This is a genomic window from Polaribacter sp. M10 (assembly GCF_054968445.1).
This window is the reverse complement of record NZ_JBSSBG010000002.1, coordinates 1-230686: the sequence shown is the minus strand read 5'-3', so window position 1 is coordinate 230686 and position 230686 is coordinate 1. Positions and strand designations below refer to the sequence as shown.

At 29.6% G+C, this 230686-nt stretch carries 223 protein-coding genes, 1 tRNA gene and 1 pseudogene (1 of these 225 cut by a window edge); 129 read left to right on the top strand and 96 right to left on the bottom strand.

Features of this window, described 5'->3' with window-relative positions:
* On the bottom strand, positions 1 to 1500 hold the 5' portion of the coding sequence (locus tag ACWYN7_RS03795) for a T9SS type A sorting domain-containing protein (RefSeq protein ID WP_462858519.1). It extends 654 nt beyond the left edge of the window; only the first 1500 of its 2154 coding nucleotides appear in the window; its start codon is at positions 1498 to 1500; its stop codon lies off the left edge, out of view.
* Between the two features lie 294 nt (positions 1501 to 1794).
* Between ACWYN7_RS03795 and ACWYN7_RS03790 the strand changes: the two genes are divergently transcribed.
* The gene (locus ACWYN7_RS03790) at positions 1795 to 3576 is read left to right on the top strand and encodes a chloride channel protein (RefSeq protein WP_462858518.1); all 1782 of its coding nucleotides are present in this window, start codon (positions 1795 to 1797) and stop codon (positions 3574 to 3576) included.
* 298 nt (positions 3577 to 3874) lie between these two features.
* Here ACWYN7_RS03790 and ACWYN7_RS03785 read toward each other — a convergent pair.
* Positions 3875 to 3948, bottom strand: a tRNA-Ile gene (locus ACWYN7_RS03785).
* A gap of 62 nt (positions 3949 to 4010) precedes the next feature.
* Positions 4011 to 4982, bottom strand: coding sequence for a polyprenyl synthetase family protein (locus ACWYN7_RS03780; protein WP_462858517.1), 972 nt, complete (start codon positions 4980 to 4982; stop codon positions 4011 to 4013).
* A gap of 128 nt (positions 4983 to 5110) precedes the next feature.
* Between ACWYN7_RS03780 and ACWYN7_RS03775 the strand changes: the two genes are divergently transcribed.
* The 5 genes from ACWYN7_RS03775 to ACWYN7_RS03755 all read left to right on the top strand — a co-directional run bounded on the left by ACWYN7_RS03775 (position 5111) and on the right by ACWYN7_RS03755 (position 12276).
* A complete protein-coding gene (locus ACWYN7_RS03775) occupies positions 5111 to 5710 on the top strand; it encodes a TetR/AcrR family transcriptional regulator (RefSeq protein WP_462858516.1) in 600 nt (199 codons plus the stop codon).
* Between the two features lie 5 nt (positions 5711 to 5715).
* The gene (locus tag ACWYN7_RS03770) at positions 5716 to 7047 is read left to right on the top strand and encodes a TolC family protein (RefSeq protein WP_462858515.1); all 1332 of its coding nucleotides are present in this window, start codon (positions 5716 to 5718) and stop codon (positions 7045 to 7047) included.
* A gap of 11 nt (positions 7048 to 7058) precedes the next feature.
* Positions 7059 to 8234, top strand: a complete 1176-nt coding sequence (locus tag ACWYN7_RS03765; protein ID WP_462858514.1) for an efflux RND transporter periplasmic adaptor subunit — start codon at positions 7059 to 7061, stop codon at positions 8232 to 8234.
* 6 nt (positions 8235 to 8240) lie between these two features.
* Complete coding sequence (locus ACWYN7_RS03760) at positions 8241 to 11726, top strand: efflux RND transporter permease subunit (protein ID WP_462858513.1); 3486 nt, start codon at positions 8241 to 8243, stop codon at positions 11724 to 11726.
* 79 nt (positions 11727 to 11805) lie between these two features.
* Positions 11806 to 12276, top strand: coding sequence for a regulatory protein RecX (locus ACWYN7_RS03755; protein ID WP_462858512.1), 471 nt, complete (start codon positions 11806 to 11808; stop codon positions 12274 to 12276).
* Here ACWYN7_RS03755 and ACWYN7_RS03750 read toward each other — a convergent pair.
* Together ACWYN7_RS03750 and ACWYN7_RS03745 are read right to left on the bottom strand one after the other, a co-directional pair.
* Entirely contained in the window at positions 12273 to 12794 is a 522-nt protein-coding gene (locus ACWYN7_RS03750) for a nuclear transport factor 2 family protein (RefSeq protein ID WP_462858511.1), read from the bottom strand. The two genes, ACWYN7_RS03755 and ACWYN7_RS03750, sit on opposite strands and share 4 nt — an antisense overlap.
* Positions 12791 to 13456, bottom strand: coding sequence for a hypothetical protein (locus ACWYN7_RS03745; RefSeq protein ID WP_462858510.1), 666 nt, complete (start codon positions 13454 to 13456; stop codon positions 12791 to 12793). Before ACWYN7_RS03745 ends, ACWYN7_RS03750 begins: the two co-directional genes overlap by 4 nt.
* Before the next feature lie 179 nt (positions 13457 to 13635).
* On the opposite strand from ACWYN7_RS03745, the gene ACWYN7_RS03740 reads away from it, so the two are divergent.
* The 4 genes from ACWYN7_RS03740 (at position 13636) to ACWYN7_RS03725 (ending at position 16782) form a co-directional block, all read left to right on the top strand.
* Positions 13636 to 14580, top strand: coding sequence for an NAD-dependent epimerase/dehydratase family protein (locus ACWYN7_RS03740; protein WP_462858509.1), 945 nt, complete (start codon positions 13636 to 13638; stop codon positions 14578 to 14580).
* Between the two features lie 47 nt (positions 14581 to 14627).
* Positions 14628 to 15239, top strand: a complete 612-nt coding sequence (locus tag ACWYN7_RS03735; RefSeq protein ID WP_462858508.1) for a thioredoxin family protein — start codon at positions 14628 to 14630, stop codon at positions 15237 to 15239.
* Between the two features lie 88 nt (positions 15240 to 15327).
* Positions 15328 to 15810, top strand: a complete 483-nt coding sequence (locus tag ACWYN7_RS03730; protein ID WP_462858507.1) for an ABC transporter ATPase — start codon at positions 15328 to 15330, stop codon at positions 15808 to 15810.
* A gap of 6 nt (positions 15811 to 15816) precedes the next feature.
* Positions 15817 to 16782 carry an ABC transporter ATP-binding protein gene (locus tag ACWYN7_RS03725; protein ID WP_462858506.1) on the top strand — a complete coding sequence of 322 codons (966 nt, stop codon included), beginning with the start codon at positions 15817 to 15819 and terminating at the stop codon, positions 16780 to 16782.
* Positions 16783 to 16953: 171 nt separating this feature from the next.
* Here the strand turns inward: ACWYN7_RS03725 and ACWYN7_RS03720 are convergent, their stop codons facing one another.
* The 9 genes from ACWYN7_RS03720 to gdhA form a co-directional block, all read right to left on the bottom strand.
* The gene (locus ACWYN7_RS03720) at positions 16954 to 17829 is read right to left on the bottom strand and encodes a helix-turn-helix domain-containing protein (protein WP_462858505.1); all 876 of its coding nucleotides are present in this window, start codon (positions 17827 to 17829) and stop codon (positions 16954 to 16956) included.
* Positions 17830 to 17868: 39 nt separating this feature from the next.
* Entirely contained in the window at positions 17869 to 18318 is a 450-nt protein-coding gene (locus ACWYN7_RS03715; RefSeq protein WP_462858504.1) for a 3-oxoacyl-ACP synthase, read from the bottom strand.
* 119 nt (positions 18319 to 18437) lie between these two features.
* The gene (locus tag ACWYN7_RS03710; protein WP_462858503.1) at positions 18438 to 18968 is read right to left on the bottom strand and encodes a YceI family protein; all 531 of its coding nucleotides are present in this window, start codon (positions 18966 to 18968) and stop codon (positions 18438 to 18440) included.
* A gap of 110 nt (positions 18969 to 19078) precedes the next feature.
* The gene (locus ACWYN7_RS03705; RefSeq protein ID WP_462858502.1) at positions 19079 to 20188 is read right to left on the bottom strand and encodes an NAD(P)/FAD-dependent oxidoreductase; all 1110 of its coding nucleotides are present in this window, start codon (positions 20186 to 20188) and stop codon (positions 19079 to 19081) included.
* 66 nt (positions 20189 to 20254) lie between these two features.
* Positions 20255 to 20701, bottom strand: a complete 447-nt coding sequence (locus ACWYN7_RS03700) for a GNAT family N-acetyltransferase (protein ID WP_462858501.1) — start codon at positions 20699 to 20701, stop codon at positions 20255 to 20257.
* Between the two features lie 52 nt (positions 20702 to 20753).
* Positions 20754 to 21836, bottom strand: a complete 1083-nt coding sequence (gene dinB / locus ACWYN7_RS03695) for a DNA polymerase IV (RefSeq protein WP_462858500.1) — start codon at positions 21834 to 21836, stop codon at positions 20754 to 20756.
* A gap of 94 nt (positions 21837 to 21930) precedes the next feature.
* Positions 21931 to 22770 (bottom strand): alpha/beta hydrolase family protein, encoded by an 840-nt coding sequence (locus ACWYN7_RS03690; protein ID WP_462858499.1) that lies wholly within the window; start codon positions 22768 to 22770, stop codon positions 21931 to 21933.
* Positions 22771 to 22880: 110 nt separating this feature from the next.
* The gene (locus ACWYN7_RS03685; RefSeq protein ID WP_462858498.1) at positions 22881 to 23504 is read right to left on the bottom strand and encodes a LysE family translocator; all 624 of its coding nucleotides are present in this window, start codon (positions 23502 to 23504) and stop codon (positions 22881 to 22883) included.
* Positions 23505 to 23589: 85 nt separating this feature from the next.
* Positions 23590 to 24933 carry an NADP-specific glutamate dehydrogenase gene (gdhA, locus tag ACWYN7_RS03680; protein WP_462858497.1) on the bottom strand — a complete coding sequence of 448 codons (1344 nt, stop codon included), beginning with the start codon at positions 24931 to 24933 and terminating at the stop codon, positions 23590 to 23592.
* A 207-nt stretch (positions 24934 to 25140) separates the two neighbouring features.
* On the opposite strand from gdhA, the gene pheS reads away from it, so the two are divergent.
* The gene (pheS, locus tag ACWYN7_RS03675) at positions 25141 to 26160 is read left to right on the top strand and encodes a phenylalanine--tRNA ligase subunit alpha (protein WP_462858496.1); all 1020 of its coding nucleotides are present in this window, start codon (positions 25141 to 25143) and stop codon (positions 26158 to 26160) included.
* Between the two features lie 114 nt (positions 26161 to 26274).
* Complete coding sequence (locus tag ACWYN7_RS03670) at positions 26275 to 26670, top strand: hypothetical protein (RefSeq protein WP_462858495.1); 396 nt, start codon at positions 26275 to 26277, stop codon at positions 26668 to 26670.
* A 1-nt stretch (position 26671) separates the two neighbouring features.
* Here the strand turns inward: ACWYN7_RS03670 and ACWYN7_RS03665 are convergent, their stop codons facing one another.
* Both ACWYN7_RS03665 and ACWYN7_RS03660 read right to left on the bottom strand, forming a co-directional pair.
* Entirely contained in the window at positions 26672 to 27160 is a 489-nt protein-coding gene (locus tag ACWYN7_RS03665) for a hypothetical protein (RefSeq protein ID WP_462858494.1), read from the bottom strand.
* Between the two features lie 65 nt (positions 27161 to 27225).
* Entirely contained in the window at positions 27226 to 28701 is a 1476-nt protein-coding gene (locus tag ACWYN7_RS03660; protein ID WP_462858493.1) for a Na+/H+ antiporter NhaC family protein, read from the bottom strand.
* 79 nt (positions 28702 to 28780) lie between these two features.
* On the opposite strand from ACWYN7_RS03660, the gene glpK reads away from it, so the two are divergent.
* The 6 genes from glpK (at position 28781) to ACWYN7_RS03630 (ending at position 33540) form a co-directional block, all read left to right on the top strand.
* Positions 28781 to 30265, top strand: a complete 1485-nt coding sequence (gene glpK / locus ACWYN7_RS03655) for a glycerol kinase GlpK (RefSeq protein WP_462858492.1) — start codon at positions 28781 to 28783, stop codon at positions 30263 to 30265.
* A gap of 14 nt (positions 30266 to 30279) precedes the next feature.
* A complete protein-coding gene (locus ACWYN7_RS03650) occupies positions 30280 to 30822 on the top strand; it encodes a pyridoxamine 5'-phosphate oxidase family protein (protein ID WP_462858491.1) in 543 nt (180 codons plus the stop codon).
* A 60-nt stretch (positions 30823 to 30882) separates the two neighbouring features.
* A complete protein-coding gene (locus tag ACWYN7_RS03645) occupies positions 30883 to 31125 on the top strand; it encodes a hypothetical protein (RefSeq protein WP_462858490.1) in 243 nt (80 codons plus the stop codon).
* On the top strand, positions 31107 to 31415 hold the full coding sequence (locus ACWYN7_RS03640; RefSeq protein ID WP_462858489.1) for a type II toxin-antitoxin system RelE/ParE family toxin: 309 nt from the start codon (positions 31107 to 31109) through the stop codon (positions 31413 to 31415). Before ACWYN7_RS03645 ends, ACWYN7_RS03640 begins: the two co-directional genes overlap by 19 nt.
* Positions 31412 to 33058, top strand: coding sequence for a glycerol-3-phosphate dehydrogenase/oxidase (locus ACWYN7_RS03635; protein ID WP_462858488.1), 1647 nt, complete (start codon positions 31412 to 31414; stop codon positions 33056 to 33058). The genes ACWYN7_RS03640 and ACWYN7_RS03635 overlap by 4 nt, the downstream gene beginning before the upstream one ends.
* Positions 33059 to 33201: 143 nt before the next feature.
* A complete protein-coding gene (locus ACWYN7_RS03630; protein ID WP_462858487.1) occupies positions 33202 to 33540 on the top strand; it encodes a hypothetical protein in 339 nt (112 codons plus the stop codon).
* A gap of 46 nt (positions 33541 to 33586) precedes the next feature.
* Here ACWYN7_RS03630 and ACWYN7_RS03625 read toward each other — a convergent pair whose 3' ends face one another.
* From ACWYN7_RS03625 to ACWYN7_RS03610, 4 genes are all read right to left on the bottom strand, one after another.
* A complete protein-coding gene (locus ACWYN7_RS03625) occupies positions 33587 to 34228 on the bottom strand; it encodes a CPBP family intramembrane glutamic endopeptidase (protein WP_462858486.1) in 642 nt (213 codons plus the stop codon).
* A gap of 17 nt (positions 34229 to 34245) precedes the next feature.
* Entirely contained in the window at positions 34246 to 35520 is a 1275-nt protein-coding gene (locus tag ACWYN7_RS03620; protein WP_462858485.1) for an MFS transporter, read from the bottom strand.
* A 2-nt stretch (positions 35521 to 35522) separates the two neighbouring features.
* Positions 35523 to 36182 carry a hypothetical protein gene (locus tag ACWYN7_RS03615; RefSeq protein WP_462858484.1) on the bottom strand — a complete coding sequence of 220 codons (660 nt, stop codon included), beginning with the start codon at positions 36180 to 36182 and terminating at the stop codon, positions 35523 to 35525.
* 148 nt (positions 36183 to 36330) lie between these two features.
* The gene (locus tag ACWYN7_RS03610) at positions 36331 to 37326 is read right to left on the bottom strand and encodes an NAD(P)H-dependent glycerol-3-phosphate dehydrogenase (RefSeq protein WP_462858483.1); all 996 of its coding nucleotides are present in this window, start codon (positions 37324 to 37326) and stop codon (positions 36331 to 36333) included.
* Between the two features lie 98 nt (positions 37327 to 37424).
* Here ACWYN7_RS03610 and ACWYN7_RS03605 point away from each other — a divergent pair, with 98 nt between their 5' ends.
* From ACWYN7_RS03605 to ACWYN7_RS03590, 4 genes are read left to right on the top strand one after another with little or no spacing between them, the layout of a single operon-like run.
* A complete protein-coding gene (locus ACWYN7_RS03605; RefSeq protein ID WP_462858482.1) occupies positions 37425 to 38297 on the top strand; it encodes an alpha/beta hydrolase in 873 nt (290 codons plus the stop codon).
* 1 nt (position 38298) lies between these two features.
* Positions 38299 to 38730, top strand: coding sequence for a dUTP diphosphatase (gene dut, locus ACWYN7_RS03600; protein WP_462858481.1), 432 nt, complete (start codon positions 38299 to 38301; stop codon positions 38728 to 38730).
* Positions 38731 to 38732: 2 nt separating this feature from the next.
* The gene (locus tag ACWYN7_RS03595) at positions 38733 to 39098 is read left to right on the top strand and encodes a hypothetical protein (protein ID WP_462858480.1); all 366 of its coding nucleotides are present in this window, start codon (positions 38733 to 38735) and stop codon (positions 39096 to 39098) included.
* A 26-nt stretch (positions 39099 to 39124) separates the two neighbouring features.
* Positions 39125 to 39277, top strand: coding sequence for a PspC domain-containing protein (locus ACWYN7_RS03590; protein ID WP_462858479.1), 153 nt, complete (start codon positions 39125 to 39127; stop codon positions 39275 to 39277).
* A gap of 4 nt (positions 39278 to 39281) precedes the next feature.
* Here the strand turns inward: ACWYN7_RS03590 and ACWYN7_RS03585 are convergent, their stop codons facing one another.
* Together ACWYN7_RS03585 and recA are read right to left on the bottom strand one after the other, a co-directional pair.
* Positions 39282 to 39818 carry a GNAT family N-acetyltransferase gene (locus ACWYN7_RS03585; protein ID WP_462858478.1) on the bottom strand — a complete coding sequence of 179 codons (537 nt, stop codon included), beginning with the start codon at positions 39816 to 39818 and terminating at the stop codon, positions 39282 to 39284.
* A 73-nt stretch (positions 39819 to 39891) separates the two neighbouring features.
* Complete coding sequence (gene recA / locus ACWYN7_RS03580; protein WP_462858477.1) at positions 39892 to 40899, bottom strand: recombinase RecA; 1008 nt, start codon at positions 40897 to 40899, stop codon at positions 39892 to 39894.
* A gap of 112 nt (positions 40900 to 41011) precedes the next feature.
* Between recA and ACWYN7_RS03575 the strand changes: the two genes are divergently transcribed.
* The 3 genes from ACWYN7_RS03575 to ACWYN7_RS03565 are packed head-to-tail and all read left to right on the top strand — an operon-like array spanning position 41012 to position 43907.
* Positions 41012 to 41803: an aldose 1-epimerase gene (locus ACWYN7_RS03575; RefSeq protein ID WP_462858476.1), complete on the top strand. Its 792-nt coding sequence runs from the start codon at positions 41012 to 41014 to the stop codon at positions 41801 to 41803.
* A gap of 47 nt (positions 41804 to 41850) precedes the next feature.
* The gene (locus ACWYN7_RS03570; protein ID WP_462858475.1) at positions 41851 to 43305 is read left to right on the top strand and encodes an ArnT family glycosyltransferase; all 1455 of its coding nucleotides are present in this window, start codon (positions 41851 to 41853) and stop codon (positions 43303 to 43305) included.
* A 32-nt stretch (positions 43306 to 43337) separates the two neighbouring features.
* A complete protein-coding gene (locus ACWYN7_RS03565) occupies positions 43338 to 43907 on the top strand; it encodes a pseudouridine synthase (RefSeq protein ID WP_462858474.1) in 570 nt (189 codons plus the stop codon).
* A 177-nt stretch (positions 43908 to 44084) separates the two neighbouring features.
* On the opposite strand, the gene ACWYN7_RS03560 is transcribed toward ACWYN7_RS03565, so the two are convergent.
* From ACWYN7_RS03560 to ACWYN7_RS03550, 3 genes are all read right to left on the bottom strand, one after another.
* Positions 44085 to 44672 (bottom strand): porin family protein, encoded by a 588-nt coding sequence (locus tag ACWYN7_RS03560; protein WP_462858473.1) that lies wholly within the window; start codon positions 44670 to 44672, stop codon positions 44085 to 44087.
* Between the two features lie 17 nt (positions 44673 to 44689).
* Entirely contained in the window at positions 44690 to 45472 is a 783-nt protein-coding gene (locus tag ACWYN7_RS03555; RefSeq protein WP_462858472.1) for a membrane metalloprotease, read from the bottom strand.
* A 143-nt stretch (positions 45473 to 45615) separates the two neighbouring features.
* On the bottom strand, positions 45616 to 46668 hold the full coding sequence (locus ACWYN7_RS03550) for a hypothetical protein (RefSeq protein WP_462858471.1): 1053 nt from the start codon (positions 46666 to 46668) through the stop codon (positions 45616 to 45618).
* Positions 46669 to 46840: 172 nt separating this feature from the next.
* On the opposite strand from ACWYN7_RS03550, the gene ACWYN7_RS03545 reads away from it, so the two are divergent.
* Genes ACWYN7_RS03545 through ACWYN7_RS03535 form a run of 3 tightly spaced genes read left to right on the top strand, consistent with a single transcriptional unit; the run spans position 46841 to position 50842 of the window.
* Complete coding sequence (locus ACWYN7_RS03545; protein ID WP_462858470.1) at positions 46841 to 47350, top strand: RNA polymerase sigma factor; 510 nt, start codon at positions 46841 to 46843, stop codon at positions 47348 to 47350.
* Positions 47351 to 47409: 59 nt separating this feature from the next.
* On the top strand, positions 47410 to 48324 hold the full coding sequence (locus tag ACWYN7_RS03540; protein ID WP_462858469.1) for a FecR family protein: 915 nt from the start codon (positions 47410 to 47412) through the stop codon (positions 48322 to 48324).
* 28 nt (positions 48325 to 48352) lie between these two features.
* Entirely contained in the window at positions 48353 to 50842 is a 2490-nt protein-coding gene (locus tag ACWYN7_RS03535) for a TonB-dependent receptor (protein ID WP_462858468.1), read from the top strand.
* Here the strand turns inward: ACWYN7_RS03535 and ACWYN7_RS03530 are convergent.
* Together ACWYN7_RS03530 and rpiB are read right to left on the bottom strand one after the other, a co-directional pair.
* Positions 50839 to 51285, bottom strand: coding sequence for a GNAT family N-acetyltransferase (locus ACWYN7_RS03530; RefSeq protein ID WP_462858467.1), 447 nt, complete (start codon positions 51283 to 51285; stop codon positions 50839 to 50841). The genes ACWYN7_RS03535 and ACWYN7_RS03530 overlap by 4 nt on opposite strands.
* Before the next feature lie 146 nt (positions 51286 to 51431).
* Positions 51432 to 51860, bottom strand: coding sequence for a ribose 5-phosphate isomerase B (gene rpiB, locus ACWYN7_RS03525; RefSeq protein ID WP_462858466.1), 429 nt, complete (start codon positions 51858 to 51860; stop codon positions 51432 to 51434).
* 628 nt (positions 51861 to 52488) lie between these two features.
* Between rpiB and ACWYN7_RS03520 the strand changes: the two genes are divergently transcribed.
* Positions 52489 to 53934 (top strand): T9SS type A sorting domain-containing protein, encoded by a 1446-nt coding sequence (locus ACWYN7_RS03520; protein ID WP_462858465.1) that lies wholly within the window; start codon positions 52489 to 52491, stop codon positions 53932 to 53934.
* 4 nt (positions 53935 to 53938) lie between these two features.
* Here ACWYN7_RS03520 and ACWYN7_RS03515 read toward each other — a convergent pair whose 3' ends face one another.
* Complete coding sequence (locus ACWYN7_RS03515; protein WP_462858464.1) at positions 53939 to 54112, bottom strand: hypothetical protein; 174 nt, start codon at positions 54110 to 54112, stop codon at positions 53939 to 53941.
* 528 nt (positions 54113 to 54640) lie between these two features.
* On the opposite strand from ACWYN7_RS03515, the gene rnr reads away from it, so the two are divergent.
* The 4 genes from rnr to ACWYN7_RS03495 all read left to right on the top strand — a co-directional run bounded on the left by rnr (position 54641) and on the right by ACWYN7_RS03495 (position 58251).
* A complete protein-coding gene (gene rnr, locus ACWYN7_RS03510; protein ID WP_462858463.1) occupies positions 54641 to 56863 on the top strand; it encodes a ribonuclease R in 2223 nt (740 codons plus the stop codon).
* A 13-nt stretch (positions 56864 to 56876) separates the two neighbouring features.
* Positions 56877 to 57200, top strand: a complete 324-nt coding sequence (locus ACWYN7_RS03505; protein WP_462858462.1) for a YbjQ family protein — start codon at positions 56877 to 56879, stop codon at positions 57198 to 57200.
* A gap of 123 nt (positions 57201 to 57323) precedes the next feature.
* The gene (locus tag ACWYN7_RS03500; protein WP_462858461.1) at positions 57324 to 58013 is read left to right on the top strand and encodes a head GIN domain-containing protein; all 690 of its coding nucleotides are present in this window, start codon (positions 57324 to 57326) and stop codon (positions 58011 to 58013) included.
* A gap of 43 nt (positions 58014 to 58056) precedes the next feature.
* Complete coding sequence (locus ACWYN7_RS03495) at positions 58057 to 58251, top strand: Sec-independent protein translocase subunit TatA/TatB (RefSeq protein ID WP_462858460.1); 195 nt, start codon at positions 58057 to 58059, stop codon at positions 58249 to 58251.
* Between the two features lie 197 nt (positions 58252 to 58448).
* Here ACWYN7_RS03495 and ACWYN7_RS03490 read toward each other — a convergent pair whose 3' ends face one another.
* From ACWYN7_RS03490 to ACWYN7_RS03470, 5 genes are all read right to left on the bottom strand, one after another.
* On the bottom strand, positions 58449 to 59258 hold the full coding sequence (locus tag ACWYN7_RS03490) for a LytR/AlgR family response regulator transcription factor (RefSeq protein ID WP_462858459.1): 810 nt from the start codon (positions 59256 to 59258) through the stop codon (positions 58449 to 58451).
* Positions 59259 to 59359: 101 nt separating this feature from the next.
* Positions 59360 to 60283 (bottom strand): SPFH domain-containing protein, encoded by a 924-nt coding sequence (locus ACWYN7_RS03485; protein WP_462858458.1) that lies wholly within the window; start codon positions 60281 to 60283, stop codon positions 59360 to 59362.
* Between the two features lie 161 nt (positions 60284 to 60444).
* The gene (locus tag ACWYN7_RS03480; protein WP_462858457.1) at positions 60445 to 60987 is read right to left on the bottom strand and encodes a hypothetical protein; all 543 of its coding nucleotides are present in this window, start codon (positions 60985 to 60987) and stop codon (positions 60445 to 60447) included.
* 3 nt (positions 60988 to 60990) lie between these two features.
* A complete protein-coding gene (gltX, locus tag ACWYN7_RS03475) occupies positions 60991 to 62511 on the bottom strand; it encodes a glutamate--tRNA ligase (RefSeq protein ID WP_462858456.1) in 1521 nt (506 codons plus the stop codon).
* Between the two features lie 98 nt (positions 62512 to 62609).
* Positions 62610 to 63464, bottom strand: coding sequence for a hypothetical protein (locus tag ACWYN7_RS03470; RefSeq protein WP_462858455.1), 855 nt, complete (start codon positions 63462 to 63464; stop codon positions 62610 to 62612).
* A 161-nt stretch (positions 63465 to 63625) separates the two neighbouring features.
* Here ACWYN7_RS03470 and ACWYN7_RS03465 point away from each other — a divergent pair, with 161 nt between their 5' ends.
* The 5 genes from ACWYN7_RS03465 to ACWYN7_RS03445 all read left to right on the top strand — a co-directional run bounded on the left by ACWYN7_RS03465 (position 63626) and on the right by ACWYN7_RS03445 (position 71777).
* Complete coding sequence (locus tag ACWYN7_RS03465) at positions 63626 to 67003, top strand: DUF4175 family protein (protein WP_462858454.1); 3378 nt, start codon at positions 63626 to 63628, stop codon at positions 67001 to 67003.
* A 2-nt stretch (positions 67004 to 67005) separates the two neighbouring features.
* Positions 67006 to 68481, top strand: a complete 1476-nt coding sequence (locus ACWYN7_RS03460; protein ID WP_462858453.1) for a hypothetical protein — start codon at positions 67006 to 67008, stop codon at positions 68479 to 68481.
* Positions 68478 to 68888, top strand: coding sequence for an rRNA maturation RNase YbeY (ybeY, locus tag ACWYN7_RS03455; RefSeq protein WP_462858452.1), 411 nt, complete (start codon positions 68478 to 68480; stop codon positions 68886 to 68888). Before ACWYN7_RS03460 ends, ybeY begins: the two co-directional genes overlap by 4 nt.
* A 40-nt stretch (positions 68889 to 68928) precedes the next feature.
* Positions 68929 to 70806, top strand: coding sequence for a tRNA uridine-5-carboxymethylaminomethyl(34) synthesis enzyme MnmG (gene mnmG, locus ACWYN7_RS03450; protein WP_462858451.1), 1878 nt, complete (start codon positions 68929 to 68931; stop codon positions 70804 to 70806).
* Between the two features lie 113 nt (positions 70807 to 70919).
* Positions 70920 to 71777, top strand: a complete 858-nt coding sequence (locus ACWYN7_RS03445) for a class I SAM-dependent methyltransferase (RefSeq protein ID WP_462858450.1) — start codon at positions 70920 to 70922, stop codon at positions 71775 to 71777.
* A gap of 144 nt (positions 71778 to 71921) precedes the next feature.
* Here ACWYN7_RS03445 and ACWYN7_RS03440 read toward each other — a convergent pair whose 3' ends face one another.
* The 7 genes from ACWYN7_RS03440 to panB all read right to left on the bottom strand — a co-directional run bounded on the left by ACWYN7_RS03440 (position 71922) and on the right by panB (position 75858).
* Positions 71922 to 72320: a DoxX family protein gene (locus tag ACWYN7_RS03440; protein WP_462858449.1), complete on the bottom strand. Its 399-nt coding sequence runs from the start codon at positions 72318 to 72320 to the stop codon at positions 71922 to 71924.
* Between the two features lie 4 nt (positions 72321 to 72324).
* Complete coding sequence (locus tag ACWYN7_RS03435; protein WP_462858448.1) at positions 72325 to 72684, bottom strand: hypothetical protein; 360 nt, start codon at positions 72682 to 72684, stop codon at positions 72325 to 72327.
* Between the two features lie 38 nt (positions 72685 to 72722).
* Positions 72723 to 73109, bottom strand: coding sequence for a VOC family protein (locus ACWYN7_RS03430; protein ID WP_068361430.1), 387 nt, complete (start codon positions 73107 to 73109; stop codon positions 72723 to 72725).
* Positions 73110 to 73112: 3 nt separating this feature from the next.
* Positions 73113 to 73571 carry a DUF1801 domain-containing protein gene (locus ACWYN7_RS03425; protein WP_462858447.1) on the bottom strand — a complete coding sequence of 153 codons (459 nt, stop codon included), beginning with the start codon at positions 73569 to 73571 and terminating at the stop codon, positions 73113 to 73115.
* A 25-nt stretch (positions 73572 to 73596) separates the two neighbouring features.
* Positions 73597 to 74535 (bottom strand): 2-hydroxyacid dehydrogenase, encoded by a 939-nt coding sequence (locus ACWYN7_RS03420; protein WP_462858446.1) that lies wholly within the window; start codon positions 74533 to 74535, stop codon positions 73597 to 73599.
* A 40-nt stretch (positions 74536 to 74575) separates the two neighbouring features.
* The gene (locus ACWYN7_RS03415; RefSeq protein WP_462858445.1) at positions 74576 to 74923 is read right to left on the bottom strand and encodes a four helix bundle protein; all 348 of its coding nucleotides are present in this window, start codon (positions 74921 to 74923) and stop codon (positions 74576 to 74578) included.
* A 116-nt stretch (positions 74924 to 75039) separates the two neighbouring features.
* Positions 75040 to 75858, bottom strand: coding sequence for a 3-methyl-2-oxobutanoate hydroxymethyltransferase (gene panB, locus ACWYN7_RS03410; RefSeq protein WP_459486129.1), 819 nt, complete (start codon positions 75856 to 75858; stop codon positions 75040 to 75042).
* A 139-nt stretch (positions 75859 to 75997) separates the two neighbouring features.
* Between panB and ACWYN7_RS03405 the strand changes: the two genes are divergently transcribed.
* The 4 genes from ACWYN7_RS03405 to ACWYN7_RS03390 all read left to right on the top strand — a co-directional run bounded on the left by ACWYN7_RS03405 (position 75998) and on the right by ACWYN7_RS03390 (position 78132).
* On the top strand, positions 75998 to 76498 hold the full coding sequence (locus tag ACWYN7_RS03405; protein ID WP_462858444.1) for a nuclear transport factor 2 family protein: 501 nt from the start codon (positions 75998 to 76000) through the stop codon (positions 76496 to 76498).
* A 27-nt stretch (positions 76499 to 76525) separates the two neighbouring features.
* Positions 76526 to 77092: a sigma-70 family RNA polymerase sigma factor gene (locus tag ACWYN7_RS03400; protein WP_462858443.1), complete on the top strand. Its 567-nt coding sequence runs from the start codon at positions 76526 to 76528 to the stop codon at positions 77090 to 77092.
* Positions 77093 to 77095: 3 nt separating this feature from the next.
* Entirely contained in the window at positions 77096 to 77359 is a 264-nt protein-coding gene (locus ACWYN7_RS03395) for a hypothetical protein (RefSeq protein WP_462858442.1), read from the top strand.
* Between the two features lie 131 nt (positions 77360 to 77490).
* A complete protein-coding gene (locus ACWYN7_RS03390; protein WP_462858441.1) occupies positions 77491 to 78132 on the top strand; it encodes an O-methyltransferase in 642 nt (213 codons plus the stop codon).
* A gap of 2 nt (positions 78133 to 78134) precedes the next feature.
* Here ACWYN7_RS03390 and tatA read toward each other — a convergent pair whose 3' ends face one another.
* Positions 78135 to 78416 carry a twin-arginine translocase TatA/TatE family subunit gene (gene tatA, locus ACWYN7_RS03385; RefSeq protein WP_462858440.1) on the bottom strand — a complete coding sequence of 94 codons (282 nt, stop codon included), beginning with the start codon at positions 78414 to 78416 and terminating at the stop codon, positions 78135 to 78137.
* A gap of 269 nt (positions 78417 to 78685) precedes the next feature.
* Here tatA and ACWYN7_RS03380 point away from each other — a divergent pair, with 269 nt between their 5' ends.
* On the top strand, positions 78686 to 79183 hold the full coding sequence (locus ACWYN7_RS03380) for a hypothetical protein (RefSeq protein ID WP_462858439.1): 498 nt from the start codon (positions 78686 to 78688) through the stop codon (positions 79181 to 79183).
* A gap of 64 nt (positions 79184 to 79247) precedes the next feature.
* Here the strand turns inward: ACWYN7_RS03380 and mutS are convergent, their stop codons facing one another.
* Positions 79248 to 81821, bottom strand: coding sequence for a DNA mismatch repair protein MutS (gene mutS / locus ACWYN7_RS03375; RefSeq protein WP_462858674.1), 2574 nt, complete (start codon positions 81819 to 81821; stop codon positions 79248 to 79250).
* 160 nt (positions 81822 to 81981) lie between these two features.
* On the opposite strand from mutS, the gene ACWYN7_RS03370 reads away from it, so the two are divergent.
* Genes ACWYN7_RS03370 through ACWYN7_RS03360 form a run of 3 tightly spaced genes read left to right on the top strand, consistent with a single transcriptional unit; the run spans position 81982 to position 83075 of the window.
* Positions 81982 to 82512 carry an RNA methyltransferase gene (locus tag ACWYN7_RS03370; RefSeq protein ID WP_462858438.1) on the top strand — a complete coding sequence of 177 codons (531 nt, stop codon included), beginning with the start codon at positions 81982 to 81984 and terminating at the stop codon, positions 82510 to 82512.
* Between the two features lie 39 nt (positions 82513 to 82551).
* A complete protein-coding gene (locus tag ACWYN7_RS03365) occupies positions 82552 to 82788 on the top strand; it encodes a hypothetical protein (RefSeq protein ID WP_462858437.1) in 237 nt (78 codons plus the stop codon).
* Positions 82773 to 83075, top strand: a complete 303-nt coding sequence (locus tag ACWYN7_RS03360; RefSeq protein ID WP_462858436.1) for a hypothetical protein — start codon at positions 82773 to 82775, stop codon at positions 83073 to 83075. Before ACWYN7_RS03365 ends, ACWYN7_RS03360 begins: the two co-directional genes overlap by 16 nt.
* A gap of 128 nt (positions 83076 to 83203) precedes the next feature.
* Here the strand turns inward: ACWYN7_RS03360 and mgtE are convergent, their stop codons facing one another.
* The 4 genes from mgtE to ACWYN7_RS03340 form a co-directional block, all read right to left on the bottom strand.
* Positions 83204 to 84553: a magnesium transporter gene (gene mgtE, locus ACWYN7_RS03355; protein WP_462858435.1), complete on the bottom strand. Its 1350-nt coding sequence runs from the start codon at positions 84551 to 84553 to the stop codon at positions 83204 to 83206.
* Positions 84543 to 85346, bottom strand: a complete 804-nt coding sequence (gene rsmA, locus ACWYN7_RS03350) for a 16S rRNA (adenine(1518)-N(6)/adenine(1519)-N(6))-dimethyltransferase RsmA (protein WP_462858434.1) — start codon at positions 85344 to 85346, stop codon at positions 84543 to 84545. The genes mgtE and rsmA overlap by 11 nt, the downstream gene beginning before the upstream one ends.
* Positions 85347 to 85349: 3 nt before the next feature.
* Positions 85350 to 85679: a DUF4286 family protein gene (locus tag ACWYN7_RS03345; RefSeq protein ID WP_462858433.1), complete on the bottom strand. Its 330-nt coding sequence runs from the start codon at positions 85677 to 85679 to the stop codon at positions 85350 to 85352.
* An 86-nt stretch (positions 85680 to 85765) separates the two neighbouring features.
* Positions 85766 to 87574, bottom strand: a complete 1809-nt coding sequence (locus tag ACWYN7_RS03340) for a tetratricopeptide repeat protein (RefSeq protein ID WP_462858432.1) — start codon at positions 87572 to 87574, stop codon at positions 85766 to 85768.
* 126 nt (positions 87575 to 87700) lie between these two features.
* Between ACWYN7_RS03340 and ACWYN7_RS03335 the strand changes: the two genes are divergently transcribed.
* A complete protein-coding gene (locus ACWYN7_RS03335) occupies positions 87701 to 87844 on the top strand; it encodes a hypothetical protein (RefSeq protein WP_462858431.1) in 144 nt (47 codons plus the stop codon).
* A gap of 65 nt (positions 87845 to 87909) precedes the next feature.
* Here the strand turns inward: ACWYN7_RS03335 and serS are convergent, their stop codons facing one another.
* Together serS and ACWYN7_RS03325 are read right to left on the bottom strand one after the other, a co-directional pair.
* On the bottom strand, positions 87910 to 89184 hold the full coding sequence (gene serS / locus ACWYN7_RS03330) for a serine--tRNA ligase (protein ID WP_462858430.1): 1275 nt from the start codon (positions 89182 to 89184) through the stop codon (positions 87910 to 87912).
* A gap of 122 nt (positions 89185 to 89306) precedes the next feature.
* Positions 89307 to 90245: a bifunctional riboflavin kinase/FAD synthetase gene (locus tag ACWYN7_RS03325; protein WP_462858429.1), complete on the bottom strand. Its 939-nt coding sequence runs from the start codon at positions 90243 to 90245 to the stop codon at positions 89307 to 89309.
* 190 nt (positions 90246 to 90435) lie between these two features.
* On the opposite strand from ACWYN7_RS03325, the gene ACWYN7_RS03320 reads away from it, so the two are divergent.
* Both ACWYN7_RS03320 and ACWYN7_RS03315 read left to right on the top strand, forming a co-directional pair.
* The gene (locus ACWYN7_RS03320) at positions 90436 to 93234 is read left to right on the top strand and encodes a TonB-dependent receptor (protein ID WP_462858428.1); all 2799 of its coding nucleotides are present in this window, start codon (positions 90436 to 90438) and stop codon (positions 93232 to 93234) included.
* An 18-nt stretch (positions 93235 to 93252) separates the two neighbouring features.
* The gene (locus tag ACWYN7_RS03315; RefSeq protein ID WP_462858427.1) at positions 93253 to 94752 is read left to right on the top strand and encodes a G-D-S-L family lipolytic protein; all 1500 of its coding nucleotides are present in this window, start codon (positions 93253 to 93255) and stop codon (positions 94750 to 94752) included.
* A gap of 59 nt (positions 94753 to 94811) precedes the next feature.
* Here ACWYN7_RS03315 and ACWYN7_RS03310 read toward each other — a convergent pair whose 3' ends face one another.
* Entirely contained in the window at positions 94812 to 96026 is a 1215-nt protein-coding gene (locus tag ACWYN7_RS03310; protein ID WP_462858426.1) for an aminotransferase class V-fold PLP-dependent enzyme, read from the bottom strand.
* A gap of 99 nt (positions 96027 to 96125) precedes the next feature.
* Between ACWYN7_RS03310 and ACWYN7_RS03305 the strand changes: the two genes are divergently transcribed.
* The 4 genes from ACWYN7_RS03305 to ACWYN7_RS03290 all read left to right on the top strand — a co-directional run bounded on the left by ACWYN7_RS03305 (position 96126) and on the right by ACWYN7_RS03290 (position 100877).
* On the top strand, positions 96126 to 97445 hold the full coding sequence (locus tag ACWYN7_RS03305; protein WP_462858425.1) for a serine hydrolase domain-containing protein: 1320 nt from the start codon (positions 96126 to 96128) through the stop codon (positions 97443 to 97445).
* 826 nt (positions 97446 to 98271) lie between these two features.
* Positions 98272 to 98964: a peptide chain release factor H gene (gene prfH / locus ACWYN7_RS03300; RefSeq protein ID WP_462858424.1), complete on the top strand. Its 693-nt coding sequence runs from the start codon at positions 98272 to 98274 to the stop codon at positions 98962 to 98964.
* Position 98965: 1 nt separating this feature from the next.
* The gene (locus ACWYN7_RS03295; protein WP_462858423.1) at positions 98966 to 99496 is read left to right on the top strand and encodes a tetratricopeptide repeat protein; all 531 of its coding nucleotides are present in this window, start codon (positions 98966 to 98968) and stop codon (positions 99494 to 99496) included.
* 1 nt (position 99497) lies between these two features.
* Positions 99498 to 100877: an RtcB family protein gene (locus ACWYN7_RS03290; RefSeq protein WP_462858422.1), complete on the top strand. Its 1380-nt coding sequence runs from the start codon at positions 99498 to 99500 to the stop codon at positions 100875 to 100877.
* A 59-nt stretch (positions 100878 to 100936) separates the two neighbouring features.
* Here the strand turns inward: ACWYN7_RS03290 and ACWYN7_RS03285 are convergent, their stop codons facing one another.
* The 7 genes from ACWYN7_RS03285 to tyrS form a co-directional block, all read right to left on the bottom strand.
* Positions 100937 to 101140, bottom strand: coding sequence for a hypothetical protein (locus ACWYN7_RS03285; RefSeq protein ID WP_462858421.1), 204 nt, complete (start codon positions 101138 to 101140; stop codon positions 100937 to 100939).
* 88 nt (positions 101141 to 101228) lie between these two features.
* A complete protein-coding gene (gene sufD / locus ACWYN7_RS03280) occupies positions 101229 to 102545 on the bottom strand; it encodes a Fe-S cluster assembly protein SufD (protein ID WP_462858420.1) in 1317 nt (438 codons plus the stop codon).
* 80 nt (positions 102546 to 102625) lie between these two features.
* The gene (gene sufC, locus ACWYN7_RS03275; protein WP_459486923.1) at positions 102626 to 103375 is read right to left on the bottom strand and encodes a Fe-S cluster assembly ATPase SufC; all 750 of its coding nucleotides are present in this window, start codon (positions 103373 to 103375) and stop codon (positions 102626 to 102628) included.
* Between the two features lie 104 nt (positions 103376 to 103479).
* Positions 103480 to 104928, bottom strand: a complete 1449-nt coding sequence (gene sufB, locus ACWYN7_RS03270) for a Fe-S cluster assembly protein SufB (RefSeq protein ID WP_462858419.1) — start codon at positions 104926 to 104928, stop codon at positions 103480 to 103482.
* Positions 104929 to 104976: 48 nt separating this feature from the next.
* On the bottom strand, positions 104977 to 105306 hold the full coding sequence (locus tag ACWYN7_RS03265) for a HesB/IscA family protein (RefSeq protein WP_462858418.1): 330 nt from the start codon (positions 105304 to 105306) through the stop codon (positions 104977 to 104979).
* A 140-nt stretch (positions 105307 to 105446) separates the two neighbouring features.
* Entirely contained in the window at positions 105447 to 106505 is a 1059-nt protein-coding gene (locus ACWYN7_RS03260; protein WP_462858417.1) for a cytochrome-c peroxidase, read from the bottom strand.
* A 76-nt stretch (positions 106506 to 106581) separates the two neighbouring features.
* Positions 106582 to 107874, bottom strand: coding sequence for a tyrosine--tRNA ligase (gene tyrS, locus ACWYN7_RS03255; RefSeq protein WP_462858416.1), 1293 nt, complete (start codon positions 107872 to 107874; stop codon positions 106582 to 106584).
* A gap of 165 nt (positions 107875 to 108039) precedes the next feature.
* On the opposite strand from tyrS, the gene ACWYN7_RS03250 reads away from it, so the two are divergent.
* Positions 108040 to 109041 carry an SDR family oxidoreductase gene (locus ACWYN7_RS03250; protein WP_462858415.1) on the top strand — a complete coding sequence of 334 codons (1002 nt, stop codon included), beginning with the start codon at positions 108040 to 108042 and terminating at the stop codon, positions 109039 to 109041.
* Here ACWYN7_RS03250 and ACWYN7_RS03245 read toward each other — a convergent pair.
* From ACWYN7_RS03245 to ACWYN7_RS03235, 3 genes are read right to left on the bottom strand one after another with little or no spacing between them, the layout of a single operon-like run.
* Positions 109034 to 109510, bottom strand: coding sequence for a DUF4296 domain-containing protein (locus ACWYN7_RS03245; RefSeq protein ID WP_462858414.1), 477 nt, complete (start codon positions 109508 to 109510; stop codon positions 109034 to 109036). The genes ACWYN7_RS03250 and ACWYN7_RS03245 overlap by 8 nt on opposite strands.
* 1 nt (position 109511) lies before the next feature.
* Complete coding sequence (locus tag ACWYN7_RS03240; RefSeq protein WP_462858413.1) at positions 109512 to 110849, bottom strand: dihydroorotase; 1338 nt, start codon at positions 110847 to 110849, stop codon at positions 109512 to 109514.
* A gap of 7 nt (positions 110850 to 110856) precedes the next feature.
* Entirely contained in the window at positions 110857 to 111576 is a 720-nt protein-coding gene (locus tag ACWYN7_RS03235) for a polyprenol monophosphomannose synthase (RefSeq protein ID WP_462858412.1), read from the bottom strand.
* Positions 111577 to 111746: 170 nt separating this feature from the next.
* On the opposite strand from ACWYN7_RS03235, the gene ACWYN7_RS03230 reads away from it, so the two are divergent.
* From ACWYN7_RS03230 to ACWYN7_RS03220, 3 genes are all read left to right on the top strand, one after another.
* The gene (locus ACWYN7_RS03230) at positions 111747 to 112301 is read left to right on the top strand and encodes a DUF4271 domain-containing protein (RefSeq protein ID WP_462858411.1); all 555 of its coding nucleotides are present in this window, start codon (positions 111747 to 111749) and stop codon (positions 112299 to 112301) included.
* An 18-nt stretch (positions 112302 to 112319) separates the two neighbouring features.
* The gene (locus tag ACWYN7_RS03225; RefSeq protein ID WP_462858410.1) at positions 112320 to 113066 is read left to right on the top strand and encodes a uroporphyrinogen-III synthase; all 747 of its coding nucleotides are present in this window, start codon (positions 112320 to 112322) and stop codon (positions 113064 to 113066) included.
* A 150-nt stretch (positions 113067 to 113216) separates the two neighbouring features.
* Complete coding sequence (locus ACWYN7_RS03220) at positions 113217 to 114224, top strand: sugar kinase (RefSeq protein ID WP_462858409.1); 1008 nt, start codon at positions 113217 to 113219, stop codon at positions 114222 to 114224.
* Between the two features lie 7 nt (positions 114225 to 114231).
* Here ACWYN7_RS03220 and radA read toward each other — a convergent pair whose 3' ends face one another.
* The 4 genes from radA to panC form a co-directional block, all read right to left on the bottom strand.
* Entirely contained in the window at positions 114232 to 115593 is a 1362-nt protein-coding gene (radA, locus tag ACWYN7_RS03215) for a DNA repair protein RadA (RefSeq protein ID WP_462858408.1), read from the bottom strand.
* 341 nt (positions 115594 to 115934) lie between these two features.
* Positions 115935 to 116879: a lysylphosphatidylglycerol synthase transmembrane domain-containing protein gene (locus ACWYN7_RS03210; protein WP_462858407.1), complete on the bottom strand. Its 945-nt coding sequence runs from the start codon at positions 116877 to 116879 to the stop codon at positions 115935 to 115937.
* 2 nt (positions 116880 to 116881) lie between these two features.
* Positions 116882 to 117232, bottom strand: a complete 351-nt coding sequence (panD, locus tag ACWYN7_RS03205) for an aspartate 1-decarboxylase (protein ID WP_459486225.1) — start codon at positions 117230 to 117232, stop codon at positions 116882 to 116884.
* 24 nt (positions 117233 to 117256) lie between these two features.
* Positions 117257 to 118108 carry a pantoate--beta-alanine ligase gene (gene panC / locus ACWYN7_RS03200; protein ID WP_462858406.1) on the bottom strand — a complete coding sequence of 284 codons (852 nt, stop codon included), beginning with the start codon at positions 118106 to 118108 and terminating at the stop codon, positions 117257 to 117259.
* Between the two features lie 96 nt (positions 118109 to 118204).
* On the opposite strand from panC, the gene ACWYN7_RS03195 reads away from it, so the two are divergent.
* The 6 genes from ACWYN7_RS03195 to ACWYN7_RS03170 all read left to right on the top strand — a co-directional run bounded on the left by ACWYN7_RS03195 (position 118205) and on the right by ACWYN7_RS03170 (position 127999).
* On the top strand, positions 118205 to 119014 hold the full coding sequence (locus tag ACWYN7_RS03195; protein ID WP_462858405.1) for a glycogen/starch synthase: 810 nt from the start codon (positions 118205 to 118207) through the stop codon (positions 119012 to 119014).
* Positions 119015 to 119025: 11 nt separating this feature from the next.
* A complete protein-coding gene (locus tag ACWYN7_RS03190) occupies positions 119026 to 120612 on the top strand; it encodes a DUF4270 domain-containing protein (protein WP_462858404.1) in 1587 nt (528 codons plus the stop codon).
* A gap of 26 nt (positions 120613 to 120638) precedes the next feature.
* On the top strand, positions 120639 to 122495 hold the full coding sequence (gene glmS / locus ACWYN7_RS03185; RefSeq protein WP_462858403.1) for a glutamine--fructose-6-phosphate transaminase (isomerizing): 1857 nt from the start codon (positions 120639 to 120641) through the stop codon (positions 122493 to 122495).
* Positions 122496 to 122794: 299 nt separating this feature from the next.
* Positions 122795 to 127018, top strand: coding sequence for a PAS domain S-box protein (locus tag ACWYN7_RS03180; RefSeq protein ID WP_462858402.1), 4224 nt, complete (start codon positions 122795 to 122797; stop codon positions 127016 to 127018).
* A gap of 138 nt (positions 127019 to 127156) precedes the next feature.
* On the top strand, positions 127157 to 127513 hold the full coding sequence (locus ACWYN7_RS03175) for a response regulator (RefSeq protein ID WP_462858401.1): 357 nt from the start codon (positions 127157 to 127159) through the stop codon (positions 127511 to 127513).
* A gap of 120 nt (positions 127514 to 127633) precedes the next feature.
* On the top strand, positions 127634 to 127999 hold the full coding sequence (locus tag ACWYN7_RS03170) for a response regulator (RefSeq protein WP_462858400.1): 366 nt from the start codon (positions 127634 to 127636) through the stop codon (positions 127997 to 127999).
* A gap of 805 nt (positions 128000 to 128804) precedes the next feature.
* On the opposite strand, the gene ACWYN7_RS03165 is transcribed toward ACWYN7_RS03170, so the two are convergent.
* From ACWYN7_RS03165 to ACWYN7_RS03155, 3 genes are all read right to left on the bottom strand, one after another.
* A complete protein-coding gene (locus tag ACWYN7_RS03165; RefSeq protein ID WP_462858399.1) occupies positions 128805 to 129530 on the bottom strand; it encodes an energy transducer TonB in 726 nt (241 codons plus the stop codon).
* A 109-nt stretch (positions 129531 to 129639) separates the two neighbouring features.
* On the bottom strand, positions 129640 to 130251 hold the full coding sequence (locus ACWYN7_RS03160; protein ID WP_462858398.1) for an FAD-dependent oxidoreductase: 612 nt from the start codon (positions 130249 to 130251) through the stop codon (positions 129640 to 129642).
* A 2-nt stretch (positions 130252 to 130253) separates the two neighbouring features.
* Positions 130254 to 130838 (bottom strand): MarC family protein, encoded by a 585-nt coding sequence (locus tag ACWYN7_RS03155; protein WP_462858397.1) that lies wholly within the window; start codon positions 130836 to 130838, stop codon positions 130254 to 130256.
* An 87-nt stretch (positions 130839 to 130925) separates the two neighbouring features.
* On the opposite strand from ACWYN7_RS03155, the gene ACWYN7_RS03150 reads away from it, so the two are divergent.
* Entirely contained in the window at positions 130926 to 131495 is a 570-nt protein-coding gene (locus ACWYN7_RS03150) for a DUF3109 family protein (protein WP_462858396.1), read from the top strand.
* 42 nt (positions 131496 to 131537) lie between these two features.
* Here ACWYN7_RS03150 and ACWYN7_RS03145 read toward each other — a convergent pair whose 3' ends face one another.
* From ACWYN7_RS03145 to ACWYN7_RS03135, 3 genes are read right to left on the bottom strand one after another with little or no spacing between them, the layout of a single operon-like run.
* Positions 131538 to 132989, bottom strand: a complete 1452-nt coding sequence (locus tag ACWYN7_RS03145; protein WP_462858394.1) for a sensor histidine kinase — start codon at positions 132987 to 132989, stop codon at positions 131538 to 131540.
* 6 nt (positions 132990 to 132995) lie between these two features.
* Positions 132996 to 134918 (bottom strand): tetratricopeptide repeat protein, encoded by a 1923-nt coding sequence (locus ACWYN7_RS03140; RefSeq protein WP_462858393.1) that lies wholly within the window; start codon positions 134916 to 134918, stop codon positions 132996 to 132998.
* A gap of 11 nt (positions 134919 to 134929) precedes the next feature.
* Positions 134930 to 135664: a LytR/AlgR family response regulator transcription factor gene (locus ACWYN7_RS03135; protein WP_462858392.1), complete on the bottom strand. Its 735-nt coding sequence runs from the start codon at positions 135662 to 135664 to the stop codon at positions 134930 to 134932.
* Positions 135665 to 135905: 241 nt separating this feature from the next.
* On the opposite strand from ACWYN7_RS03135, the gene ACWYN7_RS03130 reads away from it, so the two are divergent.
* From ACWYN7_RS03130 to ACWYN7_RS03120, 3 genes are read left to right on the top strand one after another with little or no spacing between them, the layout of a single operon-like run.
* Positions 135906 to 137273, top strand: a complete 1368-nt coding sequence (locus ACWYN7_RS03130; protein ID WP_462858391.1) for a DUF4412 domain-containing protein — start codon at positions 135906 to 135908, stop codon at positions 137271 to 137273.
* Between the two features lie 12 nt (positions 137274 to 137285).
* Positions 137286 to 140792, top strand: a complete 3507-nt coding sequence (locus ACWYN7_RS03125; RefSeq protein WP_462858390.1) for a leucine-rich repeat protein — start codon at positions 137286 to 137288, stop codon at positions 140790 to 140792.
* 7 nt (positions 140793 to 140799) lie between these two features.
* On the top strand, positions 140800 to 141543 hold the full coding sequence (locus tag ACWYN7_RS03120; protein WP_462858389.1) for a hypothetical protein: 744 nt from the start codon (positions 140800 to 140802) through the stop codon (positions 141541 to 141543).
* Between the two features lie 71 nt (positions 141544 to 141614).
* On the opposite strand, the gene ACWYN7_RS03115 is transcribed toward ACWYN7_RS03120, so the two are convergent.
* Complete coding sequence (locus ACWYN7_RS03115; protein WP_462858388.1) at positions 141615 to 142112, bottom strand: hypothetical protein; 498 nt, start codon at positions 142110 to 142112, stop codon at positions 141615 to 141617.
* Positions 142113 to 142202: 90 nt separating this feature from the next.
* Between ACWYN7_RS03115 and ACWYN7_RS03110 the strand changes: the two genes are divergently transcribed.
* On the top strand, positions 142203 to 142949 hold the full coding sequence (locus ACWYN7_RS03110) for an energy transducer TonB (RefSeq protein WP_462858387.1): 747 nt from the start codon (positions 142203 to 142205) through the stop codon (positions 142947 to 142949).
* Between the two features lie 92 nt (positions 142950 to 143041).
* Positions 143042 to 143611, top strand: a complete 570-nt coding sequence (locus tag ACWYN7_RS03105; protein ID WP_462858386.1) for an acyltransferase — start codon at positions 143042 to 143044, stop codon at positions 143609 to 143611.
* Here the strand turns inward: ACWYN7_RS03105 and ACWYN7_RS03100 are convergent.
* The 3 genes from ACWYN7_RS03100 to ACWYN7_RS03090 form a co-directional block, all read right to left on the bottom strand.
* Complete coding sequence (locus tag ACWYN7_RS03100) at positions 143601 to 144707, bottom strand: DUF695 domain-containing protein (RefSeq protein ID WP_462858385.1); 1107 nt, start codon at positions 144705 to 144707, stop codon at positions 143601 to 143603. The two genes, ACWYN7_RS03105 and ACWYN7_RS03100, sit on opposite strands and share 11 nt — an antisense overlap.
* A 39-nt stretch (positions 144708 to 144746) precedes the next feature.
* Positions 144747 to 145787: an aldo/keto reductase gene (locus tag ACWYN7_RS03095; protein WP_462858384.1), complete on the bottom strand. Its 1041-nt coding sequence runs from the start codon at positions 145785 to 145787 to the stop codon at positions 144747 to 144749.
* A 140-nt stretch (positions 145788 to 145927) separates the two neighbouring features.
* Entirely contained in the window at positions 145928 to 147115 is a 1188-nt protein-coding gene (locus ACWYN7_RS03090) for a phosphoglycerate kinase (RefSeq protein ID WP_462858383.1), read from the bottom strand.
* Between the two features lie 198 nt (positions 147116 to 147313).
* On the opposite strand from ACWYN7_RS03090, the gene ACWYN7_RS03085 reads away from it, so the two are divergent.
* Entirely contained in the window at positions 147314 to 148456 is a 1143-nt protein-coding gene (locus ACWYN7_RS03085) for a DNA polymerase III subunit (protein WP_462858382.1), read from the top strand.
* A gap of 83 nt (positions 148457 to 148539) precedes the next feature.
* On the opposite strand, the gene ACWYN7_RS03080 is transcribed toward ACWYN7_RS03085, so the two are convergent.
* The gene (locus ACWYN7_RS03080; protein ID WP_462858381.1) at positions 148540 to 149124 is read right to left on the bottom strand and encodes a riboflavin synthase; all 585 of its coding nucleotides are present in this window, start codon (positions 149122 to 149124) and stop codon (positions 148540 to 148542) included.
* 57 nt (positions 149125 to 149181) lie between these two features.
* Here ACWYN7_RS03080 and pdxA point away from each other — a divergent pair, with 57 nt between their 5' ends.
* The 12 genes from pdxA to ACWYN7_RS03020 all read left to right on the top strand — a co-directional run bounded on the left by pdxA (position 149182) and on the right by ACWYN7_RS03020 (position 159202).
* Positions 149182 to 150216 (top strand): 4-hydroxythreonine-4-phosphate dehydrogenase PdxA, encoded by a 1035-nt coding sequence (pdxA, locus tag ACWYN7_RS03075; RefSeq protein ID WP_462858379.1) that lies wholly within the window; start codon positions 149182 to 149184, stop codon positions 150214 to 150216.
* An 83-nt stretch (positions 150217 to 150299) separates the two neighbouring features.
* Positions 150300 to 150836: a YceD family protein gene (locus tag ACWYN7_RS03070; protein ID WP_462858378.1), complete on the top strand. Its 537-nt coding sequence runs from the start codon at positions 150300 to 150302 to the stop codon at positions 150834 to 150836.
* Position 150837: 1 nt separating this feature from the next.
* Entirely contained in the window at positions 150838 to 151032 is a 195-nt protein-coding gene (gene rpmF / locus ACWYN7_RS03065) for a 50S ribosomal protein L32 (RefSeq protein ID WP_068361688.1), read from the top strand.
* A gap of 157 nt (positions 151033 to 151189) precedes the next feature.
* Entirely contained in the window at positions 151190 to 152185 is a 996-nt protein-coding gene (locus tag ACWYN7_RS03060; RefSeq protein WP_462858376.1) for a beta-ketoacyl-ACP synthase III, read from the top strand.
* Positions 152186 to 152212: 27 nt separating this feature from the next.
* Positions 152213 to 152692: an acetyl-CoA carboxylase biotin carboxyl carrier protein gene (gene accB, locus ACWYN7_RS03055; protein ID WP_462858375.1), complete on the top strand. Its 480-nt coding sequence runs from the start codon at positions 152213 to 152215 to the stop codon at positions 152690 to 152692.
* 82 nt (positions 152693 to 152774) lie between these two features.
* A complete protein-coding gene (gene accC, locus ACWYN7_RS03050) occupies positions 152775 to 154115 on the top strand; it encodes an acetyl-CoA carboxylase biotin carboxylase subunit (RefSeq protein WP_462858374.1) in 1341 nt (446 codons plus the stop codon).
* A 90-nt stretch (positions 154116 to 154205) separates the two neighbouring features.
* Positions 154206 to 154655 carry an Lrp/AsnC ligand binding domain-containing protein gene (locus ACWYN7_RS03045; protein WP_462858373.1) on the top strand — a complete coding sequence of 150 codons (450 nt, stop codon included), beginning with the start codon at positions 154206 to 154208 and terminating at the stop codon, positions 154653 to 154655.
* 119 nt (positions 154656 to 154774) lie between these two features.
* Positions 154775 to 155185 carry a response regulator gene (locus ACWYN7_RS03040; protein WP_462858372.1) on the top strand — a complete coding sequence of 137 codons (411 nt, stop codon included), beginning with the start codon at positions 154775 to 154777 and terminating at the stop codon, positions 155183 to 155185.
* 58 nt (positions 155186 to 155243) lie between these two features.
* Complete coding sequence (locus ACWYN7_RS03035; RefSeq protein WP_462858371.1) at positions 155244 to 155558, top strand: Hpt domain-containing protein; 315 nt, start codon at positions 155244 to 155246, stop codon at positions 155556 to 155558.
* Between the two features lie 19 nt (positions 155559 to 155577).
* A complete protein-coding gene (locus ACWYN7_RS03030) occupies positions 155578 to 156282 on the top strand; it encodes a LytR/AlgR family response regulator transcription factor (RefSeq protein ID WP_462858370.1) in 705 nt (234 codons plus the stop codon).
* Between the two features lie 328 nt (positions 156283 to 156610).
* On the top strand, positions 156611 to 158002 hold the full coding sequence (locus tag ACWYN7_RS03025; RefSeq protein ID WP_462858369.1) for a DUF1800 domain-containing protein: 1392 nt from the start codon (positions 156611 to 156613) through the stop codon (positions 158000 to 158002).
* A gap of 9 nt (positions 158003 to 158011) precedes the next feature.
* On the top strand, positions 158012 to 159202 hold the full coding sequence (locus tag ACWYN7_RS03020) for a DUF1501 domain-containing protein (protein ID WP_462858368.1): 1191 nt from the start codon (positions 158012 to 158014) through the stop codon (positions 159200 to 159202).
* A gap of 15 nt (positions 159203 to 159217) precedes the next feature.
* On the opposite strand, the gene ACWYN7_RS03015 is transcribed toward ACWYN7_RS03020, so the two are convergent.
* On the bottom strand, positions 159218 to 160246 hold the full coding sequence (locus ACWYN7_RS03015) for a LacI family DNA-binding transcriptional regulator (protein ID WP_462858367.1): 1029 nt from the start codon (positions 160244 to 160246) through the stop codon (positions 159218 to 159220).
* A 149-nt stretch (positions 160247 to 160395) separates the two neighbouring features.
* Here ACWYN7_RS03015 and ACWYN7_RS03010 point away from each other — a divergent pair, with 149 nt between their 5' ends.
* The 7 genes and pseudogenes from ACWYN7_RS03010 to ACWYN7_RS02980 all read left to right on the top strand — a co-directional run bounded on the left by ACWYN7_RS03010 (position 160396) and on the right by ACWYN7_RS02980 (position 167977).
* Entirely contained in the window at positions 160396 to 161442 is a 1047-nt protein-coding gene (locus ACWYN7_RS03010) for a PfkB family carbohydrate kinase (RefSeq protein WP_462858365.1), read from the top strand.
* Positions 161443 to 161444: 2 nt separating this feature from the next.
* Positions 161445 to 162113 carry a bifunctional 4-hydroxy-2-oxoglutarate aldolase/2-dehydro-3-deoxy-phosphogluconate aldolase gene (locus ACWYN7_RS03005; RefSeq protein ID WP_462858364.1) on the top strand — a complete coding sequence of 223 codons (669 nt, stop codon included), beginning with the start codon at positions 161445 to 161447 and terminating at the stop codon, positions 162111 to 162113.
* A 245-nt stretch (positions 162114 to 162358) separates the two neighbouring features.
* The gene (locus ACWYN7_RS03000) at positions 162359 to 163036 is read left to right on the top strand and encodes a YiiX/YebB-like N1pC/P60 family cysteine hydrolase (RefSeq protein WP_462858363.1); all 678 of its coding nucleotides are present in this window, start codon (positions 162359 to 162361) and stop codon (positions 163034 to 163036) included.
* Positions 163037 to 163072: 36 nt separating this feature from the next.
* Positions 163073 to 163441: pseudogene (locus tag ACWYN7_RS02995) on the top strand (DUF2200 domain-containing protein).
* Positions 163442 to 163684: 243 nt separating this feature from the next.
* Positions 163685 to 164809, top strand: a complete 1125-nt coding sequence (locus ACWYN7_RS02990; RefSeq protein WP_462858362.1) for a Fic family protein — start codon at positions 163685 to 163687, stop codon at positions 164807 to 164809.
* A gap of 221 nt (positions 164810 to 165030) precedes the next feature.
* Positions 165031 to 167433, top strand: coding sequence for a helix-turn-helix domain-containing protein (locus tag ACWYN7_RS02985; RefSeq protein WP_462858361.1), 2403 nt, complete (start codon positions 165031 to 165033; stop codon positions 167431 to 167433).
* 172 nt (positions 167434 to 167605) lie between these two features.
* Positions 167606 to 167977: a VOC family protein gene (locus tag ACWYN7_RS02980; protein WP_462858360.1), complete on the top strand. Its 372-nt coding sequence runs from the start codon at positions 167606 to 167608 to the stop codon at positions 167975 to 167977.
* A gap of 178 nt (positions 167978 to 168155) precedes the next feature.
* Here the strand turns inward: ACWYN7_RS02980 and ACWYN7_RS02975 are convergent, their stop codons facing one another.
* Entirely contained in the window at positions 168156 to 170315 is a 2160-nt protein-coding gene (locus tag ACWYN7_RS02975) for a prolyl oligopeptidase family serine peptidase (protein WP_462858359.1), read from the bottom strand.
* 182 nt (positions 170316 to 170497) lie between these two features.
* Between ACWYN7_RS02975 and trxA the strand changes: the two genes are divergently transcribed.
* The 19 genes from trxA (at position 170498) to ACWYN7_RS02880 (ending at position 186817) form a co-directional block, all read left to right on the top strand.
* Entirely contained in the window at positions 170498 to 170857 is a 360-nt protein-coding gene (gene trxA, locus ACWYN7_RS02970) for a thioredoxin (protein ID WP_462858358.1), read from the top strand.
* A gap of 394 nt (positions 170858 to 171251) precedes the next feature.
* Entirely contained in the window at positions 171252 to 171590 is a 339-nt protein-coding gene (locus ACWYN7_RS02965; RefSeq protein ID WP_215994193.1) for a PadR family transcriptional regulator, read from the top strand.
* Positions 171591 to 171602: 12 nt separating this feature from the next.
* Positions 171603 to 172256: a hypothetical protein gene (locus ACWYN7_RS02960; protein ID WP_462858357.1), complete on the top strand. Its 654-nt coding sequence runs from the start codon at positions 171603 to 171605 to the stop codon at positions 172254 to 172256.
* 2 nt (positions 172257 to 172258) lie between these two features.
* Positions 172259 to 172936, top strand: coding sequence for a hypothetical protein (locus tag ACWYN7_RS02955; RefSeq protein ID WP_462858356.1), 678 nt, complete (start codon positions 172259 to 172261; stop codon positions 172934 to 172936).
* 2 nt (positions 172937 to 172938) lie between these two features.
* A complete protein-coding gene (locus ACWYN7_RS02950) occupies positions 172939 to 173622 on the top strand; it encodes a hypothetical protein (protein WP_462858355.1) in 684 nt (227 codons plus the stop codon).
* Positions 173619 to 174326, top strand: a complete 708-nt coding sequence (locus ACWYN7_RS02945; protein WP_462858354.1) for a hypothetical protein — start codon at positions 173619 to 173621, stop codon at positions 174324 to 174326. Before ACWYN7_RS02950 ends, ACWYN7_RS02945 begins: the two co-directional genes overlap by 4 nt.
* 49 nt (positions 174327 to 174375) lie before the next feature.
* A complete protein-coding gene (locus ACWYN7_RS02940; protein WP_462858353.1) occupies positions 174376 to 175842 on the top strand; it encodes a DUF5687 family protein in 1467 nt (488 codons plus the stop codon).
* A gap of 22 nt (positions 175843 to 175864) precedes the next feature.
* Positions 175865 to 176560 (top strand): ABC transporter ATP-binding protein, encoded by a 696-nt coding sequence (locus ACWYN7_RS02935; protein WP_462858352.1) that lies wholly within the window; start codon positions 175865 to 175867, stop codon positions 176558 to 176560.
* 122 nt (positions 176561 to 176682) lie between these two features.
* Positions 176683 to 178905: a type IX secretion system periplasmic lipoprotein PorW/SprE gene (porW, locus tag ACWYN7_RS02930; RefSeq protein WP_462858351.1), complete on the top strand. Its 2223-nt coding sequence runs from the start codon at positions 176683 to 176685 to the stop codon at positions 178903 to 178905.
* Between the two features lie 45 nt (positions 178906 to 178950).
* On the top strand, positions 178951 to 179334 hold the full coding sequence (locus ACWYN7_RS02925; RefSeq protein ID WP_462858350.1) for a bactofilin family protein: 384 nt from the start codon (positions 178951 to 178953) through the stop codon (positions 179332 to 179334).
* Positions 179288 to 179515 carry an AtpZ/AtpI family protein gene (locus tag ACWYN7_RS02920; protein WP_462858349.1) on the top strand — a complete coding sequence of 76 codons (228 nt, stop codon included), beginning with the start codon at positions 179288 to 179290 and terminating at the stop codon, positions 179513 to 179515. Before ACWYN7_RS02925 ends, ACWYN7_RS02920 begins: the two co-directional genes overlap by 47 nt.
* The gene (locus tag ACWYN7_RS02915) at positions 179508 to 179906 is read left to right on the top strand and encodes a DUF6168 family protein (protein ID WP_462858348.1); all 399 of its coding nucleotides are present in this window, start codon (positions 179508 to 179510) and stop codon (positions 179904 to 179906) included. Before ACWYN7_RS02920 ends, ACWYN7_RS02915 begins: the two co-directional genes overlap by 8 nt.
* A gap of 69 nt (positions 179907 to 179975) precedes the next feature.
* A complete protein-coding gene (gene atpB / locus ACWYN7_RS02910) occupies positions 179976 to 181109 on the top strand; it encodes a F0F1 ATP synthase subunit A (protein WP_462858347.1) in 1134 nt (377 codons plus the stop codon).
* 73 nt (positions 181110 to 181182) lie between these two features.
* Positions 181183 to 181371, top strand: a complete 189-nt coding sequence (gene atpE / locus ACWYN7_RS02905) for an ATP synthase F0 subunit C (RefSeq protein WP_053973883.1) — start codon at positions 181183 to 181185, stop codon at positions 181369 to 181371.
* An 86-nt stretch (positions 181372 to 181457) separates the two neighbouring features.
* Positions 181458 to 181955: a F0F1 ATP synthase subunit B gene (locus ACWYN7_RS02900; RefSeq protein ID WP_462858346.1), complete on the top strand. Its 498-nt coding sequence runs from the start codon at positions 181458 to 181460 to the stop codon at positions 181953 to 181955.
* A gap of 8 nt (positions 181956 to 181963) precedes the next feature.
* Positions 181964 to 182521, top strand: coding sequence for an ATP synthase F1 subunit delta (gene atpH, locus ACWYN7_RS02895; protein ID WP_462858345.1), 558 nt, complete (start codon positions 181964 to 181966; stop codon positions 182519 to 182521).
* Positions 182522 to 182621: 100 nt separating this feature from the next.
* Positions 182622 to 184199: a F0F1 ATP synthase subunit alpha gene (atpA, locus tag ACWYN7_RS02890; protein ID WP_459487111.1), complete on the top strand. Its 1578-nt coding sequence runs from the start codon at positions 182622 to 182624 to the stop codon at positions 184197 to 184199.
* 71 nt (positions 184200 to 184270) lie between these two features.
* On the top strand, positions 184271 to 185134 hold the full coding sequence (gene atpG / locus ACWYN7_RS02885; RefSeq protein WP_462858344.1) for an ATP synthase F1 subunit gamma: 864 nt from the start codon (positions 184271 to 184273) through the stop codon (positions 185132 to 185134).
* Positions 185135 to 185338: 204 nt separating this feature from the next.
* Positions 185339 to 186817, top strand: a complete 1479-nt coding sequence (locus ACWYN7_RS02880) for a tetratricopeptide repeat protein (RefSeq protein WP_462858343.1) — start codon at positions 185339 to 185341, stop codon at positions 186815 to 186817.
* Between the two features lie 59 nt (positions 186818 to 186876).
* On the opposite strand, the gene ACWYN7_RS02875 is transcribed toward ACWYN7_RS02880, so the two are convergent.
* Positions 186877 to 189453 (bottom strand): glycoside hydrolase family 3 C-terminal domain-containing protein, encoded by a 2577-nt coding sequence (locus tag ACWYN7_RS02875; protein WP_462858342.1) that lies wholly within the window; start codon positions 189451 to 189453, stop codon positions 186877 to 186879.
* Positions 189454 to 189653: 200 nt separating this feature from the next.
* Here ACWYN7_RS02875 and ACWYN7_RS02870 point away from each other — a divergent pair, with 200 nt between their 5' ends.
* The 5 genes from ACWYN7_RS02870 (at position 189654) to ACWYN7_RS02850 (ending at position 194186) form a co-directional block, all read left to right on the top strand.
* A complete protein-coding gene (locus ACWYN7_RS02870; protein WP_462858341.1) occupies positions 189654 to 190103 on the top strand; it encodes a hypothetical protein in 450 nt (149 codons plus the stop codon).
* Positions 190104 to 190226: 123 nt separating this feature from the next.
* A complete protein-coding gene (locus ACWYN7_RS02865) occupies positions 190227 to 191159 on the top strand; it encodes a hypothetical protein (RefSeq protein WP_462858340.1) in 933 nt (310 codons plus the stop codon).
* 262 nt (positions 191160 to 191421) lie between these two features.
* On the top strand, positions 191422 to 192174 hold the full coding sequence (locus ACWYN7_RS02860; RefSeq protein ID WP_462858339.1) for an SDR family NAD(P)-dependent oxidoreductase: 753 nt from the start codon (positions 191422 to 191424) through the stop codon (positions 192172 to 192174).
* 1 nt (position 192175) lies between these two features.
* Positions 192176 to 193042, top strand: a complete 867-nt coding sequence (locus ACWYN7_RS02855) for an aldo/keto reductase (RefSeq protein WP_462858338.1) — start codon at positions 192176 to 192178, stop codon at positions 193040 to 193042.
* A gap of 1 nt (position 193043) precedes the next feature.
* A complete protein-coding gene (locus ACWYN7_RS02850; RefSeq protein WP_462858337.1) occupies positions 193044 to 194186 on the top strand; it encodes a DUF5929 domain-containing protein in 1143 nt (380 codons plus the stop codon).
* 48 nt (positions 194187 to 194234) lie between these two features.
* Here the strand turns inward: ACWYN7_RS02850 and ACWYN7_RS02845 are convergent, their stop codons facing one another.
* The 4 genes from ACWYN7_RS02845 to amaB form a co-directional block, all read right to left on the bottom strand.
* The gene (locus ACWYN7_RS02845; RefSeq protein WP_462858336.1) at positions 194235 to 194927 is read right to left on the bottom strand and encodes an aspartate/glutamate racemase family protein; all 693 of its coding nucleotides are present in this window, start codon (positions 194925 to 194927) and stop codon (positions 194235 to 194237) included.
* Positions 194915 to 195862 carry an L-histidine N(alpha)-methyltransferase gene (locus ACWYN7_RS02840; RefSeq protein ID WP_462858335.1) on the bottom strand — a complete coding sequence of 316 codons (948 nt, stop codon included), beginning with the start codon at positions 195860 to 195862 and terminating at the stop codon, positions 194915 to 194917. Before ACWYN7_RS02840 ends, ACWYN7_RS02845 begins: the two co-directional genes overlap by 13 nt.
* Before the next feature lies 1 nt (position 195863).
* Positions 195864 to 197015: an ergothioneine biosynthesis protein EgtB gene (gene egtB / locus ACWYN7_RS02835; protein WP_462858334.1), complete on the bottom strand. Its 1152-nt coding sequence runs from the start codon at positions 197013 to 197015 to the stop codon at positions 195864 to 195866.
* 114 nt (positions 197016 to 197129) lie between these two features.
* Positions 197130 to 198671 carry an L-piperidine-6-carboxylate dehydrogenase gene (gene amaB, locus ACWYN7_RS02830; RefSeq protein WP_462858333.1) on the bottom strand — a complete coding sequence of 514 codons (1542 nt, stop codon included), beginning with the start codon at positions 198669 to 198671 and terminating at the stop codon, positions 197130 to 197132.
* 126 nt (positions 198672 to 198797) lie between these two features.
* Here amaB and ACWYN7_RS02825 point away from each other — a divergent pair, with 126 nt between their 5' ends.
* Positions 198798 to 199856, top strand: coding sequence for an isoaspartyl peptidase/L-asparaginase family protein (locus ACWYN7_RS02825; protein ID WP_462858332.1), 1059 nt, complete (start codon positions 198798 to 198800; stop codon positions 199854 to 199856).
* Here ACWYN7_RS02825 and ACWYN7_RS02820 read toward each other — a convergent pair.
* The 7 genes from ACWYN7_RS02820 to ACWYN7_RS02790 form a co-directional block, all read right to left on the bottom strand.
* On the bottom strand, positions 199844 to 200188 hold the full coding sequence (locus ACWYN7_RS02820; RefSeq protein WP_462858331.1) for a hypothetical protein: 345 nt from the start codon (positions 200186 to 200188) through the stop codon (positions 199844 to 199846). The genes ACWYN7_RS02825 and ACWYN7_RS02820 overlap by 13 nt on opposite strands.
* Before the next feature lie 179 nt (positions 200189 to 200367).
* A complete protein-coding gene (locus ACWYN7_RS02815; protein WP_462858330.1) occupies positions 200368 to 201654 on the bottom strand; it encodes a hypothetical protein in 1287 nt (428 codons plus the stop codon).
* The gene (locus tag ACWYN7_RS02810; RefSeq protein WP_462858673.1) at positions 201654 to 202190 is read right to left on the bottom strand and encodes an RNA polymerase sigma factor; all 537 of its coding nucleotides are present in this window, start codon (positions 202188 to 202190) and stop codon (positions 201654 to 201656) included. The genes ACWYN7_RS02815 and ACWYN7_RS02810 overlap by 1 nt, the downstream gene beginning before the upstream one ends.
* 4 nt (positions 202191 to 202194) lie before the next feature.
* Positions 202195 to 202605 (bottom strand): hypothetical protein, encoded by a 411-nt coding sequence (locus ACWYN7_RS02805; protein ID WP_462858329.1) that lies wholly within the window; start codon positions 202603 to 202605, stop codon positions 202195 to 202197.
* 11 nt (positions 202606 to 202616) lie between these two features.
* On the bottom strand, positions 202617 to 203318 hold the full coding sequence (locus tag ACWYN7_RS02800; RefSeq protein ID WP_462858328.1) for a hypothetical protein: 702 nt from the start codon (positions 203316 to 203318) through the stop codon (positions 202617 to 202619).
* A 12-nt stretch (positions 203319 to 203330) separates the two neighbouring features.
* Positions 203331 to 203675, bottom strand: a complete 345-nt coding sequence (locus tag ACWYN7_RS02795; RefSeq protein ID WP_462858327.1) for a DUF4377 domain-containing protein — start codon at positions 203673 to 203675, stop codon at positions 203331 to 203333.
* 5 nt (positions 203676 to 203680) lie between these two features.
* Positions 203681 to 204097, bottom strand: a complete 417-nt coding sequence (locus ACWYN7_RS02790; protein ID WP_462858326.1) for a hypothetical protein — start codon at positions 204095 to 204097, stop codon at positions 203681 to 203683.
* 178 nt (positions 204098 to 204275) lie between these two features.
* Here ACWYN7_RS02790 and ACWYN7_RS02785 point away from each other — a divergent pair, with 178 nt between their 5' ends.
* The 3 genes from ACWYN7_RS02785 to ACWYN7_RS02775 are packed head-to-tail and all read left to right on the top strand — an operon-like array spanning position 204276 to position 206239.
* Positions 204276 to 205250, top strand: a complete 975-nt coding sequence (locus ACWYN7_RS02785) for a LuxE/PaaK family acyltransferase (protein ID WP_462858325.1) — start codon at positions 204276 to 204278, stop codon at positions 205248 to 205250.
* 42 nt (positions 205251 to 205292) lie between these two features.
* The gene (mscL, locus tag ACWYN7_RS02780) at positions 205293 to 205745 is read left to right on the top strand and encodes a large conductance mechanosensitive channel protein MscL (RefSeq protein WP_462858324.1); all 453 of its coding nucleotides are present in this window, start codon (positions 205293 to 205295) and stop codon (positions 205743 to 205745) included.
* A gap of 53 nt (positions 205746 to 205798) precedes the next feature.
* Positions 205799 to 206239 (top strand): YHS domain-containing (seleno)protein, encoded by a 441-nt coding sequence (locus ACWYN7_RS02775; protein WP_462858323.1) that lies wholly within the window; start codon positions 205799 to 205801, stop codon positions 206237 to 206239.
* 97 nt (positions 206240 to 206336) lie between these two features.
* Here the strand turns inward: ACWYN7_RS02775 and ACWYN7_RS02770 are convergent, their stop codons facing one another.
* The 3 genes from ACWYN7_RS02770 to ACWYN7_RS02760 are packed head-to-tail and all read right to left on the bottom strand — an operon-like array spanning position 206337 to position 209871.
* Entirely contained in the window at positions 206337 to 207092 is a 756-nt protein-coding gene (locus ACWYN7_RS02770) for an MbnP family protein (RefSeq protein WP_462858322.1), read from the bottom strand.
* The gene (locus ACWYN7_RS02765; RefSeq protein ID WP_462858321.1) at positions 207089 to 208411 is read right to left on the bottom strand and encodes a hypothetical protein; all 1323 of its coding nucleotides are present in this window, start codon (positions 208409 to 208411) and stop codon (positions 207089 to 207091) included. The genes ACWYN7_RS02770 and ACWYN7_RS02765 overlap by 4 nt, the downstream gene beginning before the upstream one ends.
* 29 nt (positions 208412 to 208440) lie before the next feature.
* Positions 208441 to 209871 (bottom strand): choice-of-anchor B family protein, encoded by a 1431-nt coding sequence (locus ACWYN7_RS02760; protein ID WP_462858320.1) that lies wholly within the window; start codon positions 209869 to 209871, stop codon positions 208441 to 208443.
* A gap of 105 nt (positions 209872 to 209976) precedes the next feature.
* Here ACWYN7_RS02760 and thiL point away from each other — a divergent pair, with 105 nt between their 5' ends.
* Both thiL and ACWYN7_RS02750 read left to right on the top strand, forming a co-directional pair.
* Complete coding sequence (thiL, locus tag ACWYN7_RS02755; RefSeq protein ID WP_462858319.1) at positions 209977 to 211026, top strand: thiamine-phosphate kinase; 1050 nt, start codon at positions 209977 to 209979, stop codon at positions 211024 to 211026.
* 6 nt (positions 211027 to 211032) lie between these two features.
* Complete coding sequence (locus tag ACWYN7_RS02750; RefSeq protein WP_462858318.1) at positions 211033 to 212193, top strand: MFS transporter; 1161 nt, start codon at positions 211033 to 211035, stop codon at positions 212191 to 212193.
* A gap of 1 nt (position 212194) precedes the next feature.
* Here ACWYN7_RS02750 and ACWYN7_RS02745 read toward each other — a convergent pair whose 3' ends face one another.
* Positions 212195 to 212983, bottom strand: coding sequence for an alpha/beta fold hydrolase (locus tag ACWYN7_RS02745; protein WP_462858317.1), 789 nt, complete (start codon positions 212981 to 212983; stop codon positions 212195 to 212197).
* Between the two features lie 40 nt (positions 212984 to 213023).
* Here ACWYN7_RS02745 and brnQ point away from each other — a divergent pair, with 40 nt between their 5' ends.
* The 3 genes from brnQ to ACWYN7_RS02730 all read left to right on the top strand — a co-directional run bounded on the left by brnQ (position 213024) and on the right by ACWYN7_RS02730 (position 216421).
* Positions 213024 to 214292 (top strand): branched-chain amino acid transport system II carrier protein, encoded by a 1269-nt coding sequence (gene brnQ / locus ACWYN7_RS02740; RefSeq protein ID WP_462858316.1) that lies wholly within the window; start codon positions 213024 to 213026, stop codon positions 214290 to 214292.
* 114 nt (positions 214293 to 214406) lie between these two features.
* Positions 214407 to 215192: an alpha/beta fold hydrolase gene (locus tag ACWYN7_RS02735; RefSeq protein WP_462858315.1), complete on the top strand. Its 786-nt coding sequence runs from the start codon at positions 214407 to 214409 to the stop codon at positions 215190 to 215192.
* A gap of 224 nt (positions 215193 to 215416) precedes the next feature.
* On the top strand, positions 215417 to 216421 hold the full coding sequence (locus tag ACWYN7_RS02730; RefSeq protein WP_462858314.1) for a sugar kinase: 1005 nt from the start codon (positions 215417 to 215419) through the stop codon (positions 216419 to 216421).
* Positions 216422 to 216484: 63 nt separating this feature from the next.
* On the opposite strand, the gene ACWYN7_RS02725 is transcribed toward ACWYN7_RS02730, so the two are convergent.
* The 3 genes from ACWYN7_RS02725 to ACWYN7_RS02715 form a co-directional block, all read right to left on the bottom strand.
* Positions 216485 to 217780, bottom strand: a complete 1296-nt coding sequence (locus ACWYN7_RS02725) for an aminopeptidase P family protein (RefSeq protein ID WP_462858313.1) — start codon at positions 217778 to 217780, stop codon at positions 216485 to 216487.
* Between the two features lie 151 nt (positions 217781 to 217931).
* Positions 217932 to 219254, bottom strand: coding sequence for a DEAD/DEAH box helicase (locus ACWYN7_RS02720; RefSeq protein WP_462858312.1), 1323 nt, complete (start codon positions 219252 to 219254; stop codon positions 217932 to 217934).
* A 145-nt stretch (positions 219255 to 219399) separates the two neighbouring features.
* Entirely contained in the window at positions 219400 to 219666 is a 267-nt protein-coding gene (locus ACWYN7_RS02715) for a GlsB/YeaQ/YmgE family stress response membrane protein (RefSeq protein WP_462858311.1), read from the bottom strand.
* A gap of 152 nt (positions 219667 to 219818) precedes the next feature.
* On the opposite strand from ACWYN7_RS02715, the gene ACWYN7_RS02710 reads away from it, so the two are divergent.
* The 7 genes from ACWYN7_RS02710 (at position 219819) to ACWYN7_RS02680 (ending at position 230078) form a co-directional block, all read left to right on the top strand.
* The gene (locus ACWYN7_RS02710) at positions 219819 to 222650 is read left to right on the top strand and encodes a VPS10 domain-containing protein (RefSeq protein ID WP_462858310.1); all 2832 of its coding nucleotides are present in this window, start codon (positions 219819 to 219821) and stop codon (positions 222648 to 222650) included.
* A 182-nt stretch (positions 222651 to 222832) separates the two neighbouring features.
* A complete protein-coding gene (locus tag ACWYN7_RS02705; RefSeq protein WP_462858309.1) occupies positions 222833 to 223342 on the top strand; it encodes a DUF6973 domain-containing protein in 510 nt (169 codons plus the stop codon).
* Between the two features lie 81 nt (positions 223343 to 223423).
* The gene (locus ACWYN7_RS02700; protein ID WP_462858308.1) at positions 223424 to 225100 is read left to right on the top strand and encodes an ArnT family glycosyltransferase; all 1677 of its coding nucleotides are present in this window, start codon (positions 223424 to 223426) and stop codon (positions 225098 to 225100) included.
* 180 nt (positions 225101 to 225280) lie between these two features.
* Complete coding sequence (locus ACWYN7_RS02695; protein ID WP_462858307.1) at positions 225281 to 225958, top strand: succinate dehydrogenase cytochrome b subunit; 678 nt, start codon at positions 225281 to 225283, stop codon at positions 225956 to 225958.
* Between the two features lie 12 nt (positions 225959 to 225970).
* Positions 225971 to 227983, top strand: coding sequence for a fumarate reductase/succinate dehydrogenase flavoprotein subunit (locus ACWYN7_RS02690; protein ID WP_462858306.1), 2013 nt, complete (start codon positions 225971 to 225973; stop codon positions 227981 to 227983).
* A gap of 8 nt (positions 227984 to 227991) precedes the next feature.
* Complete coding sequence (locus tag ACWYN7_RS02685) at positions 227992 to 228732, top strand: succinate dehydrogenase/fumarate reductase iron-sulfur subunit (protein ID WP_462858305.1); 741 nt, start codon at positions 227992 to 227994, stop codon at positions 228730 to 228732.
* A 164-nt stretch (positions 228733 to 228896) separates the two neighbouring features.
* On the top strand, positions 228897 to 230078 hold the full coding sequence (locus ACWYN7_RS02680; RefSeq protein ID WP_462858303.1) for a carboxypeptidase-like regulatory domain-containing protein: 1182 nt from the start codon (positions 228897 to 228899) through the stop codon (positions 230076 to 230078).
* Between the two features lie 126 nt (positions 230079 to 230204).
* Here the strand turns inward: ACWYN7_RS02680 and ACWYN7_RS02675 are convergent, their stop codons facing one another.
* A complete protein-coding gene (locus ACWYN7_RS02675; RefSeq protein WP_462858302.1) occupies positions 230205 to 230528 on the bottom strand; it encodes a helix-turn-helix domain-containing protein in 324 nt (107 codons plus the stop codon).
* Positions 230529 to 230686 lie beyond the last annotated feature (158 nt).

The window sequence follows — 230686 nt, the reverse complement described above, 5'->3', positions numbered from 1 at the left end:
AGAAACATTCCAAACCACATTATGATGCACAACATAACCTTTACTATCATTATCTAAATAAATTCCTGCTGCTTTAGCAGGGTCGTTTTGGCTATGAGAGTAACTAGGTGCAGTTGCATCATGAAACCAATTATGGTGAATTTCATTATTTTTAAAACTGCTGTTACCAACTGTATAAAATACACCAGAATCGCTATTTATTTTTTGCGATGCAGAAACATCGTTATAAGCAATTTCGCAATTGTTACCAGCTACATACATACCATCTCTACCAGTATTATAAATTGTGTTTTTTAATACTTTTAAATTATTTGCCGAAGAACGAATTGGAGATGCATGAATACCTACATAATCGGTATTAGAAATTGTATTTTGTTCTATAACACAATTGTGTGCACCAGACCAATTCACAACTGTTATTCCGCTTACAGAAGAATGATCTATTGTATTTCCTTTTACAATTGTATTAGCTCCAAGAATTTCTAGAGCGGCTTCACCTACTTGTGCAGAACTGTTCGTTAATTCATCATAACCTTCACTACCATGAATTATTTTACAGTTTAAAATGATGTTATTATCTGCGTTGTTATGAATTTTTACACTTCCTCCAAAAAAATCTAATCCTTCTAATTTTATATAATCTCCTTTAATTTCTGCCACAAATTTAGCTGCTGCATACTCTACAGAATTATCAGTTGGTTTTGCGCCATTACTGGTTTTTAAATAAAGTGTGCTTGTAGCTGCATTATAATACCACTCTCTAAAATAATCTAAAGCTTCTAGTTTGTTAAATAAGTAGAATTGCCCTCTTTCATTACCTGCATAATTTCTCCAGGTTTCTGCATTGTGCGTGTTAAAAGGCCATTTGTTTAAATCTACTTGTTGATGATTTATTCTAGAGGTTGTACTAGAAGTAACAGGTCTTGTCCAACTTGTACCAGAATGCGCCCCTAAATAATACATTAATCCTCCATTTGCCCAATTAATATTTGGTATGCCAGAAGCTGTAATATAATTTCCAGAACCACCACCAGTAACTGGATGGCAATCTACTGTCCATCTATTATTATCAACATTATTAGGCCAACGTGCTAAATCCATGAATTCTTCATTATGATACACAGCTCTAAACCTACTTTCAATATTCATATTTACAGTAGTTTTATAAATATCATTCTGATACAATTGCCAGTTATTTATTTTTTTTGTGGCTCTAATATCAACTTTTTCGCCATCCATAGCTTTTATGGTGATGTAATTGTTACTGTTTCCATTCTTAGAAATCACAAAAGGTTCTTCGTAAACACCTCCTCTAATTATACAAACATCTCCAGCAGTTAAAACAGAAATTGCTTTGCTTAAAGTTCTATAAGGGCTATTTATAGTTCCATTATTTGCATCGCTTCCATTTGTAGCAACATAAATTGTTTTACCAAACATTAAGCTTGATGATAACAAAATTAAGATTACAGAAATTTTCTTTACTTTTTTTAGAATCATCTTTTATTTTGATGTTTATCTTTTTAACAGCTTTTTTTATAAAAAAGGTAACATTTTAAAACCTTTAATTTAGCCTGAAATTAACATTGATGTAAATATGCTTACTTTGTGGTTAGTTTATGGAAACAAATGTTCAGTTTGAGATTACAAATAGACATTAAGTGCATAAAGTTTAAATTATTATCAAAAATCGTATCAAAAAAAACTATCTTAAAACCTGTCTTTTCTCATAAAATCAAAATTAAATATCCGTAATTTTGTATGTGAATTAAAGATCATTTAGTTCTACCAAAAATGCCAACCAAAAACAAATACCTAAAACGAATTTTACTTTGGAGATATAAAAATATCTCTGAACGCAGATTTGTTTACCTTTTAAGTATTTTAGTCGGCTTTTTGGCTGGTTTAGGTACTGTAACTTTAAAAAACTTAACACACTACATTCAACTGCTTTTATCTGTAGATTATTTAAAAAGTTATAAAAGTTCATTGTATTTTATTTTTCCGATTATAGGTTTGTTAATTGTTGCCATCATTAAAAAAACTTGGCTTAAAAAACATATTGGCCATGGAATTTCTACAACCCTCTATGCCATTTCTAAAAGAAAAGGAATTATACCAAAATATAATATTTATGCCTCTTTATTAACAGCACCAATTACGGTTGGTTTTGGGGGTTCTGTAGGTTTACAAGGCCCTGCTGTTAGTGCAGGTACAGCTTTGGCTTCTTATACCTCTAGGCTGTTTCATATGAACACAAAAACCAGAATGCTATTAATTGGTTGTGCAACAGCTGGTGCCATGTCTTCTATGTTTAAAGCTCCAATTGCAGGTATTGTTTTTGCTTTAGAGGTTTTTAGTTTAGATATTGCTTTTGTTTCTTTGGTACCATTGTTATTAGCTTCTGTTTCTGCAATTGTTACTTCTTACCTATTTTTAGGTTCTGATGTTTTATTGGGTTTTGAACTAAATGATGAATTTGATATAAACGAAATAGGTTTTTATGCCATTTTCGGAATTTTTACAGGTATTATTTCTGTGTATTTTTCTAAAATTTATTTTCTAATTAGAAAGTTTTTTTATCAATTTGAAAATCGTTTTAAAAGATTAATTATTGGAAGTATAATTATTGGTTTTATTTTATTTTTAATGCCTTCTTTATATGGTGAGGGTTATGGATTAATCAATAATCTTTTAAAAGGAAATCATATTGCAGCCATTGGTAACACTCCTTTTTCTTTTGATGAAAGCAATATTTGGATTGTTATAATTCTATTATTACTTATTACTTTTTTTAAGGCCATAGCCATGAGTACCACTTTTGCAGCTGGTGGAGTTGGAGGAATTTTTATTCCTACTTTGGTTATGGGAAGTGCACTTGGTAATGCCTTTGCTAAAATTATAAACAACATCGGTTTAGGTTTTCAAGTTTCTGAAGCCAATTTTACCTTAATTGGTATGACAGGCTTAATGGCTGGAGTTTTACATGCGCCCTTAACAGCCATATTTTTAATTGCAGAAATTACTGGTGGTTACGATTTATTTGTACCACTAATGTTAGTTGCAGCCATCTCTTTTGCCTTTACGAAATACTTTATCTCTAATTCAATTTACACCTACAAATTAGCACAAAGAGGAGAACTCATTACACACAACAAAGACAAAAATGTAATGATGATGATGCAAATTGATGACCTTATTGAAACCAATTTTAAAAAGGTATATCCAGAAATGTTATTAGGTGATATGCTAAAAAAAGCCGTTGCAAAATCTGCACGAAATCTTTTTCCGGTGATAAACAAAGAAAATCAATTTTTAGGAATTGTTTTAATGGACGATATTAGACCCATAATGTTCGATAAAGAAATGTACACTACAACAACTGTGCAAACCTTTATGAAAGCAGCTCCAGAAATTATTCATCATACAGATTCTGTAGAAAAAGTGATGAAAAAGTTTAAAGATAGTGGCGCTTGGAATTTACCCGTAATTAAAGGCAATACTTATGTTGGGTTTATTTCGAAATCGAAATTATTAACAGCTTACAGAAACAAATTAGTAGAGGTTACAGGTTAAGAAGAAGTTATAAAAAAATAATTTTTCATGAAAAATGAGTGAAAAATTTAATACTGAATTAGAAAGCATCATAGAAAACTAAGCTGTTCTAATTAAGGAAGGCCTACAATAGACCAGAAAAAAGGTGCTAACTTCTTATGGAATTGAAAATAGAGTCTATTAAAAAAGAGAAGAACTTTTAGATTATTTAAAAATATTAAAACCGTAAATAATTTTTTAATTGCTGACCAAATACTGACATTTTAAAACAAAAAACAGCTTAAGTGATTTACAATCAAATACTTAAGCTGTTTTGTTGTGGTCCCACATGGACTCGAACCATGGACCACCTGATTATGAGTCAGGTGCTCTAACCAACTGAGCTATAGGACCTATAATTTTGGTTTGCAAATGTACTATTTATTTTAAATTATTTGCAAAAAAAATGAAAATAATTATACAGTTCTATTCATTAACCATAAACCAAAATCTTTTAAGTTTTGTTTATTGGCTTCAGAAATGTCCATTTTAGATAAAGTATCAAATGCTTTTACTGTATAATTTTCTATTTGTTCTTTTATTAATTCTGGTATATCATTCAACTCAAAAATTCTGGTTACCTCAGTTATTTTTATTGAATTCTCTTCTAATTTTTGCTTATAAAAAAAGGATAGTTTTTGTTGATCTTTTTCATTAGCTACCTCTAAAGCCTTTAAATATAAAAAGGTTTTTTTATTTTCAATAATATCTCCACCAATTTGTTTTCCAAAAGTTTTTGGATCTCCGAAAGTGTCTAAATAATCATCTTGCAACTGAAAAGCCAACCCTAAATTTAAACCAAAGTCGTAAATTAAGTCAGCATTTTTATCTTCAGTTTCTGCTACAATTGCGCCCATTTTTAAAGCTGCAGCAACTAAAACCGATGTTTTTAAACGAATCATATTAATATATTCATCAATAGTAACATCGCTTCTGGTTTCAAAATCTACATCTAATTGTTGCCCATCACAAACTTCTAATGCAGTTTTGCTAAATAGTTTGGCTAATTTCTGAAAAACAATTGGTTCGTAATTTTCAAAATACTGATACGCTAAAATCAACATGGCATCACCAGAAAGAATCCCAGTATTAATATCCCATTTTTCATGCACAGTTGCTTTTCCCCTTCTTAAAGGAGCATCATCCATAATATCATCATGCACCAAAGTAAAATTATGAAAAACTTCTATAGACAATGCTGCAGGTAATGCTTTTTTATAATCTGATGAAAAAATATCAGCAGCCATTAGCGTTAAAACTGGTCGAATTCGTTTACCTCCTAATTGTAGAATATAATCTACAGGTTCGTATAGGTTTTTAGGTTCTTGAATCCAATTTTTTGATTTTAAATATTCTAAAAATTCTTGTTGATAATGTAAAATGTCCAAATCTGTATTTTTTTTGTAAAAATAATGTAAACAAATATCACTTTTTCATTCGAATGTTAAAAAATCATTAAAACTTTGGAAACTTTTTTTGTTTCTAAAGTTTCCAAGTGTATATTTGCACGCGAATTATGAAAGAAAAAATAATAGAAAAATCTAACGAACTCTTTTTAAACTTTGGTTTTAAGAGTGTAACTATGGATGAAATAGCCAGTGCTCTTGGCGTATCTAAAAAAACTATTTATAAATATTTTAATAACAAAACTGCACTTGTAACTTCTGTAACCGAACATATTTTTAACAATATAAGTTGTGGTATTAACCAGATTTGCAGTTTAAAAAAGAATCCTATTGAAGAGGTTTTTGATATTAAGAGATTTATCATGGCTAATTTAAAAGACGAAAAATCATCTCCACAATATCAATTACAAAAATATTATCCAAAAATTTTTGCATCCATCAGAAAAAAACAATTCGAAATTATGCAAGTTTGTGTAATTCAAAATTTAAATGATGGTATAGAACAGGGGTTATACAGAAAAAATTTAGATGTAGAATTTATCTCTAGAATTTATTTTAATGGAATGATAACCATCAAAGACAAAGAACTTTTTCCATTAAATAACTACTCTATGAACACCTTAATGAACTATTATTTAGAGTATCATTTAAGAGGTATTTGCACAGAAAAAGGATTAGAACAATTAGAAAATCAACTTAAACAGAAATAGAACCAATGAAAAAAACAATTCTGGTATTTTTAACTACTTGTTTTTTCTTAATTACAAATGCGCAAGAAAAAACAATAAAGCTATCTCTTAAAGAAGCAATAGATTTTGCTATTGAGAATAGCTACAACACAAAAGCAGCTGAAAACGATATTAAAGTTGCAAAAGAAACCGTTTGGGAAACCACCACAATTGGATTGCCACAAATTAACGGAGCTGTAGATTATCAAAGATATTTAAAGTTGCCTGTTACTTTATTAGATTTTGATAATGATGGTGTAAATGAAGAATTTATATTTGTACAAAAACAAAATGTAAATGCTTCTGTAACACTGAGTCAATTACTTTTTGATGGTTCTTATTTAGTAGGTTTACAAGCCTCTAAAACCTATCTAAAAATTTCTAAACAAGCCAAAGAAAAAACAGAATTAGTAACCAGAGAAGCTATTATAAACGCTTATGGTAATGTTTTAGTTGCCGAAAAAAGCATCGAAATTCTAAAAAGAAATAATGAGGTTAACAATAGAATTTTAAAAGAAGCAAAAGTTGGTTACGAAAATGGTTTAACAGAACAAGAAGATGTAGAACAGTTCGAAATTATTAAAGGTAACATAGAAAATAACATTAGAGCTACAGAAAGGTTAAGAGATATTGCATACAAACTTTTAAACATTTCTTTGGGAAACCCAATTAATACTAAGCTAATTTTAACAGACAATTTAGAATCTTTAGTACTTGCCAACACAAATTTAAAGTTGTTAGTAGAAGATTTTGTTTTAGAAAATCATATCGATTTTAAAATTGCAGAAAATGATAGAGAAACAAAACGTTTAACTATGAAATTAGAAAAAAGTAAAAATTTACCAAGTTTAAGTGCTTTTGTAAATTACGGAACACAAGCTTTTTCTGAAGAATTTTCTTTTTTCAAAGGCGAACAAAGATGGTTTCAGTCTTCTTTATTTGGTGTTAGTTTAAACGTACCCATTTTTAGTAGTTTTGGTAGAAAAGCAAAAATTGCTCAAACCAAAATTAACCTAGAAACTGCAGACATTCGTTTAGAAGAAACCAAACAGAGATTAAGTTTGGCTGCTCAAAGTGCAAAAAGCGATTATCAATTAAGTATCGATAATTATGAAACAGCAAAGAAAAACTTAAACCTTGCAGAAAGAATTGAAAAGAAACAACAAATAAAATTTGATGAAGGTATTACCACTAGTTTTGATCTACTTCAGGCACAAAACCAATTATACACTCAGCAAAACAACTATGTACAAGCAATGTTAAACATCATTGCCACAAAAGCAACATTAGAAAACGCATTAAACTTACCAATCAAATAATCAACAACACAATGAGAAAAATATATTCATTACTAGTTATTACCATTGTTTTATTTTCATGTGGAGAAAAGAAAACAACCTCTGTAGCAGATTTAGTGGCTTCAGGTTCATTAAAAGAATTAACCGCTAAAAAGAAAGAAATATCTGCAAATTTAGAAGCTATAAATAAAGATTTAGAAGCTATAAATGCAGCCATTTCTAAAAAAGATACCGTTAAAAAATTACCTTTAATTACTACAATTACAGCTAAAGCTGAAGTTTTTAATCACTATTTAGAACTACAAGGTAATGTAAAAACAAAGCAAAACATTTTAATATACCCAGAAATGCCAGGTATCTTAAAAAGTATTTTGGTTAAAGAAGGCCAAAGAGTTGTTAAAGGGCAATTACTAGCGACTATAGATGATGGTGGTTTAAGCAGTCAAGTTGCACAATTAGAAGCAACAACAGCCTTAGCAAAAACAACTTTTGAGCGTCAAAAACGTTTATGGGATCAAGAAATTGGTTCAGAAATTCAGTTTTTACAAGCAAAGACAAATTACGAGGCTCAAGAGAATACATTAAAACAACTTAAAAGTCAATTGTCTAAAGCCTCTGTACGAGCTCCTTTTTCTGGTGTTATAGATGATGTAATAAAAGAACCAGGTACAGTTTTAGTAGGTGGACCAGGTTCAGAAATTTTTAGAATCGTAAATCTTAACAACATGTATGTAGAAGCAGAAGTACCAGAAAGATACATTGCTAGCATCACTAAAAATAAAGAAGTAAAAGTTTCTTTTCCTGTTTTAGGAGAAACTATAGAAAGTTCTGTAAAACAAGTAGGTAGTTTTATCAACCCAAATAACAGATCTTTTAGAATAGAAGTACCTGTTGCAAATAAAAGCGGAAATGTAAAACCAAACTTAACTGCTAAGCTTCAAATTAATGATTACTCGCAAGACAAAGCCATTTTAATTCCTCAAAGTATTATCTCAGAAAATGCTAATGGAGAGCAATTTGTTTATGCTATTAAAGGTAAAAATGCAGATAACGAAGCTGTTGCAGAACGTGTAATTATTAAAACTGGAAAAACACAAGGAAATTACATCGAAGTTTTAGAAAACCTTTCTGTAGGTACAGAAATTATTGATGAAGGTGCACGTAGTGTAAATAATGGGCAAACTGTAAAAGTTATCAATATAAAATAATTAATGATGACAGAACAAAAAAAACAAGTAGATAAAGAGTTTAAATTATCATCTTGGGCAATTCATAATAAAACAACCATTTATGTAATAATGGCTGTATTATTCTTCTATGGTATTTCTGCGTATTTAACCATGGCAAGAGAAAATTTTCCAGAGGTAAAAGAAACTAAAATATACATAAGCACTGCTTATCCTGGTAATACAGCAGAAGATATAGAAAAACTGATTACAGATCCTATAGAAGATCAAGTAAAAACAGTAAGTAACGTTGTAGAAGTTACCTCAACATCGCAAGAAGATTACTCTATTGTTATTGTTGAGTTCGATGAAAAGATTTCTGTAGAACTTGCAAAACAAAAAGTTAAAGACGAAATCTCTACAGAAACTTCTAGTGAAGATTGGCCAACTTTTAATGGGGCTAAAATAGAACCAAATGTGTTCGATTTAAGCATGTCTGAAGAAATGCCAATTTCTAACATTAATATTTCTGGTGATTATCCTATTTATAAATTAAAAGAGTTTGCAGAATATTTACAAGACGAAATAGAAGATTTATCAGAAATTAAACAAGCAGACATTCGTGGAGCTCAAGAAAAAGAAGTAGAAGTTGCAGTAGATATTTATAAAATGATGGCTGCTAAAGTTAGTTTTAACGACATTACTTCTGCCATTAGCAATGGAAACGTAACCATGTCTGCAGGTAATTTTATTACAAGCGAACAGAGAAGAACTGTTAGAATTATTGGTGAAATTGATGAGCCAGCTGCGTTAGAAAATTTTGTAATAAAGTCAGAATTTAATAATCCTATTTATTTAAAAGACGTTGCAACTGTGTCTTTTAAAGACAAAGACAGAACAACCTTTGCAAGAGAAAGAGGAGAACCTGTTGTAATGTTAGATGTTAAAAAACGTGCAGGAGAAAACATGGTTGCTGCTTCAGAACAAATTAAAGAAATTGTAGACGAGGCCAAAGAAAACTATTTTCCTAAAGATTTAAAAGTTACCATCACCAACGATCAATCAGACAAAACCATTGGTCAGGTAGACGATTTAGTAAACAACATTATTTTTGGAGTTATTTTAGTGGTAACTGTTTTAATGTTTTTCTTAGGATTTAAAAATGCAGTATTTGTAGGTTTTGCAATACCAATGTCTATGTTTATGTCTTTAATGATATTAAACATGCTAGGTTATACTATGAATACCATGATTCTTTTCGGATTAATCATGGGGCTAGGAATGCTAGTGGATAATGGAATTGTAGTTGTAGAAAACGTTTATCGTTTAATGGACGAAGAAGGCATGAACAGAGTTGAAGCTGCCAAAAAAGGAATTAGCGAAATTGCTTTTCCTATTATCATATCTACAGCAACAACAGTTGCCGCTTTTATTCCATTAGGTCTTTGGCCAGGAATTATGGGAGATTTTATGGTATTATTACCAATAACGTTATCTACAGTTTTAGGATCATCTTTATTGGTCGCTATTTTCTTTAACTCTGTTTTGGTTTCTCAATTTATGAGTGTAGAAGATGTAGATATGCCAATTCAAAAAATTGCTATTTTAACAGGAATTATGACTGCTTTTGGAATAATAATTTTATTATTTGGTGGCGCATATAGTGCTCTTGGTGCGTTAATGATTTTTACAGCAATAATGCTTTGGGTGTATAGATTGGTTTTAAGAGGATGGTCTAACAGCTTTCAAAATAAAATATTGCCAATTTTAGAAGGTTGGTACGAAAGAAGATTAAGAAACTCTTTGTCTGGTAAAAAACCATACTTTTTAGTAGCATTAACCTTTATTTTACTAATTGCTTCTTTCATAGCATTTGGTTGGTCGTTACGTACACAGAGAACTAAAGTTGAGTTTTTTCCTGATAACAAACCCAACCAAATTATTGTTTATATCGAATATCCAGAAGGTACAGATATTCAAAAAACAAATGAAATCACGAAACTGATTGAAAAGAAAGTAGAAGACATTCTATATAGTGATGAATATATGGATGGAGATCATAACTTTATGGTAGAAAGTTTAATCTCTCAAGTTGGTGAAGGAGCAGGAAACCCACAAACTGATGGTGGTTCTGCAGCAGAAATGCCTCATAAAGGTAAAATCACTGCTTCTATGAGAGAGTATAAATATAGAAGAGGTTTAGACAGTGAGTTAATGCGTCAAAAAGTACAAAAAGGCTTGGTTGGTATTTATCCAGGAGTTTTAATTTCTTTAGAAAAAGATGTAAACGGACCTCCTGTAGGCCCTCCAATTAACATAGAAATTGAGGGTGATGATTATGCTGAGTTAATTCAAACTGCTCAGAGAATGAGAGATTTTATCAATACTAAAAGCATAGCTGGTATAGACGAATTAAAGATTGATGTTAACAAAGACAAACCTGGAATGGAGGTTTTAGTTGATCGTAAAAAAGCAGGTGAATTAGGGGTTTCTTCTGGGCAAGTTGGTCAGCAATTAAGATCATCTATCTTTGGAAGTAAAGCAGGTGTTTACAAAGAAAATGGAGAAGATTACGATATTTATGTTCGTTTTAATAAAGAAAACAGATATAATAAAAGTGCGCTTTTTAATCAGAATATCATTTTTAGAGATATGGCATCTGGTCAAATAAAAGAAATTCCTGTTTCTACTGTTGCTACGCAAAGTAATAATTCTAGTTTTAGTGCTATTAAGCATAAAGACATTAAAAGAGTTGTAACTGTATATTCTGCTTTAGCTCCTGGAGAAACTGATGCTGCTGCTGTTGTAAACAAAATACAAGCAGAAATGAAAAACTTTAAAGATTTACCTAAAGGCGTTAAAATAGATTATACTGGTCAGATAGAAGAACAAAACAAACAAATGGCATTTTTAGTAGGTGCTTTCTTTACTGGTTTGGCTTTAATTTTCTTCATTTTAATTTTCCAATTTAACTCTATTACAAAACCTGGTATTATAATGTTAGCCATTTTCTTAAGCTTTATTGGTGTTTTTGGTGGAATTGTAATTTCTGGTAGTGCCTTTGTAATTATGATGACAATGATGGGGATAATATCACTTGCAGGTATTGTTGTAAATAACGGAGTTGTATTATTAGATTATGCGCAATTATTAATCGATAGAAAGAAACATGAATTAGGTTTAGATGAAAATGATTATTTAGAAAAAAACGATTTATTCGAAACTATTGTTAGAGCAGGTAGAGCACGTTTAAGACCGGTTTTATTAACAGCAATAACTACAATTTTAGGGTTAATTCCTTTAGCAATTGGTTTAAATATTAACTTCTATACTTTATTTACAGAATACAATCCTCATATTTATTTTGGAGGTGATAACGTTGTTTTCTGGGGTCCTTTAGCTTGGACCGTAATTTACGGATTGTTAATTGCAACCTTTTTAACTTTAATTGTTGTACCAATTTTATTCTTTTTAGTTACCCAATTTAAAATGTGGTTAAAAAGAAAAACAACATCGAATGCAATAGCTTCTTAATTAGCAAAAATATTTTTTGGTTGATGATAAAAAAGGGTTGAAATTTATATAATTTCAGCCCTTTTTGTAAGTTTGTTAGATGTTAAAAAAGGTTTTTACTGTTGATGAAATAAAACGAAAATTAGAAAACTATTGCGTTTACCAAGACAGATGCCATAAAGAAGTAGAGCAAAAAATGCGGGAATTTAATTTGATTCCTGAGGCTAGAGAAATGATTTTACTAAGCCTTATGCAAAACAATTTTTTAAATGAAGAACGTTTTGCAAAAAGTTTTGCAAGAGGTAAATTCAGAATAAAAAACTGGGGAAAACAACGTATTATTAGAGAATTAAAATTTAAAGATATTTCTGCTTATAATATTAAAACTGCGCTAAAAGAAATTGATGAACAAGAATATATAGAAACCATTTACAGAATTACAGAAAACAGAAACGAAGTTATATCAGAACCAAATCACTATAAAAGAAAACAAAAACTCATCGCTTTTTTAATGCGAAAAGGTTTTGAATCTGAGTTAATTTATAAAGTGGTAAATGAAGTAATTTCTTAATTATACTTCTTTAAAAAAAGGTTATCATTTTTTTTCTTTGCAGCAATTACAGCTTGTACATCATCATTAGGTATGGCCACAGAAAGCACATAATGTTTAATTAGCCAAGTATCCCCTTTTTTTTCTAATACACCAGAACCTCTACAAGTTCCCATCCACGTGTTTAACAATTCATCAAACCAAACAAAATTACCTTGCTCGCTTACATAAACATTTCTTTCTAAAGTTTTAAAATCCCAGGCTTTGCCTTTATCAAAATAAGGTTTACTAAAATTGGCAAACTGTTTTTTAGTCCAATTTTCTGAGGCATCTGTACCAATAAAAACAGAAATACTATCCATCTTACCAAAATAATTGTTAAAATTAGCATCTGTAGCTGCCAAATGCCAATCGTTTAAAATTTGATTAATTTCAGTTTTAATAGTAGTTTTATCATCCTTAGTGATAATACTTTTTGATGTTTTACAAGAAGAAACAAAAACAAGTATAACAAAAAGTAAAATTAAGTTATTTCTCATTGTCTTTTAAATTTAGAGTTCTTGTCTATTTTTGGCGTTTTCAGCTTTTCACTACTTTGCCTTATTTTGTTTTGTTCATGTTGCTCTCGTAAATTTATATTTACCGATTTTCTAGACACGCTATCCATTTTTGTGGAATCTAATCCTACAAAAATTCCATCTACATCTATAGCTTCTTCAAAACGTTTCTTAGCCAAAATAGTATTTATTTTAGCGTTTACTGAGGAAAACGCTGCTATTGTTTTTTCGGTTTGTACATTAACTTCTTCCGCTTTTATAGCGGGTATAGACGTCATGTCTGCAAGCCTTAAAGTTTCATTGTAAAAAATATTTACGCGCGCATCAAAAGAAGGATCTTTATTAAAAAGTGTGGGTTTTATGCTGTCTTTTAAATTTTTAACCAAACCTTTTAATTCTATAGCATTACTTAAAATTTCGTGAGGAGAAGCTTTTTTAAACCTTTCTAAGAATTTATCAATCACTCTTAGTTCTTTCCATTCTTCTATCTCACTTCTATAAGCAGGTTTAATTTTTTGCGTATCAGAATATTCATGAACAACACTTAACAGTGGTTTTTTAGAATCTTCTTGCTTATTTTTTGCTGGTTTATCATCACAAGAAAAAAATAAGATTGCTATTGTAAGTAAGTAGAAATATTTCAAAATATAGAAAATTGATTTTGTAAAAATAAACATTTTTTAAAGGTTAGTCTCTTAGTAAAAACTTAAATTTATAGAATTTAATATTTAAATATCATCAACAAAAAAATGTTTACATCTATTTTAATTACGAATAACTAAATTAATTACCTTTGTTTTTATTAATACTGTAATTTTAAACAATGGAAAGCAATATTCTAGTTTTAGGAGCAAGTGGACAAATAGGTACAGAACTTACCCAAAAGTTACGTCTTATCTATGGTAATAATCATGTAATTGCCTCAGATATTAGAATGGCTAGTGATGAAATAATGGCAACTGGGCCTTTTGAAATTATTGATGCTACTAACAAAGAAGCTATATTTACTGTGATAAAAAAATATAAAATTACACAGGTTTATTTATTGGCAGCAATGTTATCTGCTACAGCAGAACAGCATCCTCAAAAAGCTTGGAATTTAAACATGAACTCTTTACTGGCAGTATTAGATTTAGCCAAAGAAAAACACATAAAACAAATTTATTGGCCAAGTTCTATTGCTGTTTTTGGCCCCACAACTCCAAAAGAAAATACTCCTCAAAAAACAGTAATGGAACCTTCTACAGTTTACGGAATTAGTAAAGTTTCTGGTGAATTTTGGTGTAATTATTACCATAGCAAATATGGAGTAGATGTTAGAAGTTTACGTTATCCTGGCATTATTTCTTGGAAAACCAAACCTGGTGGAGGCACAACAGATTATGCTGTAGATATTTATTTTAAAGCTATAGAACATAAAAAATATGAGTGTTTTTTATCAGAAAATACACGTTTACCAATGATGTATATGGATGATGCTGTAAACGCAACCATTGCACTTATGAAAGCAAATCCAGAAGACATAAAAATTAGAAATGGTTACAATTTGGCTGCAATGAGTTTTACTCCAAAAGAAATTGCTTTAGAAATCAAAAAATACATTCCAGATTTTAAGATTACGTATAAACCCGATTTTAGACAACAAATTGCAGATAGTTGGCCTTCTACTATAGACGATTCTGCTGCAAGAAAAGACTGGAATTGGGAGCATAAGTTCGATTTAAAAACCATGACAAAAGTCATTATTGACCAAATAAAGAAGCTGTAAGTTTGTGCTAAATTTACGTCTAACACCTTGTATTTAGCATTAAATTTATGAAAGCAATTATAGAACAAAGTTTAGCAAACACATATACTTACCAAGAATATAGAAATTTAGTAAGCACATTACTTTCTAATGGTAAAGCTACAGGCCCAAATCAATCTAAAGATTTAACAAATTATAGTTTGTTAAACGATAAAAGAATGAAACGTTTAGACAAAACCATTAAAATTAACGAAGAAACGACTAACCTACTTAAAGATATTAAAGAGCCCCAAACATGGTTGCTAATTACAGAAGGTTGGTGTGGAGATGCTGCACAGAATTTACCTGTTATTCATAAAATGGCAGAACTAAATAAAAACATTCGCTTAAAAATAGTTTTGCGTGATGAAAATTTAGAATTAATGGATCTATTTTTAACAAATGGAGGAAGAGCCATACCTAAATTAATTTCTTTAGATACCGATAATAATATAATAGATACTTGGGGACCAAGACCAACTGTTGCAACTAAAATGGTAGCAGATTATAAAGCTAAACATGGAGTTGTAGACGCACAGTTTAAACAAGATTTACAAGTTTGGTACAACAAAGACAAGGGCAAAAGCATACAAGAAGATTTTATAAAACTAATTCAAAAATCTTTACTTAAAGAAGTGTAGATACTTTAAAATGATAAAAAAACCGCAAGTCTGAAACATCAGGTTTGCGGTTTTTCTTTGCGTATATTTGCAATCTTAATAACTGGTTATGTTTGTAGATTATAAATCAATTTCTGATGATGCTAAAGTGTGGGTTTACCCATCTAGCAGAAAATTTTATAAAACAGAAATTGAAGCGCTAGAAAATAAAATTAAACACTTTGTAGAAAACTGGAAAAAAGAAGACGAAAACTTCATTGCTTCTTATCAATTTTTACACAATAGATTTATTGTTTTGGTTGCAGATGATGAAAAATCACCCCTAACAAATGCAGATATAGATGCTTCTGTTGCCTTTATTTTAGAACTACAAGAAACGTATAATATAGAACTTTTAGACAAAATGAACGTCTGTTTTAAGCAAGGTGAATTTGTACAATATAAAGAACTTAAAGACTTTAAAAAGTTACTAAAAAACAAAGCGCTTACTGGTAAAACCATCATTTTTGATAACCTAATTGCCAACAATCACGATTTTAAAAACTTTTGGGAAATCCCTATAGAAGAAAGTTGGTACAATCGTTTTTTATAATTTTTTATGCTTAAAGTACAACACCTTTCTTTTGGATATTCTAAAACCAAAACCGTTCTAGAAAACTTTAACTTTAGCTTAAAAAAGGGAGAGCATTTATGTGTTATGGGCGAAAGTGGTTGTGGAAAATCTACTTTATTAAAATCTATTTATGGTTTAGTAGATCTACAAAAAGGTAAAATTTTTTGGAACGACGAACAAATTCTAGGCCCCGCTTTTCATCTAGTTCCTGGGTTTGATAAGTTTAAATACGTTGCCCAAGATTTTGATTTAATGCCCTATATTTCTGTTTCTGAAAATATTAAAAAATTCTTATCTCGTTTTTATCCAGAAGAAAGTGAAAAAAGAACACAAGAATTATTGGCTGTTATAGAAATGAGTGCTTTTGCAAACACAATGGTTAAAAATTTAAGTGGTGGGCAAAAACAAAGAGTAGCCATTGCAAGAGCTTTGGCTAAAGAACCAGAATTATTGTTGTTAGATGAACCTTTTGGACAAATAGATAATTTTAAAAAAAATACACTTAGAAGAAACCTTTTTGGTTATTTAAAAGAAAAAAATATTGCATGTATTGTTGCTACGCACGATAAAAATGATGCGCTCTCTTTTGCAGATTATTTATTGGTAATTAAAAATAATACAATTTTAATAAACGATAATCCTAAAGAAATTTATAACAATCCAACAGAAAAATACATTGCTGCGTTGTTTGATGATATCAACGAAATTACACTAAATAACAACAACTATTTGTTATATCCTCATCAAATTAAAATTATAGAAACCTCTGCTTCTAAAAATAAATCTAATTTGATAAAAGCAACAGTTATCAACTCTTATTTTAAAGGTAATTATTGGTTACTTGAAGTAAATTTTAAAAATCAGACTGTATTTTTGAAACATTCTATTTATTTAAGCAAAGGAAAAATTGTTCATATTTCTATAAAAAAACACCCAAACTCCAAAGAGTAAAGGTGCACCTGAATTATAAACTTTCTAATAAATAACTATTATTTATTTAAAAGAAAGAAAGTTGGAGGGATAATTCTAATAGTATAACAATAAAATTGTAAATCAAAAATACAAAGAAAATACTTTAATGTAAGGTAAAAACTAGCATTAAGACTGTAAAAATGGGAAAAATTAATTCTTATATTTTTTTCGATAAGACTCTGGAGTATTAAAAGTATGTTTCTTAAAATATTTGTACAAATTAGAAGGGTCTTTAAAACCTAGGTTAAAAGCGATTTCTTTTACAGACATATTAGTGTTTAACAGAAAACTTTTTGCTTTTGTAATAACTAAATCATCAATAAAAGATTTTACAGGTTTATTTGCTATATATTGTACAATAGTATTTAACTTTTTAGTAGAAAAACCTAATTTATTGGCATAGTATTTTACCTTTTTACTTTTACCATAATCGCTCTCTAATAAATTCTGAAATTTTATAAATTCCTTTAAATAGTTACTTAACTGTACTTTATTGTGACCTCTAGATTTAATTCTATGCAGTAACGTAATTAAAATATGCAATAAACTTCTAATTATTTTAAAAGAATATTCATCAGATTTTTCTGTAAACTCCTTTTCTATCTTCCTTAAAAGGTAAAAAACTTCAGTGAACTCATCTTCTTTTAATTGTGTTTTAGACGATACTAAAAACTCGCTAAACAACTGAATAATTTTAGCAACTTCTCTTTGATTTAAATAACTATTTAAAAAATCATCACTAAATATTAAAAAGTAACCTTCAACCTTATTGTTCTTGTAAAAATGGTGTACTTTATTTTTTCTTATAGCTAAAACTGTACCTTTTGTGTAGTAATAGTCAGTATACCCAACAGAGTGCCTTCCTAAATTCTTTTCGATAAAAATTAAAATATAGGAATTAACTTTATGGTTTTGCGTAATTAAACCTGAAATATCCGATGTTAATAATTCAGGTATTTTTGCAATCCTAAATTTAGAAATCGAATAATTGAGTCCATAATCAACAAAGAAAGAAACTAATGGCATTTTTTTTAGGGGGATTTATATTGCCAATAAAATTACTAATTATTTTATCAACATAACTTTATAATTCATTTTATTAAACAAATAAGTGTCGTTTACTTTTTTACCTAATAAAATTTTGCCAATTGGCGATGATACAGAAACTGCAAAATAATCTTTACCAAAAGCGGTTAATTTACCTGCAGAAATACTTAAAAAATAATTGGCTTTATCTGTAATAATTACACTGCCTAAATGAGCAATTTCTGATGTTTTTGATGCATCAATTTTAGCTAAAATTTGATTCATTACAGAAATTCCTGCCAATTGCTGACTTGCTTTTTCCATTTCTAGTTGCAACATTGCTCTACCTGTTTCGTGCTTATCACCAGCAGAACTTTTTGTTTCTGATTGCAATGCTTTTTGATTAGAAGATATAATTTCTTCTACAGTTTGCAAACGTTTATTTACAAACTCCTTGCACTGATTAAAAAGCGCTATTTTAACATCCATTATACTAACAAAATTGCAAAACGAATCTAAAAACAATAGAATGAATATAGAAATTGAAACTGATAATTTTTCTATTTTGGTTGATAGGATTCATCAACCAAAATATATTTAATTGAGTGTTATGTAGTTCCTGTAAATTCTAATTTTATGCTTGCAGATTTAGACAAACTTACATCGTTTTCTCCAATATTAAAATCTTTTCTGTTAATTTTAAAAATCGACTTGATGGTAATTTTTTTTCCATTTTCTGATACTTCAAACGGAATTTGAACCTTTTTTGCAATTCCTTTTATTTTTAAAATACCAAGTAGAAAAAAAACTCCATTTTCCTTTTTTTCTATTTTTGAAGAATTAAATTGAATGTATTTATAATTGTCTTCGAAGAAATATTTTCTTTTTAAAATCAATTTTTCTCTATTTTTTCTTTTCATAGAAATTGATTTTACTCTAATTTTTAAGTTAATGTAACTATTCTCTAAATCATTAGAATTAAAGTTGGTGTACAGTTTAGCATCATTAAAATTACCAACAACATTGATACCGAGTTTTTTTACTGAAAATAAAGCTTGACTAGAATTTTGCTGCCATTCTTGAGAAAAAATAGTACTGGAAAGGCAAAACAGAACGAAATAAAGGGAACGTTTTAACATAAGGGGGAATTGTTTAAGTCACCAATTTAGTAAAAATTTCTTTATAAATGTATTTTAAAATAAAAATCTTAAGTATTTAAAACACTCAATATTAATATTTTCTAAAAAAATTACTCAACTAATTCTGCCAATTCTTTGCCCACTAAACTACCAATGGCAATGCCCATTCCTCCTAAACGAACTCCACAAAAAACAGTATTAGAAACTTGTTTTACGATTGCTTTTTTCTGACTACCCACACCCATAATTCCACTCCATTTGTGTTCAATTTCAAATTTTGTATTGGGTAAAATGGTTTCTTTTAAAATCCGTTCTAATTCGTTTTGAACTATTTTTGTTTGCCCAAACGCTGTAGTTTCTTCTGTTTTAAAATCGAGGTTTCTGCCACCACCAAATAAAATTCTATCGTTTATATTTCTAAAATAATAATAACCTTTATCTAAATGAAAAGTGCCCTTAATCTGTAAATTTTTAATTGGTTTTGTAATTAAAACTTGTGCTCTAGCAGGTTTCACTTTTTCGTTTAATAATTGACTTGCAAAACCATTGGTACAAATAAAAAGGCGTTTGGTTTTAAAGTTGATTCTATTTGTCTTTAAATCTACTTGACTGTTATTTTCCTCAAAACTTTTTAGGGTGATATTATTCAGGATTTTAATTCCGTTTTTTTGGGCTTTTAAAAGCAATTGACTTGCCATTTTTCCAGTATCAATCTGACCTTCAAATTGATTGACAATGTATTTTTGATGCACTTTTTGAAATCCGAAGATATTATCAGAAACAGAAAAAACATCTTCTTTAAAAATGGGTTTTAGCAACTTATTTATTTCATCTTTTTTTGATAAGTAGGTTTCAAATAAAGCCTGATTTTTAAACAATTCAAAACCTTTATTTTGCTGAAAATCGATGGTTGCATCACCTAAATTTCGTCTTAAAAGTTGTAAACCTTCCCAGCGTTTTTTTACCAAGTTAAAAACCTCTTCTTCTGTGTGCGAATTTAAATCGTCTATTAGTTCAGATAAACTGCCAAAACAAGCAAAACCTGCATTTTTAGTACTTGCTCCTTGAGGCAACATTCCTTTTTCTAGAATTAAAATCTTAGCTTTTGGATGCTTTTTTCTGAGTTCTAAAGCACAAGTTAGGCCCACAATTCCACTACCCACAATTGTAAAATCGAGGTTTGTAAACCATTCTTTTAATTCCCAATAACTATAATTCATTATTGTTTTTTTATCCTCTAGACCTCACAGGTTTTAGAAACCTGTGAGGTCTAAATGGTTTATAATTTAAAGCTCTTTTTCAAAACAAATACTGTTTTCCATTTTAGCATATTGTCCGTAATTTGGAATTACCTTATACTTACATTTATGATAAAAATTTACGGCTTCAACTTGTCTTTTACCGGTTTCTAAAATACACTTTTTATAGCCCATTTCTTTTGCCCAAACCTCTAATTCAGTGAGTATTTTTTGAGCAATTCCTTTGCCTCTTTTATCCGAAGAAACAAACATCCGTTTTACTTCTGCAGCAGAGTTATCCATTTTTTTAATGGCTCCACAACCCACAGCAATATCATTTAAATAAATTAAAACCACATTTTTTAGAACATCGATATTATTAAACTGATTGTAAAAATCGTGTTCATCTCCATCTGTAATTTTTAGATACGCATCTAATTGTTTTACTAGATTTATAAAGTCTTGGTTTTCTGAATTTGTTCTAACTATTTTCATCTTTTTTGAGTTAAACCTACAAGTTTTTCAAAACCTTGCAGGAAAGTGTGTCTTAAAATTCAAATTTTAATTGAACCCAAACTGGTTCTTTAATTACTGTATTTAAATTGCCAAAAGAAATGCCTAATAAACGAACCGAGTTTTTTAATTTTTCTTGAAAAAGCAATTCTTTTACAATAGGAAAAAACTCCTTTTTAGTGCTCATAAAATGATCTACAGTTTTACTTCTGGTCTGTTGTGTAAAATCGGAATATTTAATTTTTAGGGTGATGGTTTTCCCTTTGGTATTCGATTTTAGCATTCGTTTTTCAATTTCATCAGCAATATTTTCTAGTTTTTCTAGCATAAAAATTTCTGATGATATATTCTCAAAAAAAGTACGTTCTGCACCAACAGATTTTCTGATTCTGTTTGGTTTTACTGGGCTGTTATGAATACCTCTTACAATATTGTAATAATGTTTACCAGATTTACCAAAGAGATTGGTAAGTTCTTCTAATGATTTTTGCTTTAAATCATTGCCTACAAAAATGCCTAAATTGTACATTTTTGCAGCAGTAACTTTACCCACTCCATAAAATTTATTAACAGGCAATTCTTCTAAAAACTGAATTACCTCATCTGGATGAACCGTTTTTTGTCCATTGGGTTTATTGATATCCGAAGCAACTTTTGCAATAAATTTATTAATAGAAATACCTGCAGATGCTCGTAAACCAATTTCATTGTAAATGCGCTGTCTTATTTCTCTGGCAATATCATTGGCAGACGGATTTCCTTTTTTGTTTTCGGTAACATCTAAATAGGCTTCGTCTAAAGACAAAGGTTCTACCAAATCTGTGTAATCGTAAAAAATTTCTCGAATTTTCGAAGAGAGTTCTTTATACCTAGCAAAATCGGATTTCACAAAAATAATGTGTGGGCATTTCTGCTTGGCCAAAACATTGCTCATTGCAGATTTTACACCAAATTTACGAGCTTCGTAACTTGCAGCAGAAACTACACCTCTATCACCTCCTCCACCAACAGCAATGGCTTTTCCTCTTAATTCAGGATTATCTAATTGCGCTACAGATGCATAATACGCATCCATATCTACATGAATAATTTTACGAAAAGGAGGTTGTAATTCCATCTTTCGAATTTACAAAAAAGTTAGTGTTTCTGATTGTGAGTTTTTATAGCAATCTTGTTAAAAATATAGAACTATTTTAATTATAAAAAACACTTTATTGTAAAAAATCAATAGAAATTTCTACTACTTCTTTTAGCTCTTTGGTTAATTCATTTTTATGCCAAGGATGAGAAACATTAAACACATGATTTGCGTTTTCTATAACCTTAAATTGTGCTTCTGGATTCCATTTTTTTAGATTTTCTCCTTCGGATATAAAAACAGCATCATCTTTATTTCCGTGAATAATTAACTGTGGAATATTTAAATTTTTAACTGCATTCGGAATACTTAAACGAGCTTCATTTAGCTTATAATTTTCATAAAACTGATAAAAATGAGGCATTTGCTGATTTGTTCTTCCGTTAACAACGAATTTAACTCCGTTTTTTTTCCAGTTTTCTAAATCGCCAATAGTTGAGCTTCTTTTGCCAAAATCGCAAACTGCTGCTAGTGTTACTACTTTTTTAACACGATTGTCTTCATTAGCTTTTAATAACACAATTCCTCCTCCTCTACTATGTCCAATCAGAGAAATATCATCAATATTGGCCTCGTTTTTATACGTGTTTTCAGTAGAAATCCAATCAATAATAGTTTTTAAATCATCTAATTCTTTGGTGTAATTGTTATTTCCAAATGCCTCTAAATCTGGGAAATCTATAGGCTGCTCTATGGTGCCTCCATTATGAGAAAAATTGAATTTTATAAAGAAAAAACCGGCTTTTGCAAAATGTTCTGCTACTAAATTCCAAGGTCCCCAATCTTTAAAACCTTTATAACCATGACAAAAAATAACTACTTTTTTAGGTTGATTATTTGGATTGTAAAAAACATCCGTAACAATTGGTTTTTGATGAATGCCATCAACAATTATATTTTTAAGTATTTTCATCAGAAATAATTATATAACAAGTTTAAATATAGTAAAGTTACCAAAACAAGCTGCAATAAAACTTAAAAATAGATAAATGCACTAATCATTAAAACGTTGGGTGATTATTATTATTTATTGAGCAGATAAATTAAGTTACCTATAGCTACAAAACCGGTTAAACATCCTAAGATAAAATCCATCTTAGATGCTATAAAAGTTAGTTTGTGTTCTATGTTTTTGGCAACAATAGCATAAATTGTATAAAGCGTAAAAGAACCAATTGTAGAACCAATTGAAAAATAAAACGCATTTAAATAACTGTAGTTAAAATACTCAAAACCAATTAAAAGCGATATAAAAGTAAAGTAAAAAGGAATGGCCATCATATTTAACAACGACATTAAAATTCCGTAGAAATAAGATTTAGATTTCGGAATTTCTTTTTCCTTTTTTTGCTCTTTGGATGAATAATAAACTCGAAAAAAATTAACAGATAATAGAAATAATATACCTGTTCCTATTTGTTGAATTAAGGTGATATATTCTGAGTTTTTCATTAAAATATTGGCCAAATAAGCCCCTAAATTTGCCTGAAAAAACAATACTGTTGCATAACCAGCAATTAAGTAAAAAGTAGGTTTTTTGCCATTTCTTAAACTATATTTTACTACAGTTAAATTTAAAAAACTAGGTGTAATGCTACCCATTGCAGCAATTACAAAACCCAAAAGTAAGCAGAAAATAAAGGTCATGGTTTGTTATTATATAGCAAAGAAACAAAGAAACGCATCAATAAATTGATGCGTTTACAACATATAATAACTCAAAAAAGATTTCTTAGATAATTCCTTGTGCTAACATTGCGTCTGCAACTTTTACAAAACCGGCAATATTTGCTCCTTTAACATAATCTATAGAGCCATCTTCATTTTTACCATATTCTACACAAGAGTCATGAATATCTTCCATAATATCTTTTAGCTTTTCATCTACTTCTTTACGAGTCCAGCTCATTCTTAGTGCATTTTGACTCATTTCTAAACCAGAAGTAGCTACTCCCCCAGCATTACTCGCTTTTCCTGGTGCAAATAAAATTTTTGCATTTTGAAATGTATGCATAGCATCTGGTGTAGAAGGCATATTTGCACCTTCAGAAACACACATACAACCATTTTTTATTAATGTTTTTGCTTCTTCTCCATTTAACTCGTTTTGAGTTGCACAAGGCAAAGCAATATCGCATTTAACAGACCATGGTCTATCTTCTGCTACATATTTAGCATTCGGGTATTTTTCTAAATACTCACTAATTCTAGCTCGTTTTTCATTTTTTAAATACATAACGTGCTTTAACTTTTCGCCATCTATACCTTCTTCATCATAAATATAACCACTAGAATCTGATAATGTAACTACTTTTGCACCTAATTCTATGGCTTTTTCTGCAGCATATTGTGCTACGTTTCCAGAACCAGAAATTACAACTGTTTTATTTTTAAAAGAATCGTTTTTAACTTTTAGCATATTGTCTGCAAAATATACAGCTCCATAACCTGTAGCTTCTGGTCTAATTAAAGAACCTCCCCAAGATTGACCTTTACCTGTTAAAACACCTGTAAACTCGTTATTTAGTTTTTTATACATACCAAACATAAAACCAATTTCTCTTGCACCTACACCAATATCTCCAGCAGGTACATCTGTACTTGGGCCAATGTGTCTAAATAATTCTGTCATAAAAGCATGGCAAAAACGCATAATTTCGTTGTCTGATTTTCCTTTAGGATCAAAATCAGAACCTCCTTTACCACCACCCATAGGTAATGTTGTTAAAGAGTTTTTAAATACTTGTTCAAAAGCTAAAAACTTTAAAATACTAGCATTTACTGTAGGATGAAAACGCAAACCTCCTTTATATGGACCAATTGCAGAATTCATTTGTACTCTATATCCTCTGTTTACTTGAATTTCTCCATCATCATCTACCCAGCATACACGAAAAGAAATTAATCTTTCTGGTTCTACCATTCTTAATAAAATGTTTTTCCCAAAATAAATATCATTATCAATGATATAAGGAATTACAGTTTCTGCAACTTCTTGTACAGCTTGTAAAAATTCTGGTTCATGACCATTACGTTGTTCTACCAACTTCATGAAGCCATCAATTTTGGATTTCATATTTTCTTCCATACTTTATTATGATATTAATAAAATTTAACGCAGCAAAGATAGTTATTTTTCAATATGATAAAATACAAAAGTTTTCTTAAATATATTTAATTGCCCTTATTTCAATCGATTTCGTTTGCATCACCTCATTTATTAGTAAAAGCAATCTTAAACTCTTTAAAAAAGTTTAAATTTGCAGCATAATTTTATTTTAAAATGTTAGATAAAGTAAAAGAACTTATTGGAGATGTTGATGCTTTTAAAGCAACCACAAAAGACGAAGTAGAAGCATTCAGAATTAAATATTTGGGTAGCAAAGGTTTACTTAAAGGTTTATTTGCTGAATTTAGAAATGTTGATGCATCACTAAAAAAAGATTTAGGACAAGCTTTAAATAGATTACGAAATGCTGCTGAAGGTAAAGTTGCAGCTTTAAACGAATCTTTAGAAAGTGCCATAGAAGAAAAAGGAGTTTATGGTGATTTAACAAGACCTTCTGAACCTATTGAATTAGGATCTCGTCATCCAATATCTTTAGTAAAAAACCAAATTATTGAAGTTTTTAATAGAATTGGTTTTACAGTTTCTGAAGGACCAGAAATTGAAGACGATTGGCATAACTTTACTGCTTTAAATTTACCAGAATATCATCCTGCAAGAGATATGCAAGACACGTTCTTTATAGAACAAGATCCAGATATTTTATTGCGTACACATACTTCTTCTGTGCAAGTACGCTACATGGAAAATAACGAGCCACCTATTAGAACTATTTCTCCTGGAAGAGTTTTTAGAAACGAAGATATTTCTGCTCGTGCACACTGTATTTTTCATCAAGTAGAAGGTTTATATATAGATACTGATGTTTCTTTTGCGGATTTAAAACAGACGCTTTTATATTTTACAAAAGAGATGTTTGGAAAGTCTAAAATTAGATTAAGACCTTCTTATTTTCCGTTTACAGAGCCAAGTGCAGAAGTAGATATTTATTGGGGATTAGAAACTGAAACTGATTACAGAATTACAAAAGGTACTGGTTGGTTAGAAATTATGGGTTGTGGAATGGTAGACCCAAATGTGTTGAAAAATGCAAACATTGATCCTACAAAATATTCTGGTTACGCTTTTGGAATGGGTATAGAACGTATTGCAATGTTGTTATACCAAATACCAGATATTAGAATGTTTTATGAAAACGATAAGCGTTTCTTAGAGCAATTTAAATCAATAATCTAAAGAAGCCCATCCTAGCCTTCCAAAAGAGAAGGAACTCAAATCTTTACGAAATGTATTCGTGAAAATTTGTGTAATTCGTGGCAAAAAAAAGATACTGAAACAAGTTCAGCACAAGTGAAAAAAGACATCCAAATACCAGAAGTTACAAATGTAGAAATGGCTGTTGTTTATGAATACAATGATATTTATAAAACAGACGATTGGAATGTGTACATCATCAATAAAAAAAATGTTGATTTAGAAATGCTTGTAATTGTTTCTCAAGGTTTTTCTGATACGAAAACCACCTCTTTATTGCGTAAAAAACTGGACAAATTACCTGCAAATTCTTTTGCTAAGATTGAATTAATTCAACCTGAATTATTCAAATTGAACAATCGTTTTCAAGTTACTTTTTTTGAAGGAAATACTTTGTATGAAAAAACTTTTATCTTTAAAGAAAACACCATTAAAGAAGGTGCTTTACGTATGATAACTGAGCTAAATAAACGTGGAGTTTTGGCTGGTTAGATTAATCAAAATCAGCTTCTATTTTATGCAAGTTGGCAATATCTTTGTTTAGATATTTAATGCTAACTTTTGGCGGAATTGATATTTCAATACAGGTTTCTGAAAAAACCATAGTTTCTGAGGATAATTTTGATTGAAAATCATTAGACATTAACAAAGATTTTAAAATCAACTTAAACATTTTTTTGTCTTTATATTCTTCGTATAAAATGTCTATTTTATCCTTATTAATTTCTTTAAATCTACTAAAATGAATTTCTATTGATGGAGGAATAGAAACACCAACAATTAATCTGTTGGTTCTAAAACCTGCTTTTTCTAATATTGGTAAAACATTAAAAACATCTTTAACATAATCAACAAATTTGTTTTTAGTACTTGTTCCTATATCCCCAATTTTAGAAATGCCATTTTTGAATTGTTCAAAAATTTGGTCTGCTCCTTCACTTATAGTTTCTGTTGTTTTCTTTATGATTCCTTTTTCTTTCATTTTGGTTCATTTTATAAGACCTTACAGGTTTTAAAAACCTGAAAGGTCTTACGTTTATTTTTTCATCAACCCAAAAACCCAATAATTAAATACAAAATAGTGGTAATAATTCCACCAAATAAAGCATAAGGCAATTGTGTTTTTACGTGGTCTATATGATCACTAGCAGAAGCCATTGATGAAATAATTGAAGTATCTGAAATTGGCGAACAATGGTCTCCAAAAATTCCACCTCCTAAAGTTGCAGCAACTACAATTGTTAAATCTGCATTATGAATATTTGCCATAGGTACAGAAATTGCCAACATAATAGCAAAGGTTCCCCAAGAAGTTCCTGTAGAAAATGCAATAAAAGAACTCACCACAAAAACAACAGCAGGCAACAATTCTGGAGACAACCAACTTTCTGTAATATTTGCTACGTAATTACCAGTATCTAAAACTTTACAAGCATCACCAATAGCAAAGGCCAATAACATTAACAAAGCCAAAGGCATTAACTCGCTAATTCCTTTTAAAGTTAGGTTTACGGCTTCTTTTGGTTTTAAAATACCTTGAACAAAATACATCATAATTGCTACTAAAATAGCCGTAATTACTGAATATAAAACCGATGATGAACCAGAACCTTCACCAATGGCTAAAGAAGCATGATTTAAAAATGAGGTTGCTTCTTTTACGGCATCCCAACCTGTATAAATTAAGTTAATTGGCATCATACAAACCATCACCAAAAGTGGCACAATCATATTATACGCTTTGGCCTCAATACCTTCTTTTGGCGGAAAAGAAGTTACCTCATCAGAAATCATTGGTTTAGAACCTTCGTTCATTAACAAACCTGTTTCTTTAGTTCTTTTTTCTGCTTTTTTCATCAATCCAAAATCCTTTTTTGATAAGATGATGAAGAATAAAATTCCGATTGCTAAAAGTGGATAAAAGTTATATTTAATAGAGGCTAACATCACCGAAAACGGTTTTTCTATACCTTGTGTTAACAACAAACCCATAATAAATGCTCCCCAAGCATTAAAAGGAATTAAGATTGATGAAGGTGCTGAACTTGAATCTGCTATGTAAGCCAGTTTTTCTCTAGGAATTTTTAATTTGTCAAAAATTGGTCTGTATAAAGTACCAACTGTTAAAGAAGAAATACTGGTTTCTACAAACAATAACAATCCTGTAAGCGTTGCCAAAATTTGAACCATAACTCTACTATATCCAGATTTTTTTGCTTCTAGTTTTACCAGTTTTTTGTTGATAAAATTGATAAAACCTTCTACACCTCTAGAATATTGAATAAATACCAGCAAAGAACCAACCAAAGCACTAAAAATAATGGTTCTTGTATTTCCTTTCGATTGAAAAACGTTAACCATACCTTCTATCATGGCTAAAGTTCCTTCTAAAGGATTCCAACCTTTTACAATGAACCAAGAAAACCAAATTCCAAAAAGCAAAGCAATATAAACTTGCTTGGTTCTAAGTGCTAAAATAATGGCAACAATTGGTGGTATTACTGACAGAAATCCATATTCCATAAAAGACGTTTTTATTTTGCTAAAGGTAATAATTTATATACTTGTTATTTTGTAAATTGTGAATCTGATTTTACCAAAAATGTCAAAAAAATATATTTTAGCTTTAGATCAAGGTACAACAAGTTCACGCACTGTAATTGTTGACGAAAAAGGAAGTATTGTAGCCATAGAACAAGAAGAGATTCAACAAATATTTCCAGAAACTGGTTGGATAGAACATAATGCTTTAGAAATTTTAGAAACTCAATTATCTACCTTAAAAAAGGTGATACAAAAAGCCGATATTCAACCTAAAGATATTGTAGGTTTAGGCATTACAAATCAAAGAGAAACTACTGTAATTTGGAATAAAAACACAGGAAAACCAATTTATAATGCTATTGTTTGGCAAGATAAAAGAACCGCAAATATTTGTGAGGATTTAAAAAATAAAGGATTAGAACATCACATAAAAAAAACAACTGGTTTAGTGGTTGATGCGTATTTTTCTGGAACAAAAATTCATTGGATTCTAGAAAACGTAAAAGGCGCAAAAGAAGAAGCTAAAAAAGGAAATTTACTTTTTGGCACAATAGATTGTTGGCTTTTATGGAATTTATCAGACAAAAAAATTCACGCCACAGATTACAGTAATGCATCTAGAACCATGCTTTTTGATATCAACAATTTGTGTTGGGATGCTACTATTCTATCAGCCTTAAACATTCCAAAAAACGTATTGCCAGAAGTTAAACCTTCTTCTTATCATTTTGGTGATTTTAATTTAGATGGATGTAAAATTCCGATTGCAGGTATTGCTGGCGATCAACAAGCAGCGCTTTTTGGACAAACTTGCTTTAAAAAAGGCGAAGCCAAAAACACGTATGGTACAGGTTGTTTTTTATTGATGAATACAGGCACACAACCTCAATATTCTAAAAACGGTTTACTAACCACAATTGCTTGGGGAATTAACAACAAAGTATATTATGCTTTAGAAGGCAGTGTTTTTGTTGCTGGTGCTGCAATTCAATGGTTAAGAGATGGATTACAAATTATAGAATCTGCAGAAGAAAGTGAGTTTTTTTCAGAAAAAGTAGATGAAGTAAACCCCGTAATTGTAGTGCCTGCATTTGCTGGTTTAGGTGCTCCTTATTGGGATATGTATGCAAGAGGTGCAATTTTTGGTTTAACTAGAGATACAGGTAAAAATCATTTAATAAAAGCCACTTTACAATCTTTGGCTTACCAAACCAAAGACTTGTTAATTGCCATGCAAAACGATGCAGAAACACCTTTAAAAGCCTTAAAAGTTGATGGTGGTGCAAGTGCAAATAATTTGCTAATGCAGTTTCAGGCAGATATTTTAAACACTGCTGTAGACAGACCAAAAAATACAGAAACTACTGTTATGGGTGCTGCATATTTAGCAGGAATTTGTGTAGGTTTATGGCAGTTAGAAGATATTGAAACCGATAAAAAAATAGACCAAGAATTTCTACCAAAAATATCAGAAGAAAAAAGAGAACGTCTTTATAAAAAATGGCTAAAAGCTGTTGAGCGTTCTAAAAATTGGATCGATTAAAAATCTAAAAAAATATGTCAAAATTTTATACTAAAATTACCTCAAGACTTCAAAAATTTATCGAAGCTCAAAAAATATTCTTTGTGGCAACTGCTCCAAATTCTGGTAGAATAAACTTATCTCCAAAAGGTATGGATTCTTTTAGGGTGATGAATGAAAACCAAGTTTTATGGTTAAATGTTACAGGCAGTGGAAACGAAACTGCTGCTCATTTATTAGAAAATGAACGTATAACAATTATGTTTTGTGCTTTTGAAGGTGCTCCTAATATTTTGCGTTTGTATGGAAAAGGCAAAGAAATTAAAAAAGGTGATGCTTCTTGGGATGAATTAATTCAACTGTTTCCAGAAACTCCAGGAACGCGTCAAATTTTTGATATTACTGTAGATTCTGCACAAACTTCTTGTGGAATGTCTATTCCATTTTTTGAATATAAAGGCGAAAGAAATGAATTGAATGACTGGGCTACAGAACAAGGCAAAGAAGGCATTGCAAACTATTGGAAAGATAAAAATCAAACTAGTATTGATGGTTTACCAACAAACATTTTAGAATAATAACATTTGATATTTGTTTAGATAAATCTATTTTAAGATATTTATATAAATTTAAGAGGGATGAAAACAATTGATAACATAAGAAATAGCTTAATAGACAAGTTACAATCTATTAATAATAAAGATGTTTTGGAGGCAATTGATAAATTGATTTCTACAAGTAAAATAAATTCTGAAGAAATTGAATTCACAGAAGAGCAAATTACAATGTTAGAAATGAGTGAAAATGATATTAAAAATGGTAATGTAATTTCTCAAGAAGCTATGAATAAAAGAAATTTTGAATGGTTAAACGCAATGTAGTTTGGACAAAAACTGCAGACATACAATTTGTTGGTATTCTTGAGTATTGGGTAAAAAGAAATAAATCTACAGTTTTCTCAAAAAAATTGATTAAAATTGTCAGTAACAGAACTCTTCAAATTGCTAAAAACCCCTACTCTTATAAGGAAACAAGTTTCAAAGAAATAAGAGTTGCTTCTTTAAATAATTACAGTATTTTTTATAAAATAACACCAACAGAAATTATAATTTCTGCTTTTTGGGATAATAGACAAAATCCTAAAAAGCTTTTGAAAATTTTACAAAAATGAAAAACTTCTCATACTTTAAAAGAGCAGAAATTAAATCAAACTTAAAAGAAACTGAGTTTGATATTTTAATTATTGGTGGTGGAATTACAGGTGCAGGAATCGCTTTAGATGCAGCTTCTAGAGGTATGAAAGTAGCCTTAATAGAAAAAGGTGATTTTGCTTCAGGAACTTCGAGCAAATCAACAAAATTAATTCACGGTGGTTTACGTTATTTAAAACAATTCGATTTTTGGTTGGTAAAAGAAGTGGGCACAGAACGTGCAATTGTGCACAAATTAGCTCCGCATTTGGTAGTACCAGAAAAAATGATTTTACCTTTAATTGATGGAGGAACTTATGGTTCTTGGCTAACGTCTATAGGATTAAAAGTTTACGATATTTTGGCTGCAGTAGAAGGCGAAGACAAAAGACAAATGCTAGATAAAGAAGAAGCTTTAGCAAAAGAACCTTTACTACCAAATAAGATTTTAAATGGTGCTGGTTTTTACGCAGAATACAGAACAGATGATGCTCGTTTAACCATAGAAGTTTTAAAAACAGCTTTAAATTACGATGCAAAAATCATTAATTATACAGAAGCTACCGAGTTTATTTACAAAGATAAAAGAGTGGTTGGTGCAAAAGTAAAAGATGTTTTGTCTGATGATAATTACGAAATAAAAGCCAAATATGTAGTAAATGCTTGCGGACCTTGGGTAGATGAATTAAGGCAAATTAATCACTCAAAAACAGGCAAACGTTTACACTTAACCAAAGGAGTTCATTTGGTTGTTGCTCACGAAAAATTACCTGTAAAACAATCTGTTTATTTCGATATTCCTGATGGTAGAATGATGTTTGCAATTCCTCGTGGAAAAGTAACTTATTTTGGTACTACAGATACCAATTATCAACTAGATAAAGAAAACGTAAACACCAATTTAGTAGATGCAACGTATTTAATTTCTGCTGTAAATAATATGTTTCCAGACATCAATTTATCTTTAGATGATGTTCAATCTTCTTGGGCTGGTTTACGTCCTCTAATTCACGAAGAAGGAAAATCGGCTTCTGAATTGTCTAGAAAAGATGAAATTTTTGTGTCTGATACAGAACTAATTTCTATTGCTGGTGGTAAATTAACAGGTTATCGTAAAATGGCAGAACGTATTGTAGATTTAGTTGATAAAAAATACAAACGCAGATTTAACAAAGAATTCGAAGAGATTAAAACTAAAGATATTGTACTTTCTGGTGGTACTTTTAAAAATTACGATGAAGTTAAAAGTTATACAGATGCCATACAAAATAGAATTGCAGAAGTAGATTTTAACAGAAAAGATGCAGAATATTTAGTACATAATTATGGGAAACAGACAGACATTATCCTTCAAAAATTTGATGATATAATGCACGATAATATGCAAGAAAAAATGATAAATGCAGAAGTTTGGTTTGCTATAAATTACGAGATGGCTTGCAGTCCAACCGATTTTTTTATGCGTAGAACAGGTCGTTTGTTTTTTGATAAAACTAGTGTAGATCTTTACAAAGATTATGTAACTCAACTATTTAAAAATCAGTTTCATTGGGATGATAATACCACTGAAAAAAAATCACAAGAATTAGATAAAAATTTAACATTAGCTTGTACATTCAATTAAAAAATAGTTTACATTTACTATAGTTATTTTATAATTTTTTGGCCTATGAAAATATAGTTCAATTTACTCCGAAAAAAAGCATGTTCTTTTAAGAAAAAGAATGGCTACTATATTTTAAAAACAACTTAAAAAATTATAAATAAATGAAAAAATTATATGTGGTAGCACTTGTGCTACTTGTTACTGCGTCTTTCTCTTTTACTACAAACGTTCAAGAAAAATCGAATAAATTAACAGCTACATTTTTAGGCTTAACAGAAGATCAATATTACAAGTTTGTTGATGCTGATAAAAATGAATATTTATTTTACGATTACAATGATGATATTGATATCAGTTTAGAAGATGACGAAAACCTGAACAAAAAATTTGCCATAATTTGGGTAGAAAAAGAAGTCAATGAAACAGATGAAGAAGAAGAGGAAAACTCTGAAAAGACCTTTAAAGTTAAATCAATAATAGCTCTTAAATTATTAAAATAAACATGTACTAACCGTTTTTTGAAAAAATCAAAAAGCGGTTTTTTATTTATACAGGAAACATAAATAATTCTCCATAACCCACTGTATATAGCCAAACTCCGTAAATAGAATGCTCTAAAATAATTAGCCATGTAGATTTGGTTTTTAAGTAAGTATTTGTAAAAAGCAAGCTTCCCACAAAAGTAAAAGCCAAAACTGTAAAGCTCTGAAACCAAAGGTGTGCAAAAGAAAATAATACCGAGTTTATAAAAACAAACATCCATTGCTTTTCAACTAAACTTTGATATCGTTTTACAAAAAAAGTTCTATAAATTAGTTCTTGAGGAATTACCGAAAACAGGATATAAACTCCACTAAACTTTAACCATAAATCTGGTTTATTTACAATTACATTAAACAAATCTTCTTTATTTTGATAATACAAAACCAATGTAGTTGCTAAAACAATGATCAAAAAACGAAACGCAATATGTTTAAAGGCTCTAATTCGTAATTCTTTATCAAGTTTTTCTTTTTGAAATTTTTCTATAAATATGGAAATTAAAGTGATGTAAACCACACCCAAACCAACATAAATAACTTTAATAAAGATAGAAATTGGTAATAAAAGTACTATAGGCGAAACAGCAAATAGAACTAGTATTTCTATAAGTTTAATAGTGTTAGATGATTGTAATAATCGTTTCATTTTAGCCTTTAAAAACGCTATAACTGGTCTTCTTTTTCATCAGTTTCTATATCTGCAGTTAAATCTAGGTTTCTAATTGTGGGGCTCACAATTCCTGTGGTAACAGCTGTAATTAAAGTCATTGTACCACCAAAAACAACAGCAGTAACTGGTCCTAATAATTTAGCAGCCAAACCACTTTCAAAAGCACCTAATTCGTTTGATGAACCCACAAACATAGAATTTACAGAAGATACTCTACCACGCATTTCGTCTGGTGTTTTTAATTGCAAAATGGTTTGTCTTATCACCATAGAAATTCCGTCTGCAGCACCACTTATAAATAATGCTAAAAGACTTACCCAGAATATAGATGATAATCCGAAGGCAATAATACTCAATCCAAAAATAAAGACAGAAATCAACATTTTTTTACCTGTGTTTCTGTGGATGGGAATGTAAGTTGTAATAAACATAGTTAAAATACTTCCCATAGAAATAGAAGCATTTAAAAGGCCAAAACCTTCTGGCCCAACCTTTAAAATATCTTGCGCAAATACCGATAAAATAGCTACAGTACCACCAAATAAAACAGCAACCATATCTAAACTTAAAGCCCCTAAAATAGCCTTGTTTTTAAAAACAAACTTTACACCAACTTTTAAACTTTGCATCATTGGCTCACCAATTTTTGTGTTTAAAATCGGTTTCTTTTTTATTTGAAAAAGGATTATTAAAGATAAAATTACAAGTATAAAAACTAAGCATAGTGTTTTGTCTACGCCAATCCAACTGATAAAAAAACCACCAAAAAGAGCTCCAGAAACAGAAGCTGTTTTCCAGGTACTTGTGCTCCAAGTAGCAGCATTATGATATATTTTTTTAGGAACCAAAAGTGCCACTAAAGAAAAAATTGTTGGCCCGAAAAAAGAACGTAAAAATCCGCCAAAAAAAACCAATCCATAAATAGCATATAAAATTGAATTTGTAGACCAGTTATTCACAAAATTATTAGAGGTTAATAAAAATAAACCCAAACTTATGAACGAAAAAGCTGCTGTACAAATGGCCAACAAGTTTCTTTTTTCGTTTTGATCTACAATATGACCCGCAAAAAGTGCCATAGAAAATGCAGGTATAATTTCCATTAAACCAATAATGCCTAAAGAAAGTGGATCTTTTGTAATGGAATATACTTGCCATTCTATAACAATAAATTGCATAGACCACCCAAAAACTAATAGAAATCTTACCAATAAAAAAATATTGAATTCTCTTATTCTTAATGCTGCATAAGGGTCTTGTTTAGCCATAGTTAGCTTAATTTCATATCCATTAAAATGGCAAAAGTTTGGTTAATATCTTGTTCTTTTACCACAATTGTCATTTCGTTTGTTGTAGAAATAATTTCTTGTAAAGGTATATCTGCCCAAGCCAATTGTTTTAAAATAAAATAGTAAATACCAGATTGTTCTAAATTTTCTTTTGGTAGTTTAATAGTAATAGATGCTAACTCTAACATACTGTGTGTTAGTGTTTCATTTTCAAATATTTCTTCTACGTAAGGTCTTAAATTTTTACTTGTAACAATATTTGTTTCGAAAATACCTTGAGAAACTGTTAAAAAGTAATCAGAATTTTCTGCAGATTTGGTTAATATTTTTGCAATTTCTTTGAGTAAAGAAGGTGTGTTTTTAAACGTGAAATCGCATAAATCTGAGCGTACAATAACATCACCCAAATCTAAAGCTAAGCGTTTAATGTTTTTTCGAATACGAAGTTCACTAGCAGGAGATAATCTGTTAATTGCCATCATTACAGCACCTACTTTAACATCTTTCTTTAAAATTTCTGAAACTTCAGGTAAAATAATTCTAGCCAAAGAAGAAACATTTATCAACTTTTCATTTAAAGCTTCCTCTATAAAAGGTGTTTTTCTGATGGTACTTTCAACAACTTCTTGTATTGTTTTCATAGTAAAAGTTTAAAATTATAAATAATTGTTCAAAAATAAACAATTTATGATTACCTATTCTACTTAGCTGAAAATATATACTTTAAAGATTTAGATTGTTTAATTTTAAACATTTAAACAAAACCTCAACATTAAAAGATTTCTAAAACTAATCTAACTTATTGGTTAACTTGTTAAATTCTTTTTTAGGGTTTTTATTGCTGTACAAAATTTTATAAACTGTATCTATAATTGGTGTATTGGCTTTATTTTCTTCTTTAATTTTATAGGCACTTTTTGTGGCATAATAACCTTCTGCAATCATACTCATTTCATGTTGCGCAGATCTTACAGTATATCCTTTACCAATCATATTACCAAACATTCTATTTCTACTAAAGGTAGAATATCCTGTTACTAATAAATCGCCTAAATACGCAGAGTTGTTAATGTTACGTTTCATTTTATGTACTTTTTTTATAAAACGTTTCATTTCTCTAATTGCATTACTCATTAATACAGACTGAAAATTATCTCCATAACCCAAACCATGAGCAATACCTGCTGCAATTGCGTAAATATTCTTTAACATTGCTGCATATTCTGTACCAATAATATCATCAGAAATAGTAGCTTTTATATACCAACTTTGTATGGCATTTGCCATTTTTTCGGCTTTATTTTCGTCAATACAAGCAATTGTTAAGTAAGATAAACGCTCCATGGCTACTTCTTCTGCATGGCAAGGTCCTGTTATAACACCAATATTCTCTAATGGAATATTAAAATGTTGATTAAAATGCTCGCCAACAATTAATCCTGTTTCTGGCACAATACCTTTTATGGCAGAAAAGATTGTTTTGTTATTTAAAGAAGCATTTAATTTATTTAGTTCTATGGTTAAAAAAGCAGACGGAATTGCAAAAATTAAAATATCATAATTAGCAACTGTGTAATTAATATCGCTAGATAAATCTAGTTTTTCTACTTGTAATTCAGCAGAACTTAAATATTTAGGATTGTGTTCATTTTCTAAAATATGCTCAATGTTTTGTTCATTACGCATGTACCAACCAATACTATCTAAATTTTCCATCAACATTTTAATAATGGCTGTTGCCCAACTTCCACCTCCTAAAACCGCTATTTTTTGATGTTCATCCATTAGTGTTTCATTTTAAAATCAAAAGTAATAAAAGTATTATCTATAGATGAATGCATTTGCGAATTATTATATTTGTGTAACGCTAATTTTTCTATACATTGAAAACAAAAGTTTCTCTTTTATTTGGTTTTTTATTTTTAATGATTGCTTGTAAAGGGCAATCTATAAAAACAACCAAAAGCAAAACTAATATAGAAAACAGCAAATCTACAAAAGCAGAAAACGTATCAATTTTAGATAAAGAATTTGTTATTAAAGATTTAAATGATAAACATCATAAGATTTGGGTTTACTTACCTCCTGACTATAATTCTAGATTACAAAAATTTCCTGTAATTTATATGCACGATGCTCAAAATTTATTTGATGTAGAAACCGCTGCTTATGGTAAAGAATGGAATGTTGATGAAACCCTAAACGAACTTTATAAGAATACTGATAAGGGTTTTATAGTAGTTGGAATAGAAAATGGTGGTGATAAAAGAATTGAAGAATATACAGCATGGACTCACCCTAAATACGGAGGAGGAAAAGGTGCAATTTATGTAGATTTTTTAGTAAATGAGTTAAAACCTTTTATTGATAAAAATTACAGAACAAAGCCGAAAGCCAAACACACTGCAATTATTGGTAGCTCTTTAGGTGGATTAATTTCGTTTTATGGTGGATTAAAATATCCTGATGTTTTTGGTAAAATTGGTGCACTTTCTACCTCTTTTTGGTTTTCTAATAATGTGTATGCTTTTGCAAAGCAAAATGGAAATCAGAAAAAGACAAAACTCTATCTTTTAATTGGTGGCAATGAAGGCAGTACTATGTTACCAGACACCGAAAAAATGGAAAAACTATTGCTAAATACTGGTTTTCCTAGAGAAAATATAAAAACTAAAATTGTTCCTAAAGGCCAACACAATGAAGCTTTTTGGAGTGCTGAATTTTTAGATACAATTACTTACTTATACAACCTATAAAATGAACGTACAAATTATAAATAAATCGAAACACGCAACACCAAATTACGAAACAGAAGGTGCTGCAGGAATGGATTTAAGAGCAAACATCGATGATTCTATAACTTTAAAACCATTAGAAAGAGCTATTGTAAAAACAGGATTATTTATTGCTTTACCTGTTGGTTTTGAAGCACAAGTAAGACCAAGAAGTGGTTTGGCTGCAAAAAAAGGAATTACCGTTTTAAATTCGCCTGGAACTATAGATGCAGATTATCGTGGAGAAATTGGAGTGATATTAGTTAATTTATCAAACGAAGATTTTGTAATTAATGATGGCGAACGTATTGCACAATTAGTCATTGCAAAACATGAAAGAGCAATTTGGCAAGAGGTAGAAATACTTAGCGAAACTGAACGTGGTTCTGGAGGTTTTGGAAGTACAGGAGTTTAAAAATGGATGAAATAGATTTACAGCCTTTACGAATTACTGGGAGTTGGAATGTAGAGTGGAATTTATTCTACGAAGTTGATCCTTCTAAAGAAACCATGCATTATTTAGATGCAAGCTCTCTTTTACACTTAACCAATTATAGTTTAATGAGAGCTATAAATCTAGATTTTAGACCTGAAAATGATGTAAATGGATACTTTTATTTACGAGTTATTAATTTAACAAAAGTTGAAAACGATAGCACTAAAAAGGTTTCTTTTGATGCAGATTGGGAAAACTTATACTTCGAATTAAAAACCAAAAGTAGACTAGATATTGTAAAAGAAATTGAACGATTAGTAAGAGAAACTCCTCCTTTTAAAGGATAAAATATAAACAATAATAAATTTAAATTATGATTTTAGGTGTATGCGAATGGCTTAGTACAAAAACACAATTTTCAGCAAAAAATATTAGAATATTATTTGTGTTATTAGTCATTTTTGCTGGGCTTGGCTTAGGAGCCTATTTAATTCTGTGGTTGGTAAAAGTGTTATCTAATGAGTAATTTTCTATAGTTTTTTAAAAACTTGACTCAGTTTTCTCATTTCTTTAAACATGAGTTTAAAAGGTAAGTTGTAATGAGAATGGTACGTAAAACCTAACTTTTTATAAACCTCAAAAGCTTGTTGTTTTTCATCCATAACATCGAGCCAAATAATTTTATATTCCTTTTGTATAGCTTTTTCTGCTAACCAATTGAATATTTTTTTCCCTAAACCTTTTCCTTGTGTTTTTTGATGCAAGTAAATTCGATGTAATTTAACCTGTTTATCTTCCTGTAAACCTGCTAACTTTTCATTCCAAATAATTCTTAGGTTACCAATAATTTCATCATCAAAAATGATAAAATAATAGTCTGAATTTGGCTGAGCTAGCTCTTTTAAAACATTTTCTTTGTTATATTGAGAGTTTACATACCAATCTCCAGAATCTTCCCAAAAGTGATGATAAGCAGCAGGATATACTTCTTTCATCAACTTAAATAGAGTTTCTGCATCATTACTTGTAATTTTTTTTAAAAATAAATTTTCTGATACTTTAATCATTTTATAAAAATAAAAAACTGCTACTGGTTGATTACTCCAATAGCAGTTTAATAATAGTTAGAACTTTTAATACTTAATCTTGATTTTCAATAGCTTCTTTTATTTTACTTTCTAACTCTTCCATTAATTCTGGATTATCTTTTATAAGCCCTTTTACAGTATCTCTACCTTGCCCTAATTTAGTTTCTCCATAACTAAACCAAGAACCACTTTTCTTTACAATACCTAATTCTACACCAATATCTAAAATTTCTCCAACTTTAGAGATTCCTTGTCCGTACATAATATCAAATTCTGCAACTTGAAAAGGTGGTGCTACTTTATTTTTTACAACTTTTACTTTGGTGCTGTTACCAATAACTCTATCTCCATCTTTAATTTGCGTTCTTCTTCTAATATCTAAACGTACAGAAGCATAGAACTTTAATGCATTACCACCAGTAGTAGTTTCTGGGTTACCAAACATTACTCCAATTTTTTCTCTTAATTGGTTAATAAAGATAACTGTACAATTAGTTTTAGAAATTGTACCTGTTAATTTACGCAATGCCTGACTCATTAAACGTGCATGTAAACCCATTTTAGAGTCACCCATTTCACCTTCAATTTCAGATTTTGGTGTTAATGCTGCAACAGAATCAATTACAACAATGTCTATTGCACCAGATCTAATTAAATTATCTGCTATTTCTAAAGCTTGCTCTCCATGATCTGGTTGAGAAATAATTAAATTATCGATATCTACACCTAAATTTTCTGCATAAAATTTATCAAATGCATGTTCTGCATCTATAAACGCTGCAATTCCACCAGCTTTTTGTGCTTCTGCAATTGCATGAATGGTTAACGTTGTTTTACCAGAAGATTCTGGTCCATAAATTTCAATAACTCTACCTCTTGGATAACCACCCACACCTAAAGCTAAATCTAACCCTAAAGAACCAGAAGAAATTGCATCTACATCTTCAGTAACTACATCTCCTAACTTCATTACAGAACCTTTACCATACGTTTTATCTAACTTATCTAGAGTAAGTTGTAGGGCTTTTAGTTTTGCTGCTTTTTCTTTATCTGCTGCCATAAATTTTGCTTAATTATTTAAATTTTTAGTTGCACAAGTTACAAAAAACAACTTTTAAATTCCTAATAAATTACTGCCAATTTTGTAGTATTTTTACACAAAAAGGAAATGTATGAGTTCTAATATTATTATAAAAAATACAAATAGTAGCGTTACTATAGAAAAAGGCGAATTAATTAGTTACAAGAAAGATAATCAAGAGTATATTCATCAAAAAGGAAATAAAGGTTGGCGAAAATCGGATGATGAAATGTTTCCTGTAATTGGCCCAACTTCTAAAAATAATTTTAGAGTACACACCAAAAATGGTGATGCCATTCAAGATCAACATGGTTTGTTAAGAGAAATGGATTATGCATTGATTTCTGCGGATGAAAATTCGGCAAAATTCATCAAAAAATACACTAAAAATAACGCTGTTAAGAATAGTAAGTTTCCAAAAAAATCTACTGAAGAATTTTTAAAATGGCCTTTCGATTTTACTTTCGAAAAAAATTTTAAATTAGAAGACGATATTTTAACCATCGATTTTATAATTACTTCTGATGAACATATGCCTTTTATGTTGGGTTATCATCCTGCATTTTTATTATCAGATACAGGTAACGAAACTTTAGAAGCTGGTACTGAAAAAATAACGTTAGCAGATGTTTACAAAGCAGGTTCTAATGCATTTCCGGTTTTAGGAACTGAAAAAATTATTTTACATAATATCAATAAAAACGATTTAGAAATTACGACAAACGGTTTTCATAATTTTATGCTTTGGACCGAAGTTGATAATATGCTTTGCATTGAGCCAATAACCCAATATACTTCTTACACAGATCAGAAATTTTCGGAAGAAAACATGACTTTATCGAAAGGTAAAAATAACTTTTCAGTAACAATTAAGGTTTTATAAATCATCACCTTTGATTCTTTTACGCAACTAAAATCTTTTTATTTAGTATGAAAAAGAATCTTTTTTATGTTCTTTGTTCTGTTATTCTGATTTGTAAACTTTATTATTGGTTTTTTGTTTTTCCGAATGTAGATGAAGCTTATTATTGGTTTTGGGGGCAATATCCAGATTTTTCTTATCACGATCATCCTGCTTTACAAGCATTAATTCAATCACTTTTTTCTACTATTTTTGGTACGTCTTATTTTGCTTTACGATTGCCAGTAATAATTTGTTGTATACTTATTGCAACTGTTTTGTATCTCTTTGCTAAAAAATTAGACTTTAAAAACAAACCTGTTGCAATTGCATTATTTTTTAGTTGTCCTTTGTTTTTTTTATTTACAACCTATGCTTGGAACGATTATGTATTACTAACAAATTGCATACTTTCTGGATATTTTTACATCAATTTTTTACATGATATTTGGTTAGATAAAAAAGGAAAAACTGCCGATATTTTTCTCGGAAGTCTCTTTTTTGGTTTGGCAATTTTATCGAAATACAATGCAGTTTTTTTGGGTTTAGGAATCTTTTTTTTGTTGATTTTAAACAAAAAATTTTACAAAGTATTTAAAGATTATCGGTTTTATATAAGTCTGTTAATTATTGCAATTTTAAGTGTACCCATAATTTATTGGAACACAAAAAACAAATTTGGTTCTTTTGAATTTAACCTTCAACAACGAACTTTAAGTCCTATTTTTGAGGAATTTAATTTATTTGGAGGAAATTATTTAGGCTTTATTCTAGGGACTATTTTAATGTTATCACCCTTTTTTTGTTGGGCAATTTTTAAAGTTTTTACAGCCGATAAAAAAATCAAAAACAAAACATCTTATCAAATTGTGTACACCAAATTTGCAGTTGCCATTTTTTCTGCATCGTCTGTTGTTTTTTTATTCTTTTCGCTTTTTTCTAATGTTTTGTTTTATTGGAACATTGTTGGTTTAATATTTATTACATTTTTAGCAAGCAATTATCTTATCAAAAAAAAGAAAGTTTTAATTACTTTAAGTTATAGTGCTTTGGGTGTTTTTGGCGTCATTTTTCATTTTGGTGTTGTACCTTTAACATCAGTTTTTGGAGGTTCTGACAGAGATAATATTTATCATTATGGATGGCAAAAAATAGGAAATGAGGTTAAAAAACTACAAACAGCTAAAGCAATACCAATTGTAACTTCTAATTATAGAAGTGCGTCTTTGTTGGCTTTTGAACTAAATAATCCAAAAATATTTTCTTATTCTAAACGATTTGATCAGTTTGATTATTGGAGTAAAAACATAAAATACAAAACCAATACAGAAGGTATTTTATTAACAGATAGTAATGACGATGACGTTTTAAGTGATGAAATTAAAGCTTTATTTAAAAAAATAACTTTTATAGATACTTTAAACATAGAAAAACACGGTTATAAAATTAAAGCCTATTATTTGTACAAAGGTGTGTTTAAGTAAACGTATTTTTGCCTTTTAAAAGTTAATTTATCTTGATAAAACATCGACATTTTATACTGCATAAACCTTATGGTTATTTGTCGCAATTTATAAACAACCAAACCAAAAGGAAGAAAAAATTATTGGGAGAATTACACGATTTTCCTGAAGGAACTATGGCAATTGGTCGTTTAGATTTTGCTTCTGAAGGTTTGCTTTTATTAACCACAGATGGTAAAGTTTCTGCAGAAATTAGAAGCAACAAATACGAAAAAGAATACTTTGTTCAGGTAGATGGTATCATCACCCAAAAAGAAATAGAACAGTTAAAAAATGGTGTAGAAATTGGTTTTGAAGGTAAAAAATACACCACAAAACCTGGTAAAGCTTTTTTAATTGATGATCCTCAGTTTCCTTTAAGAAGTCAAAAAATTCGTGATGAAAGACATGGCCCAACAAGTTGGATTTCTATCATTATTACAGAAGGAAAATTTAGACAAGTACGTAAAATGACAGCAGCTGTTGGTTTTCCTACTTTACGATTAATTCGTGTAAGAATTGGCGAAATTAAGATTGATAATTTAGCAATTGGAAAGGTTTTAGAAGTAGATGATTTTATGTAACATTTATTACATATTAAGAACAAACTACTTTCTAATTTTGCGCCATGAACAATTCTAACACCACATTATACATTGTTATTGCAATTATAATTCTTCATTTTTTAGTTGCTTTTGGCTACTTAATCTATAAAATGACAAAAAAAAGAGAGAAATAAATATTCCCCTCTTTATTTATATTTAAAATTCAAACGCTAAATAAATTTGTATTATTCTATTTTTAGGTTTGTCATTATTGTAAATATCACTTTGTCCTAAATGATATCTAGCGCCTAAACTAACACCAGCATCACTTTTAAAACCTGCTCCTACATTTACTCCCCAATCAAAATTTTTGGGTTCAAATTCTTCTGATGTATCATACAAAACAAAACCTGCATCAAAAGTTTCTTTGTGCGATATTGAAAAACCTATCTGTGGTCCTGCTTCTAAAAAGAAACTTTTTACTGGATATAATTTTAGCATTAAAGGCACATTTAAATAATCTAACTTTTGTGTATAAGTACCACTATTATCTATAATTTTATAACCTTGTTGCGAATAAAGAATTTCTGGTTGAATAGAAAGATGATTTCCTATATACGATTCTCCATAAAAACCAATGTGAAATCCGTGTAATTTATCTGTTTCTGATGTACCATCAAAACTAACTGAAGATAGGTTATAACCACCTTTAATACCAGCTGTTGATTTATTTTTTCTGTCTTGTGCATTAAAAGAAATTGTACTGGTAATCATTAATGCTATTGTTATATATATTGTTTTCATTTTTTTATTTTTTAAAATTATTTACCTCCATTAGCTCTTAAATCTGCCAAACATTGTGCGTCTAAAGTTGGTACAGAACCTCCAGAAAGCATGTTTCCAATTCCTTGGCTAGTTTCTGCTGCCCAAAACATTAAACAATCTTCTTCATTACAATGCTTTGGATGTTCTTCATCTTCGTGATCGCTTTGTAAATCGCTTCCTAAATTTGTTAACCCTAAAATATGACCAAATTCGTGATGTATTACTGATGATTCTAGCAAACTTCTATCAGGTTCAAACGTTCCATCACTTAAACCATGAATGGTTTCTTCGTAAATAACAAAAGAAGTATTCCAATAAGCAGAGCCTAAAATTGAACCAGAACTTGTGTCATTAGACGATTTTCCGTCTATAAATAAAACCCAAACTGCAATTGTAGCACCAGAATTGTATTGTGTTCTGTATTCTTTTTCTATATCAACTACTTCATCTAATGTATATTCTATTTTACCTGTTGTTGGTATTTCTTTGGTAATAAATGTTACTCCTTCTGGTTTGTTAATTCTATTTTCTATAAAACTTTTAAAATTATTTATAGCGGTTGTAGTTGGTTCAAAATCTTCTATGTAAGCCATTTCTACAATCAATTTTTTAAAAGAATCTGCAGAAAGTAAATCGTTTGCAGAAGCACCTGTTGCTTGTCTATTTAAAGCTACATTCACGATTTCTCCTGTATCATTTTCTATAATTTCTTCTGTTTCTGATGAACAAGAAAAAAAGATACTACAAGCTAATACTACTTTTACAAAAATATTTTTCATCTACTTACCTTTTAAAAAAATCTTTACAACTACTAAAGTATTTTATAGCAGTTGTAAAGAAAACTAACTAACTAACTAACTAACTAACTAACTAACTAACTAACTAACTAACTAACTAACTATTCCTTTTCAATATGCTTTATTTATAGCTTTTTAAAAGCTAAAGTTACAGAAGCGTCTGTTTTACTTTGTAAAGTAATTAAAGTTGAACTGTAAGTGCTAATAACCCAGTTATTCCCCAAAGCACTTAAAGCTGTGTTACTTGCAAAGTTTACATTTACAAACGCTTCTGTTTCTGAACTAACAGCGTAAGTTCCTTCTATTTCTCCTAAAGCAGAATTCACAACATTTGTTGCTACAATTTTTAGATCATTAGTAAATTCTATAGACCATTCTGCATAATCGTTTGCAGTATCAGAACCTTCTTGTATAAAAGTTTCTACTTTAAATTTTGTACCACTTAAAACCGCTTCTACTTCTGCTGCAGTATTTGCAGCATCGTCTTTTTCATCTTCATATTGTACACAATCAGATATTGCATTCTGAAATTCAGCATCGCTATTAATTTGAATTTCTGTACCATTACTTAAAGTGGCACTAATAGGATAATTTACTGCAAAAAGTTCGTCAGATCCTAAACTTGTCATGTAACTATATAGTTGTTGTTCAGATTGTAAAACAACAGAGCCAGTTTGTTCTAGACTAATATCGTAAGTTAACATTGTAACCGGAAAATTAATGTCTATACAAGAAATAGCATCTCTACCTTCAGCTTCTGCATTTTCGCATTCTGCATTTAAAGCATCCAATTCTGATTGGTTATTAACAGTTACTTCTGTATAGTTACTTGTTCTTACTTTAATAGGAAAATTAAATGTTACTGAATCAGAATCATCGTTAAATTCACCCATAATATTTAAAACTGCAGCAAAATCTAAACTACTTAATAGAGTAATTTGTTGATTGTTTACAGAAGCTGTTAACGGAAATAACAATTCTGTACAAGCATTGCCATCTAAAAAATCATCATTAGATCCATCGTTCATTGCAGCTCTTTCATAATTAGAAGCTGTTGTAGATGTAGAAGAGTTTGCATTCGGATTTGTACCTATTTCTGTATTTTCATCAGATTGACATGATGTAAAACCTAATGTTGCTGTTAAAGCAATTGCTGTTATTAATTTTAATGTTTTCATTTCTAATAGTTTTAGTAATTAATGTATTTGTTAAAGAACTTGGTATACCTTTATCTTAACTTCTTTTTTTAAAAGATCAATTTTTTGTTCTTCTGATGATAAAACAACTAAACATTTATTTACCCTACCTTTGTACTCTATATTTTTTATTTTTATTACCAAATTTCGCTATATGATTGATAAATCTCTTTGTGATGAAATTTATTTTAACGAGTTCTATACAACTCATATACAGTCTGCTAGTAACTTTGCTTACTATAAATCTGGCAATAAAAACACGGCTTTAGATTTAGCACAAGAAGCTTTTATTAAAATTTGGGAAAACTGTAATAAAATAGATTTTACCAAAGCAAAATCTTACTTATTTACAGTTGTTAATAACCTTTTTTTAAATAAAGTTAAGCACGAAAAAGTGGTTTTTGAATATGCCAAAAGCAGTCCTTATTTAGATATTAATAACCAAAGTCCTGAATATTTATTAGAAGAAGAAGAGTTTAAATTAAAGCTAAAAAAAGCCATAGAAGATTTAACTGAAGCTGAAAGAGAAGTTTTTTTGATGAACAGAATTGATGGTAAAAAATACAGAGAAATTGCAGAATTGCTTGCCATTTCTCAGAAAGCAGTAGAAAAAAGAATGTCTTCTGCATTAAAAAAATTAAGAACAAAAATTGATGGAATTTAAGATCACTTTTAAAGTAGGGTAAAATACTTTTTAATTGTTATATATATAGAAGTACACGAATGGAACATAAAAACGACATCTTAAAATGGCTAAACAGAGCATCTTCTGATGAAGAATTGCAGCGCTTACAAGAAACTGAAGATTTTAAAACTTTAGAAAAAATTGCGCATTATTCTTCTCAAATAGAGCCACCAAAAGTTGATGTTGATAAAGCCTTAGCAGATTTTAAATTAAGAACGCAAAACAAAACTAAAAAAGGTAAAGTTGTTGCCTTTAACGTTAAACATTTGTACAAATATGCAGCGGCTATTGTTGTTTTTGTGATAAGTTCCTATTTTATCTTTTTTAACAAAAAAGCTACTATTAAAACCGAATTTGCGCAAACAAAAACATTTAATTTACCAGATAATTCTGAAGTAATTTTAAATTCGAATTCAGAAATTTCTTACGGTAAAAAAAGTTGGGATAAAAACCGAAATCTATCTTTAAATGGAGAAGCTTTTTTTAAAGTTAATAAAGGAAAAAAATTTACAGTAAGTACAGAAATTGGAAACGTAACTGTTTTAGGTACAAAGTTTAACGTAAAAGAAAGAGCTAATTATTTTGAGGTAAAAACTTACGAAGGTTTAGTAAGTGTTGCTTATAAAGATACCCTTGTTAAATTACCTAAAGGAACTCTTTTTAAAGTAGTAAATGGCATAATAGATACTAAAAACACTTTCGATATTCACGAAAAATCTTGGCTACAAAAAGAATCTAATTTTAAAAGCACACCACTACAAATTGTATTAGAAGAATTAGAAAATCAGTTTGGTTATACCATAGAAACCCAAGAGGTTAATTTGGCAACATTATACTCAGGTGGTTTTACGCATACAGATGTAAATTTAGCTTTACAATCTGTTACAATTCCTCTGCAATTGTCTTATAAAATAGAAGGAAAAATAATTACTATATTTAATTATGGTAAATAAATTTAAGTTTTTTTTTATCAATTTTTTGTTGATAACAAGTATTGCTCTTGCTCAAAATTCTGATGAAAAAGTAGCACTTTCATCATTAATAATTGAGTTAGAAAAAACTTATAAAATTAAATTTTCTTATTCTGATAATGATGTAAAAGACATCTATGTACATCCACCAAAAAAAGGAATTACCATAGATCAACTTTTAACTTATTTAAATAAAAACACTTTTTTACAATTTAAAACTTTAGACAACAGATATGTAACTGTTTCGTTTTTAAATAAATCGATTTCTATTTGCGGAACCATTATAGACGCCAACTTTTTAGAACCGCTTTTACTGGCAACTGTTAAAGTAGATGGTTATACATTAGGTACAACCACCAACCAAAAAGGTGAATTTTATTTACACAATGTACCAGTAAATGCCACATTAAGCTTTTCGTATATCAGTTTTAAAACCAAAACAATTGCTGCAAAAGAATTGTTTTCTACAGGTTGTAAACAAATATTTTTAGAAGAAGAAACAGAGCAATTGTCAGAAATTACAATGCCTAGATTTTTAACTTCTGGCTTACAAAAAAGTGCTGATGGTGCTACTGTTTTAAACACAGAAAAATTCGGAATTTTACCAGGCTTAATAGAACCCGATATTTTAAAAACCATCAAAATTTTACCTGGTATAGAAAGTATAAACGAAAGTGTTTCTAATATTAATGTTAGAGGAGGTACAAACGACCAAAATTTAATGCTTTGGGATGGTATAAAAATGTATCATTCAGGTCATTTTTTTGGGTTAATTTCTGCCTATAATCCGTATTTAACACAAAAAGTAGCAGTTACCAAAAACGGAACAAGTACTGCGTTTTCAGACGGTGTTTCATCCACCATAAATATGGAAACTGCCAACAGAATTACCAATGAATTTTCTGGAGGTGCAGGTTTTAATTTATTAAGTGCAGATGCTTTTGTGCAAGTGCCTTTAAAAGACAATATGGAACTACATATTTCTGGTAGAAGATCTTTTACAGATTTAATTAATACACCAACTTATAAGAATTATTTTTCGCGAAGTTTTCAAGATAATTCTGTTGCTTCTAACTCTGTAAATAACTCAGAATCAAATTTTTATTTTTACGATTATTCACTTAAGTTTTTATATGATATTGATTATAATCATTCTATTAGAGCCAATTTTATCCACATAAAAAACAATTTAGAATACTTAGAAAAATATACTAGTAATACTACTACAATAGAAGAAAATAGTACCTTAAAACAAGAAAATTTAGGTGCAAATATCCTCTGGAATGCAGATTGGAACACTAAATTTTCTACCACTTTTTCTGCATTTTTTTCTGATTATAAAATAAATTCATCCGATTATAATAAAGATTCAGATCAGTTACAAACACAGTTTAATAATGTTTTAGAAACAGAACTAAAATTAGATTCTAAATATGAATTTTCTGATGTTTTCCATTTTAAAAATGGTCTTGTTTTTAACGAAATTGGCATCAGAAATACAACCACAGTTAACGCTCCTACTTTTTCTACTACTGTAAAAGATGTGTTGATAAAAACTGCTTTATATTCAGAAATAGAATATCAACAAAACAAAACGTATGCTCGTTTTGGAGTAAGAACAAACTATTTTAATGCCTTTAAAAAATATGTTGTTGAACCTAGAATTAACATTAGACAAAAAATTGATAACAACTTTTCTTTAAAACTTGAGGGTGAATATAAAAACCAAACTACAGCCCAAAAAATTGATTTTGAAGAAAACTTTTTAGGAATAGAAAAACGCAGATGGATTCTTGCTGACAACATAAATACACCTATTATTAAAAGCAAACAAGCTTCTTTTGGAGTAGAATATACATTCAATAAATTGTATTTTGATGTTACTGCTTTTTATAAAAAAATTGATGGAATTACTGCAGATAATCAAGGTTTTTACAACAATACACAAACGTTTAATTCTGTAGGAAATTATAGTATTAAAGGCGTAGAGTTTTTAATAAACAAACAAACTAAAAATATAAGTACTTGGTTAAGTTACACTTACGCAGTAAATAATTACACTTTCGATATTTTTAATCCTGAAACTTTTCCTAATAGTTTAGATATTAGACATTCTGTAAGTGCAGCATTTAATTACGATTTTAGCAAAAAATTTAAACTCTCTTTTGGTTGTGTTTTACGTTCTGGAAAACCGTACACAAAACCAATAGAAGGTAATGAAACTATACAAGATGGAAATAGAATTATCGTAAATTACGATAACCCAAATCAAGAAAGATTAGATAGTTTTTTTAGATTAGATTTTTCTGGAAGTTATCATTTTGATTTTATAAAAGACGTAAAATCTACAATTCGTTTAGGAATTACCAACATTACAGACCAAGAAAATATTATAGATTCTTATTTTATTGTAGATGAAGCAAACACAAATAATGTAAAAAGAATAGATAATTATTCTTTACCCTTTACGCCTAATTTAAGTTTTAGGGTACAATTCTAAGAAGTTATTCTATCCATTCTAATATGTGGTATACCATCCTCTAAATACTCCTCTCCTATTTGTTTAAATTGATGCGATTCGTAAAACTTCTTTAAATATTTTTGAGCAGAAATTGTAATTAAATCCTCATTAAAATGTTCTTTAATGGCTAAAATTGAAGCTTTCATAATTTGATGTCCATAACCAAACTTACGTTCTTTTTTAGCCACTACTACTCTACCAATACTGGCATTTTTAAAATAATCTCCTGCTTTAAAAATACGAGTATATGCTACTATTTTATCATTTTTAACACCAAAAATATGAAGCGATTTTTGATCTTTAAAATCTACATCTTGATAAACACAATCTTGTTCTACAACAAAAACTTCAGAACGGATTTGAAGTATTTGATATAGTTCTGTTGTATTTAAATCAGAAAAGGATTTTATGATGAAATTCATTTTTAAAACATTATAAATGTTCTCGATACAATTTCGAAAAAAATCGAAATCACTCGAACTGACAACACTTCTTAGTAATATAAATTAACCTACTGTCACTTTGAGTGAAATTACTTTTTCTGAAATTTTGAATCGAGAAGTTTTAATTAACAAGAAATTTTAGACACTCTATTTGCGTGTCTACCACCTTCAAATTCTGTAGTTAAAAATACATCTACAAAACCTATAGCTTGTTGTAAAGACACAAAACGTGCAGGAATTGTAAGTACATTTGCATTATTATGTTGCCTTGTTAAAACAACCAATTCATTATTCCAACACAATGCAGCTCTAATACCTTGGTGTTTATTGGCTGTCATTTGAGCACCATTTCCAGAACCACATAAAATAATACCTAATTCAGCTTTGCCAGACTCAACACAATCTGCTGTTGGATGGATAGCATCAGGATAATCCATAGAATCGTTAGTATCTGTACCAAAATTAAGTACAGTATATCCTTTTTCTTCTAAATGTTTTATAATTTCGAACTTGTATTCAGTTCCTGCGTGATCATTACCAATGGCAATTGTCATAATTTATTTATTTAATTGTTTTTACGAGTTTATAAAGTAATCTGCTATTTTATGTAAAGATTACTTCATTACATTCGCAATGACTTAGTTAGGGTTACAAAAATATAGAAATTAACGGTTATCAACAGTTATAAACATTTAAAAATTATCATTTTTTAATAACTGTTTATTTTTAAAGCTTTTAACTATTTTAAGTAAATGTTAAGAACTTATCATAAAAAATAGAAAACTTTTTTTGGTATTCTTAATTTTTATAACAATACAAGCTCTTGGTTGACATACGCAAATTTTATTTTAAGTTTTTGATAAAAGTTTATCAACATAAAATTTACAATTTGTTTACATAGAATTAGAAATTAAATATTGATAAAAGTATGTGAATAGCTGTTTATAACTTTTGTTAATAACTCTAATTTTATATTGATTTTAAAGGATTTAAACAACTCATAAAATGTAAATTCTTTTTAATAAGTCATATTTAAAAATAAAAAAGAGATTTTTTATAGTAGCTATTCACATACTATTATAACCATCATTGTTTTTTAAAATTTTATAAAAGAAAAATAATTATAATATATAATGTTGATAAGTACATATTTTTTTATTTTTACTCAAAAAAAAATTAAATATGAAAAAATTACTATTTTTCTTCTTATACCCAATGTTTCTTTTTGGGCAAACTCAAATTGGTCAAGATATTAATGGAGCCAATAATTATGATTTTTTAGGTTATTCTGTTCAAATAAATTCTGCTGGTAATATTATTGCTGTTCTAGCTCCTGGATATATTACTTCAGATAATACTTCACATGTTGCTATTTATAATAACATAAATAATACTTGGCAAAAAATAGGAGAAAATATTAATATGGAACATTTAGATTCTAATAGTAATAAATCTATAAGTTTAAATTCTGCTGGTAATATTATTGCAATTGGTGCTCCTAATTATAGTTCTACTAATAAAAATTATATTGGTAGGGTTAAAGTTTATCAATATTTAAACAATTCTTGGGTACAAATGGGCAACACTATACTAGACGAAAGTAATGGTAGTTTTCTAGGTAGAAGTGTAGGTCTTAGTTCAGATGGAACTATTTTAACGGTAAGTTCACCTAGTAGTATATCCAATAAAGGTTTTGTAAGAATTTTCAGGTATTCTAATGATTCTTGGGTACAAATTGGAAATGATATAATTGGAGAATATTCAGGAAATTTTCTTGGTTTATCTACAGAAATTAGTGCTAATGGAGATGTTGTTGCTATAAGTTCTAATGGAAATGATGGAATGTCTGAGTACCAAAAAGGTAAGGTAAATATTTACAAAAATATTAATAATGATTGGCAAAAAATAGGCAATACCATTGAAAGAAATTCTGATTCTAGTATATATACATGGGATTTATCTTTAAGTAAAGATGGTAATGTTGTGGCAATTAGTTCTCCTGGTAATGAAAAAGGAACAGTAAATATTTATAAGTATATAAACAACAGCTGGCAACAATTAGGTAATACTTTAGAAGGAGAATTTAGAAATGATTTTTTTGGCAGTAGTTTAGATTTAAATAATACTGGTGATATTATTGCAGTAGGTGCAATAGAAAATGATGAAAATGGGATTAATTCTGGTAAAGTAACAGTTTTTCAATATTTTAATAACATATGGAATCCTGTAGGGAGTATTTTTGGAGAATCTGCTTCAGATCGTTTAGGTTCTGCAATAAATATAAATGCAGATGGTTCTATTATCATTGTAGGTTCTGCAAGTAATGATGTAAATGGAGATAGTTCAGGTAAAGCAAGAGTTTATGATTTAAGTTCAGTTTTGTCATCTTCTTATCATAATGAAATATCAAAATTTAATTTTTCTCCAAATCCAGTCAAGGATATTTTAACAATACAATTAAGTGATAATTCAAATTTTAAAAAAGCAGTTATCTATAATAATTTAGGTCAATTTATAAAAAGTAGTAAAGAATTAACTATAGATATTTCTAATTTATCTAAAGGAATCTATGTTGTACAAGTAGAAACCAATCAAGGGAAAATAGCTAAAAAATTAATTATAGAATAAAAAGTTAAACCGCTTTTTTTTCAGCTTCTAATAGATAAAGAGTATCTTTCTGAATCTCAACAGTTTCTTTGGTAGGCTGCTCTTTATTTAAAGAACTATCTATAATCTCCAGACTTATAAAAATTCCGGTAAGGAATATAAGTGCGAATAAAGCGATTATTTTACGTAGATTTTTCATCCTTTAAATTTGGTCTTGTTATTATAAAGACGTTTAATTTTAGAAAACGTTACATTTTTTTTAAGATAATTTTAAGAAAAAAGAGAAATTCTTATTTTAAGAGTAAAACAAGCAATAGTTATATCCGAAGTTTTTAGCTATCTTTGCAACGTTATTTTGTAAACTACTTAATTGTAGTAATCTATCTCTGCCAATCAAAATAATATTTCTAAAACCTTTTAGAATTGCACACGCAACCAATTCAATTTTGTATTTAGAATACTGTATAATAACAAAAGAATACACGAAATTCTTATGTTTTATAAATAGCTAAAATTCTCTTAATTCTTTAGAAAATTTCCGATTTCTAAAAATGGGAATGCTGTTTGTTAAGCAAGGTTTTTTAGTACTAAATGTCTATAAACGAGACATAAAAAAATAGAACAAATAATACTACCTCAATACAAAAATAAATTGATAACTCTTTTTTAATAAACAATGGTTATAAAAAATTGTATTTTGGTATCAAATAAATAGAAGTAAGAATAAATGAAAAGAAAGAAAAAGAAAATATTTAAGAAAAAAGGAAAAGTTATTAAAGACTTAACTAGAAATATTTTTAAAATTTTAAACGAAGACAGCACAAAGTTTTATAATTATAAACAAATAGCTGGTAAATTAGGGGTTTCTGATACTGATGGAAAAACCCAAATATTAAAAAAATTAGCAGAATTAACAGCTAATAAAAAAATTAAAGAAGTAGATAGAGGTAAATATCAAATTAATGAAGACAGAAAATATTCTTTAGGTACCCTAGATATAACATCTAATGGAAATGGATATTTTATATCTGATGATTATGATGATGATATTTTTGTACCTAATATTAATTTAGGAAAAGGTTTACATGGTGATGTTGTTAGAGTTTACGTCTACAAAAAACGCAGATCTAATAAATTAGAAGCAGATGTTGTAGAAGTTTTAGAACGTGCAAAAACGGAGTTTGTAGGTGTTTTACAAAAAAGTAAAAACTTCGGTTTTGTATTACCAGACAACAATAAAATGTATGCAGATATTTTTATATCAGAAAATAAAATGAATGGGGCAGAACATGGAGATAAAGTGCAAGCTACCATTTTAGATTGGCCAGAAAAATCTAAAAATCCTTTTGGTAAAATTACCAAAGTTTTAGGAAAACCAGGTGATCATGATACAGAAATGCATTCTATTTTATTAGAATACGATTTGCCTTATGAGTTTGAGCCAGAAGTAGAAAAAGAAGCTCAGAATTTACCTATAGAAATTACCGAAGATGAAATTGCCAAACGTAGAGATATGAGAGGCGATTTAACTTTTACTATAGATCCAAAAGACGCAAAAGATTTCGATGATGCTTTATCGTTTACCAAATTAGAAAATGGTAATTATGAAATTGGAATTCATATTGCAGATGTTTCGCATTATTTACAACCTAAAACCATTTTAGATGATGAAGCTTATGAAAGAGCAACTTCTGTTTATTTGGTAGATAGAGTAGTGCCAATGTTACCAGAAATGTTAAGTAATGGTGTTTGTTCTTTAAGACCAAATGAAGAAAAATTAACCTTTTCTGCGATATTCGAAATTAATGAAAAAGCACAAATAATAGGGGAGTGGTTTGGTAGAACTGTAACCTATTCAGACCAACGTTTTGCTTATGAAGAAGCACAATCTATACTAGAAAATTGTAAATTATCTGAAGATATTCAGCCATATATAATGCCTTTAGAAACTTCTATAATTGATAAAGAATATACAGTAACTCCAGAAATTGTAGAGGCCACTTTACAATTAGACAAATTGGCAAAAATTCTACGTAAAAGAAGAATGAAACAAGGAGCCATTTCTTTTGATAGGGTAGAGGTAAAGTTTAATTTAGATGAAGAAGCAAATCCTGTTGGTGTTTATTTTAAAGAAGCCAAAGATGCAAATAAATTGATAGAAGAATTTATGTTGCTAGCCAACAGAAAAGTTGCAGAGTTTATTGGTAAAGGAAAAGGAGCAAAGCCAACCAACAAAACTTTTGTTTATAGAGTTCATGATGAACCAGATATAGAAAAATTAGCTTCTCTACAGAACATTATTAGTAAATTCGGATATAAGATTAATACAGATACCAAAGAATCTACATCAGAATCTTTAAATCAGTTATTAAATGATGTACAAGGCAAAGCAGAATCTAACATGATAGAAACTTTGGCAATTCGTTCTATGTCTAAAGCAGTATATACAACTCAAAATATTGGTCATTATGGATTAGCATTTGATTATTATAGCCATTTTACATCGCCTATAAGACGTTATCCAGATGTAATGACACATAGATTACTACAACATTATTTAGATGGCGGAAATTCGCCAAAAGCAGAACCTTATGAAGAAAAATGTAAACATTCTTCTAAAAGAGAAGAATTGGCCTCTAAAGCAGAACGTTCTTCTATAAAATACATGCAGGTTAAATACATGCAAGATCATAATGAAGAAATTTTTGAAGGGGTTATAACTGGTGTTACAGAATGGGGAATTTACGTAGAAATTACCAAAAATAAATGTGAAGGAATGGTTAGAATTAGAGATATAAAAAGTGATTATTATATTTTTGATGAAGAGCAATATGCTATTGTAGGTCAGGCTACAAAACATTTATATCAATTAGGAGATGATGTAAAAGTAAAAGTAAAAAACACAGATTTAGAACGTAAACATTTAGATTTTTATTTAATAGAAGAATAAACTTTAATTTTATATGATTTTAACAACCACACCAAACATAGAAAATTTTAAAATAGTAGATTATTTAGGTATTGTAACTGGCACAGCTTACGATTCTAGTTATACTTCTAATGGTACAAAAATGTCTTTTAAAGAAATGTTTAGCATGTCTAAATATTATGAAAAATATACTTTAGGATTAGAGTCTATAAAAGAAAAAGCGTTTCAAAATTTAAAAGATAATGCAACAAAGTTAGGTGCAAATGCTGTTGTTGGTATTCAGATTGATGTAGAACCGCTTGCAAATTCATCAACATTATTAGTATCTATAACTGGTACAGCTGTTAAAGTAGCTTAAAAATTTATAGAGATTTATTTACTTTGTCGCGTTAATTTTACATCTTTACCACAATAAAAAATACAAATTTTCTTTATAGTGGTATGCTTATTGTTTTAAGTAAACCAATCAAACCTAAAAAAAATGAAAAAAATAATATTAATATGTGCATTAATGATCAATTTATCATTTTTAGCGCAATCTACAGTAAGTAAAAATCTGGGAGATTTTACTACCCTAAAAGTTTATAATGGTATAGAGTTAGAGTTAATTAAATCTAAAGAATCGAAAATAGAAATTACAGGAAATAAATCTGAAAAGGTAAAAATTAAGAACGTAAACAACACTTTAAAAATTTCGTTACCATTTTCTATTAAGCCAGAAAACAATGCTGCAAATGGAGAAGTTTTAGTAAAATTATATTATTCTAAAGATATAGATACTATAGATGCTAATGAAGGTGCCACAATTACAGGTAAACAAATTACACAGAATCATATAGAAGTTAAATCGCAAGAAAGAGCTTTTATAAATTTAGTAGTTAACGTAAAGCATTTAGAGGTTAAAACAACTTCTGGAGGTATAGTAAAACTTTCTGGTACTACTAAAAACCAAACTATAGATGTAGATTTATATGGTATTTATCATGGTTTTAATTTAAAAGCTACTGCCAACTCTACAGTAAAAGCGGGTACAGGTGCAAAAGCAGAGATTTTTGCTGGCGAAACTTTAAATGCTAAAGTAAGTTTTGGAGGTTCAATATTTTACAAAGGGAATCCTGAGGTGTTAAAAGATAAAAAAGTAATAGGTGGTATTATAGAAAAAAGAAATTAATAGAATCCTTTTTGTATCTTTGTAATCATAAAATTTAGAAAAAATGAATACTTTAAATATATATTTATTAGGAATGCCAAGTGGAGGTTCTTGGATAATTATAGCTATTGCAATTTTATTATTGTTTGGTGGTAAAAAAATTCCTGAATTAATGAAAGGTTTAGGTGGTGGAATTAAAGAGTTTAAAAAAGCCACTAAAGAAGAAGAATCTGAAGAAAAATTAGAAGAAAAAAAGTAAGCACCATAGCTTATTTGTAATATAATAAAAGCTCAATTTGATACATCAAATTGAGCTTTATTTGTTATAAATGATATATGTCCCCCAACACAAATCACTTAAAGGTTACTTAGTTCAAATGTAAAATAAAAAACCTTTCATTTTTTTAAATAATCCCTAAAAGGGTTGTATAATGGGGTTTTGGGATAAATGGGAAGCTATTTTTTAATTAAATTTTCTAAATCTTTTTTCTTATAACTTCTCGAAACAGGAATTTTATGAGATAATTTATCAGAAATTAAAAAATACCCTCTTGCATTACCAGAAATTGCATTAATATATTTGGTATTTACAATGTAAGATTTATGACATTTAAATATTTTAGGATATTCTTTTAAAGGAATTAATATGTTAGATAAAGTATTTCTTAAAACAATTTCTTTAATGTCATTATCTTTAATTATAAAAAAACTACTATAGTTGCCAGAAATGGTAATGTAAATTAATTGATCTACGTTTATTTGTATACTTTCTTTTTTGTTTTCAGAATAAAAATGTACAGTTTGTTTATTGTTAATAATTACAGCTTTCTTTTTCTTAAATCGTTTTAATTTATCATTTACAACAAGAAAAAATAGTATAGAAAATAAGGCTAGAAAAGACGAATATTTAAAGAAAAGAGAAAAACTTAATCTTATTAAATCAAAATTATCTTTATAAATTCCACTGAAATACCAAAGCACAAAACTATATATCAATAAAAAAATGGCAAATAATAGGAGTAATGTTACAGGTAATATTTTTTGAAAATTCATTTTTTCTAAAGCTAAAAAAAACAAATAGGGCATTATAAAAGTTAAAAAACCCATCATTAAACCATACCCATAAATATATTGATGAAAAACATCTAAATTAAAAGGTTGAAAAAGCACTAAGAAGATACAAACAAATAACCCATGCAATGCAGTTAAGGATAATTTATTGGTAAAATAGCTGTTTAAAGGATACGCTTTTTTTAAGAATTTCATAGTTTACTTTTCAAAATCACTTAAATTAAAATAAAATTAGCATAAAAAAAGTGCAAAATAGACATTTTGCACTTTTAAAGGTATGTTTAAAAAAAGATTTTTTATTCTTTAGTTTTTGGTTTAGCTTTTTTCATGGCTTCACCAATTTGATTACTTGCTGTAAAACTTGCAACCATATCATTTAACATTTGACTACCAGCTTGTGGCGAGTTTGGTAATAGAATTAAATTACTGTTGGTTTCTTGGCCAATAGACTGTAAAGTGTCATAATGTTGTGTTACAACAATTAATGCAGATGCTTCTTGGCTATTTATACCTACTTTGTTTAAAACTTCTACAGACTCTTCTAAACCACGTGCAATTTCACGTCTTTGGTCTGCAATACCTTGCCCTTGTAAACGTTTGCTTTCTGCTTCTGCTTTAGCTCTTTCTACAATTAAAATACGCTGAGCATCACCTTCAAATTGTGCTGCAATTTTTTCACGTTCAGAAGCATTAATTCTGTTCATAGATTCTTTTACTTGTGCATCAGGATCTATATCTGTTACTAATGTTTTAATAATATCAAAACCATAATCAGACATGGCATCGTTTAATTCAGATTTTACAGCAATTGCGATATCATCTTTTTTTACAAAAACATCATCTAATTTCATTTTTGGTACTTCTGCTCTTACAACATCAAATACATAAGATGTTATTTGATCATGAGGATAATCTAACTTATAAAAAGCATCATATACTTTATCTCTAATTACTTTGTATTGTACTGATACTTTTAGCTTTACAAATACATCATCTAAAGTTTTAGTTTCTACAATTACATCTAATTGCTGAATTTTTAAACTTAATCTACCAGCAACTCTATCTATTAAAGGTATTTTTAATTGCAAACCAGAATGACGAATACTTTGGAATTTACCAAAACGTTCTATTATGGCTGAGGTTTGCTGTTTTACCATAAAAAAGGATGCGAAAAAAATAACGGCAACTAGTACAATTATTACAGGAAAAAAAGGATTCATAGGAAGAAGTTTAATAGTTAATACTCAATTTATTGTAAAGATACTGATTTCAGTATGTACTTATTAGACGCCTTTCTAAGAAATTGTTACAGTAAATATTGATTATAAATAACAAACCCCGAAAAATGAATTTCGGGGTTTTAGATGGCTTGTAAAAGCTTTTATTCCTCTTTTTCTTTAGGAAAAATTTTATAGATTTTTTTATTGTATTTTATCCATTTCTTGTATTGTTTTTCTGATAAGAGAGCTTTTATTGATGTATCTAATTCTTGATCTTCTTTTTTTAAAGTATCAGAAATTGGTTTTAAATTATTTGCCATTTCTAATCTAACTTTTGTTTGATTAGAAAAATCACCAGTCTTTGCAACATTTTTTTGATAATTATCAATCATTTCTTTGGTGCTTTTTAAAGTAAAACTATTAATTCTTCTAATATCTTTTATCTTTTTATTGTAATTTATTAATAAACTCGAAAATTTTTTACCATCATCAGAAGACAACTTAACACCAGTTTTTTTTGCAGCTTTTTCTATATCATAAACTACTATACCTAAATACCTTTCTATTTTAAAATCTGGGTCTGCAGGTTTATTAGGTGTTTGCATCATTTGGTTTTGAGACCGATTTCTCATACCATTGTTATAATATTGACCATAACCTAGTAGGCTTGTAAAAACAAAAATTACGACGATATATTTTTTCATTTTTTATAATTTTTCTATTGCATTTTTTAACCTTAAAATTGTTTCTTCTTTACCTATCATTGCAATAATATCGAATAAATGTGGGCCTGCTAATTTACCTACCAAAGACAAACGTAAGGGTTGCATAACTTTACCAAATCCAATTTCTTTGGCAGTTATCCAAGCTTTAATTTCTTTTTCTGTATTTGCTGATGAAAAATCATCAATTTCTGATAGCACAGAAATCAATTCTTGCATTAATTCTGACGTACCTTCTTTCCAATTTTTCTTACTTGCTTTTGCATCATATTCAGTTGGTGTAACAAAAAAGAAAGACGATAACTCCCAAAAATCGGCTACAAAAACAGCTCTTTCTTTTATTGCTGAAACCACCTTTAAAACATAGTCTTTGTCTTTTGTAATTCCTTTTTCAGCTAAAATAGGTAAAAATAATTCAGTTAATTCAGCATCCGATTTTGTTTGCATGTACTGTTGTTGAAACCATTTTGCTTTGTCTGGACTAAATTTAGCTCCTGATTTGCTGACACGTTTTAAATCGAATTCTTGTATTAATTCTTCTAAAGAAAATAGTTCTTGCTCAGTTCCAGGATTCCATCCTAAGAAAGCCAACATATTTATAAAAGCATCTGCAAAATAACCATCTTCTTTATATCCACGTGAAACATCACCAGAAACTTCATTTGTGAATTCTAATGGAAAAACAGGAAATCCTAATTTATCTCCATCTCTTTTGCTTAATTTACCTTTACCCACTGGTTTTAAAATTAAGGGTAAATGTGCAAATTTTGGTGCAGACCAACCAAAAGCTCTGTATAATAAAACGTGTAATGGCATAGAAGGCAACCATTCTTCACCACGAATTACATGGCTAATTTGCATTAAATGATCGTCTACAATATTGGCTAAATGATAAGTTGGCATTCCATCACTTTTAAATAGAATTTTATCATCTAAAGTATTGGTATCAATTTTAATATTTCCACGAATTTCATCTTCCATTTCTAAAATTTCATCTTGTGGAGTTTTAAAACGAATTACATATTTATCGCCATTATCTATTCTTTTCTCAACTTCTTCATCAGACAAAACTAAAGAATTTACCAAACGTCCTTTTGCTCTATTGTGCCAATTGTAAATAAAAGTTTTACCTTCTAATTCATGTCCTTTTCTATGTGCGTCTAATTGTTCTGCAGTATCAAAAGCATAATAAGCCCAACCCGTTTTTAGTAAAGTATCTGCATATTCTTTGTATAATGCTTTACGTTCAGATTGTCTGTAAGGACCAAATTTTTCGTTGGTATTTGGACCTTCATCAAAAGGAATATTACACCATTCTAAAGCATCTATTATATATTGTTCTGCATTGGCAACATAACGTGTTTGGTCTGTATCTTCTATTCTTAAAATAAAAGTTCCGTTATTTTTTTTAGCAAATAAATAATTATACAAAGCTGTTCTTACACCTCCAATATGTAAAGGTCCTGTAGGACTTGGTGCAAAACGCACACGAACATTAGATTCCATTTTTTCTTGATTTTAAGCAGCAAAGATACTTTTCTATAAGCATAAAAAAAAGCCTTAACATAAGGCTTTTCTCTTATTCTCTATTAAGGTTAAATTCTTTAAAATTTATGATAAATTCCGAATGTAAATGCTATTTGTTTGGCAACATTATTCCCAAAAAAAGCAGCAGGCAAACTTGCAGTTACACCAAAATTTTGGGTAAACTCACCAATAGCTTTTATACCTAAAACTCCATATTCTTGATTGTTGATATATAAGGAAGTTAGCAAATTTTTATCTGGTAAATTAATATTTCCGTCTTTTAAAGATTTCTCAATATCTAAAAAACCAATTAACCATAAATTTTTAAATATTTTATGACCATATTCTCCACCAATTTTAAAGTTATTAGAATACTTATTAGTTCTAATTTTTGCACCAATAAAAGATTGAATATAGTTTTTACCAAAACTTTTTCCTGCTAAAAATAGGGGAGTAAATGTAAATGCATTGTATCCTGTTTTTATACCAGAAGTTTCAAAATATCTGCTGGTGTTTGTTTCTATGGATAATTGTGTAGAAAGTAACCAATCTTTTTTATAGAAATTATGTTTTATACCCAACTCTATATTTCCTAAAGCAGTTTTTGTTTCATTTATTGTTTCTGAACAATCTCCAATACAATCTATAGCAGGATCTAGATATTTTAAATCTTTTGCTGAAATTAATTTTAAAGGTACATTTACAATTAGAGTTGTGTTATTTGTTAAGCCATATTCTGTATAGAATTGCAAAGTATTATCAGATAATTCTCCTTTTATAGTATAATCAGGATCTCCAAAAAATTCGTCATAATTTGCAATTGACGTATAGGAAACTTGCGTATAGAATTTTCCTTTTTTCTGAGTCCAAGGACCTTGAGCAAATACTGATACACTTATAAATAGAAATAAAATTTTGGTAATCTTTAGCATAAGTTTAGTTTTTGATATTGAGTTAGTAGAAAACCATTTTAAATACTTACAAAGCTTTCTTTATACAAGATACATCAATTTTGTAAAGGTTGCGTAAATAGTTGTTTTAACAATTATTTTGTTGATGATCTTATCAAAAACATTATTTTTATTAGTTGATTATGAAAGCATTCGAAAACATACAGCTAAAATTAAATCAATTTACACGCAAATATTATAAAAGTGAATTGATAAAGGGAACTATTTTATTTTTTTCCTTGGGTTTATTATACTTCTTTTTTACGCTGTTTTTAGAATATTTTCTGTGGTTAAAACCAACTGCAAGAACTATTTTGTTTTGGGCATTTATTCTTGTAGAAGTTTTTTTGTTGATAAAATTTATCGCTTTTCCAATTTTTAAATTGATTGGTTTTAGAAAAGGAATTTCTTTAGAAGAATCATCCAAAATTATTGGAAACCATTTTCCTGAAGTAGGGGATAAGCTGTTAAACATTTTGCAACTCAAAAAAGATACAAAACAATCTGATTTAATTTTGGCAAGTATCAACCAAAAATCTTCTGAGTTAAATCCTATTCCTTTTGCAAAAGCTATAGATTTTAAACAGAATTCTAAATATTTAAAATATGCAGTTGTTCCAGTTTTAATTTATGTTATTAGTTTGTTTACCATTTCTAAAGGTTCATTAACGCAAAGTTTAGATCGTGTCGTAAATCACAGAACAGCATACAATCCTCCAGCACCATTTTTATTTAAAATAGAAAATAAAAGTTTACAGGTTATTCAAGGAAAATCAATTACAATTGATGTAAAAACGATTGGAGATGTAAAACCCAATGAAGCCAAAATAATCTATAACCAACAAGAATATTATTTACAAAACAATCAAAATGCATCTTTTTCATATACGTTTTCAGATGTACAAGAACCCATTAATTTTTATATTGATGCAAATGGAATTCAATCTCAAGAGTATCAAATTAATGTAATTGGTACCCCAACAATCAACAATATTTTGTTGGATTTAGATTATCCAAATTATTTAGGTAAACGAGATGAAACCATTCAGAATTCTGGAAATTTAATTGTTCCTGAAGGCACAAAAATTACATGGAAAGTGCAAACACATCAAACAGATAGTTTGGCTTTTATCAACAATAATAAAACATCTAGTTTTACAAAGATTGATAAAGATATTTTTGAGTTTAAAAGACAAGTAAAAAATGCGCTAACTTATCAAATATCATCATCCAACAAAAACCTTAAAGATTTCGAAAAATTACAATTTTCAGTTGGTGTTATTAAAGATGAATATCCAATGATTTCTGTAAGTTCTAATATTGATAGTATTTCTAGAGGAACTGCTCAATTTGCGGGTCAAATTTCTGATGATTATGGTTTAAAAAGATTGCAATTAATTTATTATGATGTAAATCATCCTGATAAAAAACAAAGTTTTCAATTACCAATCAATCAACAAAATATACAAACTTTCTTTTATCAATTTCCTGATGGATTAAATTTATCAAAAGGAATTAATTATGAAATATTTTTTCAAGTTACTGATAATGATATAGTTAATGGTAATAAATCTACAAAAAGTAAAGTTTTTAACTACAAACAGAAAACAGAAGAGGAAATAGAAGAAGAGCTTTTACAAGAACAAAGAAATACTATTAATGATCTTGAGAATTCTGTACAAAAACAAAAAAAGCAACAACAACAATTAGAAGATATTCAACAAGAATTGCAAAACAAAAAGAATATCAATTGGAATGATAAAAAGCGAGTAGAAAGTTTTATTAAGCGTCAAGAACAATACAAACAAATGATGCAAAGACAAACTGAAAAACTCCAAGAAAATCTTGATGAAAAAACTGAAGAAGATGAAAATTTACAAGAAAAGAAAGAAGATTTAAAAGAGAGAATAAATGAACTTAAAAAGCTAGATAAGCAACAAAAATTGTTGGACGAAATTCAAAAAATGGCAGATAAATTAAACAAAGAAGATTTAGTTAAAAAAGCCAAAGAATTAGCCCAACAAAATAAACAACAACAACGTAGTTTAGAGAAAACTTTAGAAATGGTAAAACGTTTTTACGTAGAACAAAAAACTATGCAAATTGCAAATAAAATAGAAGAGCTTTCTAAAACACAATCTGATTTAGAATCTAAAGAAGAGCCTTCACTTAATGAACAACAAGAAATCAAAAAAGAATTCAATGAAATTAAAAAAGAACTAGAAGAACTTGATAAAGATAATGAGAATTTAAAAGAACCTATGGAATTGCCAGATGTTGAAGATGAAAAAGAAGACATAGATAAAGAACTTGAAAACTCTGAAGAAAATCTTCAACAAAATAAATTGCAACAAGCTAAAAAAAATCAAAAGCAATCATCAAAAAAGATGAAAGCGATGAGTGCTAAAATGCAAAATAGAATGATGGAAATGCAAGGTGAATCTATGGAAGAGAATATTGAAGATTTGCGTAAAATTTTAGAAAATCTAATTATTTTTTCTTTTCAACAAGAACAATTAATGAATAAGTTTTCTGAAACTTCAACAAGTCATCCAGATTTTGGTAAAGACTTAAAAAAGCAAAATCAAATAAAAACCTATTTCGAACATATTGATGATAGTTTGTATGTTATGGCCATGCGTCTTCCAAAAATATCTACTAAAATTCAAGACGACTTGTCTTCTATTCATTATAATTTAGAACAATCTTTATATAATTTTTCTGAAAATCGATTTAATAACGGTGTTTCTAATCAACGTTATGTAATGACAGCCACTAACAATTTAGCTGATTATTTAAGCAATATTTTGAATAGCATGCAAAATAACATGTCAATGAAAATGGGTAAAGGAAAACCACAACCTGGTTTTAGCTTACCAGATCTCATCAAAAAGCAAGAAGGCCTATCAAAGAAGATGGAAGATGGAATGCAAAAAGGTGATAAAAGTGGTAAAGGTAAACAAGGTAATAAGCCAAATGAGAAGGGTAAACCTGGTGAAAAAGGAGAAGAGGGTAGTAGTGGTAAAGGTTCAAAATCTAATGAGGGAAACAATGGAAATAAGAATGGAGAAGGAGAAGGATCTAATGATGATTTAGATGGTGAATTGTATGAGATTTTTAAACAACAATCTCAGCTAAGACAAGAATTGCAAAACGCAATTAAAGATAGTGAAAACGGAATGGAAGGTGGAAATGGTAATGCAAAGAAAGCATTAAAATCTATGGAAGAATTAGAAAATGAAATTTTAGAAAAAGGTTTTAATGCGGCTACACTTCAAAAAATGCAGAATCTAAATTACGAATTATTAAAACTTGATAAAGCTGCATTAGAACAAGGAAAAGATAAAAAACGTAAATCGAATACCAATCAAAAAGAGAATAAACGTAACAAAGTACAAGAGCTTAAATTTAAAAAGCAGTTTTACAATCAAATAGAAATATTAAACAGACAATCCTTACCTTTGCAGCAAAATTATAAAAATAAGGTTAGAGATTATTTTTCTGATCCCCAAAAGGATTAACTATGAAAAAAGTAATTATTATATTTTTCTTTTGTGCTTTTACAAGTTTAGCAAATGCAAATAATAATGTTTTTAATGAAATAAGAATACCAAAAGAATTTAAAACAGAAAATACATTTTCTGGTGATTTATCAGACAAAGATTCTTTTCATTTAATTTTTGCAAAAAATAAAAAAACAAAAAACTATAAAGTTTTCTCTTATTTATTTGATGGTAATACATCTGTTGAATTACCAAGTTTAATAAATGAAAAATCTTATGGTGTGGTTTCTTTTCATCAAAAAAACAATATTTTATCTTTATTACTAAGCTATAAAATTAAAAAGGAATCTTTTATTAAAACAGTACATTATAATCTTAAAACAAAAGAAAAAAAAGAGTTTGAAGCTGTTTCTCATAATGATTTTATGACATCAATAAGAACAAAAGATCAATCAATTTTAATCTATAAAACAGATGATGCTTTTATAGTTTCTTCTTTTGTTGGTAATAATAAACCACATTCGAAAGAATTAGCTTTAGATAAAGATTCTAATGTAAAAACATTTTTTAAAAATGAATCTGTTTCTTCAATTAAAACAGATGAGTTTGTTGCAAATGGTTCTACTAACAAAGTTCGTTTGTATTTCGAAAATAATACACTTTTCTTTACAAGAGATTCAGATGAACCTTTTAACTTTAACCTTGGTGGAATTCCCTTAAACAATAAAAAAGCTAATATTACTCAGTTACTAAAATTCAATTTGAGTGAGTCAACATTAAAACCGGTTTTTTTTACTTTTGAAAATGCAAATGGAGAGAAGTTTAAAAAAGCAACATCTTTTTTTACTAAAGATAAACTCTTTCAATTAGCACTTTCTAAAAAAGCTGGGTTTATAAATATAGCTGATGTAAATACTGGTAAATCTTTAAATGTAATTGCTTTAGATGAATTACTTTCTAATAAAATTAAAGGAAATCTAGAATTTCAAGGAATAGAAAAGTTTTTAAAAAATGCAGGTAAAAATAAGTACAATGCTACTATAACTGCTAATAAAACTAAATCAGATAAAATTAGAGTTAGAGTAGATTATGTCGATATTTCGTATAACTATAATTACAACTGGTGGTGGCATCATCAACAGTTTATGTGGCATATGCAACAACACCAAATGCAAATGATTCAACAGAATATTCAAAGAAATATACCTACAGGTTTTGGTCCAAGAATTGTAGATGATTATGTGTTTGAAAATGCTGTAATTCTAAAGGAAAAACGTTTTTTCGAATTATTAATAGATTTAAATGGAAGTCTTATAGATGATGAGTTGCCAGAAACTATTTACAAAGAAATTGATAAAAAAGAATATATAGATAAATTAGATGAAATTGCTACTTATTCTAACGAGTCTAGTTGTTTCTTAAAAGATAGTTTTCGCTTTATTGCTTATGATAAAAAACATAAAAAATTTGTAATTCAAACAAATACTATAAAATGATAACGTTTAATTACGAAACAGATTTTAATTTATCTGATGAAAAATTATTAGAGAATTGGGTTCAAAATGTAATCATAAATCATGGTTTTGAATTGGGTGAAATCAATTATATTTTTTGTGATGATACTTATCTTCACGATTTAAATGTAAAGTTTTTACAACATGATACACTTACAGATGTTATCAGTTTTGATAATTCTTTGGGTAAACTTATTAATGGAGATATTTATATTTCTATAGAGAGAGTAGAAGATAATGCAAAAGATTTTAAGGTTTCTTTTGATGATGAATTACACAGAGTAATGATTCATGGAGTTTTACATTACATGGGTTTTAAAGATAAATCTGAAGAGGATAAAGTGATTATGAGAGACGAAGAGGATAAAGCTTTATCGTTAATTAATTAGAAAAAAATATTAAAGTTCCACGTGGAACTACTTTTAAAAAATGAGTTTATTTTCAACAACATACGATGTTATTGTAGTAGGTGGAGGCCATGCAGGAAGTGAAGCTGCTGCTGCAGCTGCAAATATGGGTGCACACACTTTATTAATTACAATGAATTTGCAAAATATTGCACAAATGAGTTGTAATCCTGCAATGGGTGGTATTGCAAAGGGACAAATAGTTCGTGAAATTGATGCCTTAGGAGGGTATAGTGCTATTGTTACAGATAAGACAGCTATTCAGTTTAAAATGCTAAATAAATCCAAAGGACCTGCTATGTGGAGTCCAAGAGCACAATCTGATAGAATGCAGTTTGCAGAATGTTGGAGAACCATGTTAGAGCAAACTGAAAATTTAGATTTTTATCAAGATTCTGTAAATGGTTTATTGTTTAAAGATGATAAAATTATTGGAGTTAAAACTGCTTTAGGTTTAGAGATAAAAGCTAAAACTGTTGTAATAACTGCAGGTACTTTTTTAAATGGATTAATCCATATTGGAGAAAAAACATTTGGTGGTGGTAGAGCAGGAGAAGGAGCTTCTACAGGAATAACTGAAGATTTAGTTGCTAAAGGTTTTGAAGCTGGTAGAATGAAAACTGGAACACCACCAAGAGTTGATGGTCGTTCTTTAGATTATTCTAAAATGATAGAACAACCAGGAGATGAAAATACTGAGAAATTTTCTTATTTGCCAATTACTAATAATTTAACCAAACAACGTTCTTGTTATTTAACGTATACGAATTTAGAGGTACACGAATTATTAAAAGAAGGCTTTGATAGGTCTCCGATGTTTAATGGTAGAATTAAATCTACAGGACCTAGATATTGCCCTTCAGTAGAGGATAAAATTAATCGTTTTGCAACAAAAGAAAGGCATCAAATATTTGTAGAACCAGAAGGATGGACCACTTGCGAAATGTATGTAAATGGTTTTTCTACATCGCTACCAGAAGACATTCAAGACAAAGCAATAAGAGCTATTCCTGGTTTCGAAAATGTAAAGTTTTTTAGATATGGTTATGCTATAGAATACGATTATTTTCCACCAACGCAACTAACACATTCTTTAGAAACAAAGCTGATTAAGAATTTATTTTTTGCGGGTCAAATTAATGGAACAACAGGTTACGAAGAAGCCGCAGCTCAAGGATTAATGGCTGGTGTAAATGCTGCTTTAAAAGTACAAGAAAAAGAGCCTTTTATTTTAAAAAGAAACGAAGCTTATATTGGTGTTTTAGTCGATGATTTAATTACAAAGGGTACAGAAGAGCCTTATAGAATGTTTACCTCTAGAGCAGAATATAGAACTTTATTAAGGCAAGATAATGCAGATTTAAGATTAACTCCAAAAGCTTTTGAACTTGGTTTAGCTTCTAAAGAAAGAATGGATCGTGTTTTAGAAAAGCAAAGAAAAACAGATTTATTAATTCAGTTTTTAGAAAAAACAAGTGTTAAGCAAGAGGAAATAAATCCTATTTTAGAAGCTAAAAATTTAGCATTGGTAAATCAATCTATGAAGCTTTTTAAAATTGCTGCTAGACCTCAATTAGATTTTTCTGATTTTAAAAATGTCGATAAACTAAGCACTTTTATAAATGATAATGATATTGATAAAGAGGTTATAGAACAAGCAGAAATTTACCTAAAATATTCGGGTTATATAGCTAAAGAAAAGAATAATGCTGATAAGTTAAATAGATTAGAAAATGTAATGATTCCTTCTAGTTTTAATTATCAAAAAGTAAAATCTTTATCTTTTGAAGCACGAGAGAAATTAAGTAAAATTCAACCAACTTCTATTTCTCAAGCAAGTAGAATTAGTGGAGTATCGCCAAGTGATATTTCTGTATTATTAGTGTATATGGGTAGGTAATTTATCTGTAATTTAATAGATGTTCCTCGTGGAACAAATTAAAATTTATCAGAAAAAAAACACAATATTTAATTCCTGCTTAGGCAGGAATTTCAATTTTAAGATGATTATAAATGAATAACAAAATTGATTTTTATAAAGATTTAAAACCTTTTTTAGACTGTAAAGATTTTACGGTTTCTGGTGAAGCTTATCAAGTAAAAAAGAATGAGGAGTTTGAGATGTTAGTTACAGTTCCTGTTCCAAAAAATTTAGGAGATTATTATAAAAGCGAAGATTATATTTCCCACACAGATTCTAAAAAATCTTTGTTTGATAAAGTGTATCAATCTGTAAAAAACATCACCTTAAAAAGAAAACTAAAATTGATAAATTCTTTTAATACTTCTTCTAAAAACATTTTAGATGTTGGAGCAGGTACAGGAGATTTTTTAAAAGTTTGTGCAACCAATTCTTGGAATGTTTTTGGATCAGAACCAAATCTTGGAGCAAGAAATATTGCTTTAAAAAAAGGAATAACTTTAGAAGAAGATCTATCAAAATTTAATAATCATCAATTTGATGTAATTACTCTTTGGCATGTTTTAGAACATGTAGAACATTTAGAAGAGTACATTTCTACTTTACAAAACTTACTTACTAAAAATGGTAAATTAATCATTGCTGTGCCAAATTATAAAAGTTACGATGCAAAACATTATCAACAATTTTGGGCTGCTTTTGATGTGCCTAGACATTTATGGCATTTTTCTCAAACATCAATTGCCAAATTATTTGCTAAAGAAAATATGATTGTAGAAAAAACATTACCAATGAAGTTTGATGCTTACTATGTTTCTTTGTTAAGTGAAAAATATAAGTCTAAAGCTATGAAACCAATTTCTGCATTTTTTACAGGATTCAAATCGAATTTAAGTGCAAAAAGCACAAATGAGTATTCTTCTTTAATATATGTACTTAAAAAGAAGTAAAAACGGATTTTAAATAGTTTAAAATTTAATTTATTTTTAAAATAGCAGAAATACCTTGATAAATAAATAAAACCCCTTAAAACTTACGTTTTAAGGGGTTTTTATATAATAAAAACTTATAGAGAATTTATAAATTCATAGATTTTAGTTATTTAATAAATACACACCTAAAAGGGTAATGATAAAATAGACACCTAAGCTCATTGCTCCTGGATAATCTTTTGCAAGACGTTGCCCAATGAGCATAAAAATTAAACTGATTGCAGAAAGCTCTAAACCTAGTAAAGCAATTTCTTTTGTTTCGGAATTATAAATTTGATAAACTCCTATCATCATTAAAAGTGTTGCAATTATTTCTATTCCTAAAAGAATAGCTAATAATAAAGGAACACTATTTTTTAAAGGTGAGTTTTTAAAATGATTTTTGATAAAAGAAATAGTACCTTTCCAATCGAACAACTTTTCAACAGCAGATAAAAAAAATGTGATTATTAAAAATAAGAGAATTAAAATCTCTGTTGGATAGTTAGATAAAAACTTCATCTACTTATTTACTAGTAATCTTCTTTAAGAAGTTTTTTACTTTGGCTGTAGCTTCTTTAATTTCTTCTTGAGCATCTTCTGCAAAATCAGCCAAATGTTCTGCAGCTTCATGTGCAAATTCTGATCCTTTTTCAGAAATAATATCAAAAGCTTCTTTAGCATCATCTGTAAATTCAGTGGCCTTTTGTTTTACTTTTTCTATGTTTTCATCAGTAAAAGTTTCATTAATTTTTTCTTTTGCACCATCAATTACACTTTTAGCTCCATCTTTAATTTTAGAGGTACTATTTTGAGTGTTTTCGCTAAAATTTTGTGCAGTTTCTTGAGTTGGTCTATGGTATAAATTACCTTTTTTATACAACATAATAATCTGATTTATAGTTAATTAATTACTTATTAAATTTATTTAAAAGCCTGATCTACAGGTTCCCAAAGTTCTATTTTATTACCTTCGTTATCTAAAATCCAACCGAATTTACCGTATTCAAATTCTTGCATTTCACCAACAATGGTAACACCTTCTTTTTTTAATTCTGATAACAATTCTACTAAATTTTCGACTCTATAATTAAACATAAAGTCTTTTTTAGAAGGTTCAAAATAATCTGTTTTTTTGGCAAAAGGGCTCCATTGCGTAGAAGCGTCATTGCCTTGCTTGTCTTTCCACCAAAAGGTAGAACCCCAATCATCAGTATTAAAACCTAAGTGTTTTTTGTACCAATCTTTTGCTGCTTTTGGATCATCAGATTTAAAAAATAACCCTCCAATTCCTGTAACTCTATTTTTCATATTTTATTTCTTTTTTAAAGCAGTTTCGTATGTATTTATCCAATCGTCTACAGATATTTTACGTACTAATTCTGCAATTAATTCATAAGGAATTTCTTCCATTTTTTTAAAACGCACACAACTTTTACCCATATCTAACTTACGTTTACAATGTTTTGGGTATTCTGCAACAAACCAATCATAAATATCTTGATTAGCGTAAATACCTGAATGATAAAAGTTAACAGAGTTTTTTTGTGATGCAAAACTCATAAAAGGTAAAGGTTCTTTTGGGTTGCAATGATAACCATCTGGATAAATAGAATGAGGTACAAAATAACTGATAAAGTTGTATTGCATACCTTCTTCAAAACCATCAGGTAAATTGTCTTTTATGGTTTTTCTTAATTTGTGTAAAGTTTCTTTTCGTTCTTCTGGAACTTGAGAAATATACTCTTCTGGTGAATTTGCTTTGTATTGCATAACATCATTTTTTGATGACAACAAGTTAACAAAAATTTGCTTGTATTTTATCAACAATTGTTTGTGCCAATCTTTCTTTGCTTTCAACTGTCCAGCCAGCAACATGAGGAGATAAAAGCACCTTCTCTGAATGGATTAAGTATTGAAAAGCTTCTGGCATTTTATCATCAGAAAATAAGTTTTCGAAAGACGACTTTTCATATTCTAAAACATCCAAACCAGCACCTAAAATTTTACCCGTTTGTAAAGCATCAACCAAATCTTTGGTAACTACAGATGTTCCACGTGCAGTATTTATCAACCAAAAATTCTTTTTAAAATTATTAATAAATTCTGCATTTATCATATTTTTAGTAAGCTCAGTTTGTGGAGTGTGTAAACTTAAAACATCAGCTTTAGCTTGTAAATCTGATAAAGTAACTTGTTTACAATTGGCATCACCAACATTAGGTTTTATGTCGTAACAAATTACATCAACATTAAAACCACGTAATTTTTTTGCGAAAGATTTTCCCATATTTCCATAACCAATTAACCCTACAGTTCTTCCATCGAGTTCAATTCCTCTGTTTTCTTCACGCAACCATTTTCCATTTCTAACTTCTTGATCAGCTTTATTTAATTTATTAAAAAGTGATAAAAGCATTCCTAAAGCATGTTCGCCAACAGCATTTCTATTACCTTCTGGAGCAGCAATTAGTGTAATGTTTTTTGATGTTGCATAATCGCAATCTATATTTTCTAAACCGGCACCAACTCTACCAATAAATTTTAGGTTTGTGGCTTTGTCTAAAAAAGCTTTATCAATTTTAAATCGACTTCTAATGATAAAACCATCATACAAATGAATTTTGGCTTCGATTTCTTGTTTTGTTGAAGTATAATCTTCATCATTTTGAAATCCTAAATCATTCAGTTGATTTATTAATAAAGGGTGATTTGTATCTAAATGAAGAATTTTCATATACAGATTGTTAGATTGTTAGATTGTTGGAATTTTAGATTTATAGAGTGGAACTAAATTTTGACATCATCTTAATAATTTGATGCAAAGTGTCATTTAATTTTTCTAATTCTAGCTTATTAATGAATCCTAAATCAAAAGAAAGTAATAATTGAGTTTCTATTTCATAACAAGAACCAAGAGAAATCATTAAAAAACGATTAAAATCTTTGTTAGATTTTCTTGAAGCTCCTTCAGCAATATTTGAAGGAATAGAAACACTTGCTCTTCTTAATTGAGATACTAAACCAAATTTTTCAGATTGAGGAAATTGATCGGTTATTTGATAAATTTCTTTGCAAAATGTTCTACTTGCTTGCCAAAATTTCAACTCTTTATAACGATGCATAGCTTTTAGATACCTAGATTTCTGGATAGTTAGATAGAAGACTTATAAGAGAAATTTAAATATCTAACAATCTAACAATCTAATATTCTAATATTCTAATATTCTAATATTTTATTTTAATACTGTTCTTTATCATTAGGAAAATCGCCAGACTTTACATCATCTACATAACTTTCAAAAGCACCAGTCATATCAGAAAACAAGTCTAAATACCTACGTAAAAAACGAGGATTAAATTCGTGCGTCATTCCAATCATATCATGCGTAACCAAAACCTGTCCATCAACACCATTTCCTGCTCCAATTCCGATTACTGGTATAGAAATAGCTTCAGCAACTTTTTGTGCCAAAGCAGCAGGTACTTTTTCTAAAACAAGTGCAAAGCAACCTATTTTTTCTAACATTAACGCATCTTGCATTAATTTTTCTGCTTCTTGTTCTTCTTTAGCTCTTACAGTATAAGTACCAAATTTATAGATAGATTGTGGTGTTAATCCTAAATGACCCATTACAGGAATTCCTGCATTTAAAATACGTTTTATAGATTCTTTTATTTCTTTACCACCTTCTAATTTTATAGAATGAGCACCAGATTCTTTCATAATTCTAATGGCAGAACGTAAAGCTTCTTTTGGATCTGATTGATAACTACCAAAAGGTAAATCTACCACAACCAAACAACGTTCTATGGCTCTTACAACAGAGCTTGCATGATAAATCATTTGATCTAATGTAATAGGCAGCGTAGTTTCATGACCAGCCATAACATTACTAGCAGAATCACCTACTAAAAGCACATCTAAACCTGCTTTATCTAAGATCTTTGCCATGGTATAATCGTAAGCTGTTAACATCGAGATTTTTTCTCCATTTGCTTTCATATCTACCAAAGATTTTACAGTAATTCTTTTGTACTGTTTTTTTGCTGTCGACATATTTTTTAGATTTTTAGACTTTGGTAAAAGTAAGAAATAAAAGCAGATGTTTAACCAGTTAATAATTCGTTAATTTGATTTTGATTTCTATTGTATTTCAGTTATTTAATTAAATTTAGAGCTTTAAAATTGATGTACAATGCAAAAAATTATTACTTATTTAATACTTCTTTTTTTTTCGATAACACTTACAGCCCAAGAAAAACCAAGTGCAGAAGAGTACAATAAAAGTGCTTTAGAGATAAAAAAGGTAATCGAAACTTTTTTTGATGGCTTACACAAAGGTGATAGTACTTTGCTAAAAAGTACGTTGCATAAGGATGTTAAAATACAAACAACATCTACTAGTAAAAAAGGAGAAAATATTCTAAAAACAGATTCTAAACAACAATTGTTAACCTCTGTAGCAAATAAAAATCCTGAGCATATGTATTTAGAAAAATTATTGTCTTTTGATATTAAGATTGATGGAAATTTAGCTTCTGTATGGACACCTTATGAGTTTTATTTTAATGGCAATTTTAGTCATTGTGGAGCCAATTCTTTTCAACTATTTTATAATAATGGCACATGGGAAATTATTTATTTGGTAGATATGCGAAGAAGAGAAAGTTGTAAGGTATTAAAAGAAAAAAAATAGCATTATATTTGATTTTTTAAATTTAAGATGCCTAAAACAGAAGTTACTTTAGCACCAAATAAATGGATAGATAATTATGCAGATTACCTGTTTAATTATGCTGTTGTACGTGTTAATAACAGTGATTTGGCAAAAGATTTGGTACAAGAAACTTTTTTTGCAGGATTAAAATCTGCAAAGAATTTTCAAGGAAAATCTACAGAAAGAACTTGGTTAGTATCCATCTTAAAAAGAAAAGTAATAGACCATTATAGAAAAATAAATTCTAAGAAAGGACAAGCCGAAATTAGAATGAACTTTTATAATGATGGCGAAAATGAAGGAAGTTGGTTAGAAGAACGTGTACCACAAAGTTGGGATAATGCATCAGAAAAAACCATAGAAAATGAAGAATTAAAAAGCCAAATAGACGTTTGTATAGATAATTTACCAGAAAAATACGCTATGGTTTTTAGAATGAAAACCATTCAAGAATTTGAAACCGAAGAAATTTGTAAGGAACTAGACATAACAGCGTCAAATTTATGGGTTATCATCCACAGGGCCAGAACTCAATTAAGAAAGTGTATGGAAGATAATTGGTTTAATAATTAAGATATGTTCAAAAAATTTGTTTTAACTTGCGATGAAGCTACAGCCATTTGTGATAAAAACCAATATGGTGAAGCAACATTTTTAGAAAAAGTTAAATTAAACCTTCACTTTTTAGTTTGTAAAATTTGTTTAAAATACACGAAACAGAACATGAAATTGACTAAAATTTATAAAAGTCATGCAAAAAATTGTAAAAGTTTACAACATTGTATGAGTGAAGAAGATAAATTAGAATTAAAAGAAAAGCTTAAAAATATTAAAGTATAAAAGAAGTTTTTTCGGTTTTATCAAAACCGTATTTTTGATTTTTTGTTAGATTGACGGAATTTATAGAAATATAGGTTCCGTTTTTTTTATATTTTTGAAAGCTTATTTATTATTAGTAAAACACTTATTAAATGCACTTTTTACCAGAAAAAATAGACAATTATGTTGTAGCGCATTCGCAACAAGAGCCTAATTTATTAAAAGAATTAAGCAAAGAAACTTGGCAAAAAGTGTTAAATCCTAGAATGTTAAGTGGTGCTTTTCAAGGTAGAGTGTTGTCTATGCTATCAAAATTAATTCAACCCAAAACAATTTTAGAAATTGGTACATATACAGGGTATTCTGCATTGTGTTTAGCCGAAGGTTTATCAACAAAAGGTAAAATAATTACAATAGATAAAAACGAAGAATTAGAAACTTTACAAAATAAGTATTTCGAAAAATCGGGTTATAGAAATCAAATTACACAGATTGTTGGAGATGCAACAAAAATTATCCCAGAACTAAAAGAGAATTTCGATTTGGTTTTTATTGATGCAGACAAATCCAATTACATCAATTACTTTCATTTAATTATTGAAAAAATGAATCCTGGAGGAATTATTTTATCTGATAATGTGCTTTGGAGTGGAAAAATTGTAGAAGAGTTACATCCTAAAGACAAAGACACAAAAATATTGTTAGCCTATAATGCCTTGCTAAATAACGATTCTAGAATAGAAACTGTTTTGTTGCCAATAAGAGACGGATTAACTGTAAGTAGAGTAAAATAAACTTACATATTTCTTTTTATAGGACCCGTTAAATCGTCGATATTTTCTTTAACACCCTTAATTTCTTTATGGATGTCTTTCGTAAGATCTGTATCTACACCAATTTCTTTAGAGCTGTTGTTAATTTCTTGCTTAATTTCGTTGGTTGCATCTTTTACTTGACGCATTCCTTTACCTAATCCTCTGGCAATTTCAGGTATTTTATCTGCACCAAAAACCATTACTACAATTAATAGTATGATAAAAACTTCTGGAGCACCAATAAATAAAAAATGTATGTTCATAACTATTGCAAAGATAATAGTAATTCTTATAGTTTTTTTAAAAAAACGATGTTAAAAAAAACGCAGTTTCGCATTTTTACAGTCTTTATTTTTATGTTTTTTAGTTTTTTATTCTATAGTTTTAATTTTTATAAATACGTAAATAACTGTAAAACAATATAATATATATGTGTTTACTGGTTTTTGATAACGGTTTTTTAACTTTAACATAATTTGTATATGTTATAAAAAAGTGTAACTTTGCTTCAGAAACCCTTAAACCCCTTAAAATGAGACCCCTAAAGAAAGTCGCAGCGCTAGCTGTGGTACTAATTGGTATATTATCATTTAGTATAAAAGAACACACAACAATTAAACCTACCTTAAGTTTAGACGGAATTAATATTGACGAACTACTTACAAAGCAACAGTTTGAATGTAGACCAAATTCAGATTTTATGTTTTATGTAGAAACTGATCTTGTTAAAAAGATTAGAGGAGCAAATAATATAAATGCTAAAGTTTATCTTTTAGATAAAACTACTGGAAGAAAAAATTTAATTTCTCAAGAAAACATTCAAATTAAAAAATACCAAGATGCCATTGCTTTAGATGGTTTTAATACAGACCAAAATTTTAAAAACACCGTTTTACAAAATGGAGATAAAATTATTGGTGGTTCTGGAGAATCTTTATATGCTTTTGATGAGCTAATTAAAAATGAAATCATTTTTAATGGCTACATTAATGCTACCAACAAATTATTAAGATTAAAGAGGTCTATTTAGAAAAATACAATTACCCCTAAAAACCCCTAGAATCTAAAACCTAAAGGCTTTATGCTTTTAGGTTTTATTTTTTTACCAACATTCGCTTAATTTCATTCAATTTCATTAAAGCTTCAATTGGTGTTAATGTATCAATATTTGTAGCCAAAATTTCTTCTCTAATATTTTCTAACAAAGGATCATCTAACTGAAAAAAGCTGAGTTGCATTTCTTCTTCTTGAGTTTGTTTTAAAACATCTTTAACTTCAGCATTTTTATTATTTTCTTCTAGTTTTTTCAATATTTTATTGGCTCTATGAATTACCATATTTGGCATTCCAGCTAGTTTGGCTACGTGAATTCCAAAACTATGATTAGAGCCTCCAGCAACCAATTTACGTAAGAAAATAATGTTGTCTTCTAGTTCTTTTACAGACACATTAAAGTTTTTAATGCGCTCAAAAGTCGTGGTCATTTCATTCAATTCGTGATAATGTGTGGCAAATAATGTTTTTGCTTTTGATGGATGTTCGTGCAAAAACTCAGAAATGGCCCAAGCAATCGATATTCCATCATAAGTAGAGGTTCCTCTACCAATTTCATCTAAAAGAATTAAACTGCGCTCAGAAACGTTATTTAAGATCGATGCAGTTTCGTTCATTTCTACCATAAATGTAGATTCTCCCATAGAAATATTATCACTAGCACCAACTCTGGTAAAAATCTTGTCTACAATCCCAATTTTTGCATTTTGAGCAGGAACATAACTACCCATTTGCGCTAATAAAACAATGAGGGCAGTTTGACGTAAAATGGCAGATTTACCAGACATGTTTGGTCCAGTAATCATTATAATTTGTTGTTGATTCCTGTTTAAAACAACATCATTAGCAATATAGGTTTGATCAATAGGAAGTTGTTTTTCAATTACAGGATGTCTACCATTTTTAATGTCTAAATCTGTGCTTTCATCCATAATAGGACGAACGTAATTATTATCTACAGCCAATACAGAAAAGGATAACAAACAATCTATTTTTGCTATAATCTGTGCGTTTTCTTGTACAATATCAACAAACTGAATGATATATTGCAACAGTTTCGAGAAAATTTCTTGCTCTAATTTGGCAATTTTTTCCTCTGCTCCTAAAATTTTGGTTTCGTATTCTTTTAGTTCTTCAGTAATGTATCGTTCAGCAGAAACTAAGGTCTGTTTTCTAATCCATTGTTCAGGAACTTTGTCTTTATGTGTGTTTCTAACCTCTATGTAATAGCCAAACACATTGTTAAACGCAATTTTTAAACTTGTAATTCCTGTAGCTTCAGTTTCACGCGCTAATAGTTCATCTAAAAACTGTTTTCCTGATGATGAAATTGCACGTAAATCATCCAATTCTTGATGTACATTGTTGGCAATTGCGTTTCCTTTATTGATGTTTACAGGAGCATCATCAAACAAGGTTTCAGAAATTTTTGTGATTAAATCTTCACAAGTATGGAGTTGTTTTCCTAAATTTTGAACAGCTTTATTTTTACTCTTTTCAGCTTCAATTTTTATCGGTAAAATTGCTTTTAGAGAATCTTTTAACAATACAATTTCTCTTGGTGAAGCTTTACCAGTTGCTACTTTAGAAATGAGTCTTTCTAAATCAGAAATTTGTTTTAATTGATAGGTTACAGTTTGCGAAAATTCATCAGAATCTATAAAAAACTTTACCAATTCATGACGATTTTTAATTTCATCAATATTTTTTAAAGGCAAAGCCAACCAACGTTTTAACAATCTTCCACCCATAGGTGAAATGGTTTTATCAATTACATCTAAAAGCGTTACTGCATTTACAGAATTTGGGTTGTACAATTCTAAATTACGAACTGTAAAACGATCCATCCAAACATAGTTATCTTCAGCAATTCTGCTGATATTTTGAATGTGTTTTAATTGATTATGTTGTGTTTCAGATAAATAATACAGCACTGCACCAGCAGCAATAATTCCGTTTTTTAAATCTTGAACACCAAAACCTTTAAGCGTTTTTACTTCAAAATGATTTTGTAAAGTTTCGTTGGCATATTCTTTTTGAAAAACCCAATCATCTAAATAAAACGTATAATACCTGTTTTCAAAAAGTTCTAAGAATTTTTGCTTGTTTTGTTTCTGAACTAAAACCTCACTTGGACTAAAATTTTGCAGTAATTTATCAATATATTCTGATGTTCCTTGAGCAACTAAATATTCGCCTGTAGAAACATCCAAAAATGAAATTCCGAGTTGTTTTTTATCAAAATGAACAGCCGCTAAAAAGTTGTTGCTTTTGCTTTGTAAAACTTCATCATTTAAAGAAACACCAGGAGTAACCAATTCTGTAACTCCACGTTTTACAATGGTTTTGGTCATTTTTGGGTCTTCTAACTGATCGCAAATGGCAACACGCATTCCCGCTTTTACCAACTTTGGTAAATACGTATTTAAAGAATGATGAGGAAAGCCAGCCAATGCTGTTTCAGAATCTGAACCTGCACCACGTTTTGTTAAGGTAATTCCTAAAACTTGAGCTGCTTTTTTAGCATCATCTCCAAAAGTTTCGTAGAAATCTCCAACACGAAAAAGCAACATAGCATCAGGATATTTGTTCTTGATAGTATTGTACTGTTTCATTAAAGGAGTTACCTTTTTCGCTTTCTGTTTTGCCAAGTTTTTGGAAATTTTCAATTAGTTTTGCGAAGATAAAAAAAAGACTTTAGCCTTTAGCTCTTAGCTATTAGTTTTCACACCAAACTAACAAAAAGCTAAAAGCTAAAAGCCAACAGCTAAATTTATGAGGAAATTAAAAAATAACGAGTTAGGTAGAATTTCGGTTGATGAATTTAAAGCCGTTGAAAAAACACCAATTATTGTGGTTTTAGATAACATTAGAAGTTTAAATAATATTGGTTCTGTGTTTAGAACTAGTGATGCTTTTTTGATTGAAAAAATCTATTTGTGTGGTATTTGTGCAACTCCGCCAAACAAAGATATTCATAAAACGGCTTTGGGTGCTACAGAATCTGTAGATTGGGAATATGCTGAAAGTACACTTTCAGTAGTTCAAAATTTAAAAGATTCAAAAGTTAAAGTTTTGGCCATTGAACAAGCTGAAAACTCGACAAAACTAGATACTTTTTTGCCAGAAAAGAATCAAAAATATGCCATTGTAATGGGTAATGAAGTAAAAGGCGTGCAACAAGAAGTGGTAAATGCTAGCGATTTTTGTATTGAAATTCCGCAATTAGGCACCAAACATTCTTTAAATATTTCTGTAACTACTGGAGTTGTAATTTGGGATTTGTTTACCAAAATGAAAATGTAAATTTGATAATTTGTATATTTGATTGAAAAATAAATGTTTATGGATTTACAATCAGACTTAAAATGGATACATAAAGAACTTGATGAAGTAAAGGATGTTTCTTTAATTCAAATTATTAAGAATATAATTGAGAATAGAAAAAATGTATCTTCTGATAGAATTTCTACAGCTCAATATAATGTAGAAATAGACAATTCTATTGCTCAAATTAAAGAAGGCAAAACAACATCTCACAGTGAAGTTGGTAACCGAATTATGAAATGGTCAGGGAAATAATCTGGACAAATAATACTGAAGCTGATTTAAATTTTTGTTTTTCTGAATTTTTAGAACACTGTGAATCTATAGATGTTACTAAAAGAATTTTTATTGAAATTTATAATTCAGTTTCTATTTTAGCTACAAATGCAGAGATTTATAAATTAGATTTACTCAAAAAAAACAATAAGGGAAATATTAGATTTTTTGAAAAACATAGTTATAGAATTTCTTATTTAATAGATACAAAATTTGTTTATATACTTAGAATTAGACCTTCTAGAAAAGAGCCTTTAGAGTTTTAATTTTTGATAATAACCTCTAAAATCATTGTTTTTAGCAAACAAGTTTAGCCCAGATTGAATGGCCTGTTTGAGCTCTTTTTGTTTTTACAAAAAAGCGAGTAATGAAAGCTGGAAATAGCTACAAAAAACTAAATACCTAAAATCATTTTTGCAATTAAGAAATAGATTAAAATTCCGAAAATATCGTTAGATGTTGTAATAAAAGGACCTGTTGCTATTGCTGGGTCTATGCCTCTTTTATTTAAAAATAAAGGCACAAAAGTACCAATTAAACCAGCAACAATAATTACAATAACTAAAGAGCTAGAAATGGCCAAAGCTGTGTTTATTTTACCTTCGTAAATCCAAACAAAAACAAATAAGAAAAGTGCTAAAATAAATCCGTTTAAAGCAGCTAATAACATTTCTTTTATCAATCTGCTATTGATGCTTCCTTTAACATCGTCGTTTGCTAAACCTTGCACAATAATTGCTGAAGATTGTACACCAACATTACCAGCCATTGCAGCAATTAAAGGTGTAAAAAAGAAGAGTGCAGCATATTTTTCGAAAACTCCTTGAAAGCCTTCCATAATTATAAAAGCACCAATACCACCAATTAAACCTAAAAACAACCAAGGTAAACGTGCTTTGGTAAGTTCTAAAATGCTATCATCAGAATCTACATCTTGTGTTAAACCTGCTGCTAATTGATAATCTCTTTCTGCTTCGTCTTTTAAAACGTCTACAATATCATCTATGGTAATTCTACCTAATAAAACGTTGTTATCGTCTACAACTGGTATGGCTTCTAAATCGTATTTTGCCATAATTTTGGCCACTTCTTCATCATCTTCGTGTACGTTTACAGAATCGACTTTTGTTTTTAAAATATCTGCAATATGTTGGTCTGATTTAGAAACAATTAAATCTTTTAAAGACAATCTGCCCACTAATTTATTTTCTTTATCTACAACATAAATAGAGTGTACTCTAGTTACATCTTTGGCTTGCCCTCGAATTCTGCGCATACAGCCAGCAACTGTCCAAGTTTCGTAAACTTTTACCAATTCTTTGGCCATTAAAGCACCAGCAGTATTATCTTTATATGATAATAATTCTTTAATGTCTGCAGCTAAATCATCATCAATTAAAGCATTTATTACGCGTTCTTGTCGTTCTTCTGATAATTCTCCAATAATATCGGCGGCATCATCAGAATCCATTTCTTCTACTTCTTCTGCAATTTCTTTGGCAGATAAGTTTTCAAGAATTTTTTCTCGAATATCGTCTTCTAATTCTGTAAGAATTTCGGAAGTTTTTTCGCTATCTAAAAGCTTAATAATATAGATGGCTTCTTCAAAATTTACTTCGTCTAAAACTTCTGCAACATCTGCATAGTGCACCTCTTTAAACAATTTGGTAATTGCTTTTTGGTTGTTTTCTTTAATAAGAGAACTAAGGTTTTCTAGAAATTCGTCAGTGATTTCAAATACCATTTTCTGCGAGTTTTTGCGTGAGTGAAATAAACTCCAAAACCGATAATTGTTCTGGTCTTTTCGCAAATATAGGGTCTTCTTTTAAAGAATCCGAAAGATTAAAGGACTTTAAACTGGTACGTAACATTTTTCTTCTTTGATTAAATGCTGTTTTTACCACTCTAAAGAATAATTTTTCGTCTACAGGTAAAGAATAATCTTTTTTTCTGATAAGACGAATTACACCAGAATCTACTTTTGGTGGTGGATTAAATACAGTAGGTGGTACTGTAAACAGATACTCAACATCGAAAAAAGCTTGTGTTAACACAGAAAGAATTCCGTAAATTTTAGAACCTTCTTTTTCTGCTATTCGCATGGCAACTTCTTTTTGAAACATACCTGCAAATTCAGGAACAAATTCTCTGTTTTCTATGGCCTTAAAAACAATTTGAGTAGAAATATTATATGGAAAATTACCAATAATTGCTACTTGTTTTTTATTAAAAATTTCTTCGATATTTTGCTTTAAAAAATCGCCTTCTATAATTGCAAATTTTTCTTTGGATGTATTTAAGTTGAGGTGTTCTACAGGAAAAACATCTTTTAAATATGCAACCGATTCTCGGTCTAATTCTAAAACAGTAGTTTTCACTTTTTTCTGTAAAAGATATTTAGTTAATACTCCCATTCCTGGACCAATTTCTAAGACGTTTTCATACCCTTTTTCAGTTAAAGCATCTGCAATATCTTTTGCAATGGTTTCATCTGTTAAAAAATGCTGACCTAAATGTTTTTTTGCTTTTACAGACATAATTTAATTACTCACATTAGTAGGATAATATTCTTTTATCAACTTTAATTCCGTTCTAAAAGCTAACATTTTATCGCCGAATTTTTTTGCAATTTCTATGCGTAAATCGTCTGCATCTTCATTGTAATAATCTTCTAAATCTTCTCGGGTTTCTGCTGAATATTGCACAGAATATGTTTTGCCTCCCATTTCTTCATCAACCAAAACTTGGGTAAATTTAGCCGATTGAAATTTACCGGTGTTTAAAACATCTAAAATATGGGTTTCCATCCAAGTTAGCCATTCTTCATGAATTGCATCATCTATATTTATAGTTACGTTGTATATGTACATAGTTCGTTTTTAGTAATGGTTTTTGTTGGTGGTTTAGTTGTTGTTTTAAAAAATCAAGCTAAAAACAAACAGCAAAAAACCACAAACTATATTGTGTCTCCTCTTAATTTACGATATTTTTTTCGAGCATCAACCAAAAAAATACTAGAAGGATGATCAAAAATTATTTTCTGATAATATTCTTGCGCTTTTTCAGTATCATTTAGCTTTTCGTTGTACGTTTCTGCCATTAAATAATACACATCATCTGTTAAAAAACCTTGATTATCTGCAGAAATAATTTTTTCTAAACTTGCAATTGCTTCTAAATATTTTTCTTGTTTAATATATAGTTTTGCTTGCAACAAAAGTACATCATCATAAATAACTTCTCCAGGCACTAAACCATTAATTAATATTTCTTTTGATGAAAATAGATTTGCAATTTCTTGTAAAGCTTCTTCATTTTTATTTTGATAAGACAGCAATTCTGCTTTTGCCAATTGTTTTAAACCAGAAGGTATTGAATCTACAGGTTCGTTATCTGTAATTCTTAAAAATAAATCTACAGCATCATTGGCAATTAGTTGTGTTGTAGAGCTTTTTAATACTTTTAATTGTGCTTTTGCCCAATCGAAATCGCCTTTAAAATAGCTGGTTTGCGCTACTTTAAAACGTGCTTGTTGTGCTAATTCAGATCCTTTTAATTGGGTTTGAATTTGCGAAAAGTAAATTAAAGCTTTGTTAAATTGTCCTCTAAAAACAAGAACTTCTCCTAATTTTAGTTTGATGCTTCCTTTATCGAATTTTGATTTCGCATATGTTAACGCTTCTTTTAAAACAGTTGCTGCTTTTTCTGGTTGATTTTTTTGAAAGGTTAAAAAATCTGCATAAGTTACTTGTAAATCTATGGTTTGCGGATTTTTACCAAACTGCGTAAATAAATCTTTAAACAGTTTTTCTGTTTTAGGATTTTTTGTGGCTACAGCAATTTTTGCGAGGTATAAATTGGCTTCAATTTTTTCTTCTTTTAAAAATGATTTTTCATTGATAAAATAAAAACAAGCAGAAGAAGCTTCGTAATCTTTATTCTCAAAAGCTAGTTTACCCAAACTAAAAACATCAGATAAATTAGAAGGATTTCTTTGGTACAATGCTTTTTCTTGTATTAACGCTTTTCCATAATCTTTTTGTTGGGCAAATAACCAACTTAACAGCATGTTCCATTCGTCTTTTGGTTTACTTGCAGCTTTTCTTAATAAGGTTTTTCTGAATAAAATATTGGTTTCATTTTCTGCATCATCAGTTATGTATTTGCTGGCATATCTCTGAATTAGGTTTAGGTAATTTTCGTTTTTATCAACTAAATTTATGTACGATTCAAACATCAACTTAAAATCGCCTTTTTCTCCATAAATCTGAGCTATTTGAAAATTGTAATTTGCATTTTTATTGCTTTCCATGGCTTTTTTATACGCTAGAATAGCATAATCTAAAAGGTTATAATCTTTAAAAAGACGACCAATTATTCCTCCATAAGCACCATTTAAATCTAAAGATTGTATGGCTTTTTCGTAATTGGTTTTTGCAATTTCGTTAAGACGTTGCTTTTCGAAATTATAACCTAAAAAAACATACAAATAACTTTGTGTCGGATTTTCTTTTAATTTTTCTGTCAATAAATTTTCTGCTACTACAAACTTTTCAGTTTGTTGATAACAAGTAATTAATCGATTTAAATAAGTGGTGTTAAAAGAGCTTTTCGCGTATAATTTTTGATAAATCTGTGTTGCTTTTTCATATTCTCCTTGCCTAAAATAAGTTTCTGCCAAGAAAAAATTATTCTGATCTTCTTTCTGCTGACCAAAAGAAAAACAGCTGATTACTAGGAAAATGGTGAATACAAGGTGCTTCATACAATTCAAAGATAATTAACATAAATGTTAATTTTATATTAAACCCATCATATTTCTGACAATTCTTGTAACGTTTTGGCACGAAAGTTGTCTTTAGGGTATACAACCAATTAAAAAACTAATATTATGAACGAGCTAACCAACAAATACGAAAACGCTAAACAAAACTCTATTGAGTTTATGAAAAACGGACAAATTAGTGCTTATTTAAATGCACTTTTAGAAATGAATAAATACAAAAGATTAATGCTAGCTGTAGCTTTAAACTAGTGAATTATTTATCAGTATTCAGTAAGCAGTTAGTTTGTGACAGGAAACAGTAAACTGAGTACTGCCTACTTTATAAAATCAAAACCAGTATAAGGAATCAAGACTTCCGGAACTTGAATTCCATCTTCTGTTTGATAATTCTCTAGAATACCAGCCAAAACACGTGGTAAAGCCAAAGAGCTACCATTTAGTGTGTGCGCCAATTCGCTTTTACCTTCTTTATTTTTAAAACGTAGTTTTAATCTATTTGCCTGAAAAGTTTCGAAATTAGAGGCAGAACTGATTTCTAACCATCTGTCTTGTGCTGTAGAAAACAATTCAAAATCGAACGTTAATGCAGATGTAAAACCAGTATCACCACCACACAAACGCAAAATTCTATAAGGTAATTTAAGTTCTCTTAAAATATTTTTAATGTGTTCAACCATTCCATCTAAAGCTTTGTAAGAATTATCTGGATGTTCTACTCTTACAATTTCTACTTTATCAAATTGATGCAATCTGTTTAAACCACGTACATGCGCACCATAACTACCAGCTTCGCGTCTAAAACAAGGTGTGTACCCCGTTAAAGCGATCGGAAAATCTGATTCTTGCACTAAATCTCCACGAAACATATTTGTAATTGGCACTTCTGCTGTTGGTATTAAATACAAATCATCTATGGTAGAATGATACATTTGCCCATCTTTATCTGGCAATTGGCCAGTTGCAGTTGCAGAAGCCGTATTTACCAAATGAGGCACTTGCACTTCTGTATAACCAGCAGCTGTATTTTTATCTAAAAAATAATTGATTAAAGCACGTTGTAATCTTGCGCCTTTTCCTTTGTAAACAGGGAAACCAGCACCAGAAATTTTGGTGCCCAATTCAAAATCAATAATATCGTATTTTTTAGCTAATTCCCAATGAGGAAGTGCATGATCACCTAAATCAGGAATAATACCTTCACTAAAAATGTTTTCATTATCTTCTTCAGAAGTACCCGCTTTTACAGAAGCGTGAGGAATATTTGGTATTTGATACAAAAGCGTTTGCAATTCATCTGCATAAACATTCAATTTTTCAGACAATTCTTTTGCGCTTTCTTTTAATTCACCAGTTTTAGCTTTTAAAACATTGGCTTCTTGGGCTTTTCCACTTTTGTACAAATTTCCAATTTCTTTGGATATTTTATTAGATTCAGCTAATGTATTATCAAGCTCAACCTGAGTTGCTCTTCTGTTTTCATCCGCAGTTAAAACTTGTTCAATAATTGTTTCAGCATCAGCAAAATTACGTTTTGCCAAACCTTCTAATACAGTGGTTTTGTTTTCTCTAATAAAGTGTACTTGTAACATTTTCTGTAGAAATTTAAAACAGCAAATATATAATATAATTGCCATGAATACACGAATAATAATCGATCTTAATTTCTAAAAAAGAGAAATTTTAGCACGAGAGATTTTTCCCCTTTGGGGAATTAAAGGGGCTTATTGTTTTTAATATAATTTCGGGTAGTTTCTTCATCTTTTTTAAGTTGATGAATTAACAAGTCTACAGAATCAAATTTTTGCTCATCTCTCAGAAAGTAAATCAATTCTATGGTTAGGGTTTTGTTATACAAATCTTCATTAAAATCAAGAAAATGAACCTCAATGGTTTGATGATTGCCATCTACAGTAGGTCTATTACCAATATTCATCATCCCAAAAACAGTTTTTTGATCAATTAAAGATTTAACCACGTAAACACCAGTTTTAGGTATTAATTTATAAGTTTCTTTAACGTCTATATTTGCTGTTGGATAACCAATTTTACCACCTAACTGTTTGCCATTTATCACTTTACCATTTAGCATAAAGTAATATCCTAAATAATTATTGGCAGTTTTTAAGTTACCAGCATGTAAAGCGCGTCTAATTTTTGTAGAACTTACAGAAACATCATCAATATCTTGTGCAGGTATTTCTTCTACTTTAAAATCGTACACGTGGCTGTATTCTGTAAGTTGTATAATATTACCTTCTCTATTTTTTCCAAAATGATGATCGTAACCAATAATTAATTTAGAAATATTTAATTGATTTACTAAAATATCTCTCACAAATTCTAAAGCAGAAGTTCTAGAAAACTCTTTGCTAAAAGGATGAATTATTAAATAATCTAAACCTGTTTTTTCTAACAAAAAAGCACGTTCGTCAATGGTAGTAATCATTTCTATGCTAGCCTCTTTTTGAAGTACCATTCTTGGGTGAGGAAAAAAAGTAAGCAAAACCGATTTTTTATTGGCTTTTTTTGCCTCAAAAACCAATTTTTCTATTATTTTTTGATGCCCATAATGCACACCATCAAATGTACCTATAGTTACAAATGTCTGACTATCAGAAGTAAAATTTGAAATGTCTTGTACTACCTTCAAAAACAAAAAATTTATAGTACAAATGTACAATTTTGAAAAGTGAAAAAAGAAAATTAAGAATGGGATTTGGTGTGTTCATATGATAAATAACAGTTAGTTAATTTATTAAAATGACAAAATATTTAGCATTTTATTTAGGAATTCAAAAAAAATCGTATTTTGCATCTTAGTTAACAAATTAATTCAAATTATGATAAAAAAGATTTTACTTATTGCATTTATTGCTTTCGGTAGTTTAGCAATGGTGGCACAGACCACGATTACTGGAACAGTAAAAGACGCAAAAACAGGAGAAACACTTCCTGGAGCAAATGTTAAAATTTCTAGAAAAGCCTTAGGTACTACTACAGATTTTGATGGTAATTTTATGCTTAAAATTACAGATAACCCGCCATTTACACTAGAAATTTCTATGTTAGGATATCAAATGGTTAAGGTAGAAATTACTAAAAACAACCAAAAAGTTGCGATTAGTTTAGAAGAAAATGAAACTTCTTTAGATGAAATTGTGGTTTCTGCCTCTAGAACACCAGAACGTATTATGGAGTCTCCAGTTACAGTAGAAAGAATGGATTCAAGAGCTATTAAAAATACATCAGCACCTTCTTTTTACGATGGTTTAGAAAACCTAAAAGGGGTAGATGTAAATACAAATAGTTTAACTTTTAAATCTGTAAATACACGTGGTTTTGCAACATTTGCAAATACACGTTTTATGCAGTTGGTAGATGGTATGGATAATTCATCACCCGCCTTAAACTTTGCTTTAGGTAATTTATTGGGTATGTCTGAGTTAGACGTAAAAACTGTAGAATTACTTCCTGGAGCATCTTCTGCTCTTTATGGAGCAAACGCTTTTAATGGAATTATGTTTATGACGAGTAAAAGTCCTTTCGATGATCAAGGAATTAGTATTTCTTTAAAAACAGGATTAACAAGTCAGCAAGCAGCAGGAGACAATTCTTACACAGATTTAAACTTAAGAATGGCGTATGCTTTTTCTGAAAAATTTGCAGCAAAAGTTACCTTTTCTGCTTTAGATGGTACAGAATGGTATGCTACAGATTACAGAAATACAGCAAATGGAAAATATATAGCTGGCGATAGAAATTCTGATAGAAATTACGATGGTTTAAATGTGTATGGAGATGAGGTTTCTACAAACATTAATGGTGTTGCTCAAGCTTTAGAAGCCTTAGGAGTTTTACCAAATGGTGCAGCTGCATTAGTGCCAAGTGAAAACATTAGTAGAACTGGTTATGACGAAAAAGATTTAATGACCTATAATGCAGAGAGCATTAAGGTTGGTGCTTCTCTTAATTATAGACCTTTTGGTAACGATCGTTTAGAAATTATTTGGAACTCGAAAGTGGGTGTAGGTAACACCATTTATCAAGGTTTAAATAGATACAATATTACCAACTTTTTAATGGAACAACACAAATTAGAATTTAGAGGTAAAAACTTTTTTGTTAGAGGGTATTTAACAAGTGAAGATGCTGGAGATTCTTTTGATACTCGTTTCGCAGCAATTAATATCAACAGAGAGTGGAAAGATGATAATACTTGGTTTGGAGAATATGCAGGCGCTTATGCCTTAGGTACTTTATCAGGTTTAACTTCAGATCAAGCACATGCACTAGCAAGACAAATAGCAGAAACTGGCAGATATGAACCTGGTACTCCAGAATTTAAAGCTGCTTTCGATAAAGTTACTGCAGATCCAGACTTGGTTACAGGATCTAAATTTCAAGATCAAACAAAATTATATCACGCAGATGCAAATTACAATTTTCAAGACGTTGTAGATTGGGCAGAAGTGCAAGTAGGTGGTTCTTACAGAAGATATTCTTTAAACTCAATGGGAAGTATTTTTACAGATTATGATGGGCCAATTGATTATGATGAATATGGAGTATATTCTCAAATGCAAAAGAAATTTTTGGAAGAAGATCGTTTAAAATTAACAGCTTCTATACGTTACGATAAAGCACAAAATTTTGATGGTAATTTTTCTCCAAGAGTTTCTTTAGCATATGCAGCTGGCGAAAATAAAAATCAAAATTTTAGAGCTTCTTTTCAAACAGGTTTTAGAAATCCAACCACTCAAGATCAATATATTGGTTTAAATGCAGGTAGTGCGTATTTAGTAGGTTCTGCACCAGATAATTTAGATCGTTATTCTACACCAGCTTTATCTGTAAGTGGAGCAGGACAAGCAATTACTGGTTCTGCAACAGCTACAATTGTAGGTAGAGCAGCTTATGAAAATGCATTTTCTTTAGCATCAGTTTTAGCAGGAAATCCACAAGCAGCAGAAACAGGTTTAGTAAAGCCAGAAAAAGTTACAGCTTATGAGGTTGGTTATAGAGGTATAGTAAATGCTGGCGAAGCAAATGTTACTGTAGATTTAAGTGTGTATTATAATAGCTATGAAGATTTTATTTCATCTAAAAACGTATTAGTACCTTATTATGGTGTTGTTGGCGATAATACTTTATCATTATTAGCATTACAAAATGGAGATAGAGCAGTATTTTCTGCATATACAAACTCTGCAGCAGACATTAGTTCTTATGGTGCTTCTATTGGTTTAAATACAAAGGTTTTAAACGGATTTAACATTGGCTTAAATTATACTTATGCAAAATTTGATTTTGATCAATCTTCAGACCCAGATTTTGAAGCAGGTTTTAATACGCCAGAACATAAAGTAAAAGTTCAATTTGGTAAAACCGATTTATTTGAAAACTTTGGTTTTAATATTAATGTAAGATGGCAAGATGAATATTTATGGGAATCTAGTTTCCATGATACAGTAATTGATGCTAGAACCGTATTAGATGCTCAAGTAAATTATAGTATACCAAACTGGAAATCTGTAATTAAATTAGGAGGTGCAAACTTAACAGGTCAAGAGTATTTTAGTGCACCAGGTGTTGGGGCAATTGGTTCTCAGTACTACATTTCTTGGACAATTAATAACTAATAATAATTAAGATATTTTATGAAAAATTATAAATATATAGGGTTGTTTCTTTTATCATTAAGCATTGTTTCTTGTGATGTTAATAATGATTTAGATGCCATACCTGAAGAAATTGCAGCAGAAGTTGCATTAAATACAAACGGATTAGATTTTTCTTCTTATGTTTCTATAGGAGCATCATTTACAGCAGGTTTTACAGATAATGCGCTTTTTATAGCTGCTCAAGAAAACTCTTTTCCCAACATTTTAGCCAGTAAATTTGGCACAACTTTTAATCAGCCTTTAATGAATGATAATATTGGAGGTTTATTATATGGTGGAACTCAAATTCAAGGACCTCGATTTTATTTTGATGGTGCAGGACCAGCAACTTTACCAGCAACACCTACCACAGAAACTACAAATGTAATAACAAGTGGTGTTCATAATTATGGAATACCAGGTGCTAAAAGTTTTCATTTTGTAGCTTCTGGTTATGGTAGCTTACAAGGAGTGCCATTACAGTTGGCAAATCCTTATTTTGCAAGAATTGCTTCTAGTGCTTCTGCAACAGTTTTAGGTGATGCTATGGCTCAAGCTCCAACGTTTTTCACATTATCAGAAATAGGAGGAAATGATGTTTTAGGTTATGCGCTGTCTGGTGGTTCTGGTGTAGATCAAACAGGTAATTACGACCCTTCTACTTATGGTACTTCAGATATTACAGATCCAGTAGTTTTTGCTAATGTTTTCAATACAATGATTACCACTTTAACTGCAAATGGAGCAAAAGGTGTTGTAGCTAATGTGCCATACATAACAAATTTAGCTAATTTTACAACTGTAACTCATGATGTTATTCCTTTAGATGCAGCTACTGCATCAGCAGTAAATAATGCTTATGCCGCTTATAATGGAGGTTTACAATTAGCGTTTTCTTATAATTTAATTGATGAAGATGAGTTAGCAAAAAGAACCATTAATTTCGAAGCATCTGAAACCAATTCAGTTGTTATAGAAGATGAAGACTTAACAGACTTATCGAGCTTAGGTTTACCAAATTACAGACAAGGTACTGCAGATGATTTATTTGTACTTGCAGGAGCGTCTTTTATAGGTACAGAAGCAGTTGCAGGAAATCCTTTAACAGTTAATGGAGTTGCTATTCCATTAGCAGATCAATGGGTAATTACACCAGAAGAACAAGCTGCTATTAAAACAGCAACAGATGCATATAATACAACAATTGCTGGTATTGCTTCTGCAAATCCTAACATTGCTTTAGTAGATTTTAAAGCCATATTAGAAGAAGCGTCTAATGGAATTACTTTTGATGATTATACGTTAACTACAAATCTTGTTACAGGTGGTTTAATTAGTTTAGATGGTGTTCATTTAACAGCTAGAGGATATGCTTTAATGGCAAATAAAATTTTAGCAGTTATGGATGCTGAATTTGGTTCTAATTTTACATCTGCTACAGGTGGTTTGGCAGTTGCAGGAGATTATCCTACTAACTACTCTCCAGAGTTAAGATAAAAATTACTTAATAGTTATACACAAAAAAAGGTTGAGAAATTTTCTCAACCTTTTTTTATTTATGAGAGCATCATTTTTGCTCTTTTAACTCCTTCAACTAGAATATCAATTTCTTCTTTAGTATTGTAAAAAGAAAAAGATGCTCTTATTGTTCCAGGTATTTTATAATAATCCATTATGGGTTGCGCACAATGATGGCCAGTTCTTACAGCAATACCTAATTTATCTAGAATTGCACCAATATCATAAGGATGAATAGCATCAACATTAAAAGAAATAACTGCTGTTTTTTCTGCGGATGTTCCATAGATTTTTAAACCATCAATTTTTAATAATTCTGATGTGCCATATTCTAAAAGCTCATTTTCATATTTTGCAATAGCATCAAAACCAACAGAATTCATATAATCAATTGCAGCTCCAAAGGCAATTCCACCACAAATATTAGGTGTTCCTGCTTCAAATTTATGAGGTAAACCTGCATACGTCGTTTTTTCAAAAGAAACTGTAGCAATCATTTCTCCTCCACCTTGATAAGGAGGCAATTTCTCTAACCATTCTTGTTTTCCATACAACATTCCAACTCCTGTTGGGCCACATAATTTATGAGCAGAAGCCACATAAAAATCAACATTTAAGGCTTGTACATCTGGTTTTATATGTGGTGTTGCTTGTGCACCATCTATTAAAACAGCAGCACCAATGTTATGTGCAGCTTCAATAATTTCTTCTATAGGATTCACAGTTCCTAAGGCATTAGAAACGTGATTTGAGAAAACTAATTTTGTGTTGTCATTCAATAGTTGATGATAAGTTTCCATATCTAAACTACCTTCATCTGTCATCGGAATCACCTTTAAAATGGCTCCAGTTTTTTCGCATAACATTTGCCAAGGCACAATATTAGAATGATGTTCTAAAGCAGAAACAATAATTTCATCGCCTTTGTTTAAAAGAGATGCAAATCCTGATGCAACCATATTTATACTATGTGTTGTACCCGAAGTTAAAATGATTTCATAAGCTTCTTTGGCATTAAAATGTTTTTGTACTTTAATACGTGCTTCTTCGTATTTGTCTGTTGCTTCTTGACTTAAAGTATGCACACCTCTGTGGATGTTAGAATTGTAATTACTATAATAATCTACAATAGTATCAATTACAATTTGTGGTGTTTGTGAAGTAGCAGCATTATCAAAATAAACCAAAGGTTTTCCGTGAACAGTTCTTTTTAGAATTGGGAAATCTTCTCTAATTTTATCTACATTAAACATAAAAATCAATTTAAGATACAAAGATAAACCTCTATTTTTTAAACCTCTAAAAAAGGCAATATGATTTTCTTATTTTTACATTACTAAACTCTTCTAAATATGAAAATTTTTAAACGAATTCTACTTTTATTATGCATTGTAGTTATTATCGCTGTTTTTTTTAATTACCCAAAATTGAATATAATTGCAGGATATTCAGCAAAAAACACAGCTTCATCAGTGTTTTTAGCAAATCGATCTTTAGAATTTACAGATAAAACAGATAATAATTTTTCGCCAATAAACTTGGCCACAGATGTAGTTAAAAAAGATAAAAATATCGCAAGTTCATCTGTTTTTAACTTATTAACAAGAAAAGCGATTTACAGAAAGGGATTAGGAGCTGTTTTAACGTTAACTAAAGAAGATGAAACTGCAGCTTATTTAGTGCCTAAAAGAGCAAAAGCAGATAATATTACGCCTTATCCTTATGGAAATGCTGAACAGAAAGACACCATTTTTGCAAACATTAATTATGATAAATTAAACGAAACTGTGGCATCAGTTTTTGGTAAAAATCAATCAAGAGCTGTAGTTGTTATTTATAAAGATCAAATTATTGCAGAAAAATATGCCAAAGGTTTTACCAAAGATTCTAGAATTTTAGGCTGGTCTATGACCAAAAGTATTATGAGTACAGTTTTCGGAGTTATGCAACATCAAAATAAATTAAAAATTACAGATAAGGCACCAATTGATTCTTGGCAAAATGATGAACGTAAAAACATAAGCATTCATAATTTATTACAGATGAATTCTGGTTTAGAATGGGATGAAAATTATAACGAAATTTCTGATGTTACAAAAATGCTCTTTTTAGAAAGAGATATGACTAAAATGCAAGCAGAAAAGCCCTTAATAGGTAAAATAAATGCGTCTTGGAACTATTCTTCTGGAACTTCGAACTTGTTATCTGGAATTGTTAGAAATCAGTTTAAAACGCATCAAGAATACTTAGATTATTGGTACTCAGATTTAATTGATAAAATTGGAATGAATTCCATGGTTCTAGAAACGGATTTAGCAGGTAATTATGTTGCATCTTCTTATGCTTGGGCAACTCCAAGAGATTGGGGTAAATTCGGTTTATTATACTTGCATAAAGGGAACTGGAATGGAACTCAAATTTTTGCAAAAGGTTGGGCAGATTATGTTGCAACACCTACACCAACATCAAACGGAATTTACGGTGCTCAGTTTTGGTTAAATGCAAATGGTGGTTTTAAAGATGTACCAAAAAACATGTTTTATGCTGATGGATATCAAGGACAAAGAGTCTATATTTTACCAGATCAAGATTTGATAATTGTTAGAATGGCACTTTCTTGGATGGAAGAAAACAAGTTTTTAAAAGGTGTTTTAGAAAGTATTGAACAATAGTTTCTTTAATTTTTTGCATATTTGCAACTCAAAATAGTAGAAATAAACCAATTTTTAGCTTATGAATATATTTAATCAACATAAAAAAGGACGCTTTTTGCGACTATTTAAAGGTATATTCTAGATAGAAATTTTAAATAATATTGTAAAAACGTCCAAAATTCATTTTTTGGACGTTTTTTTTTGAAATTAATTTAGATGCTGATAAAAAGTGTAAGTCGTAACTACATATCACAACTTCAAAGAGTTATCTAAACTCACCATTTCCGATTTATTTCGGGCAGGAAATTTATTGTTTAAAAATTAAATAAAACATTGATAATCAAATAAATAAATTTAAATTTTTCTTGTGTAAATAAAAAATACGTTTTAGGTTTGCATCGCAATCAAAAATAAAATTTGATAAAGCAAAAACAATAATAACAACTGATTCATTTCAGTACAAACACGAAGTATATGTTAAATAACAGATTTCACAAAAACATACAAAGAGAACAAAGTTCTTTTTATGGTTTACTTCGCGACTTTTATAATTACAAATAGCAATCACTATTAAATATGAAAAGTCCGAAGTTGTAAACTTTCGGACTTTTTTTATGGCTATAATTTCCTAGAATTTTTCCGAATATTTTTAAGAATAGTTATCAACCAAAGATTGGTAACAAAAACATACATTTTTTTGGCGTTACCTATAAAGGTCAGGCTTTCCGCACTCGCTTTTTTTCTGAAAAAGAAAAAAGAGCTCAAACAAATGCTACAATCCCTAACGCAACAAACTTGTTAGCTAATACCCAAAATTAAAAGCGAACAGCAAATTAAAAATAAAATGAAAACAAAAATAATACAAATATCTGCAGGAAAAGGACCAGTAGAATGTGCAAATGTAGTAGCAAAAGTGTTAAAAATATTTCTTAAAGAATTGGTAAGCAATAAGATTGATTACACAATTTTAAACAGAGAACCTGGAACAGAAAATGGCACAATACAATCTGTAAACATTCAAATTACGGGAAATTATCTTGCCGATTTTACTATAAATTGGTTGGGGACAATTCAATGGGTTGGAACATCAACTTTTAGAAAATACCACAAACGTAAAAATTGGTTTATTGGCTGTTTTGAAATTGATAATTCATCAACAATCGAAATCAATGAAAATGAAATCAGTTTTCAAGCAATTAGAAGTTCTGGAGCAGGAGGTCAGCATGTTAATAAAGTTAGTTCTGCAATTAGAGCAAAACATACAAAAACAGGGTTGCAAGTTGTAGTGATGGATAGCAGGTCTCAGCATCAAAATAAAAAAATAGCCATAAAACGTCTACAAGAAAAAGTAGCCGAGTTTAATAAGAATCAGTTGAAAGAGCTAATTAAAAATGAATGGGAAAATCATCAGCAATTAGAAAGAGGTAATCCTGTAAGAATTTTTAACGGAAGCGATTTTAAATCAATCCAGAAAAGTAAATCATTTAAAAACAAAAGAAATCAGTTAAAAAATGATTTAAGAAAACAATTAGAATAAAATGGGAACATTAGTAAATAATTATGTGTTTAAAGCATTAGAAAATTATCCTTACGATTTAGAAGAAGTAATGGAAGCTTTAAATTATGCATTGTCTTATGATGATAAAAATACAATGGCATTAACTTTAATGGGAAGAGTTTATGCAGAAAAATTATTAAAATACGATGAAGCAAAAGTTTATTTTAAACAAGCTTTGGCAGAAAATATATATGCTTTTGAAGTTTATGCACCTTATATAAACACACTTTTATGGAATGAAGATTATAAGGAAGTAGCAGAATTTATCGATTTTACTTTAACTATAAAGGGTTCAGATAAAGCAGTTTTATACTTAAAAAAGGCAATATTAAAAGAGCAATTAAAAGAATATAAAGAAGCTTTAAGTTGTATAAAAAAAGCAAAAGAGCATACGTATAATTCAGATTTTATGTCTGATATCAATATAGAAAAAGAACGTATTAAGGGGAAAATGCCAAAGAAAAAGAAAGAAAAAACCATTAAAAAAGGTAAAAAAGAAAATGGAAAATAAAATGAAAATCACAGGAAAAGAAATTATTGCTTTAGGTTATAAATCTGCAAAATGGTTTCCAGAAGCTATTGAACATATCAATACAAATGAATTATCAAAAGAAGAAATGATAACTTATTTAGAAAAATTTAAAGTAGAAACTATAGATTTATTAGAAGAAATTGCTGATTTAAAAATCAATATAAAATCAGAAAATGAACTAGAAGATATTAATGTGGATGCTGTAATTACATCAATGCAAACCTTAATGAAAACACCGACAATTGTTGGTGGAGCAGTAATGCCAGATGCATGCCCAACAGGACCTGAAGGGGTAATTCCTGTTGGTGGAGTAGCTGTTGCAAAAAATGCCATTCATCCAGGAATGCATTCTGCAGATATTTGTTGTTCTGTGATGTTAACAGATTTTGGAAAAGCAAAATCTAAGGATGTTTTAGATGCAGCACATTCTATTACACATTTTGGTCCTGGAGGTAGAGATAGAAATTCGCAATTTCGTTTTCCTTCGGATTTGTTAGCAGAAATTGAAGCGAATCCTTTTTTAAACAATCAAAAATGTATTTCTGCTGCAAGATCACATCTTGGAACACAAGGAGATGGAAATCATTTTTTGTTTGTTGGTAAGTCTAAAAAAACAGGAAACACCATGTTAATTACACATCATGGTTCTAGAGGTTTTGGAGCTAATTTATATAGCAGAGGAATGAAAATTGCAGAACAATTTCGAAAAGAATTGTCTCCACAAACTTTAAAACAAAATGCGTGGATTCCTTTTGAAACAGAAGAAGGTAAAAATTACTGGGAAGCTTTGCAAATCATTAGAAAATGGACAAAGAAAAACCACGAAGTTTTACATGATGCTACCTTGCATAAATTAGGAATTCAGCAAGAAAACAGGTTTTGGAACGAACATAATTTTGTATTTAAAGATGGAGATTTGTTTTATCATGCAAAAGGAGCAACTCCTTTAGATGCCAAGTTTATGCCAGATATTACAGGGCCTAGATTAATACCTTTAAATATGGCTGAACCTGTTTTAATTGTAGAAGGTAAAACAACTGAAAATAATTTAGGTTTTGCACCTCATGGAGCAGGAAGAAATGTAAGTAGAACACAACACAGAAAAAGCAAAACAGGAACAGTAAAAGATATTTTTAAGGATGAAACCAAAGGTTTAGATATCCGATTTTTCTCGAATGAAATTGATATTACTGAATTACCATCAGCATATAAAAATGCTGAAACTGTTAGAAATCAAATGGAGGAATTTGGTTTGGGAGAAGTTATTGATGAGGTTATGCCTTATGGCTGTATTATGGCTGGTAATTGGCAAAAAAATGCACCTTGGAGAAATAAGAGAAGACAGGATAAAAGGAAATAGGTTTTAGTCATCAATAAAAAAACCACGCTTATGCGTGGTTTTTAATATATATATTGATTTTAGTTTTTTCCTTTTATTAAACTTAAAGCAACTGCAATAATACCTAGAGCTAAAACGATATAAGCATTCGTGTTGTCTTGTGCTTCAACTAAATCTAAATCTCCAATAGAAATTTGTGTTTCTGGCACTACCATTGTGTAAATTCCGTAGGCTAATAAAATTACTCCTATAACTAATAATACCGATTTTATTGTCTTGTTCATAATGTATTGGTTTAAAGATTTCAATACAAAACTAATATATAAACTTAGTTAAATGTAGCGCATTCGCAATAAAACTTAACTGATTTACCTATAAATCAAAACCAATATTAACGCCTAATTTCTTAGCTATTAACTTTGTAATTCTAGATTTTACTTCTGGTATTTTTACGCTTTCTAAAACCGTATTTGCAAAAGCAAACATCAATAATCCTTTACCTTCTTTTTGCGGAATTCCACGTTGTTGCATATAAAATAAGGCATCATCATCTAATTGACCAATAGTACAACCATGAGAACATTTTACATCATCAGCAAAAATTTCTAATTGTGGTTTTGCATTTATGGTAGCTTTATCATTTACTAAAACATTATTGTTTTGTTGATAAGCGTTTGTTTTCTGAGCTTCTTTATTTACAATTACTTTACCATTAAAAACACCTGTAGAACGCTCATCAAAAATACCTTTATAATCTTGGTGAGATTCGCAATTTGGCTCTATATGATGCACTAATGTATGATGATCTACATGTTGCTTACCTTCAATAATAGTAACACCTTTTAAAATAGAGTCTATATGTTCTCCATTTTGATAAAAGTTTAAATTGTTTCTGGTGATATTTCCTCCAAAAGAAAATGTATGCACAGAAGCTACACTATTCGATTTTTGATTTACATAAGTATTATCAACCAAAGAAGCGTTTATATCATCATTTTGAATTTTATAAATATCTACAGTAGCACTTTTATCAACAAAAACTTCTGTAACTACGTTAGATAAAACTGCGTTTGATGTTAAACTTTGATGACGTTCTATAATTTGAACATGTGCATTTTCTTCTACAACAATTAAATTTCTAGGTTGTACCATTGTAGAAATATCTGCACAGGTAGAAAAATTAATAATCTGTATTGGCTTTTGTACTTCTACATTTTTAGGAATATGTATATAAGCTCCTTCTTTTGCAAAAGCTGTGTTTAAAGACGTTAAATTGTCTTTTTGGGCTACTTTATTAAAATACTTGTCTATTACAGGTTTGTATTTCGATTTAGAAAAAGCTGCAGACATTAAGCAAACATCAATAGTATCGTGCGTAGTTTGTGATAAAAACGGGCTGTATTTACCATCAATAAAAACCACTTTATAACTATCTATATCATGTATAAAATACTTTTTTACATCTGCTAATTCTACTGTTGTACATTTATTAGGAAAAATACTGTAATCTTCTTTTAAAATTGAGTTTAAAGAAGTGTATTTCCAAGTTTCTAACTTTTTGGTTGGGAAACCTAATTTCTCGAAATTTTCTAAAGCTTCTGTTCTAATGTCATGCACATCTGTATTGATGTCTACTTCATTTTCAAAAGCTACATATGAAGAAAGTATCTTATCTTTTAATAATTCCATTGTTGTTCAAAGTTTTAAGTTTAAAATTCAAGATTGAGTAACTTTGAATTTAAAATTTTTGAATTTTGAATAAGAGTAAGCTATACTAACTCTTTCTTAATCCAGTCATAACCTTTAGCTTCTAGTTCTAAAGCTAAAGAAGCATCACCAGTTTTTACAATTTTACCATCGTGTAAAACGTGTACAAAATCTGGTACTATATAATCTAACAAACGTTGGTAATGTGTAATTACAATTACAGCATTGTCTTTAGATTTTAGCTTATTTACACCATTTGCTACAATACGCAAAGCATCGATATCTAAACCAGAATCTGTTTCATCTAAGATGGCCAATTTAGGCTCTAACATTGCCATTTGAAAGATTTCGTTACGTTTCTTTTCTCCACCTGAAAACCCTTCGTTTAAAGAACGCGATAAAAACTTTCTGTCTATTTCTAACAATTCAGATTTTTCACGAATTTTCTTTAACATGTCTTTAGCAGGCATGTCTTCTAAACCTTTTGCTTTTCTGGTTTCGTTTATGGCTGTTTTTATAAAGTTAGTTACAGAAACTCCAGGAATTTCTACTGGATATTGAAATGATAAAAACACACCATTATGTGCTCTTTCTTCAGGAGCTAATTCACTAATATCTTCGCCATCTAACTCTATAATTCCGTCAGTTACTTCATATTCTTCTTTTCCTGCAACAATGTTAGCTAACGTACTTTTACCAGCACCATTTGGCCCCATAATTGCGTGAACTTCACCAGCCTTTACTTCTAAATTCAATCCTTTTAAAATTGATTTTTCTTCTATTGAAGCGTGTAAATTGTTTATTTTTAACATGATAATTTTTATTTCCTACAACGTCTTTTTTGATATTGGAGGTATTTGCATTTTTATTTATTTAATACCTACAAGGTTCTTGAAACCTTGCAGGAAAATCCTATCTATCCTACAGAACCTTCTAAAGAAATTTCCAATAATTTTTGAGCTTCTACAGCAAATTCCATTGGTAATTTATTTAACACCTCTTTGCTAAATCCGTTTACAATTAAAGCGATTGCTTTTTCGGTATCAATTCCTCTTTGATTACAGTAAAATAATTGGTCTTCACCAATTTTACTTGTAGTAGCTTCGTGCTCTATTTGAGCGGATTTATTTTTAGCTTCTATGTACGGAAATGTATGTGCGCCACAAGCATTACCCATCAACAAAGAATCGCATTGAGAGAAATTACGAGCGTTTTCTGCTCTCGAATTTACTTGAACCAAACCTCTGTAAGAGTTTTGGGATTGACCTGCAGAAATACCTTTAGAAATAATGGTAGACTTGGTGTTTTTACCCAAGTGAATCATTTTAGTACCTGTATCTGCTTGTTGAAAGTGATTGGTTACTGCAATTGAGTAAAATTCGCCAACAGAATTGTTTCCTTTTAACACACAAGAAGGATATTTCCAAGTTACAGCAGAACCTGTTTCTACCTGTGTCCAAGAAATTTTTGCATTGGTTTCGCACAAACCTCTTTTGGTTACAAAGTTAAAAACGCCACCTTTTCCGTTTTCATCACCAGGAAACCAGTTTTGAACCGTAGAATATTTAATTTCTGCATCGTCCATTGCAATTAATTCTACAACAGCTGCATGCAATTGATTTTCATCTCTTTGTGGGGCAGTACATCCTTCTAAATAAGAAACGTAACTACCTTTATCTGCAACTACTAAAGTTCTTTCAAATTGCCCTGTTCCACCTTCGTTAATTCTAAAGTAGGTTGATAATTCCATTGGACATTTTACACCTTTTGGAATGTAACAAAAAGATCCATCAGAAAAAACAGCCGAATTTAAAGCAGCATAAAAATTGTCTGTTGTTGGTACAACTGTTCCTAAATATTTTTTTACCAATTCTGGATGTTCTTGAATGGCTTCTGAAATTGGCATAAAAATAATACCTTTTTCACCTAAGGTTTTCTTAAAAGTAGTGGCTACAGAAACAGAATCCATTACAATATCTACTGCAACATTGGCTAGTTTCTTTTGTTCATCAATAGAAATTCCTAATTTTTTAAAGGTTTCTAATAAATCTGGATCTACTTCGTCTAAAGAATTTAATTTTGGTTTCTTTTTTGGTGCAGAATAGTAAGCAATTTCTTGAAAATTTGGCTTTGGATATTTTACATTTGCCCAATCTGGCTCAGTCATTTTTTCCCAAACTCTAAAAGCTTCAAGTCTCCATTCCGTCATCCATTCTGGTTCGTTTTTCTTTTTAGAAATTGCACGAACAACATCTTCATTTAACCCTTTTGCAAAGGTTTCACTTTCTATATCTGTATAAAAACCATATTCATACTCTTTGGTTTTTAATTCTAATTCTAAATCGTCTTCTGTATACTTACTCATAATTTTTCTTTTTTATTCCTTCTCTTTTGAGAAGGTTAGGATGGGCTTTTATAGAGAAAAACTTTCTCCACAACCACAAGTTCTATTTGCATTTGGGTTGTTAAATACAAAGCCTTTTCCGTTTAAACCTCCAGAATATTCTAGAGTTGTGCCTACTAAGTATAAAAAACTTTTTTTGTCAACAATAAGTTTTACGTTATTTTCTTCAAAAATTTTATCGTTTTCTTGTTGGTTTCTATCAAAAGTTAAATCATAAGATAAACCTGAACAACCACCACTTTTAACGCCAACTCTTACAAAATCTTTTTTTGCGTCAAAACCATCGTCTGTCATTAACTCAATGACCTTCTTTTTTGCTGTGTCTGAAACTTTTATCATAATTTTAAATAGATTTAATCTAAATTGTCTACAAATATACGATTTAACAAATGTATTACACCACCTAAAGTTATTAGTAAGTTAAATATAGGTATTGATTTAACTGATTTAACATTACTTTTTAAGTTTCTCTGTTTTTTTTATCTTAAAAAATCAGGATTCGTTATAAAATCTGTATCTGTTAATGTTAGTAAAAAAGCTTTTAAATCTGCCTTATCTTCTGCGGATAAATTTACTCCACCTTGGTTTACTTTTTTCATTAAAGGATCTATAGTTGCTGAGGGTTGTAAACCTTCTGAATAATGATTAATTACTTCTTCTAAAGTAGTAAATCGACCATCGTGCATATAAGGTGCTGTAAATGTTAAGTTTCTGAGTGTAGGGGTTTTAAACTTTCCATTATCTGCAGGATCACCAGTAACAGCTCCTAAACCTAAATCAGAAAAAGTAGCATCTAAACCATTGTTATGAAACTGATTGTCTGTCCACAGTGGGTTATTATCACTTCCATGACAATGGAAACAATCTCCTCTAGCTTCGTCCATAAAAATAGTAAAACCATTTTGCTCTTGTGGCGTTAAAGTTGCTTTACCCAATAAATAAAGATCGAATTTTGAATGGGCAGAAATTAATGTTCTTTCGAACTGTGCCAATGCTTTTACCACCAATGTAGAATCTATATATGTTGTGCCAAATGCATTGTAAAATAAACCTGGATAACTGTCGTGATTGTTTAATCTTTTTGTTAAAATATCCCAATCTGCATTCATTTCTATTGGATTTGTAATTGGTTCAAAAGCTTGATTTTCTATACTGAATTCTTTACCATCCCAAGTAAATTTTTCATCAAAATTCCAAGCTAAATTTATTAGAGGCATAGAATTTCTATCACCAAAAAAACCATTTGCGCCTTCGCTAAATTGTGTGCTATGAGAAAATGCTTCTTGTGGTCTGTGGCAATGTGCACAAGACTGTGTTTTGTTGCCAGATAAAATGTTATCGTAAAATAATTTTTTACCTAAAGCAACACCTTCTTCTGTTAATGGATTATTTGTAGGAATTATTGGTGCTATTAATTTGTCTGCAAATAATTCAGGAATGTTTAATTGATAAGGAATTGGAACATACATATCTTCTTCTTTTGATGAACAACTCATCAGAAGTAAAAAGGATAAGATGTAAAACCAATTTTTATCCATACACTCAATTTAGATTTCTTCATAAAGTCTAAAAGACCAATGAAGTTTTACCAAATAATTTTTTTGTAACCAAAAGTTACTCAACAATAAGTAAAAAATACGTTTTTTTACCACGTTGTAAAAGCACATATTTATCTGCAATTAAATCATCTGTAGAAATTACAAAACTTTCGTTTACTTTTTCTTTATTCACAGAAATTGAATTTTCTTTTAAAGCTCTTCTGGCATCTCCATTCGATTTTAAAAAGTTTGTTTTTGCAGCTAAAGCTCCAATCATATCTAAACCTTCTGCAATATCTTCTGGAGTAACAGTTGCTTGCGGAACACCATCAAAAACATCTAAAAAGGTTTGCTCGTCTAAAGATTTTAAATCAGCAGCTGTAGATTTACCGAATAAAATATTAGAAGCTGCAATCGCTTTATCATATTCTTCTTTTCCGTGAACTAAAACAGTTACCTCTTCTCCTAAACGTTTTTGTAAAACTCTTGTATGTGGTGCTTCTTTGTGCTCATTAATTAAAGAATTAATGGTTTCTTTATCTAAAAAAGTAAAGATTTTAATGTACTTTTCAGCATCTTCATCAGAGGTATTTAACCAATATTGGTAAAATTTATAAGGTGATGTTCTTTTGGCATCTAACCAAACATTACCACCTTCTGATTTTCCGAATTTAGAACCATCAGATTTTGTAATTAAAGGACAAGTAATTGCGTAACCTTTTCCACCACCAATTCTACGAATCAATTCTGTTCCTGTAGTGATATTTCCCCATTGATCAGAACCACCCATTTGAATAGTTGTGGCATTTTCTCTGTACAGATGTAAAAAATCATAACCCTGTACCATTTGGTATGTAAATTCTGTAAAAGACATTCCGTCTTTAGATTCTGCACTAATTCTGTTTTTTACAGAATCTTTTGCCATCATATAATTTACAGTAATGTGTTTACCAACATCTCTAATAAATTCTAAGAAAGAAATGTCTTTCATCCAATCGTAATTGTTTACTAGAATTGCGGCATTTTTTTCATCCGAAGTAAAATCTAAGAAATGGCCAAGTTGTGCTTTTACACATTCTTGATTGTGTCTTAAAGTGTTTTCGTCTAACAAGTTACGTTCTGCAGATTTTCCTGAAGGATCTCCAATCATACCAGTTGCACCACCAACCAAAGCAATTGGTTTATGCCCACATCTTTGGTAATGAGCCAACAACATAATTGGTACTAAATTACCAATGTGTAAAGAATCTGCAGTAGGATCAAAACCTACATAAGCACTTCTCATTTCTTCTAAAAGATGCTCTTCTGTGCCAGGCATAGCATCGTTTAACATTCCTCTCCATTTTAATTCTTCAATAAAATTCTTCATTGTAACTTAGGTTGATTCTATTATAAATTTTGGTAATTATCTGCGCTTGTAGAAGTTTTTAATAGATATCTATAAGCTTGGTTTTACTTTAAATGTATATGATAAAATATACTGATTTTGGTTGCAAAGATAAACTTATCGAACAAAAAACCATAAATTCGCAGTATGATTTTAGTTACTGGAGGTACAGGTTTAGTGGGTTCGCATTTGTTGTATCATTTGTGTTTAGAGAACGATAAAATTAGAGCAATTTATAGAACAAAATCTACTTTAGAAAAGGTAAAAAAAGTATTTTCTTTTTATGCAAATACTGATTTTTTGTTTGATAAAATAGAATGGATTAAAGCAGATATTACAGATATACCTTCAATGATTCCTGCACTTGTAAACGTAAAAAAAGTGTATCATTGTGCTGCATTTATTTCTTTTAATTCTAAAGATTATAGAAAAATGCGAAAAGTAAATATTTACGGAACTGCAAATCTGGTGAATCTTTGCATTGATGCTAAAATTGATAAATTATGCTTTGTAAGTTCTATTGCAGCTGTTGGCGATTCTATAAATGGCAACTTAATTTCTGAAGAAAATGAATGGAATAAAGAGCTAGACAATAGTGGTTATTCTATTACAAAATTTGGTGCAGAAATGGAAGTTTGGAGGGCAAGCCAAGAAGATATTGAAGTAGTAATTGTAAACCCAGGCGTAATTTTAGGAAGTGGTTTTTGGGATTCTGGTTCAGGCAAATTATTTAGTAAAGTGTATAATGGATTTAAGTATTATACAGAAGGTGTAACAGGTTTTGTATCTGTGCAAGATGTTGTAAAACCAATGATACAATTGATGAATGCTAGTGTAAAAAACGAGCGTTTTATTTTAGTTTCAGAAAACAAAACCTACAAACAAATTTTTGATCTTATTGCAAATGCTTTTGGTAAAAAACGACCTTCTAAAAAAATAAAACCTTGGCAAACAGCTTTGTTTTGGAGAGTTGCTTGGTTGATCTCAAAATTTACGGGTAAAGCACCTTTACTGAGTAAATATTCTGCAAAATCTGCACATTCTGTTTCAGAATATTCATCAAAAAAAATAGAAACATTATTGGGTTATCAATTTGAATCTATAGAAAAATCAATTCAAAAGATCTGTAAAAATTATTCTATTAATTAGGATTTAAGCCTTTTAAAGAAGTATTATTTCTATCTATTTCTTTAATTTTTTGCTTTTTTATAGAATCTTCTATTTTCTTTAGATTTTTAACTTTTGCAATAGAATCTTTTCTAATAGAATCTCTAACTTCTTGAATTACTTTGTAATGAGAGGTTTGTTTTTCTAAGCTCTCTTTTGCGTCTTCAAAAATTTCTTTATACAAATCTATTTTAGACATGTAGTATAAATTACTTCTTTGGTAACGACTACTGTCTATCTTAAAACGATCATATACCAAAGGCATATAATTAATGTTTTTTTCTTGATTTTTGTTTTTAACGTATTTAGACGAAGTGGCAATCATCATTTCTTGTACTAAAAGACTCATGGTATCTTTTGGTATTAAATCTTTGGGTTTCTCGAAAATGGTATTACTTGTACAAGAAACTAAGAAAATAAAAGCAAAAAAGAAGAAACCTAGTTTTTTCATATTAACGATTAAATGTAAGTCTTTTTCCTTTTATTTCATCATTAAAAACACCTTCGTTATACATTAAATTTCCATTTACAAATGTGTGTGATATTGTTGATGAAAATGTAGTGCCTTCAAAAGGAGACCAGCCACATTTGTATAAAATATTGTCTTTAGAAACGGTTTGTGGTTTGTTTGTATCAATTAAAACTAAATCTGCATAAAAACCTTCTTTAACAAATCCTCTTTTTTCGATTTGGAATAATTTTGCAGGATTATGGCTCATCTTTTCAACGGCTTTTTCTATAGAAATAACGCCTTCTTTTACTTTTTCTAAAATCGCTGTAACTGCATGTTGTACTAAAGGCCCACCACTTGGCGCTTTTGTGTACACATTGTCTTTTTCTTCTAAAGTATGAGGTGCATGGTCTGTAGCTAAAACATCAATTCTATCATCTAACAATGCTTTCCATAAACCTTGTCTGTCTTTTTCTGATTTTACAGCAGGATTCCATTTTATATGTGTTCCTTTTTCTGCATAATCTTTATCAGAAAACCATAAGTGATGTATGCAAACTTCTGCTGTAATTTGTTTTTCTTCTAAAGGAATATCGTTTCTAAAAAGGTGAGTTTCTTTTTCTGTTGACAAATGAAAAATATGCAAACGTGCACCAGTTTTTTTTGCTAGCTCAATTGCTTTTGATGAAGATAAATAACAAGCTTCTTCGCTTCTAATTATTGGATGGTATTTTACAGGAATATCATCTCCATATTTCTCTTTATAGTCTTGTGTATTTTTTCTGATAGTTGCTTCGTCTTCACAGTGTACAGAAATAATCATTTTTGTTGATGAAAATATTTTTTCTAAAATTTCTTCATTATCAACTAACATATTTCCTGTAGATGAACCTAAGAACAATTTAATTCCGGCAACTTTTTTAGGATCTGTCTTTAATAATTCTTCTAAATTATCATTAGTACCACCAAACATAAAAGAATAATTTGCGTAAGAATCTTTAGCTGCAATTTTAAATTTATCCTCTAATAAATCTTGTGTTGTAGCTTGTGGTACTGTGTTTGGCATTTCTATAAAAGTGGTAATTCCGCCAGCAACAGCAGCTCTACTTTCTGTAGCAATATTTGCTTTATGTGTTAAACCAGGTTCTCTAAAATGCACTTGATCGTCTATAAAACCAGGAATTAAATATTTGCCTTCTGCATTTATAATTTCGGTATTTTCATCAACTTTAATTTCTGATGAAATTTCTTGAATTATTTCATTTTTAATAAAAACATCTGCTTTAAAAGTTTTGTTTTCATTAACAATTGTTGCGTTTTTAATTAGAAAAGAGCTCATAATTATTTTATTTTAAACCTTTTAATCTCATTCTGATAACCCCAAATAAAGCTTCGTAAACAATATTACCACTCATTTTAGAAGTTCCTAAATCTCTGTCTGTAAAAATTACGGAAACTTCTTTAATTTTAAATTTGTGTTTCCATGCTTTAAATTTCATTTCAATTTGAAAAGCATAACCCACAAATCTAATTTTATCGAGATTTATGGTTTCTAGTACTTTGCGTTTCCAACAAACAAATCCTGCTGTGGTATCAAACAAAGGAATTCGAGTAATAACACGAACATATCTTGAGGCAAAGTAAGAGAGTAATAAACGTTTTATATCCCAATTTACTACATTTACTTGGTTATTTACATATCTAGAACCCACAGAAACATCGTTGTTTTCTATAGCACATGCAGTATATAAACGAATTAAATCTTCTGGATTATGAGAAAAATCGGCATCCATTTCTATAATGTAATCGTACTTTTTTATTAAAGCCCATTTAAAACCGTGAATGTAAGCTGTACCCAAACCATTTTTTCCTTTCCTTTTTTCTATAAAAAGCTGATCAGGAAACTCTTGCATTAAGTTTTCTACAATTGTTGCAGTTCCATCTGGCGAGTTATCATCAACAATTAAAATATGAAATACTTTTTCTTGATTGAAAGTAGCTCTTATGATAGCCTCAATGTTTTCTTTTTCGTTGTAGGTTGGAATGATGACTAAAGCGTCTGACATAAATTAATTTTCATGTAGTAAGTAGGCAAATATACATTTTTTAATTACTAATTTTGCTTCTATAATTCATAAAGGAAAGTTAATTGCAAGCAATAGAAAATATAGAATATATAAATAATTGGATCACAATTCTTTTATTTTTTTTACTTGTAAGCGTTTTTCTATTAAAAATGCTTAATCCTAAAAGGGTAAAGCATAATTTTCTGGCGTTATTTAATCTAAGTTTAATAGATGATGATCAATACGATTCTATAAGTTTTTTTAACCCATTTCAAGTAATCATTTTTATATTTTCTGCTACAGTTTTATCAACTTTAACCTTAATTTTTAAAATTTATAAAGTGCCAGAAACAATAAACAGTTTTGCAAATTTTTCTACAATTTTTGGTTGTGTTTTGGTGTATTTATTGGTTAAGAGAGCTTTAGAATACTTATTATCAATACTTTTTTTGATTAAAAATGAAGTTGGTTTTTTTATGGTTTCTAAAATTAACTCTTTAAATAGTATTTCTTTTTTGCTATACATAGCCTTAATTTTATATCAATTTTCTAACATAAAACCTACCTATGTTTTTTATTTTACAGCTGTTTTATTTATGCTAAGATTCATCTTTTCAGGGATAAGAAATAAAAAGCTGATTTTTAACAAGTTGTTTTATTTTATTTTGTACATTTGCGCCTTCGAAATAGCACCGCTATTTGTACTTTTTAAATTGATGTTTTAAATACAAAATCGAAAGCATATGAAAGTGAAAACGATATTGGTTTCACAACCAGCACCAAAGACAGAAACATCTCCATATTTTGATTTGTCTGATAAGCAAAAAGTGAAAATAGATTTTAGATCTTTTATTCACGTAGAAGGGATTCCTGTAAAAGAAGTGAGAGCAGAAAAGTTAGATTTGCATAATTTTAGTGCAATTATTTTAACAAGTAGAAACGCTGTAGATCATTTTTTTAGAATTGCAGAAGAAATGCGCTTTAAAGTGCCAGATTCTATGAAGTATTTCTGCCAGTCAGAAGCTGTAGCATATTACTTACAAAAGTATGTGGTTTATAGAAAGCGTAAGATTTATGTTGGTAATAGAACGTTTCCAGAATTAACAAAATTGATTAAGAAACACAAAACAGAAAAGTTTTTATTACCTTCTTCAGATAAATTAAAACCATTAATTCCTGCAGAATTAGACAAATTAGGAATTACTTGGAAAAGAGTAGATTTATACAGAACTGTAGTAAGTGATTTGTCTGATTTAGAAAATGTATTTTACGATGTATTAGTTTTCTTTAGTCCTTCAGGAATTGAATCATTATTTCAAAACTTCCCGAATTTTAAACAAAACAATACTAGAATTGCTGCCTTTGGTAACTCTACTGTTAAAGCAGTTACAGATGCAGGTTTAAAGTGCGATATTGTTGCACCATCTCAAGAAACACCTTCTATGACTATGGCTTTAGATAAGTATATAAAAGAAGTAAATAAAAAATAAATACACTACATTTTAAGAATGTAATAAAAAAGCCGAACATTTATGTTCGGCTTTTTTATGCGTAAAAAGGTAATTTGTATTCTCTTAGAATTTTTTTCTCTTGAATTAAGGTGATTTTTTTAATATCTTAACCTCCCAACCAAAAATATTATGGAAAAGAAATTGATTACTTTCGGAGAAGTTATGATGCGTTTATCGCCACCAGGATACACAATGTTTTCTCAAGCAAGTTCTTTTGATCTTGTTTATGGAGGAGGAGAAGCCAATGTTGCAATTTCTTGTAGTTATTTAGGTATGAAAGCTGCTCATGTAACTCGTTTTCCAGACAATGCTCTTGGTAGAGCAGCAACTCAATTTTTAAGAAAACATTGGTTGGGTACTATAAATGTTATTTATGGCGATCATATGTTGGGCAAGTATTTTCTTCAAAAAGGAGCTGTGCATAGATCTAGCGAAGTTATTTATGAAAGAGAAGGTTCTGCATTTTCTTTAATAAAACCAGAAATGATTAATTGGGATGAGGTGCTTAAAGGCGCAGATTGGTTTCATTGGACAGGGATTACTCCTGCAATTTCTGAAGGTGCAGCTCAATGTTGTTTAGAAGCTATAAAAACCGCAAATAAATTGGGCGTTAAAGTTTCTGGTGATATTAATTCGCGTAAAAATATGTGGAAATATGGCAAAACCATGCAAGAAGTTATGCCAGATTTGGTTAAAAATACTGATATTGTAATAACAAGTAGTCGTGGAATTCAAGAAATGTTTGGTTTAGGAGACAAGTCATCTGGATTTAAAGCTGCAGCAAAAGAATTAATGGATGCTTTTCCAAGAATAGAAAAAGTGGTTGGTAAAACCAGAAAATCGATAAGTGCTTCTCATCAGCAAATTCAAGGAAAAATGTGGACAGGCAAAGAATATATAAAAGCCGATAAATTAGATATTACACATGTTATAGATCGTGTTGGAACTGGAGATGCTTTTGCTTCTGGAATTATTTATGGATTATTGCATTATAAAGATGATGATTTACAGGCCTTAAATTTTGCAACTGCAGCTTGCGCATTAAAACACACAGTGGTTGGCGATGTAAATATGGTTTCTTTAGATAATGTACTTAGTTTAATGGAAGGGAATACTTCTGGTAAAATAAAAAGATAATAAGAGTTTAGGCAAACAAAGTTGCAAAAGCTTCTTCAATTTTACCAACTAAAATTAATCTTATAGAATGATTTTTAGAGGATATTTTATTGTATTTCGAAGCAACAAAACTTTTGTAACCTAACTTTTCTGCTTCTAATATGCGTTGATCAATTTTTGATACAGGTCTAATTTCACCAGCCAAACCAACCTCTGCTGCAAAACAAACATTAGGGTTAATGGCAATATCTTGATTGGATGATAAAATGGCAGCAACCACAGCCAAATCAATAGCAGGATCATCAACATTAATTCCGCCAGTGATGTTTAAAAACACATCTTTTGCACCCAATTTAAATCCTGCTCTTTTTTCTAAAACCGCCAATAACATATTTAACCTTTTTAGATTGTAACCTGTTGTAGAACGTTGTGGAGTTCCGTAAACTGCTGTAGAAACCAAAGCTTGAATTTCAATCATTAAAGGTCGTATTCCTTCTAAAGTTGATGCAATTGCAGTTCCGCTTAAATCTGCATCTTTTTTAGAAATTAAAATTTCTGACGGATTAGAAATTTCGCGCAAACCATTAGACAACATTTCATAAATCCCTAATTCTGATGTAGAACCAAATCTGTTTTTCTGACTTCTTAAAATTCTATAGGTATGATTTCTATCGCCTTCAAATTGTAAAACCACATCAACCATATGTTCTAAAATTTTTGGCCCAGCAATGTTACCTTCTTTGTTGATATGACCTATCAACAACACAGGTGTTGCAGTTTCTTTGGCAAATTTTATCAATTCTGCACTCGTTTCTCGAATTTGAGAAATGCTTCCAGGAGAAGCTTCTATTGCATTTGTATGTAAAGTTTGAATAGAATCTATTACCAAAACTTCTGGCTCAGTTTCTTCGATATTTTTGAAAATTTGCTGTGTATTGGTTTCTGTTAAAATTAAACAATTGGAGTTTTGTGCATCCAAACGTTCTGCTCTCATTTTTATTTGAGATTGACTTTCTTCACCAGAAACATATAATACTTTTTGTGCAATATTTAAAGCAACTTGTAATAATAATGTCGATTTTCCAATACCAGGTTCACCACCTAAAAGAGTTACAGAACCTTTTACCAAACCACCACCTAAAACTGTGTCTAATTCGTTGTTTTTAGTGATTACTCGTTCTTCAGGATTTAGAACAATATCAGCAATTTTTAAAGGTTTGTTAACCGATTGTTTTGCTGTGGTAGATTGTTTCCAAACTCGTTTTTCTTCTTTCTGAATTACTTCTTCTACAATGGTATTCCACTCTTTACAAGCACCACATTGACCTACCCATTTTGCATGTTGAGTTCCACAGTTCTGACAGAAAAAAGTTGTTTTGGTTTTGGCCATTTTTATTAGAGTTGCAAAGTTTGATAGGCGTAAAGTTACAAAGTAAAGTTAGATTATAATTATCTATTTTTTACAACTTGCTATTCTAGAAATTTATTAAAGAAAGTTGACCTTTTCAGGTTTTTAAAACTTAAAAGGTGTTGCATATTGAAAAGTTTTTAGCTCTTAAATAAAAAAAAAGTTCTTCGGATTTTTTATAAGCTGGCAAATAGTTGCGTTAGCGATTGAACGACCTGTTTGAGCTCTTTTTATTTGATAAAATAAAAAAGCGAGTAGTGAAAGCGCGACCTTTAGGGAACGCCCAACTTATAGATAAAATTTTTAATAAAAATTACGCGAAGCTATTTGTTTTTATTTACAACAGGAAGTAGTGCAAATGCTAACCCTCCAAAAACGATAATCATGGCTGTTTGGGCTGTCCACATAATCCAACCAAAAGCGGTTGCAGGTTCTGTTGGAATATTAAACAAAGCTAAAGCTCCAGCCACAGCAATTGGGTATAAACCAATTCCGCCATTAGTAGCAGCAATAGAAAATCCACCAGCAATAAAGCCTATTAAAATTCCTCCAAAAGGAACGTTTAAACCTTCAATAGCAGGTATTGTTGCCCAAAACATGGCCACATACATTACCCAAATAAAAATAGTGTGAGCTATAAATGCCCACTTATTTTTCATTTTAAAAATGCTTGTAACTCCTTCAATTAAACCCGAAACAAAGGTTTTAATTTTTAATAAAAAACCAGATTCTGCCTTTTTTACAAATGATGAAAAAACAAAGAACCCAATAATTAAGATGATGAAACCAATGATAATTTTTGTAGGATCGAAGTTTTTAGTTAACAAGTTGTAAATAAAATCGAATTGAACAAAAAGCGTTATGGCAACAATAGAAAGCATCATAATTAAATCTGCCAATCGTTCTGCTACAATGGTTCCAAATCCTTTTTCGAAAGGAATGTTTTCGTAATTTGCCATTACTGTTGCTCTTGAAATTTCTCCAGCTCTTGGCAAAGCTAAATTAACCAAATAGCCCACTAAAACTGCTAAAACACTATTGGTAAATTTTGGTTTAAAGCCTAAAGGCTCTAGCATAAATTTCCATCTATAGGCTCTAGAAAGGTGACTTAAAATACCAAAAAATAACCCAAGAAATATCCATCCATAATTGGCTTCTTTAAAATATAGGCCTAATGTTTCAATTGAAATATCAGACAAAGAATACCAAACTAAAAAACCTCCCAAAGCGAGAGGTAGTATGGTTTTTAAAATTTTTTTGATGTCCAAAATTAAGTAAGTGTGTTGTCTTTTTCGTTAGGAAAAACGAGTTTTGGTTTAAACGTTTTGGCTTGTTCTAGTTCCATAAAAGCATACACAATTAGAATTAAAACATCACCTACAGCAACTAATCTAGAAGCTGCACCATTTAAGGTGATTTCTCCACTTTTTCGTGGGCCAGGAATTGCATAAGTTTCTAAACGGTTTCCGTTATTATTATTAACAATCTGCACACGTTCTCCTTCTATAATACCTGCAGCATCCATTAAATCTTCATCAATGGTAATGCTTCCTATATAATTTAAATCTGCACCTGTAACTTTTACACGGTGGATTTTAGATTTTACTACTTGTACTAACATGTTGCAAAAATAAGCTTTTTTTGGTTAATTGTTTTTTAAACGAATGTTATCAATCAATCTAATATCACCTGCAAAAACTGCGATAAACGCTCTGTATTTTTTGCCAGATTCTTTGTTTTTTATAGTTTTTAACGTTTTTTCTTCAGCAATGGTAAAATACTCTAAATCTAACAAAGGATGATTTTTAAAAAGATGTTCTACCCATTCAGAAATAGTAGAAGCATTTTCTGTGCCAAATTTTTTTCTAGCTTGTTTTAGTGTTTTATAAATAAAAGGAGCAGCTTCTCTGTGTGCTTTAGATAATCTGGCATTTCTAGAACTCATTGCTAAACCATCTTTTTCTCTAAAAATTTCACAGCCTTTTATTTTAACATGAATTCTGTTTTTTTTCACCATTTTTTTGATGATTTGTAGCTGTTGAAAGTCTTTTTTACCAAAATAAGCTTTGTCTGGCTCTACAATTTCGAAGAAGGTTTTTACAATAGTTCCTACACCATCAAAATGTCCATCTCTAAATTTACCTTCCATTTCGTGCTCTAATCCGTCGAAATCGAATTTTTGAGAAATAATATTTTTGTTGTAAATTTCTTCTACAGTTGGATGAAAAAGAACATCGCAAGAAACACCCAATAAAAGATTCATGTCGTTGTCTAATGTTTTAGGGTATTTTGCTAAATCTTCTTTATTATCGAATTGTGTAGGGTTAACAAAAATGCTAACCACAACAAGGTCGTTTTTTTCTTTAGCTTTTTTTATTAATGATAAATGCCCTTGGTGTAAAGCGCCCATTGTAGGTACAAAACCAATGGTTTTATTTTGAGCTTTTAACTTTGATAAATAAACTTTTAGCGCCTGCTTTTCTTTAAAAACGTTCATTCTAATTAGGATATAAAGTATGCAAACTTACCATTTTAACACCATATTTGCATAATAATTTGTATTTTTGCAACCTTATAAAAGAGTTTGATTTTAATGAAGGACAAGAGAATTTTATTTGTATCGTCTGAAGTTGTTCCGTATTTACCCGAAACAGAACTGTCTTCAACGGCTTTTAGCTCAGCTAAAAACGCACATTCTAAGGGTGTACAAACCCGTATATTTATGCCAAGGTATGGAGTAATAAACGAAAGAAGACATCAGTTGCACGAAGTAATTCGTTTATCTGGTATGAATTTGGTTGTGAATGATTTAGATATGCCGTTAATTATTAAAGTTGCTTCTATTCCAAAAGAAAGAATGCAGGTTTATTTTATTGACAACGAAGAGTATTTTAAAAGAAAAGCGGTATTTACAGATGAAGATGATCAACTTTTTTCTGATAATGACGAAAGAGCAATTTTCTTTGCAAAAGGTGTTGTAGAAACGGTAAAGAAATTAAATTGGGCTCCAGATATTATCCATATTCATGGATGGATGGCATCTTTATTACCTCTTTATTTAAGAGAGTTTTACAAAGAAGAGCCTTTATTTACAGAAAGCAAAATAGTTACCTCTTTATATAATAGTGGTTTTGAAGGAACTTTAAACTCAGGATTATCGGACAAAGTAAAATTTGATTTAGATGAATCTGATAAAATTGAAACATTACAAACACCAAATCATATAAATATTTTAAAAAGCGCCATCGAAAATTCTGATGCAATTATTCACGGAAGTGAAAGTATTGATGACGAATTAGTTTCTTTTATCGAAGAGAAAGAAAAGGCTGTTTTAGAATATCAATCAGAGAACATTAAAGAATCTTATTTAAATTTTTATACTGATATTTTATCAGTTAGTTAATTGTTTTTAAAGTGAGAAAAATTATAAGAAGAAGTGTTTTAGTAAGCATATTAGTGTGCTTATCAGTTGCTATTATATCCTGCGAAGAAGATTTTACAAACATAAATTCTAACGTACTTAGCAATACCAAATTTAACACAAATGCTGTTACAGTAGATATTGTTGCAGAAAACAGTGATTTAGAAAAAATACAATCAGATAATATTTCTCGTCAACTTGGGCAATATTTATTAGGCGTTTATGCAAGTTCAGATTACGAAAAGTTAGAAGCTTCTATTGTTTCTCAAATACAAATACCAACAGGTTTACAAGTAATAGACGATGATAATATTTATGGTGCAGATACTACTGTAGTTACAAAAATAGATACAGTATTTTTAAAAATCCCTTATCAAGTTGTTTTAAATTCAGACAATACTGGTTACGATTTAGACTCAATTATTGGCAATCAAACAGAAGCGTTTACCTTAAATGTTTATCGATCAAATACCTATTTAAACTTATACAATCCTCTAGATCCAACAAAGATTAATAGTTTTTATTCTAATGATGATTTCGAAAAAACAGGTACAGCATTAAATAGCGAAATAAATTATCAATTTAAACCAAATTACGAAACTGTAGATGGAGAGTTAGTACCTGTAGATACAATGTTTGTGGTTAAAAGAAGATTGTTTAATGATGATGTTGCTACACAAGATACAATTAAGGTTTATAGTTCTACAACCAGTACTTTGCCAGTGCCTTTTGCAAGAGTTCCCTTAGATGAAGAAAAGATTAAAGAATTATTTTTAGATAAATACGAAACAGGAGAATTCGATTCTCAAGAAGCATTTAACGATTATTTTAGAGGTTTAATTTTAGAAGCAACAGGCAACGAAGGTTCTTTAATTTCTTTTAACTTTAATAATACAGCAACTAGTTTAAACCCTTCTTTAGAGATTTATTATACAAATACAGTTTTAAAAGCAGGCAATACAATTTTAGATACAATTACTAATAATAATAGTTTTCCATTATCTGGTTTTAGAGTAAATACCTTTAAAATGGAAGAAAAAACATATCCTGTAAACGACGAAATTAAAATACAAGGTGCTGCTGGTAGCGAAGCAAATATTACATTATTTAATGAGGCAAAGGTTAATGAATTAAAAGAAAATAATTGGTTAATAAACGATGCTTCTTTAACTTTTTATATTAACCAATCTGCAGATACATTGAATGTTCCAGAAAGATTATATTTATATAAGACGTATAATGGCGCAACAAGTACTACTTTTAGCCAGATTAAAGATGCAACTAGCGAAGCTTCTTTTGGAGGTATTGAAGGAGAGCTAGAAAGAGATGCAAATGGAAAAGTAGAAAAGTATACGTTTAGAATAACAGATTATGTTTCTGATATTTTAAACGATGAAATAGCTTATTCTGCTAATTTAAGATTAAAGGTTTATAATCCTACAGATTTACCAACAACAACTACAGATACTATTTTTAGAAATTTTAGTTGGAATCCTAAGGCGGTTACTCTTTTTAATAATACCACAGTAGACGAAGCTAAAAAAGCAGTATTAAAAATATCGTACACAGAAAAACAATAATCAACTAACCCCTAAAACATTTATGTATGTGTGGAATATCAGCTTACATAGGTTATAGAGAAGCCTATCCAATAGTAATTAATGGTTTAAAAAGACTAGAGTATAGAGGTTATGATAGCGCAGGTGTCATGGTTTACGATAATGGAACGATGCATTTATCTAAAACAAAAGGAAAGGTTTCTGATTTAGAAGAAATTGTTGGTAAAGATGATGAAAGAAAAAAAGGAACTATTGGTATGGGCCATACAAGATGGGCCACACATGGAATACCAAATGATGTAAACTCTCACCCACATTTATCAAAATCAGAAAATTTAGTTATTGTTCACAATGGAATTATCGAAAATTACGATACCATTAAAAAAGAATTAATCTCTAGAGGATATTCTTTTAAAAGTGATACAGATACCGAAGTTTTATTAAATTTAATAGAAGAAGTAAAAATAACAGAAGGTTGTAAATTAGGTAAAGCTGTGCAACTAGCGTTAACAAATGTAGTTGGTGCTTATGCAATTACCGTTTTTGATAAAACCAATCCTGATGAAATAATTGTAGCGCGTTTAGGAAGCCCAATAGCAATTGGTGTTGGCAAAGATAAAAAAGAGTTTTTTGTTGCGTCAGATGCATCACCTTTTGTAGAATATACCAAAAATGCCATTTATTTAGAAGACGAAGAAATGGCTATTATTAAACTTGGTAAACAAGTTAAAATACATAAAATTAACGACGACTCTCAGGTAGAACCGAACATTCAAGAACTTCAAATGAGTTTAGACCAAATTGAAAAAGGAGGTTATGACCATTTTATGTTAAAAGAAATTCACGAACAACCAAAAGCAATAACCGATACTTTTAGAGGTAGAATGTTAGCAGATAAAAATATGATCAAGATGTCTAGTGTAGACTTAAATCTTGATAAATTTTTAAATGCCAACAGAATTATTATTGTGGCTTGTGGTACTTCTTGGCATGCAGGTTTAGTAGCAGAATATCTTTTTGAAGATATGGCTAGAATTCCTGTAGAGGTAGAATATGCATCAGAATTTAGATATAGAAACCCAATAATTACAGATAAAGATGTGGTAATTGCCATTTCGCAATCGGGTGAAACTGCAGATACGCTTGCTGCTATTAAATTGGCAAAATCTAAAGGCGCTTTTGTGTATGGTGTGTGTAATGTTGTGGGGTCTTCTATTGCAAGAGAAACACATTCTGGAGCTTACACTCACGCAGGACCAGAAATAGGTGTAGCATCTACCAAAGCATTTACAACACAAATTACAGTGTTAACTTTAATAGCTTTAAAATTAGGACAAGCAAATGGTTCTTTATCGGAAGAAGATTTTAAAGGTTATATTCAAAAAATGTACCTTATTCCGAATCAAGTAGAAGAACTTTTAAAAATCGATGATCATGTTAAAAGTATAGCTGCTGTTTATAAAGATGCCAAAAATTGTTTGTATTTAGGTAGAGGCTTTAACTTTCCGGTTGCTTTAGAAGGGGCATTAAAATTAAAAGAAATTTCATACATCCATGCAGAAGGATATCCAGCTGCAGAAATGAAACATGGTCCTATTGCTTTGATTGATGAAAATATGCCAATTTTTGTAATTGCAACCAATAAAGGGCATTACGAAAAAGTGGTAAGTAATATTCAAGAAATTAAATCTAGAGCAGGTAAAATTATAGCAATTGTTACAGAAGGAGATACCCAAGTAAAAGAAATTGCAGATCATATTATAGAAATACCAGATACAGAAGAAGCTTTAACGCCTTTGCTAACTACAATACCTTTACAGTTATTATCTTATCATATTGCTGTAATGTTAGATAAAAATGTAGATCAACCTAGAAATTTAGCAAAATCGGTTACAGTAGAGTAATTTTTATTCAATTTATATCATAATAAAAGCCAACTGATAAGTTGGCTTTTTTATTTTCATTAATCTTTATATTCTTAATTGCTCTTTTAATTTACTATATAAGACGGATATTTATGAGTAAATATTAACTAACTAATTGATTTTATTTAAAATAAGTATCTGTTAAACAAAACATTACAAGTAATTAATTTTTTTAAAAAAAATTAAAATTTTTAAATAAATTTAGAATATTATTTTATTTTGCACAAAATAGATAAAGTAAATTTTAAAAAGCTTATTTTATTCAACTATCCCCAATTATGAATTATACACAAATAGGTCTTTTATTTGTACAAGCCAGTTTAATAGCATTTGTAATTCTATTATTTTTTAGATTACGTAAAAGGCTAGGAATTGGAATTTTATTTGCCTGTTTAGGTTTATTACAATTCTTGCAAGTATTTTTATCGAGTACTTTATACGTTTCTATTACAGACAACTTAATTATTTCTCCAGGATCTACCGTTTTTTTTACAGCTACGCTCTTTGCTCTATTGATTATTTATATAAAAGATGATGCAACAGAAACAAAAAAAATAATTTATGCTTTAGTAATTGTAAATGTTTTAATTTCTATTTATTTACAAATTTTTGGATTAAGCCTTAAAGACGCTACAGATAACCCATTAAACCTTACTACCACTTTTTTTGATACTAGTGCTTGGGCGTTGTTTATTGGCACAGTATTGTTGTTTTTAGATTCATTATTAATCATCATAATTTTCGAGTTTATAGCTAAAAAAATAAGGCCTTTATTCTTTCAGGTATTTTTAACCATGCTCTTGGTTGTTAGTTTCGATAGCATTTGTTTTTCATTTGCTGTCTTTTGGAGTTCAGAAAAATTGAACTCTATTTTAGTATCAGGATTAATCTCTAAGGCATTTTTTGTAGTCTTTTACACTACCCTTTTTTATATCTATTTGCGTTATTTAGATTTACAATCATCACCAATAAAAGGGGTAAAAATAAAAGATGTTTTTCAGCCATTAAGCTATAAACAAAAATACGAAACTGCAACAGTTGGTATTAAAAAGGCAGAAGAAATGTATCGATTATTGGCTGCCAATTCTAATGATATTATTTGTTTGCAAAGGGCTGATTATTCATTTAAATACATAAGTCCGTCGTTAAAAAAAATATTAGGTTATGATGATTCTTATTTTACAGATAAAACATTTTTTGATATCATTCATCCAAAAGATTATCATAATTTTAAAACAGTTAAAGATCAGATATTACTTGAAATAAAAGAAAACACAACACCTTATACTTATCGATTTTTACATAAAGAAGGCCATTACGTTTGGTTAGAGTTTTTATCATCTCCTGTTTATAAAAACGATGAGTTAAACTATTTTGTTACTTCAGCAAGAGATGTTACTCAGAGAGTTATTGATAAAAAGAAAATAGAAGATTCTTTAAAACTTATAGCAGAAAAAGAATATTCTTTAAACGAGGCCAGTAAATTGGCTAAAATAGGTTATTGGGAATATATTACTGAAACAAATGATTACTCTTGGTCAGAATACATTCATCATATTTATGGTTCTAATCCAAAAGGGCCAACACCAAATTTAGAAGAAATTGTAAGTAAACTAGATAAAAAAACTCAAGAAAAATTAAAAGAATTAAATCTAGGCCTTAGCACAAAAGGAGAGGGGTATGATATGGAGTTTAGCTTGGTAAATTTAAGAAATAAAACAATTTGGATACGTAATGTTGTTCAGCCCATTTTTAATATCGATAATAAAATTATTGGTAGAAGAGGGGTACTACAAGATATTACTGATAAAAAACAGACTGAACTTAAGTTAAAAGAAAGCGAAGAAAAATTTTACAACATATTTAAAAGTAGTCCTAATTTAATAGTACTTACACGTTTAAGCGACTATAAAATAACAGATGCTAACGAGATTGCATTAAAGGCAACAGGTTACACTTCTCAAGAGCTTACAAGCTTTAAAATTAGCCCTAAAGACATTTGGAAATCACCAAATGAACGAAAAAAATACTTCGACAGATTAGAAGAAAATGGGCAAATTAGCAATTTCGTAAGTGAGTATATTACTAAATCTGGCGACGTAAGAATCTGGAAATCTTCATCACAAATTATTAATATTAGTAATGAAAAATATGCTTTAAGCATTATAGAAGATGTCACAGAAATAAAAGAAGCACAATACGAATTAGAAGAAAAAAATGAATTTATTACTGCAATGACCGAAAACCTACCTGCAGGAATCATTGCATGCAATTCAGAAGGTAAATTAGTTTTATTTAATAAAAAAGCAAAAGATTGGCATGGTATAGACGTAATGAATACGCCACAAGAAAATTGGGCATCATATTATGGTTTGTACGAATCTGATGGCAAAAGCATGTTAAAAACAGAAGAAATACCTTTGGTACGTGCTTTTAATGGAGAGAAAATTTTTAATAGAGAAATTGTAATAAAAAGTAAAAATCAAGAACCAAGAATAGTCGTTTGTAATGGAGTTTCTTTTTCAGATGCAAAAGGTAAAATATTAGGAGCTTTAGTGGTGATGAGCGATGTTACTAAACAAAAACTTATAGAGAATAATTTAAAACAAAGCGAAGCCGAAACTAAAAAAGCATTAAAAGAAATAGAAAGAAGTGAATTTCTTTCAAATGAATCTGGAAGACTAGCAAAAGTTGGGGCCTGGGAACTAAAATTACCTTCGCAAGAAATACGTTGGTCTGATGAGGTTTTTGCAATTCACGGACTTCCTGTGGGTAAAGTTCCTCCATTAGAAGAATGTGTAGCTTTTTATATTGATGGTTCTGATGTTAGATTAGCCAAAGCAATTGAAGAAAGTATAGAACAAAAGAAAAAATTTGACCTAGTTTTAAGGTTTAAAAATAAAAAAAATCAGTTGCTATGGGTACATACCATTGGATATCCAAGAATTAATGACGAAGGAGAAATAACAAGTTTAATAGGTGTTTTTCAAGATATAACAGAACAAAAAAATAGACAAATTAAGCTAGATGAACAAAATGAAAAACTAAATAATTTAAATAGGGTTTTAAATGAAGCACAAGCATTAGCACATCTAGGTAATTGGGAATATATAGCAGCAACAGATCAGGTAAATTGGTCTAAGGAATTGTATAATATTTTTGAATTGCCAATTGAATCTGGAGCACCAGACTTTGCTGAACAAAAAACATTGTATACAGAAGAGAGCTTTTTAAAAATGGAAGAAGCTGTTGCCAATTGTTTAAAAGATGAAAAACCATATAAATTAGAATTAGACGTTTTTACAACAAAAGGTACTTTAAAACACATCATATCTAGAGGTAAGGCAATAAAGGATGAAAACAACAATATAATTGGTTGTTATGGTACAGCTCAAGATGTAACAGAACAAAAGCAAATTAGAGATAATATTGCCAAAGCAGAAAAAATGTATCGATTATTAACAGATAATTCTAACGATCTTATTTGTCTGCATAAATTAGATAGTACATTTAAATACATTAGTCCGTCCATAAAAAACATTTTGGGTTATGAAGAACCAGAACTTATAGAAACGCCTGGTTTTAGCATAATTCATAAAGATGATGTTCAGCATTTTAGAACATCTATAGAAAACAGAGTTCTTAAAAAAACACCAAACGACACTTTTTTTTGTAGAGCAATACATAAAAGAGGGCATAGTATTTGGATAGAATGTTCTATATCTGTTATTTATTTAGATAATAAAATAGACTTTATTTTAACCTCTTCTAGAGACGTTACAGAAAAAATATTTACACAACAAAAAATTGAAAGATATCAAGAGTCTCTTCAAAAATTAACTACAGAAATTACGCTATTAGAAGAAAAACAAAAGAAAGAAATAGCATCGAATATACACGACCATTTAAGTCAATCTTTAGTTATTTCTAATATGAGAATTAAAGAGTTAAGAAAAAAACCAGAGTTAAAATTAATAGATAACGATTTAGAGTTTATCTATGAACACATATCAGATGCTTTAGACAATAGTCGTAATATAACCTCAGAGCTTTCGCCACCAATATTATATCAATTGGGTATTGTAGAAGCACTTTATTGGTTGTTAGAAAGTATAGAAACAAAACATAAAATAAAAGGGCAAATAAACGAGAATATAGATCAAATAATACTTGATGAGGTAAAATCTATATTGTTATACAGAAGTGTACAAGAATTGCTAAATAACATTATAAAATATGCGCAAGCAACTGAGATAACTATAGATCTTAATAAAAATGAATCTGGTGTAGATATTATAATAAAAGATAATGGTGTTGGTTTTAATACAGATAAATTAAACAATTATTATGCTACAGAAAAAGTTGTAAACGAAAATGGATCTGGCTTTGGTTTATTTACAGTTCAAGAACGAATTAAAAATATAAAAGGAAAGTTTGAAATTACGTCTATAATTAATAAAGGTACAACTGTTAATATTTTTATACCAATAGAAGAATCATAACAATTACATAACAAAACATTTAAAATCCTTTTTTATTTTTAACTTTTTTTAAAATTTGATAAGAAGTAAGCAGCTTGCTTATGGTGTATACTTGGCATATTTTTTACTTTAGTGTAAGTAAACTATCAAAAAAATATTTTGGACTCTAAACTAAATAATTTATTAATTGTAGAAGACAATTCTTTTATTAAGAAAGAGATTTTTAATGCTACTAAAGAGTTTAGTAGTATTGGAGAAATCCAATTATCAGAAACACTACAAAAAGCAATTTCCTTCATTACTAATACTAAATTTGAAATTATTATTCTAGATTTAAAATTACCTGACGGAAATGGAGTAGAGCTATTAAAATTTCTTAAAGAGAAACATATAAAAGCAAAAGTTTTTATATTTTCTATGAGTACAGAGTTAAAAAATATTTGTTTAAAATACGGTGCTTTTGCTTTTTTTGATAAAGCAAATGACTTTGATAAACTTTTAGAAAGTATCAAATAAAAGAAGAAAAACGCTTCGATTTTAGGCAGCAGAAAATTAAGCAGATTGCGTATTAAAATATGTCTGTAATCTACTTAAATTCACATATTATTATTTTCGTAACAATACCCATAATTTACTTTGAAATCAAAACTTAAAAACTTATTAATTGTAGAAGACAATACTCTTATTGGTAAAAGTATTGTTGATGCAACTGAACAAATTATAGGTAGAGAAAACCTTCATTTAACTACGTGTTTAAAAGAAGCAATTACTTTAGTTAATGAAACAGATTTTAATTTAATTATACTCGATTTAAGTTTGCCAGATGGTAATGGATTAGAGTTGTTAAAAATACTTAAAGATAAAAAATCTAATAATAAAGTATTGGTCTTTTCTACAAACACTCACCTAAAAGGAGTTTGCTTAAAATATGGCGCTTATGCGTTTTTTGATAAAGCAAACGACTTTGACAATTTAATAGAAACCATAAGAACAGAAAATTAATTTGTACCTCAAATTAATTGGTTTTCACAATCACTTTTTTTTTCAATACCCTAACTTTTAGAGGTTAAACTTTTATGCATAAAAAAAAGCTAAACTAATGGGGGATTGTCTAGCTTTTTGGAATATAAGTATTAGGGGATACTCAATGTAACACTATAAACATATTTAAGAATTGGTAATTGCTAAATAGGGAATTTTCTTATTTTTAATAGTTTTCATAATTAGGGGTTTAGGAATACTTAGGGGTATTTTCTAAATAAATTTATGATAAGGGGTTTAATCTTTAAAAAAAGATAACTATTAAAATGAGTATTCTTAAATCTATTGTACAGTGTTACGTTTACAGTTTTATTTATTGGATAAAAGTTTCAACAAAAAAAACGATACTTGTAATAAAAAAAATAAGACTAAATGTAGCGATAATAGAGTCGATTCTATTAATAGGGGTCTGTAGGTTGTTCTGTGTCTTTTTCATGGGGGATGAATTTAAAGTTAAAATGTTACCTTAGTTATTAAGGACTTACACTTCAAATATAATTTTTAAATAGACACTACTAAATAGGTAATTTTCTTATTTTTTAACGAAATGTTAAAAAAATCTTTTTAATTAAAAAAAAGGATAAAAAAAGAAAAAAGCTAAACGTTGGGGGATTATGTTTAGCTTTTTGCATATAGTGGGAAAAAATATGTAACGATATTGATACCACAAATATATTTGCAACGTTAAAGTTAGCCAATAGGTAAATTCCCTATTTATAGATTTTAATTAAAAAATAGAATTTATTATTGGCTAACTTGGTAGTATTTATCTTACCTCAAAAGTAATAGGGATACTAAAACTTACACTAACAGGCATACCTCTTTGTTTACCAGGTATCATTTTAGGTAAAGATTCTATAATTTCTGTTACCTCTTTTTCTAAAACAGGATGTGGTCCTCTAGTTTTTACATTGATAATTTTACCAGTTTTACCAATTGTAAAAAGAACATATAAACGTTTTTTACCCTTACTTAAACCTAATTCTGTAGCTAAGTTTACATCGAATTTTTTACTAAAATGCTTTGTAACTCCTTTTGTAAAACATTTTTTTAATTTGTCATTATTTCCTTTACAGCCAGGGTAAACAGGTACATCTTCTATAAGCATAAAAGGGATATCTTCGATAACCTCTTCAGCTTCATGAACCTCTTCTATGTCTTCTGTGTTTACAACTACAGATTCATTTTCGTCAGTTTCTGTAGTTTCAATAATAGTTTCTTCAATTTTAACATCATCTTCTACAATTTTAATTACCTCTACAACCTTAGGAATGTTTTTTGGTGGTGGTGTAGGTTTGGTAATCTGTACAATTGGGATGTCTTCTTTCATTTCTTCAACCATTACCACATGGCCTAATTCATCATAATTTCTCTCATAAGTTTTATGCTCCATAAAAGCATAAATGATAAATAATGAAAGTACAATTCCTATTTGGAAGAAAATTTTACTAAAATTTTCTAGCTCTTTACGTGGGTTTTTTTTGATTTCCATCTTAAACCTTTTTTAATTTATTATATTTTAAATGTCAGAAATTATCAAATTCTCAGTTATTTGATTTCTGATTATAAAATTATAAATAAAAAGGGGGTTAAAATATGATTTACATCATACTTTTGTCGTGCACTTTGGTGTGGTCTCCATTGTTCCAAAGTGTAAGAATATCTGTAGCTACAGCAGCTCCACTACCAGCAGCAATTGCAAATTGGCTTCTATGCCCAGCAATTGTACCACAGCAATACAATCCTTTTTTTATAAGGTGATCATCATTTTTTAATTGAATTCTGTCTTTTGCAGCATTGGCTTTGTTATGAGGAATAATAAAATCATCCAAACCATTAATAGTAAATGGTTTAGAATAATTTAATGCCAAAACCGCAATTTTAGCTTTATAAGTATTTTTATTTGTAGTAATTATATAGGTCTCATTATTATCATCAACAGAAATTACTTTTTCATTTTCTATTTGATGAATTTGAGGATATAAATTGGTTAATTGTTGTTTGCCATCATTCAAAATATCTTTTCCTAATGTTTTAGGCGATAAACCCAAAACATTATTAAAAAGCGCATTCTCTAAATGCGATGTTCTTTGATGCATAATAATACCAATGTTTTTATCAGCAGTATAAGGCCTGTCTTTAGCAGAACCTAAAAGTAAAGCGCATTGCATACCAGAAACGCCTCCACCAATAATTAAACAATCTAAAATCATTTTTAAACAAATAACATTTTAATATTTTGTGCAAATAGTTTTACAGAAATGGCCAGTAATATTACTCCAAAAACTTTTCTAATTATTTGAATACCAGCTGCACCTATAATACGCTCTATTTTACTAGACGTTTTTAATACAATATAAAGAAAAAATATGTTTAAAACTACAGCTACAATAATATTTTCTATGGCAAATTCTGCTCTTAAAGATAATAATGTTGTTAAACTACCTGGCCCAGCTATTAAAGGAAAGGCCAATGGAAAAACGGTTGCTGTTACAGAAGGATTACTGTCATCATCTTTATATAAAGTAATACCCAAAACCATTTCTAGTGCTATAAAAAATAGTACAAAAGCACCAGCAACTGCAAAAGAGTTTACATCTATGCCTATTAAACCTAATAAGCTTTGGCCCACAAAAAGAAAAACAATCATAATAAAACCAGCTATTAATGATGCTTTTTCAGATTGAATATGCCCTACCTTTTTTCGTAAATCTATGATTATTGGAATGTTTCCAATAATATCTATTACCGCAAATAATACCATAAAAGCAGTAATAATTTCTTTAAACTTGAAAGCCATTTTATTTTTAAATTTTTTGCAAAACTAGTTAACTAAATTTTATTAAATCATAATAAAACAGAAAAAAATATACTTATTTTTGCGAATATGTTTCAACTAGGAAAAACCATTGTTTCTGAAGACATTATTGAAAAAGATTTTGTCTGTAATTTGTCTGCATGTAAAGGTGCTTGCTGTATAGATGGCGAGGCTGGTGCACCTTTAGAAAAGGAAGAAACCAAAATTTTGGAAGAAATTTATCCGAAAGTAAAACCTTTTTTAAGAAAAGAAGGTATAGAAGCCATAGAAAAATATGGCACCTGGACAACCAGTGAATGGGATGAATTAGAAACACCTTTAATTAATGGTGCAGATTGTGCTTATGTTATTTTTGATGAAAAAAATACGGCACTTTGCGCTATTGAAGAAGCTTATAATCAAGGAGAAGTAGCTTGGAAAAAGCCAGTTTCTTGTCATTTATACCCAGTAAGAGTTAAAGATTATAGCGAGTTTGCTGCTGTAAATTATCATAAATGGGAAATTTGTGATGATGCTTGTACTTTAGGAAAAGAGCTACAAATACCAATTTATAAATTTGTAAAACAGGCTTTAATTAGAAAATTTGGTCAAAATTGGTACGATGAATTAGAAAAAGTGGCAGAAAAACATTTAAAATAATGGTTTATAACCATTCTTACTTTTTTAAGAAAATTCTTTGTTTTAAACTAAAGGGATTTGTAAAACTACTTTAGTACCCATAACATTTTTATCCTTATCTATTAAATCTTCGTAAATAATAGCGTAATCGTTTTGTAGATTTTTTACAAAATTTGCTAATCGATCTTTGGTTAAATTTATACCAATCGATTTTCTGTTGATCGATTTTTCTGCTTTTATTTTGGCAGATGCTTTACGCCCAATTCCATTGTCTTCTATAATAATTTGTATATAGTTTGCTTCTTGCTTTAAAATGGAAACAGTAATTTTTTTATCGTTTTTTTTAGAGGATAATCCATGCCAAAGAGAATTTTCTAAAAAAGGTTGTAAAACTAAAGGCGGAACTTTTATGGCTGTTAAATTAATTTTTTCATCAACAATAATATTAAAGTCAATTTCATTAGAAAAACGAATATTTTCTATGGTCATATACAAATCCATTGTTTCTAATTCTTCTTGTAAGGTTACTTCTTTGGTGTTAGAAGCTTCTAAAATTTTACGAATAAGTTTAGAAAATTTATTTAAATAATAGGCCGCAATTTTTGGCTCTTGATTAATGATATAAAGCTTAATTGAGTTTAAGGCATTGAATATAAAATGCGGATTCATCTGACTTAATAAACTGGTTAACTTTAACTCATTAATTTGTTTTTGATACAAAGCTTGCACTTCTGCAATTTTATGGCTTTCTACTTTTTCTGATAATTTTTCGTTTAATTGGTCTTTTAACAAATCGTTTTTTCTTAATTCAGAAATTAATAATGCATTGTAACCATCTCTTTCTTTTCTGTAATTATGGTATTTATAAGCTAAACCAATAGATAAGGTTATGGCTTCTAAAAAGACGCCAATTTTAAAAAAACCAATAGGATCTATGTTTGTAAAAGGATAATTTTTTACAAAAGACAAACACAGTGCAAGTACAGAAAACCCTAAAAAGAATACCAAACCAATTACAAAGAATTTATTGATTTTGTCTTTAAATTGATAAATGGCTTTTATAAAAAATGAAATTATAATTAAGGTAATTGGTGTGTAAACAAATAGAAAAAAACGGGTTATGTATTGTTGATTAAAAAAGAAATAATCAACAATAAAAAACAAGGTGCAAAATACAGAAGCTACTATTATATAGAGCATAATTTGCACAGTCAGTTGTATATTTTTTTCTTTTAAATTTAAAAAATGAATAGAAAACCAACTGTAAAGAATCCAATAATAAATCTGAATAATCCAATTAAAAGTATCAAAAAAGCTTTGGAATTTTTCTGATAAATAATTAGAAGTACTATTATCAGTTTTAGGAATTAAATACAGAGTTACCAGCAATAAATAAGATGCATAAATTGCAAAGCTCTTATCTTTTGTAAAAAAATAAGAGGTTGTATGGTAGGCAATCAAAATAAAAAGCATCCCTTGTAACCAAGAGGAAAAATCTTGAAAAACGAAACTCATACTCTATTAAATTATCGGAATTTTTAAAGCAACTTTTGTTCCTTTTGGGTTTTTGTGTTCATCAACCAAATCATCAAAAACAAGGCTAAATGGATTCTGAAAATCTTTGATAAAATTTTGCAAGCGTTCTTTGGTTAAATCAATTCCTATCGATTTTCTATTGATTACTTTTTCCGATTTTATTTTGGCTGATGCAATTCTTCCAATTCCATTATCTTCGATATCAATTTGAATAAAGCCTTCAGAAGGTTTAAAAACCGATAAAATAATTTTTTTATCTCCTTTTTTAGACGATAATCCGTGCCAAAGTGCATTTTCTAAAAAAGGCTGTAACACTAAAGGAGGAACTTTAATATTTGTTAAATCTAAATTTTCATCAACATTAATAGCATAATCAATTTCGTTAGAAAAACGAATGTTTTCGATGTTCATATACAAATCCATTGTTTCTAATTCTTCTTGTAAAGAAACTTCTTTTAAGGTAGATGATTCTAGTATTTTACGAACCAGTTTAGAGAATTTATTTAGGTAATGTACTGCGTTTTTTTGTTCGTTATTTATAATATAATGCTTAATAGAATTTAAGGCATTAAATATAAAATGAGGATTCATTTGTGTACGTAAAACATCTTGTTCTAAAGTTAAAATTCTTTTTTGATTTTTTAACAAACGTTGTCTGTATAAGAAATAGAGAAGACTAATTAAAGAGATAAAACTACCCAGAACAATAATCCAAACATTTCTATTTTTAACCAATTGCAATTGTGCAATTTCGTTTTGTTTGGCAAGATTTTTAATTTCGTTATTTTGTCTTTCGCTATCGTATTTTATAATTAAATCGTTAACGTATTGAATGGTTCTTTCGTTAGAAATTTTCTTTTCAAATTCATCAGAAAGTTTATAGAATTTTAAAGCAGTTTGGTAGTCTTTTTTACTTTCGTATAATTCTGAAAGATGGCTGTAAGCATAAGACATAGAAGAAGGTAGGTTATATTCTTTAGCAATTTTTAAACCTATATTTAGGTTTTTTTCTGCCTTAGAATATAACCCTAATTTAGATTGAGCCCATCCTAAATTTAAATATTCGTAAGATAAATACTTCTTGTTTCCTAACTTTTCTGCGGTTACTAAATTTACTTTTAATAAGGCTATGGCTTTGTTTGGGTTGCCTTGTTTTATGTACATATTTGCAATGCTACTTTTACAAATAATTTGCCCAAAAGTGTTGTTAATTTTATTGTTTATTTCTAAAGATTTTTCAAAATAGGTTAAGGCTTCGTCTGTTTTACCTTGTGCATCTTTAGCATAACCAATATTTTGATAATTGATGGCCAAACCCAATTGGTTATCTATACTTCTTTCTATTTCTTGAGACCTTTTAAAACGTTCAATAGCCAAATCGTACTGCTTTAAAAGCAGGTAAATATTACCCATACTATTTAAAGAAACTGCAATGCTTCTTCTTAAACCAAGATTTGGTTCTGCAACAGTTTCTGCTAGTTTTAAAGCCTCATGATTGTAATCTAAAGCAGTTCTATTGGCGTCCATTTTTCTATAATCTACGCCCAACATATTTAAGCTAAATACTTCAAACTCGATACTTTTTGCTCTTTGCGCAGTTTCTAAGGCAAATTTGTGCGTGGCAACTGCTTTGGGGTATAAAGAATAGTTTCTGTATTGTATGCCTAATAAATTTTCTACATAAGCTTTACCATCTAAATAATTCGATTTTTCGAAAGTATCTGCTAATAATTTTAGTTTTGTAGTGTCTCTTCTAAAAGGTCTTAAATACAAATTAATACCCTTGTAAGTTTTTGGCCTTGTTTTTAAAATACGATCTATTTGCGTATTAAAATCTACCTTTTGTTTTTGCGAAAAAGTAGTATTAAAAAAAGAACATAACAGAAAAAATAGGAGTATTCTAGCCATAATAAACGTGCTTATAATTTTTCTAAAAACTCAGATTTTCTTTGTCTAGAAACTGGTATTTTAGCATTGTTTTCTAAAACGATATAACCATCAGATTTTAAAAACTCTTTAATTTTATTTAGATTAATAATGTAAGAATTGTGAATTCTAAAAAAATGATCAGAAGGTAATAATTCATTAATTTCTTTTAGCTTTTTGGTTACTACAATTTTTTTGTTTTCTGATAAATGTAGAGTAGAATAATTACCATCAGATTCTACATAATAAATATCTTTTGGTTCTAAAAACACCAATTTACCATCAGTATTTATGGTTATTTTTTTACGATGTAATTTGTTGTTAAATTTTAGTAGCATATCTTCGAACTTATCTGCACTAAAGTTTTTAGAATTGTGCTTTTTAATTTTAACAATTGTATCAGCCAAATCGTCTGTATCTATTGGTTTTAATAAATAATCGATGGCTTCTTTTTTTAAAGCTGTTATGGCATATTCGTTATAAGCTGTGGTAATAACTATGGCAAAATCTTTATGATCTAGTTTTTCTAAAAACTGAAAACCATCCATAGTTGGCATTTCAATATCTAAAAAAAGGCAATCGATTTTAGAGCTTTTTAAATAGGGGATTGCTTTTTCTGGTTCTGTAAAAGTAGCCACAACTTCTAGGTCGTTACTAAAGTTGCATAACTCCCAACTTAGACCTTGTATTGCTTTTGGTTCATCGTCTATAATTACAGCTTTTATCATGGTAGTCAATTTTCTCAAAGTTAAAATATATTTCTTAATTAAGTTTTACAACTGTGCAAATGGCTAGAATTTGAATGTATTTCGTCTGTTTTTGCTGATAATTGGTGAATTCAACTCATTATTTATCAAATAACTAACTATACAAAAAATGAAGCAGTTTATACATCTTTCCTTTTTTTAAGGTGATAGAAAAGGAATATTTGTATCACGATAAAAAAATCAATCAAAATTTAAATTGATTATGAAAAATTTTAAGAAATTATTATTCAGTTTTTTATTTTTTGCGCTTACATTTTCTGCAAATGCACAACTTTGGAAAAAATTAAAAAACAAAGCACAACAAAAATTAGAAAATAAAATTGAAAAAGAAGCCGATAAAAAAGTAGACAGTTTACTCTATGGTAAAAAGAAAACTGAAAAACCAGCCACTATCGATAATCAACAAAAATCTTATGGTTCTGCTTCTATAAATCATTCTATCCTTTATGGTAATTTTAGTGTAAACGATTTAAGTAAAACTAAAGTAAATAAAGAAGGTAAAAAAGTTACCATAAAAGGATCTTGGAGAACCTCTGATGCAGATGTTTTTGATGGCTATATTTTAACGATTAATAACCTAGAAAATATAGCTGATTTAAGTAATAAAACTTTTAGAATTCCTGAAGAAGCTACTTTAAAATTAGCGTATAATGCTTTGGTAAAAGGAGAATATATCTATAAAAGAGGGCAAGAACATGCACCTCAAAATTTCGAATTAATTTCTGGTACTGCTACAATAACGTTTCATAAAGATAAAAATGTTAGCCTCAATTTTTCTGGGGATGTAAAATTAGATAACCATAAAGACAATGAAGATTTTGTAAATAATACACCTGCTGTTATAAATGGTATGATTAATACAAACGAACCAGAATTTATAATTACTAAAGTAATTGCAAATGCTTCTGGAAATAAGGCTAATACAGAACTATCAGAAAGTGATAAAGTGTTTCTAAAAGAAAAATTATCGCCAACAGTAAATATACCCAGTTCTTTTAGTTTTAATAAAAGTATAAAAGTAGAAATGACAGATAGTAGAGGAGAAAAAATGCCAATGGAGTTTCTTTTAGGCAACTATCCAGACATTTATGGAATTTCTGTAAGTGCTAAAGAAATGCAAGGTCAGGGAGCTGTTACTATGGTGATGACACCAAAATCTTCTACAGCTTTTATGGATGTTGCTGGTATGAAAATGAAAAGATCTACTTCTATTGCACAAATAGAAAGTCAGTATAACATGACCAATAAACTGCCAGAAAATGCAGATTTTGAGTATAAAAAAACAGGCAATACCAAAACTATTTTGGGGTACAATTGCCAAGAATATAAAGTAACTTACAATTACACAAACGCTACAGGGTCTGCAAGTTTTTGGGTTGCTAAAGATTTTCCGATTCAAAATATAGAAATGCCAATGTTGGGTATGAAAATGAATAATCCTTATTTAGAAGGTTTTGTTTTAGAGTTAAATTCTAATCACCAAGGACAAAATTTTAATATCAAAGTCATTGAATTTTCTAATAAAAATCTGCTCATAAATTCCTCAGAATATAAAACAATGGGATTCTAAAAACTAAAAACTATGAAAACAAAAATTACTTTACTACTTGTTCTTTTTATATCAATAGTATGTGTAAGAGCACAAGAATTTACCATTAATGGTGTAAATTATAAAGTTATTGATGATGTTAATCTTATTGTAGAAGTTGATGGAAACTCGTGTATTGCAGGCAATTTTAGTTTGCCTGAAAAGGTTGAAAATAATGCAAAAGAATATGCTGTAACTAAAATTTCATCTGGTGCATTTAACAATTGTACAGAAATAACTAAAATAACAATTCCAGAATCTATTACAGTTATAGAACAAAGTGCTTTTTGGGGATGTACTTCTTTAGTAGAAGTTGTTTTACCATCTACAATTAATACTATTAACAATAGTACTTTTAGAGGTTGTACTAATTTGTCTGTAATAAATTTGCCAAATACAATTACTCAAATAGGAAGTAATGTTTTTCAAGATTGTTCTAGTCTTACAAGTATAACATTACCAGATAGTATAGAAATATTAAAAAATAATTTATTTTTTAATAGCGGATTAACAAATATAATTTTACCCAGTTCTGCTAGAATTATTCAAAACGATGTATTTAATAGTTGTTCAAACTTATCGAGCATTACAATACCAAATAGTGTATATTTTATTGGAGATGATGCGTTTAGAAGTTGTACAAGTTTAAAAAATATAATTTTACCAGATTCCTTAGAAAAAATAAATGAAAGTAGTTTTGAAGCAAGTGGTTTAACAAGTATTTCAATACCCAATAAGGTAGAAGAAATAGAACTATTAGCCTTTAGAGATTGCTTTGATTTAACCAATGTTGTTATGGGCAACTCAATTACAACTATCGGATCTAGTGTTTTTCAAAGATGTCAAAAATTAACAAATGTAACTTTATCAAATAGTTTAACAGCTATTTCTCATAGAGCTTTTGATCAATGTTTTAAGTTAGAAACGATTACAATTCCAGAAAGTGTAACCTCAATTTTTGATTATGCTTTTTACAAATGCTATAAACTTAAAAATGTAAAAATTCCAAATGCAGTTACTAAAATTAGTCAATATGCATTTGATAATTGCTTAGTTTTAAATGAAATTGAAATACCAAGTTCTGTAACAGAAATAGATAAAAATGCATTTTCTAATTCAGGGTTAACAGATGTTACTGTAAATTGGATTACTCCATTAACCATTACAGCAAGTGTTTTTAGTAATGTTATATTGGCAAATGCAAATTTACATGTGCCTGCAAATACCTTTGCAGCTTATAAAGCAAAAGATGTTTGGAAAGATTTTGGTAATGTGTTAGAAGAGAATTCAACAAGCAATTACACAACAATTCCAGATGCAGAATTTGAGCAATACCTAGTACAAAACAATATCGATTCTGAAGGTACAATTGATGGACAAGTATTAACTGCAGATATATCAAGTGTAACTCAAATAGATGTTAGTCAGCAAAATATTTCAGATTTAACAGGTATTCAGAACTTTACTTCTTTAACCTATTTAAATGCTTACGATAATAATATTTCTAGTGTTGATGTATCTAATAATATTCTTTTAGAACAACTTTATTTAGGTAACAATCAGTTATCGTCAATAGACATTACAAATAATACAAAACTTCTAGAATTTAGTATTTCTGAAAATAATCTAACAACGTTAGATGTTTCAAAAAACACAGCATTAACAAATTTATATGTAGCTTTAAACCAATTAACAAGTTTAGATGTCTCTAATAATATTAAATTAATTGATGTAAGATGTGAAGGAAATGCAATTGATAGTTTAGATATAGCTGCATTATCTGACTTAGAAACACTTTGGATTTTTACTAATAATTTTACACAAATAGATGTTTCAAAAAATACAAAACTTAAAAACTTTATTGCTTATCAAAATAATTTAACAAGCTTAGATTTATCTAAAAATGAAAATCTAGAAGTTGTTAGGTGTTATTCAAATCAATTAACATCTTTAAACATCAAGAATAATAATAATGCAAAAATCATTGATTTTGAAGCGCAACAAAACCCTAATTTATTGTGTGTTAAGGTAGATGATGCTAATGCTAGCACAAACAATAATAATTGGATAAAAGACCCAAATAGCAACTATTTAGAAAATTGTGGAGAAGGTACTTTTATACCAGATGTTAATTTTGAAACTTATATAGAATCTCTAGGACTAGGAAATACAATTATCGGAGATGGTTATGTAGAAACTTCAAAAATTGCTGCCTTAACAACTTTAGATGTTCGCAATAAAAATATTTTAGACCTTACAGGTATAGAAGATTTTGTGGCTTTAAAAGAGTTAGATGCCAGCGATAATAATATATCAACCTTAGATTTAACAAAGAATGTAGATTTAGAAATTTTAAATTTATTTTCTAATGCAATCAGTAATATCGATTTATTAAATAATAGAAAGCTAAAAGAATTACACTTAGGTGCTAATCAATTGACAAATCTCGATGTTTCAATGCTGCCAGAACTTACTAAATTATGGTGTTTTAACAATCAATTATCAACCTTAGATTTAAGTAAAAATCCAAAATTAGAAGTGTTAAATTGTAGTACAAATCAAATAGAAAATTTAAATGTATATTCTAATCCGTTATTAACTAGTATCGATGTTTTTTCTAATAAATTAAAATACTTCGATATTCAGTATAATAAAAATTTAACTCAATTAAGTATTTCTGATAATGAATTAACAAGCTTAAATTTAAAAAATGATTATACTTCTAAAATAGGCTTGTTCACTTCTTTAAATAATCCAAATTTATCTTGCATTAAAGTAGATGATGTTACTTGGGCTACAGATAATTTAACAAATATAGATAATACAAGTTCTTTTAGTCTAGACTGTATGCCTTTTAATGACGATTGTGCTAATGCAATTCCATTAACCTTTGGGCAACAAACTCCAGGAGATGTAAATAGCGGAACTTCTAATAACAACCCAAGTTGTGCAGTAGGTACAGTTTTAGCAGACGTTTGGTTTTCTGTAATTGTGCCACAAACAGGAGAGTTTAGTATAGAAGGTACAGGTTTTGGAGGTCAGTTAAAATTTGCAGTGTATCAAACATGTTCAAGTTTAGCGCCAATTGCTTGCGGAACATCAATTTCATTAAAAAACTTAACTGTTGGTACTCAATTTTATTTAAAAGTTTGGCTAGAAGCTTCATCAAACAAAAGCTCAGTAAATCAGAACAATTCAGGAACGTTTACCTTAACTGCAAGTGAATCTAGTGTTTTATCTGTAGATCAGTTTATAGAAAATAAAACAGCACTTTATATATATCCAAATCCAGCAGAAACCAATATTTCAGTACAGTTATCAAATAATTTATCCCTAGAAAAAGTAGATATTTACAGTGTTTTAGGCGATAAAATTATCAGCAAAAACGGTTTTAATAAATCACAATTAGATATAAATGTTTCTAATTTATCAACAGGAATTTACATTATAAGAGCAAAATCAGAAAAAGGAATATCATCCAAAAAATTAATTATTAAATAAATATGTTATGAAAACAAGAATCCAAAACAAACAACAAATTAAAAGCTTAGTATTTGCAACAATTTTAAGTACTCTTATTTTATTCTCATCATGCAGTTCTAATGAAACTGATTTAGATGAAAGCGGAAATTTATCTGAAATTGTAATGCAAGATTTTAAAGAAGATATAGAGAACCTTTCAGTGCCAGAAAGTTTATCAAATTCCAATAATCAATATGCAATAGAAGCCAGTACTCAGTTCGAAACCTTAAGACAATTAAGTTCTACATTTTCGCAATTATTTACAATACCAGCAAATGCTATTTCTAGCAAATCTAGCACTAAAGTTGCATCGAAATCTAGTTCAATAGCAAATTCACAAACCTATACTTGGTCTTCTGGAGATACAAGTGTAGAGTATACTATTACAGAAGAATCAGACAGATATTCTTTTGCCTATTATATAATATCACCAGATTTAACAGGTAAATTAATGGATGGTTACCAATTAATGGATGGTAGTTATGCAGAAGTAAACATGTATTATGATGATATTGTAATATCAACCATAAAATGGTGGGTAAATAACAACGATATTAAAATTGAATTAGATACTGATGGTTACAAATTAGTATTAGAATCGAACGCAGTAGATTACTCTGGTAATTTAAAAGTGTATTATTCTAATGAATTAACTGCTTTATATCAATGGAATTCAGATGGTTCTGGTTCTTACACAAATTACGATACAGAAGAAAGCTATAGTTGGTAATGTAAAGAATAATTATAACGTAAAATCGCAATTGATAGATAGGGTTTTTATAGCCTAATTGTGTGGCAGCATCAAATTTGTTTTTGATGCTGTTTTTTGTGTTTACCAATTTCATTTATCATTTGTTGTTTTTGCAATTGTTTTCTTTTTTCAATTTGTTTTTGAAATTTTAGATTATCGGTTACAAGATAAAAACAATATGTAATTGCTATATACATAATAATCAGTAAATAAAAGTCTTTCAATAGCACAGTATTGGCTATAATTTTATGAATAAATTTAATAATACCTATTAGAAAAAAAACGATTAAAAATGATGCAAAACCGAAATCACCAATTCTAAATAGGTTGTGTAATTTGATGTTAAAATTCTTTTCTGGCAGAATTTTAACTAAATTAAAGATGCTACTAGAAAAGGATAAAACCCCAAAGATTAAATGAATTTTTAAATCTAAATTACGAATTACATTTCTTGCATATAAATTATATTCAGACAACAAAGCAAACAGATTTAAGGTAAATAAAGCTGCAGAGATTATCATAAAAGAAATTCTTGTTTTCTTTTTCATTTTTTAAAAATAATTAAATAAAAAGAGTTAATCAAATTTTGGCACGTTATTTGGTTTAACAAAAACTTAACATTTTAAAACTTTCTAATTATGAAAAACGTAAAAAAACTACCAACCAAACAATTAGAAAAGTTCTCAACCATTTTTACCCAGTTAGGACTAGTATTAGTGCTTTTTATTGTCTACCTAACATTAGAGCACAAAACCGAGCAAAAAGCTGTAGTGTCCCAAGAGTTCCATCAGCCAGAAACAGTGTACCTTAATCCAGATGAAGTCCCCGTTTTTAAACGAGAACCCAAAAATGAACCAAAAATTAAAGTAGATCAGAAATCTGTTTTTCTAGAGGATGAACCTATTGAAAAAGGAGATAATGATATTATTACTGAAACGATTGTTAATCTTGAACCTACAAAAGAAGAAACTGTAGAATTAAATGAAGGAGATATTGTAGAAGTTGATTTGCCACCAACAATTATAGAAGATGTTCCTTACGATTTTGTACAAAACGCCCCCGTTTTTAAAGGCTGTGAAGGCTTGTCAAAAGAAGAAAATAGAATTTGTTTTGATAAAAAAATGAAAAAATTTGTACAACGTAATTTCGATGTTGGTTTAGCAAATGATTTAGGCCTAAATTCTGGTAAATACAGAATTAGTACACAATTTATTATTGATGATAAAGGGAATGTAGTTGATATTAAAATTAGAGCTCCACACACTAAATTAAAGTTAGAAACAAAGGAGTTAATTCAAAAATTACCAAAATTTTTACCAGGCATGCAACAAAACAGAGCCGTAAAAGTCAAGTATAATCTACCAATTTCTTTTATAATAGAGTAAAAATTAGTACATTTAAAAAAATAAACCCAACTGTATAGTTGGGTTTTTATATTTACTACATTTGTAAAACTAAATTAACCTAATTTTTTGAAATGGAATACTTTGCACACGAAACGGCTGTTGTAGATAACAATTGTAAAATAGGAAAAGGAACTAAAATTTGGCATTTTAGTCATATTATGTCTAATAGTAAAATTGGCGAAAACTGTAACTTAGGTCAAAATATTGTGGTATCTCCTCATGTAGTTTTAGGTAGAAATGTAAAAGTGCAAAATAATGTGTCTATTTACTCTGGTGTTACTTGCGAAGATGATGTTTTTTTAGGACCATCTATGGTTTTTACAAATGTAATAAACCCTAGAAGTGCCATTAACAGAAAAAATAGATATTTAAAAACAATTGTAAAAAAAGGTGCAAGTATTGGCGCAAATGCAACAATTATCTGTGGCAATACTATAGGCGAATATGCTTTTATTGGAGCAGGAACTGTAGTTACTAAAGAAGTTTTACCATACGCTTTAGTAGTTGGTAATCCATCAAAACAAATTGGCTGGGTTAGCGAATATGGCCACACATTAAATTTTGATGAAGATGGTTTTGCAACATGTAAAGAAAGTAAAGAAGTTTATGGTTTAAAAGATGGTAGGGTTTTTAAATTTTAAACCTATTAAAAGAGCGCCAATATTTATCCTTATAGATTTCGTAATTTATTTCTATTTCATTTTCATATTTAGAGATTATATTATCTGCAGTTTTAGAAGGTTTTCTAAATTCTTTGCAAGCAAAATATAAATCTCTAACATTATCAGCTGTTTCCCTACCAACACTTAAATAACCATCAAAGTCTTTTAATTCAGAGTTTATTTCGTTTTCAATTTTATCTAAAAGATTATATGTTTTTTCATTCGGAAAACCATTTTTATCTCCATTATATTTAATTTCGAACTTTAAAATCCAGGGATGAGATGCTTTTGAATCCCATTTTAATAAATCAGTATTAAAAATTCCTATTAATTTTTTACCATTTTTTAGAGTAGCTTCTATACTTGAATAAGAGTCATTTTCTGTATTTCTTCTTTTCCCTTCGTATTTTTCTATGAATTCTTTCTCTCGCCAAATAATAAAGGTTTTTAGTTTAGAAATAGGGATTAATTCTTTTTCTGCTTCGCTTTTTTTCTTAAAACTAATAGCATCAATCAGTGTTAAAGAATTTAATTCTCCTAAAAAATTATCAATAAATATATAGCTGCCATTTATAATATCTGATTGATTGTCTTCATTATAACTATCGTGAATTATAGTGATGTCAATTTCATCAGGATACTCTTCTAAATCATTTGAATAAAAAAATAAATTTTCGCTTGAAAAAGTATAACCAGCCATACTTATACCTACATTTTCTAAATCATTTTCTGGTTTATGTGCTGTAAATTTCCAATTATTTAGTTTTGGTGCCGATCTTATTAATTCTTCAATTAAATAAAATTTTTCAACACTTCCATCCGCAGTTAAAATTAATTCTGCTGTATTTTCATTTAACATTCCTGTTAAGTACCAAATATCATTTTTTAATTGATCTAGTTTTGGTCTCAATTTATTGAAGAAGCTATTTGTAATAGTTTTGCTGTTATTTGTTTTTACAGCAGAATAAAAGTTATTTTCATTCAATAAAAACCAATCCCAAAAATCTTGGTAATTTGAGATTGGTTTTAGATTTTCTGTTTCTTTTTTATTAAATAGCTTTTTCAAAAAACTCATAAATTATAAACTTTCAGTTTCTGCAGAAGTCAAGTGGTTTTAAGGTGCAGGATTTGGTATTAATTTATGAATAGCTTCTATCTCTTCTAAAATTTCTTCAGATAAATCGATATTTATAGAATTAATGTTTTCTTTTAACTGGCTAATTTTGGTAGCACCAATAATATTTGCAGTTACAAATGGCAATTGATTTATATATGCCAAAGACATTTCTGCTAAAGTTAATCCGTGTTTTTTAGCCAATTCTTCGTATTTTAAAACAGCAGATTCTACCAAATCTGTTTGATATCTTAAAATATAATTTGGAAATAAAATTCCTCTTGCATCAGCAGGTTTTTTTCCTCTTAAATATTTACCAGTTAAAACACCTTGTGCTAAAGGAGAGTATGCTAATAAACCAATGTTTTCTCTTAAAGAAACTTCGCTCATACCAACTTCATAACCTCTATGCACCAAAGAATACGAATTCTGAATGGTTACAGGTCTTGGTAAATTATTACTTTCAGAAGTTTGTAAGTATTTCATTGTTCCCCAAGGCGTTTCATTAGACAAGCCAATGTGTTTTAGTTTCCCTTGTTTTATAAAACCTTGTAAAGTTTCTAAAATTTCTAAATGGTTTTCTGCTTCTTTTGCAGAGGTTTTATATGGGTAATCTCTAACTCCAAAAGTATTTACACCTCTTGTTGGCCAGTGCAATTGATATAAGTCTAAATAATCTGTTTGTAGCCTTTTTAAACTGCCATCAATAGCGTCTATTAAAGCTTCTTTTGCAAAACCATTTTCTCTAATATGAGCAGTATAAGGCCCAGCACCAGCAATTTTACTTGCTAAAACTACTTTATCTCTATTGCCTGTTTTTTTAAACCAATTTCCAATAATTTTTTCTGTAGCACCATAAGTTTCTGGTCTTGCAGGTACAGCATATAATTCTGCAGTATCAAAAAAATTAACACCTTGTTCTAAGGCGTAATCCATCTGTTCAAAACCTTCTTCTTGTGTGTTTTGTTTACCCCAAGTCATGGTTCCTAAGCAAATTTTAGAAACTTTAATATCGGTATTTGGTAATGTTGTGTATTTCATTATTAAATATTTATTCGTGCCTTTTTTATAAATTATAAACGAAGTAGCTAAATTATAACTTAATGTATGATAAAACAATAAGCGTGTAATTTTTAAAAAATTACACGCTTAAATTTATAAACAAAAAACGTACTAAACGTTTACTTTAAAATCGCTTCTATACCAGGTAAAGATTTACCTTCTAACATTTCTAACATTGCTCCACCACCAGTAGAAACATAGCTTACTTTATCTGCAAAACCAAATTGTTTAACAGCAGCAACAGAATCTCCACCACCAACTAAAGAAAATGCTCCATTTTGGGTAGATTTATCAATAGAATGTCCAAGAGCAATAGTACCTTTTGCAAAAGATTCCATTTCAAAAACACCTAAAGGTCCATTCCATAAAATAGTTTTCGATTTGTTCACTACTTCATCAAAAATGGCTAAAGATTTTGGTCCAGCATCTAAACCTTGCCATCCATCAGGAATTTCTGTTACATCTAAAACTTGCGTATTTGCAGTATTGCTAAAATCATCAGCAGCAATTACATCAACAGGAATATGTACTTGTACACCTTTTTCTTTGGCTTGTTTTAAAATATCTAGCGCTAATTCCATTTTATCATCTTCACAAATAGAATCACCTACAGAACCACCTTGTGCTTTTACAAAAGTAAACGTCATACCACCACCAATAATTAAGTGATCTACTTTGTCTAAAATATTTTCGATTACTGTAATTTTAGAAGATACTTTTGCACCACCTAAAATTGCTAAAACTGGTTTTTCAGAGTTGTTTAAAACCTTATCTATACTTTCAATTTCTCTTGCTAATAAGCTACCAAAACATTTGTTTTCTTCAAAAAATTGAGCAATAATTGTTGTAGATGCGTGCGCTCTGTGTGCAGTACCAAAAGCATCATTTACATAAATATCACCTAATTTAGATAGTTTTTCTGCAAAATCTACATCACCTTTTTTCTCTTCTTCGTAAAAACGTAAGTTTTCTAATAATAGAATTTCTCCATCTTCTAAATTGGCAACAGCATCTTCTACTTTATCACCAATACAATCTTCAACAAATTTTACGTTTACACCAATAATTTCTTTTACTTTGGCAACAATATGTTGTAAAGAAAACTCATTTTGTTTGCCTTTTGGTCTTCCTAAATGCGACATTAAAACACAGCTTCCTCCATCTTCTAAAATTTTAATAATAGTAGGTTTTGCAGCTTGAATTCTTGTTGCATCTGTAACTTCAAATTTATCATTTAAAGGCACATTAAAATCTACACGTATAATTGCTTTTTTATTCTTAAAATTAAAATCGTTTAATGTTTTCATTGTTTGAAAGTATTTTTAACAAAAATACTTTTTTATTTACGTTTACTAAAATTGATACCTTAAAATTTAAGATAACGTTTGCGTAAATATAGGGTTTAGAAGTGGTCTACAATTTTATCAACCAAAACGTAAAGAAACTACTTGCTATTAATAATTGTAATTTGTGATTTTGTGGCGAACTAATTTTTATATTTGCCTATGCTTTTTAACCAAATTATAGGTCAAGATCATATTAAAAAACACCTGCAAACTTCTGCGATAAACGGAAGAGTGCCTCATGCACAATTATTTGTGGGTAAAGAAGGTTGTGGTACTTTGCCAATGGCAATTGCTTACGCACAGTTTTTATTGTGTAATTTTTCTGATAATGTTGATGCTTGTAATTTAAAATGCAACAAATTACAACATCCAGATTTGCATTTTGCCTTTCCTGTAACTACAAACGATTCTGTTAAAAAACACCCAGTTAGTAATTTGTTTTTAGAAGATTGGCGTAATTTTATAGATACGCAACCTTATGGAAGTTTGTTCAATTGGTTGCAACATATTGGAGTAGAAAATAAGCAAGGTTTAATTGGTGTTGATGAAGCTGAAGATGTTGTAAAAAAACTAAAACTGAAAAGTTACGAAGGTGGTTTTAAGGTGATGATTATTTGGATGGCAGAAAAAATGAATATTGCTGCTGCCAATAAATTATTAAAACTGATAGAAGAGCCACCAGAAAAAACTGTTTTTTTGTTGATAACCGAAAACGAAGAACAGATTATAAACACCATAAAATCGCGATGTCAGGCTTTACATTTCCCTGCTTTGTCTGAGCAAGATATTGCAAATGCTTTGGTGGTTAATCATCAAGTAGAAGATAATAAAGCAGCAAATATTGCCCACCAAGCAGAAGGTAATTTTAATAAAGCTTTGCACCTTTTGCATAACGATTCTTCTGATTTGGTTTTTGAAGAATGGTTTGTAACTTGGATTAGAACTGCGTTTAAAGCCAAAGGAAATGCAGCTGTTGTACAACAATTAATTGGTTGGTCTGAAGCTATTGCAAAATCGGGTAGAGAAACCCAAAAACGCTTTTTAGAATATTGTTTACAATTTTTTAGACAAGCCCTTTTACTCAATTATAAGTCAGATCATTTGGTTTTTATGGAATCTAAAACGGGTTTTCAATTGTCTAAATTTGCTCCTTTTGTGCATTCTGGAAATATTTTAGAAATAGAAAAAGAAATTAGTGAAGCGATGTATCACATAGAAAGAAATGGAAATGCAAAAATTATTTTGTTAGATCTTTCTATGAAATTAACACGTTTTCTGCATAAAAAAGAGGCGAAGGTTTAGGTTTTTTTGTCATTCGAAGCAGGAACAAATGAATTAATCTGCTTCAAGTAAGTTAGAGATTGCTTCGTAAACTTGCAATGACGTTACAAATTCGTTAAACGCGCTACATATTTACCAATTACATCAAACTCTAAATTAACAGAATCACCAACTTGTAAAGTTTTAAAAGTGGTATTTTCCCAAGTATAAGGAATTATAGCCACTGAAAATCCGTTTTTGGTTGAGTTTACCACAGTTAAACTTACGCCATTTATGGTAATAGAACCTTTTTCTATAGTTACGTTATTTTTATCAGAATTGTATTCAAAAGTATACACAGTGCTACCTTGCTCGTCTTTTATTTTTTTACAAACCCCAGTTTCATCAACATGACCCTGAACAATATGACCATCAAGTCTGTCGCCTAATTTCATACCACGTTCTAGATTTACAATATCATCAATTTTAAGTTTGCCAATATTGGTTTTGTCTAACGTTTCTTTAATGGCAGTTACAGTATATTCATCATTATTAATGGCAACAACAGTTAAGCAAACACCATTATGAGCCACACTTTGGTCTATTTTTAATTCATTTGTAATTGTACTTTGAATAGTTAAATGAACATTTTCTTGTTCTTTTACTACGTTTGTTACTGTGCCAAGTGTTTCTATGATTCCTGTAAACATATCGTTAAAAATTGGTTACTTTTGTAGTACAAAAATAAGCATATTACAAGGTTTACTATGGATAAAACTGATAAAATAATTGTAGGAATTTCAATTGGAGATTTAAATGGTATTGGTATTGAAGTAATTTTAAAAACGTTTCAAGATAAGCGAATGTTAGATTTCTGTACGCCTGTTTTATTTGGAGCTACAAAAACTATTTCGTTTCATAAAAAAGCTTTAAAATTAGAAGTTCCTTTACAAGGAATAAATTCTATAAACCAGGTAAACCATTCAAAAATTAATGTGTTAAATATTTGGAAAGAAGATGCAAAAATAGAATTAGGTACAGCTACTAAAATTTCTGGAAGTTATGCTGCTAAATCTTTAGCATCTGCAACCAAACATTTAAAAGAAGGTAAGATTGATGTTTTATTAACAGCGCCTATTAATAAAGAAAATATACAATCAGAAGAATTTAACTTTCCTGGCCATACAGAATATTTAGAAGCCAATTTAGAAGGTAAATCTTTAATGATTTTAATGACGGATGAATTACGAATTGGTTTAATAACAGGTCATATTCCAATATCTAAAGTTGCTGAATCTATTACACCAGAATTGATAAAAAGTAAGGTAGAAACCATGCATAAATCTTTAAAACAAGATTTTGGAATTAGCAAACCAAAAATTGCAGTTTTAGGATTAAATCCACATTGTGGAGACCATGGAGTAATTGGTAAAGAAGATGATGAGGTAATAAAACCTACAGTAACTGAAATTGCAGCTACAGGTAAGTTAGTTTTTGGGCCTTATGCAGCAGATGGATTTTTTGGTTCTGAAACCTATAAACAATTTGATGGAGTTTTAGCTATGTATCACGATCAAGGTTTAGCGCCTTTTAAAGCACTGTCTTTTGGTAAAGGAGTTAATTTTACAGCAGGTTTAAGTCATGTAAGAACTTCTCCAGATCATGGAACAGGTTATGACATAGCTGGTAAAAACTTAGCAAACCCATCTTCATTTAAAGAAGCATTATTTACTGCAATACAGGTTTTTAAAAGTAGAGAAGAGTACAAAAAGCTAACAGAAAAACCTTTGGTAGTAAGATAAAGTTAAAAATTAATCTTTTTTTTATAAAAATATGGCAGAAATACATTTTTTTGTATCTTTGCACGCTCAATTGATGTTTGACAATGAAAGACTTAAAGCAATTCAACATACAGTTTGTAGGATTAAAAGAAGGAAAACACCAGTTTGATTATTCAATTGATAACAAGTTCTTTGAAGCTTTTAATTACGATGAATTTACAAGTTCGTCAATTAAAGTTTCTTTAAATTTTGTAAAAAAAAGCACGTTATTCGAGCTTAATTTTATAACAGAAGGTACTGTAAAAGTTCCTTGTGATGTAACAAATGAGTTATATGATCAAGAAATAGATTCGGAATTACCTTTAGTTGTAAAGTTTGGGCCAGAATATAATGATGATAATGAGGAGATTTTAATTTTACCTCACGAAGCTTACGAATTTAACGTGGCTCAATTTATTTACGAAATGATTGTTTTAGCAGTTCCTAACAAAAGAGTGCATCCAAAAGTATTAGATGGCACAATGGAGTCTGAAACTTTAGAGAAATTAAAAGAACTAGAAATTAAAGAAGAAAAAACTGTAGAAACTACAGACCCAAGGTGGGATAAATTAAAGAATTTAATAACAGAAAAAAAGACATAAAATGGCACATCCTAAAAGAAAAATATCTAAAACTAGAAGAGATAAAAGGAGAACACATTATAAAGCATCTGCTCAGCAAATTGCTACAGACCCAACAACTGGTGAAGCACACTTATATCACAGAGCTCACTGGCACGAAGGTAAATTATATTACAGAGGTCAAGTTGTATTAGAATCTGCAGCAGCAGAAGCTTAAAAACTAGCTTTTTAAAAATTACGAAAACTCTCAAATTTTGAGGGTTTTTTTTCGTTTTTTAGTTAAAAACAACTCTTTTTGAGGTTGTTCTCTTAAAAAAGTGAAATAATTTTCATTACTTTTGACCATTCTAAACTTTAGAATTTAAACTTTAATTATGACAAAAATCTCTGCAGCAATTACAGCAGTAGGAAAATATGTTCCAGATTACATTCTAACAAATAAAGAGTTAGAAACTTATGTAGACACCAATGATGAGTGGATAACTACAAGAACAGGAATAAAAGAAAGAAGAATTCTTAAAGGCGAAGGTTTAGGTACTTCTTATTTAGCAATAAAATCTGCAGAAGATTTAATAGCTAAAGGAAACATAAACCCAGCAGAAATAGATATGGTAATTGTGGGGACTGCAACACCAGATTTACCAGTAGCATCAACAGCAGCTTATGTAGCCTCAGAAATAGGAGCAGTAAATGCTTTTGCTTACGATTTACAAGCAGCTTGTTCTAGTTTCTTATATGGTATGTCTACAGCAGCGAGTTATATAGAATCTGGTAGATACAAAAAGGTACTTTTAATTGGTGCAGATAAAATGTCATCAATTATAGATTATAAAGACAGAGCAACTTGTATTATTTTTGGTGATGGTGCAGGTGCAGCCTTATTTGAGCCAAATGAAGAAGGTTTAGGTTTACAAGACGAGTATTTAAGAAGTGATGGTGTAGGAAGAGATTTCTTAAGAATAGAAGCTGGTGGATCTTTAATGCCAACAACTATAGATACAGTTAAAGCAAATAAACACTTTGTTTATCAAGAAGGTAAAACTGTTTTTAAATATGCAGTTTCTAATATGGCAGAAGTTTCAGAAAAAATGCTAACTAGAAACAATTTAACAGAAAAAGATATTCAGTGGTTAGTACCACATCAAGCAAATAAAAGAATAATAGAGGCTACAGCCAATAGAGTTGGTGTTGGTCCAGAAAAAGTGATGATGAACATACAAAAGTATGGTAATACAACATCAGGTACTTTACCTCTTTTATTAGCAGATTACGAAAGTCAATTAAAAAAAGGCGATAATTTAATTTTTGCTGCATTTGGAGGTGGTTTCACATGGGGAGCTATTTATCTAAAATGGGCTTACAATTCATAATAATAAATTAACTAAACGATCATAGGTATGGATATTAAAGAAATTCAAAATCTTATAAAATTTGTAGCAAAATCTGGCGCAAGCGAGGTAAAGTTAGAAATGGAAGATGTTAAAATTACCATTAGAACAGGTTCAGGAAAAACAGAAACTACTATTGTACAAGCTGCCCCAGTACCTCCTGTAGCTCAACCTGCAGCTCCTGCACCAGTTACAACTCAAACTATTGATCCAGTTGCTCCTGCAGCTGCAAATAACGACGAGTCTAAATTTATTACTGTAAAATCTCCAATTATTGGTACTTTTTACAGAAAACCTGCTCCAGACAAACCTAATTTTGTAGAAGTTGGTTCATCAATCAATTCAGGCGATACTGTTTGTGTTATTGAAGCAATGAAATTATTCAACGAAATTGAATCTGAAGTTTCTGGAAAAATTGTTAAGGTTTTAGTAGATGATTCTTCTCCAGTAGAATTTGATCAACCATTATTTTTGGTAGATCCATCATAATAGAAAGAGTTTATATTTTAGGGTTTAGATAGTAGATTTTCTAACTCAAAACTCAAAACTCATAACCTAAAACTCTTATACTATGTTTAAAAAAATATTGATAGCCAATAGAGGCGAAATTGCTTTACGTGTTATTAGAACATGTAAAGAAATGGGTATAAAAACAGTTGCTGTTTACTCTAAAGCAGACGAAGAAAGCTTACATGTGCGCTTTGCAGACGAAGCAGTTTGTATTGGTCCTGCTCCAAGTAGCGAATCTTATTTAAAAATGCCCAACATTATAGCAGCTGCAGAAATTACTAATGCAGATGCCATTCATCCTGGTTATGGTTTTTTATCAGAAAATGCCAAATTCTCTAATTTATGTGATGAACATAATATTAAATTTATTGGTGCTTCTGGAAGAATGATAGACCAAATGGGAGACAAAGCCAACGCAAAAGCAACTATGAAAGCTGCTGGTGTACCTTGTGTACCAGGTTCTGATGGAGTTATTAAAGATTTTGAAGAATGTGAAAAACTAGCTGTAGAAACAGGTTACCCAGTAATGTTAAAAGCTTCTGCAGGTGGTGGAGGTAAAGGAATGCGTGCAGTTTGGAAACCAGAAGATTTAAAAGATGCTTGGGATTCTGCAAGACAAGAATCTAAAGCCGCTTTTGGTAATGACGATATGTATATGGAAAAGCTTATTGAAGAGCCAAGACATATCGAAATTCAAATTGTTGGAGATTCTTATGGTAAAGCTTGTCATTTATCAGAAAGAGATTGTTCTGTACAAAGACGTCATCAAAAGTTAACAGAAGAAACGCCTTCTCCTTTTATGACAGACGAATTAAGAGAAAATATGGGTAATGCTGCTGTTAAAGCTGCAGAATTTATAAAATACGAAGGTGCAGGAACTGTAGAATTTTTGGTTGATAAACACAGAAATTTCTACTTTATGGAAATGAATACCAGAATTCAGGTAGAGCACCCAATTACAGAAGAAGTAGTAAACTACGATTTAATTAGAGAACAAATTTTAGTAGCTGCAGGTGTGCCAATTTCTGGTAAAAATTATTATCCGCAATTGCATTCTATAGAATGTAGAATAAATGCAGAAGATCCTTATAATAATTTTAGACCAGCACCTGGTAAAATTACAACTTTACACACACCTGGTGGTCATGGAGTTAGAATGGATACACACGTGTATGCAGGTTATATGATACCACCAAATTACGATTCTATGATTGCTAAATTAATTGTAACCGCTCAAACTAGAGAAGAAGCAATTAATAAAATGAAAAGAGCTTTAGACGAGTTTGTGATAGAAGGTGTAAAAACAACAATACCTTTTCATAGACAGTTAATGGAACACCCAGATTATGTTGCTGGGAACTACACTACAAAGTTTATGGAAGATTTTGAAATGAAAGCTTAATGAATAAAATCGTTTAAATTTGATATAAAATAGAGAATACAGCCTTGTATTCTCTATTTTTTTTATATTTATGCTAAAAATAGGAAAAATATGAAAATTGACGGAATTGATAAAATTATCATTAAAAGATTGGTACAAGATGCAAGAACTCCTGTTTTAAGCATTGCAAGAGAAGTTGGTATATCTGGGGCAGCAATTCATCAACGTTTAAGAAAGTTAGAAAAATCTAAACTAATTGATGGCTATAGAATGATTATAAATCCAAAATCTTTAGGATATACTACAACCGCTTTTGTAGGTATTTTTTTAGATTCTGCGAGCTTATATTCTTCTGCAATAAAAAGATTAAAAGAAATACCAGAAGTAGTAGAAAGCCACTATACAACAGGTAATTATGCTATTTTTATTAAAATATTATGTAAGAATAACGAAGATTTAATGATTCTGTTAAATAAAACCATTCAAAACATAAAAGGTGTTTCTAGAACAGAAACTTTTATTTCTTTAGACCAACAAGTTGAAAGACAGATAAGTATTTAATTTTAAAACAACTTATCTATTAAGTTTTACCATTTAAGGAAGTCTGCAAACGACTTGTCAAATAAAAAATAGTAGTATTATTTATTATGGCATCTTTGTTTCTCATTAAAATTCTTTGAATGAAGTCCCTCACTATACTTTTAGTTGATGATGATAAAATAGAAAGACTTAAGTTTAAAAAAGTTTGTCAAAAAGTAAACCTAAACTGTTCTGTATTAGAGGCAGTTAATGGAGAAGAGGCTTTCGATTTGTTAAACGACAATAAAAACGCTTTCGATTTAATTATTACAGACATTAATATGCCAAAGATGAATGGTTTTGAGTTTTTAAAAGCATTAAAAAGTAATGTAAAACTGAAACCAATTCCGGTGGTAATTATGTCTACTTCAGAAAGTAAATTAGATTTAAAAAAAGGCTATGGAATAGGTATTTCTGGTTATTTTTCTAAACCCTTAAATTACGCAGACTACTTAAACAAAGTAACTTCTTTGTTACAATATTGGCATAAAGCAAGCTTATCGAATTCATAAATATTTGTATTTTTGTTTGTGGTGTATTCTTGTACTTCAACTTTTAAAAAAAATATTTATGGAACTACCTAATTTATCTGTAATTAAAGAAATATCCGAAAACGATATGGAGTTTCAAAATAGTATTATAGAAATTCTTAAAACTGAGTTTCCTCAAGAAGTTGATTTATATAAACAAAATTTTGATTCTAAAAATTATTTAGAGGCTTCTAACAACGTTCATAAGCTAAAACATAAAATAAGTTTGTTAGGTTTAAACAATGGTTTGCAAACTGCTACAGCATATGAATTGGCCTTAAAGAACGGAAATATAGAGTTGCATAACGATTTTATTCAAATTTTAGACAAAATTCACGTATATTTATACGAATAAAAGTTTCCAACATTTTATTATGGATTGTATAATAATTGATGATGATGCAACTGCAAGGTTAATTACGAAACAACTTTGCTTAAAAACTGAAAAAATTAATGTTGTAGACGAATTTTCTTCAGCAATAGATGCTATAAAATTTTTAAATACAGCAAGTGTAGATTTGGTTTATTTAGATATTCATATGCCTACTTTTTCTGGATTTGATTTTATACAAACCTTAAAAAATCCACCAAAAATAATTTTAACTACTAGCGATAAAAATTTAGCTTTAGAGGCTTTTGAGTATAAAAGTGTGGTTGATTATTTAGTAAAACCTATCTCTAAAGAGCGTTTTAATAAATCAATAGAAAAATTAGAATCTTTTACTAAATTAGAAGAATCAAAACCAGCGACAAAAGAGATAAGCAACTCTAATTTTATTTACGTAAATGTAGATAGAAGATTGGTTAAAGTTAATATACCTAGCATTTATTTAATTGAAGCAAAAGGAGATTATATCAACATAAAAACAGAAGAAAAAAATTATATTGTACATTCTACATTAAAAAAGATTGAAGACAAATTACCTTCAGATTCTTTTTTTAAAGTACACAGATCTTTTGTTATCAACATTTCCGAAATTATTGATATTGAAGATAATACTGTTTTAATAAAAAAAGAAGTAATTCCCGTTAGTAGATCTAATAAAAGTGAGTTAATGAAGAAGTTAAATTTGCTATAACCCATTCATCGACACTTAAGTTTTATTCGTCGACACTTTATTGTGTTTAATCGCGACTTATATTTTAGAAATCGTTTTCGAACATATATTTGTAGTATAATTATAACAATTATAAGTTGGGGGATTTATAAATTGTAACTAATAGAGGACTGATATTTATATCAGTCCTTTTTTTTGTGCCTAATTTTTCTTGACTTAGGTAAAATGGCTGAGCCAGTTTTTTAAATTATAAGATTAATATTTTAATTACGTAGATTTAATCAATACTTTAGTATAGGTTTAAACTTTTTACTAAATTGATAGTCTAAGTAGAATAATTGTATTAATTATGAAACAAAAACATATTCAGCATCTGTATTGGCGAGCTAGTTTTGGAATTAACGCAAAAGAATTATTATCAATAAAATCGAAATCGAAATCAAAAATTATTGCTGATCTTTTTAAAGATTCTAATAAATACCATAAACTAGAATTAAACTTATCTGAGTTTAATCATATAAAATACAAAAGCAGAAAAGAGCTTACAAAGGACTTTACAGAGAAAGAAATCAGAAAATTTAGAAACCAATTACAACAGAAAGTTAGAAACTTAAATTATGCTTGGCTTAAAAGATTAGCAGAGCCAAATGCCATTTTACGAGAAAAAATGACATTATTTTGGGCAAATGTTTTTGTGTGCAGAGACAACGATATTTTCTTTATACAACAGTATAATAATACCTTAAGAAAACACGCTTTAGGAGATTTTAGAGCATTTGTAAAAGCAATTGCAAAAGAACCTTCTATGAGCAAATATTTAAATAATAGGCAAAATAGAAAACAAAAACCAAATGAAAATTTTGCTAGAGAGTTAATGGAACTTTTTACTTTAGGTGTTGGCAACTACTCAGAACAAGATATTAAAGAAGCTGCAAGAGCGTTTACAGGGTGGAGTTTTAAAAATGATGGAACTTACTTTTTAAATAAAAAGCAACACGATTTTAATTCAAAAACATTTTTTGGTAAAACTGGCAATTTTAATGGAGATGATATTATAGACATCATTTTAGAGCAAAAACAATGTGCCAAATACATTTGTACTAAAATTTACACCTATTTTATAAATCCTATTATTGATGAAAAAAGACTGGAAGAAATAACGGATATTTTTTACAAAGACTATAATATTAGTAAATTAATGAAACATATCTTTAAGTCGAAATGGTTTTATAATGATGATAATATTGGTGCTAAGATAAAATCTCCTGTAGAATTATTAATTGGAATTCAAAAAGTAGTACCAGTAACTTTTACGAAACAGCAACAAGTAAATTATTTACAAAAAATGATGGGACAAGTACTTTTATATCCAAATAATGTTTCTGGTTGGTTGGGTGATAAAAATTGGATAGACTCTAACACCTTAATGTTCAGATTAAAATTATCTGCTGTTTTGTTAAACAATGCAGTAATTAATTTGGAAGAAAAAGGTGAGTTCGAAGATACTTTCGATAAGTATTATAACAATGCTAAAAAGAGAAACAAATACATAAAAACCACTAAAAATTGGGATGAATTTGATGAAAATTACAAAGATTTAGACCCAAAAGAATTAACAGATGTATTAATTCAGCCAAAAATAGATCAAGATACAGTAGCACTTTTAGATGCTTTACAAATTACATCAAACAGAAATTTTTGTATTCAATTAATGTCAATTCCTGAATATCAACTTTGTTAAACTAAAACTATGGAAAGAAGAGATTTTTTAAAACAAAGTACCTTAGCAAGTAGCTTATTTTTTGTGCCGAATTTTGTAAAAGCTTTTGAAAAGGTTTCTAAAGATATCTTTAAACATAAAAAGCTGGTAATTATTCAATTATCAGGTGGTAATGATGGTTTAAATACAATTATTCCTTATACCAATGATGTCTATTTTAAGAGCAGACCTAGTATTTCCATCTCTAAAAATAAGGTGATAAAAGCCACCAACGATTTAGGTTTTCATGAAAGTTTAGCCCCTTTAAAAAATTTATATGATCAAGGTTACCTTTCAATTATCAATAATGTTGGCTATCCAAATCCTAATAGATCTCATTTTAGATCTACAGATATTTGGCAAACAGCAAGCAATTCAGACGAGTATTTAAACTCGGGTTGGGTAGGTAGATTTATAGATAAATATGGTAAAAATCCTTATGCTGGTATTGAGTTAGATGATAGCCTTTCTTTAATTATGAAGGGTGATAATATGAATGGAATTGCCACAAAAAATCCTAGAGTTTTGTTTAGCAATACTCAAACTCCATTTTTTAATAAGGTTTTAAAACAGCAAACAGATGCGCATTTAAGCGAACACAATTTAGGGTATTTGTATAAAACGATGATTGAAGCAAAATCATCTGCAAAATATATTTACGAAACCTCAAAAACCTATAAAAGTAATTTTCAATACCCAAATAATCCTTTTGGCAAACAGTTAAAAACTACAGCAGAATTTATCAACTCAGATTTAGAAAGTAAAGTTTATTATGTGTCTATGGGAGGGTTTGATACACATGCCTATCAAGTAAACAAACATAGTAAATTATTAAAAACGTACAGTGAAGCAGTAGAAATTTTTGTAAAAGATTTAAAGAAAAATAATAATTTTAAAGATACTTTAATTCTCACTTTTTCTGAATTTGGTAGGCGAGTGCAACAAAATGCAGCAGCAGGTACAGATCATGGAGCTGCAAATAACATCTTTTTAATTGGCGAAAATTTAAAGAAAAAAGGTTTTTATAATGATGCTCCAGATTTATTAAAGCTAGACAAAAACCGAGATTTAATTCACAGTATAGATTTTAGATCTGTGTATGCCACAATTTTAGACAAATGGTTGCAAGTAGATGATGCATCAATTTTAAATAAATCTTTTAGCAAACTAGATTTTATTTAATAAAGACAGACAAATCTATTTCTTTTTTAAAGAAGATGCTCTTATTATTAAGTCAGACTCTAAAATAATCTTATTTAAAGATTGTTCTATTTTTGGTTTTTTGGTATATTCTAAAAACGTTTCTGCAGCTATTTTTCCTATTTTGTAACTGTGCTGATTTACACTTGTTATGGTTGGTGTAACCATCGCAGAAAAAGGCTCATCACCAAAACCAACCAAAGCAATTTCATCAGGAATTTTAATTCCATTTTCATTAATAACTTGTAAAGCACCCAAAGCAGCATAATCACCAGCAACATATACAGCATCTGGTCTATTATCTAAAGCTAAAAGTTGTTCCATTTTTTGTCTGCCATCTTCTACAGTTAAATTACTTTCTATTAAAAGTTCTTCATCTAAAGGTAGGTTATGCTTTTTAATGGCATCTATATAACCCCTTATTCTGTTGTTATAAATTCTAGTACGTTTAAAACCGCCAATATGAGCAATACGTTTACAACCTTGGTCTACCAAATGATTTACAATCATGTGGCTGCTATTATAATCATCAATACCAATATAATCTACATTCAAATCATTTTCACCACGATCAAAGGTTATTAATGGAATACCTGCAGCTTTAATTTTTTCGTAATACTCTAAGTTTACAGTTTCATTAGCCATAGAAGCAATTATACCATCAACCTGAGTGTATAACAAGGCATCAATATTCTTACATTCTTTTTCATAAGATTCGTTAGATTGTGTAATAATGATATTATACCCTTTTTCATTTAACACTTCTTCTATATTATGTATGGTTGCAGAAAAGAAGTTACTGTTTGTTTTGGGTACAATAACACCCACTAAGTTGCTTTTTCCACTTCGCAAAGCACTTGCCAAATGATTAGGCTGATAATTTAAATTTTTAGCAACTTGTTTTACCGCTTTTTTAGTTTTTTCGCTAATTCTAGGGTCGTTATGCAAGGCTTTAGAAACAGCAGCAGCAGAGATATTTAATACGTTTGCAATATCTTTTATGGTAGTTTTGTTTTTTTTTGCCAAAATTTTATATCTTTGCTTAATCGTTTAAACAAATATACAGTTTATTTGGTACAATCAAAACTATTAGTCATATAAGTGTTTTGATTTTATTTTTAATAATTGTTTAAACGTTTAACCAAAAAGATTTATAATTTATTTAATACTAAGAAATGGGTAAAGTAGTAACATTTGGAGAAATCATGTTAAGATTGGCTCCTCAAGGATTTTTAAGATTTTCGCAAGCAAATAATTTCGACGCTATTTATGGTGGAGGAGAATCTAACGTAGCAGTTTCATTAGCAAATTACGGAGTAGATGTAGACTTTGTAACGCGTTTACCAAAGAATGATATTGGTGAGTGTGCAATGATGGAAATGAGAAAACGTGGTGTAAATGTTGATAAAATTGTTTGGGGTGGAGACAGATTAGGAATCTATTTTTTAGAAACAGGTGCTGTATCTAGAGGCTCTAAAGTAGTTTATGACAGAGCGCACTCTGCTATTGCAGAAATAGAATCTGGTATGATAGACTGGGATGCTGTTTTTGAAGGTGTAGAATGGTTCCATTGGACAGGTATTACACCTGCAATTTCACAAGGTGCAGCAGATGTTTGTTTAGAAGCTGTTAAAGTTGCAAGCGCTAAAGGAATTACAATTTCTACAGACTTAAATTATAGAGCTAAACTTTGGAAATTCTGTGACGCAGCTCATAGAGAAAAAATAATGACAGAATTAACGTCTTACTGTGATATTGTTTTAGGTAATGAAGAAGATGCTGAAATGCATTTTGGTATTAAACCAGAAGGAATTTCTGTACAAACAGAAGGGCATAACGTAAAAGCAGAAGCATTTTTATCAGTTTGTGAGCAAATGATGAAAAAATTCCCAAGAGCTAAAAAAGTAATTACTACTTTAAGAGGTTCAATTTCTGCATCTCACAATACTTGGGCTGGTGTTTTATATGATGGAACAACTTTATACCAAACACGTCAATACCAAATTACAGATATCGTAGATAGAGTTGGTGGTGGAGATTCATTTATGGGAGGTTTAATCTACGGATTATTAAAATACCCAGAAGACGATCAAAATGCATTAGACTTTGCAGTAGCTGCATCTTGCTTAAAACACACTATTAAAGGCGATGCTAACTTAGCAACAGTTGCAGAAGTAGAAAAATTAATGGGAGGTGATGCTTCTGGTAGAGTAGCAAGATAATTATGGCACAGTTTACAAGAATAGAAGTAGCACAAATTATGAAAGACACAGGAATGGTTCCTTTGTTTTTTCATAAAGATATAGAAGTAAGTAAAAAAGTTTTAAAAGCTTGTTACGATGGTGGAGCAAGACTTTTAGAATTTACAGCACGTGGAGATTTTGCTCACGAAGTTTTTGGTGAGTTAACAAAATATGCCATTGCAGAATTACCAGGAATGGTAATGGGTGTAGGTTCTGTAACAGACGCTGGGCAAGCATCTTTATACATGGCTTTAGGAGCAAACTTTATTGTAACTCCAGTATTAAGAGAAGACATTGCAATAGTTTGTAATAGAAGAAAAGTACTTTGGTCTCCTGGTTGTGGTACATTAACAGAAATTACAAGAGCAGAAGAGTTAGGATGCGAAATCGTAAAACTTTTCCCTGGTGATATTTACGGACCACAATTTGTAAAAGGTATTAAAGGCCCACAACAATGGACGTCTATTATGCCAACAGGCGGAGTTGCACCAACAAAAGAAAACTTATCAGCTTGGTTTGCTGCAGGAGTTACTTGTGTAGGTATGGGCTCTAAATTAATGGCAAAAGATGCCGATGGTAATTTTGATTTAGCAAAAATTGAAGAAAAAACTAGAGAGGCTTTAACTATTATTAAAGACTTAAAAAGCTAGTTTATATTGAATTATTTTTAAACGAAGGAAACTCCAGCTTTTTTAAGCTGGAGTTTTTTTTTGAGTAGCTTTTTCCTGCTTTCGTTACTCGCTTTTTTTTCGTACCTCAAAAAAGAGCTCAAACAAACCACTCAATCAGGGCTAAACCTCTTTGTAGGTTTACTGCTTATTTTAAGCACAGATTGCTAGTTTAGTATGTATCCAACAAAAAACACGAACTTTGTAAACATCAAACTAAAATAATTATGATTCAAAAACTAAATCAAATAAGTGTAATTCTAATGTTCACTTTTATTTTATTTAGCTGTGATAGCAATTCAAAAAACAACTCTTTTAAACTAAAAGAAGGAGATTTACTATTTCAAAATACAGGAACAGATGATATAGATAATGCCATTAAAAACGTAACAGCAACATCAATTGCTAAAAACTATTCGCATGTTGGTATAGCAATGAAAGAGAATGATAAATGGTATGTGGTTGAGGCAATTCCCAAAATAGGAATTAGCCAAACACCTTTAAATAAGTTTTTAAACAGAAATAAGAATAAACACAACAAATCGCAAACTACAGTTGCAAGATTAGACAGCGTTTATCAACCATATATTTCTAAAGCAATTGCATACGGACTTGAAAGGATAAATACACCTTATGATGATATTTTTTTATGGGATAACACTTCTTATTATTGTTCAGAATTAGTTTATAAAATGTTTTCTTCTCAAAATTTGTCTAAAGAAGCTATTCCTTTTCTTACACATCCCATGACGTTTAATGATAGTACAGGAAAACCAATGGAGAGTTGGGTAAACTACTACAAAACACGCAATCATCCAATTCCTGAAGGAATAGAAGGTACAAATCCTAATTTAATGGCTAGCAGTCCTCATATCACTTTTATACACGATTACGAAAAAGAATAAAAGCGTTATCTTTAATTTACTCTAAATTCTAAAAAAATGAAAGTAACTGCAGCAAAAAACGAAAAAGTTGCCAATATGATTTTTGCAACGATTTACCCTCTTTATTGGAATAGATTAGAAAAAAACGGAAGAACAAAAGAAGAATTTCATCAAGTAATAGAATGGTTAACAGGTTTTAATCAAGATAAATTACAATCTTTAATCGATGAAAAAGTAACCTTTAGAGAATTTTTTGAACAAGCAAAAATACATCCCAATGCAAATATGATTAAAGGAGTGGTTTGTGGTTAAAGAATTGAAGAAATAGAAGACGAATTTGAAGTCTATAAAAAATGTAGACAAATGGAAAAACTAATAGATGAATTAGCCAAAGGTCGTAATATGGAAAAAATTTTACGAACTTAGATTATACTTTTAAAACAAGAGTTTTTCCTCTTGATTTTTACATTGAAAAACTCGAACTTCGCTAACGCCGATTATAAGTCATTAAAAAGGATGTCATAATCGTGTTAAGTTGGCAACATTAAATAGCGCTCTTACATAATTAAGACTTTAAGTATTTACTTAACTTAAAACCTTTCTTATTTAATATTTTTGAAATATTCTTAATTAAGAAGTACCTTTGTTTAAGTTTATACTTAAATAAATATGAAAACATTCAAATCAGGTAATTACATAAACCAAGGAACTCATAAAAGTTTTCAACCTACGAAAATAAATCAACAATGGACAATTGACGATATGGAAGTATTAACTCTTTTAAGTCAAGCAGATAGGCAACTTGGAAGACTTGATATGTATTCTGAATATATTCCAAATATCGATTTATTTATCAGTATGCACGTTTTAAAAGAAGCAACCCAATCAAGCAAAATTGAAGGAACAAAAACAAACATAGAAGATGCTTTATTAGATAAAGAGGATGTAAATGATGAAAAACGAGATGACTGGGAAGAAGTTCAAAACTATATTGAAGCATTAAATTCAGCCATCAAAAGCTTAGAAAAACTACCTTTTTCTTCAAGATTAATCAGGGAGACACATAAAATACTACTCCAAGGTGTAAGAGGAAAACATAAACTTCCAGGAGAGTTTAGGAGTAGTCAAAACTGGATAGGAGGAGCAAGTATTAATGATGCTACATTTGTTCCTCCAATTCATACAAGCGTTAATGAATATATGAGTGATTTAGAAAATTTTGCTCACAATGTTGAATCATTTTTCCCTGATTTACTTAAAATAGCTTTAATTCATTATCAATTTGAGACAATTCATCCTTTTTTAGACGGTAATGGTAGAGTTGGTAGACTAATGATTACGTTATATTTAGTTGAGAAAGGAATATTAAAAAAGCCTATCCTCTATCTTTCAGATTTTTTTGAAAGAAACAGAATGTTATATTATGATAATCTGACAAGAGTTAGAGAAAAAAATGATTTAAGTCAATGGCTGAAATTTTTTTTAGTTGGTGTAATTGAAACTGCAAAAAACGGAATAAACACATTTGATAGTATCTTGAAGTTACAAAAAGAAGTTGAAATTAAACTACAAACATTAGGAAGCCGCTCACATAACGCACAATTGATTTTAAACCATCTTTACCAACGACCAATTATAAATGCTCAAAAAGTTAAAGATTTGACAAGTTTATCATCACCTTCTGTCTACAAATTAATTGAAGAACTTGAAAAGTTGGAAATATTAACCGAAATTACTGGAGGAAAAAGAGGGAAAATTTATTTATTCAGAGAATATATAAAACTATTTAAATAAAAACGTTGCCCAACACCGTACAAAAATTAATTGCTTGCTTTTTGCTTACTTACGAAAATCCTCGTGGATTTTCTTTGTCAGCAACTATTTATTAACTTTATAGCTAAACCATAGCAACTAACCTTGTATACACACGTTAGCGAAATTTAAAATTCTATCTTTTGTTAATTTTATTTTCAGCAAATAATTTTTGATTTATTACCTTGCATCAAAAAGCTAAAATGCCTAAAAATCCTGAGTTAGAACTTGCCTTTAATTTTATCAATAAAACAGATAGAAATCTGTTTATTACAGGTAAAGCAGGTACAGGAAAAACTACATTTTTACATAAAATTAAAAACGAATCTTTAAAAAGAATGGTAATTGTTGCACCAACAGGTGTTGCAGCAATTAATGCAAAAGGGGTTACTGTACATTCGTTTTTTCAAATGCCTTTTGGTCCAATTTTACCAAATCAACCACAAAATAGTCAACAACAAAGAAGGTTTTCTAAAACCAAAATAGATATTATAAAATCGTTAGATTTAGTAATTATAGACGAAATTTCTATGGTTCGTTCAGATCTTTTAGATGGTATAGATCAAGTAATGAGGCGTTATAAAAACCGAAATAAAGTATTTGGTGGCGCACAAGTTTTAATGATTGGAGATTTGCAACAATTAGCTCCTGTTGTTAAACCAAACGAATGGAGTTTACTAAGAAATTATTACGAAACTGTCTATTTTTTTAGCTCAAAAGCTTTTCAAGAAGCCAATGTGGTTTCTATTGAATTAAAGCATATTTATCGTCAGAAAAACGAAGATTTTATTACCATTTTAAATGAAATTAGAAACGATAGTTTATCAGATAAATCTGCTAAAATTTTAAACGAACGTTACAATCCAAATTTTTCTCCAACAAAAGACGATGGATTTATAACACTTACAACGCACAATAAAAGAGCCAACTTAATCAACGATTCTGAGTTGAATAAAATTAAAAATAGAAGCTATTTTTTTGATGCAGAAATATCTGGTAAGTTTAATGAAAACTCTTTTCCTAACGATCAAAAATTAGAGTTAAAAGTTGGTGCTCAAGTAATGTTTATCAAAAATGATTCATCACAAGAAAAAAGATATTTTAATGGTAAAATAGGTATTGTAACCGATATTTCTAGAGATAGTGTAACTGTACAATGTGCCAACGAAATTGATGAAATTGTAACAGAAAGAGAAAATTGGGACAACGTAAATTACTCTATTAACGAAGAAACCAAAGAGATTAAAGAAGATGTAATTGGTTCTTTTTCTCAAATTCCTTTGCGTTTGGCTTGGGCAATTACCATTCATAAAAGTCAGGGTTTAACCTTTGAAAAAGCCATTATAGATGCAGAAGCTTCGTTTGCGCACGGACAAACCTATGTAGCTTTAAGTAGGTGTACTTCTTTAGAAGGTTTGGTTTTAAAAACGCCAATTACTAGCAATGCAATTATTAACGACCAAACAGTTAGCACGTTTAACGAGAGTGTAGAAGAAAATCATCCTGATGAAAGGATTTTAAACGAATCTGAAAAAGAATTTCAGCTCAATTTAATTTCAGAATTATTCGATTATCAGCCATTTTTATATCCATCAACACGATTAATCGATATTTTTTACAAAAATAAAACCTCAATTAAAGGCGATGTAATTGATCATTTACAAACCATAAAAGATGATGGAGTTGTAGCATTGATGAAAGTTTCTAACGGATTTAAAAATCAATTAAATAAAATTTCTGAGGATAATGTCCTCCCAGAAAATAGTTCTCAAATTCAAGAACGATTTACAAAAGGGGTTGCTTATTTTATCAATCAAACAAAAAATAACATCCAAAAACCATTAGATGCCATTTCATTTTCTTCGGATAATAAAGCTGTAAAAAAAGACTTTTCCAAACAGTTTGATACACTTCAAGAAAAGTTAGAAGAAAAACTATTTGCGTTAGAAAAAATGACAAATGGTTTTAAGGTGCAAGATTATTTAGAGGTTAGGGCAAATGCGGTTTTACAAAATACTGAGCCCAAAAAAAAGAAAAAAGTAGCTTCTAAAAGAGATGCTCTTTTGGCTTTAAAATTACGCGAATTGCGAGATGAAATTAGAATAAACGAAAACATACCCGCTTTTCAGATTTTTACCCAAGAAACACTTTATGCCATTTGCGACGAAATGCCAAGAACAGAAAAAGACTTGCTTAATGTAAAAGGAATGGGTAAAATTCGTGTGCAAAAATATGGAGAAGAAATTTTAGAAGTTATTGAGCAATATTGCAAAGAAAACGGAATTAATAAATTTAACGAGCAGAAAAAAGAAGCTAAAAAACCTACCAAACAAATTAGTTTAGAGCTCTTTAAATCTGGACTTTCTGTAAAAGAAATCGCAAAAGAAAGAAGCCTAACAACTGGCACAATAGAAAGTCATTTGGCAAGTTTTATTCCTACTGGAGATGTAGATATTTTAGAATTAATTCCGCTTAAAAAGTATAAAAAATTGGTAAAACAAATTGAAGAAGTTGACTTTAAAAACCTTACAGAACTCAAAGAAAAAGTAGACAAATCCTTTACTTTTATGGAGTTAAGAATGGTGTTATTGTCTTTAGAAAATTAAAATTTTTAGTAGCTATTTCCTGCTTTCCATTATATCTTTTTTTGTGAAAAACAAAAAAAGGATGCCATTACAATCAGGGCTAAACTTTTTTGCCAACTATTTGTACGGCCTAAAACACAAGTAATTACAAAAGATTTTCTTAACTTTAAAACATCAACCAAAAACTATAATTATGAAATTAGGTGCATTTTCTAGCAGTTTAGCCGTAAAAGACATTCATAAATCAAAAGCTTTTTACGAAAAATTAGGATTTTCTGTTTTTGCAGGCGATATTGAAAAGAACTATTTAATTATGAAAAACGGCAATGCTTTAATTGGTCTTTTTCAAGGAATGTTCGAAAACAATATACTCACTTTTAATCCTGGTTGGGATGAAAATGCCAACAAATTAGCTGAATTTGATGATGTAAGAACCATTCAAAAACACTTAAAACAAGAAGGTGTAACCTTAGAAACAGAAGCAGATGAAACCACTTCTGGTCCTGCAAGTTTCGTGGTTTTAGATCCTGATGGAAATGCTATTTTAATAGATCAGCATGTTTAGGATTTAATTTAATTAAAAATAATTATTCTTCTAAAATTAAGGGTAAGAAGACTAATAAAATGATAAAACCTTTAATTATTTAAGAAATAATTAAAGGTTTTGTAATACTTTTTTAAGTATTTTTTGTGTTTTTCTATTTAGCTAAATTAGCTTTTAGTTGTTTCATTTTTAAAAAAAACTAACTCTTAATTTTCGATTTTGGTGGATTTGGCAATTGATCAAAACCCATATTAAATAAGGTAAAACCAAAAATATCTGCATATAGTTCTATGATTTTTGCAATTGGTGTACCTGCTCCATGACCAGCATTGGTTTCTATTCTAATTAAAACAGGGTTTTCTCCAGCTTGTTTTTCTTGCAATTCTGCTGTAAATTTAAAACTGTGTGCTGGCACAACTCTATCATCATGATCTCCTGTAGTTACTAAAGTTGCTGGATATTTTGTGCCTTTTTTTACATTATGTACTGGTGAATATCCTTTTAAATAATTGAACATTTCTTTGCTATCATTAGCAGTTCCAAAATCGTAAGCCCAAGCAGCACCAATAGTAAAGGTGTGATAACGCAACATGTCTAAAACACCAACAGCAGGCAAAGCTACTTTCATCAACTCTGGTCTTTGTGTCATTGTAGCCCCAACTAATAAGCCTCCATTTGAGCCTCCATTAATGGCTAAGAAATCTGAAGAGGTGTAGTTATTTTCAATTAAATATTCTGCAGCTGCTATAAAATCGTCAAAAACATTTTGCTTTTGCATTTTAGTACCAGCAATATGCCATTTTTTACCATATTCGCCTCCACCACGTAAATTGGGTACAGCATAAATTCCTCCTTGTTCCATCCAAACAGCCATTATAGAGCTAAAACTTGGTGTAAGGCTAACATCAAATCCCCCATAACCATATAAAATTGTTGGATTTTTCCCATTCAATTCTAATCCTTTTTTATAGGTAATAATCATAGGTACTTTTGTACCGTCTTTAGAAGTATAAAAAATCTGATTACTTATATAATCATCAGTATTAAAATCATGAGCAGGTTTCCAGTAGGTTGTATACGTTCCGTTTTCAGGATTTAATTGAAACGAAGAACTTGGTGTTTTGTAATTGGAAAAACTAAAATACAATGTTTTGTCTTTGGTTTTTCCTTCAAAGCCAAAAGCGGTTCCTAAACCAGGTAGTTTTACTTCGCGAATTAAGTTTCCATCAAAATCATATTGTAATACTTTAGATACAGCATCTACCATATAACTTGCAAAAAAATATCCAGCACCTGTAGAAGGAGACAATACGTTTTCTGTTTCAGGAATAAAATCTTCCCAGTTTTCTGGAGTAGGATGAGCAGCATCAACAGTAACCACTTTTTTATTTGCTGCGTTTAAATTGGTTACTAAATACAATTTGCTATCTCTGTTATGGATGACGTAGGTATCACTTTTTGTGTGATCTAAAACAGTGATTAATTTACTATTTGTTTTCGATAAATCTTTGATAAACAATTTGTTTCCAGAGGTAGATACAGACGCAGTAATCACTAAATATTTATTATCTTCAGTTAAAGTACCACTTACAGATGTATGTTTTTCTTCTGGAGTTCCTCCAAAAATAACCTTATCTGTTTTTTGTGATGTTCCTAATTTGTGATAATACAATTTATGTTGATCTGTTTTTGCAGACAATTCGCTTCCTTTAGGTTTGTCGTAACTTGAGTAATAAAAACCTTCGTTTTTGTACCAAGAAATTTCGGAGAATTTTACATCAACCAAAGTATCTTCTTTTATGGTTTTAGATTCCACATCTAAAACTATAATTTTTCTCCAATCAGAACCACCTTCTGAGATAGAATAAGCAGCAGTTTTTCCATTTTTAGAAAAACTTAATGTGCCTAAAGAAGTGGTACCATCTTCAGAAAAAGTATTTGGGTCTAAGAAAATTTCTGGTTCAGCATTCCCTTTTTTTCTATAGATAACAGACTGATTTTGCAAACCATCATTTTTAGAAAAATAAGTATAATCGCCTTCTGTATAGGGAGTTCCAATTCTTTCGTAGTTTATCATTTCTGATAAACGAGATTTTAATTGTTCTCTGTAAGGTATTTTGCTTAAATAATCGAAGGTAACAGCGTTTTCTGCTTTTACCCAAGCTTCTGTTTCAGTACTTCTATCATCTTCTAACCATCTATAATTGTCGGTTACAGCTGTGCCAAATAAGGTGTCTACAACTGGTTTTTTTTCAGTTTCTGGATAATTCACTTCTATATTTTTGTGTTTTATTTCTTGGGTACAACAAGCTAAAGTAATACTTGCTAAAATAAGGTGTGGAATAAATTTGATTTTCATATTCGTGATTTTTTTGGTTTAAATGTAAAAGTTATTTACAACATTATCAAGTATTTACTAATTTTTAACAATTTGATAATTGATAAGATCAGGATTTGTAATTATCAACATAAAAAAACGACTACTTTTGTACAAGAATAGAATGAATTCTTTAATTAATTTTAAAGATAAAATAGTAAAAGATGACAGAAAATTTAACAAGAGCAACATTTTTAGAAAAAGTTTTCAATTTTGAAGAAAATAAAGAGTGGAAATTTGAAGGAGACAAACCAGCATTAATAGATTTTTATGCAGATTGGTGTGGACCTTGTAAAATGTTAGCGCCCATTTTAGAGCAACTTTCAGAAGAATATGAAGGCAAAATAAATATTTATAAAATAGACACAGAAGCAGAGCAAGAACTGTCTGCAGCATTTGGCATTAGAAGCATTCCTTCTATGTTATTTTGTCCTGTAGAAGGCGAACCACAAATGGCAAATGGTGCGTTACCAAAAGCAGATTTAGAACGTGTTATTGCAGAAGTTTTAAAGGTAGAAAAATAAAAAAAGCCCATCCTAACCTTTCCAAAGGTAAGGAATTTTCACTCTTGTGAAAAAAATGTAATTCCTGTAAGAACAGGAATCAAAAAAAACCTGAAAAGTTAATTTTCTGGTTTTTTTTATGTTAAAATTTTATACATAAGAATTCTATGCATCAAAAAATTATGTATATTTGATGCGAGTCGCGTTGACAAACTTAAAATGTCATCTCGAGTGAATTTGAGAAATTATAGAAATAAAAATATATTTTTATTGAAGATAGCAAGCGTAGCTTAACAAATTTGTATCGAGAACATACAAGACTTCTCGATACAATTTCGATTGAAAAAATCGAAATCACTCGAAGTGACAGGAAAACAATTACACATTTCAACAATTAAACGATTAAACACCAAAAATGGGAAATCAGAAATTATACAAAGGTTCTTTACAAACCATCATTTTAAAATTATTAGAAACTAATGATAAAATGTATGGGTATGAAATTACTCAGAAAGTAAAAGAACTCACCAAAGGCGAACTAAAAATTACAGAAGGTGCTTTGTATCCTGCATTGCACAAATTAGAAGCTGATGGTTTGCTAGATGTTGAGGTTGCAAAAGTGGGCAATAGACTTCGCAAATATTACAAATTAACAGAAAGTGGCACCAAAGAAACTGCGAATAAGTTAGAAGAAATGCAAGAGTTTTTAAAAACAATGCAGCACTTGGTGAATCCTAAATTTAGTTTGGAGTAAAAATTTTTAGCTATGGAATTAACAAAAGAACAAACACAAAAAGTAGAAGAATATTTAGATAAAAAAAGATTCAATTTTATTGATTTAAGAGTAGAAGTTTTAGATCATATGATTTCAGATTTAGAAAGCTTTTTGAATAAAAATTATTCTTTTGAAAACGCTTTTAAAATAACCGTTTTAAAATGGGATAAACATTTTAGAGAATCTTCTAGTTTCTTTTTTGGTTTTCAATATCATGAGTCTAAAATTGTGGTTAAAAATGCGGTAAAAATTTTTAAGCCTTTTTACTTTTTGTATCTGGCTTGTTATTTTTCACCTATGCTAATTTTCACAAATTTTCATATTGTTTTTTCAGAGGGTTTCTCAGATTTTACGAATGGATTTTTAAACGGATTAAACATCGGTTTTTTGCTTTACTTGATCTTTTTAATTACAAAAGTGTATAAATCTAAAGTAAAAACAACTTACAGTTTTATTTTAAGAACACAGTATTTAGGAATCACCTTTTTAGTACTTCCTCTATTTATGGGCAATCATTTTAACGATGATAAAAGTTTTATTCCCTTTTTAATCAGTTTTCAAAGTGCAGGTTTTGCAGTTACTTATATCTGTCATTATTTCTACAAAAAGCACGAAGAAGCCATCAAAAAGTATAAAATTTCGTAGCTATGGAATTATCAAAAGAACAACTTTTACAAATAGACAATTACATTTTTTCTTGCGGCATAAAATATTATGATGTGAGAACAGAAATTGTAGATCATTTTGCCAATATTTTAGAAGAAAGGTTAGCTAAAAATCCAGATTTAGATTTTAAAAAAGAAATTAGAAACATTCACAGAAACTTTTCTGATAGCGGTTTTAGTAAATTGTTAAAAGAGAAAACAAAATCAGTCAATAAAAAGTTTTACAAACAGTCTTTTATACACTTAATTAGGTTTTTTAAACTTCCTAGAATTTTAATTTCTGCAGGTTTATTTTATACTTTGTTTTTGTTGATGAATTTGTTTGAGGATAAAATAGACTTTTTTGCTAGTTTGTCTTTCTTTGGATTGATTGGTTTTTTAGTGTTTACGATAATTTCTTTTATTAGAAATAAAGGCAAAAAAAACAAGTTTCTAACTCTTGAAAGAAATTCTGATTTTAACATATTTATCTCTAGTATTTTTAATTTATGTTATCAGAGTAATAGTTTTCGTTCAGAAGAAAGTTTTTTAAATCCTATACATAATCAGATACATTTAGCTGTTTTTGTTGTAATCATTTTGTTTTATTGGTCTGGAGAATATGTTTTTCATCAAAACAAAAAAAAGATAAAAGAACAATATCCAAATGTAATTGTGTAACTATGGAATTAGCAAAAGAACAAATACAATACATAGAACATCGTTTAGAAAACGAAGGTGTAAAATATTGGGACATTAGAATAGAACTGTTAGATCATGTAGTTTCTGATCTTGAGAAAAATTTAAAAGAAAATAGTTCTGAAGCTGATTTTAAAAAAATGGTTCAGAATTCGTTTATTTTTTTAGGTTGGAATGGAAGTTTTGATGACTTAACAAAACAACGTTTGTTTTGTATTAATAAAATTGTTAGAAAACAGTATTTTAATCAAATAGGATTGTTTTTTACAAATTTTAAATCAATTTTTTTAATCTTTCTAATAACAAGTTTGTACTATTTTGTTTTAGTAACTTTTAATTTAAAATCGTTTAAAGTAATTACAATGTTTATCTTGTTTGCACCAATGATTTATGGCGGCTTTTTATATTTTTCAGAATTTTCTAAAAAAAGGAAATCTGGTTATTTAACTTATAGTACCTTTTATATTTTCTTTTCATTTTTAATGCTAAATGGAGTTATTCAATTTGTAAAACCAGATGGAATTATTCCTGTTGCCAAAGAAACTCAGCTGCTTGTTTGGTTTGCAGTAACTTGTTTAAATACGCTTTTTTCTTCAGCAGGTATTTTAGTTCATCATAAAACCTTAAAAAAGATAAAAAATATAGAATTGAAGTTAAAAAGTATATGAAACTAACCCAATCTCACATAGATGAACTTTACAAATTTACACGTCAGCATTATGTAGAATATTATGATGTGCAAACTGAATTGGTAGATCATTTGGCTAATGATATTGAGCAAATTTTAGAAGAGTATCCAAAATTATCTTTTGAAGAAGGACGAGATAAATCCTTTAAAAAATTCGGAATTTTTGGTTTTATGGATGTTATTGAAGCCAAACAAAAACAAATGAACAAACGTTATTGGAAAATTCTTTGGCGTTTTACCAAAGAGTGGTTTACTCTACCAAAAGTTATAGTAACTTTTGCTGCTTTCTTGTCTATTTTTATGTTACTTCAAATAGAATATTCAGAATATCTTTTCTTAGGTACACTTTTAATTTTAGTAACTTTTGAAATGATTGCTGCATACAAAATAAGAAAAGAACATAAAGTAAAAGAAAAGGAGGGTGAAAAAATATTTTTGTTAGAAGCCATGATAGGAACAACCAAAAATGGTTATACAGGCTTGGTTTTTGTACAGATGTTCAATTTTATAAATCTTACAAGATTTGATTTTTCCGAGTTAGAACCTCATTGGGTTTTTATTATAGCTATTGTGTTAACTTTATTGTGCATTTTGTTTTACGTTTCCAATTATGTAATTCCACAAAAAGCAGAAGAATTGTTGCAAGAAACGTATCCAGAATATAAATTGGTTAAAAATTTGTAACAAAACCTTTGCAAACACTACTTATAGAATAACTACTTAACCAAACTTTATGATTTCACATTTTTTAAAACTAGAGTGGAAAAAGTTTTTTCGTTCGGCTTCATTCGGAAAAAGTGTTGCTTTAAAAATAGTAATGGGATTTTTTGCGCTTTGGATGCTTTTAGGCTTTTTGTCTATTAGTGTTGGAGGCTATTTTATTCTTAAAGAACAATTTCCAGACAAAGACCCTTTTATTGTTGTCAATAATTTTCTAATCTTTTTATTGATTTCAGATTTAATAATGCGATATATTTTACAGAAAATCCCAGTAATGGATATAAAACCAATGCTGATACTTTCTATTAAAAAGAAAAAATTGGTGAATTATATATTAACGAAGTCTATTTTTTCCTTTTTTAATTTTGGTGCACTAATTCTATACATTCCTTTTTCTATTATATTAATTTCTAAAGGATATAATTTAGTTGGTGTTTTAGGTTGGTTGTTTTTTATGCTAATGCTAACTTTATGCATCAACTTTATTAACTTTTTAATTAATAAAAACAACATTGCACTTGGTGCTTTAGTAGTATTCTTAGCTGTTGTTTGGTTGTCTTATAAATATCAGTTTTTCGATATTACAGTATATTTTGGTAAAGCCTTTTATGCTGTTTATAATTATCCACTATTATCAATTATAGGGTTATTATTGGCAACAATATTTTATTATTTAAATTTTAAACAATTATCTAATGCTTTGTATTTAGATGGTGCAATTAAGTTAAAAGAAGAAGAAGTTAATTCTGCAGATTTATCATTTATAGATAAATTTGGTGATGTTGCACCTTTTATAAAAAACGACATTCGTTTAATTTGGCGAAATAAAAGAACAAAAATGGTCTTTTTTATGTCTTTTTTCTTCTTACTATTTGGACTTATATTTTTTACTTTAGAGGCATATAAAGATTCTCAAATTTGGCAATTATATGCTTGTATTTTCTTAACAGGTGGTTTTGCAATGAATTATGGGCAATTTGTACCTGCTTGGGATAGTGAGCATTATAGAATGTTAATGACACAAAATTTCTCTTATCGTAAATTTTTAGAATCTAAATGGTTTTTAATGGTAGTAATGACTGTTGTACTTTTTATTTTGTCTACACCATATATCTATTTTGGCTTAGATAAGTACTTATTAATAGTTGCTGGTTTTTTCTTTAATATTGGTTTTACACCTTTAGTAATGTTATATATGGGTGCTTTTAATAAAAAAAGAATAGATTTAAGTGCAAGTGGTTTTGGTAATACACAAGGTACAAGTGCAGCTCAATTTATTGTAATGCTGCCAGTTTTAGTATTTCCAATAATAATTTATGCAATAGTTAATTATTTTTTTGGTTTTAATACAGCAATCAGTGCAATTGCGGCAGTTGGTGTAATTTCAATTTTACTAAAAAATTCTATTATGAATTTTATTGAAAAAAAATATCAACAAAAAAAATATAGTACACTTCACGGATTTAAACAATCAGAATAACCAAAATTAATTCAAGACTACAATGATTACAATAGATACAGTTTCAAAAAAATACGGAAAAGCAGAAGTTTTAAATGTTGTATCAATAGAAATTCCTACAGGCCAAAGTTTTGGTTTGGTAGGTAATAATGGAGCAGGTAAAACAACATTGTTTAATATTTTGTTAGATTTAATTAGGCCAACTACAGGCGCAATTATCAATAACGATATTGTTGTAAACCAAAGCGAAGATTGGAAAAATTTTACAGGTTCTTTTATTGATGAATCTTTTTTGATTAGCTATTTAACACCAGAAGAATATTTCGATTTTATTGGAGATTTAAGAGGGATGAACAAAGCCGATGTTAAAACATTTATAGCAAAGTTCGATGAGTTTTTTAATGATGAAATAATTGGAAAGAAAAAATACTTAAGAGATTTAAGTAAAGGAAATCAGAAAAAAGCTGGAATTGTTGCAGCAATGATGGGAAATCCGCAAGTAGTAATTTTAGACGAACCTTTTGCTAATTTAGATCCTACAACTCAGATTCGATTAAAGAAAATTATTAAAGAATTAACAGAGAATAAAGAAGTTACAGTTTTAGTTTCTAGTCACGATTTAACACACGTAACAGAAGTTTGCGAAAGAATTGTAGTTTTAGAAAAAGGAGCTGTGGTAAAAGATATAGTTACATCTGCAGAAACTTTAAAAGAATTGGAAAGCTATTTTGCTGAATAAATATCGAATTCTTTATTTATTATTATTTTTATAGACTGTATTTATACTATTTTTGTCATAAATCAGTTGTAAATAAGAGTTTTTGGCTCTTATAAAAAAATAATTCATTTAGATTTACTAGTGTGAAAAACACGCAGAAAACACTTATTATAGTTATCATTTTTGCAACCATATATGCTTGTGGAACAAAAAAAGATACTTTTATAAGCAGAAATTACCAAGCACTTACTACAAAATACAACGTTCTTTTTAATGGTAAACAATACCTTCAAGAAGGTGTAGATGCTATTAATGAAGACTATAAAGACGATTGGTTTAACCAATTACCAATAGAACCTATTGTTTTTGAAGAAGATAAATTTGTGATTCCTAAATACAACAATGGTCCAGGTGCTGGTTTTGGAAATTCTAAAAGAAATAACACGCAGCAAAAAGAGTTAACCACTTTCGAAAAAGCAGAAGAAAAAGCCATTAAAGCCATTCAAACTCATGGAATGAATATCGATGGTTTTGAGCGTAACAGACAAATAGATGATGCGTATTTGTTGTTAGGTAAATCTCGTTATTATCAGCAACGTTTTGTGCCTGCTGTAGAGGCTTTTAACTATGTAATTGCAAATTATCCGCAAGCAAATTTAATTGCAGAAACTAAAATTTGGCGAGCTAAAACCAATATTCGTTTAGATAACGAAGAAATGGCCATAGAATCTATGAAGCTTTTAATGGTGGTAAGAGATACTTTAGAAGCCAATTTGCCAGACGAAATTAAAGAATTAGGCCATACAGCTTTAGCCATGGCTTATGTAAAAAGCGATAGCTTACAAAAAGCAAAACAACATTTACAATTAGCAACAAGAACTTTAAACAATAAGACACAAGCTGCAAGAAACTTGTTTATTTTAGGGCAAATGTATAGTCTAGAGAATAAAAAAGATTCTGCAAGTTTAGTGTTTCAAAAGTTAATCGATTTTAAAAAAGCACCATACAAATACAAAATTCACGCAAATATAGAGTTGGCTAAAAACTCATCTAACGATTCTACAGCAAGTGTGGTTTTAGAAAAATTACAAAAGCTGATAAAAAACAGAGACAACAGACCTTATTTGGATGAATTGTATTATCAAACAGGAGTTTTACATCAAAATAATGATAGCATTCAATTGGCTGTAGATTTTTACAATCAATCCTTAAGAGCTAAAAATGGAGGTGATAAACAAAAAACATTCACTTACGAAAAATTAGGAAATATTGCTTTTAAACAAGATGCTTATCAGCAAGCAAGTGCTTATTACGATAGTGTTTTGCAAGTTTCTAAAGACACTTTAAATCTAAGAATTAGACGAATAAAAAGAAAACATAAAAACTTAGCATCATTAATTAATTTCGAAAATGTTGTTGCTAAAAACGATAGTATTGTAAGAATTGCAACTTTATCCGAAGACGAACAAAAACTATTTTTCGAAAATTATATAGAAAAGCTTAAAATTGCTGATGAAGAAGCTGCACAAATAAGATTAAATCAATTGGCTTTTGGTAATACAAATGGGGGTTTACAATCTGCAAATAAAGGAAATTGGTATTTTTACAACAATCAATCTTTAAGTTTTGGTAAATCTGAATTCCAAAAAATATGGGGAAACAGAAAATTAGAAGACAATTGGAGATGGTTAGAAAAATCGACTATTGGTGGTGGAACTAAAGATTCTATACAAGCAAAAAAAGTAAATCTAAAATATAATTTAGAAACCTATTTAGCTACAATTCCTACAGAAAAAACAGAAATAGACAGCTTAAAAACCGATAGAAATCAAGCGTTATACGAGTTAGGTTTAATTTACAAAGAGCAGTTTAAAAATCAAAGTTTAGCAAAAGAACGTTTAGAAAGAGTGGCATCTTTACAGCCTGCAAAAGAATTGATTTTACCTATAAACTGGCATTTGTATCAAATTTATACTAATTTAGGTGATGTTACTAGTGCAGAAAAACACAAAAATGTAATTCTTACGCAATATTCAAACACAAAATTTGCACAAGTTATTCAGAATCCGAATGCCAAATTTGAAGAAGAAGTTGCAGTAAATGAAATAGAAAATGCATACAAAGAAATGTATTATTTGTACAAAGAAGATAAATTTGAAGAAACGATTACCAAAATAGAAGAATTTTTACCAACCATTTCAAATTCAGAATTAATTCCTAAATTTGAACTCTTAAAAGCTTTTGCTATAGGTAAATACAAAGATAAAGAAGCTTACAAAACAGCCTTAGAATTTGTAGCTGTAAGTTTTGGAAATACAGAAGAAGGCAAAAGAGCAAAAGCAATTATAGCACAATTAGAGAAGTAGAATTTTAGTTTAAAATAGGGCTTCTCGTAAAACAACCCGAAGAAAATGGAAAGAAACGTTATTGCAAAAAACACAACAATTAATGGTGAAATAATTTCTGAAGGAGATTTTAGAATTGATGGAGTTTTAGAAGGAAGCTTAACAACTAAAGGTAGAGTAATTATTGGTTCTGGAGGTTTTGTAAAAGGTAAAATACACGCATTAAATGCAGATATAGAAGGTAAAATTTCTGGCGAATTAAACGTAGATAAAACTTTAACCGTAAAATCTATTGCAGATATTTCTGGTAACGTAGTTGTTGGTAAACTATCTGTAGAGCCAGGTGCAACATTTAACGCTTCTTGTGCAATGAAAGTAGCTTCTAAAGTTTTAAAAATTGAAGATGGAAAAAAACAAGAGCAACAAACCAACCAAAAAGCCATTAAATAAAGCGCTTCAACTTTCTGGTGCAGGTTTACAAATGGGGTTAACCATTTATTTTGGATTTTTGTTTGGCAAATGGTTAGATAAAACTTTCGAAACAAACTTTTTAAAAGAAACAATTACTCTGCTTGCTGTTTTTTTAGCAATGTATTCTTTAATAAAACAAGCCAATAAAATTAATGATTAAGAAAGCAATTTTCTACACTTCTTTTTTTCTTATTCTATATCTTATTGGGGTTAATACTCACCAACTTATTCTAAATAAGCAAGAGCAAATTCTCCCTTTTTCTTTAGAAAAAGTATATCGATTTCACGCTGTATTTTCTGCATTAATTTGCATTAATTTTATAATACTCTCTATTGTTGATAAAATTTTTGAACAACTAGGTTTTATTTATCTAGGTGTAATTATTTTAAAACTTGTACTTTTTGCGCTTACCTTCTATAAACCAATAATTTCGGATTTAGATTTGTCTATTTCAGCAAGAATTTCTCTTATTATACCCACCTTTATTTTTTTATTAACAGAGGCTTTTTTTGTCATAAAAATTCTAAAAATAAAAGATTCAAAAAAATAGCGCCAAAATGATTTGTCTTTTTGAATTATTCTATATCTTTGCGCGGAATTTACAAAGCGTATTTTTACTATGAAGATTGCAAAAAAATCAATCAAATTTCTTACAATAGCATTAATAGCTCTTTTTACGGCTACAATTTTTGCATCTGGTACTGACAATAAACACGATAATCTAGAAGATGGAGGTCGTGTAAATTCAAAAACAGAAATTGACGATTACATCAAGCATCACCTTGCAGACTCACATGATTTTTCTTTGTTTTCTTACACAAACAAAGAAAATGAAAGAAAACACATTGGTTTTCCTTTGCCTGTAATTTTATGGACTAGCGAAGGTTTGGTAACTTTTATGTCTTCAGAATTTCATCATAATGATGATGGACATGTTGTTGTTGAAAAAAAGGGATTAAAATTCGCTAAAATTCATTCTAAAATTTACGAGTTAGATAAAGGTGCTGCTACAGTATCTTTTGATGAGCATCATCATGCAACAAATGCACACAAAGTTTTAGACTTTTCTATTACTAAAAGTGTTTTTGGAATTCTTTTGGTTTCTTTATTAATGTTTTTCTGGTTTTCTAGATTGGCAAAACAGTACAAAGTTAAAAGCATACCTTCTGGTTTTGGACGTGTTTTAGAACCATTAGTTTTATATGTAAGAAACGAAATTGCAAGACCAAATATTGGAGAAAAGAAATACAGAAAATTTATGCCATTTTTATTAACGGTATTTTTCTTTATTTGGATTTTAAACCTATTAGGTTTAACTCCTTTAGGATTTAATGTTACAGGACAAATTGCAATCACTGTTTGTTTAGCAATATTTACATTAGTAATTTATATCACAAATGGTAGCAAAGATTTTTGGATGCACACATTATGGATGCCAGGTGTACCAAAAATATTAAGACCAATATTAGCAGTTTTAGAGTTGGCAGGTTACTTGTTAATTAAACCTTTCTCTTTACTAGTGCGTTTATTTGCAAACATAACTGCAGGGCACTCTGTTGTTATGGGTATTGCAGCTTTAATGATTTTATTAAAAGCTCAGTTTGGTACAGTAGGGGCTACAGGAATATCATTCTTATTAACCTTGTTTTTAACGGTTATAGAATTATTAGTTGCCTTTTTACAAGCATTTATCTTTACAATGTTATCTGCATTGTTTATAGGTATGGCTGTAGAAGAACACGAGCATCATTAAAAACCCTTGGTGTTTATCATCAAGTACAAAAGAGAATTTTTGTTTAATTAATATATTTTAAAAATCAATTAGTATGTACAATTTAATTGGAGCAGGATTAATCGTAATCGGAGGTGGAATCGGACTTGGTCAAATTGGTGGTAAAGCAATGGAAGGTATTGCTCGTCAACCAGAAGCAGCAGGAAAAATCCAAACAGCGATGATCATTATTGGAGCATTATTAGAAGGTTTAGCATTTGGTGCTTTACTTTTAGGAAAATAATCCAGTACAAAAAAAAAGAAATATATCTGTAACGGTTGGTTACAGATATATTCTTAAAATTAAACAACAAAAGAAAAAATTATATTATGGATATTTTCAATGATTTTTCAGTAGGTCTATTTTCTTTACAATTAGTAATTCTAATTGTGTTATTGGTTTTGTTAAAGAAATTTGCATGGAAACCAATTTTAAATTCTTTAGAAGAAAGAGAGTCTGGTATAGAAGATGCTTTACAGGCTGCAGAAAATGCTCGTAAAGAAATGCAAAACTTAACTGCAGATAATGAAAGATTAGCAAAAGAAGCTAGAGCAGAAAGAGATGCAATGATGAAAGATGCTAGAGATATTAGGGATAAAATGATTGCGGAAGCTAAAGAAGATGCTAAAGAAGTTACTAGTAAGTTAATCGAAAATGCACAAGCTTCTATTCAACAAGAAAAGCAAGCCGCTTTAGCTGAGTTAAAAAAGAATGTAGCAGAATTATCTATAGGTATTGCAGAATCTGTAATTAAAAAAGAATTATCTAATAAAGAAGATCAACTTGCTTTAGTTGAAGGAATCTTAAAAGATGTTACTTTAAACTAAGTTTAACTATGAAAGACGCAAGAGCAGCATTACGTTACGCCAAAGCAATCTTAAATCTTGCTAAAGATTCTAAAGAAGAAACTGCGGTTAATGCAGATATGCATTTAATAGCATCAACTATTGCAGAAAATAGTGAATTTAGAGTAGTTTTAGAAAGCCCGGTTATTAAATCTTCAGATAAAATGAAGGTATTAAACGCTATGTTTACAGGTAAAGTAAACAATATTTCTCTAGGTGTTTTTAACTTATTACAAGAAAATAAAAGGATAGTAATGTTAAGTTCTATAGCTAAACAATACACTATCATTTACGATTACTATAAGCACATACAAGTAGCTAAAGTTACTACTGCTGTTCCAATTACTCCAGAAGTTGAAAAGCAAATTTTAGCAAAAATAGTAGCTTTAACTGGTGAAGAAGCAAATTTAGAAAATCATGTAAATCCAAATATTTTAGGTGGATTTATTTTACGCGTTGGTGATGTACAATATGATGCGAGTGTTTCTAATTATTTAAGTGAATTAAAAAAGGAATTCGACAACAGTCATTACATTCCAAAAATATAGTCAGCTTTTCGCTTATGGCAATCAGCCATTTGTAAAAGCAAATTAAAATTAAAAGTAAATAGCTAACAGCTAGCAGCCAAAAGCTAAAAACTAAAATAAGATGGCAAGTATTAAACCAGCTGAAGTATCAGCAATTTTAAAAGAACAATTAACTAATTTTGAAGCTCAGGCTTCATTAAGCGAAGTAGGTACAGTATTACAAGTAGGTGATGGTATTGCTCGTGTTTACGGATTGTCTAACGTACAATATGGTGAGTTAGTAGAATTCGATAACGGATTAGAAGGTATTGTTTTAAACTTAGAAGAAGATAATGCAGGTGTTGTATTATTAGGAGCTTCAACTTCTGTAAGAGAAGGTTCTACAGTTAAAAGAACTGAAAGAATTGCATCTTTAAGAGCAGGTGAAGGAATTGTAGGTAGAGTTGTAGATACTTTAGGTAGTCCTATAGATGGTAAGGGGCCAATTTCTGGTACTACTTACGAAATGCCTTTAGAGCGTAGAGCACCTGGGGTTATTTATAGAGAGCCAGTAACTGAGCCATTACAAACTGGTATTAAATCTATTGATGCAATGATTCCTGTAGGTAGAGGTCAGCGTGAGTTGATTATTGGAGACCGTCAAACAGGTAAATCTACTGTTGCTATAGATACCATCTTAAATCAAAAAGAATTTTACGATGCTGGTAACCCAGTATATTGTATATATGTTGCAGTAGGTCAAAAAGCATCAACAGTTGCTGCTATTGCAAATATGTTAGAAGAAAGAGGAGCATTAGCTTATACTACTATTGTTGCTGCAAATGCATCAGATCCTGCAGCAATGCAAGTTTATGCACCATTTGCAGGAGCTGCAATTGGAGAGTATTTTAGAGATACAGGTAGACCAGCTTTAATTGTTTTTGATGATTTATCAAAACAAGCAGTTGCATACCGTGAAATTTCTTTATTATTAAGAAGACCTCCAGGACGTGAGGCGTATCCTGGTGATGTATTTTACTTACACTCAAGATTATTAGAAAGAGCTGCAAAAGTAATCAATGATGATAAAATTGCAAGTGAAATGAACGATTTACCTGATACCTTAAAAGGTATTGTAAAAGGTGGGGGTTCTTTAACTGCATTACCAATTATCGAAACACAAGCAGGTGATGTATCAGCATATATTCCAACAAACGTAATTTCTATTACTGATGGACAAATTTTCTTAGATGGAGATTTATTTAACTCAGGTGTAAGACCAGCAATTAACGTAGGTATTTCTGTATCTCGTGTTGGAGGTAATGCACAGATTAAATCTATGAAAAAGGTATCTGGTACATTAAAATTAGATCAAGCTCAGTTTAGAGAATTAGAAGCATTTGCAAAGTTTGGATCTGATTTAGATGCAGCTACAATGAACGTAATTTCTAAAGGACAAAGAAACGTTGAGATTTTAAAACAAGCGCAAAATGATCCTTTTACTGTAGAAGATCAAATTGCAATTATCTATGCTGGTTCTAAGAACTTATTAAAAGACGTTCCTGTTAACCAAGTAAAGAAATTCGAGAAAGATTATATCGATTATTTAAATGCAAAACATAGAGATACTTTAGATGTATTAAAATCTGGTAAATTAACTCCAGAAGCTACTGCAACATTAGAAGCAGCAGCTGCAGAAATTACTAAGCATTTTGCATAATTAGACTTTAGTTTTAGATGTTAGTTTATTTACTAACTAACAACGAAGAACTAAAAACTAAAAACTAGAAAATGGCAAACTTAAAAGAAATACGTAACAGAATTACCTCCATTAAATCTACAATGCAGATTACTTCTGCAATGAAAATGGTTTCTGCTGCAAAGTTGAAAAAGGCTCAAGATGCAATTACAGCAATGCGCCCTTATTCATCTAAATTAACAGAATTGTTGCAAAATTTAAGCGCAACTTTAGATAGCGATACTGGTGGAGCATATTCTACAGAAAGAGAGGTTTCTAAAGTGTTATTGGTTGTGGTAACATCTAATAGAGGTTTGTGTGGTGGTTTTAACTCATCAATAACTAAAACAGTTGTTAAAACAGTTGCAGAAAAGTATGCTGATAAACAAGTAGATATTTTTTCTATTGGTAAAAAAGGAGCAGATGTATTAATTAAAGAATACAATGTTGTAGCTACTAGAAATGATATTTATGATGATTTAACTTTTGATAATGTTGCATTAGTAGCAGAAAAGTTAATGGAATTATTTGTGGATGGAACTTACGATAAAATTGAATTGGTATACAATCAATTTAAAAATGCAGCTACACAAATACCACAAGTAGAGCAGTTTTTACCTATAAAACCAATTGAAGGTGGTGATGCTATTGCCAATTCTGATTATATTTTTGAACCATCAAAAGAAGAGATTGTAGAGGCTTTAATTCCTAAGTCTTTAAAAACGCAATTATACAAAGGTATTAGAGATAGTTTTGCTTCTGAACATGGTGCACGTATGACAGCTATGCACAAAGCAACTGATAATGCATCTGAATTAAGAGATGAATTATTATTAACGTATAACAAAGCACGTCAAGCTGCAATTACTAACGAAATCTTAGAAATTGTTGGTGGAGCTGAAGCTTTGAACAATTAGACGAAACGCAAGTAGAGTCAAATTTACATCAAGCGAAGCTTTGAACAATTAGACGAAACGTAAGTAGAGTCAAATTTACAATAGGCGAAGCATTGAACAATTAGACGAAACGTTTTAGTCGAGTTCTAATTAACTTTTTTAAAATATACAATCGCAATTGATTCTTTTAGGATTCAATTGCGATTTTTTTTTGATATTTGTTTTATGCCAAAACTTCTTCTTTTTTTGATATTGATTTCTTTTCAAACTTTAACAAGTCAAGAAAATACAAAAGAATCATCATATAAAGATGTTTACAAAGCTTTAGAACAAAAAATAGAATATTCTAGGGCACTAACATCAAAAGCACTTTACCCTGAAGCTTATGACAAAATATGGGAGGTTTTAATTACTGCAGATTCCATTAAAAACCCAAAAATAAAATACAAAGCTTACCTACATTTAAGCAGTTTATATTCTATCTTTTTTAAGAAAGAGCAAGCCATTTCTGCTATAGATTCTGTGTTTTTTTATGCTAAAAAATCTGGAGATTTTAAAAATATCAACGTAAAATTTAATCTTTATTATACTGCAGCACTTACGTTTAGAATGAATGGAGATTATCTAAAAGCTCAAGAGTATTTGGCCACAGCAGAACAATTGTTAGACGTTAAAAAAGGGAATAACGTTTATTTTTTTACTGAAAAAGCTCATTTATATACTTTAACAAATAGGTATAAAGAGGCAGAAGAAATTTTAACCTCTATAGAAAATGATATAACATCTAAACATCAATTTGCATCCATTGTTTATTCTATGTTAGGAGATTTATATGTGGCAAAAAAGCAACCTCAAAAAGCGCTTATTTATTATAATAAGTGTTTGGCTGTTATCAATCAACAGAAATCTAGAATTGGTTTAAAGGTAGATTTGTTGAAAAAAATATCTAAACTCAACAGTGAATTAGGGAATTACAAATTGGCATTTCAGCAAATGAATGTATCCAAAACTTTGGGCGATAGTTTGTTTGGTAGCCAAAGTGATCGAAATAATCGTTTGTTTCAAATTAAAGATTCCTATCGAAAATCTATCCTAGAAAACAATCGAATTCAGAAAGAACAGCAATTACAATTGGCAAAAAACGAAAAAGATAAATTTAGATTACAGTTTATTTTTGCAATCATTCTTTTTTTGCTAACAACTGTTGGTGCTTTTTTTGGAATTCGATTACAGCGAAAAAAACATCAAATAGAAAAAAAACTCGCAACAGAAAGAGCAAATGCTGAAATAGAAATTCAGAAAAAAGAATTGGCAGTAACAGCACTACAATTGATGGAAAAAGACAAGCTACTCAATGAAATAAAACAAGGTTTGGAGGCTGTTAAAAAACAGGATGATGATATACAAATAGCACATCTAAAAAGTACAATTAAGGTAAACTCTACTAAAATGTGGGAAGATTTTGAAGCCAGATTTGTACAAGTAAATACTTCATTTTATAATTCTTTAGGTAAAAAACATCCTGATTTAAGCAGAAACGAACTAAAGTTATGTGCATTGGTAAAGTTAAATTTCTCTACAAAAGAAATGTCGCAATTGCTAGGGATTTCTAATGATGGTGTTAATAAAGCGCGCTATAGATTGCGTAAAAAGTTAGACTTACAAAGAGATGTTAATTTAACAACTTATATGAATAGCATTTAGACGATAAAAAAGGCAAGTAAAATTAAATTACTTGCCTTTTTAATTTACAATTTTAAGTGCTACTTTTTAATGATTTTAGTAACCACAAAAGGTTTTACGTCACCTGGTGGAATTATTTTAATCGATTCGTGTTCCACTTCTCCATTTCTTGTTTTAATTCTTAAACGAACAGGTTTTCCATATTCTGGAGGAATAGGAATCTTAATCTTTAGCTTACGTTGCTTGTTTAAAATGGTATAGGTTTTTATAGCATTTCCGGCCATAAAAGTTTCTATAATTGCTTCTTTGCTTGCATTTTTAAAACTCAATTCAGCATCCCAAGTATTTACATAAAAACCAGGATCTACAAAAGTAATTTCATATTCTATCCATTCAGAATTGTCTTCTTTTTCTTTGTTTGTAGAAGTAATGTCAGATTTGTTTTTATATAAATAATCCCATTTTCTGCCATGTTTTTCTTTATCAAATTTATAAAAAGCACTTTTATGTCCCACTTTTACTACTGGTAAAATTCCGCCTGCAACTTCTATGGTTTGTACTGATGAAATGTTTTCACTAGAATTCCCCACCAATATTTCAAAAGCACCTTTTTCTACCATGTATTTTTCTTTTTTGGTGTTGTAATAAGAAAAGGCTTCATAAGGAATTTCAATTGCAACAGTATTTGTTTTTCCTGATGCTACAGAAACACGCTGAAATCCTTTTAAGGCTTTTAAAGGTGTTTTTTCTGATGATTTTACATCACGAATATAAACCTGCACAACTTCATCACCAAATACATTTCCAATATTTTCTACAGTTGCAGAAATGGTTAGTTTTTCATCAGCATTTAATTTTTTGCGATCTAGTTTTACATTGTTGATTTTAAAATCAGTATAACTTAAACCATATCCAAAAGGATACAAAGGTTTTCCTTTAAAATACATATAAGTTCTGCCTCCTTCTTGAATGCTATAATCTTTAAAATCTGGCAAATCTTTATCAGACTTAAACCAAGTTGCGTTTAATTTTCCACCAGGATTTACATCACCAAATAATAAATTTGCTAAAGCATTTCCTTGTTCTTGTCCATTTGGCCACATACAAACAATTCCGTCAATATTTTCTTGTTCCCAAGTAATTGCAGTAGGTCCACTAGGCACTAAAACTAAAATTATATTGTTGTTTACTGCTTTAACTGCTTTAATTAATTTATGTTGATTGCCAGGTAATTTAATCGATTTTCTGTCTGTGTTTTCTGTGGATGTAGTTTCGTCATTACCAACTACTAAAATCACTTGATCCGATTTTTTTGCCAAAGCTACAGCTTCTGCAATTTTTTGATCATCATCATCTTTTGCAGTAACTTCACAACCTTGAGCAAAATTTACGTTTGCATTGGTATAATTTTGAATTCCTTGTAAAGGACTCACTTTGCTCTTTGGATGACCAGAGTAAATTCCCATCCAACAACGATCTGCAAAAGGACCAATCATGGCAATGCTTTTAATATCCTTTTTTAAAGGAAGTGCATTGTTATCATTTTTTAATAAAATCATAGATTGTTCAGCTGCTTTTAAGGCTAATTTTTTATGAGCATTGCTTTCTAAAACACTTGCAGGTATTTCTGAATATGGATTTAGTTTTGGGTCATCAAAATCTCCAGTCATAAAACGTAATCTTAATAATCTACGAACAGAAACATTGAGTTCTTCTTCTGAAAGTAAACCTTGTTGTAAGGCATCTGGCAAGGCATTTACCATGGGTGCTTTTTTAACTTTATTTCTAAAACATTCTTGATCTATACCTGCTTTTATAGCCATAGCTGCAGCTTCTGCTTGACTACCTGCATATTTCATACGGTTTTCTAAGCCTTGTACAGCAGCCCAATCTGCAATTACATAGCCTTTAAAACCCCATTCGTTTCGTAAAACTCCATTTACCAACCAATCATGAGCAGAACAAGGAATGCCATTTAAACCATTTAACCCTGTCATAATTCCTGTTGCTTCTTCATCTACAATACAAGTTTTGTAAGCAGGAAAATAATATTCGTATAAATCTTTTTTACTTACGTACGATTGCGATTTTTCTCTACCTTTTTCTATATTATTGGCAACATAATGCTTAACAGTAGTTACGGTTTTTACATATTTAGGATCATTACCTTGCATTCCTCTAACGTACATTCTTGCAATTTCTGACATTAAAAAAGGATCTTCGCTATAACATTCTCCATTTCTACCCCATCTTGGATCTCTAGCCATATTTACAGTTGGCGAGAACATCATCACTTCTTTTTTCCCCATATTTTTTAGGGCTCTAGCTTCGTTAGAAATTGCTGTTGCCACATCAAACATTAAATCTGGATTCCAAGTGGCACCCATTGCAATATTTTGTGGAAATTGGGTGCAGTTCCAGCCAATAATTCCGTGCAAAGCTTCTCCATACCATTCAAAATAAGGAACACCTAATCTTTCAATTTCTGGAATTCTAGAACCACAATAACTTATTTTTTCTTCTAAAGTCATTTTAGACAGTAAATCTTCTACTCTGTCTTCTACTTTTGCATTTGGATCTTTCCAAATTTGTGCTTTCATCACCAAAGGTGATAAAAATACCACTGCAAACAGTAAGATTATTTTTTGATATTTCATTGTAAATATGTTTATGATTAATTGATTGAAAGGTAGTCTCAAATAAAGAACTTTTAAAAAAATGAATATGGACATTAGTAAGACAAGTGCGTTTTTAAGCCATTTCTTATAAAAAAATGATCGATTGTTCTATTAGAAAGATTTACCAACAAATTTTTATCTTGGTATATAATTTGGAGTAATTCTATAAACTATAAAAAATGAAACGACTTAAATTTATATCCATAATTACAATCATCATTGGTTTTGCAATGTGTAAAAGTTTAAAATTAGAAGAAAATCCTCCATTTAAAATTATTTCTGCAACGTATAAAAATTGGGTGGGTGGTCAGCCAGGTGTTAAAGGAACAAATGTAACAATCAAATTTTCATCAACAAAAACGATTCAATTTGATAGTATTTGTTTTGATAATAAAGTTGCCAAATTACAAACCAAGAATTCCAATGATAATTTATTAATGGGCTATTTTAACACATCAACAAGAAGAGATCTTATTTTAGATGCAAACCCAACAAAAGAGTTGAAAAATACTGTGCCAGCAATTAAAAAATTCCCTTTTAAACTCAACGAAAATGAAGCTGTTATCAGTTATAAAATCAACGGAAAAATAAAATATTACAAAATAAAATCGCTACAAAGAGAGAAATAAATCACATTTATAAATGCATTTAAACACCAGTAAATCAATTACTTATAATTTATTTTAGAAGGTAAAATATTTTTTGGCACGCAATTTGAATATTCATAAGCATAACCACTAAACAGAAAGCTTATGAAAACGCTAAAACTACTTTTTGCTATTATAATTACAGGAACCTTGTTGAGTTCTTGCTCTACAGTTTATTACGACGATTATGATAATTATACACCTACTCTAGAAGAAGTTGTTTCTGGTTACGATTTATGGTATGTAGATTATCATAGAACTACTGGTTCTGGAGATGTACCTTATGTATCTAGAGCATTTACGTTATCATTTATAAACGGTATTTTATACGCAAATAATAATATTGCAGATATTGGAAGAACAGGTAATGGTTTAGGAATTGATGTGGGAACTTACAATACCTATAATGGCGAATTAGAAACCAATCATGATATAGATGGTATTAATGATTTTGATGTAACAATTTTATCTACCAATGAAATTAGAATTTACAACTACAGACAAAATGTAAGCTATTATTTAATAGGCTACAATACTAATAATTTTGATTATGATAAATTGTTTTATGAAAACATAGAATATTTATTACAAGAATACGAAGCTTGGGAAAAAACAAATGCAATTGGAGGTACAGAAAATGCTTTTGATGATGAAAATTACCTGGCATTTACACCAGATAATATAACTACATTTTATAGCTCTCAAGATGAGTTTGGCACACAAGTTGCAAATATAAATTGGGATTATGTTGGTGGATACGAAATATTTGATGTTGATGGTTACGAAGACCTTAAAATTTTAACATTGAATTATGATGGAGGAGATATAGAAGAATTTGAATTAAGCGTTGTTACAGATAATAAAATACGTTTGTACCATTACAATTCAGAAACCACTTACGAATTCTATGGATTAGGTTTTATACAATATCTAAAAAGTGAAAAATCTGTTAAATCCGCTAAAGATATTGTAAGGAATAATGATAGAAAACGTACTAAAATAGAGAGAAAGACAAAGAATAGAAGAAATTTAAAATAAAGTTTGGTTAGTTGATTTTTGATTGGTTATTTCTCAATAACCAATTGAAAGAGGAGCCACCCTGAGGAGGGTGGCTTTTTTATTGTTAATAATTGATGAAAATTTTACAAAATAATCTAGGTGAACAATGGCTACTTTTCATACTTTTAAGGGAAAACAGATATTCTCTTAAATTCCTGAATATCAATAATAAAAAATAAAAAAAAATAAGATTTTTGTTTTTTAGCTAACAAGCAAATAGGCAACAGAAAGTACAAAAAGTATGAATAAAACAGCATTTATTACAGGGGCAACTTCTGGAATAGGAAAAGCAACAGCAATATTGTTTGCAGAACATAAAATTAGATTAATTCTTTGTGGTAGAAGAAAAGAGCGTCTGCAAGATTTAGAAAAAGAACTTGCAAAGTTAACAGAGGTTACTACATTACAATTTGATGTTTCTAAAAAAGACGAAGTACAAACAGCAATAAACTCTTTACCAGAAAATTTTAAAAAAATAGATATTCTTATCAATAACGCTGGTAATGCACATGGTTTAGCAACAATTCAAGATGGAGAAATAGATGATTGGGATGCAATGTTAGACATTAATGTAAAAGGTTTGCTCTACGTATCTAAAGCAATTATACCAACCATGATTAAAAATAACAATGGTTTTATTGTAAATATTGGTTCTATTGCAGGCAAAGAAGTTTATAAAAACGGCAACGTATATTGTGCATCTAAGTTTGCCGTAAATGCTTTAAATAAATCTATGAGACTAGATTTAAATGAACATAATATTAGAGTTTCTGCAATACATCCTGGTTTGGTAGAAACAGAATTTTCTGAGGTTCGTTTTAAAGGAGATACTAAAAGAGCAAAAACTGTTTATCAAGGTTTTAAAGCCTTACAAGCAGAAGATATTGCAGACATTATCCACTTTGTGGTTACAAGACCTTATCATGTAAATATAGAAGATTTGGTTGTTTATCCAACAGCACAAGCCAGTGCAACAATGCTAAATAAGAATTAATATGACACCAACATCAAAAATAATAATCGGTTGTATGTCTTGGGGAAAATGGGGAAAACAATTTTCTACTCAAGAAGCAACAGATCTAATTCAGTTTTGTATAGAAAATGGAAACACCACTTTCGATCATGCAGATATTTATGGAGATTACACCACAGAAGCCGAATTTGGAAAAGCATTTGTACAAAGTAGAATTGCAAGAGAAGAAATACAACTAGTTTCTAAGTGTGGTATCCAACTTGTTGGCGAAACAAGAAATAATAAAGTAAAGCACTATAATTATACAAAAGAATATATTATTTGGAGTGCAGAACAATCGCTAAAAAATTTAAAAACAGATTATTTAGACACTTTTTTATTGCACAGGCCAAGTCCTTTAATGATTCCTGATGAAATAGCTGAAGCCGTTTTAAAATTGCAAGAATCTGGTAAAATCTTACATTTTGGAGTATCAAATTTTACACCTTTTCAGGTGGATTTAATTGCTGATAAAATTCCAATAGCTGTAAATCAAATCGAGTTTTCGTTAACGCAAAATTCAGCAATGACAAATGGTGCTTTAGACCAAATGCTATTAAAGAAAATGCAACCCATGAGTTGGCGTCCTTTAGGAAGTGTTTTTAGAGCAGAAAATCATCAAACAAAAACTATTAAAGCACTTTTAGAAACGCTATCAAAAAAATACAATACTACAGCAGATACTTTGCTTTTGGCTTGGCTTTTTAAACATCCAGCAAAGGTTTCGCCAGTTATTGGTACTACCAATAAACAACGAATTTTAAATGCAAACAAAGCGTTAGAAATAGATTTAGAATTAGAAGATTGGTTTTTGTTATTAGAAGCAAGTAAAGGACAAGAAGTAGATTAAAATGATAAACAAACGCTTACTTATCAAAAACCTACTTTCTCATAATGATGAGAATAGTTTTTACGATAAAAAGCAAAAATTATCATTAGGTTCTAAAGAGGGCAAAGCCAAATTTTTAAAACATATTTGTTCTTTGTCTAACTCGAACCCAGAAAACAATTCTTACATAGTTATTGGTGTAGAAGACGAAGAAAACTTAATTGTTGGCGTCGATTTTTTTGATGATAGCAAAATTCAGAATTTGGTAAATGCGTATTTAAATAATCCACCAAAAATAGAATATTTAAACGTGTCTTTTCCGAGTTTGCCTCGTTATAAAGTGGTGGGTTTGGTTACCATTCATCCTAATAATCTAATTACTTCTTTGTTAAAAAATGCTTGGAAATATAAAGGAGGTACTATTTTTTACAGAAGAGGCAGCAATTCTATGCCTTTTTTAGGTAGCAATTTCGAGCTAAGAAATACCAATAAAGAAATTGTGACTAGCATAGAAAAAAATGCTAGAAATAACATAGAACTTACCCTAAATGGAGTTTTCGATTTTATAAATAATCATAAAAAAGAATACAACCCTCAATACAAAGTTTTTAACGAGCAATTTGTATTGTGTTGGGCAGGCAAAAAGAAAATTATAAATAATAAAGAGTTTTTTACAAGAGTAGATATCGAATTGATTAACGAACAAGTTCGATTGTTTTACTCTTCTTTAGACGATGTAAAAATTACCTACAATCAGCAATCTTTTTTAATTACAGAATATATTTCTTTGGGTATAGATGCTAAAGAAACGTATTATCCTTTAGAAAAAACCATCATCAATTTTAAAAATAATGGAAAACATGCCATTGTTAGAGAATTTTTGTTCAACCCACCTAAATACGACGCTATTATTGTAAAACATATTTATGATAATTGTAATGATATTGTTCAAAAAATAAATGAAAATAAAAAACTTTCTGTGTTAGAGCACGAAGATGTTTTTAGATTGCCTCATAACTATTTACTCTGTTATTTAAACGGATTTTTAGACGCGCCAGAACTACTTAGAAAAGCAAAAAACTACATTAAAAATTTAGAAGACAAAACTACTTACGTAAAGTATAAAGAGGCTATGAGAGTAATTCGAAAAGTAAAATATAACTAAATAGTTAAAAAGGTATTTATTGTGATAAATTGTAAATTTAAAATAGTACTATTTATTCAAATTGATTAAATCATCAACCTGAATAGCTACAAAATCGAAAAGGTTTACATCAAGAATAGTATTTGCAATCGAAAGTTCTGTACAAGCTAAAATTACAGGACTTTCTTTTAAAAAAGAGCCAACTAAATCATTAAACTTTTTTAATAGTTTTTTTGTGTCTTTTTTTTGATAAACTTCAACCCTTACAAAGTCTATAAAATCTTGTTGTTCTTTTGTTGGTTTTAGAATTTTTATTCCAGAATTCTTAAAAGTTTCTGCAATATAATTGGCATTCATGGTGTATTTAGAGCCCAATAAAATTGCCCTTTTTTTATTTGCTTTTTGCATTCTTTTTATTGTACCAAAAAGTGGATGAGCAATAAGAATATCAGAATTTACAGAGCTCCACAATTTGTCTATTGTTTCGTGAAGTGTAATATTGGGTATAATTATTCCTTTAATTTTAAGTGATGCTAATTCTTGTAAATGTTTTTTAATGATGGCATCTAAATCAGCAGAAGCGTAAGGTAAAAGATTGTTTATTTTATCAAAATTAGTGCTAACAACTGTAAAATAATCGCTTGAATTTATATTTTTATGACCAATTCTTGTATTCAATAATTGAATATAATACGCTGTAGAATCTAATCCTAATTCTAAAATCCCGAATTTTTTATGTTGATTTTTGTCTATGCTTTGCATAAAATATAATTTGCAAAATAGGCTTTAGAATCTGTTAGTTTGTCTAAAATAAAAAAGTCTGTTGGCTTTAGAATTTTTTGTAAAATATCATCATTGTATTTTCTAGAAATTTCTGTAGCAATTTTTTCTCCTTTTGCAAAAGAATAGGTTTTATCTAAAGATTTAAAATATACTTTTTGATTTGTTTTGCTCGATAAAAAACTTTTTGCAATACCATCTTTTTCTGAATATTCAGGCAAATGATCAAATTGATTTATTACAAAATTAGCACCCAATTCAGTGTTCATTCTATGCAATAAATTCAAGTTAAAATCTTTGGTAACTCCACTGTTATCATTGTAAGCAGCCAACACAACAGATTTTTCTTTTATTAAATCTACACCTAATAAAAGCTTGTCGTTTTTATGCAAATTACTGCCTAAATTGTATATAAATTCAGTTGCAATTTCATCAGACATGTTACCAATATTAGAGCCCAAAAACAGAATTACTTTGGGTTTTGTTCTTTCTTTAAAAGAAGCAAGCATCTCAAAATAATCGCCTTGTTTTTTTACAAAATTTACTTTTGGTAGATCTTTTTTAATCGATTTTTCTAGAATATCTAAAGCATTTTGAGAAATATCAACAGGAAAATAATCGAAATGAAAACCTCTTTCTTGCAAGCATTTTAATAATTCTTTGGTTTTTAAACCATCGCCTGCACCTAATTCTATCAACTCAAAATATTGGTCTTTATTAATCTCTAAATGATCTATTATTTTGTTAGACTGATTTTTAAAAATTTCTAGTTCAGATCTTGTTAAATAATATTCTTGTAAGTGCATAATTTTTGCAAATAAAGCATCACCAATTTCATCATAAAAATATTTAGAAGAAATGTATTTTGATGATTGAGATAAACCTTGGTCTACATCTTTTTTAAATTGCTCTGTCATATTATTTTGCTAAACGAATTCCTGTAAATTGCCATTGAGCATCAGGATGAAAGAAATTTCTATAGGTTTTTCTACTGTGATTTGGAGCTGTGGCTACAGATGCGCCTCTAAGCACCATTTGGTTAATCATAAATTTACCATTGTATTCGCCAATAGCGCCTTCTGCTTTATTAAAATTCGGATAAGGTAAATACGCACTATTTGTCCACTCCCAACGTTTTCCCCAATTTAATTGATCTGCTGCAATTTCCCATTCAAATTCAGTTGGCAATCGCATTTTTTTCCACTCTGCAAAAGCAGCAGCTTCATAAAAACTGATGTGTTGTAATATATCGTTTTTGGGTATTTCTTGTAATCCTTTTAAAGAATAAAAATGCCATTTTCCATCAATTTTATGCCAATATAAAGGAGCTTTAACCTTGTTTTTTTGTACCCAAGACCAACCTTCATCTAACCACAAATTAAAATCGTTGTAACCACCAGCTTCAATAAATTGAATGTATTCTTGGTTGGTTACTAAATTTTTACTGATTTCAAATTGATGTAAATACACTTTGTGCACGCCCAATTCATTATCGTAACAAAATCCATTTTCTTGATATCCAATTTTATAAACGCCTTCTGAAATAGTTACAAATTCAGCATCTGAATTTACAGTATTTTCTGATGGATTAAAATTGGCATCATAAACAGGAAAAATGGGATTATTACCCAACATGTATTTAATATCTGTAAGTAATAATTCTTGATGTTGTTGTTCGTGATGAATGCCTAATGTAATCAATTCACTTACTTTATCATCCTTGTTATTGTCTAACAACATCAGCATAAATTGATTTACATACGCTCTGTATTTGTAAACTTCATCTACACTTGGGCGTGTTAAATTACCTCTATTTGCTCTAAAAACGCGATTACCAATATTATTGTAATAGCTATTGAACAAGAAGTTAAAATCTGGATGAAATTCTTTATAATTTTTTAAAAATGATTTTAAAATAAAAGTTTCGAAAAACCAAGTAGTATGTGCCAAATGCCATTTTGCAGGACTAGCAAAAACGGCAACTTGCACAACATAATCTTCAATAGATAAAGGTTTACAGATTTGTTCTGTAAATTTTCTAGTAGCTATAAATTGATTTTTTAAACGCATGCCTTTTCCTTTCTATTGCTGTAAAGATTGGTTTTATATTACCTGATTACAAAAAAGTGAGATGTATTTTATGTTAAATTTTAATTCTAAAAACAAACAATTTTCAATTCCGGTTTACAAATCGAACTTAATGCCTTGAGCCAAAGGTAAATCTGTGGTGTAATTAATCGTGTTGGTTTGTCTACGCATATACACTTTCCATGCATCAGAACCAGATTCACGTCCGCCTCCAGTTTCTTTTTCGCCACCAAAAGCGCCACCAATTTCTGCACCCGAAGTTCCAATATTAACATTTGCAATTCCACAATCAGAACCAGCTACTGATAGAAAAGCTTCAGCTTCTCGTAAATTATTAGTCATTATTGCAGAAGATAAACCTTGTGCAACTCCATTCTGAATTTCTATAGCATTTGAAACATCACCAGAATATTTTAGTAAGTATAAAACAGGTGCAAAAGTTTCTTGTTGTACAATTTCAAATTCGTTTTTAGCTTCTGCAATGGCAGGTTTTACATAACAACCAGATTCGTAACCATCTCCTTTTAAAACACCACCATCAACAATAATATTTCCACCTTCTTCAACTACTTTTGTTAATGCGTTTTCATACATTTTAACAGCATCTGTGTCAATTAAAGGACCTACATGATTGTTTTCGTCTAACGGATTTCCTATGCGTAATTGGTTGTAAGCCTTTACAACAGCCTCTTTTACTTTATTATAAACAGATTCATGTATAATTAATCTTCTTGTAGATGTACATCTTTGGCCAGCAGTACCTACAGCACCAAAAACAGCACCAATTACGGTCATTTTTATATCTGCATCTGGAGTTACAATAATGGCGTTATTTCCACCCAATTCTAATAAAGATTTCCCTAATCGTCCAGCAACTTCTTTAGCCACAATTTTACCCATTCTTGTAGATCCTGTTGCAGAAACTAAAGGAATTCTGCTATCTTTTGTCATGAATTCTCCCACTTTATAATCGCCATTAATTAAACAAGAAATACCTTCAGGCAAATTATTTTCGGCTAAAACTTCTGCAATTATATTTTGGCAAGCTACACCACATAAAGGTGTTTTTTCACTGGGTTTCCAAACACAAACATCACCACAAATCCAAGCTAAAGCTGTGTTCCAAGCCCAAACAGCTACAGGAAAATTAAAAGCAGAAATAATACCAACAATTCCTAAAGGATGATATTGTTCGTACATTCTATGTCCTGGTCTTTCTGAGTGCATGGTTAAACCATGTAATTGGCGTGATAAACCCACTGCAAAATCGCAGATATCAATCATTTCTTGCACTTCTCCTAAACCTTCTTGATAGCTTTTCCCCATTTCATAAGATACCAATTTCCCTAAAGCTTCTTTTTTATTGCGCAATTTTTCTCCAAACTGACGTACAATTTCACCTCTTAAAGGTGCAGGTTTTGTTCGCCAAGTTTTAAAAGCTTTTTCAGCTTCTAACATCACTTTTGTATAATCTTCTTTTGATGTTGCTTTTACTTTTCCGATGATTTTACCATCAACAGGAGAGTAACTTGTTATAATTTCTCCGCTAGAAAAATTTGTGTTTCCTGTAGAAGTTCCTTCATTTATATCTTGTAAACCTAAGGTTAATAATGCTTGTTTTATTCCAAAATCTGTCATTTTGTATTTTGTTTTAAGTTATTTGACTAAAAAATCTTTATTTTAGAACTTCGAATTTACGAATAAATTCACTTATAAATAATTAAACAATAACAATAGTTTTTGTTTAATATTAAACATTTAAATATGAAACCACAATTTCTTTTTCTTGCTTTTTTAATGATTTTATTAGGATGTAAAACTGAGTCAGATTCACCATCCGAAGAAAAAAGTACAACCACCAAACAAAATGAATTTGCGATTATTATTCATGGTGGAGCAGGCACAATTTTAAAAAAAAATATGTCTGATGAAAAAGAAGCTGCTTACAGAGCCAAATTAGCAGAAGCTATAAAAGTTGGCCATACTATTTTAAAAAATGGAGGTACAAGTCAAGAAGCAGTAGTAAAAACCATACAAGTAATGGAAGAATCTCCATTATTTAATGCAGGTAAAGGAGCTGTTTTTACCAATTCTGGCACAAACGAATTGGATGCTTCTTTTATGGATGGAAAAACTTTAAATGCTGGTGCAGTTGCTGGTGTAAAAGACGTTAAAAGTCCTATTGAACTTGCTGTAAAAGTAATGACAGATTCAGAGCATGTTATGCTTTCTGGTGATGGAGCAAGTACATTTGCTAAAGAAAAAGGATTAGAAATTGTAGACCCGAGTTACTTTTATACAGAAAGACGCTTTAAATCTTTACAAAGAATAAAAGACAGAGAAAAAACAGAATTAGATCATGATGATAAAACTGCTGCTTTTTACGATTCAGATATTAAAAACAGCAAGTTTGGAACTGTGGGTTGTGTAGCTTTAGATAAATACGGAAATATTGCTGCAGGAACTTCTACTGGAGGAATGACCAACAAACGATGGGGAAGAATTGGAGATGCTCCAATTATTGGTTCTGGTACTTACGCCAACAATTTAACTTGTGGAGTTTCTTCAACAGGTTGGGGCGAGTATTTTATAAGAAGTCAAGTTGCGTATGATATTTCTGCGCAAATGGAATATCAACAAAAAACATTAAAAGAAGCTACAACAGATGTTATTCAAAATAAGTTAACCCAATTAGGAGGAACAGGTGGTGTTGTAGCTCTTGATAAAAACGGTAATATGTCTTTCGAGTTTAATACTGCTGGTATGTACAGAGCTTCTATGAACGATAAAGGAACATTAATTGTAAAAATTTACAAAGAATAATCTAACCATTTTTCTGGCAAAGGCTCTAAATTTAGCTCAATAACTTTAGAATCTATTTTTTTAGAAAACCTAGAGAGCGAAATATTTTGAGTAGAAAGGTTAATATTATGCTTTTTATTAATCATTTTTAAAACCTCTTGCATGGTTCTTTTAGCACATAAAACTAAGCTATTCATCATAGAGTTAGATTCGTTAGATAAATCGTAGAGATCTACGTAATATTTTGGTTCATTATCTTTATAAATGATCCATTGTGAGGGTTTTCTATTGGGGATTTTAATAATCTTTTTGGTGCCCAATAGTGTTTTATAAGTAACTTCAATAAGTTTCATTTCTACATCTTTTAAATTAAAAAAATATCACGCAATCATTTTTAAGAAACTCTAAATGCTAATTCAAAAAAGCAAACAAAATTAGTAGTTTTTTTAGTTTTTTAGCAATATGTTTCGTTAAAATGTATGATCTAATAGATAATCAGTAAATTACATACGTATTTTTTGCTAAATTGGTTTTAGAAGTTGTATTTAATTCCTGTATAAATACCTAAATTAAAGGGTGCAAAACCATTTGAATCTTCATTAAAAGTGTTCAATTGAACTTTAAACATCGGGTTTAGTTGCAAAGACCAATTTTTATCAAATAAGTAATTAAAATCGAAACCTAAATTTCCACTAAAATTTATGCTGTTTAAATTCTTAGCTTCTAGTGTGGTAGAAAGGTTTTCTGTGTTTAAGTTTACATTATTTTTATTTAGAAAAAGAGAGCTAAATCCGGTTACAATTTGTGTTTCTAATTTTCTGTTGTTAGAGAGGTTGTACTTTAGTTCTACAGGTATTTCTACATAACCATAATTTTGAGTTAGGTTGCCATTTGTACTCAATGTACTCGTAAAATCGCTACTTAAGCTCAAAAAATTGTTGTTGTTTTCTACAAAAGAAAAAGTATCTCCGTTTGTAAATTGTGTGGTTGTAGTATTGCTTTGTTCAGAAAATGAAATGTTTATTTGATTGTTAGAATAGCTCATTTCTTGCAGATGAATACCAGATTGAATTGTCCATTTTTTATTGATTTTATAAGCAATTTGTACCCCATAAGAATAGGTGTTTTCACCTTTTGTAGAGCTGGCTAAATTTTTATTAATAGGAGAAGAGTTTGTAAAAGAATTGGATTGTAAAACAGCAAAAACAGGAGTTACAGACCAATTTTTTAACTCAGAAATAGCAATGATTTTATCTTTTATTTCTTCTGATAAATCTTTGATGTTTAATTGATGTATATCTTCTTTTTTAAGTATTTCTTTTGATGAAAATAAAGTGATATGATCTTGGAATTCAGTTGAATTTAAATCAAAAGAAAAAGAAGAAATTTGTAATGATTGTTTCGTTTTTATTGGTTTTGATAAAACTTTATTTTGATGTTTTTCAGAAAATTTTTGGGTGTTATTTTTGGAAGTATTGTTTGATGTGTTTTTAGAAATTAAAACATCATTTTTTAAAATTTTGTCAGTAATAATACTGTCTATTTTCTTTTCTATGGTTTTCTTTTCTTTAGGAATTGTAGTGATAATTTCATCAAAAGAATTTGGAGTATTTTGAATATCATTCTCAGCAAAAGGAAAAATAAAGAACCCTAAAATTAATACGGCAACAGCTGCACCAGAAAACCACCAAATAGGAAAAACTTTACGCTTTTTCTTTTTTAGTTTGGTTTCTATATTATTCCAAGCGCTTTTGTTTGGAGAAACCTCCAAATTTTTAAGCTGTTCTTGAAACAATTTATCGATGTTTTTATGATCCATTAATTCAACTTTTTTTGATGGATTTCTAATTTTTCTTTTAAAATTTTTCTAGCTCTAGACAAATTCGATTTCGAAGTTCCTTCAGATATTTTTAGCAACTCTGCAATTTCTTTATGCGTATAATCGTCTAAAACATATAAGTTAAAAACCAAACGATATCTGTCTGGTAATTGCTGTATACAAGCCAATAAAACATCAACATTAAAAACAGAATTTTCTAGTTCTAATTCTTCGTTTTCTACATCACCTATAACCTCATTAACAACTTCTAAAGGTGCTTTTTGCCTGTATTTTTGTAAAACTGTATGAATTGTTATTCTTTTTATCCAACCCTCAAAAGAGCCTTTGTATTTGTACTGTTTTATTTTATCGAAAATGGTTAAGAAACTGTCTTGTAGGTTGTCTTCTGCATCTTGATAATTTCTAGAATATTTTAAACAAACAGCAAAAAGTTTATCAGCAAATAAGTGATAAACTTTAGACTGAGCATCCAAATCTTGCTCACAACATTTCTGTATTAGTTCTTTTAGTTCGATGTTTCTAATTTACAGGAACTACGACTTCTTCAAAAATATTTTCGCCATTATTATCTTCTCCTTTCCAAAATTTAAAAATGTAGTCTTCTTGTTGTATTGCTGTAATTATCATATCGTATTCGTATTGTGTAGCTTCGTCATTGCAGGTTTTATCTAAATCTACTACTGTTTGTACAGCAACAATTCTAGTTGAGTCATCGTATTCGTAATAAATATGATCAAAAATATAGCAATCATTTTTAAGGGTATATTTTATTTTTATGGTGTCTTTTTCGCCATAAGTAAAAGAAGCTGGTGTTGTATATTCATCTATGGGTAAAAGTTCGTAACCATAGTTTACATAGTCTGAGTTTTCATCATTTAAACAAGCGTAAAAAAGAAATACGGCAGCAATTAGTAATATAATTTTTTTCATAATATTTAGGTTTAATAAATTAAAGTTGGGTATCCGTTATTACATGCAACACTTTTAGGAGTGCTAATTATAGAGCAATCTGAAACAATGCTCCACTTTATATTATAAGCCTTTTCGGCTTCTGTATAAGTTTCTATTTTTTGTAAAAAAGAAGCTTCATCAATGTTTTTAGAATAAGGTAAATAACCTTGCGAACCTCCACAAGCTTTTGAACCATAAGCAGCAAATGTCCAGTTGTTTGGGTTAGAACAAGTTTCGCCATAAGCAATATTTGAGATTTCATTAAACAAATCCATTAATGCTCTATGGTCTTTTTCTTGTTCTGTTAATTCTCTTTTTACCACCAATTTAGTTTCGGTAACTTCTATAATTCTCCATCCAAAAGAAGTTGGGTAACTTTGTGTAGAAATGTTAATTAAATTGTCTTGTTTTGTATAAGAACCATTTACATTAAAATAGCTTAGTGGAGGTGTACCACACCAACCCGAAGTTCTCTCTATGAACTCTCCGTTTTTCTGAAAAGTAATTCCATAACCTTCGTCTGGCAAAGCACTGCTTCTTTTATAAGTTGTGGTTTCGTTTTCGTAAAAAGGTTCTACCCAATTACCAAGTAATAAATTGTTTGGGTCTATATCTTCATCAATATTCGTATTGCTTTCGCAAGCAAATATTAAAGTAGCAAATGCTAAAATTAAGTAGTTTTTTAGTTGCATAATTTTTAGTTTTTAAAGGGGTAAGTTTTCTGATGTTTTTTCTGTTTTTGAAATAATTTCTAGTAATGTGGTTTCTATAGAAGGCCCATCTTCGGGCGGATTTTCAATTTGTCTTTCAGATACTTTTATTACATATTCAAAGCCTTCTTGGTATTCGAAACCAACAATAGAACCATAAAAATATTGCCAATTTTCTGTTTCATTTTCTTTAACTAATAAACATTTTTGATAATCTAAACCCACACAATCTCCAAGTTTAGAAGCTACAATTAGTGTTTTTTCTGGTGTAATTAAGTTGTTATCATTACAAGACAAAAGACCAATTGTTATGCAAATGAGATAAGTGAATTTTTTCATAGTAATTAGTAATTTATTTGAGTATTCCATCCTTCTAAATTTAAAGTTACTTCAGAAAAACCTTCTTTTAAAGCGGATATATGAAACGTAAATTCTTTTTCAAAAACTGCCAAACAAGCTTCAGTATTTTCTAAATAAAGTTTTAAATTTCTTTGCACAGGATAAGATTCTAAAATTTCATTGGCATCTATTAAAACAGCTTTCCAAGAATTGCTATCACAACCACTACTGCTAATTTTTATAGTTAATAAATCTCCTTCTAAAGTTACGTTAGTTATGGTATAATTATCGGTTGATGTTTCATAAAAAAGTGCATTATTTACTATAACAGATTCGTTGTTAATATCGATGTTATTGTTGTTTTCTTGACAAGAAATACACAAAAAAACAAAGGCAAATACAAGCACTATTTTTTTTATCATTTTTAGTTGTTTCTTAGAAGATGTAAAAAGACCAAAAGGGTTGCGTTGAATAATAGTATTTTTGTAAAAAAAGAATTTTTATTGTATTATTCTTTATACAGTTTCTCTTTTACAAGAGGATTTTTTTTAAAAGACAAAACCAGAATAGCAAACGAGTTGTTGGTAATTTTAAGAGTTTATGCAAGAAACCATATTTAACATAAAAAACGAAGAAGATTTTACAAAAGCAGCTTTGGCCGTTTTTAAACATCAGTTTAAACACAATAAAGTGTATCGTTCTTTTTGCGATTTGCTGTACAAACATCCTTCTGATGTTACTAAAATAGAAGAGATTCCTTTTTTGCCCATTCAGTTTTTTAAATCTAGAGAAATACTTTCATCCCAAGAAAAAATTGAAGAGATTTTTACAAGTTCTGGAACAACAGGTAGTATTACAAGTAAGCATTTTGTAACCGATATTAGCCTTTATAAAGAAAGTTATTTAAAAGGGTTTGCTCATTTTTATGGAAATATAGAAGATTATGTAGTTTTGGCATTATTGCCCAATTATTTAGAAAGAAAAGGGTCTTCTTTGGTTTTTATGGTTGATGATTTAATTCGAAAAACCAATAATATAGAAAGCGGATTTTACCTAAACAATTTAGATGAATTGGCCACAAAACTCATCAATTTAGATAAAAAAGGCCAAAAAGTATTGCTAATTGGGGTTTCTTTTGCGTTGTTAGATTTGATAGAAAAATATCAATTTAACTTACAAAACACTATTGTTATGGAAACTGGAGGAATGAAAGGCAGAAGAAAAGAATTGATTAGAAATGAGTTGCATCAATTACTTTCTGATGGTTTTGGGGTTGATGAAATCCACTCAGAATATGGAATGACAGAATTATTAAGTCAAGGGTATTCTAAAGGAAATGGTATTTTTAAAACGCCACCTTGGATGAAGATTTTAACCAGAGACACAGAAGACGCCTTAACCATTCAAACAATGGGAAAAACTGGCGGAATTAACGTAATTGATTTGGCAAATTACAATTCTTGTTCTTTTATAGCCACTCAAGATTTAGGAAAAGTCTATGAAAACGATACGTTCGAAATTATTGGACGCTTTGATAATTCTGATATAAGAGGCTGTAATTTAATGGTTTTGTAAACCAATCAAAAAAAATAAAAACAAAGAAAAAGATTAAAAATTATGAAATTTAAGTTATTACAAGAGTTTAAAGATTTTGCTGTAAAAGGAAACATGATCGATATTGCAATTGGTGTGATAATAGGTACAGCATTTAATAAAGTGGTTAACATTTTAGTAAAAGAAGTATTAATGCCACCACTAACTTTACTAACAGATGGTGCAAATTGGGAGAATAAAAAAATTATTTTAAGAGAAGCTATTTTAGCTGATGGCAAACCTAAAATAGAAGAAATAGCTATTGGTTATGGCAAATTAATAGAAGCTGGTGTAGATTTTTTAATTATTGCGCTTACTGTTTTTTTGGTTGTTAAAGTTATGAATCAAATGAAACAAAAAGCAGACGACCCAAAAAATAAAACAGTGGCTACCCCAAAAAATATTGAATTAATGACCAAAACCAACGAACTTCTAGAAAAGCAGAATGCTTACTTAATGAAGCTTTTAGATAAATAATTCGTGCTGTAATGATTACAATTTTTCATCGACCAAAAGCAAAACAAAACCCGATGAAACCTATAATTACTATTTTATTTATAACGATTTCTATAACTACTTTTAGTCAGAATTATAACCTTAAAAAAGGATATGTAGCAGAAGGTTATGATGTGGTTGCTTACTTTAGTAATAAAGCTGTAGAAGGCGATAAAAAGTTTACAACTGAGTTTGATGGCGTAAAATTTAAGTTCTCAACAAAAGAAAATTTAGAAATTTTTAAAAAAAATCCAAAAAAATATGTTCCTGCTTATGGTGGATATTGTGCTTATGCTGTGGGGGTTAAAGCTAAAAAGGTTGGTATAGATCCAGAAACTTTTCAAATTAGAGATAAAAAATTATACTTGTTCTACAATTCTTGGGGAATAAATACGTTAGAGTTATGGAAAGAGGAAGGAGCAGAAGATTTAAAAAAGAAAGCAGATGCCAATTGGGCAGCTATTATAGAATATTAATAACCAGCGCAAAAAGGGGTTAGTTCATGCCTGAGTTATTTAGAAAGAGGGTTGATTTTATCAGCCCTCTGTTTATTTACAAAAGTTTCGTTTTTAATTACTGATTTATACTACCCAAAGAAAACACTGTTTTTCCATTAGCATTCATTAATTTTTGAGCATCAAAATTGGGCATTAAAACTGTGTTTAGTTCGTTTAAATTCCAAGTATTAGGGTTTTTAAACCACTCAGAAATATCCATTTTAATTTCTATAGTAGCAGTATTGGTTATTTCTATATTGCCCAAATCAACTTCAAAAGAAGTGTCTTCGAATATTAAATTATTAGCATCAGAATTATCTACAGCTCTAATTACGTGGTAATTAAAACCAGCATCTGTGTTGTTTTTGTCTTTGTATTTGCCATCAAATTGCATAAAATGATATCCACCACCTAACATTCCTGGTACATTAAAAGAAACTGAATTTAAATCTTGATAAATACCATCAATATTATCTTCATCTGTAAAACCAAATGTGAATTTTAGTGATTTTATACCTGTGGTAATCTCATTAAATTCGATTTCAAAACCAGTATTTTCACCAATATTTATAAGTTGATAATCTTTGGAATCTTCACCAAGAGTGATGTTAGAAACCAAATATCTTAGTCTTTCTATACTGATAGATTCTCCATTTTCAGTGGTAAATTTAAATTCATTAAAATCTTCGGATGTTAAATCTGTACCTGCCCAATTATGAGTAAATTTTAAAGTAACATTTGTGCTTTCAGGAAAAACACAACAATCAATTTCATTTTTACAAGAAGTAAATAAAATGATTGATAAAAAAACGAAGTTTATAAATGTTTTCATTTTTCTGTTTTAACAATTAACGCATCAGAAAAGCCTTTATTTTCAGAAATATCTTGGTCTGCACTAGAACTTTCTCCAACTGCAATTATTGAGGTATTGTTTATTTCGATAGCATCAAAAAGGAAATCATTTTCTGAGCCACTAAAAAACTTTTGCCAAATTTTATTTCCAGATGCATCTACTTTTAAAAGCCAAGCATCATTTTGACCAAAATTTGTAAAATCGTTGTCTGTACTTCTAGAATAACCTGCAATTAAAAAGCCATTGTCTTGTGTTTTAGAAATGGAACGAGACACATCAAAACTAGTACCACCAAATGTTTTTTCCCAAATTAGATTTCCATCTGTAGATATTTTTAGCATCCATAAATCTGCTGCACCATTGTTAAAACTTACATCTTTATCAGAACTTCTAGTATCACCAACAATTATAAAATTACCATCGTTTGTGGTGGTTATTCCTCTTGGTTCATCAATTTCTGAACCGCCAAAATTCTTTTCCCAGATTAGATTTCCATCCGAAGAAATTTTTAAAATCCAGAAATCGTAAGTTCCTAAATTGTTAGAAATATTAAAATCGTTACTGTCTGAAGATGCTGCAATTATATAGCTATTATCTGCAGTTTCTACAACCCCAAAAGGAGTGTCTGTAAAAGAGCCACCAAAATATCTGCTCCATTCTAAATTGCCAGAATTGTCTGTTTTTATGGCCCAAACATCTCCACCTGCGTGTTTTTGAGCAGTTTTTGCATTGCCTTCTCCATTAGAAGCTGTAACATCTAAAACGCCTGTTATTAAAAAGCCATTGTCTGAGGTTTGTAATAAAGTTGTGCCTGTATCTGCACCAATAAATCCGAAGCTTTTTTCCCAAGTAATAGTACCATCAGCAGTAATTTTTAATAGCCAAAAATCTTGTGCACCTGCGTTATTAGAAACATCAGAATCGGCACTTTTGCTATAGCCAAAAATGGCAAAACCGCCATCGTTTGTAGCAATTAGATCTGTGCCTCTATCATCATCAGAACCTCCAAAGGTTTTTTGCCAAAGCAAATTGTCATCCGAAGAAAATTTCATCAACCAAAAATCGAAGCTTTCATCAGTTTTTGTTTCAATATCTAAATCGTTACTTTGTGTATAACCTAAAATGGCATAACCACCATCTGAAGTAGCTACAACTGATTGAAAAACATCGTTTTTAGTACCTCCAAAAGTTTTTACAAAACTGGGTTCTCCTGTAGCCAAAGTTGGTAAATCTTCTAATTGTTTTTTAGTACAGCAAACAAAAAGGAAAAGGATTGTTGCGTAACAAATTTTTTTCATTTTTTTTTAAAAATGGTTATGTTCTTTTTTTAATGAATTATAAGTTTAGTGGTTTGATTATCATTTACTTTAACTAGGTATATTCCCTTATTAATATTGCTAATATTAAGTTCGTATTGAGTGCTATTTATGTTGTTTTTTTCAGCTATTTTTTGCCCAACTAAAGAGTAAACTTTAATGTTTTTAATAGATTCACCATTTAAAGATTTAATAGTTGTTTTGTTTGATGTTGGATTGGGAAACATAGAAAATCTCGATTCTAATTTCTGATTTTCTAGGCTTAATGTTCCACTTTTTCTGATGACAAAAAAGCCATTATCAATATCACTTACAATAATATTTCCGCTCGGAAAATAAGGATAAACATTCCAAGCGCCATTAAAAGCAGTGCTGTTGTTATTAGGATAGGTATCAAAAAAACCAACTTCTGTAATTGTTTTATTTTCGATATCAGAAATATCTAACATTCTAACTCCTGCAGTATAACTCGCTTGGTAATAAATGTTGTTTTTAACATAACCATTATGATCTATTGCAGCTGCATCACTATAATAATCGAAATGATGTAAAGGATTGTCTAAATCTGTAAAATCGAAAATTACAGTTTTGGTGTTGTTTCCTACTCTAATTTCATCAAGTTCATCACCTAAAATAAAATATTTTAAATCTTCTGTAAACCAACCTTGGTGCGTATATTCTACATCTGTATAAGTAATTGTAGAAATAATTTTAGGCGCAGTTTTGTCTGTAACATCTGCAATTACAACTTCATTTTCGTTACTACCAATTAAAATTTCTTTGCCTGTATAATCTAAATCAGGGCCATTATAAGTTATAACTTGTGCATCGTGTGCATAACCACCTTCTCCAAAACCACCTTCTAAAATTGGGTTGGTTGGATTTTGAATATTGATAAAAATAGGGCCACCTTTGTAGGTAGAATTTTTACTAGCACCAACTATATACGCATAACCACTGTCTTCGTTTATTACAATATTATGCGCTGTTCCAAATTCTGTAAAATGAGTATCAGCCAAAAATACTTCAGGCGGATTTGTTACATTTCTAAGCTTTGTTAAATCGAAAACTTGCATTCCGTGATTACTAGCTTCACTCACAATAAAAGCGTGATTGTTGTATACTTTAACATCTCTCCAAGAACTATTTACAGTGCTTGTTGCTAAAGTTCCTAAAATTATTGGCGATAATGGATCTGTAATATTTATAAAAGTGATGCCTTTTGTTGTGCCCATTAATGCATATTCGTTTTGTGTGTTTGGGTCTGTCCAACCCCAACTATCATTACCTTCTGCTCCAGAACCAGCAATTTCTGAAATTGAAAAATGAGAAAGTAAATCGTAATCATTACAAGGATAATTACCTGCAAATCCGTTTACACATGGTGTTTGAGCAACTATAATTTGAGATAAAAAAAGGAGGAAAAATGTAGTTTTTTTCATACTAAAACCTGTTTTAATCCAAAAATACATTATAAATTGAAATATAATCTCTTTTCTCTGTTAAACTAATCCTCTCAATTTTTAGAATGTACTTATCTTTGCAGCATGTTAGAAGACAAAAATCAACAAAAAACATCGTTAGCCGAACTTGGTGAGTTTGGCTTAATTAAGCATATTACAAAATATTTTAACGTTGAAAATGCATCAACAGTAAAAGCTATTGGAGATGATGCTGCAGTATTATCTGCTTCAGAACAACAAACTTTAGTAACCACAGATTTATTAATTGAAGGCGTACATTTCGATTTAAGCTATATGCCTTTAAAGCATTTAGGCTATAAAGCTGTAATGGTTAATTTATCTGATGTGTATGCCATGAATGGAACTGCAGAGCAAATTACAGTTTCTATAGCAGTTTCTAATCGTTTTCCTTTAGAAGCAATCGAAGAATTGTATGCTGGTATTCAGCTGGCTTGTAATACGTATAAAGTTGATTTGGTTGGTGGAGATACAACATCATCTACCAAAGGAATTTTAATTTCTATAACTGCTATTGGTAAAGCCAACAAAGAAGATGTTGTCTATAGAAATGGCGCAAAAGAAACAGATTTAATTGTGGTTTCTGGTGATTTGGGTGCAGCGTATTTAGGTTTGCAAGTGTTAGAAAGAGAAAAACAAGTTTTTAAAGTAGACCCAAATAATCAACCAGATTTAGACAATTATACGTATTTAATTGAGCGTCAATTAAAGCCAGAAGCGCGTAAAGATATTGTTGGTTTGTTTAAAGAATTAGAGGTAAAACCAACTGCTATGATCGATATTTCTGATGGATTATCTTCAGAACTATTTCATATTTGTACACAAAGTAAAGTAGGTTGTAAAATTTATGAAGATAAATTGCCTTTAGATCCACAAGTTATTTCTACTTGCGAAGAATTTGAGTTAGATTCTACAATGGTGGCTTTAAGTGGTGGCGAAGATTATGAATTGTTGTTTACAGTGCCAATTGCAGATTTTGATAAAATAAAAGCAAATCCTAATTTTTCGATTATTGGGCATGTTACCGCAGAAAACCAAGGGTTGCAATTAATTACAAGAGCAAATCAAGAAATAGCATTAAAAGCTCAGGGTTGGAATGCTTTGCAAGAAGATTAATTTTAAATGAAATCTTTACAATTAATACTCTCTAACCTAATTTTTTTGGCACCTTCTTGGGTGTTTTCTTCGATTAACATTTTAATAGGAACTTGGATTTTATACATTCCATCAATAAAAACAAAGTTTCAATTAAACGATGCAGAGATTGGTTTTGCGTTATTTTTTACGGCTTTAGGTTTGTTGTTGGCCATTCCTTTTATTCCGAAAATCAATAAAAAAATAGGTTTAGGCACATCAACAAAAACAGGAATTATAATATTAGCATTGGTTTTTAATTTGCCTTTATTAGCGAGCAATTATATATTTCTTTGTGCTGCGTTGTTGCTAGTTGGTTTAAGTTCTGCTTTTACAGACATTTCTTTAAATGCATTAACAGCCACTATAGAAAAACGAGAAAATCAAAATTTTATGTCTGCTGCACATGGCTTTTTTAGCTTGGGTGGTTTTATTGGTGCTTCTTTGGGTAGCTTGTATATGAGTCAATTTTCTAATCCACAATTGCACATGCTTGGCATTTCTGTAATTGTAATTTTGTCTAATTTGTTTTTATCTAAAAGCTATAAAAATGTTCAGGTTGATGCAATAAAAACACAGCCTAAAAAACAATCTTTTTATAAAAATATTAAACCACTTATTATACTATCTATTATTGCTTTTATTGTATTATTTAATGAAGGTGCTGTAGAACATTGGAGCAATTTATTTCTTTTTGATGTAATAAAAGTATCTGAAAGTAAAGCAGGTTTAGGTTTTATTGTTTTTTCGTTAACAATGACTATTGGACGTTTTTTAGGCGATGGTTTTAGTACAAAGTTTGGTTCTTTAAAAACCATTCTTTTTGGTACGCTCTTAGCATTTTTTGCCTATTTATTAATTATTACAGCCAGTTTATATGTAACCGTAATTGGTTTTGGGTTTTTAGGATTGGGCTTATCTGTAATAATTCCGGAAATTTATAGAGTTGCAGGTAAAACCAAAGAATTAGAAACCTCTTTTGCTATTTCTATAGTTTCAGGAATTGGATTTATAGGATTTTTAGTTGGCCCAGTTATTCTTGGTGCCATTTCTAATTGGAGTAATCTAGTTATGAGTTACATTTTTTTAGCTGCAATTATGCTTCTAGCCTCTTTGTTAACCGTTTTTAAACTAAAAAAGAAACCTTAATTTAAACTTCTCTAATAAAAGATGTTAAAGTTGATATTAATTCGTTTCGGTTTTCAATATGACTCATATGTCCGTCAGGAAAAACAACAAAATCTGAATTGGTATTTTTAGCTTCTTCTAATAAAGAATTATACTCTAAAACAGGATCTTTTTGACCAATAATCATCAATTTTTTAAAAGAGTTTTCTTGTAAAACATGGTTTCTGTTGGGTCTTAATTTCATCCCTTCATTAGCAGCCATATAACCTTGTAAAGAAGTTTGTAGCGCTTCTTTTTTTATTTGTTCTATTGCTGTTTTGTATTTTGATAAATTCTCTGGATGAAACAAATTAGAAACAGACATTTTTACCAAAGATTCAAAGCTATTCTGAACCATTTTATTGGCTCTTGTTCTTAGGTTTTTACGTTCTGTAGAATCTTCGTTAGAAGTAGAATTCATTAAACACAAACCTTTTATTTTCTTCGGATTTTTTTCAGCCAAAGCCAAAGCAACATAGCCACCTAAAGAATGCCCAATTAAAAAATATTCTTTAATTTTTAGGTGATGTAAAACAGCTTCAATACTTTCTGCAAATAATTCCATAGAATGGATATAACCAATAGATTCTGAACTACCATGACCTAATAAATCCACAGTAATTATTCTGTTATCCGTAGAAAGTTGAGGTGTAATGTTGTTCCACATTGTAGAATTCTCTAAAAACCCGTGAATTAGAACAACTGCAGTTCCTTTTCCAGAATCAGAAAAAGAAATGTTGGCATTTTTAAATGTGATTGATTTTTGCATCATACAAAAATATGTATATTTCAAGAATATAAATTCATCTAAAATGAACAAAACAAAAGAAATTTGGATTGCAGGTTTTGCACTTTTTTCGCTCTTTTTTGGAGCAGGAAATTTAATATTACCTCCAAGTTTGGGAGCAAAAGCAGGTTTAGATTGGTGGATTGTTGTTTTAGGTTTTGTATTGACAGGAGTTACTATTCCTATTTTGGCAATTTTTGCACACGCAAAATTACAAGGAACTCTTTACGATTTTGGAAAAAAGGTTTCTCCGGTTTTTAGTACCATTTTTTGCTTTTTAATCTACATTATAGCAGTTGCCATTCCATCTCCAAGAACTGCAGCAGTTACACACGAAATTGCAATTCAGCCATTTTTCGATTCCTTACCAATTTTAACCAGTATTATCTATTTTTTATTGGTTTTTATTTTTGCGGTAAATCGTTCCAAAATCATTAGTTTAATAGGTAAGTTTTTAACTCCAATTATTGTAATTATTTTATTGTTAATTATTGCAATTGTTACTTTTACAGCTCAAGGAACTGTAGGTCCATCAACTTTAAAAAAACCTTTTGTAGATGGTATTTTAGAAGGTTATCAAACGTTTGATGCCATTGCTGGTGTAGTTGTAGGAGCCGTAATTATTATCTCATTAAACTATAGTTCACACACCACTTTTGATGCCAAAAGAAAATTAATTCGACAAGCAGGTTTTATAGCAGGCACAGGTTTATTATTAATTTATGGAGGTTTAATTTTAAGTGGTTCGTTGTTATCATCAACATTTGCAGAAAACGCTTCTAGAACCGAAATTTTAACCAGTTTAAGTACACAAACTTTAGGGAATTTAGGTGCAACTTTTTTAAGTGTTTTAGTGGCTTTGGCTTGTTTTACAACAGCAGTTGGTATTGTAACAGGTACAGCAGATTATATTAAAGGAATTTGCAACGATTCTAAAAAGGCTTACATAATTACAGCTGCTGTTGCTTCAATTATTGGGGTTTTTGTGGGTAGTTATCAAGTAGATTTTATCATTACAATAGCAGTGCCAGCTTTAATGTTTTTGTATCCAATAACTATTATGCTCATTATTTTAAATATTGTACCAGACAAATACGCTTCTAAATTGGTGTTTAGAGGTGTAATTTTAGTAACCTTTATTTTTAGTATTCCAGATTTTTTAGGGTTTATCATCCCAAGAGAAAATTTAACAGGTATTGTAAATGTAATTCCTTTAGCCAAACATAGTTTGGGTTGGGTTTTACCAGCTTTATTGGTTTTTGGATTGTTGAATTTGAAGAAAGTCAGTAAATAATTTTTTCTATTTATTTTTATAGTGTGAATAACTGTTATAAATTTTACTTTTAATTTCAATAAAATTAAAAAGCCTATTTTTGCGATTATTATTTTAGAACTTTAATAGAAACTCTTGTTAAACTATTATTCATATCCACATACCACTTCTAAAGAATGGGTAACTTTTGTACATGGTGCAGGAGGCAGTAGTTCTATTTGGTACAAGCAAGTGCGCGATTTTAAGAAGCACTTTAATGTATTAATTTTAGATTTAAGAGGTCATGGAAATAGCAAACCAAAGTTAAAAGATACATTTAATCCTAAATATACTTTCGATTCTATTACTGCTGATATTGTTGAGGTTATCGATCATTTAAAAATTGAAAAATCTCATTTTGTAGGTATTTCTTTGGGTACTATTTTAATAAGAAATTTAGCAGAAAAAAAGCCAACATTAGTACAAAGTATGATTATGGGTGGCGCAATTATAAAAATGAATTTCCGCTCTCAAGTATTAATGAAAGTGGGTAATATTTTTAAATCTGTAGTGCCTTATATGTTATTGTATAAGCTGTTTGCTTTTATCATTATGCCTAAGAAAAATCATAAAAAATCGAGATTACTTTTTGTAAATGAGGCTAAAAAATTATATCAAAAAGAATTTTTACGTTGGTTTAAATTAACATCAGAAATTAATCCGCTATTGCGTTTTTTTAGAACCAAAGATATTAATATACCTACCTTTTATATTATGGGTGCAGAAGATCATCTGTTTTTACCATCCATAGAAAATATTGTAAAGTTGCATAAAAAAGCATCGCTTTTTGTAATTGAAAATTGTGGACATGTGGTAAATGTAGAACAACCAGATGCGTTTAATAGCCAAACAATTCGTTTTATTACTTCTTTAAATGCATAGTTAAATTGCTTGCAGAATTGGTTAACCAATTTCCTTTATTTTTCACTTTTTGTCTATTTTTTCTTGATTATTTTTTTCTTCGGATAGAATCGTAATTCTATAAAACCCTTTGTTTATGGGGCTTTCAGATTATTTAATGTGCAATAATTTTTTAATTATTTAAAATTAAAATAATCTTTTTATAGATTTTTATGAAGTATCTTTGTAATTCAAAAGAATTTAATATGAATCAGATAATTACGTTTGGCGAGGTATTAATGCGTATTTCTCCTCGTGGAAATAAGAAATTTATTCAATCTAATAATGTTGAGTTTTATTTTGGAGGTACAGAAGTTAACGTGGGTATTTCAATTGCTAATTTTGGCGGAGACGTTAAACATATTTCTTGTATTTCTGATGATTTTATTGGAGACACTGCTATTTCTTATTTAAGAAAATTCGATGTAAGTACTTCTGCTATTGTGCGTTCTAAAAGACCTTTAGGTGTTTACTTTTTAGAAGTAGGTGCAGTTATGAGACCTAGTTCTATTTCTTATAACAGATCTCATTCTTCTTTTTCTGAAATTCAGCCAGAAATGGTTGATTGGGAAAATGCCTTAAAAAAAGGAAAATGGTTTCATTGGACAGGGATTACACCTGCTTTAAATAAAGGAAGTAAAGACACTCTATTAGAAGGTTTAAAATTAGCAAGAGCAAAAGGAATGCAAGTTTCTGCAGACCCAACTTACAGAAGTGGTCTTTGGAATTATGGCGAAGATCCAAAAGAAGTTTTATCAGAATTGGTAAATTATTCTACCATTTTTATAGGTGGTGTTAATGAAATTAATGAGCTTTTAGGTACTGATTATTCTTTCTCAAATGAAGATTTTATTGAAGCAAGTAAACAATTAATAGAGAAATTTCCATCCATAGAAAAAGTGTTTGATAAAATTAGAACTTCAATTAATTCTTCTTGGCATAAAATTAGAGCCAGAATGTGGAATGGTAAAGAGTTTAAAGAAACTCAAGATTTAGATATTACACATATTATAGATAGAATTGGTACAGGCGATGCTTATGCAGCTGGTATAATTCATGGTTTACAAAAATTTGACGATTATAAAGCTATGGAGTTTGGTAGCGCAGCTTGTGCTATTAAACATACGTATATGGGTGATGTAAATTACGCCACAGAAAGTGATGTGATCAGTATTTTAGAAGGAAATACTACTGGTCGTTTAAAACGATAGGTTTACGTTATATATTAAAAAAGGCAAGAAAATTCATTTTCTTGCCTTTGTTTTTATCTTTTTTTAAGATGGATTCATTAAATCCTCAATTTCATCTGCTTCAATAGGTATGTTTTGCATTAGATTAAATGGAGATCCATTTTCTTGAATTACAACATCATCTTCTAAACGAATTCCAAAACCTTCATCAGGAATATATATAGCCGGTTCTACAGTAAATACCATGTTGGCTTGCATAGGTTCGTGTAGTAAACCATAATCATGGGTATCTAAACCAATGTGATGACTTGTACCATGCATAAAATATTTTTTATAAGCTGGCCAATTGGGGTCTTCATTTTGCACATCAGCCTTGTCTAATAAACCTAGATTTAACAATTCTGACGTCATTACTTTACCAACTTCTATATGATATTCTTTCCATAAAACTCCAGGAGCTAACATATTTGTAGCTTCTTTTTTCACTTTATTTACGGCATTATAAACGGCTTTTTGCCTGTCAGAAAATTTTCCAGAAACAGGTATAGTTCTAGATAAATCACTTTTATAATTGGCGTATTCTGCAGCAATATCAAACAAAATTAAATCCCCACTTTTACACTGTTGATTGTTTTCTATATAGTGCAAAACATTGGCATTATTTCCTGATGCTATAATTGGTGTGTATGCAAAACCTTTAGATCTGTTTTTTACAAATTCGTGCAATAATTCTGCTTCAATTTCATATTCCCAAACTCCTGGTTTTACAAAGTTTAAAATTCTTCTAAAACCTTTTTCGGTAATATTACAAGCTTGTTGCATTAAATCCAATTCAATTTGATCTTTAACAGAGCGTAATCGTTGTAAAATAGGATTGCTTTTTGCCACAGAATGTGCAGGATATTTTGCCAATAACCATTTTGTAAATCGATCTTCTCGAGTTTCTGTTTCTACAGAGGCTCTATAATGTTCGTTAGTATTAATGTAAAAACGATCTGCATAGGCACTCATTTCGAAAAGTATTTTTTCTAAATCTTGCAACCAATACACAGTTTTAATGCCAGAAGTTGTAAATGCAGCTTCTTTAGTTAATTTTTCACCTTCCCAAATGGCAATATGCTCATTGGTTTCTCTAACAAAAAGCACTTCTCTTAACTCTTCATTTGGGCAATCAGGAAAAAGTAACAAGATGCTTTCTTCTTGGTCTACACCACTTAAATAAAAAATATCTCTATGTTGCTCAAAAGGCATTGTGCTATCTGCACTTATAGGATAAATGTCATTAGAGTTAAAAACAGCAATACTTTTAGGTAGCATTTGCGCCATAAAGTTTTTACGGTTTTTAATAAATAAAGCGGAATCTATAGGATGATATTTCATAAGTATACAATATTGAAAAGAGACACAAATATACTAATATAAACCTATAGATAAAGTTGAGCTATTATCAATTATTGATACTTTTTGTTTTAATTACAAAACATTTTAAGACACTAAATTCCTTAAAACTATTTCAAAAAAATGAATAAATTTAGCTTTTTTCATTTCTTTGATTTCTACTATTTCTTCTGCCTTTTTCAGGATTATTTTTCGAATTAGCACCTCTAAAACGAGGTTTTCTTTTCGGTTTTTTAGTTGATGAAGTATTTGTGTTTGTAGTATTATTTTTCTTTTTAAAAGAACCTTTTTTTTGTGTAGCCGCTCTTTTAGGTGCAGTAGTTTCTGTAGGTTCAAAACCAGCAACAATTGTAGATTTTAATTCTTCCTTGAGCAGTTTTTCTATTTCTTTTTGATATTCAGTTTCTTCGCTACAAACCAAAGAAATGGCTTCTCCTTTTGCACCAGCTCTACCTGTTCTACCAATTCTGTGTACATAATCTTCTGGTACATTTGGCAGTTCATAATTAATTACGTGTGGTAATAATGGGATGTCTAAACCACGAGCAGCAATATCTGTAGCTACTAAAACTTTGATGGAATTATCTTTAAAATCTCTCAAGGCTTTTGTTCTTGCACCTTGACTTTTATTTCCATGTATGGCCGCCGCCGAAATTTTAGATTTTATCAAATTTTGAGTCAATTTATTGGCACCATGTTTTGTTCTGGTAAAAATTAAAACTTGGTTCCAATTATTCTCTTTTATCAATTTAACAGTAAACTCTGTTTTTCGTTTTTTATCAACCTTAAAAACACTGTGTGTTACTTTTTTTGCAGTAGAATTTTGTGGTGCAGTTTCTACCTCAACAGGATTTTTTAAAATACCATTGGCAAGCTTTTTTATATCCTGAGAAAAAGTAGCAGAAAAGAGTAAATTCTGACGTTTTTCTGGCATAAAACTTATAATCTTGTTGATGTCTCTTACAAAACCCATATCCAACATTCTATCAGCTTCATCTAAAACTAAAACATCAATTCTTTTAAAAGATACTGCTTTTTGATCGTGTAAATCGAGTAACCTTCCAGGTGTTGCTACTAAAATATCTACACCTCTTTTTAGTGTAACAATTTGCGATGCTGGTTTAACTCCGCCAAAAACAACTGCAGATTTTATGTTTACGTATTTACTGTATTCTCTTACATTATCGTAAACTTGTGCGGCTAATTCTCTTGTAGGTGTTAAAACCAAAGCACGTAAAGGTCTGTATTTTGGGTGTTTGGTTTCTGATAAATATTGTAAAACAGGCAAAGTAAATCCTGCTGTTTTTCCTGTTCCTGTTTGGGCAGATGCCAAAACATCTTTTCCTTGTAAAATATGTGGTATTGCTTTTTGCTGAATAGGAGAAGGTTTTGTGTATCCTTTTTCTTCTACTGCTTTAGTAAAGGCATCTGATAAGCCTAGAGATTTAAATGTCATAAATGGTATTTAAGAAACAATTTTTTCATCATTTCTAATAAAGTGCAAATGTAGGTGGATTCTTTTGCTTTCGTGTTGTTATTTGCCGTAAATAAAAAAAGATGCCATTTAGAGCATCTTTTTTATCTGTAATTTTTTTAGAATTTTATCTTCTTCTAGAACGCGACCCTCTTAAAACACCCACTAAAAATAAAATTACAATGGCACCAGTTGCGCCAACTATAATGTCTTCTAACCAGTAAGGGTTTACATTTATTTTTATGCCTAATTGTCCATAAAGCCAATCGCCAACAAAACTACCAGCAATACCTATTATAATATTTACTAATAGTCCAAAACCGTTATCTCTCATTAATACATCTGCTATATAACCACATATAGCACCAATAATTATTGTGTATAATAATCCCATTTTAAATAAAATTTAATTGATTAATTAAACGCAAATTAATAAAAATTAACAGTTAATTCTAAAAGAAGTCCTTAAAAACTAATATTTTAGTCGAAAAAATAGCCTTATACAGGTAAATTATAACCAATCAATAACTAATACTTCATTTTTTTATGAAAAAAGCACTACTCTTTAGTTTCGTTTTACTAACAACATTTGTTTTTGGTCAACAAAAAACAACAAGCGCTTCTGATGTTCATCAATCTTTAACCAAGAAATCTAAAATGATGACTTCTTCGTTGGTTAAAAACATCAATTTTACAAATATCGGACCTACTATTATGAGTGGTAGAGTTGTAGATGTTGCTGTAAACCCAAATAACACAACAGAATTTTATGTGGGTTATGCCTCTGGTGGTTTGTGGTATACAAATAATAACGGAACCACTTTTACACCAGTATTAGACAATTCTCCTACTCAAAATATTGGTGACATTGCTGTAGATTGGAACTCAGGTACAATTTGGGTGGGTACAGGAGAAAAAAATTCATCAAGATCTAGTTATGCTGGTATTGGGATGTTAAAATCTACGGATAAAGGTAAAACTTGGACAAATGTTGGTTTGTTAGATTCTCATCATATTAGTAGAATTCTTATCAACCCAAATAATCCAGATGAGGTTATTGTAGGTGTTATTGGGCATTTATATTCATCAAACAAAGAAAGAGGGATTTTTAAAACCACAGATGGTGGTAAAACTTGGTCTAATCCTTTATTTATTAATAACAATACAGGAATTATAGACGTTGCTTTTGCGCCAGAAAACTTCAATATTATGTATGCTGCTTCTTGGGAAAGAGAGCGTAAAGCTTGGAATTTTGATGGTGATGGAAAAAATTCTGCAATTTACAAAAGTACAGATGCAGGAAATACTTGGTCAAAAATTAGCGAAAAAAGTGGTTTTCCTGTGGGAGATGGTGTAGGTAGAATTGGTTTGGCTGTTTTTAATGAAAATACAGTGTATGCTTTGCACGACAGTCAGTTTAGAAGACCAAAAGATGCAGATAAAAAAGCTTCTAGTGAGTTGTCTAAAGACGATTTTAAAACCATGTCTAAAGACGATTTATTAAAATTAGACGATAAAAAATTAAATGCGTATTTAAAAAATAACGGATTTCAAGAAAAATACAGAGCTCAGAATGTAAAACAAATGGTTAGAGTTGGTTCTGTAAAACCTGTAGATTTAGCAAGTTATTTAGAAGATGCTAATTCTATGTTATTCGATACTCCAGTTATTGGAGCAGAAGTTTTTAAAACTACAAATGGAGGTAAAACTTGGAAAAAAACACACACCGATTTTTTAAATGGTGTTTATAGCTCTTATGGTTATTATTTTGGTGAAATTAGAGTGGATTTACAAGACGAAAACGGAATTTACGTTTTAGGTGTCCCTATTATAAAATCGAAAGATGGTGGAAAAACGTTTACATCTATCAGTAGAGAAAATGTACATTCAGATCACCAAGCTTTGTGGGTAAATCCTAAAAAATCGGGTCATATTTTAAATGGTAATGATGGTGGTTTAAACCTTTCTTATGATGATGGAGAAAACTGGATTAAATTAAACGATCCTGCAGTTGGTCAATTTTATGCTGTGTATGCAGACAATCAAAAAAACTATAAAGTGTATGGTGGTTTGCAAGATAATGGGGTTTGGGTTGCAAATAACAATGCAAGAATAAATAAAGAATGGCAAGCATCTGGTCAAAATCCATATGAGTCAATTATGGGAGGAGATGGAATGCAAGTGCAAGTTGATGACAGAAATCCAAATATTGTTTACACAGGATATCAGTTTGGAAACTATTACAGAATTAATAGAGAAACAGGTAAAAGCAAATACATACAACCAAAACATACTTTAGGCGAAACCCCTTATCGTTTCAATTGGCAAACTCCTATTTTATTATCAAAACACAATCAAGATATTTTATATTTGGGAGGTAATAAATTACACAGATCTTTAAATCAAGGTGATGATTGGGAAACCATTTCTGGCGATTTAACAACTGGTGGTAAAAAAGGAAATGTTGCTTACGGAACATTAACCACAATTTCAGAAAGTCCTTTTCAATTTGGACTGATATACGTAGGTTCTGATGATGGTTACATCAACCTTACAAAAAACGGTGGAGGTTCTTGGTCTAGAATTTCGAACAATTTGCCACAAAATTTATGGGTCTCTAGAGTTATTGCATCAGCTCACAAAAAAGAAAGAGTTTACGCAACATTAAATGGATATAGATTCGACGATTTTAAACCTTATGTTTATATGTCTGATGATTATGGACAAACTTGGAAAAATATTGGAGAGTCTATTCCTACAGCTGCTGTAAACGTAATTAAAGAAGATCCAGCCAACGAAAATGTGTTGTATTTAGGTACAGACAATGGGTTGTATGTTTCTTTTGATAAAGGGACTTCGTGGAATGCATTTAGCAAGAATTTACCTAATGTTGCAGTGCACGATTTGGTAATTCAACCAACAGCAAAACACTTAATTGTAGGGACACATGGACGTAGTTTATATAGAGCAGATATAGCACCTGTTCAAAAAATGTCCAAAGAAGTTTTATCAAAATCTACCCATATTTTTTCTATTGATGATATTAGAAAAAGTAGAAATTGGGGGCGTTCTTGGAGTCAGTGGAGAGCAGCAAATGAGCCAGAACTAGTCATTCCTTTTTACTCAAAAATCAAAACAAAAACGGTTGTCGATATTTATAAAGATGATATAAAAGTAAACTCAATTTCTGTAGACGCAGATAAAGGGTTTAATGCATTTTCTTTTGATGTAACTTTTTCTAAAAACGGATTAAAATCATACAAAAAAGCCAATGAAAAAGAAGATATAAAAGCAGCGCAAAATGATGTATTTTACTTACCTAAAGGAAAATATGTTGTAAAAATTGGCGATGCCAAAAGCGAGTTTAAAATAAAGTAAAATTTTTATTTAATATTATTTTTTATAAACCTCACAAACTTAAATGTCTGTGAGGTTTTATATCTTTGAGTATGAAAATTTTTAGTATTTATTTCTGTTTATTTTTTTGCATTTCGTTACATGCTCAATCGAATTTTAAAAAATTTCTAAAGCTCTCTAAACCTTTAAAAAGCTGGGTAGCTTTGCATCCTTTTAAGGCAAAAAAAGCATTGTTAATTTCTGAAGAAGCTATAAGAATTTCAGACTCTATTGCAAAAACAAATGTCTTAGATGGCGATGTTTCTGGAGGACAAGTAGATGCTTTTAGACACGCCTTTTGGATGGCAAGATTGCACCAAGAATTGGGTAAATCTGCAGCAAGAACTTTAGGCAAAGCCCACGAAAAAGAAAATTATATTACTTTTAAAAAGAATCAATTAGAAGAGGGTTATGTGCCAGATGAAATTTCGTCTAAAATGGATTTATGGAATAACGAACAGGGTATAAAGCTAATTACTAAAGGAAGTAAAGTTTCTAAAAAAGGATTAATTTTTAGAGTAATAAATGCCATTTTAACAGGTAAAATGAAAATTATTAAAAAAGATAAAAATGGCAATTTTTTAACCCGTAACAACAAAACTATTACACCAGAAGAATTACAAGGTAAATGGAAAAATAATAAATGTTTAATAACATCTAATGCGCAAAATTAAAAGCATTTTAAACTTTAGGTAAACATTACATAACAAGCTTGGTGCTACTTTTATAAATCATAATTTCTTATCAGAAATAAAATGAATAACAAAAAAGTACTGCCGTATTTATTTGCCTTTCTTGCTGCCTGTTTTGGCGTTTATTTACATAACTTATTTTTAGATTTTTATATCGATGATGCTGCTCTATATGGCTCATTAAGTAAGCATATGATTGCCACTGGCGATTTTTTATCGCTAATACACAATCATAAAGATTGGTTAGATAAACCGCATTTTCCTTTTTGGGTAACTGCGCTTTTTTTTAAAAGTTTTGGCGTAAGTTCGTTTACGTATTTTTTGCCCATTACACTTTCTATTTTTGGCTCGTTTATTTACACTTTTAAATTCTCAATTAAATATTATCATAAAATAACAGCTTGGTTAAGTGTTTTTGTGTTGGCAACTGCACAATATACTTTTATGGCGAGTACAGAAGGTAGAATAGAACCATATTTAATGTTGGCAATTATTGCTAGTATTTATCATTTTGATGCCGGTTTTCATCAAAAAAAGAAAATGCATTTAACTTTGGTATCTGTTTATGTAGCCATGGCAATCATGACCAAAGGAATCTTTATTATTGTGCCTATTTTTGGCGGAATTTTAGGCCACTTAATATATCAACAAAGAAACTTAAACGTATTTTTTTCTTGGAGATGGTTATTTATTTTTGGGGTAACATTCATCTTTATTTTACCCGAAATTTATGCGCTTTATATTCAGTTTGATAGTCAACTAGAAAAAGAAGTTTTTGGCAAAAAAGGAGTTTCTGGCATCAAATGGTTTCTTTGGGATAGTCAATTTAGTAGGCTTGTAAATTCTGGACCAATTACAAGAGCAGGAGGAGATGTTTTTTTCTTTTTACATACCCTAATGTGGGCGTTTTTTCCTTGGGGTATTTTGCTATACATCGCTTTTTATAAGAGAATAAAAAGCATTTTTACAAAAACCCATATTGCAGAAAATTATACTTTTTTTGGCGGACTTCTAATGCTGATTTTATTCTCGATATCAAAATTTCAATTGCCCCATTATATTTCTATAGTTTTTCCTTTTTATGCTATTTTGGTGGCACATACCTTAAATAATTCGCTTTCTAAAGTTCAAGTTAAATTGGTAAAAGGAGCACAACTATTAGCAATTGTTTTAGGTGTTTTTTTATTGATATTTTTAACAATAATTGCTAAAACAAATCTTTATTTTACCTTTTTTTGTATGTTGATGTTTGTTTTTATTGCAATAAAAATTTATCATACTAAACTAAACAATACCTTTAAATTAGTCTTGCTTTCTGGTTTTACCTCGCTTGTTTTAAATTTATATGCCAGTGTAAAAGTATATGCTAAAGTTAGCGATTATAGAGCAGGTATTTATGCAGCAGAATACCTTAACAAAAACTACAAGCTTAGCTCTGTGGCTGCTATTGGTAAAATTCCAAATTTGTTCGATTTTTATTCAAATTCGCCAGTTGTTAAATACAAAACGTTACCTAAAAACGAAACCCTAAAATCAGAATTTGTGTTGTCTTTTTTAATAGATAGTGTAAGTACACAAGAAATTTTAAAACACTATAAAGTAGAAAAAAGATTTAAACATTATAATGAAGAAAATATCCAATTAAAGTTTTTTTATCCTAAGAAAAGAGAACAGAACTTAACCGAATTTGTATTGTATAAGAGAGAAGATACTAGCTCAAAAATGGTAACTAAGCTTTAAATTTTACTTTAGATATAGACGCTTAAAACTAAAAAACAATAACATCACTTCAGTTTTTTTGTTAAACGTTTAACCTGGTTATTTAAAATTGTTCTAAATACAGATGAAAACGCTTTAATTTCTTTGCTATCCATTTGTTTAAGCCTTATTTTTGTAGACACAATTTTAACTAACTACACAATGAGCGGATTTTTCAAATCTTCAATTGGAAGAAAAGTAGCAATGGCGCTTTCTGCTTTCTTCCTGATGTTTTTCTTAATAATGCATTTATCAGTAAATTTAATATCACTTTTTAGTGAAGATGCATTTAATACTGCTTCTCATTTTATGGGAACAAATCCAATAGTGCAATTTGCTTTACAGCCAGTTTTAATATTGGGTGTTGTTTTTCATTTTGTAATGGGTTTTATTTTAGAACTTAAAAATAGAAAAGCACAAGGTGTTGCTTATGCTAAAAACAACGGAGCAGCAAATTCTACTTGGATGAGTAGAAATATGATTTACAGCGGAATTGCAATTCTTGCTTTTATCATTTTACATTTTATCGATTTTTGGATTCCAGAATTAAACACAAAATATGTTCTTGGAGACATGTCTGGAATGCACAATGGTGGTTATAGATACTACCATGAATTGGTAGAAAAATTCCACAGTCCATTAAGAGTGGGTGCTTATGTTCTTGCTTTTGTTTTCTTAGGATTACACTTAGCTCACGGATTTACATCAGCTTTCCAATCAATGGGATCAACTGCAGGAAGAAAAAAAGCATTACAAAACTTTGGTAAAATATACTCGATAGTTATTCCTTTAGGATTTATCATTATCGCATTATTTCATCATTTATTTAATAACCATTAATCTTAAATAACAATGGCTTTAGATTCAAAAGTACCTCAAGGTCCAATTAAAGATAAATGGACAGATTATAAAAACAAAATTAACTTAGTAAACCCTGCAAACAAACGTCATATAGATGTAATTGTTGTAGGTACAGGTTTAGCAGGTGGTTCTGCAGCTGCAACATTAGCAGAATTAGGCTACAATGTTAAAGCATTTGCATATCAAGATTCTCCAAGAAGAGCGCATTCTATTGCAGCACAAGGAGGTATTAATGCAGCAAAAAACTATCAAGGAGATGGAGATTCTACTTACAGATTATTTTACGATACTGTAAAAGGTGGAGATTACAGATCTCGTGAAGCAAACGTTTATCGTTTGGCAGAAGTTTCTGCAAATATTATAGATCAATGTGTGGCTCAAGGTGTACCTTTTGCACGTGATTATGGTGGTTTATTAGACAACCGTTCTTTTGGTGGAGTTTTAGTTTCTAGAACTTTTTATGCAAAGGGGCAAACAGGTCAGCAATTATTATTAGGAGCCTATTCTGCAATGAACAGACAAATTGCTCGTGGTAAAATAGAAATGTTTAACAGACACGAAATGTTAGACGTTGTTTTGGTTGATGGTAAAGCAAGAGGAATTATAACACGTAATTTAATTACAGGAGAAATTGAGCGTCATTCTGCACATGCAGTTGTTATTGCTTCTGGTGGATATGGAAATGTATATTTCTTATCAACCAATGCAATGGGTTCTAACGTAACTGCTTCTTGGAAAATCCATAAAAAAGGAGCTTATTTTGCAAATCCTTGTTATACACAAATTCACCCAACATGTATTCCACGTTCTGGAGATTATCAATCAAAATTAACGTTGATGTCAGAATCGTTAAGAAATGATGGTAGAATTTGGGTGCCAAAGAATATGGACGATGTAATTGCCATTAGAGAAGGTAAGAAAAAACCTACAGATTTATCTGAAGACGAAAGAGATTATTATTTAGAAAGACGTTATCCTGCTTTTGGTAACTTAGTACCAAGAGATGTTGCTTCTAGAGCTGCAAAAGAACGTTGTGATGCTGGTTATGGAGTAAATGCTACAGGAGAAGCTGTGTATTTAGATTTTGCTGCTGCCATTACTCGTTATGGAAAAGAGCAAGCTAAAATTCAGAACATAAGCAATCCTTCTGATGCTAAAATTTACGAATTAGGTCAAAAAATAGTAGAAGCTAAATATGGTAACTTATTTCAGATGTACGAGAAAATCGTAGATCAAAATCCATACGAAACTCCTATGATGATTTATCCTGCAGTACACTATACTATGGGTGGTGTTTGGGTTGATTATAACTTAATGACAACCATTCCTGGTTGTTATTGTATTGGTGAGGCTAACTTCTCAGATCATGGTGCTAACAGATTAGGAGCATCTGCATTAATGCAAGGTTTGGCTGATGGATATTTTGTGTTACCATATACTATTGGAGATTATTTAGCTGATGATATTAGAACCGGAAAAATATCAACAGAAACTCCAGAATTTGAAGCCGCAGAAAAAGAAGTAAAAGATAGAATAGATTTCTTTGTAAACAATAAAGGAACCAATTCTGTAGATTATTACCACAAGAAATTAGGAAAAATCATGTGGGATAAATGTGGAATGTCTAGAAACGAAAAAGGTTTAAAAGAAGCAATCGAAGAAATTTCTGCTTTAAGAAAAGATTTCTGGCAAAATGTTTCTGTACCTGGTGGAAGTGAAGAGTATAATGAAGAATTAGCAAAAGCAGGTAGAGTAGCAGATTTCTTAGAATTAGGAGAATTATTTGCAAAAGATGCTTTGGTAAGAGAAGAATCTTGTGGAGGGCACTTTAGAGAAGAATCTGCAGAAGAGTCTGGCCCACAAAAAGGAGAAGCAAAACGTGATGATGAAAACTTTGCTTTTGTTTCTGCTTGGGAATACAAAGGAGAGCCTAAAGATGCTGTTTTACATAAAGAAGAATTAGAGTTTAACGATATTGAATTGAAACAACGTTCATATAAATAAAAGACAAGATGAATTTAACACTTAAAATTTGGAGACAAAAAGACTCAAGTTCAAAGGGTCAAATGGTAGATTATAAAGTGACTGATATTTCAGAGCATATGTCTTTTTTAGAAATGATAGATGTTTTAAACGAAGGTTTAGTAGCTAAAGGAGAAGAACCTGTTGCTTTCGATCATGATTGTAGAGAAGGTATTTGCGGTATGTGTTCTATGTATATTAATGGAGAAGCACATGGGCCAGATAGAGGTATTACAACTTGTCAGTTACACATGCGTATGTTTAACGATGGAGATACGATTACTATAGAACCATTTAGAGCAGCAGCATTTCCTGTAATTAAAGATTTAGTAGTAGACAGAACTGCTTTCGATAGAATTCAGCATGCAGGTGGTTACATTTCTGTAAACACTTCTGGTAACACACAAGATGCCAACTCAATTCCTATTTCTAAACATGCAGCAGATGAGGCTATGGATGCAGCAACTTGTATTGGTTGTGGTGCTTGTGTAGCTACTTGTAAAAACAGTTCTGCAATGCTATTTGTAGGTGCAAAAGTATCTCAATATGCATTATTACCTCAAGGACAAGTAGAAGCTGCAGATCGTGTTAAAAACATGGTTGCACAGATGGATTTAGAAGGTTTTGGAAACTGTACAAACACTGGTGCTTGCGAAGTAGAATGCCCAAAAGGAATTTCTTTAGACAACATTGCAAGAATGAACAGAGAATTGATGAAAGCTTCTATTTAAAGTATATATTTTGTAATTAGAATCCCATTTATTTTTAATAGATGGGGTTTTTTTATGCCCTTTTTCTAGCTCAAATGTTCTAAAAAGGATATCAGAATTTCTTTGCTTATGTGATGAAATATTATTTTTTGTAAATTGGCTAAAACTAATAAACGTCAATACTAATGAATATTTTTAATAGGTTATTTACAATTATTTTAATTTTTGCAACTTCATTTTTAACATTATCACAAGAAAATAATATTAAGCTGGATGGTATAGTAGTAGATGAAAATAATGAACCTATTCCTTATGCTGCAGTGGGTATTACATCAAAATCTATTGGTACAGCAACAACAGAAGAAGGTACTTTTTATCTTTTAGTATCTAGTGCTAATTTTAACGATATTTTAGAGGTTTCTAGTATTGGTTTTGAAACCTTTAAAATAAAAGTTCAAGACTATTTAAACCTACCTGAAAAGAAGATTGTAATTAAAGAAGCAGTAATGGCACTAGATGAAATTGTTATTTCTAATAAAAAACCACATGAATTTGTAAAAAAAGCCATTCAAAACCTGCATAAAAATACAGTAAATAAAAAACATCAATTAAAAGTTTTGTACAGACGTTTTTCATCAGAAAACTCACAAACACGATTTCTTGTTGAGCATTATTTGAATGTTTTAGATTTTGGCCCAAACACGGGAGAATTTGGTGGGTTTGAAATTATAGCAGGTCGTAAATCTGTAGATTATCGTTTTTTAAAAAAGAAGTTATTGTTTCATCCCATGGCTATTATAGGTAATAGAAACCCTATTAGAAATGGGTTTAGAGTAAAAGACTATAATTGGGAAAGAACAGGAGATACTTTTTATGACGGAGAAGATATTTTAATTTTAGAAGGGAAAAAGAAAGGTAGTAAATGGGAGTTTATAAGACTATATGTAGGTTTAGACACTTCAGGTATATATAAAGTAGAAACATCCGATTTACAATCGGTTTATATTTATAAAAAAAATAAGGATGGTAAGTTAGTTTTAAGTTACCATAATAGAACTAGAAGAGGTAAAATGAAATTAACTGATTTGCAAAAAAAATTACTTAAGACAGACCAGCCTGAAATGAGCGAATCTTATAAGCACGAAGTGTATGTTTTGGGTATAGAAACCAACTCTAAAATTGTAAATAAATCTGATTATAAAGTTTTTAAAAAAGATATGGGTGATATAAAATTTACTTATAATGCTGATTTATGGAATTCTTTAAGTTTACCACCAGCAACTTCTTTTTATAAAAAATGTGTAAAGCAATTAGAATCTATTTATGGTGTGCCTTTAGAAAATCAGTTTAAGTTTGCAAATAAATAGAGAAGTAAATAACACCAAATTTTCATTTTGTTAAGAATTGTGCTAATATCAATTTCAGATAATTTGTAGTTTTTTTATTCTTGTTGATTTCTGTGTATAAACACCTCTTTTTAATGTGTTTTAAGCTTACTTAAAACCTTTAAAAAAGTCTTCAGGAGAAATTTCTAATTTTTCTAAAATTTCTAACAATCGAGTTGTATCTAATTTTGTTTTGCCAGTTTCTACTTTGTAAAAACCACTAGAAGTTAAATTTAATAGCACTCCTAAATCCCATTGGGTTAAACCAAGTTCTTTACGTCTTTTAACAATTCGCTTTAAAATAATTTTAGACTTCTCTTCTAGCCTCTCTTTTTCCTTTGCTCTCTCCTTCTCTTTTTCTATTTCTTTTTCTCTCATTTCAATTTTTAAAGTATAAAAATAAGCTAAAAAAATCACTTTTTTACTTTCCATTTTGGCATCCCTATTTATAGGGAGACAGCTCTCTCCCCATTTATAGGGATGCCAAAACAGCCATAGAATTATTTTTATTACTGATAAATCTTTCTCAAATTTGAGCAAAAGAAGTTGCTATGAAAAAGAAATACTACACAAAACCATCAGTCAATGTG

Bases quoted from the DNA above. Each gene is read 5' to 3' on its own strand.
- ACWYN7_RS03790 (WP_462858518.1), top strand. From the start codon at position 1,795: ATGCCAACCAAAAACAAATACCTAAAACGAATTTTACTTTGGAGATAT.
- ACWYN7_RS03775 (WP_462858516.1), top strand. From the start codon at position 5,111: ATGAAAGAAAAAATAATAGAAAAATCTAACGAACTCTTTTTAAACTTT.
- ACWYN7_RS03770 (WP_462858515.1), top strand. From the start codon at position 5,716: ATGAAAAAAACAATTCTGGTATTTTTAACTACTTGTTTTTTCTTAATT.
- ACWYN7_RS03765 (WP_462858514.1), top strand. From the start codon at position 7,059: ATGAGAAAAATATATTCATTACTAGTTATTACCATTGTTTTATTTTCA.
- ACWYN7_RS03760 (WP_462858513.1), top strand. From the start codon at position 8,241: ATGACAGAACAAAAAAAACAAGTAGATAAAGAGTTTAAATTATCATCT.
- ACWYN7_RS03755 (WP_462858512.1), top strand. From the start codon at position 11,806: ATGTTAAAAAAGGTTTTTACTGTTGATGAAATAAAACGAAAATTAGAA.
- ACWYN7_RS03750 (WP_462858511.1), bottom strand. From the start codon at position 12,794: ATGAGAAATAACTTAATTTTACTTTTTGTTATACTTGTTTTTGTTTCT.
- ACWYN7_RS03740 (WP_462858509.1), top strand. From the start codon at position 13,636: ATGGAAAGCAATATTCTAGTTTTAGGAGCAAGTGGACAAATAGGTACA.
- ACWYN7_RS03735 (WP_462858508.1), top strand. From the start codon at position 14,628: ATGAAAGCAATTATAGAACAAAGTTTAGCAAACACATATACTTACCAA.
- ACWYN7_RS03730 (WP_462858507.1), top strand. From the start codon at position 15,328: ATGTTTGTAGATTATAAATCAATTTCTGATGATGCTAAAGTGTGGGTT.
- ACWYN7_RS03725 (WP_462858506.1), top strand. From the start codon at position 15,817: ATGCTTAAAGTACAACACCTTTCTTTTGGATATTCTAAAACCAAAACC.
- ACWYN7_RS03720 (WP_462858505.1), bottom strand. From the start codon at position 17,829: ATGCCATTAGTTTCTTTCTTTGTTGATTATGGACTCAATTATTCGATT.
- ACWYN7_RS03715 (WP_462858504.1), bottom strand. From the start codon at position 18,318: ATGGATGTTAAAATAGCGCTTTTTAATCAGTGCAAGGAGTTTGTAAAT.
- ACWYN7_RS03710 (WP_462858503.1), bottom strand. From the start codon at position 18,968: ATGTTAAAACGTTCCCTTTATTTCGTTCTGTTTTGCCTTTCCAGTACT.
- ACWYN7_RS03705 (WP_462858502.1), bottom strand. From the start codon at position 20,188: ATGAATTATAGTTATTGGGAATTAAAAGAATGGTTTACAAACCTCGAT.
- ACWYN7_RS03700 (WP_462858501.1), bottom strand. From the start codon at position 20,701: ATGAAAATAGTTAGAACAAATTCAGAAAACCAAGACTTTATAAATCTA.
- dinB (WP_462858500.1), bottom strand. From the start codon at position 21,836: ATGGAATTACAACCTCCTTTTCGTAAAATTATTCATGTAGATATGGAT.
- ACWYN7_RS03690 (WP_462858499.1), bottom strand. From the start codon at position 22,770: ATGAAAATACTTAAAAATATAATTGTTGATGGCATTCATCAAAAACCA.
- ACWYN7_RS03685 (WP_462858498.1), bottom strand. From the start codon at position 23,504: ATGACCTTTATTTTCTGCTTACTTTTGGGTTTTGTAATTGCTGCAATG.
- gdhA (WP_462858497.1), bottom strand. From the start codon at position 24,933: ATGAAATCCAAAATTGATGGCTTCATGAAGTTGGTAGAACAACGTAAT.
- pheS (WP_462858496.1), top strand. From the start codon at position 25,141: ATGTTAGATAAAGTAAAAGAACTTATTGGAGATGTTGATGCTTTTAAA.
- ACWYN7_RS03665 (WP_462858494.1), bottom strand. From the start codon at position 27,160: ATGAAAGAAAAAGGAATCATAAAGAAAACAACAGAAACTATAAGTGAA.
- ACWYN7_RS03660 (WP_462858493.1), bottom strand. From the start codon at position 28,701: ATGGAATATGGATTTCTGTCAGTAATACCACCAATTGTTGCCATTATT.
- glpK (WP_462858492.1), top strand. From the start codon at position 28,781: ATGTCAAAAAAATATATTTTAGCTTTAGATCAAGGTACAACAAGTTCA.
- ACWYN7_RS03650 (WP_462858491.1), top strand. From the start codon at position 30,280: ATGTCAAAATTTTATACTAAAATTACCTCAAGACTTCAAAAATTTATC.
- ACWYN7_RS03645 (WP_462858490.1), top strand. From the start codon at position 30,883: ATGAAAACAATTGATAACATAAGAAATAGCTTAATAGACAAGTTACAA.
- ACWYN7_RS03640 (WP_462858489.1), top strand. From the start codon at position 31,107: ATGGTTAAACGCAATGTAGTTTGGACAAAAACTGCAGACATACAATTT.
- ACWYN7_RS03635 (WP_462858488.1), top strand. From the start codon at position 31,412: ATGAAAAACTTCTCATACTTTAAAAGAGCAGAAATTAAATCAAACTTA.
- ACWYN7_RS03630 (WP_462858487.1), top strand. From the start codon at position 33,202: ATGAAAAAATTATATGTGGTAGCACTTGTGCTACTTGTTACTGCGTCT.
- ACWYN7_RS03625 (WP_462858486.1), bottom strand. From the start codon at position 34,228: ATGAAACGATTATTACAATCATCTAACACTATTAAACTTATAGAAATA.
- ACWYN7_RS03620 (WP_462858485.1), bottom strand. From the start codon at position 35,520: ATGGCTAAACAAGACCCTTATGCAGCATTAAGAATAAGAGAATTCAAT.
- ACWYN7_RS03615 (WP_462858484.1), bottom strand. From the start codon at position 36,182: ATGAAAACAATACAAGAAGTTGTTGAAAGTACCATCAGAAAAACACCT.
- ACWYN7_RS03610 (WP_462858483.1), bottom strand. From the start codon at position 37,326: ATGGATGAACATCAAAAAATAGCGGTTTTAGGAGGTGGAAGTTGGGCA.
- dut (WP_462858481.1), top strand. From the start codon at position 38,299: ATGAACGTACAAATTATAAATAAATCGAAACACGCAACACCAAATTAC.
- ACWYN7_RS03595 (WP_462858480.1), top strand. From the start codon at position 38,733: ATGGATGAAATAGATTTACAGCCTTTACGAATTACTGGGAGTTGGAAT.
- ACWYN7_RS03590 (WP_462858479.1), top strand. From the start codon at position 39,125: ATGATTTTAGGTGTATGCGAATGGCTTAGTACAAAAACACAATTTTCA.
- ACWYN7_RS03585 (WP_462858478.1), bottom strand. From the start codon at position 39,818: ATGATTAAAGTATCAGAAAATTTATTTTTAAAAAAAATTACAAGTAAT.
- recA (WP_462858477.1), bottom strand. From the start codon at position 40,899: ATGGCAGCAGATAAAGAAAAAGCAGCAAAACTAAAAGCCCTACAACTT.
- ACWYN7_RS03575 (WP_462858476.1), top strand. From the start codon at position 41,012: ATGAGTTCTAATATTATTATAAAAAATACAAATAGTAGCGTTACTATA.
- ACWYN7_RS03570 (WP_462858475.1), top strand. From the start codon at position 41,851: ATGAAAAAGAATCTTTTTTATGTTCTTTGTTCTGTTATTCTGATTTGT.
- ACWYN7_RS03560 (WP_462858473.1), bottom strand. From the start codon at position 44,672: ATGAAAACAATATATATAACAATAGCATTAATGATTACCAGTACAATT.
- ACWYN7_RS03555 (WP_462858472.1), bottom strand. From the start codon at position 45,472: ATGAAAAATATTTTTGTAAAAGTAGTATTAGCTTGTAGTATCTTTTTT.
- ACWYN7_RS03550 (WP_462858471.1), bottom strand. From the start codon at position 46,668: ATGAAAACATTAAAATTAATAACAGCAATTGCTTTAACAGCAACATTA.
- ACWYN7_RS03545 (WP_462858470.1), top strand. From the start codon at position 46,841: ATGATTGATAAATCTCTTTGTGATGAAATTTATTTTAACGAGTTCTAT.
- ACWYN7_RS03540 (WP_462858469.1), top strand. From the start codon at position 47,410: ATGGAACATAAAAACGACATCTTAAAATGGCTAAACAGAGCATCTTCT.
- ACWYN7_RS03530 (WP_462858467.1), bottom strand. From the start codon at position 51,285: ATGAATTTCATCATAAAATCCTTTTCTGATTTAAATACAACAGAACTA.
- rpiB (WP_462858466.1), bottom strand. From the start codon at position 51,860: ATGACAATTGCCATTGGTAATGATCACGCAGGAACTGAATACAAGTTC.
- ACWYN7_RS03520 (WP_462858465.1), top strand. From the start codon at position 52,489: ATGAAAAAATTACTATTTTTCTTCTTATACCCAATGTTTCTTTTTGGG.
- ACWYN7_RS03515 (WP_462858464.1), bottom strand. From the start codon at position 54,112: ATGAAAAATCTACGTAAAATAATCGCTTTATTCGCACTTATATTCCTT.
- rnr (WP_462858463.1), top strand. From the start codon at position 54,641: ATGAAAAGAAAGAAAAAGAAAATATTTAAGAAAAAAGGAAAAGTTATT.
- ACWYN7_RS03505 (WP_462858462.1), top strand. From the start codon at position 56,877: ATGATTTTAACAACCACACCAAACATAGAAAATTTTAAAATAGTAGAT.
- ACWYN7_RS03500 (WP_462858461.1), top strand. From the start codon at position 57,324: ATGAAAAAAATAATATTAATATGTGCATTAATGATCAATTTATCATTT.
- ACWYN7_RS03495 (WP_462858460.1), top strand. From the start codon at position 58,057: ATGAATACTTTAAATATATATTTATTAGGAATGCCAAGTGGAGGTTCT.
- ACWYN7_RS03490 (WP_462858459.1), bottom strand. From the start codon at position 59,258: ATGAAATTCTTAAAAAAAGCGTATCCTTTAAACAGCTATTTTACCAAT.
- ACWYN7_RS03485 (WP_462858458.1), bottom strand. From the start codon at position 60,283: ATGAATCCTTTTTTTCCTGTAATAATTGTACTAGTTGCCGTTATTTTT.
- ACWYN7_RS03480 (WP_462858457.1), bottom strand. From the start codon at position 60,987: ATGAAAAAATATATCGTCGTAATTTTTGTTTTTACAAGCCTACTAGGT.
- gltX (WP_462858456.1), bottom strand. From the start codon at position 62,511: ATGGAATCTAATGTTCGTGTGCGTTTTGCACCAAGTCCTACAGGACCT.
- ACWYN7_RS03470 (WP_462858455.1), bottom strand. From the start codon at position 63,464: ATGCTAAAGATTACCAAAATTTTATTTCTATTTATAAGTGTATCAGTA.
- ACWYN7_RS03465 (WP_462858454.1), top strand. From the start codon at position 63,626: ATGAAAGCATTCGAAAACATACAGCTAAAATTAAATCAATTTACACGC.
- ACWYN7_RS03460 (WP_462858453.1), top strand. From the start codon at position 67,006: ATGAAAAAAGTAATTATTATATTTTTCTTTTGTGCTTTTACAAGTTTA.
- ybeY (WP_462858452.1), top strand. From the start codon at position 68,478: ATGATAACGTTTAATTACGAAACAGATTTTAATTTATCTGATGAAAAA.
- mnmG (WP_462858451.1), top strand. From the start codon at position 68,929: ATGAGTTTATTTTCAACAACATACGATGTTATTGTAGTAGGTGGAGGC.
- ACWYN7_RS03445 (WP_462858450.1), top strand. From the start codon at position 70,920: ATGAATAACAAAATTGATTTTTATAAAGATTTAAAACCTTTTTTAGAC.
- ACWYN7_RS03440 (WP_462858449.1), bottom strand. From the start codon at position 72,320: ATGAAGTTTTTATCTAACTATCCAACAGAGATTTTAATTCTCTTATTT.
- ACWYN7_RS03435 (WP_462858448.1), bottom strand. From the start codon at position 72,684: ATGTTGTATAAAAAAGGTAATTTATACCATAGACCAACTCAAGAAACT.
- ACWYN7_RS03430 (WP_068361430.1), bottom strand. From the start codon at position 73,109: ATGAAAAATAGAGTTACAGGAATTGGAGGGTTATTTTTTAAATCTGAT.
- ACWYN7_RS03425 (WP_462858447.1), bottom strand. From the start codon at position 73,571: ATGCAATACAAAGCAAATTCACCAGAAGAGTATATTTCTCAAGTTCCA.
- ACWYN7_RS03420 (WP_462858446.1), bottom strand. From the start codon at position 74,535: ATGAAAATTCTTCATTTAGATACAAATCACCCTTTATTAATAAATCAA.
- ACWYN7_RS03415 (WP_462858445.1), bottom strand. From the start codon at position 74,923: ATGCATCGTTATAAAGAGTTGAAATTTTGGCAAGCAAGTAGAACATTT.
- panB (WP_459486129.1), bottom strand. From the start codon at position 75,858: ATGTCGACAGCAAAAAAACAGTACAAAAGAATTACTGTAAAATCTTTG.
- ACWYN7_RS03405 (WP_462858444.1), top strand. From the start codon at position 75,998: ATGCAAAAAATTATTACTTATTTAATACTTCTTTTTTTTTCGATAACA.
- ACWYN7_RS03400 (WP_462858443.1), top strand. From the start codon at position 76,526: ATGCCTAAAACAGAAGTTACTTTAGCACCAAATAAATGGATAGATAAT.
- ACWYN7_RS03395 (WP_462858442.1), top strand. From the start codon at position 77,096: ATGTTCAAAAAATTTGTTTTAACTTGCGATGAAGCTACAGCCATTTGT.
- ACWYN7_RS03390 (WP_462858441.1), top strand. From the start codon at position 77,491: ATGCACTTTTTACCAGAAAAAATAGACAATTATGTTGTAGCGCATTCG.
- tatA (WP_462858440.1), bottom strand. From the start codon at position 78,416: ATGAACATACATTTTTTATTTATTGGTGCTCCAGAAGTTTTTATCATA.
- ACWYN7_RS03380 (WP_462858439.1), top strand. From the start codon at position 78,686: ATGAGACCCCTAAAGAAAGTCGCAGCGCTAGCTGTGGTACTAATTGGT.
- mutS (WP_462858674.1), bottom strand. From the start codon at position 81,821: ATGAAACAGTACAATACTATCAAGAACAAATATCCTGATGCTATGTTG.
- ACWYN7_RS03370 (WP_462858438.1), top strand. From the start codon at position 81,982: ATGAGGAAATTAAAAAATAACGAGTTAGGTAGAATTTCGGTTGATGAA.
- ACWYN7_RS03365 (WP_462858437.1), top strand. From the start codon at position 82,552: ATGGATTTACAATCAGACTTAAAATGGATACATAAAGAACTTGATGAA.
- ACWYN7_RS03360 (WP_462858436.1), top strand. From the start codon at position 82,773: ATGGTCAGGGAAATAATCTGGACAAATAATACTGAAGCTGATTTAAAT.
- mgtE (WP_462858435.1), bottom strand. From the start codon at position 84,553: ATGGTATTTGAAATCACTGACGAATTTCTAGAAAACCTTAGTTCTCTT.
- rsmA (WP_462858434.1), bottom strand. From the start codon at position 85,346: ATGTCTGTAAAAGCAAAAAAACATTTAGGTCAGCATTTTTTAACAGAT.
- ACWYN7_RS03345 (WP_462858433.1), bottom strand. From the start codon at position 85,679: ATGTACATATACAACGTAACTATAAATATAGATGATGCAATTCATGAA.
- ACWYN7_RS03340 (WP_462858432.1), bottom strand. From the start codon at position 87,574: ATGAAGCACCTTGTATTCACCATTTTCCTAGTAATCAGCTGTTTTTCT.
- ACWYN7_RS03335 (WP_462858431.1), top strand. From the start codon at position 87,701: ATGAACGAGCTAACCAACAAATACGAAAACGCTAAACAAAACTCTATT.
- serS (WP_462858430.1), bottom strand. From the start codon at position 89,184: ATGTTACAAGTACACTTTATTAGAGAAAACAAAACCACTGTATTAGAA.
- ACWYN7_RS03320 (WP_462858428.1), top strand. From the start codon at position 90,436: ATGATAAAAAAGATTTTACTTATTGCATTTATTGCTTTCGGTAGTTTA.
- ACWYN7_RS03315 (WP_462858427.1), top strand. From the start codon at position 93,253: ATGAAAAATTATAAATATATAGGGTTGTTTCTTTTATCATTAAGCATT.
- ACWYN7_RS03310 (WP_462858426.1), bottom strand. From the start codon at position 96,026: ATGTTTAATGTAGATAAAATTAGAGAAGATTTCCCAATTCTAAAAAGA.
- ACWYN7_RS03305 (WP_462858425.1), top strand. From the start codon at position 96,126: ATGAAAATTTTTAAACGAATTCTACTTTTATTATGCATTGTAGTTATT.
- prfH (WP_462858424.1), top strand. From the start codon at position 98,272: ATGAAAACAAAAATAATACAAATATCTGCAGGAAAAGGACCAGTAGAA.
- ACWYN7_RS03295 (WP_462858423.1), top strand. From the start codon at position 98,966: ATGGGAACATTAGTAAATAATTATGTGTTTAAAGCATTAGAAAATTAT.
- ACWYN7_RS03290 (WP_462858422.1), top strand. From the start codon at position 99,498: ATGAAAATCACAGGAAAAGAAATTATTGCTTTAGGTTATAAATCTGCA.
- ACWYN7_RS03285 (WP_462858421.1), bottom strand. From the start codon at position 101,140: ATGAACAAGACAATAAAATCGGTATTATTAGTTATAGGAGTAATTTTA.
- sufD (WP_462858420.1), bottom strand. From the start codon at position 102,545: ATGGAATTATTAAAAGATAAGATACTTTCTTCATATGTAGCTTTTGAA.
- sufC (WP_459486923.1), bottom strand. From the start codon at position 103,375: ATGTTAAAAATAAACAATTTACACGCTTCAATAGAAGAAAAATCAATT.
- sufB (WP_462858419.1), bottom strand. From the start codon at position 104,928: ATGAGTAAGTATACAGAAGACGATTTAGAATTAGAATTAAAAACCAAA.
- ACWYN7_RS03265 (WP_462858418.1), bottom strand. From the start codon at position 105,306: ATGATAAAAGTTTCAGACACAGCAAAAAAGAAGGTCATTGAGTTAATG.
- ACWYN7_RS03260 (WP_462858417.1), bottom strand. From the start codon at position 106,505: ATGGATAAAAATTGGTTTTACATCTTATCCTTTTTACTTCTGATGAGT.
- tyrS (WP_462858416.1), bottom strand. From the start codon at position 107,874: ATGAAGAATTTTATTGAAGAATTAAAATGGAGAGGAATGTTAAACGAT.
- ACWYN7_RS03250 (WP_462858415.1), top strand. From the start codon at position 108,040: ATGATTTTAGTTACTGGAGGTACAGGTTTAGTGGGTTCGCATTTGTTG.
- ACWYN7_RS03245 (WP_462858414.1), bottom strand. From the start codon at position 109,510: ATGAAAAAACTAGGTTTCTTCTTTTTTGCTTTTATTTTCTTAGTTTCT.
- ACWYN7_RS03240 (WP_462858413.1), bottom strand. From the start codon at position 110,849: ATGAGCTCTTTTCTAATTAAAAACGCAACAATTGTTAATGAAAACAAA.
- ACWYN7_RS03235 (WP_462858412.1), bottom strand. From the start codon at position 111,576: ATGTCAGACGCTTTAGTCATCATTCCAACCTACAACGAAAAAGAAAAC.
- ACWYN7_RS03230 (WP_462858411.1), top strand. From the start codon at position 111,747: ATGCTTAATCCTAAAAGGGTAAAGCATAATTTTCTGGCGTTATTTAAT.
- ACWYN7_RS03225 (WP_462858410.1), top strand. From the start codon at position 112,320: ATGAAAGTGAAAACGATATTGGTTTCACAACCAGCACCAAAGACAGAA.
- ACWYN7_RS03220 (WP_462858409.1), top strand. From the start codon at position 113,217: ATGGAAAAGAAATTGATTACTTTCGGAGAAGTTATGATGCGTTTATCG.
- radA (WP_462858408.1), bottom strand. From the start codon at position 115,593: ATGGCCAAAACCAAAACAACTTTTTTCTGTCAGAACTGTGGAACTCAA.
- panD (WP_459486225.1), bottom strand. From the start codon at position 117,232: ATGTTAGTACAAGTAGTAAAATCTAAAATCCACCGTGTAAAAGTTACA.
- panC (WP_462858406.1), bottom strand. From the start codon at position 118,108: ATGAACGTTTTTAAAGAAAAGCAGGCGCTAAAAGTTTATTTATCAAAG.
- ACWYN7_RS03195 (WP_462858405.1), top strand. From the start codon at position 118,205: ATGAAGGACAAGAGAATTTTATTTGTATCGTCTGAAGTTGTTCCGTAT.
- glmS (WP_462858403.1), top strand. From the start codon at position 120,639: ATGTGTGGAATATCAGCTTACATAGGTTATAGAGAAGCCTATCCAATA.
- ACWYN7_RS03180 (WP_462858402.1), top strand. From the start codon at position 122,795: ATGAATTATACACAAATAGGTCTTTTATTTGTACAAGCCAGTTTAATA.
- ACWYN7_RS03165 (WP_462858399.1), bottom strand. From the start codon at position 129,530: ATGGAAATCAAAAAAAACCCACGTAAAGAGCTAGAAAATTTTAGTAAA.
- ACWYN7_RS03160 (WP_462858398.1), bottom strand. From the start codon at position 130,251: ATGATTTTAGATTGTTTAATTATTGGTGGAGGCGTTTCTGGTATGCAA.
- ACWYN7_RS03155 (WP_462858397.1), bottom strand. From the start codon at position 130,838: ATGGCTTTCAAGTTTAAAGAAATTATTACTGCTTTTATGGTATTATTT.
- ACWYN7_RS03150 (WP_462858396.1), top strand. From the start codon at position 130,926: ATGTTTCAACTAGGAAAAACCATTGTTTCTGAAGACATTATTGAAAAA.
- ACWYN7_RS03145 (WP_462858394.1), bottom strand. From the start codon at position 132,989: ATGAGTTTCGTTTTTCAAGATTTTTCCTCTTGGTTACAAGGGATGCTT.
- ACWYN7_RS03140 (WP_462858393.1), bottom strand. From the start codon at position 134,918: ATGGCTAGAATACTCCTATTTTTTCTGTTATGTTCTTTTTTTAATACT.
- ACWYN7_RS03135 (WP_462858392.1), bottom strand. From the start codon at position 135,664: ATGATAAAAGCTGTAATTATAGACGATGAACCAAAAGCAATACAAGGT.
- ACWYN7_RS03130 (WP_462858391.1), top strand. From the start codon at position 135,906: ATGAAAAATTTTAAGAAATTATTATTCAGTTTTTTATTTTTTGCGCTT.
- ACWYN7_RS03125 (WP_462858390.1), top strand. From the start codon at position 137,286: ATGAAAACAAAAATTACTTTACTACTTGTTCTTTTTATATCAATAGTA.
- ACWYN7_RS03120 (WP_462858389.1), top strand. From the start codon at position 140,800: ATGAAAACAAGAATCCAAAACAAACAACAAATTAAAAGCTTAGTATTT.
- ACWYN7_RS03115 (WP_462858388.1), bottom strand. From the start codon at position 142,112: ATGAAAAAGAAAACAAGAATTTCTTTTATGATAATCTCTGCAGCTTTA.
- ACWYN7_RS03110 (WP_462858387.1), top strand. From the start codon at position 142,203: ATGAAAAACGTAAAAAAACTACCAACCAAACAATTAGAAAAGTTCTCA.
- ACWYN7_RS03105 (WP_462858386.1), top strand. From the start codon at position 143,042: ATGGAATACTTTGCACACGAAACGGCTGTTGTAGATAACAATTGTAAA.
- ACWYN7_RS03100 (WP_462858385.1), bottom strand. From the start codon at position 144,707: ATGAGTTTTTTGAAAAAGCTATTTAATAAAAAAGAAACAGAAAATCTA.
- ACWYN7_RS03095 (WP_462858384.1), bottom strand. From the start codon at position 145,787: ATGAAATACACAACATTACCAAATACCGATATTAAAGTTTCTAAAATT.
- ACWYN7_RS03090 (WP_462858383.1), bottom strand. From the start codon at position 147,115: ATGAAAACATTAAACGATTTTAATTTTAAGAATAAAAAAGCAATTATA.
- ACWYN7_RS03085 (WP_462858382.1), top strand. From the start codon at position 147,314: ATGCTTTTTAACCAAATTATAGGTCAAGATCATATTAAAAAACACCTG.
- ACWYN7_RS03080 (WP_462858381.1), bottom strand. From the start codon at position 149,124: ATGTTTACAGGAATCATAGAAACACTTGGCACAGTAACAAACGTAGTA.
- pdxA (WP_462858379.1), top strand. From the start codon at position 149,182: ATGGATAAAACTGATAAAATAATTGTAGGAATTTCAATTGGAGATTTA.
- ACWYN7_RS03070 (WP_462858378.1), top strand. From the start codon at position 150,300: ATGAAAGACTTAAAGCAATTCAACATACAGTTTGTAGGATTAAAAGAA.
- rpmF (WP_068361688.1), top strand. From the start codon at position 150,838: ATGGCACATCCTAAAAGAAAAATATCTAAAACTAGAAGAGATAAAAGG.
- ACWYN7_RS03060 (WP_462858376.1), top strand. From the start codon at position 151,190: ATGACAAAAATCTCTGCAGCAATTACAGCAGTAGGAAAATATGTTCCA.
- accB (WP_462858375.1), top strand. From the start codon at position 152,213: ATGGATATTAAAGAAATTCAAAATCTTATAAAATTTGTAGCAAAATCT.
- accC (WP_462858374.1), top strand. From the start codon at position 152,775: ATGTTTAAAAAAATATTGATAGCCAATAGAGGCGAAATTGCTTTACGT.
- ACWYN7_RS03045 (WP_462858373.1), top strand. From the start codon at position 154,206: ATGAAAATTGACGGAATTGATAAAATTATCATTAAAAGATTGGTACAA.
- ACWYN7_RS03040 (WP_462858372.1), top strand. From the start codon at position 154,775: ATGAAGTCCCTCACTATACTTTTAGTTGATGATGATAAAATAGAAAGA.
- ACWYN7_RS03035 (WP_462858371.1), top strand. From the start codon at position 155,244: ATGGAACTACCTAATTTATCTGTAATTAAAGAAATATCCGAAAACGAT.
- ACWYN7_RS03030 (WP_462858370.1), top strand. From the start codon at position 155,578: ATGGATTGTATAATAATTGATGATGATGCAACTGCAAGGTTAATTACG.
- ACWYN7_RS03025 (WP_462858369.1), top strand. From the start codon at position 156,611: ATGAAACAAAAACATATTCAGCATCTGTATTGGCGAGCTAGTTTTGGA.
- ACWYN7_RS03020 (WP_462858368.1), top strand. From the start codon at position 158,012: ATGGAAAGAAGAGATTTTTTAAAACAAAGTACCTTAGCAAGTAGCTTA.
- ACWYN7_RS03010 (WP_462858365.1), top strand. From the start codon at position 160,396: ATGGGTAAAGTAGTAACATTTGGAGAAATCATGTTAAGATTGGCTCCT.
- ACWYN7_RS03005 (WP_462858364.1), top strand. From the start codon at position 161,445: ATGGCACAGTTTACAAGAATAGAAGTAGCACAAATTATGAAAGACACA.
- ACWYN7_RS03000 (WP_462858363.1), top strand. From the start codon at position 162,359: ATGATTCAAAAACTAAATCAAATAAGTGTAATTCTAATGTTCACTTTT.
- ACWYN7_RS02990 (WP_462858362.1), top strand. From the start codon at position 163,685: ATGAAAACATTCAAATCAGGTAATTACATAAACCAAGGAACTCATAAA.
- ACWYN7_RS02985 (WP_462858361.1), top strand. From the start codon at position 165,031: ATGCCTAAAAATCCTGAGTTAGAACTTGCCTTTAATTTTATCAATAAA.
- ACWYN7_RS02980 (WP_462858360.1), top strand. From the start codon at position 167,606: ATGAAATTAGGTGCATTTTCTAGCAGTTTAGCCGTAAAAGACATTCAT.
- ACWYN7_RS02975 (WP_462858359.1), bottom strand. From the start codon at position 170,315: ATGAAAATCAAATTTATTCCACACCTTATTTTAGCAAGTATTACTTTA.
- trxA (WP_462858358.1), top strand. From the start codon at position 170,498: ATGACAGAAAATTTAACAAGAGCAACATTTTTAGAAAAAGTTTTCAAT.
- ACWYN7_RS02965 (WP_215994193.1), top strand. From the start codon at position 171,252: ATGGGAAATCAGAAATTATACAAAGGTTCTTTACAAACCATCATTTTA.
- ACWYN7_RS02960 (WP_462858357.1), top strand. From the start codon at position 171,603: ATGGAATTAACAAAAGAACAAACACAAAAAGTAGAAGAATATTTAGAT.
- ACWYN7_RS02955 (WP_462858356.1), top strand. From the start codon at position 172,259: ATGGAATTATCAAAAGAACAACTTTTACAAATAGACAATTACATTTTT.
- ACWYN7_RS02950 (WP_462858355.1), top strand. From the start codon at position 172,939: ATGGAATTAGCAAAAGAACAAATACAATACATAGAACATCGTTTAGAA.
- ACWYN7_RS02945 (WP_462858354.1), top strand. From the start codon at position 173,619: ATGAAACTAACCCAATCTCACATAGATGAACTTTACAAATTTACACGT.
- ACWYN7_RS02940 (WP_462858353.1), top strand. From the start codon at position 174,376: ATGATTTCACATTTTTTAAAACTAGAGTGGAAAAAGTTTTTTCGTTCG.
- ACWYN7_RS02935 (WP_462858352.1), top strand. From the start codon at position 175,865: ATGATTACAATAGATACAGTTTCAAAAAAATACGGAAAAGCAGAAGTT.
- ACWYN7_RS02925 (WP_462858350.1), top strand. From the start codon at position 178,951: ATGGAAAGAAACGTTATTGCAAAAAACACAACAATTAATGGTGAAATA.
- ACWYN7_RS02920 (WP_462858349.1), top strand. From the start codon at position 179,288: ATGGAAAAAAACAAGAGCAACAAACCAACCAAAAAGCCATTAAATAAA.
- ACWYN7_RS02915 (WP_462858348.1), top strand. From the start codon at position 179,508: ATGATTAAGAAAGCAATTTTCTACACTTCTTTTTTTCTTATTCTATAT.
- atpB (WP_462858347.1), top strand. From the start codon at position 179,976: ATGAAGATTGCAAAAAAATCAATCAAATTTCTTACAATAGCATTAATA.
- atpE (WP_053973883.1), top strand. From the start codon at position 181,183: ATGTACAATTTAATTGGAGCAGGATTAATCGTAATCGGAGGTGGAATC.
- ACWYN7_RS02900 (WP_462858346.1), top strand. From the start codon at position 181,458: ATGGATATTTTCAATGATTTTTCAGTAGGTCTATTTTCTTTACAATTA.
- atpH (WP_462858345.1), top strand. From the start codon at position 181,964: ATGAAAGACGCAAGAGCAGCATTACGTTACGCCAAAGCAATCTTAAAT.
- atpA (WP_459487111.1), top strand. From the start codon at position 182,622: ATGGCAAGTATTAAACCAGCTGAAGTATCAGCAATTTTAAAAGAACAA.
- atpG (WP_462858344.1), top strand. From the start codon at position 184,271: ATGGCAAACTTAAAAGAAATACGTAACAGAATTACCTCCATTAAATCT.
- ACWYN7_RS02880 (WP_462858343.1), top strand. From the start codon at position 185,339: ATGCCAAAACTTCTTCTTTTTTTGATATTGATTTCTTTTCAAACTTTA.
- ACWYN7_RS02875 (WP_462858342.1), bottom strand. From the start codon at position 189,453: ATGAAATATCAAAAAATAATCTTACTGTTTGCAGTGGTATTTTTATCA.
- ACWYN7_RS02870 (WP_462858341.1), top strand. From the start codon at position 189,654: ATGAAACGACTTAAATTTATATCCATAATTACAATCATCATTGGTTTT.
- ACWYN7_RS02865 (WP_462858340.1), top strand. From the start codon at position 190,227: ATGAAAACGCTAAAACTACTTTTTGCTATTATAATTACAGGAACCTTG.
- ACWYN7_RS02860 (WP_462858339.1), top strand. From the start codon at position 191,422: ATGAATAAAACAGCATTTATTACAGGGGCAACTTCTGGAATAGGAAAA.
- ACWYN7_RS02855 (WP_462858338.1), top strand. From the start codon at position 192,176: ATGACACCAACATCAAAAATAATAATCGGTTGTATGTCTTGGGGAAAA.
- ACWYN7_RS02850 (WP_462858337.1), top strand. From the start codon at position 193,044: ATGATAAACAAACGCTTACTTATCAAAAACCTACTTTCTCATAATGAT.
- ACWYN7_RS02845 (WP_462858336.1), bottom strand. From the start codon at position 194,927: ATGCAAAGCATAGACAAAAATCAACATAAAAAATTCGGGATTTTAGAA.
- ACWYN7_RS02840 (WP_462858335.1), bottom strand. From the start codon at position 195,862: ATGACAGAGCAATTTAAAAAAGATGTAGACCAAGGTTTATCTCAATCA.
- egtB (WP_462858334.1), bottom strand. From the start codon at position 197,015: ATGCGTTTAAAAAATCAATTTATAGCTACTAGAAAATTTACAGAACAA.
- amaB (WP_462858333.1), bottom strand. From the start codon at position 198,671: ATGACAGATTTTGGAATAAAACAAGCATTATTAACCTTAGGTTTACAA.
- ACWYN7_RS02825 (WP_462858332.1), top strand. From the start codon at position 198,798: ATGAAACCACAATTTCTTTTTCTTGCTTTTTTAATGATTTTATTAGGA.
- ACWYN7_RS02820 (WP_462858331.1), bottom strand. From the start codon at position 200,188: ATGAAACTTATTGAAGTTACTTATAAAACACTATTGGGCACCAAAAAG.
- ACWYN7_RS02815 (WP_462858330.1), bottom strand. From the start codon at position 201,654: ATGGATCATAAAAACATCGATAAATTGTTTCAAGAACAGCTTAAAAAT.
- ACWYN7_RS02805 (WP_462858329.1), bottom strand. From the start codon at position 202,605: ATGAAAAAAATTATATTACTAATTGCTGCCGTATTTCTTTTTTACGCT.
- ACWYN7_RS02800 (WP_462858328.1), bottom strand. From the start codon at position 203,318: ATGCAACTAAAAAACTACTTAATTTTAGCATTTGCTACTTTAATATTT.
- ACWYN7_RS02795 (WP_462858327.1), bottom strand. From the start codon at position 203,675: ATGAAAAAATTCACTTATCTCATTTGCATAACAATTGGTCTTTTGTCT.
- ACWYN7_RS02790 (WP_462858326.1), bottom strand. From the start codon at position 204,097: ATGATAAAAAAAATAGTGCTTGTATTTGCCTTTGTTTTTTTGTGTATT.
- ACWYN7_RS02785 (WP_462858325.1), top strand. From the start codon at position 204,276: ATGCAAGAAACCATATTTAACATAAAAAACGAAGAAGATTTTACAAAA.
- mscL (WP_462858324.1), top strand. From the start codon at position 205,293: ATGAAATTTAAGTTATTACAAGAGTTTAAAGATTTTGCTGTAAAAGGA.
- ACWYN7_RS02775 (WP_462858323.1), top strand. From the start codon at position 205,799: ATGAAACCTATAATTACTATTTTATTTATAACGATTTCTATAACTACT.
- ACWYN7_RS02770 (WP_462858322.1), bottom strand. From the start codon at position 207,092: ATGAAAACATTTATAAACTTCGTTTTTTTATCAATCATTTTATTTACT.
- ACWYN7_RS02765 (WP_462858321.1), bottom strand. From the start codon at position 208,411: ATGAAAAAAATTTGTTACGCAACAATCCTTTTCCTTTTTGTTTGCTGT.
- ACWYN7_RS02760 (WP_462858320.1), bottom strand. From the start codon at position 209,871: ATGAAAAAAACTACATTTTTCCTCCTTTTTTTATCTCAAATTATAGTT.
- thiL (WP_462858319.1), top strand. From the start codon at position 209,977: ATGTTAGAAGACAAAAATCAACAAAAAACATCGTTAGCCGAACTTGGT.
- ACWYN7_RS02750 (WP_462858318.1), top strand. From the start codon at position 211,033: ATGAAATCTTTACAATTAATACTCTCTAACCTAATTTTTTTGGCACCT.
- ACWYN7_RS02745 (WP_462858317.1), bottom strand. From the start codon at position 212,983: ATGATGCAAAAATCAATCACATTTAAAAATGCCAACATTTCTTTTTCT.
- brnQ (WP_462858316.1), top strand. From the start codon at position 213,024: ATGAACAAAACAAAAGAAATTTGGATTGCAGGTTTTGCACTTTTTTCG.
- ACWYN7_RS02730 (WP_462858314.1), top strand. From the start codon at position 215,417: ATGAATCAGATAATTACGTTTGGCGAGGTATTAATGCGTATTTCTCCT.
- ACWYN7_RS02725 (WP_462858313.1), bottom strand. From the start codon at position 217,780: ATGAAATATCATCCTATAGATTCCGCTTTATTTATTAAAAACCGTAAA.
- ACWYN7_RS02720 (WP_462858312.1), bottom strand. From the start codon at position 219,254: ATGACATTTAAATCTCTAGGCTTATCAGATGCCTTTACTAAAGCAGTA.
- ACWYN7_RS02715 (WP_462858311.1), bottom strand. From the start codon at position 219,666: ATGGGATTATTATACACAATAATTATTGGTGCTATATGTGGTTATATA.
- ACWYN7_RS02710 (WP_462858310.1), top strand. From the start codon at position 219,819: ATGAAAAAAGCACTACTCTTTAGTTTCGTTTTACTAACAACATTTGTT.
- ACWYN7_RS02700 (WP_462858308.1), top strand. From the start codon at position 223,424: ATGAATAACAAAAAAGTACTGCCGTATTTATTTGCCTTTCTTGCTGCC.
- ACWYN7_RS02695 (WP_462858307.1), top strand. From the start codon at position 225,281: ATGAGCGGATTTTTCAAATCTTCAATTGGAAGAAAAGTAGCAATGGCG.
- ACWYN7_RS02690 (WP_462858306.1), top strand. From the start codon at position 225,971: ATGGCTTTAGATTCAAAAGTACCTCAAGGTCCAATTAAAGATAAATGG.
- ACWYN7_RS02685 (WP_462858305.1), top strand. From the start codon at position 227,992: ATGAATTTAACACTTAAAATTTGGAGACAAAAAGACTCAAGTTCAAAG.
- ACWYN7_RS02680 (WP_462858303.1), top strand. From the start codon at position 228,897: ATGAATATTTTTAATAGGTTATTTACAATTATTTTAATTTTTGCAACT.
- ACWYN7_RS02675 (WP_462858302.1), bottom strand. From the start codon at position 230,528: ATGGAAAGTAAAAAAGTGATTTTTTTAGCTTATTTTTATACTTTAAAA.